229 protein-coding genes, 1 tRNA gene, 3 rRNA genes, 1 other RNA gene, 4 riboswitches and 2 other annotated features (2 of these 240 cut by a window edge) are annotated in these 230,686 nt (G+C 41.7%); of the genes, 174 read left to right on the forward strand and 60 right to left on the reverse strand.

The window, feature by feature from the left end; all coding sequences use genetic code 11:
* Window positions 1-1,961 carry the 5' portion of a DEAD/DEAH box helicase gene (locus HLI_RS16425; RefSeq protein WP_128525996.1) on the reverse strand. It extends 1,243 nt beyond the left edge of the window, so only the first 1,961 of its 3,204 coding nucleotides appear in the window; it begins with the start codon at window positions 1,959-1,961; its stop codon lies beyond the left edge, outside the window.
* Window positions 1,962-2,025: 64 nt separating this feature from the next.
* Here HLI_RS16425 and HLI_RS22175 point away from each other — a divergent pair, with 64 nt between their 5' ends.
* The 36 genes from HLI_RS22175 to HLI_RS16600 all read left to right on the forward strand — a co-directional run bounded on the left by HLI_RS22175 (window position 2,026) and on the right by HLI_RS16600 (window position 39,010).
* On the forward strand, window positions 2,026-2,148 hold the full coding sequence (locus HLI_RS22175) for a hypothetical protein (protein ID WP_277750295.1): 123 nt from the start codon (window positions 2,026-2,028) through the stop codon (window positions 2,146-2,148).
* 166 nt (window positions 2,149-2,314) lie between these two features.
* Window positions 2,315-3,904, forward strand: a complete 1,590-nt coding sequence (locus HLI_RS16430; protein WP_128525997.1) for a peptide chain release factor 3 — start codon at window positions 2,315-2,317, stop codon at window positions 3,902-3,904.
* Between the two features lie 220 nt (window positions 3,905-4,124).
* On the forward strand, window positions 4,125-6,104 hold the full coding sequence (gene uvrB, locus HLI_RS16435) for an excinuclease ABC subunit UvrB (protein WP_128525998.1): 1,980 nt from the start codon (window positions 4,125-4,127) through the stop codon (window positions 6,102-6,104).
* Window positions 6,105-6,111: 7 nt separating this feature from the next.
* Window positions 6,112-8,988 (forward strand): excinuclease ABC subunit UvrA, encoded by a 2,877-nt coding sequence (gene uvrA / locus HLI_RS16440; RefSeq protein WP_128525999.1) that lies wholly within the window; start codon window positions 6,112-6,114, stop codon window positions 8,986-8,988.
* A gap of 67 nt (window positions 8,989-9,055) precedes the next feature.
* Complete coding sequence (locus HLI_RS16445) at window positions 9,056-9,427, forward strand: YojF family protein (protein WP_128526000.1); 372 nt, start codon at window positions 9,056-9,058, stop codon at window positions 9,425-9,427.
* Entirely contained in the window at window positions 9,420-10,079 is a 660-nt protein-coding gene (gene bshB2, locus HLI_RS16450; RefSeq protein ID WP_128526001.1) for a bacillithiol biosynthesis deacetylase BshB2, read from the forward strand. The genes HLI_RS16445 and bshB2 overlap by 8 nt, the downstream gene beginning before the upstream one ends.
* 110 nt (window positions 10,080-10,189) lie before the next feature.
* Window positions 10,190-11,224 (forward strand): DUF4097 family beta strand repeat-containing protein, encoded by a 1,035-nt coding sequence (locus HLI_RS16455; RefSeq protein WP_128526002.1) that lies wholly within the window; start codon window positions 10,190-10,192, stop codon window positions 11,222-11,224.
* A 30-nt stretch (window positions 11,225-11,254) separates the two neighbouring features.
* On the forward strand, window positions 11,255-11,608 hold the full coding sequence (locus HLI_RS16460) for a phage holin family protein (RefSeq protein ID WP_128526003.1): 354 nt from the start codon (window positions 11,255-11,257) through the stop codon (window positions 11,606-11,608).
* 237 nt (window positions 11,609-11,845) lie between these two features.
* Entirely contained in the window at window positions 11,846-12,778 is a 933-nt protein-coding gene (gene hprK, locus HLI_RS16465; RefSeq protein WP_128526004.1) for an HPr(Ser) kinase/phosphatase, read from the forward strand.
* A gap of 14 nt (window positions 12,779-12,792) precedes the next feature.
* Window positions 12,793-13,626, forward strand: coding sequence for a prolipoprotein diacylglyceryl transferase (gene lgt / locus HLI_RS16470; protein ID WP_128526005.1), 834 nt, complete (start codon window positions 12,793-12,795; stop codon window positions 13,624-13,626).
* Between the two features lie 13 nt (window positions 13,627-13,639).
* A complete protein-coding gene (locus HLI_RS16475; RefSeq protein WP_128526006.1) occupies window positions 13,640-14,596 on the forward strand; it encodes a nucleoside recognition domain-containing protein in 957 nt (318 codons plus the stop codon).
* Window positions 14,571-15,209 (forward strand): pyrophosphatase PpaX, encoded by a 639-nt coding sequence (ppaX, locus tag HLI_RS16480; protein WP_128526007.1) that lies wholly within the window; start codon window positions 14,571-14,573, stop codon window positions 15,207-15,209. Before HLI_RS16475 ends, ppaX begins: the two co-directional genes overlap by 26 nt.
* A gap of 4 nt (window positions 15,210-15,213) precedes the next feature.
* Entirely contained in the window at window positions 15,214-15,744 is a 531-nt protein-coding gene (locus tag HLI_RS16485) for an acyltransferase (protein ID WP_128526008.1), read from the forward strand.
* Window positions 15,741-16,301, forward strand: coding sequence for a glycerol-3-phosphate responsive antiterminator (locus HLI_RS16490; RefSeq protein WP_128526009.1), 561 nt, complete (start codon window positions 15,741-15,743; stop codon window positions 16,299-16,301). The genes HLI_RS16485 and HLI_RS16490 overlap by 4 nt, the downstream gene beginning before the upstream one ends.
* Window positions 16,302-16,407: 106 nt before the next feature.
* Window positions 16,408-17,223 carry an MIP/aquaporin family protein gene (locus HLI_RS16495; RefSeq protein ID WP_128526010.1) on the forward strand — a complete coding sequence of 272 codons (816 nt, stop codon included), beginning with the start codon at window positions 16,408-16,410 and terminating at the stop codon, window positions 17,221-17,223.
* Complete coding sequence (gene glpK, locus HLI_RS16500; RefSeq protein ID WP_206659621.1) at window positions 17,223-18,722, forward strand: glycerol kinase GlpK; 1,500 nt, start codon at window positions 17,223-17,225, stop codon at window positions 18,720-18,722. Before HLI_RS16495 ends, glpK begins: the two co-directional genes overlap by 1 nt.
* 228 nt (window positions 18,723-18,950) lie before the next feature.
* Window positions 18,951-20,624, forward strand: coding sequence for a glycerol-3-phosphate dehydrogenase/oxidase (locus HLI_RS16505; RefSeq protein WP_128526012.1), 1,674 nt, complete (start codon window positions 18,951-18,953; stop codon window positions 20,622-20,624).
* 168 nt (window positions 20,625-20,792) lie between these two features.
* On the forward strand, window positions 20,793-21,614 hold the full coding sequence (locus HLI_RS16510; RefSeq protein WP_128526013.1) for a hypothetical protein: 822 nt from the start codon (window positions 20,793-20,795) through the stop codon (window positions 21,612-21,614).
* Window positions 21,615-21,786: 172 nt separating this feature from the next.
* Entirely contained in the window at window positions 21,787-22,179 is a 393-nt protein-coding gene (locus HLI_RS16515) for a MerR family transcriptional regulator (RefSeq protein ID WP_241655874.1), read from the forward strand.
* Window positions 22,176-23,693 carry a class I adenylate-forming enzyme family protein gene (locus tag HLI_RS16520; protein WP_128526015.1) on the forward strand — a complete coding sequence of 506 codons (1,518 nt, stop codon included), beginning with the start codon at window positions 22,176-22,178 and terminating at the stop codon, window positions 23,691-23,693. The genes HLI_RS16515 and HLI_RS16520 overlap by 4 nt, the downstream gene beginning before the upstream one ends.
* Before the next feature lie 10 nt (window positions 23,694-23,703).
* A complete protein-coding gene (locus tag HLI_RS16525; RefSeq protein WP_128526016.1) occupies window positions 23,704-25,365 on the forward strand; it encodes an acyl-CoA dehydrogenase family protein in 1,662 nt (553 codons plus the stop codon).
* Between the two features lie 482 nt (window positions 25,366-25,847).
* Window positions 25,848-27,032 carry an ATP phosphoribosyltransferase regulatory subunit gene (locus HLI_RS16530; protein ID WP_128526017.1) on the forward strand — a complete coding sequence of 395 codons (1,185 nt, stop codon included), beginning with the start codon at window positions 25,848-25,850 and terminating at the stop codon, window positions 27,030-27,032.
* Window positions 27,025-27,663: an ATP phosphoribosyltransferase gene (hisG, locus tag HLI_RS16535; protein WP_128526018.1), complete on the forward strand. Its 639-nt coding sequence runs from the start codon at window positions 27,025-27,027 to the stop codon at window positions 27,661-27,663. Before HLI_RS16530 ends, hisG begins: the two co-directional genes overlap by 8 nt.
* On the forward strand, window positions 27,660-28,934 hold the full coding sequence (gene hisD, locus HLI_RS16540) for a histidinol dehydrogenase (protein WP_128526019.1): 1,275 nt from the start codon (window positions 27,660-27,662) through the stop codon (window positions 28,932-28,934). The genes hisG and hisD overlap by 4 nt, the downstream gene beginning before the upstream one ends.
* The gene (gene hisB, locus HLI_RS16545; RefSeq protein WP_128526020.1) at window positions 28,931-29,524 is read left to right on the forward strand and encodes an imidazoleglycerol-phosphate dehydratase HisB; all 594 of its coding nucleotides are present in this window, start codon (window positions 28,931-28,933) and stop codon (window positions 29,522-29,524) included. The genes hisD and hisB overlap by 4 nt, the downstream gene beginning before the upstream one ends.
* Window positions 29,524-30,153, forward strand: a complete 630-nt coding sequence (hisH, locus tag HLI_RS16550; protein ID WP_128526021.1) for an imidazole glycerol phosphate synthase subunit HisH — start codon at window positions 29,524-29,526, stop codon at window positions 30,151-30,153. Before hisB ends, hisH begins: the two co-directional genes overlap by 1 nt.
* Window positions 30,154-30,166: 13 nt before the next feature.
* On the forward strand, window positions 30,167-30,898 hold the full coding sequence (gene hisA / locus HLI_RS16555; protein ID WP_128526022.1) for a 1-(5-phosphoribosyl)-5-[(5-phosphoribosylamino)methylideneamino]imidazole-4-carboxamide isomerase: 732 nt from the start codon (window positions 30,167-30,169) through the stop codon (window positions 30,896-30,898).
* Entirely contained in the window at window positions 30,898-31,656 is a 759-nt protein-coding gene (gene hisF, locus HLI_RS16560) for an imidazole glycerol phosphate synthase subunit HisF (protein ID WP_128526023.1), read from the forward strand. Before hisA ends, hisF begins: the two co-directional genes overlap by 1 nt.
* A complete protein-coding gene (gene hisIE / locus HLI_RS16565) occupies window positions 31,653-32,276 on the forward strand; it encodes a bifunctional phosphoribosyl-AMP cyclohydrolase/phosphoribosyl-ATP diphosphatase HisIE (protein WP_128526024.1) in 624 nt (207 codons plus the stop codon). The genes hisF and hisIE overlap by 4 nt, the downstream gene beginning before the upstream one ends.
* A gap of 88 nt (window positions 32,277-32,364) precedes the next feature.
* On the forward strand, window positions 32,365-33,381 hold the full coding sequence (locus tag HLI_RS16570) for a tetratricopeptide repeat protein (protein WP_128526025.1): 1,017 nt from the start codon (window positions 32,365-32,367) through the stop codon (window positions 33,379-33,381).
* A 489-nt stretch (window positions 33,382-33,870) separates the two neighbouring features.
* A complete protein-coding gene (gene trxB, locus HLI_RS16575) occupies window positions 33,871-34,821 on the forward strand; it encodes a thioredoxin-disulfide reductase (RefSeq protein ID WP_128526026.1) in 951 nt (316 codons plus the stop codon).
* Window positions 34,822-35,305: 484 nt separating this feature from the next.
* Window positions 35,306-35,773 carry an 8-oxo-dGTP diphosphatase gene (locus HLI_RS16580; protein ID WP_128526027.1) on the forward strand — a complete coding sequence of 156 codons (468 nt, stop codon included), beginning with the start codon at window positions 35,306-35,308 and terminating at the stop codon, window positions 35,771-35,773.
* A 16-nt stretch (window positions 35,774-35,789) separates the two neighbouring features.
* A complete protein-coding gene (rapZ, locus tag HLI_RS16585; protein ID WP_128526028.1) occupies window positions 35,790-36,674 on the forward strand; it encodes an RNase adapter RapZ in 885 nt (294 codons plus the stop codon).
* Window positions 36,675-36,677: 3 nt separating this feature from the next.
* Window positions 36,678-37,631 carry a gluconeogenesis factor YvcK family protein gene (locus HLI_RS16590; RefSeq protein WP_128526029.1) on the forward strand — a complete coding sequence of 318 codons (954 nt, stop codon included), beginning with the start codon at window positions 36,678-36,680 and terminating at the stop codon, window positions 37,629-37,631.
* 34 nt (window positions 37,632-37,665) lie between these two features.
* The gene (gene whiA / locus HLI_RS16595; protein WP_128526030.1) at window positions 37,666-38,622 is read left to right on the forward strand and encodes a DNA-binding protein WhiA; all 957 of its coding nucleotides are present in this window, start codon (window positions 37,666-37,668) and stop codon (window positions 38,620-38,622) included.
* A gap of 133 nt (window positions 38,623-38,755) precedes the next feature.
* Window positions 38,756-39,010: an HPr family phosphocarrier protein gene (locus HLI_RS16600; protein WP_128526031.1), complete on the forward strand. Its 255-nt coding sequence runs from the start codon at window positions 38,756-38,758 to the stop codon at window positions 39,008-39,010.
* A 123-nt stretch (window positions 39,011-39,133) separates the two neighbouring features.
* Here HLI_RS16600 and clpP read toward each other — a convergent pair whose 3' ends face one another.
* The gene (gene clpP / locus HLI_RS16605; protein ID WP_128526032.1) at window positions 39,134-39,724 is read right to left on the reverse strand and encodes an ATP-dependent Clp endopeptidase proteolytic subunit ClpP; all 591 of its coding nucleotides are present in this window, start codon (window positions 39,722-39,724) and stop codon (window positions 39,134-39,136) included.
* Window positions 39,725-40,107: 383 nt separating this feature from the next.
* Here clpP and HLI_RS16610 point away from each other — a divergent pair.
* From HLI_RS16610 to HLI_RS16660, 11 genes are all read left to right on the forward strand, one after another.
* Window positions 40,108-40,183: transfer RNA gene (locus tag HLI_RS16610), tRNA-Arg, on the forward strand.
* Between the two features lie 264 nt (window positions 40,184-40,447).
* Window positions 40,448-40,672 carry a hypothetical protein gene (locus tag HLI_RS16615; RefSeq protein ID WP_128526033.1) on the forward strand — a complete coding sequence of 75 codons (225 nt, stop codon included), beginning with the start codon at window positions 40,448-40,450 and terminating at the stop codon, window positions 40,670-40,672.
* A gap of 382 nt (window positions 40,673-41,054) precedes the next feature.
* Window positions 41,055-41,276 carry a glutaredoxin family protein gene (locus tag HLI_RS16620; protein ID WP_241655875.1) on the forward strand — a complete coding sequence of 74 codons (222 nt, stop codon included), beginning with the start codon at window positions 41,055-41,057 and terminating at the stop codon, window positions 41,274-41,276.
* Window positions 41,277-41,426: 150 nt separating this feature from the next.
* Window positions 41,427-42,455: a sugar-binding transcriptional regulator gene (locus HLI_RS16625; RefSeq protein ID WP_128526035.1), complete on the forward strand. Its 1,029-nt coding sequence runs from the start codon at window positions 41,427-41,429 to the stop codon at window positions 42,453-42,455.
* A gap of 36 nt (window positions 42,456-42,491) precedes the next feature.
* The gene (gap, locus tag HLI_RS16630) at window positions 42,492-43,499 is read left to right on the forward strand and encodes a type I glyceraldehyde-3-phosphate dehydrogenase (protein ID WP_128526036.1); all 1,008 of its coding nucleotides are present in this window, start codon (window positions 42,492-42,494) and stop codon (window positions 43,497-43,499) included.
* Between the two features lie 180 nt (window positions 43,500-43,679).
* A complete protein-coding gene (locus HLI_RS16635; protein WP_128526037.1) occupies window positions 43,680-44,861 on the forward strand; it encodes a phosphoglycerate kinase in 1,182 nt (393 codons plus the stop codon).
* A 21-nt stretch (window positions 44,862-44,882) separates the two neighbouring features.
* Window positions 44,883-45,644, forward strand: a complete 762-nt coding sequence (gene tpiA / locus HLI_RS16640) for a triose-phosphate isomerase (RefSeq protein WP_128526038.1) — start codon at window positions 44,883-44,885, stop codon at window positions 45,642-45,644.
* The gene (gpmI, locus tag HLI_RS16645; protein ID WP_128526039.1) at window positions 45,637-47,175 is read left to right on the forward strand and encodes a 2,3-bisphosphoglycerate-independent phosphoglycerate mutase; all 1,539 of its coding nucleotides are present in this window, start codon (window positions 45,637-45,639) and stop codon (window positions 47,173-47,175) included. Before tpiA ends, gpmI begins: the two co-directional genes overlap by 8 nt.
* Window positions 47,176-47,188: 13 nt before the next feature.
* Window positions 47,189-48,475: a phosphopyruvate hydratase gene (gene eno / locus HLI_RS16650; RefSeq protein ID WP_128526040.1), complete on the forward strand. Its 1,287-nt coding sequence runs from the start codon at window positions 47,189-47,191 to the stop codon at window positions 48,473-48,475.
* 89 nt (window positions 48,476-48,564) lie between these two features.
* Window positions 48,565-49,149 (forward strand): YdcF family protein, encoded by a 585-nt coding sequence (locus HLI_RS16655; protein ID WP_128526041.1) that lies wholly within the window; start codon window positions 48,565-48,567, stop codon window positions 49,147-49,149.
* 9 nt (window positions 49,150-49,158) lie between these two features.
* Window positions 49,159-49,764 (forward strand): nitroreductase family protein, encoded by a 606-nt coding sequence (locus HLI_RS16660; RefSeq protein ID WP_128526042.1) that lies wholly within the window; start codon window positions 49,159-49,161, stop codon window positions 49,762-49,764.
* Here the strand turns inward: HLI_RS16660 and ytzI are convergent.
* From ytzI to HLI_RS16690, 6 genes are all read right to left on the reverse strand, one after another.
* A complete protein-coding gene (gene ytzI / locus HLI_RS16665) occupies window positions 49,761-49,922 on the reverse strand; it encodes a YtzI protein (RefSeq protein WP_128526043.1) in 162 nt (53 codons plus the stop codon). The genes HLI_RS16660 and ytzI overlap by 4 nt on opposite strands.
* Window positions 49,923-50,007: 85 nt before the next feature.
* The gene (ptsP, locus tag HLI_RS16670; RefSeq protein WP_128526044.1) at window positions 50,008-51,726 is read right to left on the reverse strand and encodes a phosphoenolpyruvate--protein phosphotransferase; all 1,719 of its coding nucleotides are present in this window, start codon (window positions 51,724-51,726) and stop codon (window positions 50,008-50,010) included.
* Window positions 51,727-51,730: 4 nt separating this feature from the next.
* Window positions 51,731-51,997, reverse strand: a complete 267-nt coding sequence (locus HLI_RS16675; protein ID WP_128526045.1) for a phosphocarrier protein HPr — start codon at window positions 51,995-51,997, stop codon at window positions 51,731-51,733.
* 54 nt (window positions 51,998-52,051) lie between these two features.
* Window positions 52,052-53,947, reverse strand: coding sequence for a PTS fructose transporter subunit IIABC (locus tag HLI_RS16680; RefSeq protein WP_128526046.1), 1,896 nt, complete (start codon window positions 53,945-53,947; stop codon window positions 52,052-52,054).
* Window positions 53,948-53,963: 16 nt separating this feature from the next.
* Window positions 53,964-54,878, reverse strand: coding sequence for a 1-phosphofructokinase (gene pfkB / locus HLI_RS16685; protein ID WP_128526047.1), 915 nt, complete (start codon window positions 54,876-54,878; stop codon window positions 53,964-53,966).
* The gene (locus HLI_RS16690; RefSeq protein ID WP_128526048.1) at window positions 54,875-55,624 is read right to left on the reverse strand and encodes a DeoR/GlpR family DNA-binding transcription regulator; all 750 of its coding nucleotides are present in this window, start codon (window positions 55,622-55,624) and stop codon (window positions 54,875-54,877) included. The genes pfkB and HLI_RS16690 overlap by 4 nt, the downstream gene beginning before the upstream one ends.
* A gap of 240 nt (window positions 55,625-55,864) precedes the next feature.
* On the opposite strand from HLI_RS16690, the gene secG reads away from it, so the two are divergent.
* The 3 genes from secG to rnr all read left to right on the forward strand — a co-directional run bounded on the left by secG (window position 55,865) and on the right by rnr (window position 59,351).
* On the forward strand, window positions 55,865-56,098 hold the full coding sequence (secG, locus tag HLI_RS16695; RefSeq protein WP_128526049.1) for a preprotein translocase subunit SecG: 234 nt from the start codon (window positions 55,865-55,867) through the stop codon (window positions 56,096-56,098).
* A 183-nt stretch (window positions 56,099-56,281) separates the two neighbouring features.
* The gene (locus HLI_RS16700) at window positions 56,282-57,025 is read left to right on the forward strand and encodes an alpha/beta hydrolase (RefSeq protein ID WP_128526050.1); all 744 of its coding nucleotides are present in this window, start codon (window positions 56,282-56,284) and stop codon (window positions 57,023-57,025) included.
* Window positions 57,026-57,065: 40 nt separating this feature from the next.
* Window positions 57,066-59,351: a ribonuclease R gene (rnr, locus tag HLI_RS16705; RefSeq protein ID WP_128526051.1), complete on the forward strand. Its 2,286-nt coding sequence runs from the start codon at window positions 57,066-57,068 to the stop codon at window positions 59,349-59,351.
* 312 nt (window positions 59,352-59,663) lie between these two features.
* Here rnr and HLI_RS16710 read toward each other — a convergent pair whose 3' ends face one another.
* Window positions 59,664-60,539 (reverse strand): GNAT family N-acetyltransferase, encoded by an 876-nt coding sequence (locus HLI_RS16710; RefSeq protein WP_128526052.1) that lies wholly within the window; start codon window positions 60,537-60,539, stop codon window positions 59,664-59,666.
* Between the two features lie 158 nt (window positions 60,540-60,697).
* On the opposite strand from HLI_RS16710, the gene smpB reads away from it, so the two are divergent.
* The 3 genes from smpB to HLI_RS16725 all read left to right on the forward strand — a co-directional run bounded on the left by smpB (window position 60,698) and on the right by HLI_RS16725 (window position 62,472).
* A complete protein-coding gene (smpB, locus tag HLI_RS16715) occupies window positions 60,698-61,162 on the forward strand; it encodes an SsrA-binding protein SmpB (RefSeq protein WP_128526053.1) in 465 nt (154 codons plus the stop codon).
* Window positions 61,163-61,258: 96 nt separating this feature from the next.
* Window positions 61,259-61,619: a transfer-messenger RNA gene (gene ssrA / locus HLI_RS16720) on the forward strand.
* Window positions 61,620-61,863: 244 nt separating this feature from the next.
* A complete protein-coding gene (locus HLI_RS16725; protein ID WP_128526054.1) occupies window positions 61,864-62,472 on the forward strand; it encodes a YpjP family protein in 609 nt (202 codons plus the stop codon).
* A gap of 253 nt (window positions 62,473-62,725) precedes the next feature.
* On the opposite strand, the gene murB is transcribed toward HLI_RS16725, so the two are convergent.
* Window positions 62,726-63,646 (reverse strand): UDP-N-acetylmuramate dehydrogenase, encoded by a 921-nt coding sequence (gene murB / locus HLI_RS16730; RefSeq protein WP_128526055.1) that lies wholly within the window; start codon window positions 63,644-63,646, stop codon window positions 62,726-62,728.
* Window positions 63,647-63,911: 265 nt separating this feature from the next.
* Between murB and HLI_RS16735 the strand changes: the two genes are divergently transcribed.
* The 3 genes from HLI_RS16735 (at window position 63,912) to HLI_RS16745 (ending at window position 66,709) form a co-directional block, all read left to right on the forward strand.
* Window positions 63,912-64,070, forward strand: coding sequence for a DUF1540 domain-containing protein (locus tag HLI_RS16735; protein ID WP_128526056.1), 159 nt, complete (start codon window positions 63,912-63,914; stop codon window positions 64,068-64,070).
* A gap of 212 nt (window positions 64,071-64,282) precedes the next feature.
* A complete protein-coding gene (gene ilvD / locus HLI_RS16740; RefSeq protein ID WP_128526057.1) occupies window positions 64,283-65,980 on the forward strand; it encodes a dihydroxy-acid dehydratase in 1,698 nt (565 codons plus the stop codon).
* A gap of 153 nt (window positions 65,981-66,133) precedes the next feature.
* Window positions 66,134-66,709 carry a histidine phosphatase family protein gene (locus tag HLI_RS16745; protein WP_128526058.1) on the forward strand — a complete coding sequence of 192 codons (576 nt, stop codon included), beginning with the start codon at window positions 66,134-66,136 and terminating at the stop codon, window positions 66,707-66,709.
* A 34-nt stretch (window positions 66,710-66,743) separates the two neighbouring features.
* On the opposite strand, the gene HLI_RS16750 is transcribed toward HLI_RS16745, so the two are convergent.
* On the reverse strand, window positions 66,744-67,157 hold the full coding sequence (locus tag HLI_RS16750) for a VOC family protein (protein WP_128526059.1): 414 nt from the start codon (window positions 67,155-67,157) through the stop codon (window positions 66,744-66,746).
* Window positions 67,158-67,592: 435 nt separating this feature from the next.
* Here HLI_RS16750 and aceB point away from each other — a divergent pair, with 435 nt between their 5' ends.
* The 3 genes from aceB to hpaB all read left to right on the forward strand — a co-directional run bounded on the left by aceB (window position 67,593) and on the right by hpaB (window position 72,113).
* Window positions 67,593-69,185, forward strand: a complete 1,593-nt coding sequence (aceB, locus tag HLI_RS16755) for a malate synthase A (protein ID WP_128526060.1) — start codon at window positions 67,593-67,595, stop codon at window positions 69,183-69,185.
* A gap of 15 nt (window positions 69,186-69,200) precedes the next feature.
* The gene (aceA, locus tag HLI_RS16760; protein WP_128526061.1) at window positions 69,201-70,490 is read left to right on the forward strand and encodes an isocitrate lyase; all 1,290 of its coding nucleotides are present in this window, start codon (window positions 69,201-69,203) and stop codon (window positions 70,488-70,490) included.
* 183 nt (window positions 70,491-70,673) lie between these two features.
* Window positions 70,674-72,113 (forward strand): 4-hydroxyphenylacetate 3-monooxygenase, oxygenase component, encoded by a 1,440-nt coding sequence (gene hpaB, locus HLI_RS16765; RefSeq protein WP_128526062.1) that lies wholly within the window; start codon window positions 70,674-70,676, stop codon window positions 72,111-72,113.
* Between the two features lie 46 nt (window positions 72,114-72,159).
* Here hpaB and HLI_RS21775 read toward each other — a convergent pair whose 3' ends face one another.
* Window positions 72,160-72,297: a hypothetical protein gene (locus HLI_RS21775; RefSeq protein ID WP_164908594.1), complete on the reverse strand. Its 138-nt coding sequence runs from the start codon at window positions 72,295-72,297 to the stop codon at window positions 72,160-72,162.
* A gap of 141 nt (window positions 72,298-72,438) precedes the next feature.
* Between HLI_RS21775 and HLI_RS16770 the strand changes: the two genes are divergently transcribed.
* Window positions 72,439-72,648: a YozQ family protein gene (locus HLI_RS16770; RefSeq protein ID WP_128526063.1), complete on the forward strand. Its 210-nt coding sequence runs from the start codon at window positions 72,439-72,441 to the stop codon at window positions 72,646-72,648.
* Window positions 72,648-72,911, forward strand: coding sequence for an alpha/beta-type small acid-soluble spore protein (locus HLI_RS16775; protein ID WP_128526064.1), 264 nt, complete (start codon window positions 72,648-72,650; stop codon window positions 72,909-72,911). The genes HLI_RS16770 and HLI_RS16775 overlap by 1 nt, the downstream gene beginning before the upstream one ends.
* An 81-nt stretch (window positions 72,912-72,992) precedes the next feature.
* On the opposite strand, the gene HLI_RS16780 is transcribed toward HLI_RS16775, so the two are convergent.
* Together HLI_RS16780 and HLI_RS16785 are read right to left on the reverse strand one after the other, a co-directional pair.
* Window positions 72,993-73,448, reverse strand: a complete 456-nt coding sequence (locus HLI_RS16780; protein WP_128526065.1) for a flavodoxin — start codon at window positions 73,446-73,448, stop codon at window positions 72,993-72,995.
* A 4-nt stretch (window positions 73,449-73,452) separates the two neighbouring features.
* On the reverse strand, window positions 73,453-73,839 hold the full coding sequence (locus HLI_RS16785) for a hypothetical protein (RefSeq protein WP_128526066.1): 387 nt from the start codon (window positions 73,837-73,839) through the stop codon (window positions 73,453-73,455).
* A gap of 146 nt (window positions 73,840-73,985) precedes the next feature.
* Between HLI_RS16785 and HLI_RS16790 the strand changes: the two genes are divergently transcribed.
* The gene (locus tag HLI_RS16790) at window positions 73,986-74,582 is read left to right on the forward strand and encodes a serine/threonine protein kinase (RefSeq protein ID WP_128526067.1); all 597 of its coding nucleotides are present in this window, start codon (window positions 73,986-73,988) and stop codon (window positions 74,580-74,582) included.
* A 265-nt stretch (window positions 74,583-74,847) separates the two neighbouring features.
* Window positions 74,848-75,087, forward strand: a complete 240-nt coding sequence (locus HLI_RS16795; RefSeq protein ID WP_128526068.1) for a hypothetical protein — start codon at window positions 74,848-74,850, stop codon at window positions 75,085-75,087.
* A gap of 139 nt (window positions 75,088-75,226) precedes the next feature.
* On the opposite strand, the gene HLI_RS16800 is transcribed toward HLI_RS16795, so the two are convergent.
* A complete protein-coding gene (locus HLI_RS16800) occupies window positions 75,227-75,985 on the reverse strand; it encodes a TrmB family transcriptional regulator (protein ID WP_128526069.1) in 759 nt (252 codons plus the stop codon).
* 133 nt (window positions 75,986-76,118) lie between these two features.
* Here HLI_RS16800 and HLI_RS16805 point away from each other — a divergent pair, with 133 nt between their 5' ends.
* From HLI_RS16805 to HLI_RS16860, 12 genes are all read left to right on the forward strand, one after another.
* A complete protein-coding gene (locus HLI_RS16805) occupies window positions 76,119-77,291 on the forward strand; it encodes an MFS transporter (protein WP_128526070.1) in 1,173 nt (390 codons plus the stop codon).
* 188 nt (window positions 77,292-77,479) lie between these two features.
* Window positions 77,480-77,662 carry a YfhD family protein gene (locus HLI_RS16810; RefSeq protein ID WP_128526071.1) on the forward strand — a complete coding sequence of 61 codons (183 nt, stop codon included), beginning with the start codon at window positions 77,480-77,482 and terminating at the stop codon, window positions 77,660-77,662.
* Window positions 77,663-77,857: 195 nt separating this feature from the next.
* A complete protein-coding gene (locus HLI_RS16815; RefSeq protein ID WP_128526072.1) occupies window positions 77,858-78,766 on the forward strand; it encodes a glycine betaine ABC transporter substrate-binding protein in 909 nt (302 codons plus the stop codon).
* Window positions 78,767-78,961: 195 nt separating this feature from the next.
* A complete protein-coding gene (locus HLI_RS16820; RefSeq protein WP_128526073.1) occupies window positions 78,962-79,909 on the forward strand; it encodes an AAA family ATPase in 948 nt (315 codons plus the stop codon).
* Complete coding sequence (locus HLI_RS16825; RefSeq protein ID WP_128526074.1) at window positions 79,906-81,117, forward strand: DUF58 domain-containing protein; 1,212 nt, start codon at window positions 79,906-79,908, stop codon at window positions 81,115-81,117. The genes HLI_RS16820 and HLI_RS16825 overlap by 4 nt, the downstream gene beginning before the upstream one ends.
* On the forward strand, window positions 81,114-82,328 hold the full coding sequence (locus HLI_RS16830; protein WP_128526075.1) for a hypothetical protein: 1,215 nt from the start codon (window positions 81,114-81,116) through the stop codon (window positions 82,326-82,328). Before HLI_RS16825 ends, HLI_RS16830 begins: the two co-directional genes overlap by 4 nt.
* Window positions 82,329-82,429: 101 nt before the next feature.
* The gene (locus tag HLI_RS16835; protein ID WP_128526076.1) at window positions 82,430-83,236 is read left to right on the forward strand and encodes a VLRF1 family aeRF1-type release factor; all 807 of its coding nucleotides are present in this window, start codon (window positions 82,430-82,432) and stop codon (window positions 83,234-83,236) included.
* A 137-nt stretch (window positions 83,237-83,373) separates the two neighbouring features.
* Window positions 83,374-83,679, forward strand: a complete 306-nt coding sequence (locus HLI_RS16840; RefSeq protein ID WP_128526077.1) for an antibiotic biosynthesis monooxygenase family protein — start codon at window positions 83,374-83,376, stop codon at window positions 83,677-83,679.
* Entirely contained in the window at window positions 83,676-84,044 is a 369-nt protein-coding gene (locus HLI_RS16845; protein ID WP_128526078.1) for a hypothetical protein, read from the forward strand. The genes HLI_RS16840 and HLI_RS16845 overlap by 4 nt, the downstream gene beginning before the upstream one ends.
* A 5-nt stretch (window positions 84,045-84,049) precedes the next feature.
* On the forward strand, window positions 84,050-84,709 hold the full coding sequence (locus tag HLI_RS16850; protein ID WP_128526079.1) for a cobalamin B12-binding domain-containing protein: 660 nt from the start codon (window positions 84,050-84,052) through the stop codon (window positions 84,707-84,709).
* Complete coding sequence (locus tag HLI_RS16855) at window positions 84,696-85,460, forward strand: STAS domain-containing protein (RefSeq protein ID WP_128526080.1); 765 nt, start codon at window positions 84,696-84,698, stop codon at window positions 85,458-85,460. The genes HLI_RS16850 and HLI_RS16855 overlap by 14 nt, the downstream gene beginning before the upstream one ends.
* Window positions 85,461-85,739: 279 nt before the next feature.
* On the forward strand, window positions 85,740-85,946 hold the full coding sequence (locus tag HLI_RS16860) for a cation transporter (protein ID WP_128526081.1): 207 nt from the start codon (window positions 85,740-85,742) through the stop codon (window positions 85,944-85,946).
* A 32-nt stretch (window positions 85,947-85,978) separates the two neighbouring features.
* On the opposite strand, the gene HLI_RS16865 is transcribed toward HLI_RS16860, so the two are convergent.
* Together HLI_RS16865 and HLI_RS16870 are read right to left on the reverse strand one after the other, a co-directional pair.
* Window positions 85,979-86,308 carry a spore coat protein gene (locus HLI_RS16865; protein ID WP_128526082.1) on the reverse strand — a complete coding sequence of 110 codons (330 nt, stop codon included), beginning with the start codon at window positions 86,306-86,308 and terminating at the stop codon, window positions 85,979-85,981.
* 11 nt (window positions 86,309-86,319) lie between these two features.
* Window positions 86,320-86,580: a hypothetical protein gene (locus HLI_RS16870; RefSeq protein WP_128526083.1), complete on the reverse strand. Its 261-nt coding sequence runs from the start codon at window positions 86,578-86,580 to the stop codon at window positions 86,320-86,322.
* Between the two features lie 217 nt (window positions 86,581-86,797).
* On the opposite strand from HLI_RS16870, the gene HLI_RS16875 reads away from it, so the two are divergent.
* From HLI_RS16875 to HLI_RS16910, 8 genes are all read left to right on the forward strand, one after another.
* Window positions 86,798-87,715 (forward strand): proline dehydrogenase family protein, encoded by a 918-nt coding sequence (locus HLI_RS16875; protein WP_128526084.1) that lies wholly within the window; start codon window positions 86,798-86,800, stop codon window positions 87,713-87,715.
* Window positions 87,716-87,977: 262 nt separating this feature from the next.
* Window positions 87,978-90,377, forward strand: a complete 2,400-nt coding sequence (locus HLI_RS16880; RefSeq protein ID WP_128526085.1) for a 3-hydroxyacyl-CoA dehydrogenase/enoyl-CoA hydratase family protein — start codon at window positions 87,978-87,980, stop codon at window positions 90,375-90,377.
* Between the two features lie 23 nt (window positions 90,378-90,400).
* Window positions 90,401-91,576: an acetyl-CoA C-acetyltransferase gene (locus tag HLI_RS16885; protein WP_128526086.1), complete on the forward strand. Its 1,176-nt coding sequence runs from the start codon at window positions 90,401-90,403 to the stop codon at window positions 91,574-91,576.
* 17 nt (window positions 91,577-91,593) lie between these two features.
* Entirely contained in the window at window positions 91,594-93,375 is a 1,782-nt protein-coding gene (locus HLI_RS16890; RefSeq protein ID WP_128526087.1) for an acyl-CoA dehydrogenase family protein, read from the forward strand.
* 228 nt (window positions 93,376-93,603) lie between these two features.
* Complete coding sequence (locus tag HLI_RS16895) at window positions 93,604-93,963, forward strand: arsenate reductase family protein (RefSeq protein ID WP_128526088.1); 360 nt, start codon at window positions 93,604-93,606, stop codon at window positions 93,961-93,963.
* Between the two features lie 83 nt (window positions 93,964-94,046).
* Complete coding sequence (gcvH, locus tag HLI_RS16900) at window positions 94,047-94,430, forward strand: glycine cleavage system protein GcvH (RefSeq protein ID WP_128526089.1); 384 nt, start codon at window positions 94,047-94,049, stop codon at window positions 94,428-94,430.
* Window positions 94,431-94,565: 135 nt separating this feature from the next.
* A complete protein-coding gene (locus HLI_RS16905) occupies window positions 94,566-94,913 on the forward strand; it encodes a toprim domain-containing protein (RefSeq protein WP_128526090.1) in 348 nt (115 codons plus the stop codon).
* 10 nt (window positions 94,914-94,923) lie between these two features.
* A complete protein-coding gene (locus tag HLI_RS16910) occupies window positions 94,924-95,235 on the forward strand; it encodes a thioredoxin family protein (RefSeq protein ID WP_241655877.1) in 312 nt (103 codons plus the stop codon).
* Window positions 95,236-95,553: 318 nt separating this feature from the next.
* Here HLI_RS16910 and HLI_RS16915 read toward each other — a convergent pair whose 3' ends face one another.
* Window positions 95,554-95,973, reverse strand: a complete 420-nt coding sequence (locus HLI_RS16915; protein WP_128526091.1) for a TlpA family protein disulfide reductase — start codon at window positions 95,971-95,973, stop codon at window positions 95,554-95,556.
* 89 nt (window positions 95,974-96,062) lie between these two features.
* A riboswitch (SAM riboswitch) is annotated at window positions 96,063-96,168 on the forward strand.
* Between the two features lie 230 nt (window positions 96,169-96,398).
* Window positions 96,399-96,510: riboswitch (SAM riboswitch) on the forward strand.
* 79 nt (window positions 96,511-96,589) lie between these two features.
* Here HLI_RS16915 and HLI_RS16920 point away from each other — a divergent pair.
* The 17 genes from HLI_RS16920 to HLI_RS16995 all read left to right on the forward strand — a co-directional run bounded on the left by HLI_RS16920 (window position 96,590) and on the right by HLI_RS16995 (window position 113,952).
* Window positions 96,590-97,615: a methionine ABC transporter ATP-binding protein gene (locus tag HLI_RS16920; RefSeq protein WP_128526092.1), complete on the forward strand. Its 1,026-nt coding sequence runs from the start codon at window positions 96,590-96,592 to the stop codon at window positions 97,613-97,615.
* Window positions 97,608-98,276 (forward strand): methionine ABC transporter permease, encoded by a 669-nt coding sequence (locus HLI_RS16925; protein WP_128526093.1) that lies wholly within the window; start codon window positions 97,608-97,610, stop codon window positions 98,274-98,276. Before HLI_RS16920 ends, HLI_RS16925 begins: the two co-directional genes overlap by 8 nt.
* Before the next feature lie 30 nt (window positions 98,277-98,306).
* Window positions 98,307-99,164 carry a MetQ/NlpA family ABC transporter substrate-binding protein gene (locus HLI_RS16930; protein WP_128526094.1) on the forward strand — a complete coding sequence of 286 codons (858 nt, stop codon included), beginning with the start codon at window positions 98,307-98,309 and terminating at the stop codon, window positions 99,162-99,164.
* Between the two features lie 66 nt (window positions 99,165-99,230).
* A complete protein-coding gene (locus HLI_RS16935; protein ID WP_128526095.1) occupies window positions 99,231-99,596 on the forward strand; it encodes a carboxymuconolactone decarboxylase family protein in 366 nt (121 codons plus the stop codon).
* Window positions 99,597-99,792: 196 nt separating this feature from the next.
* Complete coding sequence (locus tag HLI_RS21780) at window positions 99,793-99,963, forward strand: YuzK family famiily protein (protein ID WP_164908431.1); 171 nt, start codon at window positions 99,793-99,795, stop codon at window positions 99,961-99,963.
* A gap of 235 nt (window positions 99,964-100,198) precedes the next feature.
* Complete coding sequence (gene sufC / locus HLI_RS16940) at window positions 100,199-100,984, forward strand: Fe-S cluster assembly ATPase SufC (RefSeq protein ID WP_128526096.1); 786 nt, start codon at window positions 100,199-100,201, stop codon at window positions 100,982-100,984.
* Between the two features lie 19 nt (window positions 100,985-101,003).
* Window positions 101,004-102,311 carry a Fe-S cluster assembly protein SufD gene (gene sufD / locus HLI_RS16945; protein ID WP_128526097.1) on the forward strand — a complete coding sequence of 436 codons (1,308 nt, stop codon included), beginning with the start codon at window positions 101,004-101,006 and terminating at the stop codon, window positions 102,309-102,311.
* On the forward strand, window positions 102,311-103,531 hold the full coding sequence (locus HLI_RS16950) for a cysteine desulfurase (protein WP_128526098.1): 1,221 nt from the start codon (window positions 102,311-102,313) through the stop codon (window positions 103,529-103,531). Before sufD ends, HLI_RS16950 begins: the two co-directional genes overlap by 1 nt.
* Entirely contained in the window at window positions 103,521-103,967 is a 447-nt protein-coding gene (gene sufU, locus HLI_RS16955) for a Fe-S cluster assembly sulfur transfer protein SufU (protein ID WP_128526099.1), read from the forward strand. The genes HLI_RS16950 and sufU overlap by 11 nt, the downstream gene beginning before the upstream one ends.
* Before the next feature lie 33 nt (window positions 103,968-104,000).
* On the forward strand, window positions 104,001-105,398 hold the full coding sequence (sufB, locus tag HLI_RS16960; RefSeq protein ID WP_128526100.1) for a Fe-S cluster assembly protein SufB: 1,398 nt from the start codon (window positions 104,001-104,003) through the stop codon (window positions 105,396-105,398).
* Window positions 105,399-105,803: 405 nt separating this feature from the next.
* Window positions 105,804-106,616: a sulfite exporter TauE/SafE family protein gene (locus tag HLI_RS16965; protein WP_128526101.1), complete on the forward strand. Its 813-nt coding sequence runs from the start codon at window positions 105,804-105,806 to the stop codon at window positions 106,614-106,616.
* 11 nt (window positions 106,617-106,627) lie between these two features.
* Complete coding sequence (locus HLI_RS16970) at window positions 106,628-108,013, forward strand: bifunctional metallophosphatase/5'-nucleotidase (RefSeq protein WP_347232249.1); 1,386 nt, start codon at window positions 106,628-106,630, stop codon at window positions 108,011-108,013.
* Between the two features lie 82 nt (window positions 108,014-108,095).
* The gene (locus tag HLI_RS16975; RefSeq protein WP_128526103.1) at window positions 108,096-109,169 is read left to right on the forward strand and encodes an HD-GYP domain-containing protein; all 1,074 of its coding nucleotides are present in this window, start codon (window positions 108,096-108,098) and stop codon (window positions 109,167-109,169) included.
* Window positions 109,170-109,219: 50 nt separating this feature from the next.
* Entirely contained in the window at window positions 109,220-109,990 is a 771-nt protein-coding gene (gene yunB, locus HLI_RS16980; RefSeq protein ID WP_128526104.1) for a sporulation protein YunB, read from the forward strand.
* A 54-nt stretch (window positions 109,991-110,044) separates the two neighbouring features.
* Window positions 110,045-110,228: riboswitch (Lysine riboswitch) on the forward strand.
* 136 nt (window positions 110,229-110,364) lie between these two features.
* On the forward strand, window positions 110,365-111,927 hold the full coding sequence (locus HLI_RS16985) for a Na+/H+ antiporter NhaC family protein (protein WP_128526105.1): 1,563 nt from the start codon (window positions 110,365-110,367) through the stop codon (window positions 111,925-111,927).
* A gap of 398 nt (window positions 111,928-112,325) precedes the next feature.
* Window positions 112,326-113,852 carry a sodium-dependent transporter gene (locus HLI_RS16990; protein ID WP_128526106.1) on the forward strand — a complete coding sequence of 509 codons (1,527 nt, stop codon included), beginning with the start codon at window positions 112,326-112,328 and terminating at the stop codon, window positions 113,850-113,852.
* Window position 113,853: 1 nt separating this feature from the next.
* The gene (locus tag HLI_RS16995) at window positions 113,854-113,952 is read left to right on the forward strand and encodes a methionine/alanine import family NSS transporter small subunit (RefSeq protein ID WP_128526107.1); all 99 of its coding nucleotides are present in this window, start codon (window positions 113,854-113,856) and stop codon (window positions 113,950-113,952) included.
* A 43-nt stretch (window positions 113,953-113,995) separates the two neighbouring features.
* On the opposite strand, the gene HLI_RS17000 is transcribed toward HLI_RS16995, so the two are convergent.
* Both HLI_RS17000 and HLI_RS17005 read right to left on the reverse strand, forming a co-directional pair.
* Window positions 113,996-114,931: a M23 family metallopeptidase gene (locus HLI_RS17000; RefSeq protein WP_128526108.1), complete on the reverse strand. Its 936-nt coding sequence runs from the start codon at window positions 114,929-114,931 to the stop codon at window positions 113,996-113,998.
* 80 nt (window positions 114,932-115,011) lie between these two features.
* A complete protein-coding gene (locus HLI_RS17005) occupies window positions 115,012-115,641 on the reverse strand; it encodes a YhcN/YlaJ family sporulation lipoprotein (protein ID WP_241655878.1) in 630 nt (209 codons plus the stop codon).
* Between the two features lie 139 nt (window positions 115,642-115,780).
* Here HLI_RS17005 and HLI_RS17010 point away from each other — a divergent pair, with 139 nt between their 5' ends.
* Window positions 115,781-116,056, forward strand: a complete 276-nt coding sequence (locus HLI_RS17010) for a YutD family protein (protein ID WP_128526109.1) — start codon at window positions 115,781-115,783, stop codon at window positions 116,054-116,056.
* A 36-nt stretch (window positions 116,057-116,092) separates the two neighbouring features.
* On the opposite strand, the gene HLI_RS17015 is transcribed toward HLI_RS17010, so the two are convergent.
* From HLI_RS17015 to glpX, 3 genes are read right to left on the reverse strand one after another with little or no spacing between them, the layout of a single operon-like run.
* Window positions 116,093-116,380: a cytosolic protein gene (locus tag HLI_RS17015; RefSeq protein ID WP_128526110.1), complete on the reverse strand. Its 288-nt coding sequence runs from the start codon at window positions 116,378-116,380 to the stop codon at window positions 116,093-116,095.
* A 52-nt stretch (window positions 116,381-116,432) separates the two neighbouring features.
* Complete coding sequence (locus HLI_RS17020) at window positions 116,433-116,699, reverse strand: DUF3055 domain-containing protein (protein ID WP_128526111.1); 267 nt, start codon at window positions 116,697-116,699, stop codon at window positions 116,433-116,435.
* Between the two features lie 14 nt (window positions 116,700-116,713).
* The gene (gene glpX / locus HLI_RS17025) at window positions 116,714-117,688 is read right to left on the reverse strand and encodes a class II fructose-bisphosphatase (protein WP_128526112.1); all 975 of its coding nucleotides are present in this window, start codon (window positions 117,686-117,688) and stop codon (window positions 116,714-116,716) included.
* A 137-nt stretch (window positions 117,689-117,825) separates the two neighbouring features.
* Here glpX and HLI_RS17030 point away from each other — a divergent pair, with 137 nt between their 5' ends.
* Window positions 117,826-118,263 carry a DUF86 domain-containing protein gene (locus HLI_RS17030; protein WP_128526113.1) on the forward strand — a complete coding sequence of 146 codons (438 nt, stop codon included), beginning with the start codon at window positions 117,826-117,828 and terminating at the stop codon, window positions 118,261-118,263.
* A gap of 37 nt (window positions 118,264-118,300) precedes the next feature.
* Window positions 118,301-119,086 (forward strand): TIGR01457 family HAD-type hydrolase, encoded by a 786-nt coding sequence (locus HLI_RS17035; RefSeq protein ID WP_128526114.1) that lies wholly within the window; start codon window positions 118,301-118,303, stop codon window positions 119,084-119,086.
* Between the two features lie 173 nt (window positions 119,087-119,259).
* Here HLI_RS17035 and HLI_RS17040 read toward each other — a convergent pair whose 3' ends face one another.
* Together HLI_RS17040 and HLI_RS17045 are read right to left on the reverse strand one after the other, a co-directional pair.
* Window positions 119,260-120,816: a hypothetical protein gene (locus tag HLI_RS17040; protein ID WP_128526115.1), complete on the reverse strand. Its 1,557-nt coding sequence runs from the start codon at window positions 120,814-120,816 to the stop codon at window positions 119,260-119,262.
* Between the two features lie 516 nt (window positions 120,817-121,332).
* Window positions 121,333-121,839 carry a phosphatidylglycerophosphatase A family protein gene (locus tag HLI_RS17045; RefSeq protein WP_128526116.1) on the reverse strand — a complete coding sequence of 169 codons (507 nt, stop codon included), beginning with the start codon at window positions 121,837-121,839 and terminating at the stop codon, window positions 121,333-121,335.
* Window positions 121,840-122,026: 187 nt separating this feature from the next.
* On the opposite strand from HLI_RS17045, the gene HLI_RS17050 reads away from it, so the two are divergent.
* A complete protein-coding gene (locus HLI_RS17050) occupies window positions 122,027-122,992 on the forward strand; it encodes a 2-hydroxyacid dehydrogenase (protein ID WP_128526117.1) in 966 nt (321 codons plus the stop codon).
* Between the two features lie 44 nt (window positions 122,993-123,036).
* Here the strand turns inward: HLI_RS17050 and HLI_RS17055 are convergent, their stop codons facing one another.
* Entirely contained in the window at window positions 123,037-123,258 is a 222-nt protein-coding gene (locus tag HLI_RS17055; protein WP_014644140.1) for a NifU family protein, read from the reverse strand.
* Window positions 123,259-123,423: 165 nt separating this feature from the next.
* Here HLI_RS17055 and HLI_RS17060 point away from each other — a divergent pair, with 165 nt between their 5' ends.
* The 3 genes from HLI_RS17060 to HLI_RS17070 all read left to right on the forward strand — a co-directional run bounded on the left by HLI_RS17060 (window position 123,424) and on the right by HLI_RS17070 (window position 124,557).
* A complete protein-coding gene (locus HLI_RS17060; RefSeq protein WP_128526118.1) occupies window positions 123,424-123,765 on the forward strand; it encodes a YuzD family protein in 342 nt (113 codons plus the stop codon).
* Between the two features lie 70 nt (window positions 123,766-123,835).
* Window positions 123,836-124,066, forward strand: a complete 231-nt coding sequence (locus HLI_RS17065; protein WP_128526119.1) for a YuzB family protein — start codon at window positions 123,836-123,838, stop codon at window positions 124,064-124,066.
* Window positions 124,067-124,197: 131 nt separating this feature from the next.
* A complete protein-coding gene (locus tag HLI_RS17070) occupies window positions 124,198-124,557 on the forward strand; it encodes a HesB/IscA family protein (RefSeq protein ID WP_128526120.1) in 360 nt (119 codons plus the stop codon).
* A 152-nt stretch (window positions 124,558-124,709) separates the two neighbouring features.
* On the opposite strand, the gene HLI_RS17075 is transcribed toward HLI_RS17070, so the two are convergent.
* Entirely contained in the window at window positions 124,710-125,696 is a 987-nt protein-coding gene (locus HLI_RS17075; protein WP_128526121.1) for an NAD(P)/FAD-dependent oxidoreductase, read from the reverse strand.
* Between the two features lie 298 nt (window positions 125,697-125,994).
* On the opposite strand from HLI_RS17075, the gene HLI_RS17080 reads away from it, so the two are divergent.
* Both HLI_RS17080 and HLI_RS17085 read left to right on the forward strand, forming a co-directional pair.
* Window positions 125,995-127,215, forward strand: coding sequence for an NAD(P)/FAD-dependent oxidoreductase (locus tag HLI_RS17080; protein WP_128526122.1), 1,221 nt, complete (start codon window positions 125,995-125,997; stop codon window positions 127,213-127,215).
* 169 nt (window positions 127,216-127,384) lie between these two features.
* Window positions 127,385-127,702, forward strand: a complete 318-nt coding sequence (locus HLI_RS17085) for a YuiB family protein (protein WP_128526123.1) — start codon at window positions 127,385-127,387, stop codon at window positions 127,700-127,702.
* A gap of 571 nt (window positions 127,703-128,273) precedes the next feature.
* Here HLI_RS17085 and HLI_RS17090 read toward each other — a convergent pair.
* Window positions 128,274-129,613 (reverse strand): IS3 family transposase gene (locus tag HLI_RS17090; protein ID WP_128526124.1). Its coding sequence is split into 2 segments (ribosomal slippage): window positions 128,274-129,163 and window positions 129,163-129,613, totalling 1,341 coding nucleotides; the frame shifts between segments, so codons are not numbered across the junction.
* A gap of 260 nt (window positions 129,614-129,873) precedes the next feature.
* On the opposite strand from HLI_RS17090, the gene HLI_RS17095 reads away from it, so the two are divergent.
* On the forward strand, window positions 129,874-130,551 hold the full coding sequence (locus tag HLI_RS17095) for a 3D domain-containing protein (protein ID WP_128526125.1): 678 nt from the start codon (window positions 129,874-129,876) through the stop codon (window positions 130,549-130,551).
* Between the two features lie 81 nt (window positions 130,552-130,632).
* On the opposite strand, the gene HLI_RS17100 is transcribed toward HLI_RS17095, so the two are convergent.
* Window positions 130,633-131,109 (reverse strand): divergent PAP2 family protein, encoded by a 477-nt coding sequence (locus HLI_RS17100; RefSeq protein ID WP_128526924.1) that lies wholly within the window; start codon window positions 131,107-131,109, stop codon window positions 130,633-130,635.
* A gap of 168 nt (window positions 131,110-131,277) precedes the next feature.
* On the opposite strand from HLI_RS17100, the gene HLI_RS17105 reads away from it, so the two are divergent.
* Both HLI_RS17105 and HLI_RS17110 read left to right on the forward strand, forming a co-directional pair.
* The gene (locus HLI_RS17105; RefSeq protein ID WP_128526126.1) at window positions 131,278-132,747 is read left to right on the forward strand and encodes a leucyl aminopeptidase; all 1,470 of its coding nucleotides are present in this window, start codon (window positions 131,278-131,280) and stop codon (window positions 132,745-132,747) included.
* Between the two features lie 175 nt (window positions 132,748-132,922).
* Window positions 132,923-133,165 carry a DUF2642 domain-containing protein gene (locus HLI_RS17110; RefSeq protein WP_164908595.1) on the forward strand — a complete coding sequence of 81 codons (243 nt, stop codon included), beginning with the start codon at window positions 132,923-132,925 and terminating at the stop codon, window positions 133,163-133,165.
* A gap of 40 nt (window positions 133,166-133,205) precedes the next feature.
* Here HLI_RS17110 and deoD read toward each other — a convergent pair whose 3' ends face one another.
* On the reverse strand, window positions 133,206-133,916 hold the full coding sequence (deoD, locus tag HLI_RS17115) for a purine-nucleoside phosphorylase (RefSeq protein ID WP_128526128.1): 711 nt from the start codon (window positions 133,914-133,916) through the stop codon (window positions 133,206-133,208).
* 325 nt (window positions 133,917-134,241) lie between these two features.
* Window positions 134,242-134,625, reverse strand: coding sequence for a kinase-associated lipoprotein KapB (locus HLI_RS17120; RefSeq protein ID WP_128526129.1), 384 nt, complete (start codon window positions 134,623-134,625; stop codon window positions 134,242-134,244).
* A 129-nt stretch (window positions 134,626-134,754) separates the two neighbouring features.
* On the opposite strand from HLI_RS17120, the gene HLI_RS17125 reads away from it, so the two are divergent.
* Entirely contained in the window at window positions 134,755-134,946 is a 192-nt protein-coding gene (locus HLI_RS17125; RefSeq protein ID WP_128526130.1) for a hypothetical protein, read from the forward strand.
* Between the two features lie 86 nt (window positions 134,947-135,032).
* On the forward strand, window positions 135,033-135,608 hold the full coding sequence (locus HLI_RS17130) for a superoxide dismutase family protein (RefSeq protein ID WP_128526131.1): 576 nt from the start codon (window positions 135,033-135,035) through the stop codon (window positions 135,606-135,608).
* A 42-nt stretch (window positions 135,609-135,650) separates the two neighbouring features.
* Here HLI_RS17130 and HLI_RS17135 read toward each other — a convergent pair whose 3' ends face one another.
* Window positions 135,651-136,823 carry a MalY/PatB family protein gene (locus tag HLI_RS17135; protein ID WP_128526132.1) on the reverse strand — a complete coding sequence of 391 codons (1,173 nt, stop codon included), beginning with the start codon at window positions 136,821-136,823 and terminating at the stop codon, window positions 135,651-135,653.
* A 288-nt stretch (window positions 136,824-137,111) separates the two neighbouring features.
* The gene (locus HLI_RS17140; protein ID WP_128526133.1) at window positions 137,112-137,465 is read right to left on the reverse strand and encodes a helix-turn-helix domain-containing protein; all 354 of its coding nucleotides are present in this window, start codon (window positions 137,463-137,465) and stop codon (window positions 137,112-137,114) included.
* A 167-nt stretch (window positions 137,466-137,632) separates the two neighbouring features.
* Between HLI_RS17140 and yugI the strand changes: the two genes are divergently transcribed.
* On the forward strand, window positions 137,633-138,016 hold the full coding sequence (gene yugI, locus HLI_RS17145) for a S1 domain-containing post-transcriptional regulator GSP13 (RefSeq protein WP_128526134.1): 384 nt from the start codon (window positions 137,633-137,635) through the stop codon (window positions 138,014-138,016).
* A gap of 163 nt (window positions 138,017-138,179) precedes the next feature.
* On the opposite strand, the gene HLI_RS17150 is transcribed toward yugI, so the two are convergent.
* Window positions 138,180-138,419 (reverse strand): DUF378 domain-containing protein, encoded by a 240-nt coding sequence (locus tag HLI_RS17150; protein WP_128526135.1) that lies wholly within the window; start codon window positions 138,417-138,419, stop codon window positions 138,180-138,182.
* A gap of 147 nt (window positions 138,420-138,566) precedes the next feature.
* On the opposite strand from HLI_RS17150, the gene HLI_RS17155 reads away from it, so the two are divergent.
* The 3 genes from HLI_RS17155 to HLI_RS17165 all read left to right on the forward strand — a co-directional run bounded on the left by HLI_RS17155 (window position 138,567) and on the right by HLI_RS17165 (window position 141,834).
* On the forward strand, window positions 138,567-139,733 hold the full coding sequence (locus tag HLI_RS17155; protein WP_128526136.1) for an iron-containing alcohol dehydrogenase: 1,167 nt from the start codon (window positions 138,567-138,569) through the stop codon (window positions 139,731-139,733).
* 232 nt (window positions 139,734-139,965) lie between these two features.
* Window positions 139,966-141,312 (forward strand): glucose-6-phosphate isomerase, encoded by a 1,347-nt coding sequence (locus tag HLI_RS17160; RefSeq protein ID WP_128526137.1) that lies wholly within the window; start codon window positions 139,966-139,968, stop codon window positions 141,310-141,312.
* Between the two features lie 105 nt (window positions 141,313-141,417).
* Window positions 141,418-141,834, forward strand: a complete 417-nt coding sequence (locus HLI_RS17165) for a YugN-like family protein (protein WP_128526138.1) — start codon at window positions 141,418-141,420, stop codon at window positions 141,832-141,834.
* Here the strand turns inward: HLI_RS17165 and HLI_RS17170 are convergent.
* Both HLI_RS17170 and HLI_RS17175 read right to left on the reverse strand, forming a co-directional pair.
* Complete coding sequence (locus HLI_RS17170; RefSeq protein WP_128526139.1) at window positions 141,820-142,815, reverse strand: potassium channel family protein; 996 nt, start codon at window positions 142,813-142,815, stop codon at window positions 141,820-141,822. The genes HLI_RS17165 and HLI_RS17170 overlap by 15 nt on opposite strands.
* 93 nt (window positions 142,816-142,908) lie before the next feature.
* Window positions 142,909-143,460, reverse strand: coding sequence for a thioredoxin family protein (locus tag HLI_RS17175; RefSeq protein WP_128526140.1), 552 nt, complete (start codon window positions 143,458-143,460; stop codon window positions 142,909-142,911).
* A 137-nt stretch (window positions 143,461-143,597) separates the two neighbouring features.
* Between HLI_RS17175 and HLI_RS17180 the strand changes: the two genes are divergently transcribed.
* Window positions 143,598-144,656, forward strand: coding sequence for a M20/M25/M40 family metallo-hydrolase (locus tag HLI_RS17180; protein ID WP_128526141.1), 1,059 nt, complete (start codon window positions 143,598-143,600; stop codon window positions 144,654-144,656).
* Between the two features lie 102 nt (window positions 144,657-144,758).
* Window positions 144,759-144,971, forward strand: coding sequence for a hypothetical protein (locus tag HLI_RS17185; protein ID WP_128526142.1), 213 nt, complete (start codon window positions 144,759-144,761; stop codon window positions 144,969-144,971).
* 58 nt (window positions 144,972-145,029) lie between these two features.
* Here the strand turns inward: HLI_RS17185 and HLI_RS17190 are convergent, their stop codons facing one another.
* From HLI_RS17190 to HLI_RS17200, 3 genes are all read right to left on the reverse strand, one after another.
* A complete protein-coding gene (locus HLI_RS17190) occupies window positions 145,030-145,407 on the reverse strand; it encodes a TraR/DksA C4-type zinc finger protein (protein ID WP_128526143.1) in 378 nt (125 codons plus the stop codon).
* Between the two features lie 35 nt (window positions 145,408-145,442).
* The gene (locus tag HLI_RS17195; RefSeq protein WP_128526144.1) at window positions 145,443-145,838 is read right to left on the reverse strand and encodes a hotdog fold thioesterase; all 396 of its coding nucleotides are present in this window, start codon (window positions 145,836-145,838) and stop codon (window positions 145,443-145,445) included.
* 130 nt (window positions 145,839-145,968) lie between these two features.
* Window positions 145,969-146,916, reverse strand: coding sequence for a 1,4-dihydroxy-2-naphthoate polyprenyltransferase (locus HLI_RS17200; RefSeq protein ID WP_128526145.1), 948 nt, complete (start codon window positions 146,914-146,916; stop codon window positions 145,969-145,971).
* 228 nt (window positions 146,917-147,144) lie between these two features.
* Here HLI_RS17200 and HLI_RS17205 point away from each other — a divergent pair, with 228 nt between their 5' ends.
* The 8 genes from HLI_RS17205 to ytkD all read left to right on the forward strand — a co-directional run bounded on the left by HLI_RS17205 (window position 147,145) and on the right by ytkD (window position 156,014).
* Window positions 147,145-148,536 carry an isochorismate synthase gene (locus HLI_RS17205; protein WP_128526146.1) on the forward strand — a complete coding sequence of 464 codons (1,392 nt, stop codon included), beginning with the start codon at window positions 147,145-147,147 and terminating at the stop codon, window positions 148,534-148,536.
* The gene (gene menD, locus HLI_RS17210; protein WP_128526147.1) at window positions 148,536-150,278 is read left to right on the forward strand and encodes a 2-succinyl-5-enolpyruvyl-6-hydroxy-3-cyclohexene-1-carboxylic-acid synthase; all 1,743 of its coding nucleotides are present in this window, start codon (window positions 148,536-148,538) and stop codon (window positions 150,276-150,278) included. The genes HLI_RS17205 and menD overlap by 1 nt, the downstream gene beginning before the upstream one ends.
* Window positions 150,271-151,068 (forward strand): 2-succinyl-6-hydroxy-2,4-cyclohexadiene-1-carboxylate synthase, encoded by a 798-nt coding sequence (menH, locus tag HLI_RS17215; protein ID WP_128526148.1) that lies wholly within the window; start codon window positions 150,271-150,273, stop codon window positions 151,066-151,068. Before menD ends, menH begins: the two co-directional genes overlap by 8 nt.
* Before the next feature lie 65 nt (window positions 151,069-151,133).
* Complete coding sequence (gene menB, locus HLI_RS17220; protein ID WP_128526149.1) at window positions 151,134-151,952, forward strand: 1,4-dihydroxy-2-naphthoyl-CoA synthase; 819 nt, start codon at window positions 151,134-151,136, stop codon at window positions 151,950-151,952.
* 82 nt (window positions 151,953-152,034) lie between these two features.
* Window positions 152,035-153,492, forward strand: a complete 1,458-nt coding sequence (locus tag HLI_RS17225) for an o-succinylbenzoate--CoA ligase (protein WP_128526150.1) — start codon at window positions 152,035-152,037, stop codon at window positions 153,490-153,492.
* Between the two features lies 1 nt (window position 153,493).
* Window positions 153,494-154,594 carry an o-succinylbenzoate synthase gene (menC, locus tag HLI_RS17230; RefSeq protein WP_128526151.1) on the forward strand — a complete coding sequence of 367 codons (1,101 nt, stop codon included), beginning with the start codon at window positions 153,494-153,496 and terminating at the stop codon, window positions 154,592-154,594.
* A 53-nt stretch (window positions 154,595-154,647) separates the two neighbouring features.
* Window positions 154,648-154,959 (forward strand): hydrolase, encoded by a 312-nt coding sequence (locus tag HLI_RS17235; protein ID WP_128526152.1) that lies wholly within the window; start codon window positions 154,648-154,650, stop codon window positions 154,957-154,959.
* A 578-nt stretch (window positions 154,960-155,537) separates the two neighbouring features.
* Window positions 155,538-156,014, forward strand: coding sequence for an RNA deprotection pyrophosphohydrolase (gene ytkD / locus HLI_RS17240; protein WP_128526925.1), 477 nt, complete (start codon window positions 155,538-155,540; stop codon window positions 156,012-156,014).
* Between the two features lie 63 nt (window positions 156,015-156,077).
* Here ytkD and pckA read toward each other — a convergent pair whose 3' ends face one another.
* A complete protein-coding gene (gene pckA / locus HLI_RS17245) occupies window positions 156,078-157,673 on the reverse strand; it encodes a phosphoenolpyruvate carboxykinase (ATP) (RefSeq protein WP_128526153.1) in 1,596 nt (531 codons plus the stop codon).
* Window positions 157,674-157,958: 285 nt separating this feature from the next.
* Window positions 157,959-158,072: riboswitch (SAM riboswitch) on the forward strand.
* 222 nt (window positions 158,073-158,294) lie between these two features.
* Here pckA and metK point away from each other — a divergent pair.
* Entirely contained in the window at window positions 158,295-159,491 is a 1,197-nt protein-coding gene (metK, locus tag HLI_RS17250) for a methionine adenosyltransferase (RefSeq protein ID WP_128526154.1), read from the forward strand.
* 41 nt (window positions 159,492-159,532) lie between these two features.
* Here metK and HLI_RS17255 read toward each other — a convergent pair whose 3' ends face one another.
* Window positions 159,533-160,045 (reverse strand): gamma carbonic anhydrase, encoded by a 513-nt coding sequence (locus HLI_RS17255; protein WP_128526155.1) that lies wholly within the window; start codon window positions 160,043-160,045, stop codon window positions 159,533-159,535.
* Between the two features lie 59 nt (window positions 160,046-160,104).
* Between HLI_RS17255 and HLI_RS17260 the strand changes: the two genes are divergently transcribed.
* Entirely contained in the window at window positions 160,105-160,881 is a 777-nt protein-coding gene (locus HLI_RS17260) for an alpha/beta hydrolase (RefSeq protein ID WP_128526156.1), read from the forward strand.
* 55 nt (window positions 160,882-160,936) lie between these two features.
* Entirely contained in the window at window positions 160,937-161,977 is a 1,041-nt protein-coding gene (locus tag HLI_RS17265; RefSeq protein ID WP_128526926.1) for a tetraprenyl-beta-curcumene synthase family protein, read from the forward strand.
* Between the two features lie 59 nt (window positions 161,978-162,036).
* Here the strand turns inward: HLI_RS17265 and HLI_RS17270 are convergent, their stop codons facing one another.
* Window positions 162,037-162,609: a tRNA 5-(aminomethyl)-2-thiouridylate-methyltransferase MnmM gene (locus HLI_RS17270; protein WP_128526157.1), complete on the reverse strand. Its 573-nt coding sequence runs from the start codon at window positions 162,607-162,609 to the stop codon at window positions 162,037-162,039.
* Between the two features lie 212 nt (window positions 162,610-162,821).
* Entirely contained in the window at window positions 162,822-162,959 is a 138-nt protein-coding gene (locus tag HLI_RS21785) for a hypothetical protein (RefSeq protein ID WP_164908596.1), read from the reverse strand.
* Window positions 162,960-163,075: 116 nt separating this feature from the next.
* Window positions 163,076-163,293: a binding site (T-box leader), on the forward strand.
* 51 nt (window positions 163,294-163,344) lie between these two features.
* Between HLI_RS21785 and leuS the strand changes: the two genes are divergently transcribed.
* From leuS to HLI_RS17305, 7 genes are all read left to right on the forward strand, one after another.
* Entirely contained in the window at window positions 163,345-165,759 is a 2,415-nt protein-coding gene (leuS, locus tag HLI_RS17275; RefSeq protein WP_128526158.1) for a leucine--tRNA ligase, read from the forward strand.
* 128 nt (window positions 165,760-165,887) lie between these two features.
* Window positions 165,888-166,199 carry a rhodanese-like domain-containing protein gene (locus tag HLI_RS17280; protein ID WP_128526159.1) on the forward strand — a complete coding sequence of 104 codons (312 nt, stop codon included), beginning with the start codon at window positions 165,888-165,890 and terminating at the stop codon, window positions 166,197-166,199.
* 19 nt (window positions 166,200-166,218) lie between these two features.
* Entirely contained in the window at window positions 166,219-166,554 is a 336-nt protein-coding gene (locus HLI_RS17285; protein WP_128526160.1) for a rhodanese-like domain-containing protein, read from the forward strand.
* A 545-nt stretch (window positions 166,555-167,099) separates the two neighbouring features.
* Window positions 167,100-168,666 (forward strand): 16S ribosomal RNA (locus tag HLI_RS17290).
* A gap of 179 nt (window positions 168,667-168,845) precedes the next feature.
* A 23S ribosomal RNA gene (locus tag HLI_RS17295) occupies window positions 168,846-171,761 on the forward strand.
* An 89-nt stretch (window positions 171,762-171,850) separates the two neighbouring features.
* Window positions 171,851-171,964: ribosomal RNA gene (gene rrf, locus HLI_RS17300) — 5S ribosomal RNA — on the forward strand.
* Together the 16S, 23S and 5S rRNA genes form the textbook arrangement of a ribosomal RNA operon.
* A 621-nt stretch (window positions 171,965-172,585) precedes the next feature.
* A complete protein-coding gene (locus tag HLI_RS17305) occupies window positions 172,586-172,843 on the forward strand; it encodes a hypothetical protein (protein ID WP_241655879.1) in 258 nt (85 codons plus the stop codon).
* A gap of 221 nt (window positions 172,844-173,064) precedes the next feature.
* Here the strand turns inward: HLI_RS17305 and HLI_RS17310 are convergent, their stop codons facing one another.
* A complete protein-coding gene (locus HLI_RS17310; protein ID WP_128526161.1) occupies window positions 173,065-174,330 on the reverse strand; it encodes a BaiN/RdsA family NAD(P)/FAD-dependent oxidoreductase in 1,266 nt (421 codons plus the stop codon).
* Between the two features lie 104 nt (window positions 174,331-174,434).
* On the opposite strand from HLI_RS17310, the gene HLI_RS17315 reads away from it, so the two are divergent.
* Window positions 174,435-176,042, forward strand: a complete 1,608-nt coding sequence (locus HLI_RS17315; RefSeq protein WP_128526162.1) for a putative polysaccharide biosynthesis protein — start codon at window positions 174,435-174,437, stop codon at window positions 176,040-176,042.
* Window positions 176,043-176,057: 15 nt separating this feature from the next.
* On the forward strand, window positions 176,058-176,780 hold the full coding sequence (locus HLI_RS17320; protein ID WP_128526163.1) for a pseudouridine synthase: 723 nt from the start codon (window positions 176,058-176,060) through the stop codon (window positions 176,778-176,780).
* Between the two features lie 69 nt (window positions 176,781-176,849).
* Here the strand turns inward: HLI_RS17320 and HLI_RS17325 are convergent, their stop codons facing one another.
* Window positions 176,850-177,068, reverse strand: a complete 219-nt coding sequence (locus HLI_RS17325) for a DeoR family transcriptional regulator (RefSeq protein WP_128526164.1) — start codon at window positions 177,066-177,068, stop codon at window positions 176,850-176,852.
* A gap of 162 nt (window positions 177,069-177,230) precedes the next feature.
* Between HLI_RS17325 and HLI_RS17330 the strand changes: the two genes are divergently transcribed.
* The 4 genes from HLI_RS17330 (at window position 177,231) to HLI_RS17345 (ending at window position 181,173) form a co-directional block, all read left to right on the forward strand.
* The gene (locus HLI_RS17330; protein WP_128526165.1) at window positions 177,231-178,256 is read left to right on the forward strand and encodes a potassium channel family protein; all 1,026 of its coding nucleotides are present in this window, start codon (window positions 177,231-177,233) and stop codon (window positions 178,254-178,256) included.
* Window positions 178,253-179,632: a dipeptidase PepV gene (gene pepV / locus HLI_RS17335; RefSeq protein WP_128526166.1), complete on the forward strand. Its 1,380-nt coding sequence runs from the start codon at window positions 178,253-178,255 to the stop codon at window positions 179,630-179,632. Before HLI_RS17330 ends, pepV begins: the two co-directional genes overlap by 4 nt.
* 72 nt (window positions 179,633-179,704) lie before the next feature.
* On the forward strand, window positions 179,705-180,265 hold the full coding sequence (gene thpR, locus HLI_RS17340; protein WP_128526167.1) for an RNA 2',3'-cyclic phosphodiesterase: 561 nt from the start codon (window positions 179,705-179,707) through the stop codon (window positions 180,263-180,265).
* A gap of 2 nt (window positions 180,266-180,267) precedes the next feature.
* The gene (locus HLI_RS17345; RefSeq protein WP_128526168.1) at window positions 180,268-181,173 is read left to right on the forward strand and encodes an NERD domain-containing protein; all 906 of its coding nucleotides are present in this window, start codon (window positions 180,268-180,270) and stop codon (window positions 181,171-181,173) included.
* On the opposite strand, the gene HLI_RS22025 is transcribed toward HLI_RS17345, so the two are convergent.
* Complete coding sequence (locus tag HLI_RS22025; RefSeq protein WP_241655880.1) at window positions 181,160-182,071, reverse strand: EAL domain-containing protein; 912 nt, start codon at window positions 182,069-182,071, stop codon at window positions 181,160-181,162. The two genes, HLI_RS17345 and HLI_RS22025, sit on opposite strands and share 14 nt — an antisense overlap.
* A 213-nt stretch (window positions 182,072-182,284) precedes the next feature.
* Between HLI_RS22025 and HLI_RS17355 the strand changes: the two genes are divergently transcribed.
* Entirely contained in the window at window positions 182,285-183,214 is a 930-nt protein-coding gene (locus HLI_RS17355) for a diacylglycerol/lipid kinase family protein (protein ID WP_128526169.1), read from the forward strand.
* A gap of 158 nt (window positions 183,215-183,372) precedes the next feature.
* Entirely contained in the window at window positions 183,373-184,182 is an 810-nt protein-coding gene (locus HLI_RS17360) for a phosphotransferase family protein (RefSeq protein ID WP_206659669.1), read from the forward strand.
* Window positions 184,183-184,313: 131 nt separating this feature from the next.
* Here HLI_RS17360 and HLI_RS21790 read toward each other — a convergent pair whose 3' ends face one another.
* Entirely contained in the window at window positions 184,314-184,487 is a 174-nt protein-coding gene (locus HLI_RS21790) for a hypothetical protein (RefSeq protein WP_164908597.1), read from the reverse strand.
* Window positions 184,488-184,748: 261 nt separating this feature from the next.
* On the opposite strand from HLI_RS21790, the gene trmB reads away from it, so the two are divergent.
* Window positions 184,749-185,393: a tRNA (guanosine(46)-N7)-methyltransferase TrmB gene (trmB, locus tag HLI_RS17365; protein WP_128526170.1), complete on the forward strand. Its 645-nt coding sequence runs from the start codon at window positions 184,749-184,751 to the stop codon at window positions 185,391-185,393.
* Window positions 185,394-185,462: 69 nt separating this feature from the next.
* The gene (locus tag HLI_RS17370) at window positions 185,463-186,320 is read left to right on the forward strand and encodes a YtnP family quorum-quenching lactonase (RefSeq protein ID WP_128526171.1); all 858 of its coding nucleotides are present in this window, start codon (window positions 185,463-185,465) and stop codon (window positions 186,318-186,320) included.
* 43 nt (window positions 186,321-186,363) lie between these two features.
* Here HLI_RS17370 and HLI_RS17375 read toward each other — a convergent pair whose 3' ends face one another.
* Window positions 186,364-186,681, reverse strand: coding sequence for a PepSY domain-containing protein (locus tag HLI_RS17375; protein WP_128526172.1), 318 nt, complete (start codon window positions 186,679-186,681; stop codon window positions 186,364-186,366).
* A 152-nt stretch (window positions 186,682-186,833) separates the two neighbouring features.
* On the opposite strand from HLI_RS17375, the gene HLI_RS17380 reads away from it, so the two are divergent.
* A complete protein-coding gene (locus HLI_RS17380; protein WP_128526173.1) occupies window positions 186,834-187,901 on the forward strand; it encodes a M42 family metallopeptidase in 1,068 nt (355 codons plus the stop codon).
* Window positions 187,902-188,120: 219 nt separating this feature from the next.
* Window positions 188,121-188,621, forward strand: a complete 501-nt coding sequence (locus HLI_RS17385) for a DUF84 family protein (protein ID WP_128526174.1) — start codon at window positions 188,121-188,123, stop codon at window positions 188,619-188,621.
* Window positions 188,622-188,671: 50 nt separating this feature from the next.
* Here the strand turns inward: HLI_RS17385 and HLI_RS17390 are convergent, their stop codons facing one another.
* Entirely contained in the window at window positions 188,672-189,112 is a 441-nt protein-coding gene (locus HLI_RS17390; RefSeq protein ID WP_128526175.1) for a YtoQ family protein, read from the reverse strand.
* Between the two features lie 608 nt (window positions 189,113-189,720).
* Complete coding sequence (locus tag HLI_RS17395) at window positions 189,721-191,880, reverse strand: methyl-accepting chemotaxis protein (protein ID WP_128526176.1); 2,160 nt, start codon at window positions 191,878-191,880, stop codon at window positions 189,721-189,723.
* Between the two features lie 197 nt (window positions 191,881-192,077).
* Here HLI_RS17395 and HLI_RS17400 point away from each other — a divergent pair, with 197 nt between their 5' ends.
* The 10 genes from HLI_RS17400 (at window position 192,078) to ytxJ (ending at window position 201,923) form a co-directional block, all read left to right on the forward strand.
* The gene (locus HLI_RS17400; RefSeq protein WP_128526177.1) at window positions 192,078-193,106 is read left to right on the forward strand and encodes a PTS sugar transporter subunit IIC; all 1,029 of its coding nucleotides are present in this window, start codon (window positions 192,078-192,080) and stop codon (window positions 193,104-193,106) included.
* Window positions 193,107-193,140: 34 nt separating this feature from the next.
* The gene (locus tag HLI_RS17405; RefSeq protein ID WP_128526178.1) at window positions 193,141-193,458 is read left to right on the forward strand and encodes a thioredoxin family protein; all 318 of its coding nucleotides are present in this window, start codon (window positions 193,141-193,143) and stop codon (window positions 193,456-193,458) included.
* A 134-nt stretch (window positions 193,459-193,592) separates the two neighbouring features.
* Window positions 193,593-194,411 carry a DUF1444 domain-containing protein gene (locus HLI_RS17410; protein ID WP_128526179.1) on the forward strand — a complete coding sequence of 273 codons (819 nt, stop codon included), beginning with the start codon at window positions 193,593-193,595 and terminating at the stop codon, window positions 194,409-194,411.
* A 3-nt stretch (window positions 194,412-194,414) separates the two neighbouring features.
* Window positions 194,415-195,020 (forward strand): YtpR family tRNA-binding protein, encoded by a 606-nt coding sequence (gene ytpR / locus HLI_RS17415; RefSeq protein ID WP_128526180.1) that lies wholly within the window; start codon window positions 194,415-194,417, stop codon window positions 195,018-195,020.
* A gap of 152 nt (window positions 195,021-195,172) precedes the next feature.
* Window positions 195,173-197,761, forward strand: coding sequence for a DNA translocase FtsK (locus HLI_RS17420; RefSeq protein ID WP_128526181.1), 2,589 nt, complete (start codon window positions 195,173-195,175; stop codon window positions 197,759-197,761).
* Between the two features lie 107 nt (window positions 197,762-197,868).
* Entirely contained in the window at window positions 197,869-198,984 is a 1,116-nt protein-coding gene (locus HLI_RS17425) for a nicotinate phosphoribosyltransferase (RefSeq protein WP_128526182.1), read from the forward strand.
* A gap of 201 nt (window positions 198,985-199,185) precedes the next feature.
* Window positions 199,186-200,481, forward strand: coding sequence for a UDP-N-acetylmuramate--L-alanine ligase (gene murC, locus HLI_RS17430; protein ID WP_128526183.1), 1,296 nt, complete (start codon window positions 199,186-199,188; stop codon window positions 200,479-200,481).
* A 190-nt stretch (window positions 200,482-200,671) separates the two neighbouring features.
* A complete protein-coding gene (locus tag HLI_RS17435) occupies window positions 200,672-201,091 on the forward strand; it encodes a DUF948 domain-containing protein (RefSeq protein ID WP_128526184.1) in 420 nt (139 codons plus the stop codon).
* Between the two features lie 13 nt (window positions 201,092-201,104).
* Window positions 201,105-201,545 carry a YtxH domain-containing protein gene (locus HLI_RS17440; protein WP_128526185.1) on the forward strand — a complete coding sequence of 147 codons (441 nt, stop codon included), beginning with the start codon at window positions 201,105-201,107 and terminating at the stop codon, window positions 201,543-201,545.
* A 60-nt stretch (window positions 201,546-201,605) separates the two neighbouring features.
* On the forward strand, window positions 201,606-201,923 hold the full coding sequence (gene ytxJ / locus HLI_RS17445; RefSeq protein WP_128526186.1) for a bacillithiol system redox-active protein YtxJ: 318 nt from the start codon (window positions 201,606-201,608) through the stop codon (window positions 201,921-201,923).
* A 194-nt stretch (window positions 201,924-202,117) separates the two neighbouring features.
* On the opposite strand, the gene HLI_RS17450 is transcribed toward ytxJ, so the two are convergent.
* Window positions 202,118-204,262 (reverse strand): cell division protein FtsA, encoded by a 2,145-nt coding sequence (locus HLI_RS17450; protein ID WP_128526187.1) that lies wholly within the window; start codon window positions 204,260-204,262, stop codon window positions 202,118-202,120.
* Between the two features lie 160 nt (window positions 204,263-204,422).
* Between HLI_RS17450 and HLI_RS17455 the strand changes: the two genes are divergently transcribed.
* The 4 genes from HLI_RS17455 (at window position 204,423) to motS (ending at window position 208,343) form a co-directional block, all read left to right on the forward strand.
* Window positions 204,423-205,481, forward strand: coding sequence for a bifunctional 3-deoxy-7-phosphoheptulonate synthase/chorismate mutase (locus HLI_RS17455; RefSeq protein WP_128526188.1), 1,059 nt, complete (start codon window positions 204,423-204,425; stop codon window positions 205,479-205,481).
* A gap of 203 nt (window positions 205,482-205,684) precedes the next feature.
* The gene (gene ccpA, locus HLI_RS17460; protein ID WP_128526189.1) at window positions 205,685-206,686 is read left to right on the forward strand and encodes a catabolite control protein A; all 1,002 of its coding nucleotides are present in this window, start codon (window positions 205,685-205,687) and stop codon (window positions 206,684-206,686) included.
* 51 nt (window positions 206,687-206,737) lie between these two features.
* A complete protein-coding gene (gene motP / locus HLI_RS17465) occupies window positions 206,738-207,562 on the forward strand; it encodes a flagellar motor protein MotP (protein WP_128526190.1) in 825 nt (274 codons plus the stop codon).
* Entirely contained in the window at window positions 207,552-208,343 is a 792-nt protein-coding gene (gene motS, locus HLI_RS17470) for a flagellar motor protein MotS (RefSeq protein ID WP_128526191.1), read from the forward strand. The genes motP and motS overlap by 11 nt, the downstream gene beginning before the upstream one ends.
* A 338-nt stretch (window positions 208,344-208,681) precedes the next feature.
* Here motS and HLI_RS17475 read toward each other — a convergent pair whose 3' ends face one another.
* The 5 genes from HLI_RS17475 to HLI_RS22035 form a co-directional block, all read right to left on the reverse strand.
* The gene (locus tag HLI_RS17475; RefSeq protein ID WP_128526192.1) at window positions 208,682-209,854 is read right to left on the reverse strand and encodes an acetoin utilization protein AcuC; all 1,173 of its coding nucleotides are present in this window, start codon (window positions 209,852-209,854) and stop codon (window positions 208,682-208,684) included.
* Window positions 209,851-210,498 carry an acetoin utilization AcuB family protein gene (locus tag HLI_RS17480; RefSeq protein WP_128526193.1) on the reverse strand — a complete coding sequence of 216 codons (648 nt, stop codon included), beginning with the start codon at window positions 210,496-210,498 and terminating at the stop codon, window positions 209,851-209,853. Before HLI_RS17480 ends, HLI_RS17475 begins: the two co-directional genes overlap by 4 nt.
* A 4-nt stretch (window positions 210,499-210,502) precedes the next feature.
* Window positions 210,503-211,150: a GNAT family N-acetyltransferase gene (locus HLI_RS17485; RefSeq protein WP_128526194.1), complete on the reverse strand. Its 648-nt coding sequence runs from the start codon at window positions 211,148-211,150 to the stop codon at window positions 210,503-210,505.
* Between the two features lie 132 nt (window positions 211,151-211,282).
* Window positions 211,283-213,313: a transglycosylase domain-containing protein gene (locus tag HLI_RS22030; RefSeq protein WP_241655881.1), complete on the reverse strand. Its 2,031-nt coding sequence runs from the start codon at window positions 213,311-213,313 to the stop codon at window positions 211,283-211,285.
* On the reverse strand, window positions 213,247-214,503 hold the full coding sequence (locus tag HLI_RS22035) for a transglycosylase domain-containing protein (protein WP_241655882.1): 1,257 nt from the start codon (window positions 214,501-214,503) through the stop codon (window positions 213,247-213,249). The genes HLI_RS22030 and HLI_RS22035 overlap by 67 nt, the downstream gene beginning before the upstream one ends.
* Before the next feature lie 122 nt (window positions 214,504-214,625).
* Window positions 214,626-214,833 (forward strand) — a binding site (T-box leader).
* 120 nt (window positions 214,834-214,953) lie between these two features.
* Here HLI_RS22035 and tyrS point away from each other — a divergent pair.
* Window positions 214,954-216,222 (forward strand): tyrosine--tRNA ligase, encoded by a 1,269-nt coding sequence (tyrS, locus tag HLI_RS17495; protein WP_128526195.1) that lies wholly within the window; start codon window positions 214,954-214,956, stop codon window positions 216,220-216,222.
* 234 nt (window positions 216,223-216,456) lie between these two features.
* On the opposite strand, the gene rpsD is transcribed toward tyrS, so the two are convergent.
* The gene (gene rpsD, locus HLI_RS17500; protein ID WP_128526196.1) at window positions 216,457-217,059 is read right to left on the reverse strand and encodes a 30S ribosomal protein S4; all 603 of its coding nucleotides are present in this window, start codon (window positions 217,057-217,059) and stop codon (window positions 216,457-216,459) included.
* 379 nt (window positions 217,060-217,438) lie between these two features.
* Between rpsD and HLI_RS17505 the strand changes: the two genes are divergently transcribed.
* Entirely contained in the window at window positions 217,439-219,334 is a 1,896-nt protein-coding gene (locus HLI_RS17505; protein ID WP_128526197.1) for a sensor domain-containing diguanylate cyclase, read from the forward strand.
* A 55-nt stretch (window positions 219,335-219,389) separates the two neighbouring features.
* On the opposite strand, the gene HLI_RS17510 is transcribed toward HLI_RS17505, so the two are convergent.
* Window positions 219,390-219,869: a GAF domain-containing protein gene (locus HLI_RS17510; RefSeq protein WP_128526198.1), complete on the reverse strand. Its 480-nt coding sequence runs from the start codon at window positions 219,867-219,869 to the stop codon at window positions 219,390-219,392.
* Window positions 219,870-219,991: 122 nt separating this feature from the next.
* Between HLI_RS17510 and refZ the strand changes: the two genes are divergently transcribed.
* Window positions 219,992-220,594: a forespore capture DNA-binding protein RefZ gene (gene refZ, locus HLI_RS17515; protein ID WP_128526199.1), complete on the forward strand. Its 603-nt coding sequence runs from the start codon at window positions 219,992-219,994 to the stop codon at window positions 220,592-220,594.
* Here the strand turns inward: refZ and hisJ are convergent.
* Window positions 220,584-221,387, reverse strand: a complete 804-nt coding sequence (hisJ, locus tag HLI_RS17520; protein WP_128526200.1) for a histidinol-phosphatase HisJ — start codon at window positions 221,385-221,387, stop codon at window positions 220,584-220,586. The genes refZ and hisJ overlap by 11 nt on opposite strands.
* A 160-nt stretch (window positions 221,388-221,547) precedes the next feature.
* Here hisJ and ezrA point away from each other — a divergent pair, with 160 nt between their 5' ends.
* The 5 genes from ezrA (at window position 221,548) to HLI_RS17545 (ending at window position 227,884) form a co-directional block, all read left to right on the forward strand.
* Window positions 221,548-223,239 (forward strand): septation ring formation regulator EzrA, encoded by a 1,692-nt coding sequence (ezrA, locus tag HLI_RS17525; RefSeq protein WP_128526201.1) that lies wholly within the window; start codon window positions 221,548-221,550, stop codon window positions 223,237-223,239.
* A gap of 11 nt (window positions 223,240-223,250) precedes the next feature.
* Entirely contained in the window at window positions 223,251-223,589 is a 339-nt protein-coding gene (locus HLI_RS17530) for a hypothetical protein (RefSeq protein ID WP_128526202.1), read from the forward strand.
* A gap of 136 nt (window positions 223,590-223,725) precedes the next feature.
* Entirely contained in the window at window positions 223,726-224,865 is a 1,140-nt protein-coding gene (locus HLI_RS17535; RefSeq protein ID WP_128526203.1) for a cysteine desulfurase family protein, read from the forward strand.
* A gap of 6 nt (window positions 224,866-224,871) precedes the next feature.
* Entirely contained in the window at window positions 224,872-226,089 is a 1,218-nt protein-coding gene (gene thiI / locus HLI_RS17540; protein WP_128526204.1) for a tRNA uracil 4-sulfurtransferase ThiI, read from the forward strand.
* Window positions 226,090-226,297: 208 nt separating this feature from the next.
* The gene (locus HLI_RS17545; protein WP_128526205.1) at window positions 226,298-227,884 is read left to right on the forward strand and encodes an amidohydrolase; all 1,587 of its coding nucleotides are present in this window, start codon (window positions 226,298-226,300) and stop codon (window positions 227,882-227,884) included.
* Window positions 227,885-228,030: 146 nt separating this feature from the next.
* Here the strand turns inward: HLI_RS17545 and HLI_RS17550 are convergent, their stop codons facing one another.
* Window positions 228,031-228,837: an NAD kinase gene (locus HLI_RS17550; protein WP_128526206.1), complete on the reverse strand. Its 807-nt coding sequence runs from the start codon at window positions 228,835-228,837 to the stop codon at window positions 228,031-228,033.
* Window positions 228,838-229,068: 231 nt separating this feature from the next.
* Here HLI_RS17550 and HLI_RS17555 point away from each other — a divergent pair, with 231 nt between their 5' ends.
* Both HLI_RS17555 and HLI_RS17560 read left to right on the forward strand, forming a co-directional pair.
* The gene (locus HLI_RS17555; protein ID WP_128526207.1) at window positions 229,069-230,061 is read left to right on the forward strand and encodes a class I SAM-dependent methyltransferase; all 993 of its coding nucleotides are present in this window, start codon (window positions 229,069-229,071) and stop codon (window positions 230,059-230,061) included.
* Window positions 230,062-230,247: 186 nt separating this feature from the next.
* Window positions 230,248-230,686, forward strand: the 5' end (the start) of a protein-coding gene (locus tag HLI_RS17560; RefSeq protein ID WP_241656017.1) for an acetate kinase. Its footprint extends 689 nt past the window's final position; only the first 439 of its 1,128 coding nucleotides appear in the window; its start codon is at window positions 230,248-230,250; the stop codon falls past the right edge of the window.

A 230,686-nucleotide genomic window follows, 5' to 3' on the forward strand; every position in this document is an offset into this window, starting at 1 on the left:
GTGATCGTCTGGACCGTTTTTCCAAGTCCCATATCATCTGCGAGGACGCCGCCTAAGCCGTAATAGCTGAGCATCTTCATCCACCGGAAACCTGTCAGCTGGTAAGGGCGCAAATCTGCTTCGAGCCCTTGGGGTGGATCGATTTCAAATGACTGTGGTGATTTCAAGCGGTCAACGAGCTCGTTGAACAATTGGTTCCTTTCCGCGTCACTTGGATGCAGCGCGTCTTCAACCTGCAAGCTTCTAGCAGTTGATAATTGGAATTGGTTGTTATCCAAGTCTGACGAGCTCAAGTCAAGTTCATCGACAAGATTTTGAAAACGTTCAAACGAATCCGATGTCAGTGAAAGAAGGGCCCCGTCAGAAAGGCGGTAATACTTTTTCCGTTCGATTACAGCCTTTAATGCCTCCGTGACATCATCAGAGCTGATTCCATCAATTTGGAAATTGATATCGAGCCAACTGCCATCACTTTCCAGTTCTACAGATGTTTGCAATTCATGATGCTCTTGATTGATCAATGATCGGACAGCAGAGGATAGATACACATCACTGTAATCTTTCAGTTTGGGCAGATATTCATAAAGGAAAACATCCAGTTGGTCTTCATCCTCTATATAGACCACTTCCCCATCAAACTTGAATTCAGCGGACTCTATGATTTGCATGATCTCTTGTTCAGTTTGACGATCACGGCGGACGATCGTCTGTTCAGTGAGAACTTTTTCATTGAATGGGTCAATGGATAAATCGCCATAATGGAATTTCACATCGATGGTCAGTGTCCATTGGGAAAAGTCCAAATACGTTTCCGCGCGTAAGGGTTCCTGGATGATTTTCTGTTGGGCAGATGAGTCCAGGTTCACGTCAGCGATTGTTTCTAATTCAGGGAGAACATAGGATACAATGCCTTCCATATCATGATGGCTCACCGTATGGTTCCCGTTTGAATTGTAGGGAAGAAGCGTGTATAGAGTGCGAATCACTTCTTCCTTCTCCTGATCGATCGGATAGAAGGTTCCTTTTTTGAAAAGGAGATGATAGTCAGAAAGATAATCATAATCTTTCAGGTGGTTCATGTGCATATGAAAATGTCCACGCTCTTCAGAAACGTAGAAAGATAAATCGGGAAATTCATCTTGATAGTCGATGAGGCCGGTTGTTTCCCCGCGTTCAACTACAACAGCCCGTTGTTCTTTTAACAAAGGAAGTAGTTGATGGATAAGTCCTGGCGAAATCTTTAATATTTTTTGCTCAGCAGTATTCCATTGCTGCTCATAAAATTGTTCCTGCTCGTAGGAAGTCTGCAGAAGATGGAAAATCTCCCTGTCTTCTTCTGAAAGAGTATGTTCAGAAGGGTCATAAGTGAATTTCTTAGTGATTCGATAGGAGTGATCCTTGTGTATATGTTCAAGGAGTTCCCGAATATTCTTGATCACATAAGGGTACCCCTCACCAAGCTTAAGTTCGATCCCTAGGCTTTTTGTGCCTAGAATGGATTGAATATGAAGAAAGTATTGGATTTGCAAGGGTTTCTTTAAATCCTGTGCTCCACGATTCTCCTGGCGTTGACGGAAAGCTTCAAACAAGCTTACTGCAAACATCCGGTCTTGATTCGGCATGTTGGTTGTTGTACGACTTCCCTCTTCTGCAAGTTTTGGAGCGAATTCTTCGAGTGCTTTTTCCCTGATGGCGATAAGGACAGCAGCAATATGCTTGCACGTGTAATAGGTTGCATAGGCCGCGCATTCACAAGTAGCTTCTACATCTTCATCTTCAAAAAAGAAAACGCGGACTTCATAGTCATGTGTCCCCGCTACGACCGCTCGCCATGATCGGATGGCGCTGTTATGAGAAAGTCCATAGACTTTACCTGACTCAAAATATTGTTTCCCTCGAGTATAAAAAGTTTGCCCTGTGATTTTCTTTATATCATTTGGTTGTAATAAGTAACTCTGCATAAAATGGCATCCTTACTATCAGTTTTTATCCCCATTATAACAGGTTTGAAAAGCAGGGGAGAATATGAAAGTTCAAAAACCTTTCTACCAACCCCATAAACTTCCACCTCAAGTCATCCAGAATCTGGATGACTTGAGGTGGAAGTTTATGGAACCTTTCGCAAGCTGGTTTGTCGGTTGTGATTGATTTTAATGGTGGGTTATGCTAACTTTCAGAGTATAACCAAAAAAATTCTGAGAAGACGCTTGTTAGTGTGAGCGCTTTTTTTATGGAGTGAATCGGCCGATGTAAAAACGTATATCCTACCTCATTCCAATATGTACAGAAATCTTAAACAATGGAGGATATCACGATGAGTCAAATACAAGAAGAAATGAAAAAGCGCCGTACGTTTGCTATTATCTCCCACCCGGACGCAGGGAAAACAACTATGACGGAAAAAATGTTGCTATTCGGTAACTTGATCCGTTCAGCCGGTACGGTCAAAGGTAAAAAATCAGGGAAATTCGCAACTTCCGACTGGATGGAAATCGAGAAACAACGTGGGATTTCCGTCACATCAAGTGTAATGAATTTTCCGTACAAAGGTTATCAAGTCAACATCCTGGATACACCGGGGCACGAAGATTTCAGTGAAGATACGTATCGTACCTTGACAGCGGTGGACAGTGTGGTCATGGTCATCGACGGAACAAAAGGAATTGAAGCCCAAACGTTGAAATTGTTCAAAGTTTGTAAAATGCGTGGTATTCCGATTTTCACTTTCATTAATAAAATGGACCGTGAAGGACGGGAGCCTCTGGATTTAATGGAAGAAATCGAACAGACTCTTGATATTGAGACATATCCTATGACGTGGCCAGCTGGCATGGGTAAACGATTCCTTGGTGTGTTTGATCGTGAAAATGAGCAATTTGTTCATTACACAGGAAACGAAGAGGAAAATTACATTTCTTATGACGACCTCGAGCAATATCCTGAACTGACAGAAAATGCAACTTTCCAGGAAGCTCAAGAGGAAATGGAAATGGTAGACGAAGCGGGTGACACCTTTGACATGGATAAAGTGTTGAAAGGGGACCAGACACCTGTATTCTTCGGTAGTGCGTTGGCGCCTTTCGGTGTGGAAACATTTTTCAATTCGTTCATCGAAATGGCACCTGAACCAGCACCAAGAAAATCAACCGAAGGATTCGTTTCACCTGAGCACGAAGAATTCTCAGGATTCATCTTTAAGATTCAAGCGAACATGAATCCACAACACCGTGACCGCATTGCTTTCGTGCGAATTTGTTCAGGTAAATTCGAACGTGGAATGAATGTCACCTTATCCCGGACAGGGAAAACATTCAAGCTTGCTCAGTCCCAGCAGTTCGTCGCTTCTTCACGAGGAACAGTCGAGGAAGGGTATGCGGGCGATATTATCGGAATCTATGATCCGAACGTCTACCGCATAGGAGACACCATTGTTACCGGTAAGTCGAAGTTCGAATATGATGAACTGCCACAGTTCCCCCCTGAACTATTCAAAAAAGTGACAGCGAAAAACGTCATGAAATCGAAACAGTTCCGAAAAGGGTTGGAACAGCTTGTCCAAGAAGGAGCCATCCAACTGTTCAAGCGTTACCGTTTTGAAGATTATATTATCGGCGCCGTCGGTGAACTTCAATATGAAGTATTCGAATACCGGATGAAGAATGAGTATAATGTGGATATTGAGTTGACTCCATTAGGTGAACGGATTCCACGCTGGTTGAAGGAAGATCAAGTGGATGAATCATTATTTGATGAACGGAATATGCTGGCAGAAGACAGAGAAGGAAATCCTGTCGTTCTTTTCAAAAATGATTTCTCACTCCGTTGGTTCCAGGATAAACACCCTAAGATTGAACTCACGGATTTATTCGAAGTAAACCAATATAATCAAACCTTTGAAAATTAATTTATAGAATGACCCTTGAAAGCACTCTGACTAACAGAGTGCTTTCTTTTGAGTTGTAAATGGTAATAAATGTTATACCTGAGGTGGGGAATTTTAGCACCTCAGGTATAACATTTATTACCAAAAGACTTCAAAACCGAATGTTTGTTCGTTTTATGTTAGAATGGTAAACTGTTGTGGTAAACTAAATAAGAACTAGTAAGGAACGGAGGTTTTCGTCGTGGAGGGGAATTTTGAATTATTTTCACATTTTTCACCTGAGGGGGATCAACCGCGAGCGATAAAGCAGCTCGTTGAAGGGATCAACCGTGGGGAAAAGCATCAGACGCTACTAGGAGCCACTGGTACAGGAAAGACATTTACGATGTCGAACGTCATTGAACAAGTGAACAAGCCGACGCTGATCATTGCTCATAATAAAACGTTGGCCGGTCAATTATATAGTGAGTTCAAGGAGTTTTTTCCGAATAACGCCGTTGAGTATTTTGTCAGCTATTATGACTACTATCAGCCGGAAGCATATGTGCCGTCCTCGGATACGTTCATAGAAAAAGATGCGAGCATCAATGATGAAATTGATAAATTGCGTCACTCTGCAACATCCTCATTATTCGAACGTAATGATGTCATCATTGTCGCCAGTGTTTCTTGTATTTACGGTCTGGGTTCTCCCGACGAATACCGCAGTCAGGTTCTATCGATAAGAACGGGAATGGAGAAAGATCGCGATGAACTTCTGAGGAATCTTGTTGATATCCAATACGCAAGGAATGATATCGACTTCCAGCGCGGAACGTTCCGTGTCCGAGGAGATTCCGTAGAAATAATCCCGGCTTCCAGAGAAGAACACGCCATGAGAGTGGAGTTTTTCGGAGATGAAATAGACAGGATCCGTGAAGTCGACGTACTCACTGGAGAAGTTGTCGGAGATCGGGAGCATGTCGCTATTTTCCCGGCTTCCCACTTCGTCACCCGTGAAGAAAAATTGAAAAAAGCGATAAAAAATATAGAAAAAGAGTTAGCTGTCCGCGTGAAGGAATTGCGTGATCAGGATAAATTGTTAGAAGCTCAACGGATTGAGCAGCGTACCAATTATGATTTAGAAATGATGAATGAGATGGGCTTCTGTTCTGGTATCGAAAACTATTCAAGGCATTTGACTTTCCGTGAAGAAGGAGCGACTCCTTACACGTTGATGGACTATTTCCCTGAAGATTCTCTCATCATGGTCGATGAGTCCCATGTCACCTTGCCTCAAGTAAGAGGGATGTATAACGGTGACCGTGCTCGTAAACAAGTGTTGGTGGATCATGGTTTCCGACTTCCTTCTGCTATGGATAACCGCCCGCTCATGTTTTCAGAATTTGAAAATCATATTAATCAAATTGCTTATGTATCAGCAACACCTGGGCCTTACGAAATTGAACATACACCGAAGATGATTGAACAAATCATCCGGCCGACAGGATTGCTTGACCCTGAAATTGAGGTCCGGCCGATTCATGGCCAAATCGATGATCTTGTAGGAGAAATCAATAAACGCAAAGACAGGAATGAACGAGTCCTTGTAACGACATTGACGAAGAAAATGTCTGAGGATTTGACCGATTATCTGAAGGAACTTGGCATCAAAGTCGCCTACTTGCATTCGGAAATCAAAACGCTTGAGCGTATTGAAATCATCCGTGACTTACGTGTCGGAAAATACGATGTCCTTGTCGGAATCAACTTGTTACGAGAAGGAATCGACATTCCGGAAGTATCGCTTGTCTCCATCCTCGATGCGGACAAAGAAGGTTTCTTAAGGTCTGATCGATCATTGATCCAGACGATTGGACGTGCTGCGCGTAACGAAAATGGGCGAGTGATTATGTATGCAGATAAAATCACCAAATCGATGCAGTTTGCGATTGATGAAACTTATCGACGTCGTGAAAAACAAATCGCTTACAACGAAGAACACGGCATTACACCGACCACGATCAAAAAAGAAGTGCGTGATGTCATCAAAGCGACAGCTGTTGCGGAAGAAGAGGGAGATTATGAGCTAGGCAAGAAGCCATCAGAGATGACGAAGAAAGAACGTCAGGAATTCATCGATAATATGGAAACGGAAATGAAACAGGCAGCGCGCGATCTTGATTTCGAACGTGCCGCTGAACTACGTGACATTTTGTTGGAACTAAAAGCGGAGGGATGATTAGAGTATGGCCAGTAAACATATCAGTATCAAAGGAGCACGGGCTCACAATCTGAAAAATATCGATATCGATATCCCGAAAAATAAACTGGTCGTCATGACTGGTTTATCCGGTTCAGGAAAATCATCGCTAGCTTTCGATACCATTTATGCAGAAGGACAGCGTCGTTATGTGGAGTCCCTGAGTGCTTATGCAAGACAGTTCTTAGGTCAAATGGATAAACCGGATGTAGACTCGATCGAGGGTCTGTCTCCGGCTATTTCCATCGACCAGAAAACGACAAGCCGTAATCCACGCTCAACAGTCGGTACAGTTACCGAAATCTTTGATTACCTGCGGCTTTTGTTTGCCAGGATCGGAAGACCGACATGTCCGAAACATGGAGTGGAGATCAGTTCTCAAACTGTCCAGCAAATGGTCGATCGTGTGATGGAATATCCAGAACGGACGAAGCTTCAAATCCTTGCTCCTGTCGTCTCCGGTCGTAAAGGAGAGCATGTGAAAGTTTTTGAACAACTTCAAAAAGAAGGGTATATCCGTCTGCGAGTTGACGGAGAAATGCGGGAGATTTCCGAGGAAATATCATTAGAAAAGAATAAAAAACACTCGATTGAAGTCGTCGTCGACCGAATTGTTGTGAAAGATGGAGTCGAAGGCCGTCTTAGTGATTCGATAGAAACGGCATTGAATCTCGGTGGCGGTCATACGATCGTTGATGTAATTGGCGAAGAAGAGTTGAAGTTCAGTGAACATCATGCATGTCCGATCTGTGGCTTTTCAGTGAGTGAACTGGAACCGAGAATGTTCTCATTCAACAGCCCTTATGGTGCATGTAATCGTTGTGACGGCCTTGGCACCCAACTTGAAGTTGACATCGATCTTGTCATCCCGGACTGGAGCAGATCTTTGAACAAGCATGCGATTGCCGCCTGGGAACCGCAAAGCTCACAGTATTACCCTCAACTACTTAAAAGTGTCGCAGATCATTATGGAATTGATATGGACAAGCCGTTCAAGGATTTGCCGGAAGAGCATAAAGAACGTGTGCTTTACGGAAGCGGCGATGAAAAGATCCACTTCCGTTATGAAAACGACTTTGGAAAAGTGAGGGAGAATGAAATATTCTTCGAAGGGGTCATTCCAAACATTTCCCGTCGTTACCGTGAGACTAGTTCTGATTACATCCGGGAACAAATGGAAAAGTATATGGCTCAAAAACCATGCCCGAAATGTAAAGGGAACCGTCTGAATGAGGAAGCTCTTTCCGTGCTGATCAACGGGAAACACATCGGTCTCACGACAGATTACTCAGTTACAGAAGCTAAGGAATTCTTCGAGTCTCTGGAACTCACTGAAAAAGAAGAAACGATCGCTCGGATGATTTTGAAGGAAATTTGTGAACGTTTAAGTTTCTTAGCTAACGTAGGTCTTGATTACCTGACCTTATCCCGCTCAGCAGGTACACTTTCAGGTGGGGAAGCACAGCGGATTCGACTGGCTACCCAAATCGGATCAGCTTTGACCGGCGTTTTGTATGTGTTGGACGAGCCGTCGATCGGTCTTCACCAACGCGACAACGATCGTTTGATCAATACCCTGAAACGGATGAGGGATCTGGATAACACGCTGATTGTTGTCGAGCACGATGAAGATACGATGTTGGCTGCCGATTATTTAATTGATATCGGACCTGGAGCAGGAGCGCACGGGGGAGAAATTGTCACACAGGGAACCCCTAAACAAGTAATGAAGAGTCGTACGTCCTTGACCGGGCAATATTTATCAGGCAAAAAATTCATTCCGCTGCCAGCTGAACGCAGGAAACCGGATGGCCGATACTTGTCCATCCGAGGAGCGGAGGAGAACAACTTGAAAAACGTTGATGCAGATATTCCTCTGGGACTGTTTACAGCGGTAACCGGTGTTTCTGGTTCTGGAAAAAGTACGCTCATCAACGAAATATTGTATAAATCTTTATCCATGAAACTTCATAATGGTAAGCGAAAACCCGGCAAACACAAAACAATCGAAGGGATCGATCAGCTTGATAAGGTCATCGACATTGACCAGTCTCCGATTGGCCGTACACCACGGTCGAACCCGGCTACGTATACAGGCGTGTTTGATGATATCCGTGATGTTTTTGCTCAAACGAACGAAGCGAAAATCCGTGGTTATAAAAAAGGGCGTTTCAGCTTCAACGTCAAAGGCGGACGTTGTGAAGCCTGCAGGGGAGACGGAATTATCAAGATAGAAATGCACTTCCTGCCAGATGTGTATGTCCCTTGTGAAGTTTGTGATGGGAAACGATACAACCGGGAAACGTTAGAAGTGAAATATAAAGGGAAAAGTATTGCAGATGTCCTTGGAATGACCATTGAAGAGGCGTTGGACTTTTTTGCAAACATTCCTAAGATCAAACGTAAATTGCAGACAGTGGCAGATGTAGGGCTGGAATATATCAAGCTCGGTCAGCCGGCGACAACGTTGTCCGGCGGTGAAGCACAGCGCGTGAAGCTGGCAAGTGAATTACACCGTCGTTCCAATGGCAAGTCCTTCTACATTTTGGATGAACCGACGACAGGTCTTCACGTTGACGATATTTTCCGTCTCTTGAATGTGTTGCAGCGTCTTGTGGAAAATGGGGACTCTGTATTGATCATCGAACACAATCTCGATGTGATCAAAGAAGCAGATCACATTATCGACCTCGGTCCTGAAGGGGGAGATAACGGTGGGCGGATCATTGCCGACGGCACACCGGAACATGTCGCCGAACAGGAAATTTCCTATACAGGCCGTTATTTGAAACCAGTATTAGAAAGGGATCGAAAACGTATGGAAGAGAAAATGAATACACGGGAAGAAGTAGCTCAAAAGTAGATGTTTTGACGCTGACCTTCAAATTGAGTATCGTTTTACACAGAAAGGTTTGATGGGGGGACTAGTAATGGAAGCGATCATACAAGAAAATGTTCAAAATAAAATCGATCGATTAGCGAACAAGAAAGTTTATGTTCATTTAGAAACGACAAACGGTGCATATGCCAGTCACTTTGATGAAAATGCTTATAATGTGGGTGCTTTTATCCGTAACGCTCAAGTGGAATTCCAACACGGGAAAATCGTCAGCACAGGAGGTTCTTATCGTGTAGGTCTGAAACTGGATCTTGGCTGGGTTTACGCTGAAGGTGTGACGGACTACGAAATCGATGATAAGGATCGTCTGTTGATGGCTGGCCACGATCGGGAAGGGCGATTGATGGTGGCATTGGAAATCAGTGAAACACCTTTTTCTCATGAGGCTGATCCAGATGAGTAAAGAAAATGTCGTAGTCATTTTTCCACACCCAGACGATGAATCATTCGGTGCTTCCGGAACGATATCTAAATTCCGTGATGAGGGTGCTTCCGTCACATATTTGTGCGGGACCCTCGGGGAAATGGGAAGAAATATGGGAAATCCGGTTTTCGCTAATCGGGAAACCCTTTCTTCTTTTCGGAAAAAAGAGCTTCAAAACGCTGTGAAGCAACTGGATATTGATGTAGAACTGTTAGGCTACCGTGATAAAACTCTGGAGTTTGAACCCCGTGAGCAAGTCGCCGCGCATTTGAAGGAGAAGATTGAAGCTTTGAATGCCACGATTGTTATTACACATTACCCTGGTTACGCGGTCCATCCGGATCATGATGCTTTAGGGGCTGCAGTGGTAGAAGCTGTTGAGAATATCGAGTCCTCAAAACGTCCCGCCGTATGGATGCATGCAATCTCCAACAATAGTGAAAAAGATCTTGGGGAACCGGACATCGTTTATGATGTAAAACCTTACTGGGAGCGGAAATTGGCAGCGATCAAAGCCCACTTATCCCAGGCAGACGGAATGATGAGCTTGATTGAAAACCACGATCAGACAGCTGCACAGTTGGAAAGATTAAAGACTGAACGTTTTTATCGATATACATTTACAACCTGATTGACTTACACCCTGGAAATGACTAGCTTGTCTTTTTCAGGGTGTTTTTTTGGTTTTTGAATCTTTAAAGTAGGGAATAACGTAAATGGATATAAAGGAGCTGATTTTTTATGAATGAAGAACGTATGAAAATCCTGCAGATGATTGAAAAAGGAACGGTTAGTGCCGAAGAAGGCGCTAAGCTGCTTTCTGCAGTTGAAGAGGGACCTGATAAGGGCAGTGCTGCTCAAGAGGAAAAGAAGAAATATGGCCTCAAACATTTCCTCGGCGATGCTGTCGAGAAGATCAAGAATTCCGATTTTGATTTATCTTTTGGTGAATACGTAGAATTCGATCATGAAACCGAACTGGAGCCAGCTGACTTTCATGATGCGGATTTTTCCATTGCTAACGGTTCATTGGAAGTTCATACATGGGAGAAGAATTATGTGAAGGCCACATCCCATGTGAAAGTATATCAAGTGGAAAATGAGGAAGAAGCCCGACAAAGGTTTCACGACGATGTCCAATTTGAAATCAATAATGATCTGCTGCGTTTAGCAAGCCCTTCTAAAAAAATCAAAACGAATGTGGAACTGTTTTTACCGAAGAAATCGTACACTTTTGTGAAGTCTAAATTGACGAACGGACCTTTGCATATGGATGGGTTGAAGAGTGAGCACTTTCAATTGAAAACATCCAATGGTCCTGTCGAGCTCAGTAATGTTTCAGGGGAAACGTGTAAACTTGAAACAGGAAATGGAGCCATTACCTTGACCAATGGTGTATTCGAACAATGCTATGCTGATACGATTAACGGAGCGATCACCCTTGGTGGAGCCTACAGCAAAAGTGATGCCTCTGCGGTCAGTGGCAGCATTACAGTCAACCATACTGGTAACAGAGCCCACACCGGTTTTTATAAAACGACTACAGGCAGTGTGAAAGTTTCTCTACCGACTGAGAAAAAAATCGATGGGGTATTGCGTACAAAAATGGGAAGTCTATATTGTAAACTCGATAATTACAAGATTCTCAATGATAAAAAAGAAGTTATGAACAAACTATTGGAATTTGAAGCATACGAACAATTTGAGGATGCATATCATATAGAAGCAGAGACGAAGACAGGATCTGTGACGGTCAATCCTCCAGTGCAACTGTGATTGTTCATGAGAAGAAGGCAGGTGTAAATCATGAAAAATTGGTTATTGCACATAGTAGTCAACGCTGTTGCGATCATTGCTGTCGGAGCATTGTTCGCCTCCGTCAGTATTGATGGAATCGGCGGGGCACTTTTAGCTGCCCTCATTCTATCTATATTGAATGCGATTGTGCGGCCGGTTCTTGTAATTTTAACTTTACCGATTACGATTTTATCGCTCGGTTTATTCTTATTCATCATTAATGCCATCACTCTTTGGCTGACAGATCTCTTCTTGGGAGGTACATTTGATATCGATGGTTTCGGAATGACGATAATATCCGCAATCATCATTTCCGTGATCAACCTGATATTGAACAGTTTAATCAAAGACATGAAAAAATGACTTTTGAATGCCGTACAGGAGCCATCCTTCTGTACGGCATTTCTTTGATTTATCGAAGTTTTTAACTGGACGGTTCAATTTCAGCAAGTCCAAACCTTGATATCGTAGCGGAACTAAGTATTTTGAAGCTGCTTGAGCTTGTTTACTCAATGATATATGATGCACCTACTATCCAAGATTATATAAAAACGTGCTACAATAGGGGACAGTGATTGATGAATGAGGAGGTTGTTAAATATGAGCAAGGTCCGTACGCAAGATTTGTTGACACAGTTCGCACTTGAGTTAGTTGCTGGAGAAGACGGTGTCCACCGTGAAATACATATGAGTGATATTTCTCGCCCAGGTGTAGAAATGACCGGGTATTTCAAGTTTTATCCGAAAGACCGTCTCCAATTGCTGGGGAAAACAGAACTCTCATACTTTAATGAATTGACGAAGGAACAGCGTAAGGAACGTGCTGAGAAACTTTGCACAGATGTTACGCCTGGAATCGTTATTACACGGGGAATGGATATTCCTGAAGAATTGTATCATGCCGCAAATGAAGCAGGGGTTCCACTTATGCTGTCACCCTATAAAACGACACGTGTGATCAGCCGTCTGACGAATTTCCTTGAAACGAAATTCGCTCCATTTACAGCTATCCATGGTGTTCTGGTCGATATCTATGGGATTGGAGTTTTAATTACGGGCCAGAGTGGTGTCGGTAAAAGTGAGACAGCATTAGAACTAGTGAAGAGAGGCCATCGTCTTGTAGCTGATGATAGTGTGGAAATACGGCAAGAAGATTATGATACATTGATCGGAAACAGTCCGCCATTGATTGAACATCTTCTGGAAATTCGCGGGCTTGGCATCATTAATGTGATGACATTGTTCGGTGCAGGAGCAGTACGTAGCTATAAACGTATTACCCTTGTCATCAATCTTGAATTATGGGATAAAAATAAACAATACGATCGTCTTGGATTAGAAGAAGAGACTATGAAAATCATGGACGTGGAAATCCCGAAAGCGATCATCCCTGTCCGCCCAGGTCGTAACCTTGCTGTCATCATTGAAGTTGCAGCGATGAACTTCCGTTTGAAACGGATGGGTGTAAATGCTGCGGAAGAGTTTTCGGAACGTTTGACTAAAGTGATCGATCAAGATCAGAACAATGTGTAAGGGAGGAATTCATTATGACTTGTACACCTGAACCGTTAAATCCGGTCTTCCTCCAACTTGGTCCACTCTCGATTTATTGGTACGGGCTTATCATCGCGACAGGGGCCTTCTTAGGTCTGTGGATTGCGACTAGAGAAACAGAGCGCTTGGGATTAAAGAAAGACTATATGGTAGACATTGTCGTCTATGCTATTCCGGCAGCCATCATCTGTGCCCGTTTGTATTATGTGATTTTTGAATGGGACCGGTACGCCGGAGGGCCATGGTGGAAAGTGTTTGCTGTGTGGGAAGGTGGCATTGCCATCCACGGAGCATTGATCGGGTCTGTTTTGACAGCTTTGATATATACAAGAGTAAAAGGATTGTCATTCTGGCAAATGGCGGATATCGCTGCTCCTAGTCTTATCTTGGGGCAAGCTATTGGCCGCTGGGGAAACTTCATGAACCAGGAAGCTCATGGGGGGCCTGTTTCAGAGTCGTTTTATAATAACTTCATGCAGTATTTACCTGAATTCATCAATCAGCAAATGTGCATAGATGGTACTGTCTACCATCCGACATTCTTATATGAATCGTTATGGAATATTGTTGGGTTCATCTTATTGCTTGTCCTTCGCCACAAGTTCAACCCTCGTCGAGGGGAAGTGTTCTTGAGCTATGTCATCTGGTATTCTGTTGGACGGTTCTTCATAGAAGGAATGCGTACAGACAGTTTGTATTTGTTCGGTGAAATCAGAACGGCCCAGTTCATTTCTATTCTTCTTGTTGCCGGTGCCGTTGTATTGATGGTGTATCGCCGCAAGAATGGGATGGCGAATAAATATTATAGCGGAAAGAAAGTAAAATAAGGGAGCATGTATCATGAAGGGCATATTACAAAGAGGAATCAAAAAAGGGGTCGATCTCACTTGGACGCTTGGGAAAGTCATTTTTCCAGTGACATTGATCGTAACCATCTTACAATTCACGCCGATTTTGCCCTGGGTGATGGAACGGCTGGAACCGATGATGGGGTGGCTCGGTCTATCTGGAGAAGCAGCTGTTCCTCTTGTTCTCGGTAATTTTTTGAACCTTTATGCAGGTATCGCGGCTATAATATCCTTTGAGTTTACTGTAAAGGAAGTTTTCATTTTAGCGATTATGATGTCTTTTTCCCACAACTTGCTGATCGAGTCGACGGTGGCCAAAAAAGTCGGGGTCAGCTGGTGGTTTGTTGCAGGGGTTCGTTTAAGCCTTGCTTTCATATCGGCGGCAGCCATCAATTTCTTTTGGAAAGGTGGAGGAGAAACCGCTAAGTATGGGTTCACTCCAGAGAAAACGGCAGCTCCTGAAGGATGGACTGAGATCATCTTCCAAGGTTTGCAGACGGCTTTCATGGGGATAATCCAGCTTGCCTTGATTGTCATCCCTTTGATGATTTTCATGCAGTATTTGCGGGAAAAAGGATGGTTGGACCGTTTTTCTGAGTGGGTTGCGCCGGCGACGAAATTTCTCGGTATGGAGCGTAACACTTCGATGACATTAGTGGCCGGACTGACCATCGGCCTTGCTTACGGGGCTGGTTTGATGATTCAAGCGGTAGAAGAAGATGGAGTTTCGAAAAAGGACATGTACTTAGCATTGCTTTTTCTCGTTTCTTGTCATGCTGTCGTTGAGGATACACTTATTTTCATCCCGCTCGGTATTCCGGTTTGGCCGCTTCTTCTCATCCGATTATTGACGGCAGTCGCATTGACAGCAGCCGTCGGTTTCATTTGGAATAGACTACAACAGAAAAGAAAGGATACATCTAATGAGCATACGTACCATTCTCTTTGATTTAGACGGGACGTTGATTGATACCAATGAATTGATCATCGCTTCCTTCACACATACGATTGAGCAATATGCCGACAGACCATATGAGCGGAAGGAAATACTCGATTTTATCGGTCCTCCTCTGAGGGATAGCTTGAGTAAAGTGAATCCGGCGAAAGTGGAAGAGATGATTGTAACTTACCGTAAACATAACATCGAGAACCATAACAGTTATGTTAAAGCATATGACGGTGTCGTTGAAACGATCAAAACTTTGAAAAAGCAAGGCTACCGACTTGGGATCGTGACAACGAAAATGCGTAACACGGTGCAGATGGGCTTGGAACTGACAGGGCTGGACGGGCTGTTTGAAACAGTGATTACACTTGATGATGTAAAGAATGCAAAGCCACATCCGGAACCTATCGTCAAGGCGTTGAGTCATCTTGATTCCCAAGCATCGGAAGCATTGATGGTCGGAGACAATACTCACGATATTGAAGCAGGTCAAAATGCAGGAACGAAAACTGCCGGTGTCGCTTGGACGATCAAAGGCAGAGAAGTGTTGGATAATCTTAAACCTGATTATATGCTGACACATATGAGTGAGCTAGTAGAAATTACAGGGGGATGACCTTATGAGAAAAACGGAGCGCTATCCGGTAAAGGGAGCTAATTCCTTATGGCACATTTATAAGACGGTGCCGTTTTTCAAAGTGGTCAAAAACTTCGTCATCATCCAACTGGCTCGCTATACACCATTCCTAGCCATGAAAAACTGGTTATACCGTACCTTTCTCCACATGAAAGTCGGGGATCAGACCGCCTTTGCACTCATGGTCATGGTCGACATCATGTTTCCGGAGAAAATCAAAGTCGGACGCAATACTGTGATCGGATATAATACAACGATTCTCGCCCATGAATATTTGATTGAGGAATTCCGCCTTGGCGATGTCATCATTGGGGATGAGGTATTGATCGGTGCCAATTCGACGATTTTACCTGGAGTGACTATCGGAGAAAAAGCTGTAGTATCGGCGGGGACACTCGTGCATAAGAATGTCCCGCCGGGGGCTTTTGTCGGTGGCAATCCAATGCAGGTGATTTATACGAAAGAACAGATGGAAGAGCGGAGAATGCATCTGGGAAAGGGTGGAAGCCTGTGACGTTGAGCCAGTCAATTTTGCCCGCCGTGAAGAAGATAAAAGAGTTTGAGGCATTGTTGGATAGTGAGACAGATTATATCATTCTTTTGGAAAGCCGGTTAGGACTCTTGAGAAAACTTGTAAAAGTTGGCCAAAAAGCCGGAAAGAAAATTTTCATTCATGTCGATTTGATCCAAGGCTTGAAGGCAGATGAATACGGGATGGAATATCTTGGGCAGGTAGTGAAACCAGATGGAGTCATTTCGACGAGAGCTCACGTGATCCACCAGGCGAAGAAATACAATCTCCTTTCAGTCCAGCGGTTGTTTTTAATAGACAGTCAAGCCATTGAACATAACGTGAAGATCATCCAAAAGACAAAGCCGGATTTCGTTGAAGTTTTACCTGGCATATTACCGGGTATGATAGAAGAGATAAAGGACCGTGTAGGAGTTCCTGTCATTGCCGGAGGATTGATCCGGACAGATGCAGAGGTTGATCAAGCCCTTGCTTCAGGAGCTGCCGCAGTCTCTACTTCACGATCTGATTTGTGGCGCTTTAACAACGAGAATACATAATCACCTTTCGTGAATGAGGCTGACGGATCCACACAATGATTAGAGACTGCTGATCAATGTGTGGTTTTTGTTCGTCAATTGTGGAATGCAGAGAGGAGATCGCATCATGACTGAATTTATGGGTGAACTGATTGGAACGATGATTCTCATCATTTTCGGGGCCGGAGTAATCGCCGGAGCCAATTTGAAAGCGACTAAAGCAGAAGGAAGCTGGGTACTCATCACTATTGCCTGGGGCCTTGCCGTTGCTATGGGGGTTTATGCTGTCGGTCAAGTGACAGGTGCTCATATTAACCCGGCAGTGACCCTCGGATTAGCGACTGTAGGTGACTTTGCCTGGGAGAAAGTGCCGATGTATATCCTTGCACAGACAATCGGAGCATTTATCGGTGCGACGATTGTATTCTTTCATTACCTTCCGCACTGGAAGGATACAGAAGACCAGATGGCAATGAAGTCAATCTTTTGTACAGACCCAGCTATACGTAGCCCGATTTCTAACTTAGTGAGTGAAATCATTGGAACATTCGTATTGGTTATGGGAATCCTTTTCATAGGGGCGAATGATTTTACAGATGGTCTCAATCCCTTGATTGTCGGCTTATTAATTGTTGCAATCGGGATGTCGCTTGGTTCTACAACGGGCTATGCGATTAACCCTGCCCGTGACCTTGGACCGAGGATAGCACACGCTGTTCTGCCGATTCCAGGTAAAGGAGGATCTGACTGGGGTTACGCGTGGATTCCTGTGGTTGGTCCAGCTATCGGTGGAGTTTATGGCGGTTTGTTTTATCAGGCGATTTTCAAGGGTAGTGCCAATGTATGGTTCTGGATTGGAACTTTAATCATTTTAGCAATTATGCTTTCCTCGATGAGAGTGGAACTTAAGAAAGTTTATCAAACTGAAGAAGGAGTGGAATAATGGGAAAATACATTTTATCTATTGACCAGGGTACGACAAGTTCAAGAGCGATTTTGTTCAACCACGATGGGGAAATCGTAGAGACAGGTCAGAAGGAATTTGAACAGTATTTTCAAAAACCAGGCTGGGTGGAACATGATGCCAACGAAATTTGGACCTCTGTGCTTGCATGTATTGCGGATGTACTTAGAAGAGCTGACATCGAAGCGGATCAAGTGGCAGGGATCGGAATTACAAACCAGCGTGAAACGACTGTCGTTTGGGATAAGAACACAGGTAAGCCTATATATAAAGCTGTTGTTTGGCAATCACGCCAAACGCAAAGCATTTGTAATGAACTGAAGGAACAGGGATATGAGGATACCTTCCGTGATAAAACAGGTTTATTGTTGGATCCATATTTCGCAGGCACAAAGGTGAAATGGATTTTGGACAATGTTGATGGGGCGCGCGAAAAAGCTGAAAAAGGCGATTTGATGTTCGGAACGATCGATACATGGCTGGTCTACAAGCTCTCAGGAAAACAAGCCCATGTGACCGATTATTCTAATGCTTCCCGCACGCTGATGTATAATATTTTCGACCTTAAATGGGACGGTGAGCTTCTTGAAATCCTTGATGTACCGAAGAGCATGCTTCCTGAAGTGAAGCAGTCCTCTGAAGTTTATGCCCATACTGTCGATTATCACTTTTTCGGTAAGAAAGTGCCGATTGCAGGAATTGCAGGGGACCAGCAAGCCGCTCTCTTCGGACAAGCTTGTTTTGAAAAGGGAATGGCCAAAAATACGTATGGAACTGGTGGTTTCATGCTTATGAACACTGGTGAAGAAGCCGTGAAATCAGAGAACGGTTTATTGACGACCCTCGCATGGGGGCTTGATGGTAAAGTCGAGTACGCCCTCGAAGGTAGTATCTTCGTATCAGGTTCTGCCATACAGTGGCTCCGTGACGGACTTAATATGATCGAGACCTCGCCTCAAAGTGAAGAGGTGGCCGGAGAAGTATCTTCGACGGAAGGTGTATACGTCGTCCCTGCGTTTGTAGGACTGGGCACTCCGTATTGGGACAGCGAAGCTCGTGGAGCTGTCTTCGGTTTGACTCGCGGTACGAAGCGGGCGCACTTCGTCCGGGCAACCCTTGAATCTCTGGCTTACCAAACAAAGGATGTTGTCGATGCGATGGTCGAGGATTCTGATATTGAACTGAAAAAACTTCGTGTTGATGGCGGAGCAGTAAAGAATAATCTGCTGATGCAGTTCCAAAGTGATCTCCTTGATGTTACAGTCGAGCGTCCAGAAGTGAATGAAACGACTGCACTTGGTGCTGCGTATCTTGCAGGATTAGCCGTCGGGTTCTGGGAAGATCGTAAGGCAATTGAAAATCAATGGAAAATGGAACGGGAATTCGATCCATCTATGAAAGAAGAGAAAAGTAAGAAGCTTTATAAAGGTTGGCAGAAAGCGGTGGAAGCTACAAGAGTATTCAAACAGGAAGATTAATGCTTTGACACACCCCCTCATTTTGATATAATTGGGGTATAAGTTAATGGCAACGGTCGGAGATATGGAGAGACCACGAACCTTTATGCTGCGGTATAAAGAGATTCGTGGTCTCTTTTTTTAGAATTGTTTCGCTTAAATAAGCAATTCTACACATAAATACCCTCCATTTAGGGAATAACCGTATCAGACCATTAAAAAGAAGACAACGGAAGAAGGAGAGATCGTATGCAATCATTTTCTAGTTACGAAAGACAAGAACAATTTGACCGTATGGCTCAAGAAGATTGGGACGTCCTAGTCATCGGTGGGGGGATTACTGGATCTGGTATCGCTCTGGACGCTGCCAGCCGCGGCATGAAAACAGCTGTCGTTGAGATGCAGGATTACGCAGCCGGGACTTCCAGCCGATCCACGAAACTTGTGCACGGTGGATTAAGATATTTGAAACAGTTCGAAGTCAAAATGGTGGCTGAAGTCGGCAAGGAACGTGAAATCGTTTATGAAAACGGCCCACATGTGACGACACCAGAGTGGATGATGCTTCCTTTCCATGAGGGAGGAAACTTCGGCCCATTTTCAACGAACATAGGGTTGCGCGTATATGATTATCTTGCTGGTGTAAAAAAATCCGAACGCCGTTCAATGATGAGTGCTGAAGAAGCACTGGAGCGCGAACCTCTCATAAAGAAAGAGGGTCTTAAAGGCGCAGGATACTATGTCGAGTATAAAACTGATGATGCACGCCTTACGCTTGAAGTCATGAAGAAGGCGGTTGATTATGGTGCCTGTTCTTCCAACTATGCTAAAGTCGTCGACTTCATCTATGATGAAAATGGATCGATCGTAGGTGCAAAAATCGAGGATACCGTTACGGGCGAGCAATACCATGTGAAGGCGAAGAAAATCATTAATGCCGGTGGTCCATGGGTCGATGAACTACGTGAAATTGATGGTTCGAAAAAAGGGAAAACATTGCAGCTTACCAAAGGTGTCCACCTTGTTTTCGACCAATCGAAGTTTCCGCTCAAACAAGCTATCTACTTCGACAGTCCGGATGGTCGGATGATTTTTGCGATTCCTAGAGATGGTAAAACGTATATTGGAACGACAGATACGACTTATGAGGAAAAAGAGGATATCGCTCATCCGACGATGAGGGAAGAAGATCGGGAGTATATTTTAAATGCGATGAAGACGATGTTCCCTACAGTAGAGGTTTCAGAAAACGACGTCGAATCCAGCTGGGCAGGTTTACGTCCATTAGTACATGAAGAAGGCAAAGATCCTTCTGAGATCTCTCGTAAAGATGAAATGTTCATTTCGGATTCTGGTTTGATTTCCATGGCTGGTGGTAAGTTGACAGGGTACCGTAAGATGGCTCAAACAGCTGCTGATCTTGTCCGTGACCAACTGATGGAGGAATATGGAATTCGTTACTCTGATTCAGAAACAAAACGCATGCCGATTTCCGGTGGTGATGTGGGAGGATCGCAAGGGTTCAAGAAATTCAAAGAAGAGCGTACCCGAATAGGTGAATCCATCGGTCTCAGTAAAGAGGAGGCTGAAAAGCTGATCCGCCTGTATGGTTCGAATGTCGATGTGGTCTTCCACAACTATCAAAAGCGCCAGCAAGAAGCAAACCAAGCGCAAATCGATCCAGCCGTTTTTGCTCAGCTCGTTTATGCGATGGAACATGAGATGACAGTCAAACCGGTTGATTTCTTCGTCCGTCGAACGGCAGCGCTTTTCTTCAATATTAATTGGGTTAGAAAGCATAAAGCTCCGGTCATCGATTATATGGCTAAGGAATTGAGTTACACGGAACAACAAAAACAAGATTATATCAATCAACTTGAACGCTTATTAGAAGAAGCTGTCAAACCAATCGAATATGTATGATAATAGTGAGAAACTCTTCCTCTTTTTGAGGGAGAGTTTTTTTCGTGAACCAAATCCCAGCCTATAGAGAGATTTGATACAAAAAAGCAAGTAATCTATTCGTTTTTTATCGCCTTATGATAAAATTAATAATGGATATGAAAGATTTACCAGTATAGGGGGATCGAAATGACCCATGTGCAAACATTAATCTATCAAGATGCAAGAAGGCAGCTGATTGCAGGCAGTGTTTTATCAGTGATCGCCCTTGTTTTTATCATCGGGGTTATTACAGTAACAATAAGCAGCCTCCTCATTTCCCTTTTTTATGCCGCTATTTTTACGACATCTGGACTAAGTCTTTTGCGTACGGGTTACCTTGACTTGAAAAAATCTCGGCAGACGGATACGGATTTTATGGAAGATGAGGTATCCCTGATCATTGAAAAGGTACCTGCGCGTATGTATGTCGGGCATAAGCCGAAGAAGTCCTATCAGGCAGGACTATTTGATATGGATGGTGAGCTTTATGGAGAAATTCAAGAAATAGCCGGTGTTAAAAATAAGCTCCTGAGAGGCATTCAGTTTGTCAATTTTTTCGAAAACGTCCGTTCTGCTGATTTTATTTTGAAAGATAGGAACAACCATGCATTATATCAAATCGAAAAAAAAGGCGGGTTTTCCTGGAGAGGTTATGTCCAAAACCAGGAAGGCTTTTATGTAGCTTATACGAAAGATACAAAAAATAAGACTACAGGCCAACGTATTACCCGCTATATTGAAGCAGACCAGTGTCGCTGGAGTTGTGAAGGTGACGGATACATTGGTCACTTCTCCATCAAAGATCAAGACGGAAGAGTATGGGCTGTGATCAAACGTGGGGCAATTCCAAGAGAAGCTGCTGAGCGCTTCGAGCAGATGCCGGGATATTTAGTGGAATGGGAAATCCGTGAACATATTCCGGCTTCACTGCTTGCCTTCATATTTTTACTGCAATCACGGGATCAGTGACCGTCCTTTCAGAGAATACCTCTCTGAAAGGCTTTTTTTATTTAATGAAATAGTCGAGATCATGGACCATTATGAATGAATGGAATTTTCCAATATTTTATAGTTGAACTTTACGTTAACGTAAATGGTATAGTTTAATTGTTAGAATATTCGTTCAATGCGAGGGAATCTGGTGACACATTCTTTTACAATCCAACAAGTGGCAGATCAATTTCAGGTGACACAGCGAACCATCCGGTATTATGAGGAGCTTGGTTTGATTCATCCTGAGCGTACCTCTGCTGGTCGACGTTCATTTTCGTCAAAAGACCTGACTCGGCTAGGTCTGGTTTTTCGCGGTAAAATATATGGGTTTCATCTGGATGAAATCAAAGAGATGATTCACCTATTCGATCAGGATCCTTCAGGAGTCAGACAGCTTGAGCGCACATTGAGCTATGGAAAAGACAAAATGAGGGAGGTAGATGTACGTATCCGGGAGTTGGAGCACTTGAAGGCTGAAATGAAACAATGGTTGATGAAATTCGAAGAAGAATTAGAAGAACGGAGAGGAGATGCGCCATGAATCTTTCTGAACTGTTAGCTTATCAATCCCGAAAGTATCCGGAAAAAGAGGGAATCGTCACCCTTGAAGAACGACTGACTTATCGAGAATGGAATGACAAGGTCAATCAGTTTGCAAGAGCGTTGAGTCGCTTAGGTGTCCAAGCTGGTGAAAAGGTGATCATCCATATGCCGAATACGAAAGAATTTGTGATCAGTTATTTCGCTGTCCATCGTTTAGGTGCGATTGCGGTTCCAGTTAATGCAAGACTAGTAGCTAATGAAGTATCTTATATTTATGACCATAGTGATGCGACGGTATTTTTGACTCATGATCTTTTGTTTGACCAAGGGAGCCAGCTGGCTGCTGAAAAATACGGAACGTTCGTTAAAACAGGAGCTCCGAAGCAGCCATGGCACTCTTTCTCAGAGATTTTGGAAAAAGAAGTAGCAACAGAGCTGGTCAATGATGCCCATGAAGACGAAGAAGCCTCAATTTTGTACACATCTGGAACGACCGGTGATCCTAAAGGGGTCGTTTTCACGCACAAAAACATTTTGACTGTTTCTTCTATGATGGCAGTAGAACTGGAAATGAAACCATCTAGCCGGATGCTTCACATCATGCCGCTGTGTCATTCCGCACCGTTGCACTTGTTTTTAGCAGGAGGAACATTTGTCGGAGCTACCCACATCCTTGCTCCTACATTCACTCCTGATTTAATGCTCGACCTTGTAGCTAAAGAAAGGGTGTCACACTTTTTCGGTGCACCTGTCGCTTACTTGATGGCAGCTAAACATCCGAAAGTGACAGAAACGGACTTAAGCTGGGTGAAATATTGGACATACGGTGGGGCTCCCCTATCGAAAACAGAAGTAGAGTTTGTAAGGGAACAATTTAATACAGATAGTCTTTGCTGTTTATATGGCCTGACGGAAGCAGGGCCAAGTGGCACCTTGCTACTTCCTGAGGAACATGATGAGAAGGCAGGAAGTGTGGGGAAACGTGCCGCCCTCCATTGTGAATTCTGCGTTATTGATGAGCAAGGCAGTGAGGTGGTGTCAGGTCGCACAGGTGAAATCGCCCTTAAAGGGGAAGGGATCATGAAAAGCTATTATAAGGATGAGAAAAGGACAGAGGACACGTTCATGGGTGACTGGCTTTTGACTGGCGATATGGGGCTGGTGGATGAGGACGGTTATCTTTGGGTGATCGACAGGAAAAAAGACATGGTCATATCGGGCGGTGTCAATGTTTACCCGCGCGAAATCGAAACAGCGCTGTTACAACACCCTCATATTGAAGACGCTGCTGTAATTGGCGTTCCTCATCCAGATTGGGGCGAAACGGTTAAAGCCTTTGTCATTCAAAATGGACAAATTTCAGATATTGAAAAAGAATGTCGCTCCTATTTAGAGACACAATTGGCAGATTATAAGATTCCCAAGCTTTACGAGGAACTGGATGAACTTCCTCGAAATGCGACAGGGAAGCTTTTGAAACATCATTTGCGGAATCAAGCCCGTCAAGTATAGGAGGAGAAGTATGAACTTTTACGTAAGAGATCAGAACCTTCAAGAGCTCCTTAAGGATAAATGGAATGCACCATTCGCTGAATGGGCAGATTCAAAACTCTCTCAATTCGGAGCGAAGTGTGCGAGTGACATTGATGAACGGGCTGCACACACAGATCGTGAAGGTCAGCCCAGATTGATCAAATATGACAAAATGGGTGATGACATTTCCGAAGTCTGGCTGAATGAGGGGTATAAGCAAACGATAAAAGAGACCTATGGCGCCGGAATTGTCGGCTATCTTCATAAAGAAATTCCAGAATTAGGCCGAAAAGGGGATTATACGTATTCTTTCGCTCAAGGTTATCTGCTGTCTCAAGCAGAGCCTGGTTTCTATTGCCCGGTGACGCTGACGATGGCGACAGCTTACTTGATCGACCATTATGCGAGTGAAGAACTAAAAGAAGCGTTCCTTCCTCACGTTCTATCAACTGGAGAGGTAGAGCTCTTTGAAGGGGCTACTTTTTTAACAGAACGACAAGGTGGTTCTGATGTAGGAGCTAATGAAGTGAAAGCTGTGTACGAAAACGGTCACCATCGCTTGTATGGAGAGAAGTATTTCGCCAGTAATGCGGGGGCTTGCGGTGTCGCTATGGTACTGGCAAGAAAAGAAGGTGCTCCTGAAGGGACCAAGGGGCTCAGTCTTTTTCTAGTGCCATGGAGGAATAAAGATGAAAGTTTGAACGGCATCCAGATCCGCCGCTTGAAAGACAAACTGGGCGTCCGGGCCGTTCCTTCAGCAGAAGTTGAGTTTCACGGTGCGAAGGCTTACCTCGTTGGAGAAGCAGATCGCGGATTTTATTACATGATGGAAGCATTGAATTTATCCAGGGTATGTAATGCAGTCGCATCGATCGGTATCATGAGGCGCTCGTTGAATGAAGCGGTCGATTATGCAGCAAAAAGGAATGCTTTTGGAAAAGCGCTGATTCAATATCCGATGGTGAAAGATACGCTGGTGAAAATGACGGTCAAACAGGAAGTGGAAACACGGGTGGTCTTCGATTTAGTCGATCATTTTGAGCAGGTGGCACGGTCCCCGGACCAAGCGACTTCATCTGAGCAAGTCTTGAACAGGCTGCGAATTGCGATCATGAAAAAAGAAACAGCCGAACAAGCGGTGAATTTCACTCATGAAGCCATTGAATTGCATGGAGGAAACGGTTATATCGAAGACTTCGTTACCCCAAGGTTACTTAGGGATGCACAAGTTCTGACTGTGTGGGAGGGAACAGCAAACATCCTCGGGTTAGAGGTGCTGCGCCTTTTGAACAAATTCCAGGCTCATGATCTTTTTACAAATAGCATGATGGAAAGACTTGATCGTGTGAATATCTTGAGTGAAGAGGTATCACTGGTTGTGAAGGCTCTCCATGAATTTACGTCTTACGCTCAAGACGTCTTGGCGATGACTCAAGATGCCCAAACTTATTATAGTAAAACCCTGGCAGAAAAGATGACAAAGATTTATGAAGCGACAGTTGCTTTAGAAATGGGAGGCAAAGGGGACAGGAATCAAAAAGTGGCAGAACTGTTTGTGAGGCAATTGTTTACAGAAGAAGCTCCTTCAGAAAAGCCGCTCGCTCTTTCTTATGCGGACGATATATTAAATGAAAGCAAGGTGACAACGTAAATATGTGAAAGAAGCTGGGACAAAAGAATTTTTTCGCTGGAAAACCTGAATGAATCCGTTCGGGTTTTCTTTATGAATCAAATAATGCATACGCCGCTCCGGCAACATACTTCGCTTTCCGCGAGCACTGCCCCAGCCTCCTCGGAAAGGAAAGACCGCTTTCTTCCGGGGGCTTCCCTCGTGCTGTTCCCGCAGAAGTCTACGGATCTTGCCTACGCTCCATTTGATCATTCTACCCTATTGGCCATCTTTTCCAGTGGCAGTTATCGTTTTGTCCCAACCTTTTTATATTATTTAATGGAAAATCAGGCTGCTTCCTTTTGCCCCGTTTCGCAAATACCAAAGATTTAGAATGCCCGCTCGCGGTTTCTGCTATGATAAAGAGGGGAATAAAAGATAGAGATTCGATGATTGACGCCACTTCTTTATTTTGTTAGCATATTAGCATACTAAAGGATTTTGTTGTGAAAGGATGGGTATCATTGGTTAAACGGTTGATGTTCGAAAAACCATTGGGAATGCGAGACACGCTTCCTTTTTTTTATAAACAAAAATCAAAAGCACGGAGAAAATTATCAAATGCCATTCTCTCTTACGGGTACTCATTTATGGATACCCCTATTATGGAGTATCACGAAACGGTAGGGAAAGTGAGTGCGACGATGGATCAGCAATTATTCAAGTTGTTGGACCAGCAAGGCCACACACTTGTTTTGAGGCCTGACATGACGGCACCGATTGCACGAGTCGCAGCTTCCCAACTGAAGAACTCTGAATTTCCATTGCGTCTTGCCTATGACGGTCCTGTATTCCGGGCTCAGCAGACGGAAGGTGGGAAACCGGCTCAGTTTGAACAAGTAGGTACCGAGTTGATCGGTGACCATTCTTCGTATGGAGATGCTGAAGTCATTGCTCTCCTGGTTGAATCATTGAAACAGACAGGATTAGACGACTTTGTCATTACTGTCGGTCATATCGGATACGTTAAAGCCTTTTTTAATGAATGGCTCGGGGATGATCAAGGTACAATCGATACATTGTTGAATCACTTATATCGCAAGAACTACGTCGGTTACCGCGAAACCGTCAAAAGCCTTGCTGTCAGTGAGGATAAACAAGAAACTTTGCTGCAATTACTCACCCTTAAAGGGGGCACAGAGGTCTTTGATTCCAGTCGATCTCTTGCTCGTAACCAATCGTGCATGCAGGCCGTGAATGAATTGAAGCAGCTTTTTCGTTTGTTGCAGCAATACGACGTGGAGAAATATGTTTATTTTGATTTGAATTTGATCAGCCACATGGATTATTATACAGGGGTTCTTTTTGAAGGGTATGCTCCTCATATCGGCGCGCTTCTTTGCAATGGAGGTCGTTACGATACATTGCTCCCATCCTTCCAGTTGAATACATCAGCGACTGGGTTTGCGATTCATTTGGAGCGTCTTGTCGAAGCGTTGCATGAACAAGAAGATGAAGAAAGACGAATCGGAATCATTGTGGATGATGATAGTTATACCAAAGGGATTGCAGAATCCAAAAGCAAACGTCAAGAAGGCTACGCTGTTCTGCTTCAGCATGTAGATCAAATTCCTGATGTCCAAGCTTTTCAGCAAGCGTTGGCGGAAACCATCGATTTCACGAAAAGTGGGGGTGCAAGCAATGAGTAAACCTTTGACGATCGCCATGCCGAAGGGACGCATTTACGAAGAGGCTGCTGAACTCATGAAGCAGGCGGGCTATGACTTAGGAGCTGATTTAGAAGAATCAAGAAAGTTGATTTTAGAGTTTCCTGAACAGAACATCCGGGTCATGATGGCAAAGCCGATGGATGTCGTCACTTATGTGGAGTATGGAGCCGCTGACCTTGGAATTGCTGGAAAAGATGTCCTGCTTGAACAGGACCGTGACGTTTATGAAGTGCTCGATTTGAAAATCAGCCCGTGTTATGTCGCAGTCGCAGGTTTACCGGGACAGCCACTCAGCCGGATTGCTCCCAAGATCGCTACCAAATATCCCAGAGTAGCTTCAGACTATTTCAGGGAACAAGGGGAGCAAATCGAAATCATCCCACTTAACGGTTCGATTGAGCTGGCGCCATTGATCGGATTGGCTGATCGTATTGTCGATATCGTTTCAACGGGACGTACACTGAAGGAAAATGGATTAGTCGAATATGAAAAAATTACAGAAATCACTTCTCGTTTAATCGTCAATCCAGTCAGTTACCGCATGAAAAGCAAAGAGATCGAACAGATGGTAACAAACTTGAGCGCTGTTATGGAGGGGAATCGCCGATGAAAATCATTTCTAAATCGGACCTTGTGTCTTTGAAGCGTAGTGTAGATCAAGGAACGGAAGCACAACGGAAATCTGTGCAGAGTATCATTGAGCAGGTCAAACTGCACGGCGATCGTGCTGTGAAAGAATATACAGAGCGTTTTGATAAAACGGCACTCGATTCCCTCCAGGTAACGAGAGAAGAATTTGAGAAAGCTTATGAAGCTATGGACGGAGAGTTTGTTGAAATTTTGCAGGAAGCTGCAGATAATATCCGTACTTTCCACGAAAAACAAATCTCGCATTCATGGTTTGATACTTCCATTGACGGTACGATTTTAGGCCAAAAAATCACACCGCTGGATGCCGTTGGAGTTTATGTGCCTGGGGGGACGGCCACTTATCCATCCTCTGTGTTTATGAATGTAATTCCTGCTCAAGTGGCTGGAGTGGAAAAAATCGTAATGGTCACGCCTCCGGGAGAAGACGGAAAAATACCAGACGGTGTCCTGCTTGCTGCCCATATTTTAGGTGTGGAAAATGTGTATAAAGTTGGAGGAGCCCAAGCAATTGCTGCACTTGCCTATGGTACGGAAACGATTTCTGCTGTCGATAAGATCACAGGACCAGGGAATGTTTTTGTCGCTCTTGCAAAACGCGAAGTTTTCGGGGATGTGGATATAGACATGATTGCTGGACCGAGTGAGATCACTGTCCTGGCAGATGACACGGCCCTAGCGCCGGAAATTGCTGCAGATCTACTGTCCCAAGCAGAGCACGATGCCCGTTCGTCCAGTGTCCTTGTTACAGCCAGCGAGGATTTGGCTGAGAAAGTACAAACAGAAGTACATCACCAGCTAGAGGACCTTCCGAGGGCAGATATTGCCAGACAAAGTGTGGAAGACTATGGGATGATTATCGTTTGTGACACATGGGACGAAGCAATTGAGACGGTCAACGACATTGCACCAGAACATTTAGAAATCATAACGTCTGACCCTTTCCAACACTTAGGGAAAATCAAGCATGCAGGGGCCATCTTCTTAGGACCCTACAGCAGTGAGCCTGTCGGCGATTATTTTGCTGGACCGAATCATGTCCTTCCGACAAACGGAACGGCGCGTTTTTCCAGCCCTTTGACTGTTGATGATTTTGTGAAAAAATCGAGTGTCATCTCTTACAGTCGTGAAGCATTGCAAACGAATGCAGATAAAATAGCACGGTTCGCCCGCCTGGAAGGCTTGGAAGCACACGCACGAGCAGTAGAATCGAGAAAGGAGCGCTGGAAATGACAGAAACAAGATCAGCGATTATTGAACGAAAGACAAGAGAAACGAACATTCATCTGGATTTTTCCATTGACGGAGAAGGGAAAGCCGAGTTGGATGTACAGGTTCCTTTCCTTGCTCATATGCTTGAGCTATTTACAAAACATGGCCTGTTCAATCTTACTGTTTCAGGTCAAGGAGATGTGGAAGTCGACGATCATCACCTGACAGAAGATATAGGAATTTGTCTTGGGCAGGCATTGCGAGAAGCAGCCGGAGATAAACATGGGATGAAGCGGTACGGCTCCATGACATTGCCTATGGACGAAACCCTTGTGACGGTTGCTGTTGACTTGAGTGACCGCCCACACCTTGAATGGAGAGCAGAATTACCGAAAGACCGCGTCGGCACTTTCGATACGGAAAATGTTCATGAATTTTTCTGGAAACTGGCTGTTGAAGCCCGTATGAACTTACATATCGTACTTCATCATGGCCAAAACACTCACCATATCATTGAGGCGATGTTCAAAGCACTGGCACGTGCTCTGGATGAAGCGACCACCATCGACCCGCGGGTAAAAGGAGTGCCGAGTACGAAAGGAAGTTTATAATGATAGGAATCATAGATTACGGAATGGGGAATTTGTTCAGTGTTTCTAAAGCATTAGAAAGGTTGGAAGTTGATTATGTACTCGGGAACCGTCCAGCCGATCTCGCAAACTGTGATGGTTACATTCTTCCCGGCGTCGGCGCTTTTCCTGATGCCATGAAAGCTCTGGAGGCCCATGGATTCATTCCTTTCATCAAAGAAAAGGTGGAAAATGGTGTACCTTTGTATGGCATCTGTTTGGGAATGCAGCTTTTATTCGATTTGAGTCATGAAGGTGGAGAAACAGAAGGGCTTGGTCTATTAAAAGGCGAAATCACACGTTTTTCCGGGATGGATGAAGAGGGGAGTTCCTATAAGGTTCCTCATATGGGATGGAACCAGCTGAACATACACCAGCCTGGACAGCCTCTACTTAAAGAAGTCAAAGAGGATCACGTCTACTTTGTCCATTCTTTTGTCGTGCAAACGAAAGACCCTTCCATATTATATGCAACGTCGGATTATCATGTAGAAGTTCCTGCGATTATCGGGAAAGGAAATTTGGTCGCCAGTCAATTTCACCCAGAAAAGAGTGGAAGAGCTGGCATGCAATTATTAGAAAATTTTTGTAAAGTATTGTGTAAAAAGTGAGGAGTATTCAGTGATGACCTTTACGATCTATCCAGCCATAGATATGCGAAATGGGAAATGTGTACGACTGGAACAAGGCGATTTCAATAAGGAAACAGTGTATGGAGACAATCCTTTTGAAGTGGCAGAAAAATTTGCGGACACGGGGGCGAAGTGGATCCATATGGTCGACCTTGATGGGGCGAAGCAAGGATCCAGACAAAATGCTGAACATGTGTTGAGAGTTGCTGAAGAGCTTGACTGCCGAGTACAAATTGGTGGAGGCATTCGTTCAGAAGCGGATGTCCTTTACTACTTAGAACGTGGAGTGGATCGTGTGATTATCGGTTCGCTTGCTGTAAGTGATACTGAAACAACGAAAGAACTGCTGGCTGAATATGGGGATCGAATCGCTATAGGGTTAGATGCACGAGACGGATATGTGTCTACTGCTGGATGGATTGAACAATCCCATATCAAAGCTGCAGAGCTTGGATCAGAATTGGCAGACGCCGGAGCGGAAACTTTCATTTATACGGATATCGCCAAAGATGGAATGCTTTCAGGACCCAATACAAAAGAAATCGTCCGCTTAGCTGAAACGACTGGCGTTGATGTCATCGCTTCCGGAGGAATTAAGGGACTGAATGATTTAGTAGAGTTGAAGCAGTTCAGCAACCGCCATGTCATTGGCTCCATAGTCGGAAAAGCACTTTATACCAATCAGTTCACATTAAAAGAAGCGCTCGATGTGGAGGTGGAGTGATGCTATCAAAAAGAATCATCCCATGCTTGGATGTAAAAGAAGGACGAGTCGTCAAAGGGATTCAATTTGTGGACATCCGTGATGCCGGAGATCCTGTCGAACTTGCTAAAGTCTATGATCAGCAGGGTGCGGATGAACTTGTTTTTCTCGATATTTCTGCGAGTCATGAAGGAAAGAAAACGATGATCGATGTCGTCCGCTCTGTAGCTTCTGAGCTGGCTATCCCTTTTACTGTGGGTGGAGGTATTCGCACACTTGAAGATATCAAAGAAACACTGCGGCATGGAGCGGACAAGGTCTCCCTCAATTCTTCAGCTGTGCAAACGCCCGCGCTCATTGCTGAAGGAGCCGATTATTTCGGCAGTCAATGTATCGTAGTGGCCATTGATGCCAGATATGATGAAGAAATACAAAACTGGCGCGTCTACACCCATGGAGGACGCACTCCAACCAAATGGTCAGTGACAGATTGGGCGAAAGAAGCGGTACGTTTAGGGGCAGGAGAAATTCTCCTCACTTCAATGAATCAAGACGGGGAGAAAACAGGCTTCGATTTACCACTGTTACAAGCCGTGCAGGAAGTCATCAATGTTCCTGTCATCGCATCTGGTGGCGCTGGCTCAAGTGAGCATTTTTACGAAGTTTTTACCGAAGTGGATGCAGATGCTGCCCTTGCAGCTTCGATTTTTCATTATAAAGAAACCTCAGTGGATAATGTGAAAGCATATCTGAAGGAAAAAGGAGTGCCTGTAAGATGAATATAGATGGAATTAAATTTGATGAGCAGGGCTTAGTGCCGGCAATTGTTCAAGATGCCCGCTCTAAATCTGTCCTGACTTTGGCATATATGAGTGAAGAATCCCTAAGAAAGACATTGCAACTGGAAGAAACGGTTTTTTACAGCCGTTCCCGTCAGGAGTTATGGCATAAAGGAGAAACATCCGGGAACACCCAGAAGGTGACGGGTATTCATTATGACTGTGACCAGGATGCGTTGCTTGTTCAAGTGGTTCCTTCAGGCCCCGCATGTCATAAAGGAGACTACAGTTGCTTTACAGAGTCGCTTACCGTTACGGAAAATAAACAAAAAGAAAATCGGTATGAGATTCTTGACCAGCTTCAGGATGTTTTGGCAGAGAGAAAATCGACTTTACCAAAGGACTCCTACACTTCTAAACTTTTCCAGGAAGGTGTGGACCGCATTGCCAAAAAAATCGGCGAAGAAGCGGGGGAAGTGATCATTGCTGCTAAAAATGATGACCCTGAAGAATTGGCCCTGGAGTCCGCTGATTTATTGTTCCATCTGCTTATGATTTTGACGGATCGTGGAGTGCCTTTCGATGACGCTCTTCGTGTTTTAGAGAAGAGACATTCTTAATGAATTACATTTTTCTCCTATTTCTCGAAGCTCATCTATGTTATACTGCATAATTAGTGAGATTTGAAACGGAAATAGGGGGGCACTCATGACAACATCACTAAATGGAACGGCAGCACAAGAGGATACGAACATCATCCCATTTTTACCTTCAGGAACTTTTTACTTTACACATGGGATTCAGGCTTTTCAAAAGCGTCGTTTCAGTGCTGCTGTCAAGTGGTTGAAGAAAGCGATCGAAGCCTCTCCCGATGAGCCATTATACCAATGCCAACTTTCTGTAGTGTACACGGAAGTTGGTTCTTATCATGCCGCAAATCAGGTACTTACCGAGGTATTAGCGAACTTTGGTAAGGAATATGTAGATTGCTATTATTTGATGGCGAACAATTATGCTCACCTGGGCTTGCTTAATGATGCAAAAAAATATGTAGAAACATATTTGGAGCAACCTGGTGATGGTGAGTTTGAAGAAGCTGCAAAACAGTTGATGGAAATGCTTGATTCTCTTGAGGAAGACGATGATGAAGATGAGTGGGCCTTTGATGATGAAGACGAACTCCTTATCTATCAAGAGACAGCATTTTACCATTTGGAACAAGAAGAATGGGATGAAGCGCTCGATGTTCTTCGTGAAATGATGGAGCTTTTTCCGGATTTTAAAATGGCCAAACATAAATATGCTTCTGCTTTATTCATGAACGGTGACAAAGAAGAAGCTATTCAATTAGAGATGGATCAACTGGAAGAAGAGCCCTGGAACATCCACAGTCATGTGAATTTAGCCACTTTTTTATTGGAAAAGAGGATGTCGGATCAAGCCCTTGTTCACATTGAACGACTCCGTAATGTATTTCCAATGCATGATCAGCAGAAACTAGCGGTAGCAGAGACTTTGGCAAGAGGTGGCTTTTATAAGGAAGCAGTGGATCGATTCCGCTCGCTTCGGAATAAACAGGTCACTTGCCGCCGAGTCTACTACAAATGGTACAGTATCGCTGTTTATCATACTGGAAACCCTTCGAAAGCTTTACAACTTTGGGAAAAAGGATGCAGGCAGTATCCGAAGATGGGCCAAGAAGGTGGACCTTGGAAAGAGGAATAAGAGCTGGAAAGCGCCATTTATCAAGCTATTCCTCACATTCAGTGAGGTCATAAGACAATCGTTTCCGTGAAGGAACAACACTTCACTACAACGCTTGTTTTATGCTTGTCGAGGCTGAACGAGGCACTTCCACTTTTCTTTTTTTTGGTGTCCAGTTCCGAGGGCCAGCCCTTCGCGACATAAGCAAACCATTTTCGTGGAGAAAAAACTCCACTACAATGGTTTGCTTATGCGTGTCAGGGCTCCCAGCCCCTCTCCACATTTCGCTTAATGTCTAGTTACAGTGCCTAGCCTCTCGAGGTCATAAGACAATCGTTTCCGTGAAGGAAGTGCACTTCACTGCAACGCTCGTCTTATGCTTGTCGAGGCTGAACAAGGCACTTCCACTTTTCTTTCAAGCACATTAATGGACGGTTTTCGTATGATTTACTATGATATGTACAGGAAAAAGCAACTGAGATTATTGGAATATCAAGGAGTTGATAACGGATGAGTGAAGAACGTATTTATGATGTGATCATTGCAGGTGCTGGTCCTGCTGGGATGACTGCTGCTGTTTACACTTCTCGTGCTAACTTGGATACACTCATGATTGAACGTGGGGTGCCTGGTGGCCAGATGGCAAACACAGAAGATGTTGAGAACTATCCTGGTTTTGAGAGTATTCTAGGACCGGACCTTTCTAATAAAATGTTCGAGCATGCGAAAAAATTCGGTGCTGAATATGCGTATGGAGATATAAAAGAGATCATTGACGGAAAAGAATATAAGACAGTCAGAGCTGGAAATAAAGAATATAAAGCTAGAGCTGTCATCATTACAACTGGTGCTCAATATAAGGAACTGGGTGTTCAAGGCGAGAAAGAACTTGGTGGCCGTGGAGTCTCTTATTGTGCCGTATGTGATGGGGCTTTCTTCCGTAATAAAGAATTAGTTGTCGTTGGTGGTGGCGACTCTGCAGTTGAAGAAGGGGTTTACCTGACACGTTTTGCCAGCAAAGTGACAATCGTCCATCGTCGTGACGAACTGCGTGCTCAGAAAATCTTGCAGGATCGTGCTTTTGATAATGAAAAAATCGATTTCATTTGGGATACTGTCGTCAAAACCATCAACGAGAAAGATGGGAAAGTTGGAAGTGTGACACTTCACAACAAAAAAACGGATGAAGAATATGATTTCGACACAAATGGAACTTTCATTTATATCGGCATGAATCCGTTGAGCGAACCCTTTGTAAGTCTTGGTATCACGAATGAGCAAGGCTATATCGAAACAGATGAAAACATGGAAACGAAAGTACCTGGCGTGTTCGCAGCTGGAGATATCCGTGAAAAAGAACTGCGCCAAATCGTCACCGCTACTGGTGATGGAAGTATCGCAGCGCAATCCTCACAGCACTATATTGAGAATCTTTTAGAGGAATTGAAAGTCGTCAATTAAAAGATACAGCTTCTTAATCCAGGTGTAATGCCTGTGAAATATTCACCTGTTAAGATGGAATTATAATTGACCCCCTTTTAATAGATATAAATCTCTATGAGGCACAGGTGCTTGTCACCTGTGCTTTTTTTTGGTCGGAATATGAAAAACAGTCGTGGTATCTTGTTGTTCTACATACCATCTCCAGCTAAAAGTCCCTCCCCCCACATGATGGCGGCATCGTTCGGCTTCACAAGGAGGCGACAAGGGGCTTGCTTTTTTGTTCGTGGGGGACTTTTAATCGTTTTGATCAGGGCGACAAAGTCTGATCAGGAAATTCCCACACTGACATCCCTATTACTTTAAGATAGACTTATTCCAATGGTAATTATGCTTTTATGATGGCCTCTATATATAGAAGTCATCATATCATTGTGGCGTTCTGTGTATTCATTGTATAATGAGGGGAGATGCCCTCTAGAAAGAAATTGAGGTGACAGAATAGATGCAACGTGTAGCAAATTGTATATTACGAGTGAATGAACACGTATTAATGTTGAAAAAACCACGACGAGGCTGGTACGTAGCTCCTGGTGGGAAAATGGAACCAGGAGAAAACATAAAAGACTCAGTCAGCCGCGAATTCAAAGAGGAAACTGGTCTTTCCATCCAGAATCCTGAATTGAAGGGTTCCTTCACATTCATCATGCGTGAGGAAGAGCAGACAGCGCAAGAATGGATGATGTTCACGTTTTACAGTACAGCCTATTCTGGGGAATTGCTGGAAGTGAGTGACGAAGGGGAATTAGAGTGGGTCCCTGTAGATGAAGTTCTCAAAAAACCGATGGCGGAGGGTGATCGGGAAATTTTCAAGCACATCCTGAGTAGTGACGAGCAAGTATATGGGACATTTGTATATACGACGGACTTCCGATTGATCGATCAAGATTTGGACCCGTCACGACCTGAGTAGTGAGGAGCGATTGAAGATGCAAGTTGATGCCAACGAAACTCAATTAGTAATTATTACTGGGATGTCAGGAGCAGGGAAAACCGTGGCTGTTCAGAGTTTTGAAGATCTCGGTTTTTTTTGTGTCGATAACCTGCCACCTGCTTTGCTTCCGAAATTCCTGGAGCTGATGAAAGATTCCACCAATAATATTCAAAATGTCGCATTAGTGATGGATTTACGAGGGAGAGAGTTTTTTGATGCCTTGTTCGACTCTTTGGATCGACTAGGAAAAGAAGATTGGATACAAGAACATATTCTCTTTTTGGATGCAGAAGATCAATCATTGGTTTCGCGCTACAAAGAAACAAGACGGTCTCACCCATTAGCTAAAGAAGGGCTTCCTCTTGATGGGATCCGCAGGGAGCGCAAAATGCTTGATGAACTAAAGGGACGCTCGCAAACGATTATTGACACGACTACACTAAAACCTAAAGAACTCCGTGAGCGTATCATCGAAAATTACCGTCAAAAAGAACAACAAGTATTTTCTGTACAAATGGTTTCTTTCGGTTTCAAGTATGGAGTGCCGATCGATGCGGATCTCATGTTCGATGTACGTTTCCTGCCTAATCCTCATTATGTGGAACATATGCGCCCGTTGACAGGATTGAATACGGAAGTTTCTTCGTACGTATTCAAATGGTCAGATACCCAAAAGTTTCTTGAAAAGCTGAAGGATCTCCTTCAATTTATGCTTCCTCAATATAAGCGAGAAGGAAAGAGCCAACTCGTCGTAGCAATCGGTTGTACGGGCGGGCAGCACCGATCTGTCGCTTTAGCAGAACACTTATCAGAATATTTTTCAACAGACTATGTCACACACGTGACTCATAGAGATATAGACAAAAGAAAGGGTTTGTAACGGATGGATAATGGGACCAAGCCAAATGTCGTTGTCGTAGGTGGCGGTACCGGTATGCCTGTACTTCTGCGTGGCCTCAAGAATTTACCGATCGATCTATCAGCAATTGTTACGGTAGCTGACGATGGTGGAAGCTCAGGCCGTTTGCGGAATGAAATGGAGATTCCTGCTCCAGGTGACATACGGAATGTCGTGGCCGCATTGTCAGATGCAGAACCGATGTTGTTGGAATTGTTTCAACATCGTTTTGCCAATGGTAATGGTTTGTCCGGACATTCGATGGGAAACTTATTGCTTGCTGCTATGGCCTCGATGACGGGGGATTTTTATAAGGGAATCAAAGAAATTTCCCGCGTTTTGAATGTGCGTGGTCATATCTATCCGATTGCTAACCATTCCATGAGTCTCCATGCAGAAATGGAAGATGGGACGATCGTGACAGGGGAATCCAGTATTCCTAAGCAGAATAAAAAAATCAAAAAAGTATTTGTAAGTCCGACACCCATCCAGCCCTTGCCGGAAGCGGTTGAAGCCATTAAAGCGGCTGACTTGATCGTGATTTCCCCCGGGAGTCTATATACAAGTATTCTCCCGAACATCATCATACCTGAAATCGGTCAAGCCCTTATGGAAACAAAAGCGAAAGTCACTTATATATGTAATGTTATGACACAGGAAGGGGAAACCTCAGGATATACGGCAGCAGACCATATTCAAGCTCTGTATGACCATATCGGCGAAGGTGTCCTCCAATCAGTGATCGTGCATAACCAACCGATTGACCAGGGAGTTAGAAAGGCATACGCAGAAGAAAACGCAGAGCCTGTCATTTATGATATTGACCGGATCAGGTCGATGGGATTAAAAGTAATAGAAGAAGATATCATAGACCGAAGTAAGTCTATGTTACGTCATGACACCGATAAACTCGCCCGCCTATTGTATTCTATGTTGTGAGTGGGTATTCGGTGGTAAAAGGGGGTGGACATCCATGTCATTTGCATCTGAAATCAAAAAAGAATTGACCAATGTCGAAGCAGATACTTGCTGTATGGAATCTGAACTAGCTGCACTCGTTAGGATGAACGGAACCTTTTCCTTATCAAATCGTGAGTACATTCTAGATGTCCAGACAGAAAATGCTGCGATTGCCAGAAGGATTTATACGTTAACAAAAAAATTGTATCCATATCCAGTAGAATTGCTGGTCAGGAAAAAAATGCGTTTAAAGAAAAACAATGTCTATATCGTAAGGATGACCGAAAAGGCGAAAGTGGTGTTGGAAGATCTGGGGATTCTTAAGGGACCACTTTCGATAAACCCCGATATTCCAGGTAAATACCTCAATGATACATGTTGTAAACGTGCTTATCTAAGAGGAGCGTTTTTAGCAGGTGGATCGGTCAACAATCCAGAAACTTCGTCTTATCATCTGGAGATTTATTCTTCTGATGAGGAACACAACGAGGCGTTGTGCGAACTTATGAACCGCTTCGGTCTGCACGCTCGGACATTAGATAGAAAGAAAGGTTATATAACCTACTTGAAAGAGGCAGACAAGATTACAGAATTAATCAGCAATATCGGTGCACACCAGGCACTGTTCAAGTTTGAGGACGTCCGCATTGTAAGGGATATGCGCAATTCTGTTAATCGTTTGGTGAATTGTGAAACTGCTAACCTAAATAAGACAATCGGCGCTGCTTTCCGGCAAGTGGAGAACATCAAATTCATAAAGCGTACTGTCGGTCTGGAGGCTTTGCCTGATAAACTTCAGGAAATAGCCGCGCTAAGGTTACAGCATCAGGAAGTTTCTTTGAAAGAACTTGGTGAGTTTGTTTCTGGAGGCACGATCAGTAAATCCGGCATCAATCATCGCTTAAGGAAGATTGATGAGTTTGCTGATAAAGTGAGAAGAGGCGAAGTGATTGAAAACACAAGAAATTAATGTTTCTTTCACTGATTCATGCTATAATTAACTACAATTATAAACGCTTTCATTGTTAGAAAGCGTTCTTTTCCTTATAAGATTGAATCCGCTTTCAAAAAACGATAGATATAGCTAGAGAGGAGAATGACTGGTGATTGAAAGTACTGTAAAAATTGAGTTGGAAACAGGGCTACAAGCAAGACCTGCTGCGCAGTTTGTGCAAGAGGCGAATAAATTCGCGGCAGACATATTTATTGAAAAAGAAGAAAAGCGAGTGAATGCTAAAAGTATTATGGGGCTGATGAGCCTGGCTGTTGGTACAGATGAGGATATCAAACTGATTGCAGACGGTTCAGATGAGGAAGAAGCCATTCGTGTTTTGTCTGCTTTCGTGCAGGAAACGTAACGTTATGTATGTGAACTAATGAACGTTCTCGATTAAGGGAACGTTCTCATAAGAGAGAAAAACCGCTGTGAATAATCACAGCGGTTTTCTGTAGTATTGCTTAAGAGAGATAGAGAAAATATCTTATTTATCAGATGTTTTCTCCATAACTTTATCGATCAAGCCATAATCTACTGCTTCGTGAGCTGACATGAAGTTGTCACGATCAGTATCGCGCTCAATGACTTCCATAGGTTGACCAGTACGCTCAGCAAGAATCTTGTTCAGTTTCTCGCGCATTTTGATAATTCTTTTAGCATGAATTTCAATATCTGAAGCCTGACCTTGAGTACCGCCAAGTGGTTGGTGAATCATTACTTCACTGTTTGGAAGAGCATAACGTTTTCCGGGTTCTCCGGCGTTAAGCAAGAATGCACCCATGGAAGCTGCCATACCTGTACAGATAGTAGATACGTTCGGTTTGATGAATTGCATTGTATCATAGATGGCCATACCAGCAGTTATGGACCCACCTGGTGAGTTGATATATAATGAGATATCTTTATCTGGGTCGTCAGCTGCCAGGAAAAGCAATTGAGCGACAACAGAGTTGGAGATGTTATCATCGATTGGGCTTCCGAGCATAATAATCCGATCTTTAAGTAAGCGGGAATAAATGTCGTAAGCGCGCTCTCCGCGATTCGTTTGTTCAATAACTGTAGGGACTAAATTCATTTTAAGTTCCTCCTTATCATCAAATTAATATGATGGAATACATTTATCATACAATTAAGGTCAATGAAGGTCAAACAAAAACATTCGACCTTTTTTCGACTTAATAGGAATTAAAAAAGAACAAATCTTGGGTATATCTCGATATGTAAAGTCAAGTGATGTTCCAGTGATTTTTCTTTTGTTAAGTTTCCTTCTAACATCATACCCTAATAATTTTCAGATAAACGTGTAACGTGTTTTATAGCTACTTAAAGTGAATAAGAATTTTCAAGACCGTTCAATATATATGCTTTCATTAATATAGAAGAACCCCCTGGAATTCATATAAAAAGGGTTGCGTTTTTCAATGAATATAATTATAATATTAAATGCATGTCACTTTTGCGCCCGTAGCTCAGTTGGATAGAGCGGTAGATTCCGGTTCTACGTCAGTCGGAGGTTCGAATCCTCTCGGGCGCGCTGAAATTGTCGAAAAAGGTCTTCTTTTATAGGAAGACCTTTTTTTATGTCGAAAATCACATTATGTTTTTTCAGTATAATATAAGTGGGAAAAGCAGTTGCATAAATGTTATCTAGAAATACATTACACAAGTATCACACAAAAATTACACTAAGATGTCTTTTTCTTTTGTTATCTCGATGTAGTTTCTAATACCCTTTTCTTATGTTATTATTATTTTATGCAATAAAAGACTTTTCGCTTTGAACAGAAAAGGGGTATTTATGACAAACCTAATCCGTTACAAACTGTTGTCAACTGAGGAAATTTCTGAAGACAGACGGATCCACGTGTTCGACATGCAGCAACAACAAAAATTGTCATTTAATTATGAGTCGTTGAAGAGAACACCTGAGAACTATGCATGCGGAGAGTTAGCGGATTTCTTACAAAAAAGAAAACTGAAAATTGATAATGGTTTTTATGATGATAAAGGACATGCCTCTTAGAGCGTGTCCTTTTTTGTTCAATCATATATAATAGGACTTGATTAGTACAGCATCAGTTACATGAGCCCCCATCGCGGACTGATTATTTATGGTGGTTCGGGGGAAGGTACCGTATAACAAAGCCCTCCCTTCGGCGAAAGAAGCTCTACTAAAGGATCACCAGAATGGTTGTCGATGACGTATCTAATTGTAATGATTATTAACTTGAATTTAACACAGTGGTGGAAAAGACCCTTTATCGAGCTTTAAACACCGGACCTTTTCTGCCCATAAACTCTCCTGAAATATCGGAATCGATCTCCCGAATACGTACGGGACGCTCAACAGGGTTTAACATAGGTTAAACAGATTAATAAGAACAGCTTAATGGAGTGTGATTGTTGTGTCAGAAGTTATCTTGTATACCAGAAATAAATGCCCTCTGTGCGAAGAGGTAAGGAACCTTATTACCTTATTCAATGTGGATGTTATCGAAATCGACATTGAAACAGATCCCGTTCTCCTGGAGAATTACATGTTTGAGGTACCTGTCTTAAAGATTGACAATTATGAATTGGATTATAGGTCTATCGACTACTTTGAGCTGGAAAAGCGTTTACAATAAAAAACGTAATGGTTTCCGCTTGCGTGTAGAGACCCCCACTGTTAATATAAAAATTGAAATGAGATATTTTTTTGCTCCGAGCGGGACATAATATGACTAGCTGGGACGTAATACATCCCGGGTGGAACCATTTCAAGAAGGAGCTTTTCCATGAGAGCGTTCATCGACTTACAAAAAAAATTATTCCCCGATGTCTTGGACGTTATTCAACGACGTTATCAGCTGCTGTATTACATTCAGATCATGCAGCCTGTAGGGCGTAGAGCTCTGGCAGAGAACGTTGAATTAGCGGAGCGCACTGTCCGTAGCGAGGTAGATTTTTTGAATAAGCAAGGGGCTGTCGAGATTACGTCCAGAGGTATGCATTTAAGCTATGAAGGGCAGAACATTCTCGAACAGCTAGCCGAGTTTATCAAGGAATCTACTGGGATTAAGGTTTTAGAACAGCAATTAAAGGATAAATTAAACTTAGACTATGTCGTTGTTGTTCCAGGTAATAGTGATGAGCTCGATTGGGTAAAACAAGAGATGGGAAAAGCTTCTGTCCAATATTTGAAAACGCATATGAGTCCGAATGAGGCGATCGCCATTACTGGTGGTACGACCATGGCTTCGGTAGCACAAATGATGACTCCGCTCAATGGAGCTGATCAATGTTTATTTGTACCTGCACGTGGAGGCTTGGGTGAGAGAGTAGAAAACCAGGCTAATACGATTTGTGCAGAAATGGCAAAGAAAGCAAAAGGTGATTATCGTCTTCTTTATGTACCTGATCCTTTAAGTGAGGAATCTTATCAAACCATCAAAGAAGAGCCTTCTATTAAGGAAGTGCTTGATATCATCCGCCATGCAGAAATCGTCATCCATGGCGTAGGGGACGCATTGACGATGGCAGAGCGCAGAAAAACCTCTTCAGAACAACTGGAATTAATCAGAAAGCATGAAGCTGTTGGCGAGGCTTTCGGTTATTATTTCAACAATAGAGGTGAAATCGTTCACAAGGTTCGCACCGTTGGTCTTCAACTGGAAGACTTGCAGCATGCAAAACATGTCATTGCTGTTGCTGGTGGTCGCTCTAAAGCACAAGCCATCGCATCTTATTTCCAACCAGGACAAAGTAATGTCCTGATCACCGATGAAGGTGCTGCACAAGAGTTAATAAGGGAGTTATCCCTTTAAATAAAATGATTTTTATCATCCAAGGAGGAATTTTGCATGACAGTAAGAATTGGTATTAATGGTTTTGGACGTATCGGACGTAACGTTTTCCGTGCTTCATTGAAAAATGACGATGTAGAGGTAGTAGCGGTTAACGACTTGACTGATGCGAACATGCTTGCACACTTGCTGCAATATGATACTGTTCACGGTACTCTTTCTGAAGAGGTTACGACTAACGGTGACAACCTGATCGTAGGTGGAAAAGAAATCAAAGTGCTTTCTGAAAAAGATCCAGCTCAACTTGGCTGGGGAGATCTTGGTGTAGATATCGTAATCGAATCTACAGGCCGCTTCACTCAACGTGAAGATGCTAAGAAACACTTGGATGCAGGTGCTAAGAAAGTTATCATCTCTGCTCCAGCTAAACAAGAAGATCTTACAATCGTAATGGGCGTTAACGAAGACCAGTACGACAAAGATTCTCACCACGTTATCTCTAACGCTTCTTGTACGACGAACTGCTTGGCGCCGTATGCGAAGATTCTTGATGAGAAATTCGGTCTTAAGCGCGGTATGATGACTACAGTTCACTCTTACACGAACGACCAGCAAATTCTTGATCTTCCACATAAGGATTACCGTCGTGCTCGTGCAGCTGCTCAAAACATCATCCCGACAACTACTGGTGCTGCACAAGCTGTTGCAAAAGTTCTTCCACAACTTGATGGTAAACTTAGCGGTATGGCTATGCGTGTTCCGACAGCAAACGTTTCTATCGTAGACTTCGTTGCTGAATTGGATAAAAATGTTACTTCTGAGGAAGTGAATGAAGCACTTAAAGCAGAAGCAGAAGGCAAACTTAAAGGAATTCTAGGTTATAGCGATGAGCCACTTGTTTCAACTGACTACAATGGCAACACGCACTCTTCTGTAATCGATGGCCTTTCTACACTTACTCTAGAAAACAACATGGTTAAAGTTGTTTCTTGGTATGACAATGAATTCGGTTACTCCAGCCGTTGTGTAGACCTAGCCGTTTACCTTAAAAACCAAGGCTTGTAATATCTGAGCCATATTTGAAAATACTATGAAAATGATGGAAAGGAGGGGGTCTCATGTCCTCCTCCTTTATCCATGTTTTTTCGGTTCCTGCTTATCGGCGTTTTCATAGTTGGTATACGTGGAAACGTACATATGGGGCAGGCGATGAACCTGACCACAAACCAAGGAGGTTGTCATTCTATGAATAAGAAAACAATCCGTGATGTTGAAGTGAATGGACAAACGGTCTTCTGCCGTGTCGACTTCAACGTACCGATGAGCGGTGGAGAAGTGACAGACGACACCAGAATCAAAGCTGCTCTCCCGACAATCAAGCACTTGACTGGGAACGGAGCCAAAGTCATTCTTGCAAGTCACCTTGGACGTCCGAAAGGGGAAGTCGTTGAAGAACTTCGTCTTGATTCAGTGGCGAACCGCCTGAGCGACCTTTTAGGTCAAACAGTAACGAAAACGGATGAAGTATACGGAGATGAAGTGAACCAGGCTATTTCTGAAATGGGAAATGGCGATGTACTTCTTATTGAAAATGTCCGCTTCAATCCAGGTGAAGAAAAGAATGATGCAGACCTTGCGAAAGCATTCGCAGATATGGCAGACCTCTATGTAAATGACGCTTTTGGTGCTGCTCACCGTGCCCACGCTTCTACAGCTGGTGTAGCTGAACATATCCCTGCTGTAGCTGGTTTCCTAATGGAAAAAGAAATCAATGTATTAGGAAAAGCACTTTCCAACCCAGAGCGCCCATTCACAGCAATTATCGGTGGTGCGAAAGTCAAAGATAAAATCGGGGTCATCGACAACCTGATTGATAAAGTCGATCACTTGATCATTGGTGGAGGACTTGCCTACACGTTTGTGAAAGCACAAGGTCACGAAATCGGTAAATCTCTATTAGAAGAAGATAAAATTGACTTGGCAAAAGAGTATATGAAGAAAGCAGAAGCCAAAGGTGTCCATTTCCATATGCCTGAGGATGTTATTGTAGCAGATGACTTTTCTGATTCTGCCAATAAACATGAGGTAGCGATTGACAGCATTCCTGCTGATTGGGAAGCATTGGACATTGGTCCGAAAACAAGAGAGAAATATGCGGATATCATCAAAGAATCCAAGTTGGTCATTTGGAATGGACCAATGGGTGTATTTGAACTTGAATCTTTTGCTAACGGAACTAAAGCGGTGGCAAACGCTCTTTCTGAAACAGATGGCTATACAGTCATCGGTGGAGGAGATTCGGCAGCGGCTGTAGAGAAGTTCGGTTACGCAAATGATATGGATCACGTATCCACAGGTGGTGGCGCATCCCTTGAATTCATGGAAGGTAAAGAACTTCCTGGTGTGGCACTACTGAACGATAAATAAATAAGGAGAGGTGAAGCAGATATGCGTAAACAAGTGATTGCAGGAAATTGGAAAATGAATAAAACCCATCGCGAAGCGGAAGATTTCATTCAAACAACTAAAAACGAGGTTCCTTCTTTTGATCAAGTGGAATCTGTCGTTTGTGCTCCATTCCCTTTTCTACAAAAACTCGTAGAAGCGACAGAAGGCACAAGTCTGAAAGTCGGTGCTCAGAACATGCACTTTGAAGAAAGCGGAGCATTCACTGGTGAAGTCAGTCCAGTTATGCTGAAAGAGCTTGGGGTCACATATGTTGTACTTGGCCACTCTGAACGCCGTGAAATTTTCAAAGAAACAGATGAGCTTGTCAACAAAAAAGTCCATGCTGCTTTCAAACATGGTTTAACTCCAATAGTTTGTGTAGGTGAGTCCCTTGAGCAACGTGAAGCAGATCAAACGATGGACGTAGTGGAAACACAAGTGAAAAAAGCATTGGACGGTCTGACGAACGAACAATGTGCAGAAACGATCATCGCATATGAACCGATATGGGCGATAGGCACAGGGCGTACAGCAACTTCCGAGCAAGCAAATGAAGTATGTACACACATCCGTAAAGTAGTCAGTGAATTTGTGAATGCAGAAGCTGCAGAAGCTGTGCGTATTCAATACGGCGGCAGTGTGAAGCCTGCGAATGTAGATGAGCTTCTATCTCAGTCCGACATCGATGGTGCTCTCGTAGGTGGAGCAAGCTTGGAAGCTGATTCTTTCCTAAAACTTGTGGAGGCAGGTAAGCATGAGTAAGCAAAACCTGGCTGCATTGATTATCCTTGATGGATATGCTCTTCGGGATGAAGAGAAAGGAAATGCCGTCAAACAAGCGAACACACCTAATTTTGATCGTTATTGGAACAAGTTCCCACACTCCGAGTTAACGGCGTGTGGGGAAGCTGTCGGACTTCCTAAAGGTCAAATGGGTAATTCAGAAGTCGGGCATTTGAACATCGGCGCAGGTCGCGTCGTTTATCAAAGTTTGACTCGTATCAACCTTTCTATCCGTGAAGGCGACTTTTTTGACAATGAGGTCCTCCTTAACGCGGTACGTGAAGCGAAAGCGAAAAGCAAGGCGCTACATGTCTTCGGTTTGCTTTCTGATGGTGGAATTCACAGTCATATCGATCATATGATTGCGACGTTGAAGCTTGCTAAAAGTGAAGGGTTGGAAAAAGTATTCATCCATGCCTTTTTAGATGGACGTGACGTTGGTCAACAATCAGCTAAAACGTATCTTAAACAGACATTAGAAGCGGTTGATGAAGTCGGTGTCGGTCAGCTCGCAACAATATCAGGTCGTTATTATGCGATGGATCGTGACAATCGTTGGGAGCGTGTCAAGAAAGCTTATGATGCGATTGCCTACGGTGAAGGCCCGACATACAAGGATCCGATCAAAGCGATTGATGATTCTTATGAAAAAGATATTTACGATGAATTCGTGGAGCCTGTCGTTTTGACTGATGAAGACGGCAAGCCAGTTGGAACGGTAGAAGATGAAGATAGTGTCATTTTCTTCAACTTCCGCCCGGATCGTGCTATCCAACTCTCAAGTGCCTTTGCTAACGATGACTTTACAGATTACGAGCGTGGAGATGAAGCACCCAAACAACTCCATTTCGTTGGTATGACACAGTACAGTGATAAAGTTGAAAGTAAGATAGCTTTTCCTCCGAATGATTTGAAAAATACGGTAGGAGAAGTGTTAGCAGATAATGATATGAAACAACTCCGCATTGCAGAAACTGAAAAGTACCCGCATGTGACATTCTTTATGAGTGGCGGCCGTGAGCAAGAATTCGAAGGGGAAGAGCGCATCCTCATCGATTCACCTAAAGTCGCGACTTATGATTTAAAACCGGAAATGAGCGCTTATGAAGTAACAGATGCTTTGCTGAGCGAACTGGATGCAGACAAGCATAACGCAATCATTCTTAACTTCGCTAATCCGGACATGGTTGGTCACTCAGGAATGCTTGAACCGACCATTAAAGCGATCGAGACGGTGGACGAATGTCTTGGTAAAGTTGTAGACAAAATACAGGAAAAGGGTGGCCATGCCATCATTACGGCTGACCATGGAAACTCTGATGAGGTGACGACCTTAGAAGGAGATGCCATGACGGCCCACACAACTAATCCTGTACCGGTAATTGTGACAAAAGAAGGTGCAGAACTCCGTAGTGGCGGTGTTTTAGGTGATTTATCACCAACCCTTCTTGAACTGTTAAATGTTGAACAACCTGAAGAAATGACAGGAAAATCATTAATTAAAAAATAAGGGAGAGATATTAATGCCTTACATTACTGACGTATATGCACGCGAAGTCCTGGACTCTCGCGGCAACCCAACAGTTGAAGTTGAAATTTATACAGAATCCGGAGCTTTCGGTACGGCACTTGTACCAAGTGGTGCTTCTACAGGTGAATATGAAGCTGTAGAACTTCGTGATGGTGACAAGGAACGTTACCTTGGAAAAGGTGTCCAAAACGCTGTGGATAACGTAAATGAAAAAATTGCTCCAAACCTTCTAGGTATGGATGTCACTCAGCAAGTAATCATTGACCAAATGATGAGAGAGCTTGATGGTACAGAAAACAAAGGAAACTTAGGTGCAAACGCAATTCTAGGTGTTTCCATGGCTGTTGCCCATGCTGCTGCTGATGTAGTAGGTCTTCCACTTTATAAATACCTTGGTGGATTCACGGCAGCTACGCTTCCAACACCGATGATGAACATCCTTAACGGTGGGGAGCATGCTGATAACAACGTAGACATTCAAGAATTCATGGTTATGCCAGTCGGTGCGCCAACATTCAAAGAAGCTCTACGTATGGGTGCGGAAATTTTCCACTCTCTTAAAAAAGTCCTTAGTAACAAAGGATATAACACTGGTGTAGGTGATGAAGGTGGCTTCGCTCCTGACTTAGGATCTAACGAAGAAGCTCTATCTACAATCATCGAAGCGATCGAAGCAGCTGGTTACAAGCCGGATGCAGAAGTGAAGCTTGCGATGGATGTTGCTGCCTCTGAAATTTATGAAGATGGTAAATACAATCTTAAAGGTGAAGGCGTCGTGCGCACCTCTGAAGAAATGGTTGACTGGTATGAGGAGCTTGTCAACAAGTACCCGATTGTCTCCATTGAAGATGGTCTTGATGAGAACGATTGGGAAGGTACAAAACTCCTTACAGAGCGTATTGGCGACCGCGTCCAGCTTGTTGGTGACGACTTGTTCGTTACAAACACAGAGAAACTTGGCCGCGCCATTGAAGAGGGTATTGGGAACTCCATCTTGATTAAAGTGAACCAAATCGGTACTCTTACTGAAACATTTGAAGCAATTGAAATGGCGAAACGTGCTGGTTACACGGCTGTGATTTCACACCGTTCTGGTGAAACAGAAGATGCAACCATTGCGGATATCGCTGTTGCAACTAATGCTGGTCAAATCAAGACTGGTGCTCCATCCCGAACAGACCGGGTAGCGAAGTATAACCAACTTCTTCGTATCGAAGACCAGTTACTGGGAACAGCTACCTATGCTGGCGGAAAAGCGTTCTATAACTTGAATAAATAAATTCGCAAATGAGCCTCTCTGATGATTCAGGGAGGCTTTTTTCTATGATATGATAATGTTAGACAAACAGGAGTAGGAGAAAATCATTCATGAAACGACTGGTTAAAATTGTTTTTCTTATTTGCCTTTTCTATGGGCTTTATACAGGTTACACTGTATGGACCTTTGGAGAAGAAGAGGAGATACCTGAGGCTGATGCAGCTATTGTCCTTGGTGCTGCTCAGTGGGATGGGAAACCTAGTCCCGTATTTGAAGGACGCTTGAAACAAGGAATAGAATTGTATGAAGAAGGTAAGGTTGAATATTTAGTGCTGACAGGTGGAACGAGTGAAAATGCTGCTTCCTCAGAAGCGGAAGTAGGAAAAGATTATGCCATCGCACATGGAGTTGCAAAAGAAGATATTTTGTATGAAGATCGATCTTTAATAACAGAGGACAACCTGAAAAATGCCAAAAAGGTGTCAGGTGAGAAGAGCATCGATACATTCCTATTGATCAGTGATCAATTTCATTTGAAGAGAGCTGTGATTATGGCAGAAAACCAAGGGATGGATGTTAAAGGGGTTCCAACCCAATATTCGGCTTATGAATCATTAGAAACTAAGTTGCCTTTCTTCTTAAGGGAATGGGCCTATCTAATGGTCCAGCAAGTCACGAAACTGCTGATTGTGTGAGGTGAGCATATGGATCTGTTAGAAGCGATTAAAAACCGGCGCTCTATTCATGAGTACAAAAATGAACAAATAGACCGAAAAGTATTGAAGCAGATCTTTTCAAAGGCTTGCTGGGCCCCTAACCATCGGATGAAAGAACCATGGAGCATCAAGCTCTATCAAGGTGATGGGAAAAAGGACTATGCCAAAAAGGTGATCGATAGTTATGATAGAGAAGGTTTTTTCAACAATTATGATCATCAAAAAAGCAATAAGATGAAAGAGGGAATCCGGCAGTTTCTTCTCAATATCCCTCATCATGCTTTAATCTATATGGAGCGTGACTCTGACCAAAGAAAGTATGAAGAGGACTATGCTGCCGTGTGCGCTTATATCCAAAATGTTCAGCTTCTTGCGTGGGAGGCAGGTGTAGGCGTTTTATGGACGACAAGTCCTTATTTGCATGACAATGATTTTGCGCGGGATATTGGTCTTGATCCGTCCGATTATAAGCTTGTTTCGGTTTTGCAAATGGGTCATCCTTTACGCATACCTAATCCAAAAAAAAGAAATCCCATTGAAAATAAGATGCAGATTATAGACAGTGGAGAAACCAAAAAAGCTGACGCAAATTAAGCGTCAGCTTTCTTTTTCTTTTCATTTAAGTGATCCTCATCTGGTAAAGGATCAACGGTGTGTTTGTAATCATAACCTTTTGAAACAGCCATTCCGAACATAGCGGCAATCCCCAAAACAATAGCAATACATACGAGCATGATAACCGTAAATGTCATGGAAACACATCTCTTTCTTTAGATCATAACAGAGGTGAAGTTCTCCTCTGCACACACCTATTTTCCCACATAATGAATAAGAATACTACTTTGTTTGTGTTTTTTCTTTCACGAAAGCGACAACTTCTTCAGCTGTGCCCATTGAAAGGATTTCGTCTTTATATGAAGATAATTCTTTCTTGGAAAGCTCTCTGATTTGTGTACGTGCAGGTAAGATGGAAGTGGCACTCATACTGAATTCGTCTAACCCAAGCCCCAATAGGATCGGAATTGCGATTTCATCACCAGCCATTTCTCCGCACATACCTGCCCATTTACCTTCAGCATGAGCAGCTTCGATGACGTTATTCACAAGGTTTAAGATCGCAGGATTGTATGGTTGATACAAGTAAGAAACCCGCTCATTCATACGATCTGCAGCCATCGTGTACTGAATCAAGTCATTTGTACCGATACTGAAGAAGTCCACTTCTTTAGCGAATTGACGAGCGATGACAGCCGTTGCTGGTATTTCAACCATCATACCGACTTCGATCCCCTCAGAAACGTCTTTCCCTTCGCTCTTCAAGTTTTCTCTTTCTTCTTCAAGAATCGCTTTTGCCTGACGGAACTCTTCAAGTGTCGCGATCATCGGAAACATGATTTTTAAATTTCCATGGACACTTGCACGCAGCAATGCCCGAAGTTGGACACGGAAGATGTCGTCGCGTTCCAGGCAAAGACGAATCGCACGATAACCGAGGAATGGGTTCATTTCTTCAGGCAGGTCGAGGTAGTCCAGTTCTTTATCTCCGCCGATATCAAGGGTACGGACGACGACAGGCTTGTCTCCCATTTGCTTAAGGACGGAAGAGTAGGCGTCAAACTGCTCTTCTTCTGTCGGAAGCTGGCTTTTCCCCATGTAGAGGAATTCTGTGCGATAAAGACCTACACCTTCACCACCGTTGTTGAGCACACCTTGAACATCTTCAGGAGTACCAATATTAGCTACAAGCTCAACATGCTCCCCTTCAGATGTGACAGTTGTTTCATCCTTCAGCTTTGCCCATTCTTGCTTTTGTTTCTCAAAATCATCTTGTTTTTGCTTGTACTCTTCGATTTGAGCATCAGTTGGATCAATGATCACATCACCATTAATGCCATCTACGATGACCACTGTATCTTTTGGAGCCTGAGAAGTAATATTTTTAGTCCCTACTACAGCTGGTATCTCAAGCGAGCGGGCCATAATTGCAGAATGAGAGGTACGACCACCGATATCAGTTGTGAACCCTTTGACAAACTGTTTATTCAACTGAGCTGTATCGGAAGGTGTTAAATCATCAGCAACGATGACGACTTCCTCATTAATCAATGCGGGATCAGGAAAAGTCACTCCCAGTAAGTGAGCCATTACACGTTTGGTCACATCATGGATGTCTGCAGCGCGTTCACGCATGTATTCGTTATCCATGTTTTTGAACATGTCAATGAACATATTGGCCGTTTCCGAAAGAGCAGCCTCTGCATTTACATTTTCGCTTTTGATTTTATCCTCGATCGGTTTGATTAGTTCAGGGTCGCTGAGGACCAATAGATGAGCGGAGAAGATCTCTGCATGCTCATCGCCTAGTGATTTTTTTGTATGTTCTTTAATCTTTTCAAGCTCTGACTTAGAAATATCCAAAGCTTCGTGGAGGCGTTTAACCTCTTGTTCCGGTTGTTCGATATCTGATTTACTGAAAGAGAGGTCTGGAGCTTCCAGACGATAGACTTTCGCAATAGCGATACCGCTGGAAGCTGCAATACCTTGAAGCTGTGTCATGCCTTTATTCCCCCAAACCTTCATTCTTCATTGTTGTTTCCAAATGATCGATTGCTTCTTGTTCGTCACTACCTTCTGCAGTGATTTTCACTTCAGAGTTTGCTGGAATGCCTAGGCTCATGATTCCCATGATGGATTTCAAGTTCACAGACTTTTCTTTGTAGTGCAAGTTAATATCAGACTCGTATTTACCAGCGTTCTGAACGAGAACTGTGGCAGGACGAGCGTGTACACCGTCTGAGGATGTAATTGTAAATGTTTTTTCAACCATTATGATTCCTCCTAAAAATTCGTATTGTATATGAGTTACCCTAACTTTACTATTTTAAGCCTTTCGGAGGTCTTTTTTCAAGAATCCTACAATAATTGCAGAAAGAATCGAACCGGCAATTATTGCCACAAGGTAAAGTGCGATTTGCATTAGACCACCTTCAACAAGCGGGGCGACGATGATACCGCCATGTGGGGCGCGTAAACCTATTCCGAACAACATCGTCAACATTCCGGTCAATGCGCTTCCTGCGACCATGGATGGGATTACTCGTGCAGGGTCTGCAGCGGCAAATGGAATCGCACCTTCGGTTATGAAGAATGCACCAAGTGGATAGGCTGCCTTTCCTGTTTCGCGTTCTTGATCAGTGAATTTGTTTTTGAAGAATGTCGTTGCAAGTCCCATAGCAAGTGGTGGGACCATACCGCCTGCCATTGCAGCAGCTATGAACGTATAGTTTCCGGCATCTAAAGCTGCGATACCGAATGTGTAGGCTGCTTTATTTACAGGCCCTCCCATATCTACCGCCATCATTCCACCTACAATTAATCCGAGCAGGGCCAAATTTGAACCGCTCATACGATCAAGGAGATCGAACAGCCATGTGTAGACGCTTGTCAAAGCAGGGTTTATGAGTAACATAATCATACCTGTTCCGAAAATCGCAAGGACAGGATAAAGTAACACGGTTTTCAAACCATCCATTACAGCTGGAAGGCCTTCCAGTAACTTTTTCACCAATAATGTCAAATAACCAGCTAGGAAACCTGCAATCAAACCGCCTAAGAAACCAGAGCCATTCCCGGCACCTTCAACGGTTTGGGTAACGGCGATCAAACCACCGACCATACCTGGTGCAAAACCGGGCCGGTCTGCAATACTAGATGCAATGAAACCAGCCAGTACAGGAACAAGCAGGAAGAAAGCATTGCCGCCGCCAATGATATTGAGCATTTCGGCGAAGCGGTTGTACTCTTCATTTGACGGATCTGCAGAATTGATTCCCCAGAAGAAGGAAATGGCAATTAAAATTCCGCCACCGACGACAAATGGGAGCATGTTTGATACACCATTCATCAAGTGTTTATAAAAACCGGTACGTTGACCTTTTTCCTCAGATGAATCCTGGTTGCTTCCTCCACCTTGATAAATCGGAGCGTCTTTGTTTACTGCTTTATTGATTAATTCTTCAGGTTCGTGAATGGCTTTTGCTACTGGAACTTCAATGACAGGTTTTCCATTGAATCCTTCCATATCGACTTTCGTATCAGCGGCAACGATAATGGCATCAGCTTCAGCAATGTCATCTTGGGTAAGACGGTTTTTTACTCCGCTAGAGCCATTCGTTTGAACTTTGATATTAACGCCCATTTCTTTTGCTGTCGCTTTTAATTTATCTGCTGCCATATACGTGTGGGCGATTCCTGTCGGGCAGGCGGTGACTGCAAGTATTTTCCCTGCAGTTTGTTCGGAAGAGTCTTCTTCGTTATCTTCCTCTGCTTCTTTGGCATTGATGGCTTCAATCACGTCTGCTTCAGTTTTAGCAGCTTCCAACTGAGCGCGGAAATTGTTATCCATCAAAAAGGAAGATAATCGGGATAACGTCTCCAAGTGAGTATTGTTAGCTCCCTCTGACGCTGCGATCATGAAGAACAGTTTTGTCGGCTGCCCATCTAATGATTCATAATCCAATCCATCTGTCGAACGTCCAAAAACGATGGCAGGATCTTTAACCGCTGATGTCTTCGCATGGGGGATGGCAATCTCGTCACCAATTCCTGTAGTGCTCTGTTGCTCGCGGTCTTCAATGGCCTTTTTAAAAGCATCGCGGTCATTAAGTTTACCGGCTGCATCTAATTTTCCGACCAATTCATCAATTGCTTCAGGTTTTGAAGCGGCTGTCATATTTAACAAAATCGTATCTTTTGTCAATAAATCAGTGATTTTCATATTGGTTCACTCCCATTTATTTTATTTCAGATATGCTGATTTGCTCGAGCAGTGCCTGTACATCTTCCTGTTGGCATAGATCATCTTGGAAAGCTGTAGCACTCCCTGAGGCTACTCCATAACGGAATGCACCCTCCGTAGTCTCTTCTTTCGCCATTGCTGATAGAAAACCAGCTACAACCGAATCGCCGGCGCCGACAGAATTCCTCACTTTACCTTGTGGAACGTTGGCAAATAATTTCTGATCCTTGTTTATATATACAGCGCCTTCGCCTCCCATTGAGACTATGACATGTTCAACGTTTTTATCGATGAGTTTTTGACCGTATTCCGCTGCTTTTTCTTTAGAGTCGACTGTAACTCCGAATAATTCCCCAAGCTCGTGATGATTGGGTTTCAGTAAGTAAAGGGGATGACCGATCAGTTGTTCCAGAGCTTTCCCAGAAGTGTCCGCGACTACTTTTATTTTATTTTTGGCACAAATTTCAGTCATAGTCACATAAAAATCATTTGGTAGAGAGGAAGGGACGCTCCCAGCTAACACGAGTGTATCTTTCTCTGTAAACGTTCTGATCTTCATGAGAAGTTCTTCCTGAAGTTTTGCAGAAATTTCAGGCCCAGGCCCATTGATCTCTGTCTCCTCATCACTCTTTAACTTGACGTTCACCCTTGTATTCTGTGAAGTGTCTATAAACCCATGAGACACAGATTCTTTCTCCAAGGATTCTTTAATGAATGCTCCTGTGAAACCACCGATATAACCTAGCGCTTCCGTTGTTACCTCTAAACGGGCCATCACGCGAGAGACATTGATTCCTTTGCCGCCAGGGTAGTAAAACGTTTGATTAGATCTATTCAGACCACCTGCTTCAAATTCTTCCACGTTCATGATGTAGTCGATGGAAGGATTCAAGGTGCATGTGTAAATCATGTTGTCACAACCTTTATATTCGTTTTATGAGTATAATCCTCTAGTAAGTTTCCCTTATAATCCGTAACTATTTCAGCTTCTGGTAAATCCAAAAATTTTGTGAAGGAGACTTCATTGAATTTGGAATGATCGATGAGGATATATCGTTTTCGGGATAAGTGGACTGTAGTTTGTTTGATGGCTGCTTCCTCTGGGTCAGGTGTAGTGAAACCATCCGCCAATGTAACCCCGTTTGCTCCCATGAAGCATTGGTCGAATCGGTATTGCTGTAGGCTTTGTAAAGCACCTGCGCCAACAACGGCTCCAGTACGATGTTTTACTTGGCCACCGATCACATACGTTTTTATATTATGTTCACTAAGTGCATCCAAATGGCTCAAACCATTTGTAACTACGACAATATCTTTTTGTTTCAAATAAGGAATCATTTCAAATGTTGTGGAACCAGCATCAATGAAAATACAATCACCATCTTGGACAAGCGATGCAGCGAATTTCGCTATGAGTTGCTTTTCGCGATGGAATTTAGTGATTTTTTCTCCCATCGTCGGTTCAGCACTTGCTGACCTTCTTAATGAGGCTCCACCATGTACACGAAGTAACAACCCTTGTTTCTCCAGTTGATCCAAATCGCGACGGATCGTTGATTCTGATGCACCAGTAACTTCTACCAAACGCTTGATTTTTGCTGTATGATCGTTTTTGACTGTTTCTAATATCAGTTGATGGCGGTCAGGTGTCAGCAATACTAAACATCTCCTTGCTTGTTTCACTATCTCTATAGTAAAGGAAAGCCCTTACAAAAATCAACCATAAACAATCAAAAGTAATCAAAAACTTTCATGGACTATCATAGAAGGATCTCACCTCTGCCGATCGGTCGTTTGTGAGAGGGCGGAAGCTACAGAAATAAGCTTGCTGACCCATTGGTTTTATGCTACATTTAAACTAGTTATTTGTACGTCTTTAGGAGGTGTTGGCACATCATGGAAACACTTGCAATTACTTTATTGACCATCGATACAATTGCTATGATTGTACTTGTTTTATTACAATCTGGTAAAAGTGCCGGTCTTTCAGGAGCGATTTCTGGTGGAGCGGAGCAATTGTTCGGAAAACAAAAAGCACGTGGGATTGACGCTGTTTTGCATAAAGCAACGATTGTAACAGGCGTCTTGTTCTTCGTTTTAGCCTTTTTGACGGCTTATATTTTAGGTTGATAACTGCTTTATGAAACGACCGCGCTCGAAAAGAGCGCGGTTTTTCTATTTCAATAAAGGGAATTATAAGGGAGTCGGACACAAAATGTGTAAACGAATCTTTAATTTGGTAAAATAGAAAACATTGTGGATAAGAATGAAAATATAGAGATAAGGAAATAGATGAAGTAAGGAGAGAATGAGATGAAGATTAAACAACCTCAGCCTTTTACGTTTGAGGAAGGCGAACGTGCGGTATTATTATTACATGGATTCACAGGACATTCCGCTGATGTCCGTATGCTCGGACGTTTCTTACAGAAGCATGGGTACACCTCGCATGCTCCCATTTATGCAGGTCATGGGAAAGAACTTGAAGCTTTGATTGAAGCGAGACCTGAAGATTGGTGGGCAGATGTTAAACAAGCCTTGAATCATCTGCGTGAATTAGGCTATGAGAAAATCGCTATAGCTGGCTTATCACTCGGAGGAGTGCTTGGTTTGAAATTGGCTTACTCTGAACCAGTTAAAGGGCTGGTGACGATGTGCGCCCCGGTGTTCTTTGATAATGAAGAACAGCTGACCAAAGGTTTTGAATTTAAAGCTCGCCAGTATAAGCAATTAGAAGGCAAACCCAAAGAAAACATTGATCAAGAAGTGAAAGAGCTGCTCGGCGAATCAGAAGAAATGTTCAAACAGCTGGGTGGATTGATTAATGAAGTCCATGATGATATAGATCAAATCTATACACCGACATTCGTCGTTCAAGCAGAACAAGATGAAATGATAAACACTGAAAGTGCAAACTATATTTATGAGCAAGTAGAAACAAATCAAAAAGATATTAAATGGTACAAAAACTCTGGACACGTGATCACAATGGATAAGGAAAAAGAACAATTGCATGAAGACATACTTGAATTCCTTGAATCCCTCGACTGGTCATGATTTCAGAGTCTTGTCCTTCATTTAAAAGGAGGTAAGACAATTGAGTACAGAATTAAAGCAGCAAACACTGAAGTTTTTTAAGGAAAATGCATCAAAACCACTATCCGTACAAGAACTTGAAGAAGCATTGGAATTTAATGATACTGATGACTTCAAGAATCTTATGAAGGCACTTAATGAGTTGGAAGAGGAAGGGGAACTTGTAAGAACACGCAAGAACCGCTTCGGTCTTCCTGAAAAAATGAATTTGATCCGTGGACGTATCCAAATGCATGCGAAAGGGTTCGCCTTTCTTATTCCTGATGAAGAAGATAAAGATGATGTTTACATTCATCATTCCGATTTGAATTCATCTATGAATAATGACAAGGTTCTTGTCCGTATTGAAAAACGAAAAGAGGATGGCACGCGCCCGGAAGGTACAGTTATCCGAATTCTTGAAAGGGCGACTACCAGAGTCGTGGGTACTTATGAATCAAGTCGTAATTTCGGCTTTGTCATTGCAGATGATAAAAGGATTCCAAAGGACATATTCATTCCTAAAGGGCAGACCAATGGAGCAGCTGACGGTCATAAAGTGATTGTCAATATTACAAAATTCCCTGAAGACCGTATGAGTGCAGAAGGGGAAATTGTAGAAATTCTCGGACATAAGAACGACCCGGGTATAGATATCATCTCTATCATCTATAAGCATGGAATCCAAGTTGATTTTCCGGAAGAAGTTTTGGAGCAGGCTGGGGATACGCCTGATGAAATTAGTGAAGATGAAATTAAGAACCGCCGCGATCTGCGTGACGAAACTATCGTCACTATCGATGGTGCGGATGCCAAAGACTTAGATGATGCCGTCATGGTCAAAAAGCTTGATAATGGAAATTATAAGCTTGGTGTCCATATTGCGGATGTTACTTATTATGTCGATGAAGGGTCGTCGATAGATAAAGAAGCACGTGAACGCGCCACTAGTGTTTACTTGGTCGACAGAGTGATCCCGATGATTCCACACCGTTTATCTAACGGTATTTGTTCTTTGAATCCACAGGTGGATCGGCTTACCCTTTCTTGTGAAATGGAAATTGACAGTAGTGGTGAGGTCGTAGGACATGAGATCTTCCAAAGTGTTATCAAGACGAATGAACGGATGACATATAAAGATGTGAACAGTATTTTAGAAGATGAGGACCCGGATTTAATTAAGAAATACGAAGATCTTGTCCCGATGTTCCGTGAGATGGAGGGTCTTGCCAGTACATTGCGCGGAAAGCGAATGGGACGCGGCGCTATCGATTTTGACTTCAAAGAAGCGGGTGTCATTGTGGATGAAGAAGGCAAGGCCGTAGATGTTAAACTTCGTGAACGTTCAGTGGCAGAGCGCCTTATCGAAGAATTCATGCTGGCTGCAAACGAAACGGTCGCTGAACATTTCCATTGGATGGATGTGCCGTTTATCCACCGTATTCACCAGGACCCTGATGAAGAAAAATTACAAAACTTCTTTGAATTCGTAGCGAATATGGGCTATGCGGTCAAAGGAACTGCCGATAATATCCACCCGCAAGCATTACAAAAAGTATTGGAAGAAGTAAAAGGTTCCCAAGAGGAAATGATCATCTCTAAACTGATGCTTCGGTCTATGCAACAAGCGAAATACGATCCTCAGGGGCTTGGTCACTTCGGTTTAGCGACCGATTTTTATACTCACTTTACGTCCCCGATCAGACGTTACCCGGATCTTACCGTCCATCGCTTAATCCGTACGTATCTGGTTGAAGAAAAACTTGATTATAAAACACGGAAGCATTGGAAGGATCAAATGCCTGAAATCGCTCGGCACTCTTCAGAGATGGAAAGAGCTGCAGTTGATGCAGAGCGGGAAACCGATGACTTGAAGAAAGCGGAATTCATGCAAGACAAAATCGGGGAAGAATTCGAAGGAGTAATCAGTTCAGTTACAAGTTTCGGAATGTTTGTTGAACTCCCGAACACTGTTGAGGGATTGGTGCATGTAAGCACCCTTACCGATGATTATTATTCTTTCCGGGAAAAAGAGTTCGCAATGATCGGTGAACGTACCGGCAACATTTTCCGAATTGGTGATGAAGTCACCATTCGTGTGACCAATGTCAATTTGGATGAACGCGTGGTCGATTTCGAAATTGATGGGATGAAGCCTAGAAAAGAAAGAAAACGTCCCGAGCGTCCAAAACAAATTAAATCGAAAGCCCCGGAACGGAAGAAAGATAAGAAGAAAAAGCAAAAAGGCAATAAACCTTTTTACAGAAATAAAGGTGTTGCCAAAAAGGGTAGTAAAAAGAAGAAATAGTGATGAAAAACGCGCGAGCATCCTCGCGCGTTTCCCATTGGCCCAAACCAGTCAGGGTTATACATTGATGAGAATCCCTGGACTTTGAATAAGAGACAACACTTGTGGTATAAGACTGAATTTATTTTGTATTTAAGTTACTTGTTATATAGCTCATACAGATTAGTGGTCACAAATCGCTTCTCATTTTGATGGGCGTATTAGACAGACACGATAGTTTCCCTTTCCTAACCATTCATTTATGTCAGAGTAATGAAACGATTGGCCCCTCTCCTTCCAGCTATCTGGCTAAGCAACTTCATAGGGGAACATTTATTGGCTGTTGGTATCTTTCCACATGCCATAAAGGATCCATGGTTCCTGGACATTATAAGGAGTAAGGTCTTGAATGTTTCTGAATCCTTCATCAGAGAAGTCGATCCAGCATCCAATGTTATCATGGTTGTTTTTCCAATGGTCTATAAGAGTCTCGAAAAACCCTGCCTGCTTATAGTGGTCGTTCCAAAAATATTTCACATGAGAGTAATGATATTTTTTTGTGTCATTTTTAATTATGACAAATCGAGTTCCTGTGGGGTTTTGATAAAAAGTAGCATCGTTCAGATACTCATCTGTTAAAAGAGCTTCCTCATACGGGAGAGGGTAGTAACATTCATATGGGAACACTTTTAGAGCGTTGTCCTCCAATTCCGATAATAGGTCTCTTTTCTTGTCCACATCTTGGACAATGTCCCATACAGGCCCTGAGGTGTGGCCTGTCAACAAATCTGGGCGAACCAACGTCAAATAGTGAAGGACAGGACCTTGTTGAATTCCCAGTTTATCAAGAACACGTCTTGCTGGAAGATTTCCTAAATGTGTATTTGCCCCAATCCAACTTACTCGATCATCACTTTTTAATTGGTCCACTACAGATCTTAATAATTCTGTAGCGTTTCCTTTCAATTGAAAACGAAGGTCACTTCTCAACCTTCCCAGCATGGCCAATTTTTTTTGGCCGAATAAACTGTAGCCACCGACGGCTAACATTTGTTCATCTTGAAAAAGCCCGAAAAGTTCATGGCTGTCTGATTCTATTAGCCGATCAAAAATACGGACTACATAATCATCACCTATCCCTGTATCCATTGCTTCAAGCGCAGGCAGGTCATCCATTGTCAAAGGTTTTACATTCAATATTCGTTCCATAAAATATGGCTCCTTTACTTATCATCTGCAAGATAATATTCTCACAACGCAATGGATAAAGTCTATTCAGACAAATTAGAGTGGCAGACCCTTTTTGAATTGGAAACAATGGGGACTTTTGATAAAATAAAGGGTACGCACCAGAGGAGGAAACCGTCATGCCAAGAGGAAATGGAAAAGCGATAGCTCAAAATAAAAAAGCAAGACATGATTTTACCATTGAAGAAACATTCGAAGCAGGTATTGTTCTGCAAGGAACAGAAATCAAATCGATCCGGAACGGTCGTATTAATCTGAAGGACAGCTTTGCGCGAATCAATAAAGGAGAAGTGTATTTGCATAACATGCACATTTCACCTTATGAACAAGGGAATATCTTTAACCATGAACCGACACGAGCAAGGAAACTGCTGCTGCATCGCAAACAAATCAATCAATTGATCGGTCAGACACAGCAAAAGGGTTACTCCCTCGTTCCCTTGAAAGTATATATAAAAAATGGGGTCGCCAAGGTTTTAATTGGACTTGGTAAAGGGAAGAAGAAATATGATAAACGTGAGGATCTTAAGCAAAAGCAGCAAAAACGTGAAATTGATCGTGCCATCAAAGACAGTTTAAGGTAGTAAGGTCTTGAAAAAAGATATATTTGTGCTATAATAATAGTTGTCGTTAAAAACGATATGGATAAACAGTTTGACTGTTATCCCTTTAATCCTAACGGGGACGTTACGGATTCGACGGGGATAGGTCGAGCTCGGGTCGCGAGTCGAGCGACGTCTCGTAAAACGTCATTTGCCTATAATAACTGGCGAATCTAACGAAAACCTAGCTGTAGCTGCGTAAGTAGACTATAGCTGATCCTTCCTGGTATCGCCCATGTGCTAGATGAAGGGTCTCAAACTAAAGTGGGCTACGCGTTTTTCCACCGCCTGAGGAAAAACGAAGAGACTAATCAGGCTAGCGCTTCGGAAGCCTGTCGATAGGTCGAAGAGGTAGCGAAATATAATATATCGACTACGCTCGTAGAAGCCCGAGTGCCGATATCTCCGGACGTGGGTTCGACTCCCACCGTCTCCACCAATACATACATTGGTGGTTTTTTTATGTGTTTTTTTAGGACTTTACCAATAAAAAGGACCTCAGGTCATCCAGAAAATGGATGACCTGAGGTCCTTTTTATTTCCTTTTTTCTTGTAATGGTTGGGGGACGCACAATTGTGTATTATTGCTGGGCAATACCTGGAAACGGTTTCTTTTTCCTTATAGACAAACATAGAGAACATGATACAATCATAAATGAATACATATAAGGGAGATACTCTATATGAATCCGTTGTTAAGGAAGATATGTGTTGTACTTATATCAGCCATCACCTTAGGCATGTATGTACCACCAACATTATTAGATGCAGATGCAGCAGAAAAGAAAGAACTGACAGATAACAATCATGTGAATGAATCATCAAAAGATCAGTTTACTGAAGAGAATATCGATATTGTTTCACCGTCCCTAGAAGAAGTTTTTTCTTCCGAAGCGTTCATTGAAAATATAACAGAACAGGCGAAAAGCCAAACGGTTACTAAAATGGGGCCGCGTATCATTGAAAAAGTCGATGAGGATATGACTGCCGAAATTTTACCTAAAATCGAGGAAGTCGTTACAGAAATCCTGTCTTCAGCTGGTGAAGAAGAGGTTCCGTACTATGAAATCACGGAAGAAGCTACACCTGGATATGGTGAGAAAATCTTCAATTTGTACAACCATCATACCAATGAAGAAATAGCAAGGTTTCATGTAAGACGTGATAAGCGGCCAGGAGAAGGTTATTGGTTCAATTTTCATTACCATTTAAAGACAGATGGATTTGTTAAGCACCATAATATTGGTGACATCTATTGGGAAAAGAATACTCCACCGAAATGGATGTCGTAAAAAAATCATGAAGGACGGTTCCGCTGACGGAACCGTCCTTTTTAAAAAGGAGAACATCAACGGGCTCTTCTTTCATCCGTTTGATGTTCTGCTTGTGACCCGTGTGTCTGGGGAATAGAACAGGATAAGGTTGGTCCCTGTAGCTCTATAATCTAAATGAAAGGATCGAAATCGGCCTTCCAATATCCTGCACGTTTGTTTAATATATCTTTTTAAAGAGCCTGCGCTGTGAAGAAAGCGCAGGCTCTTAGTTTTATTCCTTATCTTCTCCAATGATACGGACCTCGCGTTCTAAAACGACCCCGAATTTCTCTTTAACGGTCTTCTGAACATGTTCGATCAAAGAAATGTAATCTGTCGTTGAAGCATTATCTTTATTTACAATGAAGCCGGCATGTTTCTTGGAAACTTCTGCTCCACCGATATTGGTTCCTTGGAGTTCACTATCTTGAATGAGTTTGCCAGCAAAGTACCCCGGCGGTCTTTTGAAGACACTCCCGCAAGATGGATATTCCAGAGGCTGCTTTGACTCACGCTTGAAGGTTAAATCATCCATGACGGCTTTGATTTCATCATAGGAGGTCGGTTTGAGGTTGAAAGTCGCTTCCAGAACGATATCCCCATTATCAGGAATATTGCTGGTTCGGTAGTCCAGTTCAAAATCTGAAGCGAGACGTTTCACTAAATTCCCTTGCTTATCTACAACATAAGCATAATCGAGTACATCCTTGATTTCCCCACCATAAGCTCCTGCATTCATGTACAAAGCACCACCGACGGTACCTGGTATACCGCAAGCAAATTCCAATCCAGATAAATGTTTTTTTAAAGCATAGCGAGAAGTATCAATGATTCGAGCGCCACTTTGAGCCACTATTGTATTTCCATCTGAAGAAATATCATCTAAGTGTTTCAAGTTAATGACGATTCCACGAATTCCGCCATCCTTGATAATTAAATTCGATCCATTTCCCAGTAAAGTAAAAGGAATGTCATCTTCATTTGAAAGTTTGACCACATTTTGTATCTCTTTATATGAAGTAGGGGTGATGAAGAAATCTGCCTTCCCACCGAGCTTCGTATACAAATGATCCTTTAACACTTCGTCGACTTTCACATTTTCCTTTTTGACAAGGTCTAATAATTTATTATAAATCTTTTGTTTCTTATCCATAAACACCAGTCCTATTTTAAGTTGTTTTCCTCTGAACCTTATTTGCCACGTTTAAGTAATTATAGACCATACTTTATCTAAAAACATTTTATGATGGCTTAGACAAAAAGTTCACCGAGGATTCAGTAATCACGCTATACATTTTATCATAAATTCTCCTAGTCAATGCGTAGGAATTTGGTGTGGCTGTGGGAAGGGGAAAAATACTAAGAATATTCCCTTTCTCTGCGACAGAAACTATAGCCATATAGGGAGGTGTTTGAGAATGGCACTTGATGTCCGATGTGAAGTACGTAACTGTGTATATAATCATGAAGGCCGCTCTTGTGGTGCTGATGAAATCTTTGTAGTCAGTCATAAAGGGAAACAAGCGAGTCATAGTGAAGAAACAGATTGTAAAACATTCAAACCGACAGATATGTAGTTTGGTTCCCTATATAAAAAGGCTTTGCTCATTGAGTAAGCCTTTTTTTCTTTTTTTTCAGTAAATGAAAGCGCTTAAAATGTATGGAAAGTTCGTTATTTTCAGAAAAGTCATTGCCAAGCCCTCTCCTTGTTAGTATCATCATGGTAAGTTGTTTTCATGAATGAAAAATCAATAAAGACCAAGCATTAAATGATTAAGGGGTGTAAGGGATGAAGGAAACAAAGAAGGATTTGAGAATAAAAAGTAAAGTCATCAGTGAAGGCGTTAATCGAGTCCCGAACCGCTCGATGTTGAGAGCTGTCGGATTTACAGACGAAGACTTCAAAAAACCGATGATTGGGATAGCCAGCACTTGGAGTGAGGTAACCCCTTGTAACGTACATATCGATCGGTTAGCTCGTGAAGCGAAGAGCGGTGCAAGTGAAAATGGTGGTGCACCGATGATATTCAATACGATTACAGTAGCAGACGGAATCGCTATGGGACATGAGGGGATGTTTTACTCCTTGCCAAGTCGTGAAGTGATCGCTGATTCTATTGAGACTGTAACGAACGCTGAGCGTCTGGATGGAGTGGTAGCCATTGGAGGATGTGACAAGACAACTCCAGGGTGTCTGATTTCTATCGGTCGAATGAATATCCCATCTGTTTATGTATATGGTGGTACGATTCAACCTGGTAAACTGAACGGTGAAGATATCGACATCGTTTCTTCATTCGAAGCTGTCGGTCAATACCATGAAGGGCAAATTAATGATGAAGAACTTCATAAAGTTGAATGTCACGCCTGTCCGGGAGCTGGAGCTTGTGGTGGTATGTACACAGCTAACACGATGGCTTCTGCAGTAGAGGCTCTTGGAATGAGTATTCCCGGATCTTCTTCGACCCCTGCTGTAAATGATTATAAAGAGTCTGAATGTAAACAAGCAGGAGAACTTGTGATCGAGCTCCTGGAAAAAGAAATTTACCCTCGAGATATCATGACGAAAGAAGCGTTTGAAAATGCAATTACTGTTGTAATGGCCTTAGGAGGATCTACAAACGCATTCCTCCACTTATTAGCTATTGCTCACTCTGCAGGAGTGGATTTGGATTTGGATGATTTTGAACGAGTCAGGCAAGAAGTGCCGCATATTGCAGACATGAAGCCAAGTGGTAAGTATGTCATGCAGGATCTTTACGAGAGCGGAGGCGTGCCAGCAGTTATGAAACTGCTTCATGAACAAGGCTTGCTGCATGGGGACTGTTTGACAGTAACAGGTAAAACCATTGCAGAAAACTTGGCTGAAGTCCCTTCCTTGAAAGAGGGACAAAAAGTGATTGTTCCTTTTGATGAACCAATCAAACCGAAAGGGCCTTTAGTGGTTTTGAAAGGGAACCTTGCTCCAGAAGGTGCGGTTGCAAAAATGTCTGGTCAGAAAATCAGTCGTTTTGCAGGTCCTGCCAGAGTGTATGATAGCGAGGACGAAGCAACAGAAGCTATTGTAAGTAACGAAATCAAAGAAGGAGATGTTCTTGTCATTCGTAATGTCGGTCCTAAAGGGGGACCAGGAATGCCGGAAATGTTATCCATAACAGCAATGATTGTCGGTAAAGGACTGGGTGGAAAAGTAGCCCTCTTGACGGATGGGCGTTTTTCCGGAGGATCTCACGGATTTGTAATCGGCCACGTATCACCAGAAGCTTTTGTCGGCGGACCGATTGGATTGTTGCAGGAAGGTGATACGATCACAATCGACAGCGACTCGCAACAAATTAATTTTGAAGTATCTGAAGAAGAATATGAACGCCGGAGGAAAGAGTGGAAGCGGCCAGAACAGAAACATAAGAGAGGTGTGTTGGCGAAGTACGCGCGACTTGTCTCGTCATCCGCAAAAGGGGCAGTCACGGATTTGGACTCAGATTAATAATCAGGAGATCGCTGGCATCAGCGGTCTCTTTTTTATTGGTGTGAGAAGTCTTCTTAATGTTCAACAGAGAATATAAACAGGGCCAGGGCTAAAGGTGATGGTGCAGCAAATCGGATATTATAATAGAATGATGAAAGAGGGGGGATGAACATGACTAAAATAGGTTGGATCAGGCATGGGAGTACGTCATGGAACAAAGAAAAAAGAGCACAGGGAAAATCGGACATTCCTTTGGACGATGAGGGAAAAGCAGATGCCAGGAAACTAGCAGAGCGACTACAAAGTGATTCTTGGGATATTTTGTACAGCAGCCCGTTAAAAAGAGCCAAAGAAACAGCTGAATACATAGCGGAACAACTGGGTTTGGAGATACATGTTGACCCACGATTACTTGAGGTCGATGGCGGTCAAATAGAAGGGACTACAGAGAGAGAAAGAATTGAAAGATGGGGAGAAGGCTGGAGAACACTGGATCTTGGGATAGAAGATCCATCCAGTATACTGGAGCGAAGCAGAAACTTCATTGAGGAGATCATTCAAAAGCATGAGAAAATGAATATCATCGTAGTCAGTCACGGGGCTTTTATAAGCCATACATTAAGAGAACTGGATGCGGAAAGTATCAATGAAGAACATATGAAGAACACATCACTGTCTGAAGTGGTCCTTCATGAGGGAAAATGGAAATGTGAATTATATAATTGTGTTGTGCATTTAGAGGAATAAATGTGGAGCGGCTCAGATGGAGCCGCTCTTTTTATTATTGCTCCTTAGTATAATTCAGATCCCATATAACCCCAAAATTGTCTTTCACTTTAGCGAATGTTGCTCCCCAAAATGTATCTTGCAGTTCCATAAGGACAGTCCCATCTTTTTTTAGACGATCATAATAAGTTTGGATTTCCTCCGTGTTTTCTAACTCTAAGACTAATGAAATGTTGCTTCCTTGTTGCACAGGTTGCTCCAGGAAAGAATCGGAAACCATGATTAACAATTCTTCTTTTTTGAATCGACCGTGCATGATACGGTCGTCCATTTCGGGTGGTGTTTCGAAATCAGCTTCTCCAAAGGTCTGTACACCTGTGATTTCGCCACCGAAAACATCTTTGTAATATTCAAGAGCTTCTCTTGCATCACCATTAAAAGTAAAATAAGGCGTAGCTTGATATTTCACAGAAACACTCCTTCAATATTTATAGTCAATATCATTATACAATTACTTAACTGACACCACAAGAACGTTTGTTCGATTTTAACAATAAATAAAAGCGGTCGTCTCTGAGATAACTGCTTTCATTTCCTTTCCAAGCCTAATTATAAAAAAATTCAAAAAAGTGGTTGCATTTCCAAATGAATCACAGTAAACTGTACCATAACAGATAAACAATTAATAATCTGTTATATCAAAGGAGGAATGAAAATGAAAAAACACTCTAAAAATGTCAGTATTCCCTGCCCGCAATGTGGCTGTGAAGTAGAGGGTCACGCTTATACCTACATGATGGAATGTGATCACTGTCTCTCTAAGAAAGATGAATAATTTTGTATTATCTGTTATATATCAGAATTAAAATATAGGTATTACTATATAACAAAAAGGGGGCTGATCATGGAAACTAAACTTTCGGGGTTACAAATCCATGGAGAAATTCATAAGGGTTTTGATCAGATACTCACAGATGAAGCACTGGTATTTTTAATCAGGCTTCATGAAAAATTCAATGATGAGCGTAAACAGCTTCTGGAACACAGAAAAGATATACAGGAAAAAATCAATCAGGGGATGCGACCGGATTTTTTAATAAAAACTAAAGAAATCAGAGATGCGGAGTGGACCATTGCTCCGATTCCCGACGATTTGCAAGATCGGCGCGTTGAAATAACTGGCCCGGTAGACAGGAAAATGGTGATCAATGGATTGAATTCAGGAGCTAAAGTGTTTATGGCAGATTTTGAGGATGCCAATTCACCGACCTGGTCAAATACGATCAATGGTCAAATCAATTTAGGAGATGCGATCAGAAAGACCATCCAATTTGAAAATGAGTACGGGAAAATCTATCGGTTGAATGAACAACCTGCAGTCCTGAAAGTTCGCCCACGCGGTTGGCATTTAGATGAAAAGCATATTACTTATGAAGGTGAAGCAATGTCAGGCAGCCTGGTGGATTTTGGGCTTTATTTTTTCCACAATGCGAACCAACTGATTGTGAATGGCTCTGGTCCATACTTTTATTTGCCGAAACTGGAGAACCATCAAGAAGCGAAACTTTGGAATGAAGTTTTCGTTTTTGCCCAGCAATATTTGAATATCTCACAAGGAACAATCAAAGCAACAGTGTTATTAGAAACGATTTTAGCAGTGTTCGAGATGGAAGAAATTTTATATGAGCTGAAAGTCCACTCCGCCGGTTTGAATTGCGGCCGCTGGGATTATATTTTCAGCTATTTGAAAAAGTTTCGCCATGATGAAGACATCCTTCTGCCTGATCGAGAACACGTTACGATGACTGTGCCATTCATGAGGGCTTACTCTTTACTGACCATCCAAACATGTCATAAACGTGGTGCGCATGCCATTGGCGGTATGGCAGCTCAGATTCCGGTAAAAAAAGATTCAGATAAAAATGCCGCAGCTTTTGAAAAAGTACGGGTAGATAAGGAGAGGGAAGTGAAAGATGGCCACGATGGGACGTGGGTCGCCCACCCGGCCATGGTAGCAACTGCTATGGATATATTTAACAAATACATGCCGGAAGCCAATCAGATACACCAAAAGCGTAAGATGGACTATATTAGCGCGGAACAATTGATGGAAGCCCCAAACGGGTCAATCACCGAACAGGGCTTAAGGACGAATATAAATGTAGGGATCCAGTATATTGCATCATGGCTGGATGGTCGGGGGGCTGTACCTATTCACCATTTAATGGAAGATGCAGCAACGGCAGAAATATCAAGGGCGCAAGTATGGCAATGGACCCGTCATCCACATGGTGCACTGAGTGACGGGCGGATGATCACTTTTGAGTTATATAATGCTCTTATGGAAGAAGAAATGGTAGCGATTCAGTTGGAAGTGGGAGCGGATGATTTTGAAAATGGTTCCTACCAAAAGGCTGCACAACTTTTCGACGATTTGGTCAGGAATGAAGAATTTGAAGAGTTTTTAACGTTGAAAGCTTATCGTTATTTATCTTAAAGGGGGAATTAATTAATGAGAAATGAGCGAATAGAGAAGTTGTATAATGAATGGCAGGATGAAAGTCGTTGGTATGGAGTGAAACGCCCTTATAAGCCTGAGGATGTCATCCGATTGAGAGGATCTATTGATATTCAATATACTTTAGCTGAAAAAGGCTCAGAAAAACTGTGGAAGCTGATGAATGAAGAAGGTTATGTTCATGCGCTTGGGGCCCTCACAGGAAATCAGGCGATGCAGCAGGTAAAGGCTGGATTAAAAGCCATCTACTTAAGTGGATGGCAAGTAGCGGCAGATGCTAATCTGTCCGGACATATGTACCCGGATCAAAGCTTATATCCGGCGAATAGCGTTCCTCAAGTAGTGAAACGCATCAATCAAGCTTTACAGCGTGCCGATCAAGTCCACTACATGGAGGGGGACCAGAAAATGGATTGGTTTGCACCGATTGTAGCAGATGCAGAAGCAGGGTTCGGTGGTCAGTTAAATGTGTTTGAGCTCATGAAAGGGATGATAGAGGCAGGGGCGTCAGCTGTACACTTTGAAGATCAACTTTCCTCTGAGAAAAAATGTGGTCATCTCGGAGGGAAGGTTCTCTTACCAACACAAACAGCTGTCCGCAACTTGATTTCTGCCCGATTTGCAGCCGATGTCATGGGGGTGCCTTCTATAATCATCGCTCGGACAGATGCCAATGCAGCGAATCTGATCACAAGTGATGTGGACCCGGTTGATGAGCAATTCCTTACAGGGGAGCGGACGGCTGAAGGATTTTACAAAACGAAGCCAGGACTCGATCAGGCAATTGCACGCGGATTGGCTTATGCGCCTTATGCCGATCTTGTGTGGTGTGAAACTTCGGAACCGAATTTAGAGGAAGCGCGTAGGTTTGCAGAGGCGATCCATGAAAAATTCCCAGGGAAATTACTTGCTTACAATTGCTCGCCATCTTTTAATTGGAAGAAGAAACTGGACGATCAAAGCATTGCCGACTTCCAGCATGAATTAGGGGAGATGGGATACAAATTCCAATTTGTTACTTTGGCAGGATTCCATGCATTGAACCATGGAATGTTCGAACTTGCTCGGCAGTATAAAGACCGAGGTATGGAAGCTTATTCTGAATTACAGCAAGCAGAATTCGCGAGTGAAATACATGGCTACTCAGCAACAAGGCATCAAAGGGAAGTGGGCACTGGTTACTTTGACGAAGTTTCCCAAGTCATATCTGGTGGGACTTCTTCTACCACTGCTTTGAAAGGTTCCACTGAATACGAGCAATTCAATTCAGAAGCAATTAAATAATCCTAATCCATGTAAGCCCGCCTTTTCGGCGGGCCTTTTTCAGCTTGTCAAAGCTGTAGGAGACGCTTAATCCTTCGTTCTTCCTTATTTCTGCTATCAATAGTTCAGGCACACTTTATAAGCAATTTAATATGGTATGATATCACCTATTTTATGTGTTTGTAAAAACTCGGGAGTGATATCATGCCGGTGATTACAGGAGAGGATTACAAAAAGCGGATTGATGCAATGGAGTCAGAGGTTTGGTTTGATGGAGCAAAGGTGACAGGGAAAATATCTGATCATCCGGCTTTCAAGGGTGTAGTGGGGACTCAATCCCAGCTTTATGATATGCAGAATGAAAGCAAAATAAAAAATGAAATGACTTTTGCCTCAGAAACAACGGGGAATGATATCGGGGTATCTTACTTAATACCGAGAACAAGAGCGGATTTGGAGAAAAGGAGGATCATGATCCAGCACTGGGCGCGTATTTCTGGTGGCCTTATGGGAAGAAGCCCGGATTATATGAACACCGTTCTTGCCTCATTTGCTTCTTCGGTCGATGTTCTAGATGGAGAAGATAATTGTTATCCGGATCGGTTACTTCATTTTTATGAATACGCACGGGAAAAAGATTTATCCTTTACTCATACATTTGTGAATCCGCAAAGCAATCGGTCAAAGCTTGCGTTTTTAGAAGAAGATGTCACGAACGCCAGAATTATCGACCGAAATGAAGAAGGATTAATAATAAAAGGTGCAAAGCTATTGGCCACCCAGGGCGGAATAACCGATGAGATTCTCGTTTTCTCTGCGCCAGGTGCTCAAGAAAGTTGTCATGCATATGGTTTTTCCCTTCCAACAGATACAGATGGTTTGAAATTCGTTTGTCGTGAATCATTTGCTACTAAAGACTCGAGTTTTGATTATCCATTATCATCCCGTTTTGCGGAAATGGATACGATCGTCATTTTTGACGGGGTGCTTGTACCATGGAATCGTGTTTTTTTCCATGACAATATCCGTGCTGCTACTCAAATGTACTTGAAAGGAAAGTTTGTACCGTTTACTTTGCATCAAATCGTGTCAAGGCAAATTGTGAAAACGGAATTCTTACTTGGAATTGCCCAAAGTATTGTGGATACAATCAATATTAGCGACTATCAACATGTGCAAAGTAAAGTGGTTGAAATCGTCAAAGGATTAGAGACATTAAGAGCGTTGTTATTGATGTCAGAACATGATGCGAAAATAGATGGTTACGGTGTTATGGTCCCTTCCAAACAACCCTTATATGTAGCTGTCAATCAATTTCAGGAACTTTATCCAAGATTTACAGAGATCATTCAGCTGTTAGGGGCAAGTGGACTGATGACGATTCCAAAAGAGACTGATTTCGATACAGAAATTGGAGAGCAACTTGACCATTTCTTGCAAGGAGTTGAAGTGAAAGGAAAAGATCGTGTTGCCCTTTTCCGGCTTGCATGGGATTTGACAATGAGTGGGTTTGGTTCTAGACAGACCCTCTATGAACGATTCTTTTTCGGGGATCCGGTGAGGCTTTCTCAAACGATCTACCAAAATTTTGATGAAACCAAGTCTAAGAAGATGATTGAAGACTTCTTGTCGTTGAAGGAATAATTATGTGGTATTCATAAAAAAAGCTGACTAAATTATAGTCAGCTTTTTAACGTTTGGCATTGCTTTTTTTTGCTTTTTGTTCCAGTTGCGATCGTGGTTGTTGATCCGCGATATCCTCAGACAACCCCTGGGGATTGACAGTCGGAGCGACTTTTCTTTTTTCTGAGTTGCTTTTCTTACTCATTATGAACACCTCCTATAGATAGTGTGCAGGAAATCGTATATATTTATCCTTTCTTCTCAAAGCAGCAAATTAGGAAAAGGTTTCAAAGAATTTTTAATCTGAAGATGCAGAAACTAAGAAAAAGTTTGAGGAGGAATACATGTGAAGAAGAAAAAAGACCAAGGTGTCCGCAATTATCAGCCATCGGATTATGAGAAGGAAGACTTTGTTTCCAAGGGGTTAGCCACGACCCACGAGCAAGTTTCTGACACACTCACAGAAGGAACATTTGATGGGAAAATAGATGAAGTGGACAAAAACGGAAACCTTGTCACCCACAAAGGGAAAGAAATTAAAAGGAAGAGAAAGTAATGGGAAGGCGAAATAACCTGCTGATCCCTGAAGCGAGAGAAGGAATGGACAAACTTAAAGTGGAACTGATGGCGACTACAAATCAAGAGGACACTAAGTATGAAGTGGCCAGGGAACAGGGCATCCCTTTGAAACGTGGAAATAATGGTGACTTAACCACACGGGAAGCCGGTCAAATTGGCGGACAAATCGGAGGCCGTATGGTCAAGGAACTGATTAGAAGAGCACAGCAGCAAATAGAGGATAACCAAAAGAGGCGCTGAACACGCCTCTTTTTTTAATAGTTATCTATGGTAATACAAAAAAGTCCGCTTAGGCATTACAAAATGAACTTTGTGATCTTGTTATATTTTCACTTCAGATAAGTAATTAGAAATGCCCTCAGCGAACTGTTTGCATCTCAGTAAATCACTTTCTTCATCAGGGTTCATTTCAATCTCCAACTCTTCTTGGATAAGGTTTGCTCCAGAAATTTGCAATTGGTGTTGGATCAAGTGGACCGCTTCACAAAATTTAGGGTATGTGGGATCCCCAGAACCAAATACAGCAGCAGGAACTCCTGATAAATCGACCTCCGAAAGTTCATCATAGAAATCCTCGACTTCATATGGAAGGTCGCCGTCATTCCATGTGTAAGACCCAATAAGAATACAGTCGAATTCCTTTAAATTAGAAACCTCAATATCTTCGATTTCCTCCATTACGACCTCATGGGCGTCCTGGAGATGTGTATGAAGTAAGTCTGCGATATCCTCAGTATTTCCTGACATACTGGCAAAACCAATAAGAATGTCAGCCATAGGATCACCTTTTTTCCACAATCGTGTATTCAGGGTGCAAAGCTGTGAATTGATCGAGCTTTGTTTTATGTGAAATGAAATGTTGCTTGTTTTTATCATCTAAAGACTGATCCAGTTTATATTGGTGAAAATTGATAGCTAAGGTAAGGTCCATTTTTGTATATAGCACACCTTTTTCATATAAATCGTCAATGAAATGGGCGGACATGTAAAAAGGAGAATCATCATTTCTATAAACCCCGATATACCACCCTAAGTTTTCCACATAAAAAGGATCTCCCATTACGTGTAACAAATCTCCATATAGAAAGCGGATGGTTTGATAACAAGAACATTCCCTGTTTCCTTTTTCATACTGAAATGGGGTGAGAACGAATAAAATACTTTCCATGAACTAATCTCCTTTCGATATGTTATCATCATATTAATTGATAATGATTATCAGTGTCAAATAGTTTGAGCAAAAAATTACTTCTTTATTTGAGAAATCTAGTATAATTATAGAAATAAAATGCTTTTTCACAGAGGAGAATCCTTATGTTCGAGGTGAAAGGCTTGATTGAAGAAGTCCAATTTGACAAGGATTGTATAATCTATATCCCTGATGGATTACAATTCATCGGCCAGGGGAGAAGCGCAGCTGTATTCCGTATTCTTGAAACACAAAAAGCTGTAAAGATTTTTTATCCAGAATACAAGGGCCTGGCAGAAATAGAAGCGCACGTTTACCAGAAATTAAATAATCATGATTACTTTCCAGCTTATTATGAAGTTGGTGACGGATTTCTGTTGATGGAATATGTAGAAGGAATTACATTTTACGATTGTCTCGTTAGTGGAATACCTATTACCGAAAAGATGGTCGTGAAGGTGGATGAGGCACTGGAATTTGCTTGCAGCCTTGGATTGAATCCGTCAGATATCCATTTGAAAAACATTTTATTGACTTCTTCTGGTCAAGTGAAGGTCATTGATGTTGTCCGCTTTACCCAGGAATTTGATTGTCCTCATTGGCGTGACTTGAAAAAAGCATATGAAACGTTTTATCTAAGGCGGTATGTACCAAAAAAATTCCCTAAGTTCTTTATCGAATTTATTATCCGGCTTTATCGGAGACGACTCTTACCTATTTGAAATTTATTTAATTGATTGAAATTCACAAAAAGGTTTTGCGGCATGTTCACTTAGAGAGAAGTTTTATCTTTCTCTATTCTGGGAACTGCATTTAATATAGAGGGTTAGGTTACATGAAAACTTGATTTCAAGGCGTTTGTAGAATTCAGGGTTAACTGGGGGAGTGGTACTTTCCCGACCTTCAACCTTTCCTTTAGTAACGGAAAACTTCAATTTAAAAAATCATCATAAACTTTTAACCGAAAAAAGAAAGGTGGAGTTGAAAATGACACAACACCGTTTGAGTGAAGTAGAGATAGGAAAGAATTATAAAGCAAAGGAATTGGATAGTTTTGTGTCTACAACTGATGTAGTCGTCCTATCCAATAACGAAGAGCAATTGTTTACGGATCCTGATCGGGAATATAAGGTGGTAACTGCATTTGCTGGATTCTTTGAGCATTCTTCGGAAGTTGGGGAAAAGTATTACCGTGAAAAGAAAGCATATGTTGTTGAAAAAATATAAATTATAAAATGAGCGGGCCATTCAATTTAAATGGCCCGCTTTTTGTATGACTGGGAAATCCAGTGACTGGCCCTTTTTTGTCGTAAGAAACTTGGGACACTGGCGTCATTATTTTTGACTTGCGGGCAAAAGTGATCGACTAATACCGGAGCTTCATCAAAATCTCTCTGATTTCATCGTCCTCTATCAATACAGATTCATATTTCTTTGTGATCTCGGTAAGGGCAACATCATGATAGAAAAACTCAGTAAAGAATTTGACGAGTGGTTTGGATAGGGTATGTATGCCCTGAAAGTACCCTTTTTCCACCCCTGCAAAAAGAATTTCCTGCTCATCTACAATCACTATTTTATGCCGCTCCAAGGCTTCATGCTGCTCATCAGGTAATAGTAAATGAGAAGGAATATTTCCAGTGTCAAGGTCCCCTACTGATAAAAGCTCGATATTTACACCTTCCTTATGTTTTTTTTGTAAATGAGGAAGGAGCGGGGTCAGCTCATCACTCCAACCGGTAATTAATATTTGTTTGTCAGCTTTTTGAATGCACTCCTTGATCAACACGGATATAGAAGTATCATTTTGTAAGGTCCATACTCGGTCATCCGAATCGGGGAGGCTGAATTCTTTAATCTTCAATTCTTCGACATTGGATTGGAATTCCGAAGTCAGTTTTTCAATTGTTGTTTCCAATGGTAAGGCAGTGTAAAGTTTCTTCCGGTCATTGAACGAGGTGAGTATCATACCTTTTTCTACAAGACGCTGCAAAACTTCATAAACTTTGGATTTGGGTACTTGCGAATATTTGACGATTGTGGTGGCGTCCATTGGCGAGTTGCTTGCTGTAAGTACTTCAAAGACCTGGCTTTCATATTGAGTGAATCCGAATTTTTGTAACATGGAGAACCTCTCTTCAGACTATTCTACTTTCAAATATACAATGATTGATCAAAACCGTAAACTTTTCCTCTTGTTTTCTTCGTGAGTAGTGGTTACCATTATAGTGGTAACCTAAAAGAGAGGATAATAAACAATGAATAAAAAAGTCTATCTGTTAGCGCTTGTTGCTTTTGTAGTTGGGACTGTGGAATTGATTATTGGTGGGATTTTGGACTTAGTAGCAGAAGATCTTGGTGTGTCCCTTGGAGAAGCAGGGTTGCTCATCACTATTTTTTCCTTGGTTTTTGCAATCGCGTCACCGATTTTATTGACGGCTACAGCTAAATTCGATCGGAAAAAGCTAATGGTAGTAACACTAACCGTATTCTTCTTAGGAAACCTCATGGCTTTTTGGAGTCCAAATTACTCCACCATCATGGCAGCTAGAATCATTACAGCAGCCAGTGGATCCTTACTTGTAGTCCTTGCTGTTACAATAGCCTCTGCAATCGTAGCACCCGAATATCGAGGTAGGGCGATTGGTACTATTTTTATGGGGATCAGTGGATCTCTCGTACTTGGGGTGCCGATCGGTTTAACCATTGGTAATGCCTTCGGATGGAGGGCACCGTTCTTATTCATCAGTATACTGACTTTGCTTTCTATTTCAGCAGTCGCTTTGACATTAGGACATATTGCACCAAAGCCTGTAGTATCTGTAAAAGAACAACTTCGTACACTGAAGGATAAAAAGATTTTCACAGCACAGTTCACTTCATTTCTGTTCTTAACAGGACATCTCGCTTTATATGCCTATCTAACCCCTTTCCTAAAGACTGAAATGGGCTTGGACGGGACATGGGTAAGCATCGTCTACTTCATCTTCGGAGTAGCCGCTGTGCTCGGTGGTGGAGTAGGAGGATTTCTATCTGACAAATTCGGATCGGAAAAGAGTATCATCGGGATTATCGTTATGTTTGCGATTGCTATTTTCTCGATTCCTTATGTAACCTTCTCTTTACCTTTATTTTTGATTGCGATGATCATTTGGAGTGCGTTAAGTTGGGCGATCACTCCGGCGCAACAAAACTATTTAATCAACTCAGCTCCTGAAACATCTGACATTCAACAAAGTCTGAACAATTCAGCATTGCATTTCGGAATTGCCTTTGGTTCATCCATTGGCGGGATAGTCATTGAACAAGCTTCTGTGGTTCATAATGCTACAGTGGGCGGTGTGTTTATATTGTTCTCCCTTGCTACAGCTTGTTTCTCAATTACACGAGGCAAAGAATCATACGACCAAAAGACTGTGCATCAGTCATAATCCTACGAAAATCCTTACCTTAATCAAGGTAGGGATTTTTTATACGCCCCTTAAAAAGCCATTTCTGTAATTATTTCTCCATGAAATAATACGGGGAAAGTTTAGTTAAGTTGCCTACAGCTGGAGAGAATAATTGAAACGAAAGCGTTGCATACTATCTTTGTTCAACCACGAAGGAGGGGAATTTCATGGGTAGAGATGAACACAATAATGGTAAAGGCAAAAAGAAATATAAACTGCCACAAACACCGAAAAATGAAAAAAATAAAAATATCGATGTAGAGTTCTCTGAAGAGTTAGCAGATCGTGATGATAAAATCGCGAAAGAGAGAAGCAAAGCGGCCGACCGCCGCGCTCACAAAAGAAAGTAAATGTAAATGAGAGAAATATCCACCTCAAGTCATCCAATATTTGGGTGACTTGAGGTGGAATTATATGTAAAATGTCAGCAGTGAATTTTTTGTACAGTTTAAATTGTTTTAACTTTAGTCATTTTATGCTATAATTTTCAACTGTGTTCAAATATATCTAATATCTAACTCACATACTTAGAGGAGGCAGAAGAAATGACAAAATTACGTAAATGGCTCCCAGCTGTTTTCTTGGGGATCTTGTTGACCCTGGCAGCTTGTGGCGGCTCAGAAGATGAAGCAACTGAAGGAAATGAAAATGAAGGTTCGGATGCGGAAACTTCAGAGGACAAAGGTACAATTACGATTGGTATGAATAACTGGGCAGAAAACGTTGCCGTATCAAACATGTGGAAACTTGTTCTAGAGGAAAAGGGTTACACGGTTGAACTGAACCAAGTAGAAAAGGGCTTTTTGTATGAAGCACTTTCCAGTGGTGATTTAGATATTGGTATGGAAATCTGGTTACCGAATACAGATAAATCGTTCTATGAGAAGTATAAAGAGGACATTGACTGGCGTGAAACATGGTATGAAGGAACGAAATTAGGTCTAGCAGTTCCAAGTTATATGGAAGACATCAATACGATCGAAGACTTAAAAGGGTCTGATGCTTTTGAGGACAAACAAATTGTAGGTATTGATGCCGGCGCTAGTATCATGTCTTTAACTGAGGATGTAATCAGTGAGTATGAGCTCGATTATTCTCTGGCAGCTTCATCAGAGCCGACAATGATCACTGAATTGAAAAGTTCTTTGGAAAGTGAAGAACCGATTGTAGCTACGCTTTGGAAGCCACACTGGGTTTTTGCTGAAATGGATCTTAAATTCTTAGAGGATACAAAGAATGTGTATGGTGATTCAGAAAACATTTCATATGCTGCTCGTAAAGGATTAGAGGAAGACCAGCCAGAAGTAGTGAAATGGTTTGATAATTTCATGTTGACTGATGACCAGCTTGCAAGCTTAATGGCATCTATTAACAAAGCTGAAACTGAAGAAGAAGGCGCACAAAAATGGATCGATGAAAACCAAGATATAATCGATGAGTGGACAAAAGAATAAATCTTTCGGACAACCTGCTTAATCCGAGCAGGTTGTTTTTTTTATCAGGAAAAATTATAAAATCAGCCTATTGATATTTTGTCATACAAGGGCATGGAAAATCACAAGGAAACTCGAATGGAGAATTTTCTGATATTAACTGTTATAATCGTAAATTGAGACCATTTTTTAGAAAAAAAGGGAGCGTTAATATCTATGGGAAATACCAGCATACATAATGCAAAAGAATCGATTGGGCGTGTCATATTAGGTAAAAATGATGTAGTAGAATTATTATTCATATCTATTATCGCAGATGGACACGTTTTGTTAGAAAGTGTCCCAGGATCAGGGAAAACGAAGCTTGCCAAAAGTTTTGCTAAAGTCATGAATGGTAAATTCAGTCGTATTCAATTTACCCCGGATGTATTGCCGAGTGATGTGACTGGTATCCAATTTTTCAATCCTAAAACGCAGGAATTTGAATTGAGAAAGGGTCCTGTAATGACAAACGTACTACTTGCCGATGAAATTAATCGGGCCACACCGAAAACACAGTCCAGTTTGTTGGAAATCATGGAGGAAAAACAGACAACGGTTGATGGACAAACATTAAAGATTGAAGCTCCGTTGTTTGTAATCGCTACGCAAAATCCTGTAGAAGGAAATCACGGTACTTTTCCTTTGCCAGAAGCCCAGCTCGATCGATTTTTGTTCAAAATAGATATGGGTTATCCTTCTGAAGTGGAAGAAAAGAATATTTTACGGACTTATCAACAAGATGAACCATACGGGGACTTGGAAGCCGTCATCGGTCTGGAAGAAATCTTAACCCTTCGAAATGAAGCTAAGGAAGTTGAAATGGAAGACGATACGATGAATTACTTATTGGATCTGGTACGCATGACAAGAGAGAATTTACATATTGATTTAGGTGTGAGTACAAGAGGGGCTTTAGCTTTCATGAGAGCATGTCAGGCAAAAGCTTTGTTGAATGGCAGTGAGTACGTGACACCTGAAGATGTAAAAACGTTAGCCCCCTATGTTTTTGAGCATCGTATTGTACTATCAATGGAAGGATCGATTCGAAAAACAAATGCGCAAGTCGTAAATGAAGTTATTGAAGAAGTACCGGTACCGGTGGAAACAGGCGCAGGACGTTGAAGGTATGGAAAAAATATGACGGACAAAGTGAGAGATATTATGATGGTTTACTCGCTGTAGTAGTATTGACGGGCTTAATCGGTTTTATCATCAATCAGCCTTTGTTATTCGTACCGACCGGTTTGCTCCTCTCATTACTGTTAGCAAGTAAACTTTATGATCGTTTTAGTGGTTCGAACTTACATCTGCATGATTCTAAACGTTCCATCCGGTTGTTCCCTGGTGATGCCACCCACCTAAGTATTCGTATGAATAACCTATCCAGAATTCCGGTTTTGAATGGGATGCTTACTTTTCAAATTGATAAATCAGTTCGCAGTTCAGGAGGTATGGAGAGGGGGGGTAATGATGAGTTATCTTACCGGCTGCCATTATCTCTGATCAGCCACGGTGAGTCAGAGGTCGATCTGCCTATCCAAGCCGAAAGTCGCGGGGTTGCAAAAATAAAGGGGGTTATGTTCAGCTATCCACATTTATTGAGGTTTTCTCCTATCAAGATGGAGTATAATCCCACTTATAATACCGAGTTCATTGTGTACCCGAAGCCAAAAAAGATTCATGGAATAGATGAGGTTTTTCATATGTCCATGGGGGAGCATCCTGCCTCTCTTTCTCCATTTGAAGATATTTTGACACCGATCGGAACTCGTGATTATGTGCCTTCTGACCCCTTTCATCGTATCCATTGGAAGGCCAGCGCTAAAACCAACACTCTCAAGACGAAAGTATATGAACGCCAAATTGATATCAGTTGGACGATATTAGTCAATGTTACCGAACATACGAGGTTGGGGAACGAACATCTTTCTCCCGAGATGGAGGACTTGTTGTCTTATGCCTGCGATTTATGCTATTACGCGACTGAGCATGGATATCCTTATGAAATGGTGGTAAATATGCGTCGTCCTCATCAAAAACCTTATTTTTACCAGTCAGAGGGAGAAGGTAATCAACACTTGCGTGATTCTTTGGAATTGTTAGCACGAGTTGAAAAGAAACAAATTCCTTTACCTATGAATGAAATGATGTATCGCTTAAGTCATCAATTTTATAAACAGAAGACCGTCATCATTTTAGGGGAGGTCCCCGACCAATCTCTTCCGTACGTAAAACAATGGGAAGCTAAAGGAATCAGAGTAATCAGGTTGTATGTAGAGGATACGTTCGCTACGCTCGCCCCGATCAGATTGAAGGAGGGTCAGCTATGATTGAAGGGAAGAAAAATCTGACACTCGCATATCAGTATCTGGGAGAGTCGCTGCTCCTTTACTTTATAATATATCCCGTCGCCGCATGGTCAACGGCATCCATGCCTTTCTGGTCTTACCTTATTTCAGCTCTGGTTTCATTGTTGGTCTTCCAGATTGGGACCCATTATTTTGAGGGGTTCCTGCCCTATTTTTTATCCCCTGTGCTTGTGCTTTTGCTGGCTTATATGACTGGAGTGCATTTTTATTTATCTTTGATCATCGTATTCGTATTCATATGGCGTTTTTATATTCATGAACAGGAGCCGGATTTGGAGAATGAACGTTTTTTGCTTTTTTCCACGACTGTCTGCGCTTTTCTCATGCTGATCCTGTTCAATGATAACGATCTATTAGCTGCTTTACTCTTACAATATTTGGTGGTTATAGCAGGATATACTGCTTCTCATTATTTCCAGTCAGAAAAATTGAAAAGGAAAAGCAGTCTGAAAAACTTATTCATGTTAAGTGCCTTATTGGCTGTGGGTCTGGCATTAGTGATTGGGCTTTTACCGCAAATACGGTATGTTTTAGGAACCATTTGGAGTGCGGGATCTTATTTGTTTTTAATGCTGGTGAACCGGTTCTTTACTGTCCTTGCCTGGGCTGGTTTAGAAGTCTCTGAAATTGAGCCGTTGGAAAGAGAGACATCATTAGAAGTGAACTCTTCTGAAAAATTGTTTAATAAAGAAGAAAATATGCAGTTACTTGATTCAGACTCTACAGAACAGGTTGCTCAAGCTACTGAATCAGTAGTAGTATTCCTTCTTATTTCAGGGATTATCTTAACCTTGTTTCTATTGAACTACATAAGGAAACGAAAAGGTGTAGAAAATGAACCTGACCTGGAAGGTGTTTCCTATAGGTATTCTTCTCACTCAATTGATGGGAGCAGTAAAATTCCTTCATTTCGCTTTAGAAGGTCCGAAACCAAAGGTCAAATCAGAGAACATTTCCTTGATTTTGAAAAGTTCGCAGCTAAATATGGGGTAGGAAGAGCCCCAAATGAACCTATTGAGGATTGGTTTAACCGCGTGGATCTTGATGTAAATTCCACAAATTTATATCAACAGGTGCGATACGGTGCTAAAGACTTGAATGAAGAAGAGAAACAGTGTTTTTTCAAAAGAATAAATGAGCTTAAGCGACAGATTAAAGAAAGAAATAAATAATTTAGTTAAGAAAAATGTCTTAGAACGAGTTTAAGCGCTCCTTATTCAGGAAACATATGTTGTAGAAGACATTCTTACCATTTGAAAGGAGTCGCTGTTTTATGGACTTGAACAAAGAAATAAAGAAATTGGAACAAATACACTTAGAAAAACCACAAAAAGTATTCACAATGTATTTAAATACCGATCCTTCTGACCCTGAGCAACAAGGGGGAGAATGGAAAATTCATCTGAAAAATGGTCTTAATAACTTTGAATCCTATCTTCAGGAAGATGGAGATTCAGATGAAATAAGAAATTATTGGGCTGTAAAAGAAAAAGTACAACAGTATGTTGAAGAAAATGAACAACATTTTGCGAAAAGTATCGTGCTCTTCGCTACAGGTGATGAAACCGTATGGTTCGCTGAGCGTTTCCAAATGCCGGTGAAAACGGAATTTTTCTGGGAAGAGACACCGGTGCTTGATCAGTTAAAACAAATGCAGAACGATTTTCCGAAAACGGGTGTCATTCTAACCCAAAAGAATCACATTAAACTGATTGATGCAGAACTTGGTACTTTGAAAGATACGCAACTCTTTGAATTAGATTTGAATACAGAGGATTGGCGTCAACACCAAGGCCCGCACCGTGCTCAACCATCCATGGGATCTGGTGGTGCAAAATCTTCCAAACAGGATGAATTCAAGGAAAGATTTGAAGCTAACCGTTATCGTTGGTACAAGAGCGTTGCGCCTAAACTTGATAAACTTGCGAAGGAATATGGATGGGAACGCTTCTACCTTGTCGGTGATAAGGAAGAACTCAAGGATTTACAAGACAACATGAACAAAGAAGCAAACGATATGATTAATAAGAATCTGTTAGATCATGAAGAAATGCACGTGCTGGATGAAGTCGTCCAATAAATAAAACTAAGAGGTACTGGTAATATTACCAGTACCTCTTTTTAGTGTTAAGGCATGGAGAATGTTAACATATACATAGAGAAAATTAGTATGATAAAATAATATTCAATGAAATTACGTAGATTGGAGACATTCATATGTTCGTTGTAGACTCAACGGTCATCGTCCCTGAGCATAAAGCCGAAGACTTGATTAATATATACAAAAAGCGTTCTCGGTGCGTAGATGAAGCAGAAGGCTTTCATTCTTTTCAATTACTTCAAAATGATCGAAAACCAGGAGAGTTGACCGTCCATCTGGAATGGGAGTCAAAAGAAGCCTACTTGAATTGGGCACGTAGCGAGCAGTTCAAGAAGATACATGAACTTGAAAAACGTTACCCTGACCAAGAATTGCAAGGCATCGTACCTAAGGTTTCTAAATATGAGGTGGTCGCTACGTGAATAAATCAGAACAGAGTCGTCTAGTTCAACAAGTAGTAGACGAGATTTACAGCGCCTATCCATTTTTATGGGAAAAGTTCGGTCAAAATGGGAGAGAGCGAACAGAGGAAGATAATTTTCACCATTTAGACCATTTGTATGCTGCATATGAAATGGATAGTGCAGCGTTTTTTATTGATTATACGAATTGGCTGAATACTGTTTTGACGTCAAGAGGTGTATCCACCCAAATAATCATCGATAATTATAAAAGGTTAGTTCGTTTATTGGATGAATCACATATAGAAAATGAAAATGAAAAAAGAGTATATATCGCTTATTTGGAACAAGCATTGGAACATTTACATACTCTTGTAAAGAGGTGAGCCATTTGAATACACAGCAGGAAAAACTTGCCCGATATTTCTTGAGTGGAGATGATGAAGGCGCATTAGAATATACGAAGGCTCTTTTAGAAGATCATCCCAGGGCTTTCCTTTTTGGTGACATATTGACCCCTGCGATGTATTATATCGGAGAACTTTGGGAGCGTAATGAAATTTCTGTCGCTGATGAACATCTGGCCACAGCGATTTGCGATTTTGTGTTATCAAGACTTGAGGGAGAAAACGTGACACAAGATAGGAAGACACAAAAAAATAATAAAGCCATTTTGTTCGGTGTTGAAGAAGAGCAACACTATATAGGATTGAAAATGGTGGCAGAGACCTTCAAAGGTAGGGGTTGGCGTGTGAGATATCTAGGCCCTAACCTGCCTTTGGATCATTCTTTGGTTCAAATAAATAAATTCCGCCCTGATGTTATCGGTATCTCAGCCGCCCTCTCTTATCGTTTGCCTATGATAAAAGTATTAATAGAACGCTTTTCCCGATTGGAGTGGAAGCCTCTCATCATGATCGGTGGGCGCATGGCGACTAAATACGAATTGGAGAACTTCGAATCAGAACAAGTAATGGTCATGAGGGATTTGAGCTGTCTGAATAAATGGTTTGATGAAGGAAGGAATGAAGTATTCAATGAAACGAGTTGATCGATCCTTTCCTCTTCCATTCTTTATTATCAATAAAAAGTTCATCATACAATCATACTCTCAAGAAGCGGAAACGATGTTCGGAGAGAGGGAAAACTTACTCGATGTCTTTGATGAAGATAGTATGGATAAAATCAGGAAATGGGTCACACCTGATATCAAAAAGTTATCATTAGAAAGCCATTTGAAACCTCTGGGAGAAGCGATCAGTCCCATCACTTGTGATGTGCACGTAAATTGGAAAAATGATTTATATGCTGAAGTATTGGTTATAACGAAAGACGATCAATTGACAAAAGTCACGAAAACTATGGATCAATTGCGATCGCGGTTGAATGACACCAACTTTGAACTATTTGAAGAGAAAGAAAAGTTGGAAGAGGCTATTCAACAGAGCAACCGGTTATCAGCACCTTTCATCCAGTTGACGAGCGATACAGCACTTGTACCATTATTTGGTGATATTACAGAAGATAAGATGTTTACAGTAGAAGATCATTTACTCCATTCTTCACAAATTGGAGAAACCGAACGTATCCTTTTTGATTTTACAGGTGTCGGGGAATTAATACATGAAGGAACCTATGTGTTGAAAAATATCATGACTTCACTCTATTATATGGGGGCTGAGGTTGTCATAACCGGAGTGCGGCCGGACCACGTGAAAAATTTCCAAGCAATGCAATTCCCCTCAAAAATCAATTTTATGAACTCTTTGCAGCAAGCAGTTCGGAAATACTGTGGAAAGTGAAAAGTAGTTTTGTTTAGGAGAGTACTGCCACTAAGGTGGACCTTTAAACGGAACTGCTCTTTTTATTTTCATTACTTGGAAAGAGTTATGGAATAATTCGCTACATAATCTCTACTTACCTTTTGGCCCTCTCTTTCTCACGAGGGCTCCCTAATATTCTAATTTATCCACCGGTTTACGTTATAATCCAAGTGAATTGTGGAATATACAAAATATAGCATGAGAACAACTGGCACATATTAAATGTGAAGAAGAATAAATAGAAAGGTTGTGAATGACATGGAATTGACTTTAGAAGTGAACGGTATGACTTGTGAACAATGTGAAAAAGCAGTAAAAGGATCATTAGAAAAGCTGGAAGGTGTTCATGGAGTAGAAGTTTATCTCGATAGTGGAAAAGTGAATGTTACGTATGATGAAGCATATGTAACAAAATCATTGATGAAAGAAGCGATTGAAGCTCAAGGATATGAACCAGTAGGATAAAGTAAGCCCGGCGTTTAGCCGGGCTTTTATTTTTATTGAACCGTATAAGGCAGCTGCGTCTTATAACCATTAAATTGCTGATAGGCCTGTTGGATTTTTTGGGGTTGTTCTTGCTCAATACTATACCAGCCATTTTTAAACATCAGGTTATATAAATTTCTTTGGCAGTCTTGTGTTTCCTTGAAGATAGTAGCTAGATCCTGGTAGAACGTCTGATTACTGGCTTCATTCAATGCTATATTATAAGAAGCTGTCATATATTTTTCAGTGGTCAATTGATCATTGATGAAATCTCTCTCGTTCATTTGCGGTGTTTTAGGAACACTGGTTTCAGGGTTTTGAATTTTTTGTGATTGATTCATTACCATTCTCCTTAATTCATCGTTTTGGATTGGGTATCAAGATGCTTGAGGATTTTATCATAATGACGTTGGTGCATTTGACCAGCTTCTTCTAAAGCAGCTTGAATTTCAGGTGTCTGACAGTTTTGAGCAAAGAAATGTGCTTTTTTACATGCGTTCAAATTCCATGACAACATATCTGTTATATAAAGTTGATCTTTTGTACTTACAATGTCAGGAACTTGAGGCATCGGTTGTGACTCTTGCATAGATGATTGATTGTGCTGTTCCATAAAGAATCCCTCCTTCTATAGTCATGATTAGTATGACCTTAAGGCAGATTTCTATAAAAGAAAAACAGAAATTGAAAAAATATCGTGGAGCTACATGTCGAAGAAGGGATAATATTTCCCCATTAATCATCAGAAATGATAAAATAGTATTATGTTAACGGTTACAAAAGAGATATTAGAAGATATAGGATTGTACCAGAGGTAGGGGGGGAGAGGCATGGAACGTTTACTCAGGAATTTTTTCCTATTCTTATCAAAAAATCGTTTTTTTACTAAGTTAGCTAAAAAATATGGATTGCGTTTCGGTGCAGGGAAATTTGTAGCAGGTGAAACCGTTCCCGATGCTGTGAAAACCATCCAGCAGCTTAATGATAAGGGTATGGCTGTCACCATTGATCATCTGGGTGAATTTATTGATAGCAAAGAAGAGGCTAGAGAAGCAGCGGATGGCTGTATCGACGCCATCAAAGCTATTGGTGAACATAAGCTGGATTCTCAGCTTTCCCTGAAGCTGACTTCTATGGGCTTGGACATATCAGACGAGGTCGTATTGGAAAATATGCGGCGAATTCTGGGAGTTGCTGAACAAGAAGGTGTATTCGTCACCATCGATATGGAGGATTTTGATCGTTGTGAAAAGACCTTGGAAATCTTCAAAAAGCTAAGGTCAGAATTCGACCACATAGGTACTGTTTTACAATCTTACCTTTACCGTACAGTTGAGGATATAAAGGAATTGGATCAATACAATCCAAACCTTCGATTAGTAAAAGGTGCTTACAAAGAATCACCGAAAGTCGCTTTTCCTGATAAAAAAGACGTAGACGAAAACCTTAAGAAAATCATCCGACTTCACATGTTGAATGGCAACTATACGGCAGTGGCAAGTCATGATGACTCAATGATTGAATACACAAAACAATTGGTTGAAGAGAATAATATATCCAAGGACTTGTTTGAGTTCCAAATGTTGTATGGGATTCGTGTGGAGCGTCAAGAAGAGTTAGTGAACGAAGGATATAAGATGCGCGTTTATGTTCCTTATGGGAATGACTGGTATGGTTACTTTATGCGCCGTTTAGCAGAGCGACCAGCTAATGTAGCTTTTGTTCTAAAGGGTGTATTTGGAAAGTGAAGGAACAGACGCCTCTTTTACCGGGGCGCCTTGTTCATAAAGGGAGTGCACGATTCGATTTCAATAAGCATAGAATGAATCGACAATCAAATGTGATAGCTCCCTCCCTGAACATCGTGTAAGAATTTACATGATTATGGAGAAAAGGATTGCGAAATATCAGAAAATATTTTATATTATACATAGATACGAATTAGCCGTAACTTATTTTTTTGGCTTTAAAATGAATGAGTATTCATTCAAAGAAATAGGGGGAAATGTAATGCAACAGAAAATTAAACGAGCAGCGGTTCTTGGCTCAGGTGTTATGGGAGCAGGCATAGCTGCCCACTTAGCTAATGTGGGAATCCCGGTTTTGATGCTGGATATCGCTCCGAGCGAATTAACAGATGAAGAAAAAAAGAGAGGTTTGAAGCTTGAAGATCGTGCTGTTCGCAATCGGATCGTCACCGAAAATAAAAAAGCATTATTAAAACAAAAACCTTCACCACTAAGCAGTAAAAAGAATTTGGATTTAATTGAGGTCGGCAACTTCAGTGATGATATGGAACACTTGTCGGAAGTCGACTGGGTGATAGAGGTTGTCGTAGAGAATTTGGATATTAAAAAGAAAGTCTTGGCAGATGTTGACCGTCATAGAAAAACAGGATCGATTGTCAGTTCCAACACTTCTGGTATATCAATCGAAGCCATGTCTGAGGATTGCAGTGAAGACTTGCGCAGCCACTTCCTCGGCACGCACTTCTTTAACCCGCCGCGCTATTTAAAGCTTTTAGAAGTCATTCCCACCAAACAGACGTCATCTGAAGTCTTGGAATTTATGAAAAGGTTTGGAGAAGATGTCTTAGGAAAAGGTGTAGTCGAAGCAAAAGATACACCAAACTTCATTGCTAATAGAATCGGTACTTATGGTTTATTAGTAACTGTCCAGCAAATGCTTGAAAAAGGTTATTCAGTCGGAGAGGTTGATTCTGTTACCGGTCCGATGATCGGTCGACCTAAGAGTGCCACATTCCGAACATTGGATGTAGTCGGACTGGATACATTCATCCATGTTGCGAACAACGTCTATGACCAGGTGGAGGGTGAAGAGAAAAAGTCATTTGAAGTTCCTTCATTCATGAAATCTATGCTCGAAAAAGGTTGGTTAGGATCGAAAAGCGGTCAAGGATTCTTCCTTAAAAAGAAAGGTGAACAAAGCAGCGAAATCCTGCAATTGAACCCTGAAACTCTTGAATACGAAGCAAGAGGGAAACTGAAAACAAAAGCTACTGAAATGGCTAAACAGGAAAAAGGAGCGAAACGCAAACTGAAAGCACTCATTTCAGCTGAAGGGGATCGTGCGGGTGATCTTGTATGGTCTGTCATCAAGCCAGTATTGATTTACTCTGCTGAACTGTATGGTCAGATTGCTGATGATGTTCCTTCTATTGATGAAGCTATGCGCTGGGGATTCGGATGGGAATTAGGCCCATTTGAAATATGGGACAGCATTGGAGTTCGAACTTCTGTAGAACGAATGAAGAAAGAAGGAGAAACCGTTCCCGATTGGATTGAAAACATGCTTAAAAAGGGTGACGAGTCCTTTTATAAGAAAGAAAATGGAAACGTTTACTATTACCATGCTGGTGAATATAGACAACAATCATTTAACGAAAAAAATATCAATTTGAAGCGGTTGAAGGAAACGAGAGAGGTCATCAAAAAGAATGCAGGTGCTAGTTTAATCGACATCGGCGATGGAGTGGCTTGTTTAGAATTTCACTCCCAAAGTAATGCGATCGGCCTGGATATCATTCAAATGATCAATTTCTCGATTGACCACGTTGAAGCAAATTATGAAGGTCTTGTCATTGGAAATCAGGCGAAAAACTTCTGTGTCGGTGCTAATCTTGGAATGATTTTAATGGAAGCTCAAGATTACAACTTCTTTGAAATTGAAATGGTCGTTAAAAATTTCCAAGATAGTATGATGAAGCTTAAGTATTCTGATAAACCTGTAGTTGTTGCACCATTCGGAATGACGCTTGGCGGGGGAGCAGAAGTTTGTTTGCCGGCTGACTCAATTCAAGCATCTCCGGAAACCTATATGGGGCTTGTAGAACCAGGTGTAGGGCTGATCCCTGGCGGTGGAGGGAACAAAGAACTCTATATCAAACACTTGAGAAATATACCTCAAGGTGTCGATTTCGACTTACAAAAAATAGCCAATAGTGTATTTGAGAAAATAGCCATGGCGAAAGTTTCGACTTCAGGGGAAGAAGCGAAAGAGAATGGATTCCTTGATCAAATGGATGCAATCAGTGCTAACGGGGACCACCTCCTTCATGACGCTAAACAAAAAGTGCTTGGCCTGGCACGGTCCGGTTACACTCCACCAAAACGGGTGAAGATCCCAGTCGTCGGAGAGCAGGGGTATGCCACTATGATGCTTGGGGCAAAATCACTTGCTCTCAGTGGATATGCGAGTGAGCATGACTTGAAGATTGCAGAAAAGCTGGCATTTGTTTTAGCAGGAGGACGATTGGCACAAGGTTCTTTTGTGGATGAGCAATATTTGCTGGATCTGGAACGCGAAGCATTCTTGAGTCTCATAGGTGAGCCAAAGTCACAAGCGCGTATGCAACATATGCTCATGAAAGGAAAACCGCTACGCAACTAAATTTTTGAAGAGGGGGAAGCAACGTGAAAGAAGCAGTCATTGTATCAGGTGCACGGACCCCTGTGGGTAGAGCGAAGAAAGGTTCGCTTGCCCACACGCGTCCAGATGATTTAGCTGCACTTACTATAAAAGAAACATTAAAACGTGCCAATCAATATGAAGGAAACATAGATGATGTGATTATTGGTTGCGCCATGCCAGAAGCCGAACAAGGAATGAACATGGCCAGAAATATCGCCGGTCTTGCAGGGCTTCATCACAAAGTGCCTGCGATTACCATAAACAGGTACTGTTCCTCAGGGTTACAAAGTATCGCATATGCTGCTGAGAAAATCATGTTAGGTCATAGTGATACAGCTATCGCGGGCGGGGCCGAGTCCATGAGTCTAATTCCGATGGGTGGCCATGTGATCAAACCCAATGTGCAGTTAGTAGAACAGGCTCCAGAGTATTACATGTCAATGGGACACACAGCAGAGGAAGTAGCCAAACGTTTCGACATATCAAGAGAAGATCAAGATGCTTTTGCTGTCCAAAGTCATGAAAGAGCAGCCAAAGCGATTAAGGAAGGGAAATTCAAAGATGAAATCGTCCCTGTAGAGGTCATGAATCGACATCTAGATGCTGACTTCAAAGTGAATGAAAAAACTTCCACATTTTCTATGGATGAAGGTGTACGACCTGGTACCACGAGAGATGTGCTAGGTAAATTAAAGCCTGCTTTCTCAACGACAGGAACGGTCACAGCGGGTAATTCCTCTCAAATGAGTGATGGGGCGGCTTCCGTTTTAGTCATGGAGCGTGAAAAAGCGGAAGAAGAAGGACTGACGCCACTTGTGAAATTCCGGTCTTTTGCAGTGGCAGGAGTTGAACCCGAGATCATGGGAGTCGGTCCGATTGAAGCAGTTCCGAAATCTCTCCGACTAGCTGGTTTGTCTTTATCAGACATTGGATTATTTGAATTGAACGAAGCTTTCGCATCCCAATCCTTACGGGTGATCAGAGAGCTTGGTTTAGATCCTGAAAAAGTCAATGTAAATGGTGGAGCTATTGCTCTGGGTCATCCTCTTGGATGCACAGGGACTAAATTGACATTAAGCCTGATTCATGAAATGAAGAGAAGGAATGAGCAATTTGGTGTTGTGACAATGTGTATTGGTGGCGGTATGGGAGCTGCTGGAGTATTTGAACTAATATGAATGGGGAGGAAAACATTATGAGTGATACAAAAGAAATGATCAAAGGTGGAGGGTTCATCGTTGAGGATTTAGCTGCAGAAGATGTCATAACACCGGAAGATTTCACAGACGAACATTTGATGATTGCTAAAACAGCGGAAGACTTTGTTTTAGGAGAAGTTGTACCAAAGATTGATAATTTAGAAAACCATGAATTTGAACATTCCGTTGCACTATTGAAAAAGGCTGGTGATCTTGGACTGCTTGGAGCGGATGTACCTGAAGAATATGGTGGTCTGCAATTAGATAAAATCAGTTCATCTTTGATTACAGAAAAGTTTTCTCGTGCAGGGGGATTCTCGGTCACTCATGGCGCTCATGTAGGTATCGGGTCTTTGCCAATTGTATTCTTCGGTAATGATGCTCAAAAGAATAAATACCTCCCTGTATTGGCCACTGGAGAAAAAATAGCGGCCTATGCTCTAACCGAGCCGGGATCTGGATCAGATGCACTAGGGGCCAAGACGACTGCTAAACTTAATGATGCTGGTACTCATTATATTCTCAACGGAGAAAAGCAATGGATTACGAATTCCGCCTTTGCTGATGTGTTCGTCGTTTACGCTAAAATAGATGGGGATAAATTCACAGCCTTCATTATTGAACGCGATTACCCTGGAGTTTCTACAGGTCCAGAAGAGAAGAAGATGGGAATCAAGAGCTCATCTACTCGAACATTGATCTTAGAAGATGCTGAAGTACCTGTAGAGAATGTGTTGGGAGAAATCGGTCGCGGCCATGTGATTGCGTTCAATATCCTGAACGTAGGACGATACAAACTTGCAATAGGAGGAGTCGGCGGATCCAAACGTGCTTTAGAACTTTCAGTGAAATATGCGAAAGCACGCAAGCAATTCAAAACCCCAATCGCTAGTTTCCCACTTATTCAGGAGAAGATCGGGTCTGTAGCCGCCAACACCTATGCAAATGAAAGTTCTGTGTATCGGACAGTCGGGTTATTTGAGCAGAGCATGGGTAAACTCTCAGATGAAGAGCTCAAGGATGGCGCTGCTGTAGCGAAAGTTATCGCTGAATATGCTATTGAGTGTTCTCTGAATAAAGTGTTCGGTACTGAGTTACTTGATTTTGCAGTGGATGAAGCGGTGCAAATTCATGGAGGCTATGGATTTATGGCTGAGTATGAAGTAGAGAGAATGTATCGGGATTCACGGATCAACAGAATCTTCGAAGGAACGAATGAAATCAACCGTATGATTGTACCAGGTACATTATTGAAGAAAGCTATGAAAGGAGAACTGCCTCTCCTTCAGAAAGCACAAGCACTACAGGAAGAAATCATGACCATGATGCCTGAAGAACCAGGAATTGAAGCATTAGAACAAGAAAAATACTTGTTGAAGAACGCGAAGAAGATCGGATTGCTTGCCGCAGGTCTGGCTGCACAGAAATATGGTGAAAAACTTGAGAATGAACAAGAGTTGCTCGTTAATATCGCTGATATCGTAGGGGAAATTTACAATATGGAATCAGCGATTCTCCGTACCGAAAAAGCCATCAACAAAAATGGAGAAGAAAAAAATAATCAAAAACTTCTCTATACACAGGTATATGTGCAAGAAGCGTTCAATCGCATAGAAGGTCATGCGAAAGAGACACTAATCGCTGCTGAATCTGGTGATTCTCTTCGGATGATGCTGGGTGCATTACGCAAGTTGACACGGCATACACCGATCAACGTGATTACTAAAAAACGTGCGATTGCTAAAACATTGATCAATGCAGAAAAGTATACGGTTTAAGCCCTGAGCATTCAGAGCCCCCTTCTTCACTTTGTTAATGAAGTTAGGGGGTTTTGTCTGGGATTTTAAGCTTATTGATTTCCTTTGTTTCATGCATCCCGTCCACATTTACCTGTCCCTTTAAGGAAATTACACATTTGTTCCTATATTAGATTCATACATTTTCATGAAATTCCCGGCTTCAGTATGATAAAATATAAAACAACAAGTTGGAAGGAGGATGGTTGAATGTCTGTAACTTTCTATTGGTATCCGAGTTGTGGTACTTGTAAAAAGGCGAAGAAGTGGTTTGATGAAGTAGAGATTGACTACGAATCAGTACATATCGTTAATGATCCACCTTCTGAAGAACAGTTGAAAGATTACGTGAATATGAGTGGCAAACCAGTGAAGAAATTCTTTAATACGAGTGGCAAGAAGTATAGAGAACTGAATATGAAGGAAAAGATAAAACAAGCGAGTGAAGAAGATATGATCAAATGGCTCGCTTCTGATGGAATGCTGATCAAACGTCCAATTGTAACAGATGGTGAATATGTGACTGTTGGATTCAACCAGGAAGAATTCGAAAAAAATTGGGCGAAGTGAGCAGAACGTTGGAAATAAAAGCTTTTTGCTTTTATGTTTATAATTGCTGTTAAACTATAATTATTATTGTGGAGGTTTTCTTAATGAGCTTACCAAAAGACTTGCTTTACTCTGAAGAACATGAATGGGTGAAAGAAGAAGGAGAAAAAGTCCGTATTGGAATTACTGACTTCGCTCAGTCTGAACTCGGAGACATCGTATTTGTAGAGCTGCCGGAAGTCGGCGAAGAATTAGAAGCAGACGAACCATTCGGAAGTGTAGAATCAGTGAAAACTGTGTCTGAATTGTATGCACCTCTCAGCGGGAAAGTTGTAGAAATCAATGAAGAATTAGAAGATAGTCCGGAGTTTGTCAACGAGTCTCCGTATGATAAAGCTTGGATGGTGGTTGTTGAACCAAGCAATTCATCTGAGAAAGAGGAATTGATGTCTCCAGAAGAGTATAAAGAAATGATAAATGAAGATTAATTCTTATTAAATTTACAAGCAATTGTACAGACAGGGCTACATATGCTTCCTTGTCTGACATGATCGCGTTTGATCTTATCATGTTCAGACCATGCCCCTTTGGCATGGTCTGTTTCTATATAGAAGGTGATGAAGATGGATGGAGAACGTATTGTCATTGTAGAGGGTATCACAGACAAGAAGAAGCTGAAAAAGGTGCTGGATGAAGAAGTTGAAATCATTTGTACACATGGGACCTTAGGAATAGAGCGCATGGAAGAAATGATTCTCGATTTTAATTTGGATGAGCGCTCTGTCTATATTTTAGTTGATGAAGACGATTCAGGCTATAAGTTGCGTAAGCAATTAACTGAAGAGCTCCCCCACGCAGAACATATTTATATTGACAAAGCTTTTCGTGAAGTGGCGGCGACCCCTGAGCCCGAGATAGCTAGAGCTTTGCTGAGCAGACATTTCAATGTGAAACCGATTTATCTAATTTAGGAGGACTCCTGTGCAAGAACTTGTACCTAATGAAACCGTAGAAATGATTCGTGCTGATAGAATAACACTCACTTTTGTACAAAGCCCTTTTTGCGGTACCTGTCACTTGGCGAAAAAAATGCTTTCCACATTGGAAGCTTTGTATGAAAAAGATATTTTCCAAGAAATGAACGCTTCTCTTCACTCATCACTGATGGAGCACTTTAAGATTAAAAGTGTGCCCTGCCTTTTGGTGACCAGAGAAGGAAAAGTGATTGAAAAAATTTATGCATTTCATTCTGTTCCATTTATGAGGGACAAAATATCTAACTATGTAGAATAAGTTAATAATTACCCGGGAAATGACGAAGGGCTCCTCCTCTTGTGAAATTACGAATTGGGAGGAGTTTTATGTTGGTGACTTTTAGAGAAGAAGACATTGTAAGTCGAAGTGCTGGTTTGAAATTTTGATTCAAGTCAAAGTACTCGAGTTATTTCCAGTGGTGTTATGTATGATTTTCCTGCACTGCCCCCATAAAGGGAAGTCCTGACAAGGGAGTAAAAGAAAAGGAGTCGGATGACAATGCATTGAACTCTCCCTTGCCACGACCTTATATGAAAAGTAATCCATAGTAATGCGTTAGGGGGGGGCTGATGTTATCTAAATTAGGGCACCGAGAGATTCTACAACATCCAAAAAGGATGCTTGATCGCCAATGCGGTCATGAATGTTTCCTTGTTGGTCGATGATGATGGTCGTCGGAACGCCCTGGCAAGCATACAAGTCATATGTTATACGTCCCTCATCAACGAGAGTCGGTTGATTTAAAAACTTTTCAGCGAATTCAACGCCTTCTTTTACATCCCGTTCCCTTCCTGAAACATTTATAGTTACCATCTTCACTTTTTCGTGATCCACAGTACTGTAAAGCTGTTCTTTCTTGGGAAGGTCTTTTCCACAATCAGGACACCAAGAGGTCCAAAAGGTCAGGACGATAACTTTCTCTATGTCATCCTCCAGGTTATAAGTTGATTCTCCAGTAATATAAGGGAGTTCAAAATGAGGGGCTTGTTCTTTCATAATCATTCTCCTTGTATAAGATGAAATTAACGTTTGACGTTATTCTCAACCCCATGCTAACATATATTATAATTTCATAACGACATCTTCACTTATCCAGAGTGGCGGAGGGACTGGCCCGACGATGCCCAGCAACCGGCAAAATAATGCACGGTGCTAATTCCAGCAAAGTCATCAGACTTTGACAGATGAGAAGAGACAGACAGGGAATCTCTTCTATTTTGAAGGGGTTTTTTTAGTTTCAGTTGATAGAGGATATCATTGCGGTCGTTTGTTAAAGGATACTTTGACACTCATTCATCCAAATAATTTTGAAATTTGTCGAAATACCACGGGTTATAGTTGACACAAAATTCCCACAGTGCTAGAATCCATCTTGTGATGCTAAAGTGAGTTAAAGTAATAATAAGTTAATATGCTAAAATCTCTTATCTAGAGTGGCGGAGGGACTGGCCCTGTGATGCCCGGCAACCGGCAAGTGAAAACTTGGTAAGGTGCCAATTCCTGCAAAGTTGAAATTCCTTTGGCAGATGAGAGAACAGATATTAAGACGACACAAAAACGCCTTTCTGTTCTCATAACAGTAAGGCGTTTTTTTGAAATGGAGGGAGACACCATGATTTCAATCGAAGGCTTATCGAAAATCTTCCATACGAAAGACCAAGAAGTTAGAGCGGTGGATGATTTAAGTCTAAATATAGACAAAGGAGAAATTTATGGAGTAATAGGTTACAGTGGTGCTGGTAAAAGTACCTTCATTCGACTTTTGAACCGTTTGGAGGACCCCACTGAAGGAAGTATTACTATGGATGATCAAAATTTGACAGCTTTAAGTAAAGGAAAGCTTAGAGTCGCCAGGCAAGAAATAGGGATGATTTTTCAGCATTTCAACCTTTTATGGTCACGAACGGTCTATGATAATATATCCTTCCCTTTAGAAATTGCAGGGGTATCCAAAGGAGACCGCCAAAAAAGGGTTAATGAATTGATTGAACTTGTAGGGCTGAGTGGGCGCGGCAATTCATACCCTTCCCAATTGAGTGGAGGACAAAAGCAAAGGGTTGGAATCGCCAGAGCTTTGGCTAATAATCCAAAAGTGCTGCTTTGTGACGAAGCTACTTCTGCCTTGGATCCCGAGACTACAGATTCAATTTTAGACTTACTTGTCGATATCAATGAAAAATTAAGCTTGACGATTGTTCTCATTACTCATGAAATGCATGTCATCCGCAAAATCTGTCACCAAGTAGCTGTCATGGAACAGGGGAAAATCGTTGAGCAAGGTGATGTACTAGATGTATTTTTACATCCAGAAAAAAAAGTCACTAAAAGATTCGTGGACCAAGTAATGGGGGATCCGGAAAAAGAAACTTCTATGCAGTTGATCAAAGATAATTATCGAACTGGTGAAATCATTAAGCTTCACTTTGTTGGTGAGAGTACTAACCAAGCTTTAATCAGTGATATATCAAGAAAATTCGAGTTAGATATAAATATCCTTCATGGGAAAATCACTCAAACCCAAAAAGGGGCGTACGGAACAATGTTCGTCCAGTTTGACGGGGAACAGAGTGAAATTGAGAGAGCAATAGAGTATATTGAATCGACCTCTGTAGAAGTGGAGGTGAATCCTCATGTTTAATCAGTTATTTCCGAACGTAAGAATGGAAGACATGATAACAGCTACAAATGAAACCATTTATATGACACTGATTTCTGTTGCTGGAACGTTCGTTATTGGATTATTACTAGGCTTATTACTTTATTTATCTGGTCCAGGGGGGCTCTGGCAGAATAAAATGCTGAACTGGGTCACAGCATCGCTTGTTAACATATTTCGTGCCATTCCATTTATTATTCTAATTTTGCTATTGTTCCCGTTTACGGATTTCTTAATGGGTACGATTCGAGGACCTAAAGCCGCTTTGCCAGCTTTAATCATAGGAGGAGCGCCATTTTATGCACGTCTGGTAGAAATTGCATTGAAAGAAGTGGATAAAGGTGTTGTAGAAGCAGCCAAATCAATGGGGGCTAAATACTCAACTATCGTTTTCAAAGTACTGCTGCCGGAATCAATGCCAGCACTAATCTCCGGGATTACTGTCACGGCCATTGCATTGATTGGTTATACCGCTGTAGCAGGCGCGATTGGAGCTGGTGGTTTAGGTGACTTTGCTTATTTCTATGGATTCCAGCGTAGTAACTGGGATGTAGTGTTTATGTGTACTGTCATCATCATTATTATTGTTTTTATTTTCCAATTCATCGGGGACTTAGCAACCCGTAAATTGGATAAAAGATAAAAAATATATATTAAAGGGAGAGTTTATAAAATGAAAAAAATTTGGACAGGCGCACTTGCCTTATTATTTGTACTTGTACTTACTGCTTGTGGTTCTTCTGGAGATGATACTTCAGGTTCTGAAGAAGAAGGAAGTGAAGGAAGCTCTGAAATTAAAGTCGGGGCAACGAGTGTTCCTCATGCGGAGGTTTTGGAAGAGGCGAAACCACTTCTTGAAGAAAAAGGCATTACATTAACGATTGAGGAATATCAAGACTACATTTTACCTAATAAAGATTTGGCTGAAGGACGTATTGATGCTAACTATTTCCAAACCATTCCTTATTTAGAATTACAAGAAGAAGAGAATGATGGATTTGATTTCGTGAACCTTGGTGGGATTCATATTGAACCAATCGGAGTTTATTCTCAAAAATATGATAACCTGGAGGATGTTGAAGAAGGTACAACACTTGTTATGAGCCGTTCTGTTTCTACTCACGGCCGCGTTCTTTCCTTATTAGAAAAAGAAGGACTGATCAAATTGGATGAGAATGTTGAAAAAGTGGATGCTACGGTAGATGATATCGTTGAAAATCCTAAAAATATCGAATTTGATACGGGCGTTGATGCTGCAGGACTTCCAGAAGTTTATAAGCGTGAAGAAAATGTACTAGTTGCCATTAATACGAACTATGCTATAGAAGCAAACCTGTCACCAAAAGAAGATGCGATTATTCTAGAGGGTACGAATTCGCCTTATGTTAATGTGGTAGCAGCTCAAAGCAAAGATGAAGATAATGAAGCACTCAATCAATTGGTACAAGTCCTTCGCTCTGAAGAAATCCAAACATTCATTAAAGAAGAGTATAATGGAGCCGTTGTACCTGTTTCTGGTGATGCAGAATAACGGATAAAATGAGTGACTGCTGTTGATACTAACGGCAGTCACTTTATTTTTTTAGGAGGTAAAAAGATGCAAGAGAAAAATATGACATGGACTCAGACATACTTACATGATTATAAAGAAGGTATAGGGGTATTCTCAGACCATATGCCGGAAGTGGCTCATAAATTCAGCCAATTCACGGAAGAGTGCTTTAAAGAAGGGGAGGTCTCCCAAAAGCATAAGCAGTTGATGGCGCTTGGAATCAGTATCGTTGCTCAAGATGAATATTGTATGATTTATCATACCAAAGGTTGTGTAGATCAAGGGGCATCAGAAAAAGAAATACTTGAAGCTTGTGGCGTAGCTGCTGCTTTTGGTGGAGGAGCAGCTCTCAGTCAAGCCGTTACCCTCGTCCAGGATGCATATATGGATTTAACAACCAGTATCAATTGATTGAATAATTTGAATATTAAAGAAAAAAAGACGTATTCTTTAAACAGAAAAGAATTAAACGCTTACATCGCACCAAACGACAGTTGAGGATCTTATTTGGACTTTCACGGTGTTTTGTCTAACGTATAACGCTGTGATATTCTAAATTATGTAAATAATCTGAAAGGATTGATTCGTTATTAGTGACGATCTGCAATTGAATTACACTGCTGATATGGAGAAAGCCATGCACCAAGCGCATAACATGAGTTATGCGGAGTACAGCAGAAAGTTGGATACGCGATTAGAAGTAGAAGAAAAGCGCCAACGTGAATTCGAAGAGAGTCAGAAAATGATTGCCCAGGTCGACCGTCAATTGCATAGATAATTTATTTTGATTGAATCAGGTGTCTTTAGCCACCTGATTTTTTCATGTTATAATAAGGATGTAAAATGAAAATATTGTTGATTTGTGAAACTGGTTTCTTCTATTCATATTAGTAGGAAAAAGTTGATAACAAATACTAAATGATATAAGATTGTAATGAGAATAAATTGAGAATGGTTCTTTGATCCCTATCAACCAGGACATTCGATAATAATAGATACTGGAGGTATACATTATGTCAGGATCAACTTTAGAAATTAAAGATCTTCATGTAGAAATTGAAGGTCAAGAAATCCTTAAAGGTGTTAATTTAACAATCAACGGTGGTGAATTCCACGCTGTTATGGGACCCAACGGAACAGGGAAATCCACCTTGGCTTCTGCAATTATGGGACACCCTAAATATGAAGTGACACAAGGGGAAGTATTGCTTGATGGCGAGAACGTTCTTGAGATGGAAGTAGACGAACGTGCGCAGGCTGGTCTATTTCTTGCAATGCAGTATCCAAGTGAAATCAGTGGAGTGACAAATTCTGACTTCTTACGTTCATCTATCAACGCTCATCGGGAAGAAGGCGATGAGATTTCATTGATGAAGTTCATTAAAGAAATGGACGCAAAAATGGATACACTTGATATGGATAAAAACATGGCCCAGCGTTACTTGAACGAAGGTTTCTCCGGCGGTGAGAAAAAACGAAATGAAATTCTTCAATTAATGATGATTCAACCGGCGATCGCAATTCTTGATGAGATCGATTCTGGTCTTGACATCGACGCTTTGAAAGTTGTAGCACAAGGTATCAACGAAATGCGCAACGATAATTTTGGCTGCTTGATCATTACCCACTATCAGCGTTTGCTGAACTATATCACTCCAGATAAAGTTCACGTTATGATGCAAGGTCGCGTAGTGAAATCCGGTGGTCCAGAACTTTCTCGCCGCCTGGAAGAAGAAGGGTACGAGTGGATCAAACAAGAACTTGGCATCGAAGACGAAACAATCGGCCAAAAAGCGTAATCAAGATAGGAGGGTAATCATGACAGTAGAAGTTTCACTACCATACGATAAAGAGTATGTCACACAATTCTCCCAGGGCTTACAAGAGCCGGAATGGATGAAAAACCTTCGTCTTAGCGCCTTGGAGAAATCTGAATCTCTTCCATTACCAAAACCAGATAAAACGAATATCTCGAAATGGAACTTCACTGAATTCGATCATCACGTTTCCAGTGATCCGATAGATTCTCTGGATGATCTTCCTGTAGAGATTAAAAACTTCTTAGATGAAGAAAAAGAACAACAAAACCTTGTTATTCAACGGAATCATACAGTCGCATATGGAACAATTGATCAAAAACTCAAGGATCAAGGTGTTATTTTCACTGACATCTCTACTGCACTCCAAGAGCACAGTGACTTGGTTGAAAAATATTATATGAATGATGCTGTGCATGTAGATGAGCACCGTTTAACAGCTCTTCATGCTGCACTGATGAATGGCGGTATTTTCTTGTATGTTCCTAAGGGAGTACAAATTGAAGACCCGATTCAAGCGATTTTTTGGCAGGAAGATCCTAAAGCTTCTCTGATCAACCACATTCTGGTTGTAGCTGAAGAAAATAGCTCCGTAACGTATGTAGAAAATTATATCTCTCATAATAAAGAAGAAAAAACATCAGCAAATATCGTTACAGAAGTCATTGCAAAAAATGGCGCAAAGGTATCGTTTGGCGCTGTTGACAATTTTGAAGCAGGCACGACGGTCTACACAAATCGGCGTGGTGTTGCCTATCGGGATGCAGTCATAGAATGGGCACTTGGACAAATGAACGAAGGAGATACCGTTTCTGAGAATATCACCCACCTTATCGGGGATAATTCACATTCAAATGCTAAGACAGTAGCGATTGGTCGTGGAAGTCAAAAGCAGAACTTCACTGCAAACATCACTCACTTCGGTAAAGGGTCTGACGGTTATATTCTTCAGCACGGTGTTATGAAGGATAAATCATCTGCCATTTTCAACGGAATTGGTAAAATAGAGCATGGTGCCAGCAAGTCGAATGCCGAGCAGGAATCCCGTGTCCTTATGCTCAGCAAAGATGCACGCGGAGATGCCAACCCTATCCTGCTTATCGATGAAGATGACGTAACTGCTGGTCACGCGGCTTCTGTAGGACGTGTCGATCCTGTCCAATTATACTATTTGATGAGCCGCGGTATTTCCAAGTTTGAAGCTGAGCGTTTAATCATTCATGGTTTCTTAGCCCCTGTTGTAAATCAATTACCAGTTGATGCTGTTAAACGCCAGTTGACACAAGTGATTGAAAGGAAAGTATATTAATGGATGTAAAAGCAGTACGCGACGAGTTTCCAATCCTGCACCAGGAAGTTAATGGACATCCGCTCGTGTATTTGGATTCATCAGCAACTTCTCAAAAGCCTGTTCGGGTGATTGAGAAGTTGGGTGAATACTACAGGGGGTACAATTCCAACGTGCACAGAGGTGTTCATACACTGGGGACCATAGCTACAGATGAATACGAAGGTGCACGGGAAAAGGTAAGACGTTTCATCAATGCTTCAAGTACGCAAGAAGTCATTTTCACCCGTGGTACAACTACTGCCATCAATACAGTGGCGGCTAGTTATGGCCGGGATCACTTGAAGGAGGGTGATGAAGTTGTCATCACCCCGATGGAACACCACAGTAACATCATTCCTTGGCAGCAAATCGTCAAAGAAACAGGAGCTACCTTGAAATATATTCCACTGCAGCCAGATGGCACAATCCTGCTTGAAGATGCAAAAGAAACGATCACTCCAAACACAAAAATTGTAGCCATCTCTCACGTTTCCAACGTTTTAGGAACGATAAACCCAGTTAAAGACATTGCAAGAATGGCACATGAACAAAATGCAGTCATACTTGCTGACGGTGCTCAAGGTGCTCCGCACATGGAAATTGATGTTCAACACTTAGATGTTGATTTTTATGCATTTTCCGGTCATAAAATGTGTGGCCCTACTGGTATCGGGGTCCTATACGGGAAAAAAGCTCTATTGAATAATATGGAACCCGTAGAATTCGGTGGCGAGATGATTGATTTTGTGAATTGGTATGATTCTACGTGGAAAGAACTGCCGTGGAAATTTGAAGGTGGGACTCCGATAATCGCAGGTGCTGTCGGTTTAGGGGCAGCGATAGACTTTTTAACTGATATAGGAATGGACAACATTAAAGATCATGAAGAAAAACTAGTAGCTTATGCGCAACAGCAAATGAGCAAAATCGATGGAATGACTATTTATGGTCCAGAACATCGAGCTGGTCTAGTTACCTTTAATCTTGCAGATGTCCATCCACATGATTTAGCTACGGTTTTAGATGCAGAGGGAATTGCTGTGCGGGCAGGTCACCACTGCGCTCAACCATTGATGCGTTGGTTGGAAGTATCTGCAACTGCAAGAGCAAGCTTCTATTTGTATAATACAGAAGACGAAATCGACCGACTCGTTGAAGGATTACAAACAACAAAGGAGTATTTTGGCGATGTCTTTTAATAACTTAGATACACTATATCGTCAAGTCATTATGGATCATTATAAAAACCCGCGGAACCGTGGTTCAATTGAAGGAGATCCCATGACTGTAGATATGAACAACCCTACATGTGGCGATCGTATACAACTTCAATTGTTAATAGATGATGGCATCGTAAAAGAAGCCAAGTTTGATGGTGAAGGCTGTTCCATCAGCCTTTCATCAGCTTCCATGATGACACAGGCCATCAAAGGAAAGCCAATTGATGAAGCTTTGAAAATGTCCGATCTTTTTTCAGATATCATGCAAGGGAAAGATGTTGACGAAGATAACCTTGATCTTGGGGATATCGAAGCCTTACAAGGGGTTTCAAAATTTCCTGCCCGGATCAAATGTGCAACCCTCGCTTGGAAAGCGATGGAAAAAGGTGTCGATGAAGAGACGAAAGAGGATTAAGCTTTTGTCAATACCAAAAGGAGGTATATTATCATGGCCAAAAAAGCGCCAGAAGTAGGAGAATACCAATACGGATTCCACGAAAAAGATGTCTCTATTTTCCGTACGCAAAAGGGTTTGACGAAAGAAGTCGTTGAACAAATCTCCAACTATAAAGAAGAACCGAAATGGATGCTTGACTTCCGTTTGAAGTCTCTTGAGCAATTCTATAAAATGCCTATGCCACAATGGGGCGGCGACTTGTCTGAACTGAACTTCGATGATATCACTTACTATGTGAAACCATCTGAACGTTCAGAACGTTCCTGGGATGAAGTTCCGGAAGAAATCAAAAATACTTTCGACCGTCTTGGAATTCCAGAGGCTGAACAGAAATATCTATCAGGTGTTTCTGCGCAGTATGAATCTGAGGTTGTTTACCATAACATGGAGAAAGACCTTGAAGATTTAGGCGTTATTTTTAAAGATACAGATTCTGCTCTGAAAGAGAATGAAGATATCTTTAAACAGTATTTCGGTAAAGTAATCCCTCCATCTGATAACAAATTCTCAGCATTAAACTCTGCTGTATGGTCTGGTGGATCATTCATCTATGTGCCGAAAGATACGAAAGTGGAAACACCCCTTCAAGCTTATTTCCGTATTAACTCTGAAAATATGGGGCAGTTTGAGCGTACGTTGATCATCGCTGATGAAGGATCATCTGTGCACTATGTAGAGGGTTGTACAGCTCCGACGTATTCTTCCAGTTCACTGCACAGCGCTGTAGTAGAAATCTTTGTGAAGGATAACGCTTATTGCCGTTATACCACGATTCAGAACTGGGCGAACAATGTTTATAACCTTGTTACAAAACGTGCCGTGGCAGAATCTAATGCAACCATGGAATGGGTCGATGGAAACTTAGGTTCTAAATTGACAATGAAATATCCAGCTGTGTTGTTAAAAGGAGAAGGTGCGCGTGGGATGACCTTATCTATTGCGCTTGCTGGTAAAGGTCAACACCAGGATGCTGGCGCTAAGATGCACCACTTGGCTCCGAACACTTCTTCAACCATCGTATCAAAATCAATTTCTAAACATGGTGGTAAGGTAACGTATCGTGGTATCGTCCAATTTGGGCGTAAAGCCGAAGGCGCCCGCTCAAATGTCGAGTGTGACACGTTGATCATGGACAACGAATCCACTTCTGATACAATCCCATATAACGAAATCATGAATGAGAACATCTCTCTTGAACACGAAGCGAAGGTTTCTAAAGTTTCTGAAGAGCAATTGTTCTATCTGATGAGTCGTGGGATTTCTGAAGAAGAAGCGACTGAAATGATCGTGATGGGATTCATTGAACCATTTACGAAAGAACTACCAATGGAATATGCCGTAGAAATGAACCGCCTCATCAAATTCGAGATGGAAGGTTCTATCGGTTAAGTCTAATTATATAACCGTACAGATACTATTATCTGTACGGTTTATTTTTGTTCTCATTTTATGGGGAAACGATTTCTTATGTGGGACAGGGTGTAAACTCAAGTGATCCGAAAAAGGGATCACACTTTTTGGACGGGCATGGTGGTTGGATTGACTTGATATAAGAATGTTTACAGAGACACAAAATGTGCTTGCTGAAATGAAATGGTTTCTCCTGGAATTTTCCTACCTTAATGAGGAACAGCTGTATGGGTGATTTTTGATAACTACGTGTTTACCGAATATACTTTCCGTGTTATTTTTATTATCCTTTCATGTTAAGGAAATCCTACGGAGGGCAAGATGTTTTAGGAATACAAAACGTGATATTATAATATTATCTAATAAGAGTTGAGGAAGGTACGTATGTTCTTTGTTATGTTTGTTATTGGATTAATAACAGCTTTGGTAGGAAGCATTGCCGGCCTCGGCGGCGGTGTTATTTTAGTTCCTGTTCTCCTTTTCTTAGGTGATCATTTTCAATCGTTTGAATGGGTGAATCCTCAAGCGATTGTAGGGATTTCATTAGTAGTAATGATTTTTACAGGAATGTCATCAGCTATTTCTTATATGAAACATCAGCGTGTAGATAAGAAGATAGGTCTGATTTTTTTATATGGGAGTATACCAGGAGGTATTTTCGGATCTTGGTTGAATCAATTTTTTAAAGCGGATGTCTTTTCTTTGTTTTTCGGAATCATTATGATATTGGTATCGTTGCTGTTTTTTATTCCCAGAAGGCAAAAAGGAAACTCTTTATTCAAGAATGGAATCGAAAGGGAGAAAATGGTTGACGGTAAGACTTTCACATATCGAATGCCGTTCCTTATCGGACTGGTTCTTTCATTTGTCGTAGGGATGTTGTCAGGGTTACTTGGAATTGGTGGAGGGTCACTCATGGTACCTGCCATGATATTACTATTAAATATTCCTCCGCATATTGCAACAGCAACTTCTATGTTTATTATATTTTTCACTAGTATATCCAGTTCAGCTACACATATCGCTCTAGGACATGTGGAATGGGCTTATACCCTGTGGTTTATACCTGGGGCTTATTTAGGTGGTACTCTTGGGGCAGCAGCTAATCGCCGTTTAAATGGACAGGCTGTTGAATGGTTCTTAAGAGTATTGCTCATAGTAATTGGTATTCGCTTAATTTGGCAAGGCATATGGTGAGGAGACTGATGATGAAGGAAAAATTATATTTTTATTATACAAGTGACTTACATAGTCATTTTGAGAATTGGCCCCAAATCGTCGGCTACTTTAATGAACAGAAGAAGAAACATGACTATAAAGGTGAAGAATACTGGTTATTCGATAATGGAGACCATGTCGATCGTTTCCATCCTATTGCTGAAGGGTTGATGGGAAAAGGGAATGTGAAGCTCCTTAACCACGCAGGCTACGATGTTGCAACTATTGGTAATAACGAAGGTATCACACTCGCGAGTGAAGACCTCCATTCTTTATATGACCATGCTGATTTCAAGGTTGTTTGTGCTAATTTAACTTGCAATATCACGGCACCTCCAAAATGGTTGGAACGCTATCATATCGTCGAGTCAAAAAAAGGTACGAAAATAGCAGTTATCGGACTGACAGCCCCCTTCCGAGCTTTTTATCAGGAAATAGGATGGGATGTCTCTTCACCTTTTGATGTACTGGATCTTCTCTTGCCAGAAGTCGAGAACGAGGCTGACATGATCATCCTATTATCACATCTAGGGATTAATGATGATGAAGAAATTGCGAGGCGTTATCCGTCCATTGAAATAATTATAGGCGGGCATACCCATCATATATTTAAAAATGGAGAAAACGTGGATGGAGCACTGTTGACGGCAGCAGGAAAACACGGAACTCACCTAGGTGAGATCATGGTGGAGTGGAATCAGGAAGCCAAAAAAGTGACTAAAAAAGAAGCTTACGCTATCCCTACAGAACAATTTAAAAAAGATGAAGAAGCTAATATTCAATTAAAAGAGATCAGGTCGCAGGCGGTCAGGAGTTTAGAAGTCCCGATAGCGAATTTGGCGGAGCCGATGCATATTGCATGGTTCCAAGATACACCACTTATGTCACGATTGACCGAAAAGTTGAAGAAGTGGACCTCATCGGATATCGCGATGTTGAATGCAGGGATACTGCTTGATCATTTACCAGCTGGTGAGATAACCTATGAGGACGTCCACCGTATATGTCCACACCCAATGAACCCGTGCAAGGTTGAATTGCGCGGCGATGAGATAATGGAAGTCATTCGGGCTGCTCATACAAAAGAACTTACTGAAATACGTTTAAAAGGCTTTGGATTCAGAGGAGAAGTAATCGGAAAAATGGTTTTTGCTGGAGTAGATATCGAGGTGAAAAGGAGGAGTGATGGGGAAGAACATGTGGTAAACGTTTCTCACAATGGTTTTCCGATCGACCATAACAAGGTGTATAGCTTTGCCACTGCGGATACATTCACCTTTGGAAGGTTTTTTCCTGAAATCGCATATGCCTCAAATAAAAAATATTTCATGCCAGAGTTATTAAGAGACTTATTGTCTGATGCTTTAAGAACATAGAAGTGTGGTTCAATCATAAAGCTACCAGCTGGTAGCTTTATTGCGTGTGTGTCAATATACCTTGTTTAGTTAGGAGCTTAACATGAGAGTGATTGCTACCAAATCCCTTGAGCCCGGTACAATTTTAGGGAAAACTATTTTTAATGAAAATGGTCAAGTTTTACTTAGTCGGGGAGTTGCTTTTACTTCCCGGGTGATCGAACGACTGGATAAATATGATATTACATATGTTTATATCGAAGATGGTCATACAGAGGATATTGAAACGCAGTATCCAATTTCAGAAAAGGTGAGAATGAAAGCAATTAAATCCATTAAGGATTCTTTTTCATCTGTAAACGAACAATCGAATCACTTTGTTTTTGAAAAGTCCGGGCGGGAAATGCGTGGAATCGTACGGTCCTTGATGGATGAATTACGCGATCATAATGAAGTCATTTCTCTTCTATCTGATGTATTCACTTATGATGATTACATATTTACACATTCATTAAATGTGACCATGTACGCTCTTGCTTTAGGAAAAGAGTTGCAATTACCAGTTCATAAGATGGAAGAGCTAGGATTAGGGGCTATATTGCATGATATAGGAAAAATCACTGTCCCCAAAGAGGTCCTTTTGAAGCCTGAGAAATTGAATGAAGAAGAATTTGAGATAATCAAAAACCACTCTGAAGCAGGGTTTGAAATACTGAGAAATGCACCGAATATCCCTTTGGTGGCGGCCCACTGTGCCTATCAACATCATGAAAGGTTGAATGGATCGGGTTACCCAAGAGGAATTGAAGAGAATGAAATCCATTTATTCGGAAAGATTCTTGCGGTTGCAGATGTGTTTGATGCAGTAACAAGCAATCGTGTTTATCGAGACGCCATGTTACCACATGAAGGATTGGAAGTGCTTTATTCAGGTGTCGGTACTTTATTCGATAGAAAAATGGTAGAAGCATTTCGAAGGTGTATTGCTGTTTACCCGAATGGATTGACAGTCGGTTTAGATGATGGGCGCAAAGGAGTTGTTGTAAGGCAGCACCCACATTTATGTGATCGGCCCACAATCAGAGTCTGGGAGAACGCTGAGCCTGCTTATGATATGGATTTGTCTAAAGAATTAAATATTGTCATTACGAATTGTGATACAACTTCTTTAAGTTGATGCTTAATCCCCTTCTTTCCATCATATAGATAGGTGAGGAGGGTTGTTTTATGCCAAAAAAGAATGTGACATCAGGGTCCTCGATCGGAAGGCGGATCGTTATCAGTATTATATTTTTTGCCCTTTTCACCGCCTTAAGTCTCTGGTTCATCAACAGAGGAGTGACGCCTGCACTCGTGGAGATTGCTGAAACAAAAGCACAGCAACTTGCGAGGGATGCGATTAATGAAGCAGTAAGCAAAACCATTGCGGAAGATTTACAGTTCAATGATCTTGTGAAAATGGAAAAAGATGAAGAGGGCAATATTGTATATATGGGGTGGAATTCAGTCGTTGTAAACAGAGCATTGAGAGATACAACGATTCGTGTCCAAAATTTCCTTAAACGTATGGAGCTTGGGGAGCTTCCTATGGAAGACACTACTCTTGAGCCGAACATAGATCCTGATATGACTCAGGAAGAGTTGGGAGAACAACCAGCCACTCTTATTGAACTGCCAATCGGCGTTGCGACGAACAATAGCTTACTTGCTAACTTGGGGCCTACAGTTCCAGTCCAATTAAGAGTCATTGGGGATGTTCAATCAGAAGTGGATATTAAAATGACAGAGTACGGGATCAATGCAGCTTTATTTGAATTAACAATTCATTTTGAGGTGAATGTACGTATCGTCATTCCCTTTTCTACAGAAACAACAGTAGTGACAAACAATATTCCTATTGATCAAGCCACCGTTCTCGGTAAAGTGCCTAATTTCTATGGCGGGATGTCCGGAGAGGGTACTCCATCATTTTCCTATCCAATGGAGCCCTTGCAATAATATAAATCACTTGGTAAAATGGCTAAGAATTGAATATGCGTGACCTTATCAGATCGGTGAGGTAGAGGTGCAGACATCATCAGTAATCAATGGGAGTTTGACAAGCGGAGATCATTGAGGAAAGGGATTGTTTGCCGAAGTGTAGAGCAGTGAGTCAAGCTGTTAGACGCTGGTGTACATCTGAACAGGAGATACACTGTCATGCATGCTTTTGGGTGCATGGGGCGCTACTGATCGAAATGGAGGATAATCAAATTGCCGCAAAAAGGCAGTGGTAGGTTATTTTCTATCATTGTCTTTTTTTATTCCTCAATTTTAATCCACAGTAGCCTTCCAACTCCCGTTACATCATAAGATATACGGAGGGGAACAACATGGAAGGAACCATCTTTTCTTTAATTCCAGCAATATTGATGCTTGTCCTTGTTTTAGTCACAAGGAAGGTGATCCTATCCCTGGGGATAGGAATAATCGTAGGAGCATTCATGCTCACACAAATGGATATTGGATCAGGTATTGGTCTGATCTGGTCTATTTTTGCCAGCATTTTTGTAAGTGATGGCGCGTTGAATATGGGAAGTATCTACCTTTTGGCTTTTTTATTCTTATTAGGTATAATGACTGCTTTTATGACTGCTTCAGGAGGCAGTCTGGCTTTTGGTAAATGGGCAGTAGAACGCATCCGTACACGACGAGGGGCCCAACTCGTACCGTCTTTATTGGGGATAGTCATCTTCATCGACGACTATTTCAATGCTTTAGCTGTCGGTCAGGTTGCGAAACCAGTAACCGATCGCTATAAAGTATCCAGAGCCAAACTTGCTTATTATATTGATTCAACCTCAGCTCCTATTACAGTCATTTCACCCATATCAAGCTGGGGAGCATATATCATCGGGACCATAGGCAGTATATTGGCAGCCAACGAAATTACGAACTACCAAGCCTTCGAAGCATTTGTCCTAATGATACCAGCTAACTTATATGTCTTTGCGGCTTTATTACTTGTATTCATGACGATTTATTTCAGGCTGGATATCGGTCCGATGAGAACTCATGAGAAACGTGCTCTTGAAACAGGGGAATTGAATGACCCTGAAAAAGGAGATGTGCCAGGTGATTTGAATGATGAATTCAAAGAGCATGAAAATGGAAAAATCACACATTTGATTTGGCCAATCGTATCTTTGATTGTCGGAACTGTAGCTACAATGGTTATAACAGGAATCCGCAATTCGGAAGGTACCGCGGATATTCTCTCTATTTTCGCCAATACCAATGTAAACATTTCCTTGTTTACTGGTGGTTTAATAGCAGTCTTCATCGCTTTGGTCCTTTATATAGGGCAACCTCAGCCGAAGTCAAATGTCATCCGTGTCTTGGCTGAGGGTCTTAAAGCGATGCTGCCTGCCATTTATATTTTGATTTTCGCGTGGATGATTGGTGACATCATCAGCCAATTGCAAACAGGTGAGTATTTGGCTCAACAATTCAGTCAAGCAGATATTAATATAGCTTACCTGCCATTTATCATATTCCTGTTATCTGGATTTATGGCTCTGTCGACAGGGACATCTTGGGGTACATTCGGAATCATGCTGCCAATTGCGGGAGAAATCGCAGCAGTTACTGATCCGACGCTCATTCTGCCTGCACTGTCCGCCGTCCTCGCGGGTTCGGTATTTGGTGATCATTGTTCACCTATATCAGATACGACGATTCTATCCTCTACTGGAGCGGGAGCGAATCATATCGACCACGTTCTTACACAGCTTCCGTATGCGATAATTTGTGCGGTTGCAGCTTCAGTGGGATATATTATTTTAGGCCTTTCAGGACAGGTATGGATACCGTTATTGATTACATTGGTGATTGTAGCGGTTGTTGCATTGATCATTCACAAAATAAATCCAGCCACTACTTCAACAAGTAAATAGACAAAAAAGATAGAGGATGAAAAATCCTCTATCTTTTTTAAATCGAGCGGATAATAAAAAATTCAGCCGGTGCTTCATAAGCTGCTTTTCACCTCAAAGACCTGTCTCTTCAGGCCCTTCCTTAAAACATCACTCCACTTTTAACTACAAGAGGTATACTCTCTGTATCCTTATTATGAATAAAGTTCCCTTCCTGAACAGCATTTTTATTAAGATGAATTTCTGAAAAATACTTTTTACATTTTCTGAAAATTTTAAATTTATTTTGACAAGCTCATTTTTGATGGTTATAATTTAAGCAGAAATAATCAGAAAAAAATAAAAATTTCGAAACATCCTCAGGTCTTTTGAATCATATGTTTTTTTGAGGGTTTCGATAACTCAGGGAGGTCTTTCACATGGAAAATCGTGCACAATGGGGAACACGAGCTGGTTTTATACTAGCAGCCGTTGGTTCGGCAATCGGTTTAGGAAATATCTGGCGTTTTCCGGCAGTAGCTTATGAAAACGGTGGAGGGGCATTTTTCATACCTTATTTATTTGCTCTTTTGACAGCGGGTATTCCGTTGTTAGTCATGGAATTTACAATCGGTCACAAGTACCGTGGTTCTGCACCGCTTTCTTTCTTTAGAATGAATAAGAAAGCAGAATGGCTGGGATGGTGGGCTGTATTAGTATCTTTCGTCATCTCGACTTACTATGCCGTCATAATCGGCTGGGCTATTTCGTATAGTATCTTCGCTTTCAATCTTTCTTGGGGAGACGATACAGAAGGCTTTTTGTTCAATGAATATTTGCAATTATCTGTAGATCCTGGTCAAACAGGAAGCCTTGTACCTGGTGTTCTGATTCCACTTCTTATTGTTTGGGTCATTACGTTGGGGGTTCTCTTCAAAGGAGTTAAAAAGGGAATTGAAGCAGCTAACAAAATTTTCATTCCGACGCTTGTCGTTCTATTTTTGATCATCGTGATCAGAGCGATCACTCTACCTGGTGCAGCAGAAGGTTTGCAAACGTTCTTCGCACCAAACTTTGATGCGATTACAAACAGCTCGGTGTGGGTAGCCGCTTATGGTCAAATTTTCTTCAGTTTATCGATTGCTTTTGCTATTATGATCACTTATTCCAGTTACCTTCCGAAAAAATCGGATATTACAAATAACGCTTTCATTGCTGGATTCAGTAACTCTGGTTTTGAATTATTAGCTGGTATCGGAGTTTTTGGAGCCCTAGGTTTCATGGCATCTCAAAATAACGTTCCTGTAGATGAGGTTGTAAGTGGAGGTGTGGGGTTAGCCTTTGTGGTCTTCCCACAAATCATTAACGAGTTTCCTGCCTTAAATGGTCTTTTCGGATTCTTGTTCTTCTTATCTCTAGTATTGGCAGGTTTGTCTTCTTTAATTTCGATATCGGAAACTTATGTAGCCGCTTTAAGCGAGAAGTTGGGATTATCAAGAAAAGCAGCAGTAGGATTTGGTGGCGGTCTAGCAGCTATTATCTCGCTATTATTTGCAACACAAGGTGGTTTGTTCTTCCTTGATGCGGCAGACTATTTCATCAATCAATTCGGTGTAGCTTTCGTCGGATTAGTTGAAGTTGTTGTCATTGCCTGGTTCTTACGTAGTCTTGGTGATTTCCAAAACCATGCGAATGGCATTTCCGATATCCGTCTGGGTGGATGGTGGAAGATTTGTCTTGGAGTCATCACACCACTTGTACTAGGATTTATGATGTTCGATCTTTTCAAAACGAACCTTCTTAGACAATTTGATACCGAGACCGGTAACTATGAAGGCTACACAGATGGCTTCATTTTATTCGGTGGTTGGTTTGTTGCTGCATTCGCAATCGTTATCGGTTTCCTAATGACTCTTAAACGTTGGGATTCCAAAGCTCTTGGGGATGAAAATAAGGAGGTAGGCTAATATGACAGCTGGTGCTATTACAATGATGGTTATTGGTATGGTCGTAATTTGGGGAGGACTTGCTGCAAGTATTATGAATGCAGTGAAAAAATCCAAATAAAAAATAAGGGCGCCACACTTGAAAAAGTGCGGCGCTTATTTTTTTATTTGGCCATCCGTTCCCATTTTCTCAGAAAAGGATAGGGATCGAAGGACCATTCATTTTTTCCATTGTCTTGATACATTCCGTAATGCAAATGAGGAGGGAATTTACCGGATGTCCCTGGTGGTCCATAACCAGATGCTCCTACAGCTCCAATTACATCTCCAGGCTGCACGATGTCCCCAACTTTCACATCTTCAGCAAAGTTTTGAAGGTGGGCATAATAATGGTATATATTGTAAATATCCCGTATTCCGATGCGCCACCCTCCGAACTTGTTCCATCCTTTCATTTCGATGACTCCGTAAGTCGTGGACTTGACCGGTACGCCATAATTCGCAAAGATATCTGTTCCTTCGTGAACTCTTCTGCCACCGAAGCCACGCGCATCTCCCCACGTACTTCTGAAGCTGTAATTCGCTTGTTTAGGTAATGGGAAGTCACGATTAGTCAACTGGACAGTTTGGAATTTTTTAAAGACTTCTGCTGTATTCATTATGGTCTGTACAGTCAGGTCTCGTTTATAATAATTCCATAGTGCAATTTTGATATCTTCTTCTGTGGTTCCGTATGACTTGATGTAGTTCCCAAGGGACCATAAGAGATCTTCATCATTTTCAATTTGTACATTTCCATCACCATTCCCATCAGAACCCCAACCTGTAGGGAATAGGTGGGCAGGCATTTCCCCAGCAGTCCCAGTCCAAAACATAGGGTCGACTTGTATGGCTGTTATCCTGCCATCTTCCGGGTCATCATGTACTTGTCGTTCATATTGATCGATAGCTGCCAAGTACTCCCAGGGGATATCAGTAATTACGGAAGTTTTTTTATAAAGAGCCATTCGATCTTTACTTTCTTCATCTGCATGAATAGTTTCAGCGTGAAAGAAGCAGCTCATTAAAAGGCATAAAATCATTAGACCGAAATATTTCATATAGTTCACCTACATTTTTTTGATACCTTTAGCATTAAACAGGAAGCTGATTCTTATGTTTGGAAAAATTGGGTTGCCGTTTAATTTTCCATCCCTGTCTTATCTTTCGTATCCATATTCGGCCCGACGTTCGGCTGATTAGAGTTTTCTTCCTGGACTTTTCCTTGTGGTGAGTTCTTCATTTTTTTAATAATACTGTCAATCGTGTCATTATATCCTTGGTCATAAACTGTCGAATTGCTCAAGCTTTGGATATCACCAAAAGAAGCGGGGTTGTCAGAGACATATACATGATAAAAGCTTGGCACTAGGGAATATGCGGTTTTCTGTACCATATCTGCAGCTGATTCTCGATCAGTGTCGTCTGCTTTTTTATAGGCTACCAGAACTTCATTGTCTGTTACTACAGTAGCTACGTCTTCGAATTTGTCATAACGAAGGATCATTCTTGAAATCATATCTGCCATTTGTTCGCGATTGACTTTAATTTCTCTATTTTTTTCTGTGTCTTGGTTGAGCTGTTGTTTATTGAATCTTACATATCCGACTTGGCCATCCTTCGGTTTGTCGTTGTACCCATCCATTGCGTTTCCATTCAAAGTATCATCATCCATCATATTCTTCGCTTCTTCCTCTTTCATTTCTTGACATCCTGCTGCAATCAAGGCGAATAGAGTAAAAAAGATCGTGATTTTCATTAATTTATTCAATGTAGTTCCTCCTTGAAAATAATATCGTGATAGTTCTTAGATTGGTCATTTTCAAAAGAAACATACCTTTTTCCCGAACTTGCGATTCCGTCATTAATATCAAATGTGATACACTATTGTTAGGATAGAGGTGAGAGAAGTGGTCGAACTATTCGGTAAAACATATGAGGTTTTAGAAGATCATCAAGAAGCTTTTCAACAAGAGGAAGTGGAAGGACGCTTCAGTGATATTTTGAATAAATATGATTTCATTGTAGGAGATTGGGGGTATGGCCAGCTCCGTCTTAAAGGTTTTTATGATGATCAAAATTCTAAAGCTACATTTGATACGAAGATCAGTACGTTGGAAGATTATTTATATGAATACTGTAATTTTGGATGTTCATATTTTGTATTAAAACGGATAAGAAATTAAAAGCCGACGCGCTTCGTAAAAGCACGTCGGTTTTTTTCAATGTTTTTCTTCTGAAGGCTTAAGGTCCTCATCTGTTTCATCATGAAGTGGATGGGCTCCATCTTCTTGACGGGGCAGATCCTGGTGCAGTGCTTTATTTTCATAGTTGAAAGCACTATAGTATCTTTGCTTCTCTGTCCATGGAGCACTTTTTTCGTTGTTTACGGGTTCGTACTTGTTTCGAGGTGCACCATAAGGGCCCTCGGGTAGTTGCTCAGGAGTTAAAAAGTTTCGTTGGGCTTCAACATTGGCGAAATCCGAATATTGATCTTTACCTTTTCCCATAAAAAAACCTCCTTCAAGCTTTAGTTTAGCCAGGGGAAGTTTCTTTATTCTCTCATAACAAGTAGGGAAGGTAATTGCGAAGTTCCTCTGCCTCCATCGCACTTAACTGGAACATATGCTCGAGGTGCCCGTCTTGGTTAATGTTTTCCAAATCCAATAAAGCTTGACGGTTTTTCGGCAAGTTGATGACCATTGTCTGGTTATTGAAATACTCGGCTCTCATTAAAGCGAGCTCAAACCGATGGGTTCCAGTGGTAAAGGATACGAAGCGAGTGCTTGTATCTTGAGTGATATCCTCAAGAAGAGGTCGTTCAGCCATAAACTCATCATCTCCTATTCTTCGTTGGTCTTTAAGTGGGGCTTGAGGTTCAAATGATGATGGGCCTTTACATATCGGACTGTCATAGTTTTTGCCCGCATTACTATGGAGTCTGTTTCTGCAAGGTCCCCGCCCAGGAATTTCACACCATTCAATAATTCACCCTCTGTTACTCCTGTACAAGCGAAGATGGCATCATCGCTTTTTACAAGGTCATTAAGAGTGAGGAGTTCAGATGGGTTTTCGATACCCATATCATGACAGCGGGTAATCTCTGCCTCATTTTGTGGAGCCAGGCGAGCTTGCATATCGCCTCCTAGACTCTTCACAGCTGCAGCGGTTATGACTCCTTCAGGTGCTCCACCGGTGCCGATGAAAAGGTCTACGCCTGTTTGTGGAAGGCAGGTAGCAATTGCAGCAGCGATGTCTCCATCACCGAACAATTTGATACGGGCGCCTTTTTCAATGACACGATCGATGATTTCCTGGTGGCGATCGCGTTCCTGAATGATGACAGTTAAATCTCTTACGCGCTTGTTGTTGGCGCGAGCGACAATATCAATCGTCCGTTCAATGGGATCGTCGATACTAATAAGGCCTTTGGCATTTTTTCCTACTGCAACCTTGTCCATATACATGTCAGGAGCATGTAAAAGGGCACCACGTTCCGCAGCAGCAATTACAGCTACCCCATTATTATGTCCTTTTGATACAATGCTAGTCCCTTCTAATGGATCGACAGCTATATCAACAGCCGGGCCGGCTTTATTTCCCAGTTTCTCACCTATATAAAGCATCGGTGCTTCATCCATCTCACCTTCACCAATTACAACGACGCCATCCATAGAAACGGAATCGAACATCGTTCGCATTGCCGTAGTGGCGGCATCATCTGCGCTTATTTTGTCTCCACGCCCCATCCATTGTGCGGAAGCAAGGGCAGCAGCTTCTGTTACTCGTACAAGTTCTAAGGCTAATTCTCTCTCCATATCATTTCTCCTCCGATTCTTCTAGATCTGCTTAGGCTAACATGAATCTTAAATAGACATACTTTTTTAATTAAAACCATGAATTATGTTATCATATTTATGGAATCTGTGTGAAAAAGTTTTTTGGAGGTATAAGCATGTACTTTGTGAACAGGGCAAAAATCGAAGAAATTTTAAATTATATGGAAAAAATCCAATCAGAATACAAGCAACATTCTTTTAGTGATTTTGCCGAGCTTCTGCTGCTCGAACGTTTGACACATTTGAGTGTTGAGGCAATCATTGATGTGGGTAACATGATGATTGATGGATTTATTATGAGAGACCCTGGCAGCTATGAAGATATCATTGATATTCTTACTGATGAGAAAGTATTGCCAGTAGATGAACAAGAGGGATACAAACGGTTCATCCAATTGAGGAAAGTGGTTGTCCAACATTATACGAATATTCCTCATACTGATGTGGAAAAAGTATGGAATGATCAATGGACTTCTATTGAAAATTTTCCTGTACGTGTGAGGGAATATTTAGATAACGAATTGGGCCCAGTTTCAGCATTTTCGAAAAACTGATGTGTCAAGAAGCTTGATGAAAAGGTTGTGGAATTGATTGAAGGACTATAAGGCTTACCTGATTGATTTAGATGGAACGATGTATAAAGGAGATAAAAAGATTGATGGATCTTCCGAGTTTGTCCGGTATTTAAAAAGCAAGAAGCTTCCTTACATATTTTTGACTAATAATTCCTCAAAGACAACTGGCCAGATCGCTGAGAAGCTGATTAAGTTAGGTGTTGAAGCAACCGAGGAACAAGTCTATACGAGCAGTATCGCCACGGCTGAGTATATCAAGAGTGAGAATTCATCGGCGCGCGTATTCGTCATTGGTGAACATGGGCTTTATGATGCGCTTGAAAATGAAGGGTTGTTGCTCGTGGAAAAAGATGCGGATTACGTCGTTATCGGCATCGACCGGGAAATTAATTATGAGAAACTTACACAAGCTTGTTTAGAAGTAAGACAAGGAGCGGTTTTGCTGAGCACAAACGGTGATATTGCGATCCCTACCGAGCGGGGGATGGTACCAGGTAATGGAGCACTGACCGCCGTGATATCAGTCAGCACAAGAACAGAGCCTATTTTTGTTGGGAAGCCTGAATCTTTGATCATGGACCGTGCTTTGAAAAGGTTAGGATACGGGAGAGAAGAAGTGCTGATGGTGGGTGACAATTACAACACAGATATCAAGGCTGGGATCCGAGCTGGAATTGATACCTTGATGGTTGAGACAGGTCTCAGCTCATTCAATGATCTTACAGATGATGATGTGCACCCGACTTACAAATGCTTTGATTTATTCGATTGGATGAAAAAAAGTGATGGGACAACATACTAACTGTCACTGGAAAAGACAAACAATAGTGTAGAATGGATCAGATGTTGCCGGAGCGGCATATGCATTAATTGATTCATCTAGAAAACCCGAACGGATTCGTTCGGGTTTTCTAGAGAAAAAATTCGTTTGTCATCGCCTCTTCAGCTATTAGTAACACTTAAATGCATGGTGTCTTACATAATATAAGGACCAAAGAAAATTGTAACTAAAAGCACGTGGATGCCGATGAAATAGGTCAACTGAATGGATATGGACCAATCTCTGATGCGTGCTCCTGACTTTAAAATAGCAAAAGCTAATAAAGCAAACCCGATGATGAATAGGAAAGGACTACCTGGAAAGCTAAGGTATTGTGGTGCTGCAGCTAGTAAGCGATCTGAAAAGATAGGGTCACGAACGATTAGAGCTGCAAGCATGTAAATAGTGATTCCTGTATAAAGTACCCAAGAATGGTCTTCCTCCATTGCTCGATTACTGGAGAACATCAGCACGACCAGGAATAGGAAAGGCCAAATGAACCAAAACATTGCAATGATCAGTGCCAAGAAGCTGAAGGATAGCATGCCCATTGTTTTTCCGAGCGCGTGTATAAGGCTGCTTTGTTTCACTTGGTCTGCTTTTTCTATAATGCTTGGATCCATTGAGGATATAAGAATTTTATTGGCGTCTCCACCGTTATCCACCCAAGCTATCGTCTCTCCATCGATCCATGTAGGATGGTGTGAAATATCTGGTGTATTACTCATTCTTGTTATTTGCTGTGTGCCTTCTTTATCAATCAAAGATTTATAAATATTAAATTGATCGGGTTCGTTGAACCTGGTCTCGGTTGATCCGATTGCTTTAAAAAGCAGGGTAGTTGAATTTTCATCCGATTTCATGATTAAATCTGAGACTTCTCTCAGCTCTGCATTCCCTACTGGGTCTTGAAAGCTCATCTTCTTTAAATCAGGATCTTCACCAAAAGGGGTTTCTGCGTAGTAATAATAATTAGACGCTTTTCCGGACATGCTTTGCTTTTGTACAGTTGTTAAGAGTAAATGATAGGAGTCATTTTGAAAGGTAAACTGAATATCACGTACTTCTTCAGTGCCTAGAATTGAAAATTCCGATTCCCCTAATTTGTTAACTTCCCCTTCTGTGAATTCATAATATTTCATTTGGTTACCGTTTTCATCCGCCTTGTGTGTTAATAGGTAAGTTCCGTCCCCGGATTGCTGGACCTGGAGTGAGGTGTTATCATCCAGACCCAAAAGGGGAGTGCTTTCAAATTGATCGGTATCCAGAATATAAAGTTCTTGATCTTTTGTATATAAGATTTGGTTTTTTAGTGGGAAAAATTGATCGATTTCAGTAATTTTCTCACCTGATTTTTCATCATAGATATTGTGATAATCAGCAAAAATTAACCGGTTTTTGTCAAAGTAGAATTCAGTGAATTTATCCACAGGTATGTTATATACTTCTTTGTTTAAAAGATTATACCGATCATCATATATGTTCCTTTGAACCCCGTCTTCTGTTATGTATGTAATGCTTCTTTTTTCGTCCAGCAGGTGGGTAGTTGGAGTTCTTAACACCGATGTCAATCCTACCTCCAACTCACGACTCCACTCTTCATTGGCAGGTTCCGTCACTTCATTATAATTCTCCATGAATAAAAGAGTGATTCCGAAAAGCACAATGATGGATGGGAGAAGCCAAATCAATTTCCCCTTAAGTTTTTTCATTTTCACACTTTCCCCTTTCATATCTCTGTAATAGTCTTTTTATGGAATACGGTATAAGTGATGGGGAGGTTTCAGAAAATTTTAAAAACCGCGGGCTACTGAAACACTTTTCAATCCAGAGGAGTTGTTAAAGTTTGGTACTGCTCCTCACGAATCGCTTGCCGGTGGATGCTTGCCGCTGTCCTTAGCTAACTTGGTCAAGAGATTCACTTTACAAGGTGAATCTTCGGGTTGTGCTATTGCCGCAGGTGTCACCACTGAACGTCCATCGTGGAATCTACAGAGGCTTTTCTAAAAAGAATGATTTCTTTGGTTTATAAAAGAAAGTCGCTCTGCTTGTACAAGATGGCGGTGGCGACATTCTCCGTCTATATCAACGAATACTAGCTCATGGAGAATTAAGAAATAAAGAAGCCGAGTTGAACGATAAAATCGTCCAACTCGGCTTCTTTATTTCATGCATAATTCAAGAAGTTATGGTTTTTCAGTAACCCCGGAAAATGCCGGTTTTTTGTATTAATCTTCTTCGTCTCCTGCAATACTGTGGGCTAAGCGGCTTGAAGCGGCAGCAGCTATTGCTCCTACAATATCATCTAAAAATGTGTGACACTCCCCAGATGATTTATCATTTAATTTCTGCAGGATCCCAGGCTTTTGTTTATCGATATAACCATAGTTCGTAAAACCGATGGAGCCATAGACATTTACGATTGAAAATGCAATGATTTCATCGATACCATAAAGGCTTTCATCCACCTCAATTGTGGATTGGAGCGGTTCTTCCAGTAATTTTTTCTCGGCTAACTGGTCCAGCTGGATACCGGTGATAATTGCGTTTTGGACTTCACGTTTTGTCAACACTTTGTTGACATTATAGCGACAATCGTCCATTGATAATTCTTCATGGTATTTAGATTGTAAGTAGTAAACGAGATCTGCCATGTCATCGATGGTTACGCCCCGTGCTAACAGCCATTCCCTTGCTGTTTTTTCAAGGCCGGACACTTTTTTATCGTTTGCCATAGTGAATTCCCTCCTGTTCCTCATAACTTGCACAACATTCATACCCGAGTTTATTATTGCACAAACAAAGGGGGTTATGTTCATTATATCAAATTTTCTGACATATGGTGCAAGAGGACTTTGTGAATAAAGATTTATGTGTCAGAGAATATGATACACTATTTAAAAAGACGCGGAGGTGCCATTGATGGAAAAACCTAAAATTTATATCACTCGTACATTACCAGATGAAGTAATTGAACCCTATCGTAACCATTTGGATATAGAAATGTGGGCAAAAGAAGAGGAACCCGTTGATCGCCAAGTCCTATTGGAGAAAGCGGAAAATGCTGATGGCCTTGTGACAATGTTGTCAGACGATGTAAATCAAACTTTATTTGAACATGCTGAAAATCTAAAGATTGTAGCGAATATGGCGGTGGGTTACGACAATGTGGAGGTAGACGCTGCTTCAGATAATCAGGTGAAAATTACTAACACACCGGACGTCTTAACAGATACCACCGCAGACCTGACCTTCAGTCTACTGATGGCGACAGCTCGTCGTTTACTTGAGGCAAATGATTATATTAAAACAGGCGCTTGGGAACACTGGTCCCCTTTGTTGCTTGCTGGAAGTGACATTCACCATAAAACAATCGGGATTGTGGGTATGGGACGGATAGGAGAAGCGGTAGCTAAAAGAGCGCTAGGATTCGATATGAATGTCATTTACCATAATCGTTCGCGTAAGCCTGAAGCTGAAGAAAAGGTGGGGGCAGTGTTTGTGGAGTTTGAGGATTTGTTAGAAAAAGCAGATTATGTCGTCTGTCTCACACCTTTGACAGAAGAGACCCGTCATATGTTCAACTATGAAGCCTTTCGAAAAATGAAAAGCACGGCAATTTTCATTAATTCTTCCAGGGGGGCTACAGTAGATGAAACAGCTTTAAAGAAAGCATTGGAAAATAATGAAATCACTGCTGCCGGCTTAGATGTTTTTGAAGAAGAGCCTATCAGTTCTAATCATCCATTGCTGCAACTCCCACAAGTGACCTGTTTGCCTCATATAGGTTCAGCAAGTGTAGAAACTCGTTATAAAATGATGCGGCTATGTCTGGATAATTTAGTCGAATTCTTTAAGGACAAGCCAGTGATAACTCCTGTAAACTAAAAATTCCGCACACATAAATGTGTGCGGAATTTTTTCGAACTGTATTAGAATACTTGCTCCACTTCATAAATTCCTGGTACTTCCTGAGCGAGCGCACGTTCAATACCTGCTTTCAAAGTGATCGTTGAACTCGGGCAGTTGCCGCAAGCTCCCATGAGACGCAAGCGGACGATTCCGTCTTCGACATCGACGAGTTCAACGTCTCCCCCGTCACGAAGTAAAAATGGGCGAAGTTTATTCAGTACTTCTTGAACTTGTTCATTCATGTTCAATCTTCCCCTTTCTTAAGTATCATTATAAAACGAAATCAATAAAAAATCTATGGTTGTCTGCTCCAAAATCTTTAGAATTGAGAACTATTATCATTTTATCTTTTTTCAGTTCTTTTGTAAAATGAAAGGAAATCAACTACTTAGGGGGGAAGCCTCAAAATGAAAGAGGAGAGAGAGACTGTTCATGTTGTTGTGTATGGAGCGGAAATTAAATGCGCAAGTTGTGTGAACGCCCCAGGTTCTAAGGAAACCTATGAATGGCTGCAAGCAGCTATTACCAGGAAGTACGGAGAAGAGCGGCTTCATTTTCAATATTATGATATTCATACAAAGGGTCAAGTAGGGGCAGAGGGCGAAATTATCCATCAGCTTCTGGATGAAGAGCTGTTCTATCCCCTCGTATTAGTAGAGGGGGAAATAGTTGGAGAAGGTAATCCACGATTGAAAAGTGTTTACAAAGCTCTGGAAGGTTACGGCATTCAACAAGTAAGCAATCCATAGCCCTGAGTAGGGGAGGTGTGATAAAATTGAATGAAGGTAGGGTTTCATCCATTAGAATGAGGTGAAGCGGATGAATCCATTGATTGAATTCTGTATAAATAACTTGGTCAGCGGATCACAAGCTGCGAAGGCGGAGCTGGAGAAAGATCCTGATCTTGATGTTGTCGAATATGGTTGTTTACGTAACTGTGGTCTTTGTTCCCAAACCCTGTATGCTCTAGTCGAAGGAGACCGGGTAATGGCTGATACACCAGAAGAACTGGTAGATAAAATATATGAACAACTGGATGAAACCCTATAAGTAAATGCATTCATCGTTGAAATCCATTTTTCAGGATACCTTGGCCATTAAAGAAATAGGGTCCTGGTGTTTGATTAAACGTTTGTCACTTTAGTATACTATTTATTAAGAAGAGAAAGGAGAGGCTTTGGATGATTCTGAACATTACGGAAGCCGCTAGTCACCAAATTAAAGAGATGCTGAAAGAGGAAGATGGGGATGTTCGTCTTCGTTTTGGAGTCAAAGGTGGAGGCTGTAGTGGATTGTCTTATAGCATGGGCTTCGAAGAAGAAATCAATGAAGAACTTGATCTGACTGAAGAGTCAAGTGGTATCCCGGTCGTTGTCAATAGACAAGATGCAGCAATCATTGAAGGTACAACAATTGACTTCAAACAGAATATGATGGGCGGAGGCTTCACGATTGATAATCCGAATGCCATTGTTTCCTGTGGTTGTGGATCCTCCTTCAAGACAGCTACGAACGCTGGTACACCTGACCCGAACTGTTAATAATATAGACTATCCTTCCTGTCATGCAGGAAGGTTTTTTATTTGCTGAAATTTTAAACGACCGCATAAGAATCTCATGTATCCTGTGCTTCATAAAAAAAAGAAGGAGGTCATTTTCAGACTCCTTCCTTTACAAATAACTTTGGATGGTTTTAGGAAAACATGCTTGTTGAATGTTTAGGCTGTACTCGGGCATCTGGATCGATATAGGCTTTCGCATTATTGACAGCTGTAGGACCTTCGCCGAACCCGGAAGCAATCAATTTGACTTTACCTGGATATGTGCAAATATCTCCGGCAGCATAGATTCCTTTAATGTTCGTTTCCATTTTTGAATTAACGACGATACTATTTTTCTCTATTTCAAGTTCCCAATCTTTAATTGGACCTAAAGAGGAAATGAAACCATAGTTGACGATGACATCATCAACATCGATAGTTTCTAACCTGTCACCTTTCACCTCTTGCAGTTCCACTTGCTCGATTCTTTCCTCTCCGATCATTTTTTCTGGTGTGAACGGAGTCATTATTCTTACATTTGATTCATTCAGTTGAGCAACACTGTGCTCGTGAGCTCTGAATTTATCTCTTCTATGGACGAGAGAAACCTGTTTTGCAATCGGTTCAAGCATTAAAGCCCAGTCAACAGCGGAGTCCCCCCCGCCGGCAATCATGACTTTTTTATCGCGGAACTTATCCATATTGTTCACATGGTAATGTAAGTTTGTACCTTCAAAGCGCTCACTATCAGCTATCTTCAGCTTTCTCGGTTGAAAGGCTCCGTTTCCTGCTGTAATTACGATTGTCTTTGTATAGTGTACTTCTTTATCTGTTGTCATTTTGATTGTATCGTCTTCCAGTCGTTCCAAAGATACGACTTCTTGTTCTAAGGCAATGGTTGGATCGAAGGCCATTGCCTGTTCTTCAAGACTGTCGACAAGCTCCTGAGCACGGACTTTAGGGAAACCGGCTACATCAAAGATATATTTTTCCGGATATAGAGCCGTCAGTTGCCCCCCGAGATGCGGGAGACTTTCGATGATTTTGACACTCGCTTGGCGCATACCACCATAAAAAGCAGTGAATAAGCCGACAGGGCCGCCACCGATGACAGTTATATCATATATTTTATCACTCATAATTACCCTCCTGATGAAAAATGTCACTAAAGCACATTCTATCATAAAAGAAATTGTAGTGGGAACACTGAACCTATGTAAGCAGTTACAAGAACGGTAATTGTTCTATAATTTTGATAAATTGATTTTGGGTTGAAAATGAATGGGAAAAGGTCTAAGATGAAATAAGAAAACATATTACGAATTTGTGACACCTTTCAATCAAAGTCGACAGGCTTTTTTTAATGTTTTTTTGTGTGAAACGAGTCACAAAGAAATTAACGGATTGCAAAAAATTACGAGATGGAAGTGATCATTCATGAAGAATCCTAACATTGTCATTCTTGGTGCCGGCTATGGTGGCATCATGACAGCCGTGAAGTTGCAAAAAAGCTTAGGGGTCAATGAGGCGAACATTACATTAGTGAACAAACATAGTTATCACTATCAAACAACATGGTTACATGAAAATGCAGCAGGTACTCTACACCATGATCGTACCCGTATTCAAATCAAAGACGTTGTGAATACCAGCAAAGTCAATTTTGTCCAAGATACAGTAACAGATATTAAGCAAGAAGATAAGAAAGTAATGCTGGAAAATGGCGAGCTTTCTTATGATTATTTGGTTATCGGTCTGGGCTTTGAGGCAGCTACGTTCGGAATTTCTGGTTTGAAAGAAAATGCTTATACAATTAACAGCATTAACAGTGCTCGGTTGATTCGTCAGCATATCGAGTACAACTTCGCTAAATACAACAATGAATCAGACAAAAAACAAGAACGCTTGAACATTGTTGTAGGTGGAGCCGGATTTACTGGTATCGAATTCGTTGGAGAATTGGCGAACCGTATACCAGAGCTTTGCAAAGAATATGATGTGCCACGTGACCGCGTTCGTATCATCAACGTAGAAGCTGCGCCTACAGCACTTCCTGGTTTCGATCCAGAACTGGTAGAGTATGCAATGAACTCTCTTGAAGCGCGTGGAGTTGAATTCAAAATTGGTGCGATGATCAAAGAAGTCACTGAAAATAAACTCGTTTTCGAAAAAGACGAGCAGCGTGAAGAAATCGAAACGAATACAGTTGTATGGGCAGCTGGTGTACGTGGGAACTCCTTAGTAGAAGAAGCTGGGTTTGAAGCGAATCGTGGCCGTATTCCAGTAAGAGACGACCTCCGTCCTGAAGGCCATGACGATGTGTTCATCGTGGGTGACTGTGCATTGATCATGAACGAAGAAACAGAACGCCCTTACCCGCCTACAGCTCAGATTGCTATTCAACAAGCAGAGCATACAGCTGCAAACCTTGTCCGTCTTGTTAAAGGTGATAATCACTTGGAAGCATTCAAGCCAGACTTGAAAGGAACAGTTGCTTCTCTTGGACATGACGATGCCATCGGTGTAGTGTTTGACGATAAGAAATTGTTCGGATGGTCAGCCACAGCGATGAAGAAAGTCATCGATAACCGTTATTTATTGAAACTGGGTGGAATTGGTTTACTTCTGAAAAAAGGAAAGCTTAATTTCTTCCATTAATCATGAGTTAGCGGAGGCAGTCCCAACTGCCTTCGCTTTTTTGTTGCTTTACATCATTTGTCGTTTGCCTAAGCTTGTCAGAGGAATGGGCTCTTGCGCTTTTGTTCCAACCATTATAGAATGAGGTTTGGGTAAGTGAACTGTTGAACAGTTTTAGGGGGAAGCAACATTGAATATCGTGCAATTCGTTGTATCTATGTTATTGTTTTTTGTTCTATTTTTCGGAATTTCGTTTCTATTAAATATGCTTTTAAGATCTTCGTGGATTATGTCATTCGTATATCCGGTTATTGTACTGTTCATCGTAGATAGCTTTTCATGGACGAAGTATTTCACTGAACCGTCGAGCTCTTTTTCAACGGTCTTTGAACAATTGATGAACTTGCAGGTTGTGGACATCATTATTCTTGCAAGCGGTTTTGCTGGAACAATTGTGGCGGGAATTATCATTCGTTTACTTAGGAAAAATGGATATCAAATGTTTTAACAAAAAGCTGCTGAAGGCGAAATACGCCTTCAGCAGCTTTTTTTGTACATGTTGCTATTAAAGGATGATTTCGAGATGTTTGTGTGGAATAAAGGGTCGCTTGGGAAGGATTCCTCCAGGTACATTGCCCAGACACTCGCGACATAAGCAGAACATCAAAGGAATGAAAAAGCACATTCCGTTAATGTTCTGCTTATGCTAGTCGTGTCTCCCAGGGCAATTCCACCTTTGAACACTTTCCTGTGGGGGGAACTGGCGAGCTTCCTCGGGCTTAAAAGCCCTGTGGGATCTCGCCTACTCCCTGTTCCCACGAGAGTCTCACCCTTCCCAAGCGACCATTGCCATAAGAAATTCTCGAAACCGACTTTTTGTAGAAGGGGTTTCTTAGTTGAAAAAGGCTATGAAATATTATTTGCACAGAGTTCTCAACACTTAGAAAGATGCCTAAATGCGATTTCGAGAAAATTATAAGGTAAGGGCGGAGGGGAACAAGGAGACTCCTGCGGGACAAGAGTGCAGGATGAGACCCCACAGAGCGTTTGTGCTGACCCCATAAAATTGGACACATAGTTTATGATGCTTTTTCATACATTTGCCTTTCTAAGACAGGACTGTTTCCCTTTAACCTGGATTTGACTCTAAGATGGTTGTAGTAATGCATATATGTCTCAAAACGATCTTTGAAATGTTGAATACTATCAAATTCTTCATAGTATAAGAATTCCGATTTAAAGATGCCGAAAAAATTCTCCATCACCGAATTATCATGACAGTTCCCTTTCCTAGACATACTTTGAGTGATGTTGTGATCTTGGAGTTTCTTTCGGAACTGAGCCATTTGGTAATGCCAACCTTGATCCGAATGGATGAGAAGATCTTCGTGTTCCTCCTTCTTTTCCAGTGCTTGGTCAAGCATCTCCTCTACAAGAGAAAAAGTCGGTCTTTCGCCTAAGGTGTAGGAAATGATCTCTCCATTGAATAGGTCAAGGACAGGAGACAAGTAAAATTTCTGGGAGAACACGCGGAATTCCGTAATGTCTGTGACCCATTTCTGATTGGGGCGATCACTCTTGAAATGGCGGTCTAGTACGTTATCGGCGGTTTTCCCAACCTTCCCTTTATAAGAGACGTATTTCTTTTGGTTCACCTGACATGCAATGCCCAGCGCTACCATGATTCGGTAGACTTTCTTGTGGTTAACCTTATAATTTTTTCTCACGAGGATGTCCGTAATTCTACGGTATCCTACACGGCCATTATGAGTGTTATAGATGAAGAGAACCCTTCTTTTCCACTTGCGGTCAGGGTCGGGCTGGCTTAGCTTTTTACTGGCATAATAAAAGGTACTGTGTGCTAGGCCGGCGACCTTAATCAGCACTTGGAGGCGGAATGCGTGCCTTAGTTCTTGGATTACTTGCGCTTTTTCTTTTGTGCCGATTTTTCCTTCTCGTGAACTAAGGCATTCAACTTTTTTAAATAAGCGTTCTCCGCACGTAATTGTTCGTTCTCTCTCTTAACTGACTCAATAGACTCATCGGTGTTGTTTTTCTTTTCCGACACGGCTTTCGACCCCTTTTCATACATCCGAAGGGCATCGTATCCACCTTTTTTCCACTTTTCCTTCCACCTTCGAGCCATAGAAGAGTCAGGAATATGGTAAATCGCCGATGCCTCCCGAATGGAACAACCCGTTCGTTCGATAAATTGAATTAATTCCAGTTTAAAGGCAGGCGAATAGTTTGTATAGGGAAAAACAAAGGCTTGATCACCATGATGTCGAACCAACTTCACCCAATAGCGAATAGATGAATCATCAACACCTGTTTCTGACGCTAAATCCCTATAACTGATGAATCCTTGTAAGTAGCGTTTAGCAATTTGTAATTTCAGTTCTGAACCAAATTTCGTCACTTTAGACACCTCTTTGAAAGTGTCCAACAATAAGGGGGCGCTTCAGTTTGCTCGAGGAGGCTCATCGCGCTCCCGCGGAAAGCGAGTTGTTCCACGTAGCCCAATAATCTCAATAAAAGTCTCGAAATCGAGTCTTCAAGAAAACTGCACGTATGTTGAATAATTATCAAATAATGGTCAACACACTTCGTAGCAGCGCTATTATATAATAGTGAATAAAAAAGACGAGCTTGGACATGATTACACCTAGAGGTGATTTCATGAAAAAGTACAGCAAGCATGTCTTTTTTACCTTGTTATTCTTGTTGGCCTTTTACAGTACGTTTTCAAATGTGACGAATCTATCGGTAACAGACTTTGATGAATGGTTGGCAGCAAAATTCAATAGTGCTTCCCTTGATGGAAGTGCTTTGGAGGATAAGAACCAGGAGTTGGATGAAAAAAGTTTAAATGTGAAAAAAGCAAAACAAAGGTATGTTTCCAGCTCGGTGATAGAAGCTGTTCAAACATTAGAAGATAGCATTGACCTCACCCAGTACTCAAGCCATGAGGTGACAGCTACAGGTTATACAGCTGGAATTGAGTCGACAGGGAAAACACCGGAGCATCCGAATTATGGGATCACATTTTCTGGTGTGAATGTAAAAAGAGATTTATATTCTACGATCGCTGCGGATTTGGATCTTTTCCCTATTGGGACTGTGCTGTTCATCCCTGGTTATGGTTATGGAGTAGTAGCAGATATTGGAGGGGCGATTAAAGGGAACAAACTTGATTTATACTTTCCTACAGTGGAGGAAGTGTATGACCAATGGGGGAAAAAGACTATTGATGTGTACGTGATTGAAAAAGGCAGTGGAGAATTGACAGAGGAAGACCTGGAAAAACTGAATCAAAATGAAGCACTGCAAGTGTTCCGATCGCAAATGAAACAATAAAAAACTCTCTTTCATCAGAAAAGAGAGTTTTTTTACGATCTGGTTTATTGAACTCATCCTTAGAATTTAAGAAAATTGTCTTCAATAAATGAGGGAATGGAGTAAAAATGTCAGCAGGATGCCTGTAAGTCCCCCGAAAAACACTTCGATGGGTTGATGACCGAGGAGTTCTTTCAGCTCTTCTTTCTTTTGATACCCTTCTTTACTCTGCCAACTTCTGGCTTCACTTACAAACCGGTTGAAATCATTAAGAAGTATATTCAGCATAATGGCTTGTTCACCAGTTTGTCGTCTTACACCTGTACTATCGAACATTACGATGATTGTAAATACACATGCAACGGCGAAAATAGATGATCCGAAACCTTGTTCAATACCGACCCCTGTAGCTAAAGCGGTTACTGCAGCAGAGTGGCTGCTGGGCATCCCACCAGTACTGAAAGCAAGGCTAGCGTTGAACTGCTTTGAAGCAATGAATTGAATAGGTATCTTAACGATTTGAGCGAAGAAAATAGCCGCTATTGACGCCCATAAGGGGAAGTTTTGAAACAAATCCAGCAATATTCTGACATCCTTTCTGATCATTCGAGGATATATATATAATGATTTATGTATAGATAGCATTTTTTCACGAGTAATGCTATTATATCATAATTGATTTGTGAACGTCTTTTCAGGGATGCAAAGTGTTTCTTTTTTTGTATACTAGAGGAGGAGGTGTTAAATATGTTTATGATTAGTAATAATTGGAAAACAGAAGGAACGATTTTGATCGGTTTGTTTAGTAATTATGACAAGGACCAAATAACAAGAATCAAAGAGCAGTTTAATATTGATTTGGAATATTACATACGAGAAAGTGATGTATCTCCCAGTTATAAACATGTAGAAAAGATAACGATCCCTTACGAAAAAGGAATGAAACGTTTGTATGTACTTGGGTTAGGAACAAGTGCAGATATGAAAAGAGACCACTTCAGAAAAGCCGTCGGGCATGCTTTTCAAGTGATGCAAAAGGATGGGACAAAAACTCCTTCCCTTTGGTTGGAAAGCTTTATATCTAGAGAAGGGGAAGTGGACGACAGGGCAGCTATGATTGCAGAATCAATGATTATCTCTACCTACCAGCTACCTTCATTCAAAACGGATGAAGAAGAAGCAGTGACAATAGAGAAATTAACCGTTCTAACAGATTATGATGAAGCAGCGATTCTAAATGCTTTAGAAAAGGGGCATGCTTTCGCAGATGGTGTAAATACAGCGCGCTACCTTGTTCATTTGCCAGCGAATATTCTGACTTCTACAGAAATGGCGGAGTTTGCTACCACAATGGCGGAGGATTATGATTTTTCATTAGATATCCTTGAAAAAGAAGATATGGAAGAATTGGGCATGGGAGCGTTGTTGGCTGTCAACCAGGGGTCCGTGGAGCCACCGAAGATGATTGTGCTCAAGTACCAGGGTTTGGATGAATGGAAAGATGTCACCGCATTTGTAGGGAAAGGAATCACTTATGATACAGGTGGCTATTCCATAAAAACTAAAGCAGGAATGCCCGGAATGAAAGGGGACATGGGCGGAGCTGCCGCTGTCCTCGGGGCAATGGAAACAATCGGTCAGATGAAGCCGGCCAGGAATGTCATCGCTGTTATTCCTTCTACTGACAATATGATTTCAGGGGCAGCTTTTAAACCGGATGATGTCATAACTTCTATGAGCGGGAAAACCATTGAGGTATTGAACACGGATGCGGAGGGCCGCCTTGCCTTAGCTGATGGTGTGACATATGCTCAAAGTGAAGGGGCTGACCGGGTTATTGATGTGGCCACCCTTACAGGTGGAGTGGTAACTGCGCTAGGTTCATGGATGACTGGCGCAATGACTAATAATCGAGACTTCTATCAGGAAGTTGAACATACGGGTGAAACGTTTGGAGAACCGATATGGTTGTTGCCATATAATGAAGATTACCAAGCGCAAGTGAGAAAAAGTTCAATAGCGGACTTGAATAATTCCCCGACCAGGAAAGCACATGCCATTATGGGAGGGGCATTTGTAGGAGCTTTTGTGGAAAAGGTACCATGGGTCCACCTGGACATTGCCGGCACTTCCATCGCCGAGGCATCCTATGAATTAGGGCCTAAAGGTCCTACGGGGGTCATGGCCAAAACATTGGCAGGATATATTATCCAATAATCTTATAAGTCCTTCTAAGCGGTGCTGCTTAGGAGGCTTTTTTATTCGGGAATTTTCGGGATCGCAGGACATTCAATGAGCTTGCATATTTATTCTTTACCACTCACCTTAGACTGGAACCATTGCTCCTCATGTTGTATAGAATACAATAAGATCATTTAAGGGAGGCTGTACTTTGTCTCTTTTATCACGGTTGAAGCAAAGGATTCGGCTGTTTTCAGTCTTTAATTCTGTTAAGAGATTCCCCTTTTCAGAGGTGTTAACTGAAAGTATCGGTACCATTCTTATCATCCAGACCATCGATCATACTTTATATGGGAAAGTGGATATGGTGGGCAAGGATTATATATTAATGAACATAGGTGATCGGGTATTCTCTATTGATATAAAAGATATTACTAATGTTCTTACAAAATAAAAGCACCCAATTTAATTGGGTGCTTTCTTTATTATCGTCATTAGTCTTGAATGGCTGCTTCAAGAGCTACTTCAATCATTTCATTGAAAGTTGTCTGACGTTCTTCAGAAGTCGTTTCTTCTCCAGTCAGGATGTGGTCGCTGACGGTTAATACAGACAAAGCTTGGCGGTTGAACTTAGCAGCTAAAGTATAAAGTGCTGTAGTTTCCATTTCGACAGCTAAGACATTATATTTTGCTAAGAGGTTGAAAAGGTCCTTTGCTTGGTCACGATAGAAGCTATCACTCGTAAATACGTTACCGACACGGAGTTTCAAGCCTTTTTCAACACCTGCATCATATGCATTCTTCAACAAATGGAAATCTGCTGTAGGAGCGAAGTCGATGCCGTTGAATACCATGCGGTTCATTTGGGAGTCTGTAGTAGATGTAGATGCAAGGATTACATCGCGAACTTTCACATCACTTTGAAGAGCCCCGCAGGAGCCGACACGGATCAATTTCTGCACACCATAGCTTTCCATCAATTCATTGACGTAAATGGAGATGGATGGGACGCCCATCCCCGTCCCTTGAACGGAGATACGCTCTCCTTTATAAGTACCTGTGTAGCCATACATACCACGAACTTCATTGTAGCATGTAGCATCTTCCAGAAAATTTTCAGCAATATATTTTGCTCTTAGCGGGTCCCCGGGAAGAAGAATCTTATCTGCGATATCTCCGGGTTTTGCCCCGATATGTGTTGTCATAGGTATAACCTCCTCCAAAACTTTCGACTATTTAAAATTACCATACCCCATGTCAGAAAACAAATGGTGTTGTGTTGATTGTAAGGGCTGAAAGAATAAGGTTACAGAAATGATTTGGGGATCGTACTATGCGGTATGCATCGATAGAGAGTGTGAGCAAAATGACCGGTTAGGCAGGGATATACGCACAAGGTGGGGGCATGTGTGGTTCAGGAAAAGCCATCCATTAACTAGAGGATTGCTGACTCATATGAAATGTATGAGAATCGAAGATGTTTATCTGCAAGAAGAAGAGAAGTTGTGGCAGATGACTGCCACAACTTTCTTATTCAAAATATTGTCTTTCCAGGTTATCCAATTGAATTTTCGCATTTTGATTGAATTCAGTTTCTCTCCGTGTCAATTTACTCCTCAAGGTTTGGACCGCTAGTTTCAATGACTCCTGGTAGGCGGGAATTTCATTTTCCTCATATGCATGAACCGCTTCTTTTTGGACGTTCGCTTTTTCATTATAGCTTAAAGCTTTCCGTTGATGAAAGAAGACATCTTCTGTCTTTCCAGGGTTGTGTAAGTCTCCTTGCATAGGGTGCTTTTCTACTGCCAGAACCTTTATGAGGTAAAAACGATTCCTGTCTTCTATGACTTCGCCTATGTAAATACCTGTTTTGTAGTGGGCTTTGACGATTGTTCCATTTTCAAATGTTGTCAAAACTTCCCCTCCTTTTATTTTACTTTCTCATTTCTATTGTAACAAAATACGAAAATGTGAAGAATACGTGAAGTTCTTCAATCTGCACCTTACTATCTGATATACTTGCTGAGAAGGATGTGGTTCATTATGATGGAATTCTTATACTTTCCACAAGATAAATCGGAGTACATTCCCGCCGTTCTCATGTTGATTGTCTTTATAGTTGCTGCAGCGGCAACGATGATTTTGATTATAAAAGCTTCTCAAAAAGAAGAAAAAAAAATTGACGAAAAGTTCGGGTCGGAAGAACAACCTACTCAAAATCAAAAGCCACGTTAGGCACTATGTCTAGCGTGGCTTTGTTATATTTTCTCGCTATCAGGAGATACTAACCATAGAAAAGCGCTAGGGAACGGAGGTACACAATGAAAAAATGGTCAGTGTCTTTGAGTATCCTTCTATTACTGATAGTCGGGTGTTCAGGGGGAGAGCGTTCCCCTTTAGAAACTTCAGTTTACAATTCGGAAAATGATAAAATCGGGACAGCGGTCTTCACCGAACAGCCAGAGGGAGTTCAAGTCAAGTTGAAAATTGAGGGTCTTGAACCAGGTATGCATGGAGTACATATCCATGAGTTTCCAAAATGTGAAGCTCCTGATTTCAAAAGCGCAGGGAATCATTTCAATCCTTTGGCTAAGGAGCATGGCCTCATGAACAGCAAGGGGGCTCATGCGGGAGATATGCCGAATGTGGAAGCAGACGCTAGCGGTATGATTGATACGGAGCTGATGCTTCCCGAAGCGAAATTGAAAGAAGATCAAATGTCGTTATTGCGAAAAGAGGGGACCTCCATAGTGATTCATAGCGGTCCTGATGATGGAATGTCGCAGCCTTCCGGTGACTCTGGTGACCGAGTAGCTTGCGGAAAAATAACGTTAAATGCTGATAAAGATGAAGCTAGTGATCCAACGGAACCAGACAAGAAGCAAGAAAACAATTAAAAAAGTCTCCTCAGGGAGACTTTTTTATGTCCATACATGACTTTACTGAGCATTCACAGCGTCTATGATTCTAGAAATCCCTTCTTCTAATATAGACTTTGGAGCTGCAATATTTAAACGCATGAAGCCTTTTCCTTCATCCCCGAAAGATACTCCGTCATTCAAACCAACTTTCGCTTTTTTCTGCATGAATGACTTCAATTCTTTTTGATTCATTTGCAGTCCTCGGCAGTCTATCCAAAGCAAATAGGTTCCTTCAGCAGGGAAGACCTTGAGTAAAGAAGTTTCAGAGTGGATGCGTTCCATCACATAATCCCGGTGACTTTCTAAGACTTCATTTAATTCTTCCAACCACTCTTCTCCATGTTCATAAGCAGCCTCCATCGCAGTGATTCCAAGCGTGTTAAGCATCATCATCCCTTGATTATGAAATTGTTTATCTAATTTCTTTTTAATGCTTGCATCAGCAGTGACCACATAGGAGGTTTGTAATCCAGCCAAGTTAAATGTTTTTGTTGGAGACAAGCATGTGATGGTCAATTGATTTATCGGTTCAGAAAGCGACGCGATTGGCGTATGCTTATGGCCGCTGAAAATTAAATCCGCGTGGATTTCATCTGCTACGATTTTCACACTGTGTTTTTCACATATATCACTCAATCTTTTTAATTCTTCTTTCGTCCATACACGCCCCACTGGGTTGTGGGGGTTGCAAAGAATAAAGAGAGTAACACCATTTTCTTTTATTTTCCTCTCGAAGTCATCGAAATCAATCTCGTATCGATTATCTTTTAACACCAAAGGGTTTTTGACGACGTGACGTCCGTGGTCTTTGATGACACTGTAAAATGGAGGATAGACAGGCGTTTGGATAATAACGTGATCACCAATATCTGTCAAGGATTGAATGATCATGTGAAGAGAAGGGATGACCCCAGGGCTGTATGTAATCCATTCCGGGTCGATCTCCCAGCCGTGTCTTTTTGATAACCATTCAGTGATTTGGTTTTTTACGAGTCGATCAGGAAGAGTATAGCCGAAAATCCCGTGTTCAACTCGTTCCATTAATGCATTGGTTACAGCTTCTGGTGTTTTAAAGTCCATATCTGCTACCCACATCGGTAGAACATCCTTATCTTGATAAAGCTCTTCTGCCATATCCCACTTCACAGACCTTGTGCCTTTTCTAGAAATGAATTGATTGAAATGTTCCAACAGAGTTCCCTCCACTATATTTCAGTTTATCTTATTATCATAACCGAATCAGGGAGTCTAATGAAAACATACTGCTTTATATTTAATGAGGACTTCTTAAATACCTTTATTAAAAAAATGTTTTTCAGTCGGGTTTTTGTTTAATGGAAAAATGGTGGAAGACACAAGGGGGGGGAAAAAAGCAAAAAAAAAGCAAAGCGAACGTTCGCTCTGCTTACACAGGGGGAATACGAGAAAGTCTTACGTTACTTAATATAACCACATTTCATAGATTATAAACCTATTTATTTACTTTTTTTGCTGATTTAAATCATAAAGAAGATTCATAGCACGCAGTACATCCTGTTCAGAGAAGTCGCGGGCCTTTTTTAAGATGAGCTTGGAACTTTTTGTACCGATTTCACTAATGAGATTTTCGAGCTCTTTATCAATTTTAGTGTCATCTTCATGAAATTCCATAAGTTCAGAGGCGGGGATGTCAAGGACGGTGGATATTTTGAGGATCGTATCAAGTTCCGGAATGCGTTCATTAGATTCATAACTTTCTAATGTTTGTATTCCCATCCTCGCTTTTATGGCGAGTTCTTCCATTGTCACCTTCTTCAGTTCACGGTACTTACGAATGTTATTACCAACTGACATAAATATACCTCCTCACTCTTTTCTATATTATACCATGATAGAGAAGGTGAAATTATGAACATTTAGAGGTGAAATTGAAACGGCGCTTTGCTAAATGTATAGTTTTATGGTAAAATCATTTATTGCGTGAAAAGAAGCGAATAATAATTAATCAGGAGTTGTATAGCATGTCAGATAAGTTCCAAGAAGGACAGGTATTAGAAGGTAAAGTTACAGGAATTCAACCATACGGTGCTTTCGTTGCATTGGATGAAAAAGTACAAGGTCTTGTTCACATTTCAGAAGTTACACACGGTTATGTTAAAGACATTAATGAGCACCTTTCTGAAGGTGACGATGTACAGGTTAAAATCTTGAACATTGATGAAAAGAGCAACAAATACTCACTTTCCATCCGTGCAACTCAAGAAGCACCAAAAGCTGCACGCCGCCCACGCAAGCAAGCGGCACCGAAACAACATGAAGAGTCTACAGCAGGATTTAATTCCTTGAAAGACAAATTGGAAGACTGGATCAAACAGTCTGACGATCGTGAAAAGTTCCGTAAATAATGAATGAAAAAGAGCCGGGTCAGTTGACCCGGCTCTTTTTGCATCGACTAAGTACTACTGGGTTTATATTCAACTCATTGTACTAGTCGAGGGTAACTTTTCACAGGGGAAACTATTTTTTCCTCTTGGGTCTTAATATGCGAGACCAGTCTGTTTCTTTGTTTTATTCATTTGTTTCTGGTGCAGTTGTATCGCTGTATTCAGCTGCTGGTGAAAAGTAAAGGGAAATGGCAATAAGTCCACTGATGCCTACAAGTGTGTAAATGACACGAGCGAAAGCCCCACTCTGCTCACCGCCACCGAATAATCCCGCCACTAAATCGTATTGGAATAAACCGATCAGTCCCCAGTTGATGGCTCCTATGATAACTAAAATTAAGGCTACGCGTTGAATCCAACTCATATGGATAACCTCCTTATCAATTTAATTTGGAATTCCCACATAGCATAAGCGTTATGGTGAAAATTATGCACGTTGCATTTCCTTTGAGATATTAATTGAATTCGGGGATAATATGAAAAGTAGTTCAGATCAGAAAGGGGAATTCTTATGGATGCTTTTACGTTTCATAATCCGACAAAATTGATTTTTGGTAAAGATCAAATCACCCAATTGCCAACCCAGCTTCCTGGAGGTACAAAGAAAGTCTTGCTTGTATATGGTGGAGGCAGTATCAAAAGGAACGGGGTTTATGACGAGGTAATGAAACAGTTGAGCCAAGCTGATGTAGAAGTTTTCGAACTTTCAGGTGTAGAACCGAACCCGAAGCTGACGACTGTTGAAAGAGGAGTAGAAATTTGTAAAAAAGAAAAAATTGACTTTCTACTTGCTGTTGGTGGAGGAAGTGTCATTGACTGTACGAAGACGATTGCAGCAGGGGCTGAATTTGATGGAGCTCCCTGGGACCTTGTTACACGAAAATCGAAGCCAAAAGCCGCTCTTCCTTTCGGTACTGTGCTGACATTAGCAGCGACTGGTTCTGAAATGAATGCAGGTGCAGTCATCACCAATTGGGAAACGAATGAAAAATATGGATGGGGAGCGGCACCTTTAACTAATCCTGCTTTTTCAATATTGGATCCTGCTTATACAGTAAGTGTCCCGAGAGATCAAACCATATATGGTGTTGTTGATATGATGACACACATGTTAGAACAGTACTTCCATACCCCGACCCAATCACCTGTACAGGACGAAATGATTGAAGGGGTATTGAGGACAGTCATCGAAACTGCGCCTGAACTGCTTAAGGATTTAGAATCAGTGGAACATCGGGAAACGGTCTTATATGCAGGGACCATCGCACTTAACGGAATGTTGCAAATGGGGTATCGCGGTGACTGGGCAAGTCATAATATTGAACATGCGGTCTCAGCTGTTCATGATATACCACACGCAGGCGGACTAGCGATTCTATTCCCTAATTGGATGAAGCACAATTTAGATGTGGATGAGCAAAGGTTCGTTCAATTAGCTGTTAAAGTATTCGGGGTTACAAAAGAAGGAAAAAGTGACCGGGAAGTGGCAGAAGAAGGAATTGAAGAATTACGCAAATTCTGGTCTTCCATAGGGGCTCCAGAAACACTCAGATATTATGACATCGATGATGATAAATTTGATGTGATCATTGATCGTGCCATGAAGCGCGGACCATTTGGTAACTTCAGCCAGCTTCATAAAGAAGATGTAGAGAAAATTCTGGAAATGTCTAAATGACAAAAGAGGTACGGTTTTCCGTACCTCTTTTGTCATTAATCGCCTGCCAGACCACTCCAAAGCTGGGTGACCAGGGGCAAATGCTTTTGTTCGTTTTTTCAATTTTATCAAAATTATAATATTAAATTGAACATGTATCCGTTTACAATGAAAGGTTCGCTTGATTTGAATAAAAGGTTTCGATAAAGTGAAATTGTTCCAGGTAATAAAATTGAGATTTGGAGGTTAATAAATGACACATATTCGGTTTGATTATGAAAAGGCTTTGCCATTCTTTGGTGAACATGAACTTGAATATATGCAAGGAGCTGTTACTCAGGCTCATAAAGTATTACACGAAAAAACGGGCGCAGGCAATGACTTTTTGGGGTGGTTAGACCTCCCGGAAGATTATGATAAAGACGAATTCGCACGGATTAAGAAGTCTGCTGAGAAAATCAAATCAGATTCAGACGTTCTACTGGTTATTGGTATCGGTGGATCTTACTTAGGAGCACGGGCTGCATTGGAAATGCTGAATCATAGCTTCTACAATGAATTAGCATCCGAAGACCGCGATACACCTCAGGTCTTCTTTGTAGGGAACAGCCTCAGTGCACCATACATGAATGAATTGTTTGATGTACTTAAGGGTAAAGATGTATCCATCAATGTCATCTCCAAAAGTGGGACGACTACTGAACCGGCTATCGCCTTTCGTATATTCCGCAAGTTTTTGGAAGAAAAGTATGGACAGGAAGAAGCACAGAAGCGTATTTACGCGACAACAGATAAAAACAAAGGTGCTCTTAAAACTCTAGCTGGTGAACAAGGATATGAGACGTTTGTAGTACCAGATGATGTAGGCGGACGTTATTCCGTTCTTACAGCTGTTGGCTTACTTCCAATCGCAGCAAGTGGAATAGATATAGAAGAAATGATGAAAGGTGCCCAGGCGGCAAGACAAGAGCTGAGTACTGATCAATTGTCAGAAAATCCGGCTTACCAATATGCTGCTGTGAGAAACGTCCTTTACAATAAAGGGAAAACCATCGAAATGTTGGTCAACTATGAGCCTTCTCTTCAATATTTCTCGGAGTGGTGGAAGCAGCTTTTCGGGGAGAGTGAAGGAAAAGATCAAAAAGGAATTTTCCCAGCATCAGCGAACTTCTCCACAGATTTGCATTCCTTAGGTCAATACGTACAGGATGGCCGCAAAGATTTGTTTGAAACGGTTCTCCATGTAGAATCACCAGCTTCAGACATTACCATTGAAGAAGATGACCAGAACCTGGATGGCCTTAATTACCTCGCTGGAGGGACTGTGGATGAAGTAAATGAAAAAGCTTATTTAGGAACGATGCTTGCACACACAGATGGAGACGTGCCGAACTTGATCCTCCATATGCCGAAAAGAGATGCATACACATTTGGTTATCTTGCATATTTCTTTGAAAAAGCATGTGCTATCAGTGGTTACCTGTTAGGGGTGAATCCATTCGACCAGCCAGGAGTCGAGGCATACAAGAAGAATATGTTTGCATTACTTGGCAAGCCTGGATTCGAAGAAGAAAAAGAAAAATTGGAAAAGCGCCTGTAAATATAAACTATATTTTACTACCTTTTACCACCTCAGGTCATCCAGAAAATGGATGACCTGAGGTGGTTTTATTTGGGCATAGTAAGCTATAAAGGAGTGATGATTTTGATACCACTATCTTCCCCGCTTACGGGCAGTGTGTTTACTTTCGATGATGTTGAAAAAGAGTTGAAGGCTCTAGGGTTCACCCTTGCAGATAACTGGGATTATGAACATGGGTATTTTGATAACAAAATTGATGATCATGTCGGTTACCAGTTTATTCGTCTGCCATTTGTAGTTACATCCGGTTCACTGGACGCTCCGAGTGATCATGCACTAATACAGATGGAAGAACCTTTCTTGTTATCTCATAAATATAATCCAGGTTTAGATGACAACGTTAAAGAAGGGAATGTCCGGGCGATTTTCGATCAATTCCAAGAACCTGTCGATAAAGATGCTTCGTTTCCCGAAGAGCACATCAGTGCAGGAGAGGATTTGTTACACCAGGTGGAACAGGCTTTATTAACGAAGAGGTGAGAAGACAATCAATATATCTCCTTTTTCTAACGTGATCCCAGTGTGGATATTGAATGAGACCTCCCCATTTTTCCGGATTCCGATAATTTGAAAACAGTTTTCTAAGAAATGTTCATATGCTTTGATTATTGGCTGTCCGACAAGCTCATCGGTGATTCTTTCTTCGTGGAACTGACGCTCTGTCAATAGGCTGAGCAACAACTCGAACGGCTTAACTGGGTCATTCCTATACAGTTCCTGATAAAAAAGACTGCTCATAAAATCGTTTGAACGGATGACAGTGTTCGCACCAGCACGTTCCGCATTGATACGTTGGCGTTCTGTCAAGATCTCCGCTATGATGAATAAACCCGGGTGGTGCCCTTTCAAGGCCACAATTTGATGGATGACGGATTGATCTGACTGTTGTTCTTCCATAGATGGGTCAGCGGTGATGATTGCGATACGGGCTTCTTTTAGATTGGCTTGTTCCAACGTTTCCTCGTGCGTTGCGCTACCTTTGACGAAATGGACAGAGGATAGACGCTGATAAAAACGGTTCATTGTGCGATCGATTAAGACGATTCTTTCATGTAAATTTTGTTCTTCAAGCATATCAATCAAATGCCTGGTCCGTTCATTCCAACCGACAACAACTAAGTGTTCATTTCCTTTGAAATCAATTTTACCTTCGGAGAGGTTTGTTTCATGTTTGATGGTTGAAGCGGATAAAGTCGCCATATAAAAGGTGACTAATCCTCCTCCAGAAAGAATCAGTAAAATAGCTATCACTTTTCCCGACAAACTTAATGGGACGTAATCGCCGTAACCGACTGTAGCACCTGTCACAAAGGCCCACCAGATCCCGTCGAACACCGTAGGGAAATTATCTGGCTCTATAATATGAATCGTTGCCCCAAAAAGGAACATCATGAGGAATACCGTACTTAATAAACGTAGGAACAAAGGAATTTGGAAATACTGGCGAATCCAATGCTGCATCATTTTCGCCCCTTTTTATCATCAGTATGGGAGATTATCCATAAATTCAAACATAAAAAAACTTGTCCTGAATGCTAGGACAAGTATTGATCACTATTTAAGTGTATTCTTCAAATCTTCATAAACATAATCCCAAAAATCATGGTGATCCCGGTAGGCCTTAGTAATGAAGGTTAGCATTTCTTTTTGCTTTTCCTGATGGTCATCAGCCTTGCGCTCAGGAAGGTTAGCCATAGAATCGTTGATGAATTCCTGTACTTCAGGTGCTCTCGGCCCCCATGTTCCCACTTCTTTTCCTTCAGAATCAATGAAAATGATTTTGGGTATAGAACGGGATTGTCCATTCGTCAAATATTGATCCATCAGCTCCAGGTTTTCATCCCTTGATAGAAAGTGGGTAGGGATGTGGCTAGCTTCAGCCAGCCTTAGATAAATAGGGATATTGAGCATTGCATCTCCACACCAATCTTCAGTCAATACAATAGCACGAAGTCTTTTTGTTTGAAGTTGTTCGAATAATGGCTGGTCCTGGGTGGGGATTGAAAAATTTTCATATATATAAATGAAATTTTTTTGATGTTTTTCCATTTGGTCGACATATTCTTGTGCAGTCATCCCTTTGTGAAACCATTCTTCTAGACTCATACAAAACCTCCTCTGAAACTAGCATACATGTAAGACTACATACATGTGGGTGTTCCCTCCTTTGTGATGGAATATGCATGAAATTGAAATTTAATAAGATATTTTTGATATGATTGGTATTGAAGGAGGCGTACATGATGAAAAAAGAAAGACTGGACCTTTTATTAGAATTACTCAAAACACCATCTCCCTCTAGTATGGAGATGCAGATTCAAAGAAGATGGATGGAAGAAATGCGTGGGATAGCAGATGAAATAAGAACAGACCATGCCGGAAATGCGATTGCCATTCTGAATCCCGAAGCTGACTTCAAGGTCATGCTTGCTGGTCACTGTGATGAAATTGCCCTTGTGATCAATCGAATCGATGAGCAAGGCTATCTTCATTTTGATAAGATGGGCGGAATTAATCCGAAAGCTGCGGTCGGAATGAAAGTGACCGTGCTCGGTCATGGAAAAGAAGTCATCGGGGTTATTGGCGTCAATGCTCAGCATCACGGTGGTTTGAAAGGTGACTTCGGTGTGGATGATTTATTCATCGATTGTGGTGCGAAATCCAAAGATGAAATAGAAAAATCAGTCCAAATTGGAGACCTTGCCGTGTATAAACGAGATCCTGAAGTCTTGATGGACCGATACATAGCTGGCCGCGGTCTTGATAATCGAACGGGGCAATTTATTGTTGGTGAAGTTTTAAGGAAGTTATCAGAGAAAAATCTTCATGTAGGTGTTTATGCGGTAAGTACTGTCAATGAAGAGACGAACATGGGCGGAGCTTATTTTGCTGCAGCTGGAGTTGAGCCTTCAATGGCTATTGCTTGCGATGTAACGTTTGCCACGGATTATCCTGGTGTGAATAAAAACAAATATGGTGATATCCGGTTGGAAGGAGGGCCTGTTCTTGCTAAAGGGGCACCAATCAATCGGAAAATCAACCAGTGGTTAGAGCAAACGGCCAAAAAAATGGAGATGGATATACAATATGAATTGACCCCTCGTTTAACAGGTACTGATGCGGATAAGATGCGTTTAACGGGGAAAGGGGTGCCTGTAAGCCTGGTTTCTTTACCACTTAGGTACATGCATTCTCCCGTGGAAACAGCCAGCATTCAGGATATTGACGAAGAAGTGGATTTGTTAGTAGAAATGATTGCAAACATGACGGGGAATGAAAATTTAAATCCATTAGAAGATTAAAGATAGAGCGCCTGGGGATGTCCCAGGCGTTTTTCGTTTATTAAAGGGCATATTTGGCAAGAATAGCAGATATAATCTTCAGTAATCGAAGGAGTGGTCTGTGTGGATCGAGAAATTCTTCATCAACAAATAATGACTTTGAAAGGTAAGATTTGTGCTGGTCAGCTGCAAGTGCAAGGGTATGATGATTACATTCTTTTACAGCTTGATAAAGTGAAAGATAGCGATGATGGTCTTGTTGATGTATCTACCGTTTCTTCCACTTTACGATTGTTCATTGATGCGACTGAAAAGTTCGGAAGCCCTTCAGCTTAACGATTCTGATTTCATACACCAAACAAAAAAGGCGCTGATCAGCGCCTTTTTTGTTTGGTTATTGTTCTTTCATTTTTTCTACTTCGTCGACTTTATACCGAGCGGTCGGCATTGCTTCCAGACGTTCTTCGGGGATTGGATCTCCGGACTTTTCACTGTAACCATAGCGGTCTTCTTCCATTCTTTTCAGAGCATCGTTCACTTCCATCAATTTTTCACGAGCCTGTTCATAAAGGGTTTGCTCTTTCGCTCGCTCAAATTGATCTGTGCCCTGGTCGCCTGGATGATCGGCCACACTTGAGATTTCCCCTGTCCGATCATTGGGGTAGTCTGCTTTGGCTTGGTCCTGGTGATATTCTTTCATTTCAGATTCAGCCTCTTCTTTCATTTTCAATAGGCGATTTTTGAAATCTTTTTTTTGCTGTTCTGTCAACATGGATGATCGTACTCCTTTCTATTGTTGAGGTGATCTCATTTTTTCAGAGGGACGATCCCGATAGTACAACGGGAGAGACAAATGATCTCTTCTGACTCGTTCTTAATGGTAATTTCCCAGACCATCGTATTTTTCCCGATATGAGCTGGAAGGGCTGTACCTAGGACATGCCCATTACGAGCGCTTTTTATATGGTTAGCATTGATTTCTACACCGAATACTTGTTGCACCTGAGGGTCGATGTTCAAATAAGCACCGATACTTGCGGCACTTTCTGCTAATGCGACATTCGCTCCACCATGTAAGAAACCCATCGGCTGGTGTGTTCTGGCGTCAACAGGCATTCTTATTTTTACGGATTTTTCAGTAGCTTCTACAATCTCCATCCCCAATGTTTCCATCAAGGTATTTTTCATCATTGATTGTTCCATCTTCATCCCAACCTTTTTTTAATATTCCCATTCTGAAAATGGTCAAACCTAAATAGAAAGAAGGATGGTATGTAAGCCATCCTTCATTGTTGTGAATACCAGAATCTTTATTAGCTTCATGCGCTCCACTTTAACCAAAAGGGAGATAAAGGTGAATGAGCAATGAAAGACCTAAAAGTAAACCATATATCGTATTCGTTTGTGCTGTAGCCTTCATAGCAGGCATCATTTCAAGAGGTGCTTGTTTTCCTATAAATCCCTGAATGGCTTTTCTAGCTTTTATTACACTAAAGAAAGTGATTACTGACCAGAGTGGGAGGGTCCCTGTGAAAATAAGTGCTCCGGTAATGATATAAGCAAAAATAAATAAAACAGCTAAAAAAACGATAGAACCTTTGTGGCCGAATAAAATGGCCAGGGTCTTCCTTCCGTTCTCTTCATCACCCACCCGGTCGCGTATATTATTCGCGAGCAATATAGTTCCTACAAAGATTGCGACCGGGATGGAAACAATCAAAACTTCACCGGTGATTATCAGTCGTTGGATGTAGTAACTGATTCCTATGATTATCGTTCCCATAAAGAACCCTGCTGTAACTTCACCAAAAGGAGTATAGGCAATGGGATAGGGGCCGCCTGTGTAAAGATAACCGAACAACATGGATATTAAGCCGATCACAGCGATCCACCAGCTGGAGGAAGCGCAAATATAAATTCCTAATAAACCTGCGATTACGAAAAAAGAGAGGGCGAGGAATAATACAGTTTTAGGACGAATTCCATCCCGGACAATTGTTCCACCAATCCCGACTGAATTTTCATTATCGAGTCCACGAACGTAATCGTAGTATTCATTGAACATATTCGTGGCAGCTTGAATGAGGATGGAGGCGAGCAACATAGCGGCAAATAACCAGAAATCGATCGATTGTTCCATAGCCGCTAACATTGTCCCGACAAATACAGGAACGAATGCAGCTGTTAATGTATGAGGGCGAAGCAATCTCCACCATACTTGGAATCCTTCACGTTCATTCAAGGAAGCTTTTACATTTTGGTTGTTTTGAACTAAGCTCATTGATGTTCTCTCCCTTGTTTCCAATCTTATTTTATGATAACAATTTAAGTTTAGGGAAACAGGCGCGGAGTGTCAATCAATGTAAGAAAATGCAAGAACGAGGTAAGATTTCTTGAGTCAAGAGAAAAAAGAGAATAAAATAGATAGTGATGCATACAACTATTTCTTTCGAAGTTGCTGTATGATGAGATTATTATGAACGTCCCTTAAAGAATGGGAGGAATTTATATGCTTCATACGAAGGCCCCTCATATAGAAGAATTGATCGGGGAAGCCCTTCAGAAAGCACATCATATTGGGGAACCTCTTTTTATAAGTATCGTTGAACGTATAGATGCCCAGGACCCTTTTCAGTTTTTTGAAGCGGGATCAGCTGTAGATACACATCGCTCATTTTGGCAGAGTGCTGATAATGACTTTACAATGGTCGGCGTCGGTAAAGGCAGTCAATTATACGCGAAAAGTGAACAGCGTTTCCAGGAAGTGCAGTCGTTATGGAATGAGCTTCAGGAAAATGCAATCATCCATGATGATTATAATAAAAAAGGGACTGGTATGGTAGCTTTAGGTGGGTTCAGTTTTGATCCTCTTGAAGCAGAAACAACGCCATGGGAGTCATTTCCTGACAGTCAGTTGACCATCCCTGCTTATTTACTGACTAATGTGGACGAGGAATCGTATTTAACAATCAATGCAGTAATTTTTCCAGAAGATCACCCACAGCAAATCGCCAACCAGATTTTGAGTCAAAGGGAGCTTCTTTTCGAAGCGGAAATGAAAGCTGTCCAACTTCCTGAAATCAAAAAAACAGTAGAAATTTCACCGGAAGACTGGAAGGTTTCTGTGAGAAAGGCTACGGAAGATATTAAGGCTGGTATGATTGAAAAGGTCGTGTTGGCACGCGAATTGAGATTATCTTTCCATGAAGATACCCATATCACTTCAATTCTGAGAACTTTAGCTGAAACACAATCGAACAGCTATGTTTTCGCTTTTGAAAGTAATGGAGATCACTTCATAGGCGCGACACCAGAACGGTTAGCGAAAGTGGATGAAAGGAAGTTGGTTTCAACTTGCCTCGCCGGGACAACTCCCAGAGGGAAATCTGAAGAAGAAGACATGCTATTAGGGCAGGAGTTATTGGCAGATCCTAAAAACCGGCAGGAGCATCAGTTCGTGGTGGAAATGATTCGGGAAGCTGTAGAAGCTTGCAGTAGTCAGATAGAAATACCAGAAGCACCTATTCTTTATCCTTTAAAGAATCTGCAGCATTTATATACGCCAGTGAAAGCTATTCTGGATCAAGGTTATACATTGTTGGATGTGATCGAGAAGCTTCACCCTACACCAGCTCTTGGTGGTATGCCACAGAAGAAATCCGTATCTTACATCAGAGAACATGAAACATTGAACAGAGGCTGGTATGCAGGTCCTGTCGGTTGGTTCGACATCCGTAATAACGGAGAATTCGCTGTAGCCATCAGGTCGGCACTCATTCAACAAGATGAAGCCTCCTTATTCGCTGGGTGTGGTGTTGTTGAAGATTCAGATCCAGAGGCTGAGTATGAAGAAACAGCCGTTAAGCTGCAACCGATGCGGTCTGTTTTAGGAGGTTTCTGATGAATCATATAGAGTCATTATCTATGTTTGTCACTCACTTTGTTGACCAACTTGCTTTCTCCGGTGTAGAGCATGTGGTCATTTCACCAGGTTCAAGATCTACACCCCTTGCTATGACATTTGCTGAGCATTCAGAAATTAATCATTGGGTCCATCTCGATGAAAGGTCGGCTGCCTTTTTCGCCTTAGGGCTGGCTAAACAAGAGCAGCGTCCCGTAGCTTTGATCTGCACTTCAGGTACAGCTGCAGCCAATTACTACCCAGCAATTGTCGAAGCTTATTATAGTCGCGTCCCACTGATCATTTTGACGGCTGACCGCCCTCATGAGTTAAGGGAAGTGGGAGCACCACAAGCCATAAACCAAATCAACATGTTTGGTAACTACGCTAAATGGTATCAGGATCTTGCCATACCTGAACTGGAGAATCATATGTATGCAAGAAGACAGGCAGCTCGAGCTGTTGAAGAAGCGGTGGAAGGTCATGAGGGGCCCGTCCATTTGAATTTTCCATTACGGGAACCCCTCATCCCTGACTTTACTTTGGAGGGCTGTTGGCGTGGAGAGGTGAAGCCGATCCGGCGCGCGGAAGCAGGAAGCTCTGTTTTATCTGCTGAGAAGCTTAAAAGTTTCTTCACTCATTTTGGTCGTAAGGAAAAGGGATTGATTGTAGTCGGGCCACAGGTAAACACAGACCTGGCTGCTTCTGTTACACGTCTAGCCTCGAGGATGGGTCTCCCTATACTGGCTGATCCTTTATCTCAACTGCGGGCAGGGGAGCACGATAAAAGGAATATCATTGAAAACTACGACGGTTTACTGAAATCTGAGCTCCTTCAAGAAAGTCTTGCCCCTGACTATATCTTACGTTTTGGCGCAATGCCTGTTTCCAAAGCCTATTTGAAATGGGTGCAGAGATTTGAAAGTCAGGTCGATCATTATATTGTCGATGATCATGCAAGTTATCGGGAGCCTGCCGGTATTAACCCGAATCATATTTGGGCAGACCCCGTAAGTTTTTGCAACCAGCTCGCTGACCATATGCCGGAAGATAATGTAGAGACCTCCTGGTTGAATCAATGGCAGAGCATGAATAATAAAGCTAAAACACAGATGTTACTTGAACCTGGAGAGTCCCTCAATGAGGGACATGCTGTTGTGTATTTATCGCAAAGCCTGCCTGATGAGTCTAACTTCTTTATCGGGAACAGTATGCCTATCAGGGACGTGGATAGCTTTTTCATGTCGACGCCAAAGCGTATAAAGTTAATGGCGAATCGTGGTGCGAATGGTATTGATGGAGTAGTGAGCACCGCTTTAGGAACAGCTGCAACAGGGCGGAAAACAACACTGCTGCTTGGCGACTTGTCCTTTTTTCATGATATGAACGGGTTGTGGATGGCTAAAAATAAGAGAATACCTTTGACAATTGTCGTCATCAACAATGATGGAGGAGGAATATTTTCTTATCTTCCTCAGTCCAATCATGAGAAACACTTTGAAGAACTTTTCGGTACTCCACTCGGAATCGAGCTAGGGCCGGCTGTAGAAATGTATGGTGGTATTCATGAACAGGTGGATAATTGGGATGATTATCGCACTGCCCTTGCAGAAAGTTATCAAAATGAATCTTTATATGTCATTGAAGTGAAGACAAACCGGGAGGACCATGTGGCTTTTCATAAAGCTAAGTGGCAAAGTGTTGAAGAAGCTGTCCTGAGCTGGAGTGAAAAGGATGATTAAGCGTGTGCAACAGCGGAATTACTGGGTAGAAGACACCGGTGAGGGTCCTGCCTTGCTTATGCTCCATGGATTTACTGGAAGTGCAGCTACATTCAATCTCTTCTTGGAAAACATGAATCATGATTATCGAGTCCTCAAAGTGGAGCTACCCGGTCATTCAAGGACAGGGTCGGTTGGAGTGGTGACGATGGAACAGTTTTGTTGTGATCTAGCAGCCATTCTGGACCAAATGAATTTGGATAAAGTAACATTGATGGGGTATTCTCTGGGTGGGCGTACAGCTTTATCTTTTGCCATTCTTTATCCTCATCTTGTTGAGCGACTTATCTTAGAAAGTGCTTCACCAGGTTTAGCCACAATAGAAGAGAGACAGGTGCGACAGGCAAATGATCAAAAGTTGGTGGAGCAGCTTCAAAAAGACGGAATTGAAAAATTCGTTTCCTTCTGGGAGAACATCCCGTTATTTGAATCTCAAGTCCTTCTCCCTGAACAGGAGAAAGAAACGCTGAAGCGAGAACGGTTAAATCAAGACCCTGTAGGTTTATCTGAATCTTTAAGAGGCATGGGGACGGGGGTTCAAACCTCCTGGTGGAATCATCTTTCTTCCCTGGAAATTGAAGTGATGCTTATCACAGGAGCGAAAGATAGTAAGTTTCAATCCATCAATCGAAGGATGGAAGTGTTGCTTTCTTATGGGTCCTGGATAGAAGTGGAAGGGGCCGGTCATACCGTCCATCTTGAGAAACCACAGATTTTTGCTAAAATTGTAGATAGCTTCATGATAAAATAAAATGTGTATGAAGACGTTTTGGTCATGAAGAATCTAGATATAGAAGTAAACAAGGAGGAAATAATATGTCTTTTGATTGGGTTCAAGATCGCGAATATGAAGATATTGTCTATCAAAGATTTGAAGGGATTGCTAAAATCACGATTAACCGCCCTGAGGTAAGAAATGCTTTCCGTCCACAAACCGTCCATGAGTTGATTGATGCATTTGCATATGCTCGTGATGATTCTAGAATCGGTGTTGTTGTATTAGCTGGAGCTGGCGATGATGCTTTCTGTTCAGGTGGGGACCAGAGTGTACGAGGTCATGGTGGTTATGTAGGTGATGATCATATTCCGCGTTTGAATGTTCTGGATCTACAACGATTGATCCGGGTTATTCCAAAACCCGTAGTAGCGATGGTTTCTGGTTATGCTATAGGAGGCGGCCACGTATTACATATTGTATGTGATTTGACCATTGCAGCTGATAATGCCATCTTCGGTCAAACAGGTCCGAAAGTAGGAAGCTTTGATGCCGGGTATGGTGCTGGTTTGCTGGCGCGTATCGTCGGACATAAGAAAGCACGTGAAATTTGGTATTTGTGCCGCCAGTACAGTGCGAAAGAAGCAGAAGACATGGGGCTGGTCAACTCAGTCGTACCTCTTGAAGAACTGGAAGCAGAAACAGTTCAATGGTGCAGAGAGATGCTTGAAAAATCTCCTACTGCCCTCCGCTTCTTGAAAGCCTCCTTCAATGCTGACACGGATGGTCTTGCAGGCCTTCAGCAAATGGGTGGAGACGCTACACTGCTTTATTACACGACAGAAGAAGCAAAAGAAGGCCGTGACGCCTTCAAGGAAAAGAGGAAGCCTGATTTCGATCAGTTCCCGCGTTTTCCATGATTTGATGAATGAAAGGTTGTAAAAGGGGCATCCCATAGTGGGGGTGCCCTTTTTTTCCAGATCTTAAAAAGGAATGAGTAAAATGAGCGAACGTATTCCACATTGGTTAGAAAAACAATCAGAGGTGAATCCTCATCACATTGCTTTGGAGTCTCCTGATGGGGGAAAGAAAACCTTTGGAGAGCTAAGGCAAGAAAGCAGGCAAATGGCACAGGCTTTAATGAAATCAGGTGTGCAAAAAGGGGATCATATCGCTTTTCTCTCGGATAATGATTTGAATTATCCTGTTTTCATACATGCCATAAGCTACATTGGTGCTGTTGTCGTGTTACTGAACACGAGATTGACTAGTGCAGAAATATCCTATCAATTAAAAGATGCTCATGTTAAGCGTTTATTCATAAGTAATAGTTATGAGGTGAAAGCGGAAAAAGCTTCTAAGAATTTGAATACTGCCGTGCAGAAAGTGAGTGAGCTGCCACAGGAACTTGCAGATGAATATGACTTAAAACGCGAGTTGGCTCTGGATGAAGTTTATACGATGATGTACACATCAGGCACTACGGGAAAGCCGAAAGCTGTCATGCATACATATGGAAACCATTGGTTCAGTGCTATCGCTTCATCATTAAATCTGGGATTACGGCATGATGACAAATGGCTGATGTGTTTACCATTGTTTCATGTCGGAGGTTTTTCTGTCTTGATGAAAAGTGTCATATACGGAATGACTATCCATTTAATGGAAAAGTTTGAACCTTCTTTGGTAAATAAAGCTTTAATCACTGAGGGGGTATCACACGTTTCCGTAGTCACGGTAATGCTTCAAAAGCTTTTGGAAGACTTAGACGGCAAGCGATACCCGGATCATTTAAAATGTATGCTTTTAGGAGGGGGACCTGTCCCTGTCCATTTACTCGAGCAGACAGCGGACCGAAATGTTCCCGTCTTCCAGACATATGGCATGACAGAAACATCCTCCCAAATTGCTACCCTAAGCCCTGAGTCAGCTTTTACTAAAATAGGTTCAGCAGGTAAGGCGTTAAGCATAGCTGAGCTCTGGATCGATAACGATGATGAAAAGCAACCAGGAGAGATTATCGTTCGTGGACCGATGGTTTCAAAAGGATATTATAATCATCCGCATCAGAGGGACGCCTATCTAAGAACAGGAGACATTGGTTATAAAGATGAAGATGGATTTCTGTATGTGGTCGATCGAGTGAAGGATGTGATTATTTCTGGTGGGGAAAATGTGTATCCAGCAGAAATCGAAAGTGTGTTATCTGATATTCCAGGTATACGTGAAGCAGGGGTTACAGGCCGCAAAGATGAACGTTGGGGAGAGGTCCCTGTCGCTTTCCTTGTTTCAGAGTCACCTGGGACATTGGAAGCAGAAGAGGTTTTGGATTTCTGTAAAGAAAGGTTAGGAAAATATAAACTGCCAGCTCAATTGCACTGGGTAGAGGAACTTCCTAGAAATGCTTCGAACAAGGTGCTGCGCAGACAATTATTTTCTTTATTGGATCAGGAGGACTGAGATGAAAATTGACCGGATTACTTTACGTAAGATTGTACTTCCATTGAAATCTCCATTCGTCACTCATCATGGCCGCCTTGAAGAAAGACCGCTGATCATCGTCGAAGCGAGAGATGGTGACGGTCGTGTAGGGTATGGGGAGGTCACAGCTTTCCCTACGCCATTCTACACTTCTGAAACAATACATACAGCATGGTATGTATTGCAGGAACTGTTGATTCCATCGGTCTTATCTAAAAATGTCCACCATCCGAAAGATATAGGATCTATTATGGAGGGCTTTCAAGGTCATCCAATGGCCAAGGCTGGGCTGGAAGGTTCATTATGGGACTTATACAGTAAGCAGGAAGAGGTAAGCTTGAGTCAGCTCATAGGTGGAACTCGAAAGTTTGTGACAGCGGGGGCAGTGATAAGTTTAAGGGATGATATGGAATCATATATACATGATTTAAAAAAAGATGGATATCACCGTTATAAGCTGAAGGTTAAAAAAGGATACGAACATGAAACGATTGAAACTGTTCAAGAAATAGACCCCGATCTTCCAATCATGATTGACGCAAATGGACAGTATGATGAAAAAGATATCGATCATTTGAAGTCATTGGATCAATATGGTCTTATGATGCTCGAGCAACCTTTTGCTCCTGGGGACTTTTATCTTCACCGTGAATTACAAAAAAAACTTCAAACACCTTTATGTTTAGATGAATCAGTAAGTGGGTTCCATGATGCGGTCCAAGGTGTTCAGCTGGAAAGCTGCCAAATCATTAATGTGAAAATCAGCAGGGTGGGCGGCTTGATGGCTGCAATCCAAATACATGATTATTGTAAAAGAAAGGGCTTCCCTGTCTGGTGCGGGGGGATGGTTGAGTCCGGAATTTCCAAAGCACATAATCTGGCGCTTGCTTCTCTCCCTAATTTCACCATACCTGGTGATCTGTCTGGTTCTTTGCGCTACTTCGAAAAAGACATCATCAACTCTGGTATTCAAATAAATAAAGGGCAAATAGAAGTTCCTCAAGGTCCTGGCATCGGTGTAGATGTTGATGAGGAATATCTTCACCATGTGACCTGTGAAGCATACACTTTCTCTGTTTAGAATGTAATAAGCTTTCCAACTATGGCTCACAATAGGACCAAGGAGGGCGATTCATGGACAGGGATAAGTATTACATCAATATCGGCACAAGAGAAATTTCATTGAACCACGATGGAAACAATGACGATTTTCTCATTTATGCTACAAAAGAAGAAGTAATCACTTTAAGAGAGATTTTTGATGAAATCTACAATTCCGATGTACGTTCATTTTACCGAGCTCATGTACCGTTCAAGCCTTATCACCAGGATGAAGATAATGACGAGTCAGACATGGAAATGAAACATGCCTTTCAGAAAATTTATGACCTCGGTGATGAGACAACCAAGAACCATATTGTCGAAATGGGTGTATTGGAAGATTAAGGAGAAGGCCGCTTCTTATAAGGAAGCGGCCTTCAATACTTTCAGTTAATAAAAACGTGCAAAATATCCATTTCCTATACTTCTACTTTAACTATCCACTGGAATTTCGATGCCCACGGTCTCATAAAAAATGGCTGTATTCACAGTGTATGACATTGTTCTCTTTCATTTTTCTCCAATCGATTGTTGAGCATGACCACCTTCTTCTTTGAAGCTCCTGGAGTTGCGGGGATATGATCGGGAGCGGTAAAAGCATACATTTACTCTAAACATTCTTATGTCCCTTTACCACCCATCTTCTGTTGGCAGAGAAAGAAAAAGACCATCATGATATACGAATAAATGGGAAAAAGGTTTATTCATCTCAAGATGGTGCTATCCCACAGTGGAATTTAAGTCCAGTTGGGTTTCTTTTGTTATATTTCCAAAATATGAGGGTATATCAACCAAAAGACACTACCATTTGATGATTGCAAGTTTATCTGCAGAGTGGTTTGTATTTGGGGTGGCTTATGGTACGATTTAAACAGGCAAGCAAACAGAACGCTTATAAAGAATTAAAGGCAGTTGAAGCAGACATGAAAACATTTTACGATTTTTATCACAATCCTGTTCGATTATCTTTTGATGATCACCCTTTTTCTAAGACACCTAAACATGTGTGGGTCATTTGCCGTTTTAAAGACCAGTGGCTGCTTACGAAGCACAAAGACCGAGGTCTCGAATTCCCCGGCGGGAAAGTAGAGGAAGGGGAAACGGCAGAGCAAGCAGCGATAAGAGAAGTTGAAGAGGAGACAGGCGCTCAAATCGATGAATTATCTTATATCGGTCAATACCATGTAGATGGAAAAGGTGGGACCGTCATAAAGAATGTTTATTTTGCGGTCATTTCCGGTCTGACGGATCAGGAGCATTATTTTGAAACGTTTGGTCCTGTATTATTCAGGCATTTACCTCGTAACTTAAAAAGAAATGATCGGTTCAGCTTCATGATGAAGGATGAAGTTCTACCAGAATGTATGAAGAAAATTGATTACATTTGCAAAGAGAGCTGAAAAAGGGATCCACCGCTTCGTATCGGTGGATCCCTTTTTATTCTAGGAAAAGATGAGAAAATATTATCGGGACCTGTTATAGGTCGGGCCTGCTTGCTTTATAGCATGGCTCGCATGAGTGAACTTTTGAAAGTTTTCGTGGAATTGTTCCGCTAGTTCTTTGGCACTCTTGTCATATTCCTCTGCTTTTGCCCAGGTTTTTCTTGGGAAAAGGACTTCATCAGGTACTCCAGGGCAATGCGTGGGAATGTTCAACCCGAAATAAGGATCTTGATAAGTCTCTGCTGAACTTAGCTCTCCTTCTAATGCGGCTTGAATCATAGACCTCGTATAACTTAACTTGATTCGTTCTCCTTCACCGTAGGAACCGCCAGACCACCCAGTGTTGACTAAATAAACATCTGTGTTGAATTGGTCGATTTTTTCACCCAGCATTTCAGCATAAGTAGCTGGAGCTAAAGGAAGAAAAGGTGATCCGAAACAAGCAGAGAATGTTGCTTGCGGCTCGGTAATCCCTCTCTCCGTTCCTGCAAGCTTACTTGTATAACCACTTAGAAAATGGTACATCGCCTGTTCTTTAGTCAGTTTGCTGATAGGAGGTAAAACCCCGGTAGCATCTGCTGTCAAAAAGATGATGGCATTTGGATGACCGGCGATACTCGGTTGTACTGTATTTTCAATATGCTCGAGAGGATAAGCTGCACGAGTGTTTTCAGTTAGACTCGTATCACTATAATCAGGTCTATGGGTTTCTTCGTTTAAGACCACATTTTCTAACACAGCTCCAAAATGAATGGCATCAAAAATCTGCGGTTCTTTTTCTTGGGAGAGGTTGATACATTTCGCGTAGCATCCTCCTTCAATGTTGAATACTCCGTAACTGGACCAAGCATGCTCATCATCACCGATTAATCGGCGCTGTGGATCAGCAGACAAAGTGGTTTTCCCTGTCCCGGAGAGTCCGAAAAATAAAGCGACATCTCCTTCTTTTCCGACATTTGCCGAACAGTGCATAGGCAGGACGTTCTTTTCGGGAAGCACGTAATTCATCACAGAAAAGATGGATTTTTTAATTTCTCCTGCATATTCTGTGCCACCTATAAGTACAACACGGTGTTTGAAGGAGATCATGATGAATGCTTCAGAGTTCGTACCATCTACACTGGGGTCCGCTTTGAAGGTTGGTGCTGAAATGACTGTGAATTCAGCCTCGTGATCTTCAACTTCTGAAGTCTCAGGACGTATGAACATTTGTCGGGCGAACAAATTGTGCCAAGCAAATTCGGTAAGTACTTGAAGGGGGAGACGGTGTTTCTCATCAGCTCCTGCATAACCTTTGAAAACGAATAATTCATTTCTTCCCTTCAAATAATCCAGAACTTTATGGTACAGATTTACGAATGTGGAGTCATCAATAGGTTTATTGACAGTTCCCCAGTCGACTTTATTTGCAGTGGTCTCATCTTTTACGATGAATTTATCTTTTGGTGATCTACCGGTGTAAGTACCTGTTGTTGCTTGAACGGCCCCTTTTTCCGTTAAAGTTCCTTCATTACGATATAAGATCCTTTCCACTAAATGTGGAACAGATGATTGGTGTTGGACATGCTCTTGCGCTAATAAGAGGTTTAATTCTGACATTTGATTGATGGTACTCATATGCGTCGACCCGCCTTTATATTAAAATTTAAATGTAAGCTAATCTTGAATTAGTATAACACATTAATCACAATAGTCCATACTATTATTGAAAATGCTTTCATGATATTATTTTCTATATATATGTGGGAAATACCTTGTTATCATCTTATGTAATATACTAATGAACGTTTACGATTGAAGAAAGGATCGACCACTTCCACATGGTCCTTTTCCCTTAGAAAAGCTTAGTATTCTAATTGACATTAAACATGGATTTCGATACGATAACTGAGAACGGAAACTCTCTTATCCAGAGTTGGTGGAGGGACAGGCCCTTAGAAACCCAGCAACCGTCTTTTCAAATGACATGGTGCTAACCTGAAGCAAGGAATGAGAACACTCCTTGGACGATAAGAGCGAAAGGAAGCAGCCCCTTTCCTCGATATAGGAAGGGTTTTTTCTTTTTTATGAGAAATATCCGTAGCAGGTGGAAAACCTGGTGATATTCCTATGTAAAAGCTCAATTGGTTGTGAAATGATTCAACAAGAAAATATATGAAACAGCTTATTAGTTTCTGCACATACTGGTAAAGAGTTCCGTCTAATACTTTGTACTTACAGAAGGAGGAGTTTTTCAGAATGCCTGCCAACCGCCGGTTATTCACATCAGAATCTGTTACAGAAGGACACCCTGACAAAATTTGCGATCAGATTTCTGATGCCATTTTAGACGAAATTTTAAAAAATGACCCGAACGCGAGGGTTGCATGTGAGACAACAGTTACAACGGGACTGGTGCTTGTCTCCGGAGAGATCAGTACTAATACTTATGTAGATATACCTTCGATTGTCCGCCAGACAATCAAAGAAATAGGATATACACGAGCGAAGTATGGATTTGATGCCGATACCTGCGCTGTATTGACAGCCATCGATGAGCAATCTCCTGACATTGCTGGAGGCGTTGATGTTGCTTTAGAATCTCGTGAAGGTAAGATGAGTGATGATGAAATTGAAGCCATTGGTGCTGGAGATCAAGGTCTGATGTTCGGATTCGCTAACAACGAAACAGACGAACTTATGCCGCTTCCGATCGCTTTGGCTCATAAACTTTCTAAACGCCTGGCTGATGTCCGTAATGATGGTACTCTGGATTATTTGCGTCCAGATGGAAAGACTCAGGTGACCATAGAATATGATGATAAGGATCAACCGGTCAGGGTTGATACAATTGTCATTTCTACTCAGCATGCAGAGGAGATCACACTTGAGCAAATCAAGAAAGATTTAAAAACCCACGTCATAGACCCTGTCGTACCTAATGGTTTGATTGATGATGAGACAAAGTATTTCATTAATCCTACTGGCCGCTTCGTTATCGGTGGACCTCAAGGAGATGCAGGGTTGACGGGGAGAAAAATCATTGTCGACACCTATGGAGGTTACGCTCGTCATGGAGGCGGAGCTTTCAGTGGTAAAGATGCCACCAAAGTTGACCGTTCTGCTGCGTATGCTGCCCGTTATGTAGCAAAAAATATAGTCGCTGCGGAGCTTGCTGATTCTGTAGAAGTCCAATTAGCATATGCGATTGGAGTGGCTCAACCCGTATCGATCTCCATCAATACGAATGGTTCAGGGAGAGTATCGGAGGAGAAGCTTGTCGAAGCTGTTCGCGAATTGTTCGACCTTCGTCCGGCCGGGATCATTAAAATGCTCGACCTTCGTCGGCCGATTTACCGCCAAACAGCTGCATATGGTCACTTTGGCCGGACAGATGTAGAATTCCCTTGGGAAAAAACAGATAAAGCAGCTCAATTGAAGGATCGGTTCAAATAATAAAAGACTGCCTCCACAATAATAAAGTGGAGGCAGTTTTTTTATTTCTGCTGTATTTTATAATATTGTCCTTTTTCAACATAGCTTGCGCGAATGCGATTCAACTCTTTAATGTCATCATTATTCAATTCTCTGATCACTTTAGCCGGCCGGCCGAAAGCTAATGTATTTGGAGGGATCACTTTACCGGGAGGTACTAGACTCCCTGCACCGATGAATGCCTGTTCCCCTATTTCCGCACCATCCAGAATAAGCGAACCCATCCCGATTAAAGCATTTTCCCTTATATGAGCAGAGTGGAGTGTAACTTGATGGCCGACCGTCACGCCATCTTCAATGATCAAGGGTTGATCAGGGCTTTGATGCAGAAGGCTGAGATCCTGGATGTTTGTGTTTTTACCGATATGTACTGGTGCCACATCTCCTCGTATTACTGTTTTAAACCATATGCTTGCCATTTCACCTATGGTGACGTCACCCGTAATAACCGCATCATCCGCTACGAAAGCGCTCGGGTGGATGTCCGGATGCTTTCCTTTATATTCGCAATACATACTGAACCCCCTTATAATATAGTTGATAATAGTATATCAGAAGAAAAGGGGGGAACGCTGTGAAGAAATTGGAATCTGTTGACGATAACGCTACCATCGTTCTCGTACACGGGGCCTTTGAACATGGTGGCAGATACAAGGAATTAGTGGAACGTTTACGTCAGGATCACTTTTCAGTCATATATGGAGACCTTCCCGGGCAAGGTGTTTCAGAAGGGAAGAAAGGACATATCCATTCTTTTAAGGATTACACCAATACAATCAAATCCTGGGTGGAGCAGGCAAATCCTGAAAAAAAGGTATTCATCATTGGCCATAGCATGGGAGGGTTGGCTGTGATTCGGTTCATGGAAGAAAAACAAACAAAAGTAGATGGAGTGATTCTGTCCTCACCAGCGGTTAGTATCTTGAATAAAGCAAGCAAACCTTTAGAGGCAGTCTCTTATCTCCTGAACCATATCACCCCTTCACTTAGAATCAAAGCATCTCAGCAGCCAGAAATCATAACAAGGAATCCTAAGAAGATTACGGAATTCAATGAGGATCCATTGATTATTGATAAAGTCTCTGTTCGGTGGTATCGTGAATTTCAAAAGGCGACACGTCAAGCATTTTTGAATATTGACAAATTCCCTGATGTCCCTCTGCTGGTCATGCAGGCAGAAGCGGATTACATGGTTGACGCTCGAAAAACTACAGAGTGGTTTGATAAAGTCGCTTCGAAAGAAAAGAGCTATAAACAGTGGCCGGGGCTTTATCACGAAATTTTTAATGAACCGGAATTTGAAGACGTTTATCGATATACACGGTCTTTTATCGATAATCATTTAATTTAATCTGCAAGGAGGCACCATCTTGTTAGGTTCTGTTCCAAAAAATGCCGTCCACCTCATGTATCAAGTTTATAAAAATATTTTTCCTGCCGTTCATCAAGAACTTGAGCGATGGATTGAACTTGCAAAAGCTATACCAGATGAAGAGTTGAGAACTCAAGCACTTGCCAGCATTGAAGAAAAAACGTTCCATTGCGAAGGGGGAGCAATCTATTCCGTATTAGCAGGGAATGAAGCAAGAGAGGCGATTCGCTTCATAGTTGCTTACCAAACCATTAGTGATTATTTGGATAATCTCTGTGATCGTAGCACTTCAATGGATCCTGAGGATTTCAGAATGTTGCATCAATCTATGGCAGACGCTCTTACTCCAACTAATGAAACGAAAGATTACTACCGATATCGTGAGGAGAAGAATGATGGCGGATATTTACATCAACTAGTAAAGACTTGTCAAGATGTACTGGGGAAAGCTGAAGGGTATGAGATGGTGGGTGACTATACTTTGAAGCTAGGGTCCTTATACAGTGATCTGCAGGTACATAAGCATGTTATTGAAGAAGAGAGAATACCACGGCTTCAGCAATGGTTTGAAATGCATCGAAAAGAATGGCCGGAATTGAAATGGTATGAGTTTTCTGCCTGCACAGGGTCAACATTAGGCATCTTCTGTCTTGTTTCTTATACTTTGGGCGGAAGGATCGATCATTCATTAGCTGCTCAAGTGGAACGCAGCTATTTTCCATTCATGCAAGGGCTGCATATTTTATTGGATTACTATATTGATCAAGACGAAGATGAGTTGGAAGGTGATTTGAACTTCTGTGCTTATTATGAACATGAAGATCAAATGAAAAAACGTTTCAAGTATTTTGTTGAAAGGACACACCAAGAGATTAAGAAACTCCCTGATCCAGCTTTTCATCAAATGATTCACGAAGGCCTGGTCGGTATGTATTTGGCTGATCGTAAAGTCGGTAAACTCCAAAATGCTAAAAGTTTTGTAAAAGATATGTTGAAGTCGAGCGGGAAAAAAGCAACATTTTTTTATTACAATACAAAGATATATCATAGATTAAAGCCTGGACGAGAATTATAAACGCCCAGGTCTTTTTTTTAAATCATTAGAACAATCGCCTGAAGTGTTCCAGTTTTTAATTAGTGTTTTTCAATTGCGAGAATAAAAGGAGGGGTGCGTTTCTGGTTGATGAACCCATAGTTCAGGACATGATATTCTTTTTGGTTGAGCGAAGTCACATATTCTAAAAGAGCATCTTTTTCTTCACTCCCACCAGGATGCCCATGATAAACTACAAGCACAACCAATCCTCCCTTTTTCAAGGAAGACAAGACATTCGTTACAGATGCAATCGTCTCATCAGGCGTGGTAACAACGCTTTTGTCACTGCCTGGAAGGTATCCTAAATTGAAAATGGCTGCCTGAACATTGCCCTTATGTTTTTCTGGTATGTAATCTTCTACCTTACCGTGTGAGTCATGAATAACCGTCGTTTGGTCGAGTACTTTTTCCGCTGATAAACGATCTCTGGTTTTTCGGACTGCTTCACTCTGGATATCAAAGGCATATACGTGCCCTCCCCCTCCGACAAGTTCAGCTAAAAGGAGGGTATCATGACCATTTCCGCAAGTTCCGTCAATGACGATATCCCCATTTTTTACAGCTTGCTTCATTAAGATGTGCGAGTAATCTACAATCCGGTGCAGAATCATTAATCTAACCTCCGTATCTTACATATAATCACTATTCCTTATTGTAGCACGGGAAACAGGGGTATGAAATGAATTATGCCACGGGCTCATAAATCTTGGACATTGTCGATTACCTTATGGACGTCTTTTCCTGTGTGAAGCTATTTTTCTTCTCAATTAAACATTTTTAAATTTCCTGGCAGAAGAAAAAACCTGCACCGTAAAGGTGCAGGTCAATATTTAGAGTTTGATTTGTTTTTGGAATTCTTTTTGTGTTTCTGTACAGAGTCATAAGCTTTCTTCGCATACTGTTTTGTTTGTTCAGGATTTCTTTTAGCGTAGTTTACAGCTTTGCTTATTAGTTTTTTCATAAGAAACCTCCTTCATCTTTCACTATGATTTTATCACGGACTTTTTCTAATGTAAGGTAATAAGGCTTCGTCTGCTTGACAAAGCCTTCTGCTTTCATTAAGATACGATTATAAATGTAAAGACTTAGATGAGGAGTAGTAGTGATTGATTCAAGCTTTAGAGAGACAGTGGCTGGTGAAAGCTGTCCTTGAATGTCATGAACTCGCCTTGGATGTTGCAGAAGTGAACATAAGTAGTTTCTGCCGGTGTGATCGCCGTTATAGATGTCGAGTTGAACGCTTTTATAGTGTTAATTTGGGTGGTACCGCGGGAATCAAGCCTCTCGTCCCATTTAGGGATGAGGGGCTTTTTATATTTTATTCAGATAATGAGGAGGAAAAGAATATGGCTTTTGATCATAAAACCATTGAGAAAAAATGGCAAAAGCATTGGCTGAAGGAAAAAACATTCCAAACAGACAGCTATTCGGACAAAAAGAAATTTTACGCACTGGATATGTTCCCTTACCCATCAGGGGCTGGCCTGCACGTTGGTCACCCTGAAGGTTATACAGCTACAGATATTTTGTCCCGTATGAAGCGGATGCAAGGCTACGAAGTTCTTCACCCGATAGGCTGGGATGCATTCGGTTTGCCAGCAGAACAATATGCATTAGATACAGGAAATGACCCTGAAGAATTCACCAAAAAAAATATCGATACATTCCGCCGTCAAATTCAGGAATTAGGCTTTTCCTATGATTGGGATCGAGAAGTGAACACGACGGATCCTGATTATTATAAATGGACGCAATGGATTTTCTTGAAGCTTTATGAAAAAGGTCTTGCGTACATTGATGAAGTAGCTGTCAATTGGTGCCCCGCATTGGGTACTGTGCTTGCCAATGAAGAAGTCATCGATGGCAAAAGTGAAAGAGGTGATCATCCGGTTGAACGCCGTCCAATGAAACAATGGATGCTTAAAATTACAGCCTACGCAGATCGTCTTCTTGATGATTTAGAGGATCTGGATTGGCCGGAGAGTATCAAGGATATGCAGCGGAATTGGATCGGTAAATCAGAAGGTGCTGAAGTAACATTCCAAATCGATGAGCATAATCAGTCTTTTAATGTTTTTACAACAAGACCGGACACGCTCTTTGGAGCGACTTATGCTGTATTAGCTCCAGAGCACCCACTTGTAGATGAGATTGTTGCCGAAGAGCAAAAATCTGAAGTAGAGGGTTACATTGAAAAAGCCCAGAACAAGAGTGACTTAGAACGTACCGATTTAGCTAAAGATAAGTCAGGTGTATTCACAGGAGCATATGCGGTCAATCCGATCAATGGAGAAAAGTTGCCGATTTGGGTAGCTGATTATGTATTGATGACTTATGGAAGTGGAGCCATCATGGCAGTACCCGCTCACGATGATAGGGATTATGAATTCGCTCAAAAGTTCAACCTTCCTATCATTCCAGTAGTCGAAGGAGGAAATGTTGAGGAAGAGGCATACACAGGTGACGGCCCTCATATCAACTCTGATTTCTTGAACGGTTTGGCAAAAGAAGAAGCGATCACCAAATCAATAGAATGGCTGGAAGACAATGGTGATGGGCGGAAACAAACCACTTACCGTCTCCGTGATTGGTTGTTCAGCCGGCAACGATATTGGGGTGAACCTATACCAGTCATCCATTGGGAAGATGGTTCCATCACACCAGTGGAAGAAAAAGATCTCCCTATACAACTTCCTAAAACAACGGAAATCAAGCCATCAGGTACAGGTGAATCCCCACTTGCCAATATAGAAGAATGGGTAAATGTCGTAGATCCAGAAACAGGTATGAAAGGACGAAGGGAAACGAATACCATGCCTCAATGGGCAGGGAGTTGCTGGTATTACCTTCGTTATATAGATGCAAATAACGATGAAATGTTCGCAGATTATGAAGCATTGAAAAAGTGGCTTCCAGTTGATGTATATATCGGCGGGGCGGAGCACGCGGTCCTTCACTTGCTATACGCCCGCTTCTGGCATAAAGTCCTTTATGATGCGGGAGTGGTACCGACCAAAGAGCCTTTCCAGAAGCTATTTAATCAAGGGATGATCTTGGGAGAAAACAATGAGAAAATGAGTAAATCAAAAGGGAACGTAGTGAATCCGGATGATATCGTTTATTCCCATGGAGCCGACACCTTGAGACTTTATGAGATGTTCATGGGACCATTGGATGCATCTGTAGCCTGGTCTACGAATGGTCTGGATGGGGCACGCCGCTTCCTTGATCGCGTTTGGAGACTGTTTGTTACGGAAGGTGAGTTATCAGGAGCTATACAAGAAAATAGTGATGACAGTACACTTGAAAAGGTGTATCACGAAACCGTTAAAAAGGTATCAGAGAATTTCGAGGAACTTCGTTTCAATACAGGAATTTCTCAGATGATGGTATTCATTAATGAAGGCTACAAAACGGATGTATTGCCTAAAGAATATGTGGAAGGGTTTGTAAAGCTGTTGTCTCCGGTTGCTCCACACATATCAGAAGAACTTTGGGAAACACTCGGTCACGAAGAAACCATCAGCTATGAACCATGGCCTTCTTTTGACGAGTCTAAACTAGTTGAAGATGAAGTTGAAATCGTCATTCAAGTCATGGGGAAAGTGAGAGCGAAGATGATGGTCAACAAAGAAGCCTCTAAAGAAGACCTTGAGAAACAAGCATTAGAAAATACAAATGTTCAAGAATGGTTAGAAGGTAAAACAGTAAGAAAAGTGATTGCCGTTCCTGGAAAGCTAGTGAATATCGTAGCAAACTGATATAGTAACCACCTCGATAAAGCGCTCGAGGTGGTTCTTTACAAGCTGAACACTCCAAAACAGATACCTTGACTTTGAGTTGTTATAAATTAAAATATATTTGAAACTAATCTTTAGGAGGGTCTTATGTGAGCCATATAGAAGAAATCACTCCGCAAGAAGTAGAGAAGAGAATCGGACGAAAAGAAGATTTTACAGTTATAGATGTAAGGGAAGATGATGAAGTAGCACAAGGGATGGTACCTACGGCTAAACATATCCGCCTGAGTGATGTCCCGCAATCGGTTGATCAACTGCCTAAGGATAAGGAATATGTCATGATTTGCCGGTCTGGTAGGAGAAGCATGAATGCAGCAGAATTCATGAATGAAAATGGTTTTTCTAATGTTAAGAATATGGAAGGCGGAATGTTGGGCTGGAACGGAGAACTCGTCTTCTAGAGTGAAAGGATAAAAGGTCATGGAAATTTTATACGGGTGTGCCGTCATTTTAATCATGATGGCTGCCTATCAAATCAACCAGAGATTTTTCTTGAAGCCATATCAACGGCAGAGGTCTACAGAAGATGAATTCTGTGTCATCGATATAAGAGATTATATCAGTGCACATCGTTCCCCATATCCAGGTGCAGAGAATATTCCTCTGAGCTATTTAAGAAGAACTCTGAACGATCGTTTTGATTGTCCCAAGAAAATTTTGGTAGTGTCCGATGATAAACGCGGAGCGAAAATGGCTGCAAAATTAATTAGAAAAAAACAACACAAACCTGTCTATTATATTCAATCCAATGGATGATCTCCTTCTTTCAAAGAAGGGGATCTTTTATTTGTAATCAATTAATGATCATTCTGAAATGATGAGTGGATTTGTATGTATATCTATAAGAAGATGAAACTTACATTTTGCCTCGGTACAACTATTCGCACCTGGGTAAAGGGAAGCTTCCGTTTTCACATCCTCTTAACTGAAATTCTACCCTGCTTTCCTCAATGGTTAATTAAAGGAGTTTTTGATTTATTAATATCTTAAGAGGCAAAGTGGAGTTCTTTTATAAAAAATCTAACAAACTATTGACGTGATCAATAGAGACATGTAATATAGTCAACGTTGCCTATTTGAAAACAAATCAAATCAAGGACGAAATATTTGTTTCAACAAAATCTATCAAAACTATTGACGATATATAATTTATTGTGCTAGAATTTGATTACTGTCGCATAAGGCAGTCATTGATCTTTGAAAACTGAACGAACCAACCAGTACGTCAAGATATTTCTTCTTATAAAGAAGAGATTTGAAACAAGCACATTCGGTGTGCAAATGAGCAAGTCAAACTAACTTTTATGGAGAGTTTGATCCTGGCTCAGGACGAACGCTGGCGGCGTGCCTAATACATGCAAGTCGAGCGCGGGAAGCGAGCGGATCCCCTTCGGGGGTGAAGCTCGTGGAACGAGCGGCGGACGGGTGAGTAACACGTGGGCAACCTACCTGTAAGATCGGAATAACCCCGGGAAACCGGGGCTAATGCCGGGTAATACTTTTCTTCGCATGAAGGAAAGTTGAAAGATGGCCTCTGGCTATCACTTACAGATGGGCCCGCGGCGCATTAGCTAGTTGGTGAGGTAACGGCTCACCAAGGCAACGATGCGTAGCCGACCTGAGAGGGTGATCGGCCACACTGGGACTGAGACACGGCCCAGACTCCTACGGGAGGCAGCAGTAGGGAATCTTCCGCAATGGACGAAAGTCTGACGGAGCAACGCCGCGTGAACGATGAAGGTCTTCGGATCGTAAAGTTCTGTTGTTAGGGAAGAACAAGTGCCGTGCGAATAGAGCGGCACCTTGACGGTACCTAACGAGGAAGCCCCGGCTAACTACGTGCCAGCAGCCGCGGTAATACGTAGGGGGCAAGCGTTGTCCGGAATTATTGGGCGTAAAGCGCGCGCAGGCGGTTCCTTAAGTCTGATGTGAAAGCCCACGGCTCAACCGTGGAGGGTCATTGGAAACTGGGGAACTTGAGGACAGAAGAGGAGAGTGGAATTCCACGTGTAGCGGTGAAATGCGTAGATATGTGGAGGAACACCAGTGGCGAAGGCGACTCTCTGGTCTGTTTCTGACGCTGAGGTGCGAAAGCGTGGGTAGCAAACAGGATTAGATACCCTGGTAGTCCACGCCGTAAACGATGAGTGCTAGGTGTTAGGGGGCTTCCACCCCTTAGTGCTGAAGTTAACGCATTAAGCACTCCGCCTGGGGAGTACGGCCGCAAGGCTGAAACTCAAAGGAATTGACGGGGGCCCGCACAAGCGGTGGAGCATGTGGTTTAATTCGAAGCAACGCGAAGAACCTTACCAGGTCTTGACATCCTTGGACCACCCTAGAGATAGGGTTTTCCCTTCGGGGACCAAGTGACAGGTGGTGCATGGTTGTCGTCAGCTCGTGTCGTGAGATGTTGGGTTAAGTCCCGCAACGAGCGCAACCCCTAATCTTAGTTGCCAGCATTCAGTTGGGCACTCTAAGGTGACTGCCGGTGACAAACCGGAGGAAGGCGGGGATGACGTCAAATCATCATGCCCCTTATGACCTGGGCTACACACGTGCTACAATGGATGGTACAAAGGGCAGCGAAGCCGCGAGGTGTAGCAAATCCCATAAAACCATTCTCAGTTCGGATTGTAGGCTGCAACTCGCCTACATGAAGCCGGAATCGCTAGTAATCGCGGATCAGCATGCCGCGGTGAATACGTTCCCGGGCCTTGTACACACCGCCCGTCACACCACGAGAGTTGGCAACACCCGAAGTCGGTGAGGTAACCTTTTTGGAGCCAGCCGCCGAAGGTGGGGCCAATGATTGGGGTGAAGTCGTAACAAGGTAGCCGTATCGGAAGGTGCGGCTGGATCACCTCCTTTCTAAGGATTTAGAACGGAAGCGTACTTGGTTGGTTGTTCAGTTTTGAGAGATCAAACGATCTTTCAATCTGTGAACCTTGAAAACTGGATAAGGAATCAATAGTAGTCATCTAACGATGACGCTAGTGATGACAAGACATCAAACATCGAAATTGTAATCAACGTCTTTTCACGAAGATAGTTAAGTGAATAAGGGCGCACGGTGGATGCCTTGGTACTAGGAGTCGATGAAGGACGGGACTAACACCGATATGCTCCGGCGAGCCGTAAGTAGGCTTTGACCCGGAGATTTCCGAATGGGGAAACCCACTGTTCGTAATGGAACAGTATCCTATACTGAATACATAGGTATAGGAAGGCACACCCGGGGAACTGAAACATCTAAGTACCCGGAGGAAGAGAAAGCAAATGCGATTTCCCGAGTAGCGGCGAGCGAAACGGAATCAGCCCAAACCAGAAAGCTTGCTTTCTGGGGTTGTAGGACACTCCATCGGAGTTACCAAGGAGGAAGATAGACGAATCGGCCTGGAAAGGCCAGCCAGAGCAGGTAACAGCCCTGTAGTCGAAATCTTTCTCCCTCCGGAGTGGATCCTGAGTACGGCGGAACACGAGAAATTCCGTCGGAATCCGGGAGGACCATCTCCCAAGGCTAAATACTTCCTAGTAACCGATAGTGAACCAGTACCGTGAGGGAAAGGTGAAAAGCACCCCGGAAGGGGAGTGAAAGAGAACCTGAAACCGTGTGCCTACAAGTAGTCGGAGTCCGTTAATGGGTGACGGCGTGCCTTTTGTAGAATGAACCGGCGAGTTACGACCGTATGCGAGGTTAAGCAGCAGAAGCGGAGCCGCAGCGAAAGCGAGTCTGAATAGGGCGAGTGAGTATGCGGTCGTAGACCCGAAACCGTGTGATCTACCCATGTCCAGGGTGAAGGTCAGGTAACACTGACTGGAGGCCCGAACCCACGTAAGTTGAAAATTACGGGGATGAGGTGTGGGTAGGGGTGAAATGCCAATCGAACACGGAGATAGCTGGTTCTCTCCGAAATAGCTTTAGGGCTAGCCTCAGAATAGAAAGTCTTGGAGGTAGAGCACTGATTGGACGAGGGGCCCCTATCGGGTTACCGAATTCAGTCAAACTCCGAATGCCAACGACTTTGTTCTGGGAGTCAGACCGTGGGTGATAAGGTTCATGGTCGAGAGGGAAACAGCCCAGACCGCCAGCTAAGGTCCCAAAGTGTGTGTTAAGTGGAAAAGGATGTGGAGTTGCTTAGACAACCAGGATGTTGGCTTAGAAGCAGCCATCATTGAAAGAGTGCGTAATAGCTCACTGGTCGAGTGACTCTGCGCCGAAAATGTACCGGGGCTAAACACACCACCGAAGCTGCGGATTGATCTTACGATCAGTGGTAGGAGAGCGTTCTAAGGGCCGTGAAGTCAGACCGTAAGGACTGGTGGAGCGCTTAGAAGTGAGAATGCCGGTATGAGTAGCGAAAAAAGAGTGAGAATCTCTTTCACCGAATGCCTAAGGTTTCCTGAGGAAGGCTCGTCCTCTCAGGGTTAGTCGGGACCTAAGCCGAGGCCGAAAGGCGTAGGCGATGGACAACAGGTTGATATTCCTGTACCACCTCCTTTCCGTTTGAACGACGGGGGGACGCAGGAGGATAAGGAGAGCGCGCCATTGGATGAGCGCGTCCAAGCAGTGAGACGGTCGGATAGGCAAATCCGTCCGGCAACGTCAAGCTGTGATGGGGAGGGAAATTTAGTACCGAAGCTCCTGAGTTCACACTGCCAAGAAAATCCTCTAGTGAGGAAAGAGGTGCCCGTACCGCAAACCGACACAGGTAGGCGAGGAGAGGATCCTAAGGTGAGCGGGAGAACTCTCGTTAAGGAACTCGGCAAAATGACCCCGTAACTTCGGGAGAAGGGGTGCTCCTCTGCCGAGGAGCCGCAGTGAAAAGGCCCAAGCGACTGTTTACCAAAAACACAGGTCTCTGCGAAGCCGTAAGGCGAAGTATAGGGGCTGACACCTGCCCGGTGCTGGAAGGTTAAGGGGATGCGTTAGCGTATGCGAAGCGTTGAACCGAAGCCCCAGTAAACGGCGGCCGTAACTATAACGGTCCTAAGGTAGCGAAATTCCTTGTCGGGTAAGTTCCGACCCGCACGAAAGGTGCAACGACTTGGGCACTGTCTCAACGAGAGACCCGGTGAAATTATACTATGTGTGAAGATGCACATTACCCGCGACAGGACGGAAAGACCCCGTGGAGCTTTACTGTAGCCTGATATTGAATGTTGGTACAGCTTGTACAGGATAGGTAGGAGCCTTGGAAGCCGGAGCGCTAGCTTCGGTGGAGGCGCTGGTGGGATACTACCCTGGCTGTACGGACATTCTAACCCAGGACCGTGATCCGGTCCGGAGACAGTGTCAGGTGGGCAGTTTGACTGGGGCGGTCGCCTCCCAAAGAGTAACGGAGGCGCCCAAAGGTTCCCTCAGAATGGTTGGAAATCATTCGCAGAGTGTAAAGGCACAAGGGAGCTTGACTGCGAGACCTACAAGTCGAGCAGGGACGAAAGTCGGGCTTAGTGATCCGGCGGTACCGCATGGAAGGGCCGTCGCTCAACGGATAAAAGCTACCCCGGGGATAACAGGCTTATCTCCCCCAAGAGTCCACATCGACGGGGAGGTTTGGCACCTCGATGTCGGCTCATCGCATCCTGGGGCTGTAGTCGGTCCCAAGGGTTGGGCTGTTCGCCCATTAAAGCGGTACGCGAGCTGGGTTCAGAACGTCGTGAGACAGTTCGGTCCCTATCCGTCGTGGGCGTTGGAAATTTGAAAGGAGCTGTCCTTAGTACGAGAGGACCGGGATGGACACACCGCTGGTGTACCAGTTGTTCCGCCAGGAGCATCGCTGGGTAGCTACGTGTGGTCGGGATAAGTGCTGAAAGCATCTAAGCATGAAGCCCACCTTGAGATGAGATTTCCCTTTGCTTTAAGCAAATAAGATCCCTCAGAGACGATGAGGTTGATAGGTCCGAGGTGGAAGCGTGGTGACACGTGGAGCTGACGGATACTAATGGATCGATGACTTATCTATAGAGATTTCGTTCGTGAAAAGTCGATGGACCGTTCGACGATGATGTTTCCTTATCCAGTTTTGAGGGTTCACCTCAAACTTTATATTGATGTGGTGGTGAAGGCGAAGAGGTCACACCTGTTCCCATGCCGAACACAGCAGTTAAGCTCTTCAGCGCCGATGGTAGTCGGGTCGATCCCCGTGAGAGTAGGACGCCGCCACGTCAGTAATAAACCCTTCAGAAACATTCTGAAGGGTTTATTTTTCATTGCTTCCTATGAAGAAATAGACGCTTACGAAAAAGTTGTTTGCTTGCTCTTCGGTATCCAGGAGTTTTGATAGAAAAGGCATATTGATGTTACATATCGCATTTTTTCCAATGGAAGGTACAAAAAGTTTTTGTTAGCTGCTGTTTAATAATATTTCAAAATATAAACATGGTTATTAAGCGATTTGTTAAGGTTAAATCGTTAGCATCACAAAACCTATTTGTAAGGTATTAATCTAACTTTGAAAGGGTGTTGATGATGGCACAGCTAGAGAGAAAAAGGAATACCTATTTAAATTGGAAGTATGCTATGATGCTATTTTTGATTCCTATTGCTTTCTATTTAGTATCTTTAAGAGAAAGCATTACCCCGCTACAACACATACTTTATGTAGGTATTATCATCTGGTTAGCATTAGTTGGGATAATGGGGGTGACAAACCACTTCCAAAGGCTTAAGGTGTATGGCTATCTATATTTGATTAGTAGTCTGTTATTTGCTTATATGGGATTAGTTTTCATATGGTAATATGCTTGAGCAAAACGTGATCCTTCGATATACTATTGGTGAGAATGTATGTTCGGAGGTTTTTTTATTCAACTAATGAGATGGAGTTACTCACGTAAGAAGATGGTCCGGGGCTACTTTGATAAATTCCCTTTTTCCACTGTTTATTTTAGGCGTATTCGCAGTTATTATATCGTGTACATGGTCGACTGGAGCGAATCCGATCCTGTCATTTCCAAAGGGGATCGTGAAGAGATGCAGCAATTAATCAACTGTGAATTAGGACGGGGAAAAGAATATCAGCAAAGAAAATCGAGAAAGGGCTGAGCCTCTTCTCGATTTTTTCGTCTAATAAATTATAAAATTTAAGCTTGGGAAGATATCCCTGCATATATCAAGTTTGGCTACAGTACCTATCACTCCAGTTCATTTGTTACGAAAAAGGGCTTGCTTAAGCTCGGCAGGGGTAATCAAGTCTATTCTATGAAAAATAACCAAAGGACCACGACACACCTTTCGTTGACCTTCATAATAAGGGTTTTGATATTTCATCCCAGGGATTCCCAGGCCGCATGCATGCCGGCAACTCTTCCTGTTACCATGGCAGAAGTAATGTTATAACCTCCCGTATAACCATGAATATCTAAGATTTCTCCGCAAAAATATAAACCATGCATCAACTTTGATTGCATTGTATTTGGCACAATTTCTTTGATCGATACACCGCCTCCTGTGACAAATGCCTTTTCAATTGGTTGTGAATCATGTACCTTCACTTGAAATTTTTTTATTAAGTGCGTGAACTTACGTAATTGTTGATTTGAGATATTAGCGGCTTTTTCTTCGTTACTTATACCAGCTTGTTCTAAAATATAATCGAGAAATCTTTCCGGAACGATTCCTTTGGTTACATTGCGAAATGCTTTTTTTGGTTGATCCTTTGTATCCTGTTGAAATCTTTGGAACAGGGATCCCTCTTTCTCGTCCGGTAATGCGTCAATTTCAATTGTGACTGGGCAGTGACCCTTCATGAATTCTTTGACGGCATACTGGGAACACCGAAGGATAGCGGGTCCGGATAAGCCGAAGTGAGTAAACAACATGTCCATTCTATGAGTGACAATCCGCTTTTCCTTTTGGTTAAGTACAGAGACATCGACATCCCGTAAAGACAAGCCTTGCAGTGTCTTTTCTTTAATTACAGCTTCTTTCGACAAGAGGGGTACTTCCGTCGGAAACAGTTTTGTAATCGTGTGGCCGGCTTTCTTCGCCCAAGCATAACCATCCCCTGTGGATCCGGTATGGGGGACTGCTTTTCCTCCTACAGCTAATACTATGGACTGAGTATAAAGTTTCTCTTGGGATCTTAGGATGATTTGGTGCTGGTCTTTGCCTTCCCCATAGTGAATAGCTTCGACCGGAGTCTCTTTACGAACCTCTATATTCAATTCATCCATTCGTTTCAAAAGTGCTTGCACAACATCTTTTGCTTTGTTGCTTACAGGGAACATACGGCCATGGTCTTCCTCTTTCAAGGCAACACCCAGATTTTCAAAGAAATCGATAATATCATAATTATTAAATACGGAGAAAGGACTGAATAAAAACTTTCCGTTTCCCGGAATGTGTTTGATTACCTCTTCTTCCGGTAGGCGGTTGGTAACATTACACCGTCCTCCTCCTGAAATGGTTAACTTCGTACCTAATTTTTTTCCTTTGTCGATTAATAGTGTGCGGGCACCTTGTTCTGCAGCAGCTATTGCCGCCATCAGTCCTGACGGGCCGCCACCGATGACAGTTACTTGATAAGTCATGATTGTCTTCCTTTCTACAGGTCATTCGTTCCTTGTTCATCCTTTATCTATGATAAAATAGATGAGGTCGATTCTACAATAAAATTGAAGGTGAAAAGCTAATTATGTCGAAGATTCTTAAAGGTACCATTTTATTGACAGCAGGAACATTCTTATCAAAATTTTTAGGAATGATTTATACGGTTCCGTTTGAAAATATGGTAGGTACGGAAGGAACAGATTTGTTTTCCATTGCTTATGTCCCTTATAGTATACTTCTTAGTCTATCAAGTATGGGAGTGCCTGTTGCAGTTTCTAAATTTGTATCGAAATATAATTCGCTAGGGGATTATGAAACAGGACGCAGGATGCTGAAGGCCGGGATGACTTTGATGTCTATCACTGGTGTGCTGGCCTTCTTAATGTTGTTCTTCTCAGCGGAACAGGTCGCTTTATTGACGGTCGGCGATGAATCTGAGCGGTTGAGTCAAGCCACGATGGTCATACAGATGGTCAGTTTCGCCTTACTTGTCATACCTCCTATGAGTATAACAAGAGGTTTCTTCCAGGGTAATGAATCAATGGCACCCACAGCTGTCTCCCAAGTTGTCGAGCAAATCGTGAGAATTGTATTTCTGCTCGTGTCAGTATTCGTTATTGTACAAGTATTACAAGGACCCATTCCAAAAGCAATCGGTTTTGCGACCTTCGCTGCTTTTATTGGCGGAATTGCTTCATGTATTGTTCTATATGTTTACTGGAAAAAACGCAAACCATTTTTGGATCAACAATTACATGCCCAGGAATACACTTATGGTTTATCCAATAAAGACATGTTTAAAGAGCTATTTACGTATGCCGGTCCATTTATTCTGGTGGGGATTGCAACACCCCTTTACCAACTTGTCGATCAGTTCACATTAGAAAAAGCCATCAAGGCGTCAGGACTTGATTATAACAATGCTTTTTCAATCATTAATTTCTTGAGCCACAAGCTTATTATGATACCTGTCACTTTGGGGCTAGGGTTATCCTTAGCATTGCTCCCAGCTATCACGCAGTCCTTTACAAAAAATGAAATGAACCGCCTGAATCATCAAATTAACCAGGCCTTACAAATCGTGGCCTTGTTGATTATCCCAGCTGTTGTGGGGCTTTCTGTCGTAGCGATAGAGGCGTATGCGACCTTTTATGGAGTAGATGAGGTCACTTACCGGGGAAATCTCCTGCGCTGGTACGCGCCAGTCGGCTTATTCCTTGCATTATATACTGTAACATCTTCGATTTTGCAAGGAATCAACAAGCAAAATTTTGCAGTGGTAAGCCTAGGTACTGGAATCATCTTAAAGATAACCCTGAACTGGTGGTTGATTCAAATGTTTGGGGCAAAAGGGGCCATCATCGCTACTGGGATTGGTGTAGCTGCAGCTGTAATCTTGAACTTCTGGAGAATCTTCACATCCATTGAGTTCGACTACAAACCATTGTTCAAACGAACTTTGCTCGTTCTAATTTTGACTACAATAATGGCAATCACTGTCATCCTTGTAAAATGGATATTCGGCTTATTCCTTGAGCCAGCAGCCAACAGGATAGATGCTTTGGTCGTACTAGTGTTCAGTATAGGTATAGGTGGGCTTGTTTATATGTGGCTCACTTATCAGACCACCTTATTGGAACACATTTTAGGCGGCCGAGTAAGAGTACTTGATAAATTTCTGAAACGTAGATAAGGAGGCATCCCTCAATTGAGAATAGATAAGATGTTAGCCAATATGGGTTATGGCACAAGAAAAGAAGTGAAGGGCCTGTTAAAGGGTGGGAATGTCCGTGTGAACGGACAGCCCGAAAAAAGTGCCAAAGCTCATGTGAACCCCGAAAATGATCAAGTGACTGTGATGGGAGAAGAAGTGGAATATAGAGAGTATATCTATTTGATGCTGAATAAACCAGGCGACTTAATATCAGCGACAGAAGATGCTCATGAAACAACCGTCATCGATATTCTCCAGCCTGAAGACCAAGTATTTGACCCTTTCCCCGTCGGGCGTCTTGACAAGGATACGGAAGGTTTACTTTTAATTACGAATGATGGACAACTGAACCATCGCCTTACTTCTCCAAAAAAAGATGTCGGTAAGACTTACTTTGCTTTAATCGAGGGAAAAGTTACAGCGGAAGATGTTGAAAAATTCGCTGCAGGTGTCACTTTAGATGATGGGTATCAAACGAAACCAGGCCACCTTGAAATTCTATTGTCTGATGAGGTGTCTGAAATTGAATTAACGATTACTGAAGGGAAATTCCACCAAGTGAAGCGGATGTTCGAAGCCGTAGATAAAACAGTCACTTATTTGAAAAGGACGAAAGTCGGCAAACTAGAACTTGATGAAGAGCTGGATCTCGGGGAGTATCGGGAGCTTACAGAGGAAGAGATAGGGTACTTGAAAGGTATAACAAATTTGGAGTGATAAATAAGTGGATGAAAAGAACACCCGGAAAAGGTTTTCCGGGTGTCATCTATATATCTTTTCCATGTATTATGAGATCTTGACTTTCTTTTCAGTGATCGTCCACTTTCCACGATTCGGACTTGCCACTAGCCCGTTGTACTCCAGAATACTCAGGTCTCTTTGCATAGTTCGATCGGTAATGCCGAACTCATCTGCTAACTCGTTGGTCGAAACTGTCCCTCGATCTCTGATATAGAGGTATACAGCCTTGATTCTGTTGAGCATACGTGATGATGGATGATTCAAAAAACCACTCCTTAATCGTCATTGTATGGAACGTGTTTTACGCAATAAACTCTGAAGTTGCTTTTATTCTACAACAATGTTGAAGGACGTGCTACTATAAACCACGAAATTTACAGATAATTCACCTAATTTACAATATATTAAAGATCGGAGGCCTCCCCTTTGTTAATATTAAGAAGGTTTTTCTTGAAAATGGTGAAAGTTAACAACTATGTTTTATTTGTTACAAGTGCCCTTCTTATCTTGTTATCCACTATTTTAATCGTCATTGTGGAAAACGATACATTCCCGACATTATTCGATGGATTTTGGTGGGTGATGACTACGGTCACGACTGTAGGGTATGGAGATTATTATCCCGTATCTGTGGCGGGTCGTTCCATAGCTATAATATTGTATGTATTAGGCATTGGACTTATTGGTGTCGTAATCGGAAAAATCATTGATGGATTAGCTATGTTCAGAAAAAAACGACTGGAAGGTGATATTGTGTATAAAGATAGCGGGCATTTCGTCATCATAGGCTGGTCGCAAAAAGCTTTTTACGCTGTAAAGGAAATGATGGAGACGAATAAAGATTGTGAAATCGTCATTATCGATCAATTGAAAGAAGCACCAATTTTGACTGAAAATATTCATTACATAAAAGGAGATGGTTCTGATTTACAAACTTTAGAGAAAGCGAATGTAACTCAAGCACGAGCTGTCCTTATCTTCGCTGATGATCGAATGGACAATGACCAGATGGCCGATGGCAAAACTTTACTGATTGCTTCATCAATTGAATCCATAGCCCCGGGTATTCATACCATAGTCGAAGTGATGGAAGAAAAACACATCAAAAATTTCAAGCATGCTAAGATCGATGAATTCATTGTATCCAATGAAACAATTTCTTCATTAGCTGTACGTTCAGCTTTCCGTAAAGGCGTATCGGGTATTTACAGTCAATTACTTAAACGTTCAGTTGGAGAGGACCTCTTTTACATTCCCTTAAGGTCCCACTGGATACAATATCGCGACGCCTTTCAAGAATTATTGAATGAAGGGGCAACATTGATTGCTGACCGTAATGATTTAGCGATCAACCGTAAGCTGGATGAAAAGATTCCTGTTGATGCAGAGCTCTATGTAGTTTGTAATCATTCTACATATGAAGAAATCTTAAATAAAGGAGAGCATCAATGAATTTCAATACGTTAAGCAACGATTACAAAGAAGAATATATAAAAAAAGCTTTTGAATTATTGAAAATTCCTAGTGTTTTTGAAGAGAGTGATCGATATCCTTATGGAAAAGCCATAGACGATGTTTTGGATAAGGCGTTATCTATCGCTGAAGATGACGGGTTTGTTACGAAAAATGTCGATGGACATGGAGGACATATTGAATTTGGTGAAGGAGAAGACCTTATTGGAATCTTAGGTCATTTGGATGTCGTACCTGCAGGGGAAGGATGGTCTTCAAATCCGTTTGAGCCTGTCGTCAAAGATAATAAGTTATATGCAAGAGGAGCACAGGATGATAAAGGACCGGTAATGGCTGCTTATATAGCTATGAAATTATTGAAAGACCAGGGATTTCACCCGAAAAAGAGGGTCCGGTTGATATTGGGGACTGATGAGGAAAGGGATTGGAAAGGTATCGAGTACTATTTCAAAGAGGAAGAGATGCCTGCAGTGGGCTTTACTCCGGATGCTTCATTCCCAGTTATTCACGCAGAGAAGGGGTTACTAGATTGCTTTATTACTTTTGAGATGGAGGATAGGAAAGATGGAACGATAGAAATCCTTCAACTGGCAGGGGGAGACCGTCTCAATATGGTGCCTGAGGAGGCAACAGCGGTCCTGAAGACGGCAGATAATAATTTGAAGAAAAAATTAAAAGAGTATAAGGAGAAAGAAAATATAGAGGCATTGCTGGAAGTGAAAGATGGAAGGGGTATAGTTAAAGTTAAAGGAAAGGCCGTTCATGCGAGTAAACCAGAAGAAGGGCAAAATGCTATCACTGGATTATTAGGCTTTCTCCTTGAATTGCCGTTGTCCAGTACCCAGAAAGGTGTCATTCGCAAAATTCATAAGGCATTTCTTATGACCGATGGAGAAGGCTTGGATATTAAACGATCAGATAAGGTTTCCGGACCTTTGACTTCAAATTTAGGATCCATAGAATTCCATGAGGGCACCTGCAAAGTCGGCTTTAATTTAAGATATCCTGTTACGGTTGAATATGAAACAGTACTTGAATGCTTGGAAAGAGTGGTCTCCAAAATGAATGGCACCTTAAAAGTCTATGATCACCTCCCATCTATTCACCTTGATAAAGGCCATCCTTTTGTGGAAACATTGTTAGATGTATATAACAGTGTGACAGGCGAGAGGTTATCTGCCCATACAATCGGTGGGGCGACATACGCACGTGCTCTTGATGCAGGGGTAGCCTATGGTGCGTTATTTGCTGACAGCCCCGATACAGCTCACCAGAAGGATGAACATGTCTTCCTGGATGATATGGTACGAGCCATTGAGATATACGCGACCTGCATCTATGAATTGACAAAATAGAGTACCTAATTAGACTTGTACAAGTGAAGCAGTTGGGTGATGGTCTGAATCTCGTATAAAGGAGTATTGTACATGAGTAATCATTACTTTATTGGAACGAAAGTGACTCCTAGTATTCAAGAAGTGCTTATTCTTTGGCAGTCCAATTTAAAAGAGCATATGAGTTATAAAGTCTGGCCGCACCCTGAAGACTTTCATATTACGTTAAAGTTTTTAGGTGGATGCTCCGATGAAGTAATAAGAGAGTATATAAGACTGCTTCGATGTGAGGAATGGCCACTTGATTTTTCATTGAAGGTGGGTCCAGCTGGTTCCTTCGGTGATGAAAACACGCCGAGAGTATTTCATGCCAATATCGAAAAAGTCCTGCCGTTATTTGATATTAAAGAAAAAGTAGAAAAAATCGGATGCTCTTTAGGATTCCAAGAAGAAAAGAGGGCCTATCACCCACATGTAACTTTGGCTAAACAGCAACCTGAAGGGAAGTCACCGTTAGTATGCTCAGAGGAAAGCACTCCGTTTCTAAATCAGCATGATATGAATGTTGGAAGTTTTTCTATATTTAAAATTCACCCCAAAAAAACTCCCAGGTACGAAAAAATAGCTGATATAAAATTGAGGGAAAAGGAGTAAGTATGGCACAACTGATAAAATTACAAGATTATGTCTCCAGATATGAAAGGAACATTTTTCAATATCCCCCTAAATACATGCGTTTGAAGAGTGAAAATTGGGAGAAAATGCGAGGCCGGTTTGAACGTGGTCTTTTGCATGTGGAATCTACTGAAGAGGAAAAAACAGAAAAGCCTACGAAGTGGAATAAGCTATTACAAAGATTGAAAGTAGAGGAAGCAGAAGAATCCAATGAAAAAGCTTCTCCTTATATTCCTCAAACACTGAAGGAATTAAAACAATTTTTCTTAGATGGACTGATCCCATTCCAATTGAAATGGGCCTCTACAACGCTGCAGGATAAATCTTTTCTGGCCCCTGCATATTATGAAGAATCAGTTTTGAAATATTTTCTGCAGCGATTTCCAGATACCTACTTGCTTATGTACAAGCCTATCGTAGAAATGAAAAAAGCCCATATGGAGCTTGAACATATAATGATTGGTCCTTTTGGTATTGAAATTATCACTTATTTAACTGATCCTCATGGCGAGCTTGTACACCCAAGTTCAGAGAAGAGCTGGTACATAGAAGAAAACGGAGTTCCTCACAGACGGATGAACCCTTTGATCCCTTTAAGAAGATCAGAAACATTCGTGAAAAGTGTTCTAAGAAAGTATGATCTGGATTTTCCATTCCGTAAAGTAGTATTGGCTCCTGACCTTACTTTCATGGAGGGCCAGGAACCTTATCAAACCGTCTACATTGGTAAAGAAAAATATAATGATTGGTTTAAAGAGAAAAGACAAATGAAATCTCCTCTTAAACATGATCAATTGAAAGTGGCTGAAGCTTTACTAAAGCATAGTAGAACCACCTCTGTCAGAAGGCCGGAGTGGGACTATGAGGAGAGTCTCATGGAAGAATGAGTTCTTTTTCAGGGACGGCTTCTGGGCAGCCGATAAAGTAGCCTTGACCATAATTAACTCCTAATGCATGCAACCAGTTCCACTCATCCCTGGTTTCAATACCTTCTGCTAGAACTTTTATCCCTATGTGTTTAGCACGATCCATTACTTTATACAAAAAAGCCTGTTTTTCAGGACTGGTATGACAATTCTGTATATAGGAGCGGTCGATTTTCAAAAAATCAGGTTGAAGCAAATTTAACATCTCAAGAGTACTGTATCCTGCCCCGACATCATCAAGGGCTACTTTCATTCCTGAGGACTTGTATGTATCTAAAATAGATTTCATGTGATCGACATCTTTGATTTTTTCTGTTTCGACGACTTCGAAAACAAGGTCAGATGGATCGATATTGAACTCTTCAACGATTTGAAATGTGTGCTGCAGACAGAACTCTGGTACATAAATAGTGGAAGGTAAAAAGTTTATGAAAATCTTCTGCCCTGGGATTTGATTTTCAGTCCTAAGTAAAGACTCATAACCGAATATACGGTTTTCTTTCATATCCACGATCGGTTGTAAGTGAGCATTAAAATCCCCGTCATGGATGATTGCAGCTAATTCAGGCTTGCTAATTCTCTCGTATAGATGTTGAATGGAAATCGGAAGTGATTGTGAGGTTTTTGTATTCAGGATGTGCGCCCAGTAATCAGGTGTACTTGTTTTAAATAGTACCTCGATTGAAGCTTTTAATTCTGCTTGGGAATGGTAGTGAAATACATAAGCCTCTTCACTTTCATGAGCGAGTGGGAGTGGAAATTGTTTCACCACTTCTATTATGTGTTCAGGGTTGAACACGATTGCGCCACTCTCAGGAATGAATATGGATGTCCCACAATACTGACAGTCTTTAGCCAAGGTGAATTCCTCCTTCTTTTTTAACCATCTAGTAAATTATCAAATTCCAGTCTGTATTATCTTGCGCTCCAAAGTTGTGGCAAGAACAACTTCAAAGGTTTACTTTAATCATGTCGAGGTTGGTCTAGCCAAATGTGCCTTTGTCCCTATTAGTATAATAAAATAATAACATGTTTGTATAATGATTTGATTTGAATGTAGGAGAAATGTCTTATGTATATCGTAATCGTAAATCCCGAAGCCGGGCATGGAAGATCGATAAGACTGTTCAGGAAAATTCAAAAAGATCCTCTTTATAAAAAAGCCAATTGCCGTACATTTTTCACAGAAGGACCGGGACATGCAGAGAAAATTGCAGAACAAGTGGCCGAAATACATCACGAAAACCTTTCTTCGGTTATAGTTATTGGAGGGGATGGAACGCTGCATGAAGTGATCAATGGAATGAAACAATATCCAGATGTCCCTGTTACTTTTTTACCCGCGGGGTCTGGAAATGATTTTGGACGTGGAATTGGTTTGAAAACCAGAGGCGTAAAACTCTTCAGGAAAATTATTAGTCATCCATTGAATTATCGTGTATATTTAGGTTCCTATGTATTACACCAAAGATACAAATACGGAAAACGAACATTTCTTAATAGTATTGGCTTCGGGCTTGATGGGCATATAGTAACTTTAGTGAATGAATCAAATCACCGTCATTGGATTCGCAAGTTTCACCTTTCAAATTTCACTTACCCAATCGCTCTGCTCCGAGCAATAAAAAACATGAAGCCTATCCACTTTGAGCTCGAAATTGACGGACATACCCATCCAGTAACTGAAGGGATGATGGTGACCATCTCCAATCACCCGTATTATGGTGGAGGGATGAGAATAGCTCCAAAAGCAAGCCTGCAAAGTTCAAATCTACAAGTAATGATCGTTAGGCAGATATCAAAGAAAAAATTGTTGGCTTTATTTTTAAGTGTATTTATAGGGAAACATACCCAGATCAGGGAAGTGGAAGAAATCAAAGCTCATTCTGTAATATTTCGCTCGAAAGAGATGGTCCCTTTTCAAGTAGATGGGCAAGGAGGGCGTTGCTGCGAGTGTCATGTGAAGAAAGCCTCTACAAAAGCAACAATCTTCAAGGATTGATAGATAACTCTTGAAAGTTGAGAGACTAATGAGTTAATCTAATTTAAGGTGACCTGTTTGGATCGTTTTATATTATTTTGGATCAGTACTAAAGTACGCTATACTTATATAGCAAACAACGACGTGATTCAATAACAAGAGGATTTGAGGAATTGAAGGTGAATTGGTTGGAACATATACTTGGTAGTAATTGGACGATAACACCAGCAGGCGGTTCAACAGGAGAAGCCTATTATGCGCAGACAGAAGGAAAACGTTTATTTCTTAAACGCAATTCTTCTCCTTTTCTTGCTGTCTTATCTGCTGAAGGGATTGTACCCAAGCTTGTTTGGACCAAACGGCTGGAAAATGGTGATGTGATTACAGCACAAGAATGGTTAGAAGGACGCGAACTGAAAACCGAGGAAATGAAACACCCGCGCGTAGCTGCATTGTTAAGTAAAATCCATCATTCTTCTGAACTTTTAGATATGTTGATGCGCCTCGGTAAGCATCCATTGACACCTGATGAGATATTGAGAGATTTAAAAGAAAATCAAAAAGTCCTTGATCGACTTGATCCTAGAATTGAAATTCATCAAGCCATTAAGTATCTGGAAAAAAATGTCCATGATGTTCACCACGATGTTCATGTCGTTTGCCATTGTGATACAAATCATAACAACTGGCTGTTGTCCGCTGATGATCGACTTTATTTAATCGATTGGGATAATGCAATGGTAGCTGATCCTGCGCTTGACCTTGGAATGCTGCTTTATACATACATCCCAGCGGACTATTGGAAGAATTGGTTGCAAGAATACGGTGTTGTACCTGATTCTCCTATGCATGAGCGTATGAAGTGGTATTCCGTTTCCCAGGCACTTTCCTTTATTCAATGGCATCAGATGAGAGGCGAATATGACGAAGCGACCATCCGGACAGAAAAATTGAAAACGATTATGAAAAGACATGATATCATAAAATAATTACTGCCCTTATAAAAAAGGAGCAAGTGGAATTTCAAGCCAAAATTCCACTTGCTCCTTTTATCAATTTCAGACAATCTTCTACTAAGTTGTGGACGACTGAAAATATTGCAGTGCAAAAAAACCGCTGCTTAGGCAACGGTTTTTTCGATCGTTGGTGTATATTTAAGTTTTTTCTCTTTAACTTCTGGACTCATTTTTTCGTTTAGTTTTTCAAATGGATATATGAATAAAGCGTATCCTGCAAATAGTACAGAAAATCCGGCTAAAATTGTCATTTCAATTGATTTAGTCAAAAGTTTCATATGTTAATTAATCACTCCTGTTATTTATTTTGTAACACGATATTAATCATAAACGAGGAAGCGCTTACAACCCAACCCTGCTATTGGAGGATAAAACGACTTTTTCAATGAAGTCCTCGATTGTAGGAGAGTTATCCCCTCCATCATCCAATATAAGCCTTTTTATACGCACATACATCATCATTCAAGCGATTCTAAAAAAATTTTAATTTTATCCCGCTTCATGGTACGATTTTAACGATAAGAAGGAGGATTCCATAAATGCGTTTAAGACATAAACCTTGGGCAGATGATTTTTTAAGAGAGAATGATCAAGTTGTCGTTCAGAAACCCTTTGAAATGAATGGGAAGTGGGAGGAGCTGTTCCCAATGCCAGAACAGCCTCTTCATTTGGAGATAGGATCCGGTAAGGGGCAGTTTATTGCCGGGATGGGCCGTCAGCATCCAGAATATAACTTTATCGGTGTTGAGTTTGTAAAAAGTGTGATTGTTGGAGCTGTAAAAAAAGTGCTTCAGGCTGACACGGAAAATGTCAGGATGGTCAACGAAAATGCAAGAGATTTGAGAGATCTCTTTGACGAAAATGAAGTTGACCACATCTACTTGAATTTTTCTGATCCATGGCCGAAAAATAAGCACGAAAAGCGGAGGTTGACTTATCATACGTTTCTTGAACAGTATGAGGGCGTCTTAAAACCTGGAGGGCAGGTTACTTTAAAAACGGATAATAAAGGATTGTTCGAGTATTCTCTTGTCAGCTTTTCTGAATACGGAATGGTGATTGAAGATGTTTCCGTCGATCTCCATGCAGATCAGGATCCATTGAATGTTCCTACTGAATATGAAGAGAAATTTTCTGCTAAAGGTCAGCCGATCTATAAATGTAAGGCTCGATTCAATACGTGATACCGCTTACAATAGCTCTAGTTGTTATGCTAAACTAGAGCTATCTTTGATAATAGAGGGGATGATTGTTTGAAAAAAATGAAAATCGGGCGAGCTTCATTGACCTGGCTTGAGGGGGGAGTTACCCATATGGATGGAGGAGCGATGTTCGGAGTAGTTCCTAAGCCTTTATGGAGTAAGAAGTACCCTGTGAATGAGCGTAATCAAATTGAGTTGAGAACGGATCCGATACTATTGGAAATTGATGGGAAGCGGTTGCTTGTCGATACAGGGATAGGTAACCAAAAGATGAATGAGAAGCTGAAGCGGAACTTCGGTGTATACGAAGAGTCAAAGGTAGAGGAGTGTTTAACAGAGTTAGGCTTGACTTGTGAGGACATCGATTTTGTTCTTATGACTCACCTCCATTTTGATCATGCTTGCGGATTGACGAAGTGGGATGGCGATCAGTTAGTTGCTGCTTTTCCTAATGCGGTGGTTTACACGAATGCCACTGAGTGGAATGAAATGAAAAATCCCAATATGCGTTCAAAAAATACTTATTGGGAAGCAAACTGGAAGCCGGTGGAAGAGCTCGTACATACATTTGAAGATTCAATAGAGATCTTACCTGGTCTCCGCATGATTCATACAAGTGGTCATAGTGATGGACATTCTATTATTGTTTTTGAGGATGAAGAGAATGTTTTCATCCATATGGCAGACCTTATGCCGACCCACGCGCACCAAAATGTCCTGTGGGCCCTTGCATATGATGATTTTCCAGTGACTTCTGTTCATGAAAAACAAAAGTGGATGAACTATGGCTATAATAGAAATGCCTGGTACGTTTTTTATCATGATGCTATTTACCGTGCAATGCGTTTTGACCAACAAGGAGAAATTGTAGAGAAGATAGAACAAGATAAACATATCTATGAAGAATGATGAAAGCCCCCCAGCTTTTTTACTGGGGGGCTTTCATATCTTATTATGCCGTTGTTTCAGCTACATCAACAATTGTACCTGTATCGGTATCAATGTAAAATTCAAATTGAGACGTTTCCCCGTCCTGATTCTTAGAAATACCTCCACGGTAAACATCATAATTAATGCCATTCTTGTTCAATTCTTCTGGCTTCATATAGATCCAAGATCCGCTGATCGGTCCTTGCTTTTTAAAAGCTTCTTTTGCAATCTTCAAAGCTTTTTCAGGGGTAACTCCCTGACCATTATTTAACTGTTCTTTGACAACATAGCCTGCTAATGCTCCTACACCAGCAGCTAGTGCGACTTTTTTCCAGTTCATAAAACAATCACCTCACAACTAATTTCTATCTTACATTATACTAAATATTCCCGTTAAAAGGAAATCAAAACTATATTAGGGTGGCAGATTTGTAGAAACCTTTTAAAAATTCCGTTAAAATGATAAAAGATGGACAAAAAGGAGATGTACATATGAATAAAGAAACGCAAAGTCTTTTCAAAACCTTGACGGAACTCCCCGGTGCTCCTGGTAATGAGCATATGGTTCGTCAATTCATGAAAGATGAACTGGAGAAGTATTCTGATGAGATTGTTCAAGACCGTTTAGGCGGTGTCTTCGGAATGAAAAATGGTAAGGGGCCAACAGTCATGGCGGCAGGTCATATGGATGAAGTCGGCTTTATGGTCACTCAAATAACCGAAAATGGAATGATCCGCTTTCAAACGTTGGGGGGCTGGTGGAGCCAGGTGATGCTTGCTCAGCGTGTACAAGTGATGACAGACAAAGGACCTATCGTGGGTGTCATCGGTTCGATACCACCTCATAATTTGACGCCAGAGCAAAGAAAGAAACCGATGGAAATCAAAAATATGCTGATAGATATCGGGGCTGATGACAAAGAAGACGCCAAAGCGATTGGTGTTAAGCCAGGACAGGCTATTGTCCCGATTTGCCCTTTCACACCTATGGCTAATGAAAAGAAAATCTTAGCTAAAGCTTGGGACAACAGGTATGGTTGTGGTCTTGCCATCGAACTATTGAAAGAGCTTGAAGGGATAGACACACCGAATAAACTGTATTCAGGAGCTACTGTACAAGAAGAGGTAGGACTGCGTGGTGCGCAAGTAGCTGCAAACATGATCAACCCCGATATCTTTTATGCTCTCGATGCTTCACCAGCTAATGACATGAGTGGTGACAAAAAAGAATTCGGACAATTAGGGAAGGGAGCACTTTTACGTATTCTTGATCGCTCTATGGTCACCCATCGCGGGATTAGAGAGTTCATCTTAGATACAGCGGAAACACATGACATTCCATACCAGTATTTTGTATCACAGGGCGGTACAGATGCAGGAAGAGTCCATATGGCGAATGATGGTGTGCCATCAGCTGTCGTAGGGATCAGTTCACGATATATTCATACATCTTCTTCTATCATTCATGTTGATGATTACGCAGCAGCGAAAGAGCTGCTCATTCATCTTGTGAAAACAACTGATCAGAATACGATCGATCAAATTAATAAGAATGTTTAATTCAACCAAAGTCACGTATGCTGATGTCAGCAGGCGTGACTTTGTGCTAGAATAGGAAATCATATAACCAAAAGAAGGCAAACCATTTTTTCTAAAAAGAGAACCTCTTATCAGTTTACCTTTTACAAGTCATCCATTCTCATTTGGGATACAGTCGATGAAGCTTTCTTGGATTCAATAATCTAACTAGATATCAGAAAGAGAAAGGTGCATGGTATATTGAAAATATATGTGGGTTCAAAAAACCCTACAAAAATCGCCTCTGTCAAACACGTATTCCCTGAAATGGAAGTTGTAGGAATTGAAGTTGAATCAAAAGTGGCTGCACAACCTTTCTCAGACGATGAAACACTAGAAGGGGCGATCAATCGCGCTCGTGAGTGTGCTTCGAATAATAAAACTCATTTAGGAATAGGGCTTGAAGGTGGAGTCATGGAAATTGAAGATGACCTTTATTTGTGTAATTGGGGAGCTTTAGTGGATTCGAAGGAAAATGTTTATACTGCCAGCGGGGCAAGAATCCTACTCCCGGATGACATTAAAGCTGACTTAGAAAAAGGGAAAGAACTAGGCGAGGTTATGGACATTTTCGCTGAAAAAGTTGAAGTAAGAAAAAATGAAGGAGCCATCGGTATTTTTACGAACGGTTTCATAGATCGTGAAGAAATGTTCACACATGTAGTGAAGCTGTTAAAAGGGCAATGGTTGTATGACCAATAAAAAAAGGATGCTCTAGTCAATTGGCTAGCAGCATCCTTTTGCTTTTACATTTATGTGTAAAGGTACTCTAACACCTCTACAGCCTGATCGATAGATTCGACTGTGACATCCGCTTGGTTTGATAACTCTTTAAGCGGGTGTACTAAGGTTTTTGGTCTTACCAAAATCAGTGGCTTGTGAAGTTGCACGGCCGCACTGGCATCCATTGCTGTATTCCATTGTTTATAGGATTCCCCAAAAAGAGCGATGACTGCATCTGATTTATGCAGAAGGACTTGTGTTCTGAAGTTGTTGATGCTTGAGGCGGCATCATCACGATACACTTTATCAGGCTGCTGGCCGAGGATGTTTTCTCCAATATCGTCTGATAGCTCGTGGTTTACTTGTGGACCTACAAAGTGGATCGGCAGGTCTTTTTTTGCTGCTTTTTCCTTCAGTTGGTTCCGCCAATCATCGTGAATCTGCCCCGCTAAGTATACAGTTAATTCCATTAAAACGCCTCCCGAATTATCCTTTTGATTTTAGTATGAAAGAGAAAATGTCTTCTGTCCAGACATCCACTCTTCAGTTGCAAGGGAATTGACAGGTTCCTATGATTAAATGATTTTTTTTAGAACGTATAAAAAATCCCCTCTTCTCTATGAGGAGGCTACTGAAGAACTGCAACTTTCTGAGTTATGCATCAAAGAAAAAAAGCCGAGTAGGACGGTTTTATCGTTCAACTCGGCTTCTTTGTTATGACGAGACATTCGAGCATTTACTCATCTATGAGCTTTAGTATTCGTTTGATATTGACGGTGAAGATCGCCGCCGGCCCTTGTACACTCAGAGTGATGTTCTTTTATAAATCAAAGAACATCACTCTTTTTAGATGGGCATCGTTACTTCCACGATGAGCGTTCGGTGGTGACGCCTGCGGCAACAGCGCGAGCCGAAGATCCACTTGGTAAAGTGATCTTCTTGACCAAGTTTAGCTGAGGCCGTGCCCGCGGCAAGCATCCACCGACAAGCGATTCGTGAGAAGCAACAACAAACATTAACCGCTCCTCTAGATTGATGAGGGTTTTTCAGCAGCCTCTCTATGAGGAGGGGGGAGGTATCAGGAAGATAACTTGTCTTCTTTAGTTGTTTCTTCGATTTTCAATTGCTCATCAGCAGAATCAAACTCACCTTGATCCTCTTCTTGTAAATGGTTATCTTCAACAATTAGTGAATGCAGTAGGGTTTCTTCATTGTCATACTCTTCTTCATCCTCATCCAAACTCCCTATATCTTCTGCTTGTTCTTTAATCGTAAATTGACTGATTTCAGCCGAAAGCTCTTGGGACAACCCTTGGAGGCCAGTAGCAGACTCGTGAACTTGTTCGATGGATAGTAACTGATTTTCACTTGATGCGGCGACTTCTTCTGCAGTAGCTACAGCTTCTTCTGATATGACACTGATACTATGGAGCCTTTCTTTTACCTCGTCATTCACTTTATCAACGCCATGTACAGCATCTTTCACTTGTATGATTTGCTCATTCATAAAGTGAACATGGTTGGCAATTCGGTTGAAAGCTTCTTTTGTGTGAGTGACGGCTTCATCCTGGGAAGTTTGGTAATGGTTGAATTTTTCTGCTTCTGTTGAAAGTGCAGACATTTGCTGAGCCATGTTTGCTACCATTTTTTGAATGCTTCGCGCTTCATTTTTTGAACGTTCAGCTAATTTTCTCACTTCATCTGCAACAACTGCAAATCCTTTGCCTGCTTCCCCTGCACGGGCAGATTCAATGGCCGCATTCAATGCAAGGAGATCTGTATTATCTGCTATATCCTCAATGGTGGCCACTACTTTATTTACTTCTTTGGACTGCTTGGAAGCAGTTTGTACTTCGTTCGCCATATGAGAGGCAAGTTCTATAAAAGCATTAGAGGTATGCTCTAGATCTGCCACAGTCCTTAAGCCTTCTTTGCCTTCTGATCTGGCTTCCCCTAACTTCACTTCAATCTCTTCAGTAGATCGTTTTGTGTGAGTGATGGCTTCGGATACCTCGTAGATGAATTGATTGGTCTCGTCAATTTTTTGCGCTTGTTCTTGGGAACCGGTGGCTACTTGGTTGATGGCATCGTTGACTTCTTGTGCTTGATTAGAGGTCTGATCAGAAATGTTTGCGAGTTGTTCTGATGATGTATTCAGAACCCCGGTCGCTTGCAGGACTTTCCGAACAGATTGCTCCATACGGTCAGCCATATGGTTGAATTGTCCTCCGAGTTCTGCCATTTCATCATTTGAATTTAAATTGACGCGGTGAGATAGATTTCCATCTCCGATAATCGTAGCACTTGTTTTAAGGCTGTCGATGGATTTTGAAATGGACCGAATGAGAAAGAAACCGGTAAGCAGCGTAATAAGAAGGACGACACCACCCAGTATGGCAAGCAAAATGGTGATCCATTGCTGTTGACTCTGCTGTTCTTCTAATATTGTTCCATTGATTTCTTCAGCAGCAACCATAACCTGGTTAACCTGATTTGATACTTCTGAAGCAATGGATTCAAAGGAAGATTTTATTGTCAATGCCTGGTTGAATGTACTGTCCATTGAATTGATGGTTTGTTCGTATTTTAATAAGGTCCTATTTAGAGTGGATGTCTGCTCACTAGTCAAATCGAGAGAGCCAGTCGTATTTCTGAAATCTTTGGCACTTGCTTTAAAAGTGGAGAGGTTTTCTGCATTTGAATCGTTTATGTATTCTTGTTCAGCTACTTTCAATTGCAGCAAAGCACTTTGCAAAGGAGGGCTTTCGACTTCAGCGATTACATTATTAAATTCTTCATATGAAGAATTAATGAATTTGTACATTCCTTCTTCATCGGAAAAGCCGACAAGTTTGTACATATTTACTAACGGTCCTAGTTCTTCTATGTAAAGTTGAGCTTGTTCATTGATTTTATTGAATTGGTCTCCAATTTCAGGGTAGCTGCTGTACTTTTGGGTGTAATCTGCTGAAGCCTTTTCAACCCGGTCAATAGCAGTTTGGATGGACTCTGCTTTCTCCTTGTCAGGATTATTGAAAAACCCTTGTTGCTCAAGGATAGTGGCGGTCATCAAGTATTTAATTTCTTCACTGTCTGCTAAAGATTGTTGGATGTGGTAGCTTTTGTCTGCCATAATTGCCTGTTTTTGAAAGAAGTAAGTAGAAAAACCAATAATAACAAGTAAACCTAATAATGATACGATTAAAATAAAACGAACCCGACCTCTGATCGATTTCATTCGACCCCTCCTCTGAAAAATTCACAAATTTCTTTATATACTGATTTATTATAGAACTTTTTGTCTAGTAAAACAATAGGAGATGCCGAAAGTGTTGTGGGCTTTTAGACTCATGATATGCCACTTTTGAATAATGTATTTACACATGTATGATTTGAGTGTAAGATGGAGTGCGGTAAGGTATGGGAGGGAAATTAATGAGGGAATTTTTAAAAAGAAAAGGTGTACATATATCGTTTCATGCCTATTTAATCACTGCTTTAAGCTACATGGCACTAGGGTTATTCTCTTCTCTTATCATCGGTTTAATAATCAAGACGATTGGAGAACAGACTAGTTTATGGTTGGTTTCAGAATCATTCATTGAAATGGGTACTTTAGCCATGGATACGAAAATTTGGGGAGGAGCTATTGGCGCCGCTATCGCGTATGGTCTGAAAGCACCCCCTCTTGTCATATTCGCAGCCTTATTCAGTGGAGCTTCAGGAGCTGAATTGGGCGGTCCAGCCGGTAGTTATATTGCGGCTTTGCTAGCAACGGAATTCGGAAAAATAGTGAGCAAGGAAACTAAAATAGATATTATTTTGACGCCATTTGCTACGATTATTGTAGGTTATACCGTCGGAGTATTGCTCGGGGCACCGATTGGTCAATTAATGACAGGTATCGGTGAAGTCATCAATTGGTCTACTCAACAGCAGCCATTTTTGATGGGGGTATTGGTGGCTGTGTTGATGGGGCTGGCTTTGACAGCCCCGATATCAAGTTTAGCGATTGCCTTGATGCTTTCCTTGGATGGAATAGCGGCTGGAGCGGCTACAGTAGGGTGTGCTGCCCAAATGGTCGGTTTTGCAACAATCAGCTATCGAGATAACGGATTCGGGGGGGCATTAGCACAAGGTATAGGAACTTCTATGCTTCAGGTGGCCAATGTGGTCAAAAAACCACTCATTATATTACCGCCTACTATAGCAGGAGCGATTCTGGCTCCTGTGGCTACAGTCTGGCTATCCCTCCAGAATAATGCAGCAGGAGCGGGAATGGGGACAAGTGGATTTGTTGGCCAAATTATGACTTTTGAATCTATGGGTTTTTCATGGGGAATCGTCATTACTATTCTGTTTCTCCATTTCATCGGACCCGCTGTCATCAGTTATATATTTGCTTATTGGTTCAGACGCAAAGGATGGATCCAACCTGGAGACATGAGGATTGAATATGATTGAACCTGTGCTAAAATAATTTCTGGAGGTGCAGCACATGATTACTTTAGAATCAGATCATCAATTGAAAAATCTTATTGAAAATGAATCCGTTATACTTTTATTCTCAGCTGATTGGTGTCCGGATTGCAGGGTGATTGAACCTTTCATTCCTGAATTAGAAGAGGATTATTCTGATTGGACATTCGTCTATGTCGATCGGGACCAATTCATACACGTATGTGCGGAAAATGATGTCTTCGGAATTCCTAGTTTTCTTGCTTTTAATGATGGAGAAGAAGTAGGACGATTTGTTAGTAAAGAAAGAAAAACAAAAGAAGAAATAGAAACGTTTCTTACAAAAGTGAGCAAATAAACACAAGCTGTGCGAAAAGCACAGCTTGTTTACTTTTTCTGCTATAGAATAGTGTGTATAATAGAATACGGTATAGTTAGAAGAAACGAGGAAAAGGACAAACTTCTTTCTTCCATCATAAAGGGGGAAAAAGAATGAAAATGACCAGTATTAAAATGAAGAAGAAGTTGGAAGATCGTCTGAAAAATGATCAATGGAAGACGACTTTCAATAGGGATAAAGATACTTTTAGAATTGAATGGATCGATTCAGGTGAAGGAATTACCATTACATTGCCTAACGTCATCTCAAAGTTCCAGGCTCGTGGAGAACCAGCTCTTGATGAGCTGGAGGATCATGTCCAGGAGGCACTGAGAGTGATGAATGAGACCCATCACTTAACGGGAAAAGAGCAGCATATCTTTCCTGTAATTCGCTCGGCATCTTTCCCTACAGAAACAGAACAAGGCAAAAAACTTATATATATAGACCACACCGCGGAAACAAGGGTGTATTACGCATTGGATCTCGGTAAATCTTATCAATTGATTGACGAAGAAATGCTTGAACGAGAAGGTTGGACACTTGGAAGAATTACTGAAGTGGCAGGGTTCAATGTACGTTCTCTTCCAGTGGAAATGAAAAAGGACAGCGTATATGGGAATGATTTTTATTTTCACTCCATGGGTGATGGTTATGACGCCAGCCGAATTCTGAATGAAGTTGTACTGGAAGAATTGAAAGCTGAATGTAAAGGCGAACTTGCCATCAGCATCCCTCATCAGGATGTCATCATTTTTGCGGACGTTCAAAATCCTGAGGGTTATGATATATTAGCTCAGATGGCAATGAAATTTTTCGCAGAAGGTACGGTTCCTGTTACCTCCTTATCTTTTCTTTATGAAGACAAGCAATTGGAACCGATATTCATCCTTGCCCAAAAGAAACCGAAAAAGGATCGAAAGGAAGAGTAGAAAATGGATGTGTATTATAACCGCAATGGAGTCGGTGACGTGTTGATTATCCCGATAAAACAGGGAGAGCAAGACACTTTTAAGAAAGAGGAGTATGGTGATGTTGTTAAAATCACTGATCGTAGAGATGGGTCATTGTTAGGATACAATATCTTTAATGCCTCAAAATATTTCGACTTGAAAGAACAAGGGAAAATGCGTATGACTGAAGAAATGCTGGCCCCTATCAAGAATTTGTTTACGAAAAACCAATTGGATGATGTCCTGGATTTCGACTTGGCGCCTAAATTTGTGGTTGGTTATGTGAAAGAGAAAGGCGCCCATGAAAATGCGGATAAACTGAGTGTGTGTCATGTCGATGTTGGGGAGGAATCCCTGCAGATTGTATGTGGTGCGCCGAATATTGAGCAAGGCCAAAAAGTAGTCGTAGCAAAAGTCGGGGCTGTTATGCCTGGTGGGATGGAAATCAAAGATGCTAAATTAAGAGGTGTTCCTTCCACAGGAATGATATGTTCAGCCAAAGAGTTGAATTTACCTGATGCTCCTCAGGAAAAGGGGATTTTAGTATTGGAAGATCATTATGAAGTGGGACAACCATTTGAATTCTAAATCCCTTGATGTTAAGCAAAGCAGTCTGACTGCTTTGCTTTTTTTGATTCAAAAGTCATTTTTAAAGGGATTGTAAACCAAACTCCTGTTGAAACCTGTTAAAATAGTGTTAACCAAGAGTATGATTCAAATTGGAAAAGAGAGTGAACGATATGTGGAAAGACTTAAAAAATAAAATGAAACAATGGTTTGAACCAGATGAAAATTCAGCAGAGCAACCGCTACAAAAAAAAGAAGAACGACATGAAGTCAATGCCAAAACTAAGATGACTTACAGATACCCGAAACAAGGAGAGTTCCGTTTTCCGGTTATACCGGACCAACCGAACAGGAATAGTGAGGATGGTAATGAAGATACCTCCCAGCATGAAAGTAGACCTCCAAGAAGGAAAAAGGCTGCCGAAGAACTGCCTAAAGTGGAAAGACAACAAAGGAGAAGGCCATCCCGGAAACAAGGGGATAGCCAGGCTCAACAGTTACCGGAAACGTCTTCTGTTCCTTTTACACCGACTGATGTCCCTTCACCGATTTATGGTTACCAGGCGAGGCAAATGACGAAGGGATTGGAAAAACTGGAATATGCTGTTGAAGAAGAGAGCAAGCCTGGTTTCTTTACAGATTCTAATGATGAAAAACAATGGCAAGATTTGAGAAAACGTTTAAGGGCTCGTGTTCAAGAGGGAGAAACTGCTTCGCAGAATAAAACGACAGCAGAGACACCGAGTGTCCATGAAATAGCAGAAGATGAAATGGGAAACCAAGAGGTTCACAAGGAAGAAGCAGCAAGCATCGAGGTAGATACTCAAGCTATGGATAGTCAGAAGACTATAAATGAGACCGTTTATGAACACCAAAAGGAAGAAACGGAAGAACTTCACACGTCCCCCCCTGTTATTGAAACTGAAGACTCAGTTGTAGAAGAAGCAGATCAAGAAGAGATAAAGGGGAGCAACGAGGCAAACGAAGAAACTGAACCATTTGATGAAGAAGTTACAGAAGAAAACGTTGAGATTGAAGAAACACCTATTCCTGAAGAAAAGGAAACTGGCAGGGAAGAGCTGCATCAGGAGGAAGAAGTGGAGAAGCCTAAAAGAGATGAAGAACCCGTCCAAGAAGATTCCACCCCGGTCCCTTCTAAAAGTGTTGAAGAACCAAACAAGCCAAAAGAAAAGAGAAGTGTTCCTTTCAATGTGCTTATGACCCCAAGGGATAAACGTACCAGGGACAATCAAAAAGACAGTATTCATAGGCCTCCAGAAAAAGAACAAAACCAAAATAAGGAACCAATGAGCCCAACAAAAGAAGAGACATCAGTTCCTGAGAAGCGGGTGGAATATCAAACCCCCCTTCATTTACTGGAAGATCCGTTACGTCCGAATTCTGATGATGATACATGGATAACACAACAAATGGAATTATTGGAAACGACTCTACGCCATTTCCACGTGCGTGCCAAAGTTGTCAATGCAATGAAGGGACCGACTGTCACTAGGTTTGAAGTTCAGCCGGAACCTGGTGTGAAAGTAAGTAAAATCACCAACCTGTCTGATGATATCAAATTAAGCATGGCAGCGAAGGATATCCGCATTGAAGCACCGATCCCTGGTAAACAGGCAGTAGGTATAGAGGTACCTAATCAACAATCGCAAATGGTCGGTCTCCAAGAGATTTTTGAAGCGGATGCGTTTCACTCGGATAAGTCTCCATTGTCTGTCGGTTTAGGGCTGGATATAGGCGGAGATGCGATTGTCACCAACTTGAAGAAGATGCCTCACGGTTTGATTGCAGGGGCTACAGGGTCTGGAAAAAGTGTGTGTATCAATACTATTTTGATCAGTTTATTATATAAAGCCCATCACGAGGATGTGAAGTTTCTGCTTATAGATCCTAAAATGGTTGAACTTGCACCTTATAATGACTTACCACACTTGGTTTCGCCGGTCATTACAGACGTCAAAGCAGCTACAACTGCATTGAAGTGGGCTGTCAAAGAGATGGAGGAACGTTACGAAAAGTTCGTTGAAGAAGGCGTACGTGATGTTGAGAAGTATAATGATAAAATGGTGAAACAGAACCGGACAACTGAAAAGATGCCATACTTAGTAATTGTCATTGATGAACTGGCCGATTTAATGATGGTTTCACCACAAGATGTAGAAGATGCGATTTGCCGAATTGCTCAGAAAGCGAGAGCTTGTGGCATTCATCTTCTTTTAGCTACACAGAGGCCTTCGGTGGATGTCATAACAGGCTTGATCAAAGCGAATATCCCGACACGGATAGCTTTCAGTGTTTCTTCACAAGTAGACTCAAGAACAATCATTGATTCAGGCGGAGCGGAGAAACTCTTAGGTAAAGGAGATATGTTGTTTGTAGAAAATGGATCAGGTCAACCACTAAGAATACAAGGTGCTTTTGTATCTGATGATGAAATCGAGCGTGTGACTAATTATGTAAAGAAAATAGCTCCTCCTCAATATTTGTTCCATCAGGAAGAACTGATGAAGCAAATATCTACAGAGGAAGACACTGATGTATTATTTGATGAGGCCGTAGCGTTTGTAGTGGATCAAAATGGGGCAAGTGCTTCTCTTATCCAACGCCGTTTCAAAGTAGGTTATAATCGGGCTGCACGTTTGATTGATCAAATGGAAGACTTCGGAATCATCTCAGAGCAGAAAGGAAGCAAGCCGAGGGATGTTTTATTGACCAAGCAGCAAATCCAGGAATTAATGGAGTAAAGAAGGTCGGATTGGGCGAAAGGCTTGTGCATTAGTCCTCAATTTTATATGATGGACTATGAATGATTTTCGAATTACAACGACCTCAATGTTTAAGGAGTAAAGACATGAAGGAAATAGCACGCAAATTAAATGGCGAAATCAGCCGATTGACTAATAAAACATTTAAATTTGATGAGCGGGTAGCCGAAGGTTGGTTTTCCGCTGTCTATTTTTTGAAAACACGTGATATTGTTGAGAATCATCTTCCTGATAATATAGTGACAATGCAGTTTTTCCAAAAAGATCATGCCGTATTGTGCGGAACTGATGAAGTGATTGCATTGATCCACACGTTTTCAGAAAATCCGGAAGAATTGGAGATTTACTCCCTTAAAGATGGGGACAGAATCAATCCGTATGAAACTGTACTCACGATTACCGGACCTTATCAATATTTTGGGTTTTTAGAAGGCATCATAGATGGAATTCTGGCCAGAAGAACGTCGGTGGCTACGAATGTTTATAATGTTGTAAAGGCTGCCCGTTCTTCAGGCAAACAAAAGCCCATCATCTTTATGGGAGACAGGGACGACCACTTCACTCAACAATCTGGAGATGGTTATTCAGCCTTCATCGGTGGGTCCACTGCCCAAGCCACTCATGCAATGAATGAATGGTGGGGGAAAGAAGGAATGGGAACGATGCCTCATGCCTTGATCCAGATGTTCAAAGGGGATGTGGTTGCTGCAACCAAAGCTTACCATGCGCAATTCCCTGACGATCAACTGATGGCCCTCGTGGACTACAATAATGATGTCATAACCGATTCGCTTGAAGTCGCCCGTGAATTCGGGGATGAGCTGAAAGGCGTCCGCTTAGACACCTCACGTAACCTGGTTGATAAGTATTTCTTGAGAAATCAACACCTGATGGGGACATTTGACCCAAGGGGTGTCAATCCGGAGCTCATTTTTGCATTAAGACGTGCTTTAGATAAAGAAGGTTTTCGGCATGTCAAAATCGTCGTCAGCGGTGGTTTTACAAAAGAACGTATACGTGCTTTTGAAGAGAAAAAAGTGCCTGTCGATATGTACGGAGTCGGTGGGAGCTTATTGAAAATCAGCATTGGTTTTACTGGAGATAACGTGTTGATCAATGGAGAACCAGAAGCTAAAGAAGGAAGACGTTATAAACACAACCCTCGTTTAGAATATGTGGAATATACAGAATCAGAAGAGTAATGATGTGATCAAAAGGCACGAGCGTCTTCTCGTTTGTGCTTTTTGAATCGTATGATATTCTTTTTCTCGGCCGTATTCCATGATAAGATAAGGCAATGCAAAAGCCACGATGTTTAACAACTTGAAGTTTAAATCGCATATTGAGAAATGTTACATATACTATACTTAAAGTGACCCACTTTATTTTGGAGGTTCTTGTTTATGACAACTTACCATTTTATTGGTATCAAAGGAACAGGAATGAGTTCGCTTGCCCAGATTCTCCATGATTCTGGTGAGAAGGTTCAAGGATCAGATGTAGAAAAGCGTTTTTTTACCCAGGAAGTTTTAGAAGCTAAAAATATAGAGATTATGCCTTTTTCTAAAGAAAACATTACAGAAGGATTGACGATTATCGCTGGTAATGCTTTTAGTGATGATCATGAAGAAATTAAAGAAGCAAAAGAGCAGGGTCTTCCATTTTACCGATATCATGAATTCTTAGGTGAATGGCTAAATAAATATACAAGCATTGCAGTAACAGGTGCTCATGGCAAGACCTCAACGACTGGTTTGTTAGCTCATGTCCTTTCTGAAAATTACCCGACCTCTTTTTTAATCGGTGATGGTACAGGGAAAGGGCATGAAGATGGTCAATACTTCGCTTTTGAAGCGTGTGAATATCGTCGTCATTTCCTTTCCTATGAACCCGACTATGCCATCATGACTAATATAGACTTTGACCACCCGGATTATTTCACAAGTATTGAGGATGTATTTCAAGCCTTTCAAGAGATGGCAAAACGAGTCAAGAAGGGCATCATCGCATGTGGTGATGATGAGCATTTGCAGCACATCCAGGCAAATGTCCCCGTCTTATATTATGGATTAGCTGATACCAATGATTTTCAAGCACAAAATGTTCGGGAAAGCTCAGAGGGAACTACATTCGATGTTTTTGTCCGTAATAATTACTATGAATCTTTCACGATTCCTCAATATGGTAACCACACAGTACTGAATGCATTAAGTGTAATTGCTCTTTGTCACTACGAAAATATGAAGCCTGAAGAAATCCAACAACTTTCGACATTTAAAGGTGTAAAACGTAGGTTTACAGAGACAACATGGCAAGATCAAATTTTAGTAGACGATTATGCACATCACCCGATTGAAATTACGGCTACGATTGATTCTGCTCGAAAAAAATACCCGGAACGCCCGGTGGTTGCAATCTTCCAACCCCATACATTTACGAGGACAAAAACATTTTTGCATGAATTTGCGGATAGTTTAAAGGAAGCGGATTATGTGTACCTTTGTGACATATTCGGTTCAGCCAGAGAGAACGAAGGAAAACTTACCATTGATCATCTCCAGGAGTTGATACCGGAATCCAGACTCTTACAATTAGAAGACACAGAACAACTAGCCTCTTATAAAGATGGTGTCTTATTATTTATGGGGGCTGGGGATATCCAGAAATTCCAGGAAGCTTATGAAAAAAAGAATGAATAAAGGGAAGTGCGGCTTGAAGGTGGTAAGCCGCACTTTTTCTCGGAAATTATAGAAAAACATAAATATAAAAAGGGATTTTTCGGCATAATAGCGAATATGTCCATTTAAAGTAACCTTCACGTTTAGAAATGTCCCTTTTAGGGTATAAACTAAAATGTGTTGATTACATAAGAAGGAGTGTGCAGGGGGAATGATTATAATACTTTACATTGCTGCATTAATCGCAGCAGTGGCTTTTGCTGTTCTTGTCATTTTCTTGGCGAGGACACTGACGGCCGTGCGCCGAACTATGAACAACGTTGCTGACACTCTTGAAGGTGTGGAGAAACAAATGGAAGGCATCACCCTAGAGACGACAGCTCTCTTGAATAAGACTAATAAATTGGCTGAAGATGTTGGCGACAAATCCCAAAAGCTAAATACTTTAGTCGATGGTGTCAAAGGTATTGGGGATTCTGTTCAAGAGTTCAATCAATCGATCCGCTCCGTATCAAGAGGTCTTACACAATCCGCTAACGAAAATACGGATACGGCAGCTCAAGCCATGAAGTGGGGGCAAGTAGCCATCAATTTATGGAAAAAGGCAAAGAAAGAAGATATTAAATCCTAAGGAGGAATTGATTATGAGTCAACAAAACAATTCACAGAACAATGGACAAAACAACGGAAATGGAAGAGATTTTGTACTGGGTTCTTTAATCGGCGGCTTGGTCGGTGCAGCAGTAGCCTTATTGTATGCTCCGAAATCCGGTCGTGAATTGCGTGAAAACATCAACCATAGTTCGACTGAATGGAAAGAAAGAGCAGGCGAATGGAAAGATGTCGCTTATGAAAAAAGCGGGGAGTGGAAGAATCGCGCTGTAGAGTCTTCTTCTCAACTATCTAAAAACGTTTCTGAAAAATCTCAAGAGTTCAGTGGAAGAGTCAAAGATAAAGTGAAGAACTTCCGTACGAATGAAGAGGATGAAGCTGAACAAGCAGCTCAGGAAGTTGCTGAAGCGATCGAGGAAGCGGCACAAGAGCTTGAAAAACAGCAGGATTCAACGACATCATCTAATCTATAATAAAAGAAATGATGGAGGCATTTCCTGCCTCCATCATTTTTCTTCTTTGGAGGGTCTGTTTTGAAAATTGAAGTCATCAGCTCAATTGAAGAATTTGAAAGTATTTTAGAAACTAATTCTGAGTTTTTTTTATTGAAGCATAGTTTAACATGCCCCATCAGTGGTGCTGCGAACATGCAGTACGAGCATTTCAGTGAAGATGCAACGGTACCGTGCTACACCCTTTACGTACAGGAGAGTCGGCCTTTAGCCAATCATATCGCTGAGGTTTTCAGTATCCGCCATGAGTCCCCGCAAGTGTTGCATTTTAGTAATGGAAAGATCGTTTGGCATGAGAGCCATGGCGCGATTACAACCCAACGCTTAAAAGAGGCATGAAACATAATACTGAGAGCATAGAAAGACACACGATATAAGCGTGTGTCTTTTTGTTTAGGAATACTTTGCTGTATAAAGCCTGTTCCCCAGTACACTCATAAAATTTTTGCAAAATGGAAGTTCGGTTTCACGTGACGTGGGTCCTTAAGTTTGTCGAGGCTGAACAAGGTGATTTCGATATAAAGTATACGCTTCTAGACTACTTTTTTTGCAATACGTAGATGGTCTCCAGAGAAGATTGCCGTATGGAAGGAGACTTCATCATCATTACGATAAAGCTGAAAAGGTTGCGGTACCTTCTCCAAATCAACATCAACATATTTAAATATATCCTGAAAGATAAAGCCTTGTTTTCCGATCTTTTGTGTCATCAAAAAGTCGTCAGGGAATATATAAGCATCCTCACTAAGAGTTGTATCATTCTTCAAAATCTCATACCTGATGTTTTTTAGTGTAATTAATTCGTCTTCAAAAAAAACATCTATTTCCTCCCGGCAGTTTATATCATTATACTTCAATATATCCAGGAGGGATAAAGGATACTGAACCGGTCTTTCGATTCGATCCCCGTCTGAGACCCTATCTTCATCGAGAGCTGGCACACCATTTAGGACTAAGGTTTCTTCCTTAGAAGGAAAAGGGTAACTTTGGTTATCGATATAAACACTCGGACGCTCGAAGGTTTCCTCCCATACACCTAACCTGAAAAAAACTTCTTTACAATCCCGCACTTTACGTAATGGAAAATAATGAATAATGTCATGATCTTCGATTTTCTGGTCGGAATTTGCGATTTGCTCATTAATAAACACACACGGGTCGGTTAACAGGTAAAGGCATCCCTCATAATGGAATTGCAAAGGTGTCAATTGATTGATTAAATCTTTCACGGTGACGATAGGTCCTTTTCCATCTGCTCCTTTTTCCACATGAATGACATCCCCATGGTGGATAGGGGTATCCAAGGAAGCTTGTGCACCATTTAATTTGATAATGGGAGGGTTACCATATGTACCTTTTAATGTTTGTGAGACACCGTTGACCTCTATAATGGAGGCATGACCTGGTTTACCGTACAACTTTTTTATATCTATTCCAGCTGTCAATAAACTGTCTCCTAGGGTAAGTGTATTTATATCGAATAGACGTATCGTGCGATCATTTACTTTCAGGCTTATGTATTGAATCGGATTTTGCTTGGCGGCAATGGCAATCCCTAATGGTGTGACAAAAGATGGGCCTTTAGGCAATTGGTCTTTTTGAGTTAAGTTTTGTATGGCTTCCGTTCCTCGTATAGCGACACGGCTTTCTGAGAGCCCAAGTTTCTTTGCGATGAAGGTGGTAATTTCCGGTGTTTGACTCCCCCCGCCGACAAGCATCACTGCCTTCGGTGGTTTTCCGTTCAATAGAATGATTTCATGGGTAATCTTTTCTGCCAGATGGTCAATTGAAGAGTGGATTTGGTTTATGACTTCTTCGTATTCGAGTTTGTGTTCAAAACCGAGAATATCTGTAATTGATACTTCATTCCTTTCAGATAACTCACGTTTTGCCTTTTCGGCTAATGGAAAGTCAAGCAAATATTCATCACTGATAGCTTCAGTGATCTCGTCTCCGGCAGAGGGGACCATCCCGTAGGCAGATATTGTTCCGTCTGCAGTAATCGCTATATCACTTGTGCCAGCACCTATATCTACAAGCGCAACATTAAGCCTTCTCATGGACGTAGGAATTAATACTTGAATTGCGGCGATAGGCTCAAGTGTCAGAGCTTCCATTTCCAAGTCTGCTCGTTGCAAAGCAGAAAGGAGTGATTCGACGACAACCTTAGGAAGAAATGTCGCAATGATTTCAACTGTTGTTTCCTCTCCCTGCTGATCAATCAGTGATCCGATGGGGTGACCATCCAAATAGTAATGTAATACTGAATAACCTACACAGTAATAATGGGAGTGGTCCTCTTCATTCGTTTCTTTGGCTAACTCTACCTGTGCTTGTTGGACAGCCGATAATTCGATATGAGAAACCATTTCATCATCTATTAGGGGCTGATCTTTGATGGATGTGGAAATACTTGAGCGTTTGGTCTTCAGAGCCCTTCCTGCTGCTGCCACGCATACACTCTTTAATGGCCCATATTTCTTTTCCAACTCTACTTTTACTTTATTAATAATATCTGCTACCAAGCGTATATCGTGAATTTGCCCATCAAGCATCGATCGTTCCTGATGCTCTATTGTCAAATGATCCAGTAGATGGAAATCATCATCTTCTTGTTCTAATATGAGTCCAACGATTGAGCGTGTGCCGATATCAAGGGCGAAAATTTTCTCATTCATTCGCTTATGTACCTCCGATAAATCAAACTTTTTCTACAAATATTTATGAAATCTCTCACTAGGGGTGACAACATTAAAAAAATTAGCTATAATTGTCCCTAATTATCTAAAATGTATCACAATTTATCTTAACATTAAATCTTTGTAGGGGGACGAACAAATGAGTAATCAAAAACTTGACCACTTGCGCAGCCAATTAGATGATGTAAATTTACAGCTTCTGAATTTAATCAATAAACGCGGTGATTTGGTAAAGGAAATTGGTCAAATCAAAGAACATCAGGGGATGAATCGCTTTGACCCAGTAAGGGAAAGAGCGATGCTTGATCAACTATCGAAGCATAATGATGGACCATTCGAAGACTCGACTGTTGTTCACTTATTCAAAGAAATCTTCAAGGCGGCATTAGAGCTTCAAGAAGATGACCACCGAAAAGCCTTGCTTGTATCAAGGAAGAAGAAGCCGGAAGATACGGTAGTAGATATCAAAGGAGAACGAGTAGGTGACGGCAATACTCATTTCATTATGGGACCGTGTTCAGTTGAAAGCTATGAGCAAGTGTCTACAGTAGCTAAAGCTGTCAAAGGGCAGGGACTGAAGCTATTACGTGGAGGAGCTTTCAAACCACGGACTTCTCCTTATGATTTCCAGGGTTTGGGGATAGAAGGTTTGAAAATGCTGAAACAAGCAGCGGATGAGCAAGATCTCGCTGTGGTAAGTGAAATTGTAAATCCTGCAGATTTGGAAGAAGCTCTGGAATATCTCGATGTCATCCAAATCGGAGCCCGGAATATGCAGAACTTTGAGCTGCTTAAGGCAGCAGGTTCAGTAAACAAACCCGTGTTATTGAAGCGTGGAATGTCTGCGACCATTTCAGAATTCATCAACGCGGCAGAGTACATCATTTCACGAGGGAATGAAAACATTATCCTTTGCGAACGTGGAATCCGAACGTATGAAAAAGCGACTAGAAACACGTTGGACATCTCTTCTGTACCGATTTTAAAACAAGAAACACACTTGCCTGTAATGGTTGATGTGACCCACTCTACAGGCAGAAGAGACTTATTGCTGCCTGCTGCCAAAGCAGCTATCGCTATCGGAGCCGATGGTGTTATGGCTGAGGTTCACCCTGATCCAGCTGTCGCTTTATCTGATTCGGCACAGCAAATGGATATACCGACGTTCCAGTCCTTCATGGAAGAGTTAACAAAATAAATTATTTGTGATAAGTTAGGCTGGAATTCCAGCCTAACTTATTTTTTAGTACAATTTTTTGCAGTAGAAATGCAATTCGTTATAATGATAAGGGTACAATAATAGGTAGAAAGTGGACGAATATTGCGCAGGCAGAAGATCTGTCGTATGATTATTTTATTGAATAAATATGTACGATGGGATTTGACGAAGGAGGATGCAAGATGAATGTAACGATATATGATGTAGCGAGAGAGGCAAGCGTTTCTATGGCAACGGTTTCCCGTGTAGTAAATGGGAATCCTAACGTAAAACCCGCAACAAGAAAAAAGGTCCATGATGCGATTGAGCGGTTAGGTTACCGCCCGAATGCGGTGGCGCGTGGATTGGCGAGTAAAAAGACGACAACGGTGGGAGTGATTATCCCAGATATCTCCAGCATTTTCTTTGCTGAACTTGCTCGAGGAATTGAAGATATAGCAACGATGTATAACTACAACATTATCCTGAGCAACTCAGATCAAAATAAAGATAAAGAACTTCACTTGATTAATGCGATGCTTGGCAAACAAGTAGATGGTCTTATCTTTATGGGCGGTAATATAACAGACGACCACATCCGTGAGTTCAAGACTTCTTCTGTGCCGATCGCTCTAGCTGCAACGGTCGATGAAACCCAAGAAACACCTTCTGTAAACATCGATTATAAAGAAGCTTCCTATGAAGCTACCCAATTATTAATTGATCATGGTAACAAACGTATAGCATTTGTGGCAGGACCTGAAGATACAATCATCAATACAGACAAAATAGCAGGATTTAAAAGTGCTATGAAAAATAATGGCCATGAATCACCAGAAGATTGGATTGTACAGGGTGATTACTCTTATGATTCTGGTTTAGAAGCTTTAGATCAAATCCTGGAAATGAAAGAAAAGCCCACCGCGATTTACGTATCTTCTGATGAGATGGCTCTTGGTGTTATCCATGGTGCTCAAGATAAAGGAATCCGTGTACCTGAAGATATCGAAGTTTTCGGCTTCGATAATACACGACTGGCGACAATGGTACGCCCCACTTTATCCACGGTTGTTCAACCGATGTATGATATCGGTGCTGTAGCTATGAGATTATTGACGAAGTTCATGAACAAAGAAGAGGTAGAAGAACAGAACGTAATTTTGCCGCACCGAATTATCGAAAGGAACTCAACTCAGCAGAAATAGTACCGATATAGTAAGTATAAGGTACTTGTTCGAAACTGAGGAGAGAGTAGAATGACAAAAAAAGATATTTTGACTCCAGTAGGAATTACCGTCGGATTTGCCATGGTCATGTTTGGTATCATGGCAAATGCGGGTTTCGGAGGCATTACGTCGTTTATTCAAGCGTCATCGATCATCATCGTGCTCGGTGGATTGGTCGCAGCGATTCTTGTTAACTTTAATGTAAGCGAAGTGAAGTTGACTTTCCGTGTTACTAAAGAGGCTTTCAAGGAAAGCGAGATGAATTTAAGGGAATTGATCACTTTGTTCGTCACTCTATCGGAAAGGGCGAGAAGGGAAGGATTACTGGCTCTTGAAGCAGAGTTGGAAGACGTAGAAGACCCTTTCATAAAAAAAGGTATTTTGCTTGCTGTCGATGGCATTGAACCAGAGGTCATCAACGACATCATGAAAGCTGAAATCGTCGCAGTTGAGGAACGCCATCAAAGAGGCCGGGCGATTATTGAAAAGGCTGGAGAGTATGCACCTGCTTGGGGAATGATCGGGACCCTGATTGGTTTAGTTCTGATGTTGCAAAGCTTGTCCAACCCTGAAGCTTTAGGTCCCCAAATGGCTGTAGCTTTGCTAACGACATTTTATGGAACACTGTTAGCCAATCTTGTGTTTACACCTCTAGCTGGGAAATTAGAAAATAAAACCTACCGGGAGATTTTTATTAAACAAGTGATTATCGAAGGTGTTATTGGTGTACAGTCTGGTCAGAATCCTAAAATCCTTGAAGAAAAATTAAGTGCATTTTTATCCGAAGAGGATAAGAAAGTAGTAGAGGAAGAGCAGCAGGAGGATTCCTTGGGAGAGACCGCCAATGAAGCTTAGAGGAAAGAGGAAAGCCGATAAAGGTGCTCCTAAATGGATGACTACATACGCAGATATGATCACTTTAGTCCTCGTTTTTTTCATTCTTTTATTTTCCATGTCGCAAATCAATCTTGTTAAATTCGAAGCTATTGCGGAATCCTTCCGTAACAGAATGATTTTTGATTTTAATCCTTCTGCAGTAGAAAGTGATTATCCGACAGAGCAGACGAAAATACAGGAAAACGGTGAAAAAAATAATGAGTTTGAAACACCAGCCAAAGACCCGGACAATATGGCTGAAAAAGAAAACCGTGAAGAAGAAGTTGAAAATCTAGAAGAATTGAAACAAGAGGTCGATCAATATTTGAAAGAAAATGATCTCAGTGATATTATTTCAGCTACTCAATCTGAGCGTGGAATTATTCTTGTCCTTGAAGAACAGTTATTGTTCGAAACAAGTGAAGCCGAGATTTTGGATGGAGCAAAACCATTTTTATCTAAAGTAGGTAATCTGCTGATGAACATTCCGAACTTTGTAAAAGTTGAAGGTCATACAGATAATAGGCAGATTTCAACTTTCCGATATCCCTCAAACTGGGAGCTATCCGGAGCCAGGGCCAGTAGTGTCATCAGGTATTTAACAGAGAATACAGAGAATCTCGCTCCAAAAAGATTTACCGCTGTTGCATATGGAGAAACCAGACCTGTAGCACCGAACAATTCTGAAGAGAACTGGAGCAAAAATCGAAGAGTTGAAATAGTGATCTTAGATCCAGAATATGAAAACTCGACACCATAAAAGAGACTGGGATATTAGAATTTCCCCACTAGAAAACCCGAACAATTTTTGTTCGGGTTTTCTTTAATGCATACGCTGCTCCGGCAACTTACTTCGCTTTCTGCGGGCCACGGCCTGAGCCTCGTGCTGTTCTCGCAGGAGGCTACGTATGTTGCCTACGCCTCATTTGATCCATTCCACCCTAATGTTCGGCTTTTCCAATGGCAATTATCTTTTGTCCCACCCTCTTTATTTTTCCCACAGGGTTCTAGCTTACCAGTGTGGGATGTGCGTTTTTACAATAGGATTGTTGCGATTTTAGTCGCTTGTCAGTGGGGCCAAGCGCTATGATTTTTATTTTACATAGAATTGTATTTTTTCTGGTTGTGGATTAACTGCAAAGCTTTTTCTAATAGCTTCTCATTCTTTTCTGTAATCTCTTTTCGCCTTGGGATTGGGTGACAAGCATCTGGAGGGTCCTCCCATGATGTAACCAAAGACACAGGTGCTTTTTTCTGCCATTTGTTAACCCATACTTCTGGTAAATCCCCTTCAAAAGGAGTCTGATCCACCATCACTTTCCAAATTTGTGACCAGGCACGTGGGACGACACGCCAGATATCGTATCCTCCACCACCAAGAGCTATCCACTTTCCATCACAGTATTGGTGGGAGAGCTCATGAGCAATTCGCGGAATTTGCTCATAAATCTTCATAGTGGAACAAAGGTGTGTGAGTGGATCCAAAAAGTGAGCATCTGCTCCGTTTTGGGTAATGATCACGTCCGGTTTGAAGAACTCTACAATTTCCCTGAAAGCGGATTCATAGACATGTAAAAAAGATTCATCTTCTGTAAATGCATCTATAGGTAAATTAAAAGAATAACCATACCCTTCTTTCAGCCCTCTTTCGTTCACATTTCCTGTACCAGGGAATAGATAACGGCCTGTTTCGTGAATGGAGAAAGTGCAAACATTCGGGTCATCATAAAAAGCCCATTGCACGCCATCACCATGGTGAGCGTCAGTATCCACATACAGCACTTTATAGTCATATTTTTCTCTAATGTACTTGATGCCTACCGCTCCATCATTATAGATACAGAAACCAGAAGCTTTCCGCTCGAATCCATGATGCAGCCCTCCGCCAAGATTTAATGCATGCTGCACCTTTCCCTCTAGTACAGCATCAATCGCAGAGAGTGTGCTTCCTACGAGCAGCTGTGATGCTTCATGCATGCCTTTGAACATTGGTGTATCTTCAGTTCCGATTCCGTATTCCATTCCTTCTTCTTCTGATAACATCCCCATGCCCGCTTTTTTCACTGCCTGAATATACGGTTTGCTGTGTGCTAGCGCCAATTCATCTTCTGTGGCCAATCTTGGTTTGATCATATGTTGCTGCTCTAAAAAACCAGAAGCGTCCAGCAGTTCTTTTGTCATGACGACCCGCATCTGATTGAAAGGGTGATCATCACGAAAGCGGTAGTTTGTAAAATCATTGGAATAAACAAAACCTGAATGACAACTCATGATAGCATCCCTGGCATTTTTGGCCACAATACTTCATAGCCCTCTGATTTTAAATCCTCAATCGTCGGGAGCGGGTTCATTGTCTGAATACGGACAACAATGATTTTATACTTAGGATCAGGTTTATAAGGATAAATAAGAACAGAACTTATATTCACTTTACGTTTACCGAAGACTTGGGTAACTTGTGGCAGTATCCCGGGCCTGTTGATGACCTTCACTTCGATTTGAGAACTTTGAACGTGGGTTCCTGTTAACTGGATCAGGGTGTAAAGCATATCTTTTTCAGTAATTATTCCCACAAGTTCTTCATTCCTCGTGACTGGGACACAGGCAATCTCCTGTTCATAGAAAATTGAGGCCACTTCTTCTACGAAATCTAAGGGATGTACAGTAGTAACAGGAGATGTCATGATTGATTTGATTGGGTTTTTCAACTCTTCAGGATCTGTATCTTCTTCAAAAATTGAAGGGCTTGCATCTCTTACATCCCTGTCTGAGACAATTCCAATGACATGTTTTTTTTCATCAATGATGGGGATGTGGCGGATGTGATGTTCATTTAGAAGCTTTAGTGCCGTCCCTATTGTTTCCTCCGCGGGAAGGGTAATGACTTTATCTTTCATGATTTCTTCAACTAACATTCAGTTACCTCCTTGTCTCACGATATTGATGCCTTGTTAGAAAGCGTAATCTATCAAATTCCTCAATAGAAGATCCTGTAACATGCTTTCCGATTTTAACCATCAAGCAATTTGCGGGGTGGGATATAATTTCTGGATCATCTGTAGGGGAAGGGGTCAAGCCACCAGCAGCCATCATTTTTTCCATCACTCTCCGATAATCCCATATGTTCAGTCCGGTACCTTTTAAATCCCAGTGCCAATAATATTCAGTAGATATAATAATGTAATTCTCCATGTATTCGTCTCTCATTGTCACTTCTAAAAGCCGCGAACCGATACGATATCCGCGAAAATCAGGGATTACTTCGATCGCCCCAAGTTCAATAAGGTCCTCCATGTTGCCTTCAGACCACCGCTCTAGAGGATCTGGATGGAGGTAGGTGACATATCCGATGATATCTTCATTGTTTCTTGCAATAATTATTCTTCCTTCTTCAAAATCAGCGATCCCCTTGATTGCCTCGAATTGTTTTTCAGCAGGACGGAAAGCAGTCAGCTTTTCATTGAATGTATATTGGGAAAGCTCTTCAGCAGATAATGGACCTTCGACTATCACTGGTCCATGCTCCGTGTCAAATGCTTCAAAATGATAGATTTTTTCATGATTCATTCAGTCACCACCTGAAAGAGATTATTAGTAATAAAGGTTCAATTTTCTCCATTATACATTAAATTATATGATTTTAAATTCGCTGATAAAAATAAAACTCCGATCGTTGAACGATCGGAGTTTTTAAATTTGTTATTCTTCATCTGTATTTGAATCACTTTCCGTATTTTCTCCTGAGCTATTAGCTTCGCTATCGGAGTTACCTCCAGAACCGTTACCGCCGCCGGATCCGCTTCCAGAATCATCACCGGAGCCATCATCGCCCCCGGACCCGCCTCCAGAGCCATCACCGGAACTGTCACCGTCGCCGGCCCCGCCTCCAGAGCCATCACCGGAACCGCCATCGCCGCCGGACCCGTCTCCAGAGCCATCACCGGAACCGCCATCGCCGCCGGATTCGTCTCCAGAGCCACCGGAATTATCGCTCCCAGAATCATCATTTGAGCTGTCATTATCCGATTCATTTCCTGAACCACTACTCCCATTTGAAGCTGAATCATTCCCTGAGCCATTGTCAGACCCAGAATTTCCGTCAGAACCGTTATTATCTTCTGAAGGCTCTGGTTCAGGCTCAGGAGCATCCGGGTCTCCTACTGTAGCTGGATCTGATAAGGCTGAAGATTGTCCAAAGTAATCGACTGCTCTGACTGCATATACACCTTCACCACCGGAATAGCTGATGGCATTGTCTACAGTACTTCCAATTAAAGAATAGGAGCCACCAGGTGTTGAAGCGCGATATACGCGGTAACCTACCACATCGCTGCTTGCAGACGAGGACCAGCTAATGGAAGAACCACTAGTTGAAACAGATCCAGGAGCTGCAGGAGCTTGCCCATCGTTATCTATCGATGTAGCTGTCGAACCGATAGATCCTGTTGAAGGAAGGGCAACATTTGACCATGCTCCGGAATTCGGCAAGAGCTCTCTTAGCACTTCAGGGCTTGTGTAGCCATTCTCTTCAAGGAATTCAGGGCTTAACGTTACACCGCCACCATCGAGGATGAACTCATTCGGAGTGTTAGAGCCAGCCACAACAAGCTGATCTTTCACTCTCACGAAATCGCCGCTAATTAAGCTGTCATCGACTTTGCTTGGCGCATAGTCAGCATCATAAATATCGCTTTTTGCAAGCCCAACAGAGGAGCAAAGATCTGACGCAAGCAGACCAGAGGTTGCACAATAAGATCTTGTCACCAAGCCTCCAGGGCTCTCGAAGTTATCACTTGGGACCATTAATTCTGGTCTGATCTCAGACACTGCATTGACCACATCTGCCCATAAACCTTGTGTTCTCGCATTGTAATTCAAGTGCTGCATATTACCTTCTGCAAATCCTGTCCACATACCCACTGTGACATTCGGGTTGGTAGCTACGAACCAGGAGTCTCTTGTATATTGTGAGGTCCCTGTCTTACCTGCCCAATCGACGCCGCGATTTGCGAGTAAACCTGGGACCCTTGAGCCTGTTCCATATTCCAGAACATCCCTCATGACGTCAATAGTCAAATAGGCTGCCTGTGGGCTGTAAACTTCAGTTTCTTTCACTTCATGTTCATAGATGGTTTCGCCATCGTTTGTTTCAATTTTTTCAATCATATAGGCATCGACGAATTTCCCCATGTTGCCGAAAGTGGCATACGCATTCAGGTTTTCCTCGACCGTTATACCTCTCGTAAGGCCACCAATGGCCATGGATTCGTTTGTATAATCGTCACCAACTAAACTACTTCCCATATCCATTTTCACTAAATAGTTCTCCACTGGTTTTTCATTTCTAATTTCATTGTATTGTTTAACGGCGGGAATGTTGTAAGAATTCGCTAACGCATACCGTGCGGAAACAAAGCCGCGATGGTTTCTCGAGAAGTTACGGACTTGAGTACCTGCATTATAATAATATGGGACGTCTGCTATAACCGATCCTGGTTGAGCAGCCCCCATATCAAAGCTTGGACCATAAACGAGTAACGGCTTCATCGTACTCCCGTTTGAACGGCGCGCCTGTGTTGCGTGGTTCATAGATTCTTCTTCAAAATCATAGCCGCCGATAAAGCCATGGATTTTACCTGTTGAATTTTCAATGACCATGCTACCTAATTGAAGGGGAGTATCCACTTGTATTTCTTCACCCTCTGCATTGAAGGCTGTTTTCTGCCCCAAGGCCAGTTGTTTTCAGTATAGGAATCTCTGACCTTATTCATAACTTCATAGACTTCTTTATCCAGCGTAGTGTGGATTTTGTATCCTCCGGAAGACAGTTCCCGTTCCACGAGGGTAGCATATTCTTCCTGTAAGGCTTCATCTTTGTCCAGATCTTCTTGTGTATGTCCGTTTTCTTTCAATAAGTAGGCTTTAATGTGTTCTTTAGCTCTACTCTGTACTTCCTGGTTGATAGCAGGATATTCCCCGATAGCTGTTGCTTTAGGATCAGCTAAGGTTTCCTCGTTGATCTTGAATTTCATAGCCTCATCATATTCAGCCTGAGTAATATATTCGGCTTCCAACATGCGGTCTAGTACTTCATGCATTCGATCGATACCATCTTCAAGATTCTCTTTCTCTTTAATTGATCCATTGTTGTTGAAAGGTGTATATCCGAATGGTGATTGCGGCAGGCCCGCGATATATGCTGATTGGGCAAGGTTCAATTCACTCGCATTCACCCCGAAGATTCCTTGGGCTGCAGTCTGGATACCAGCTACGTTTTGTCCGTTGGCATTTCTGCCGAAGGGAACAATGTTCAAATATGCCTCAAGTATTTCTTCTTTTTCTAAGAATTTTTCTACTCTTAAAGCAAGGAGCATTTCTTTTGCTTTACGTTCAAAAGAAACTTCATTAGTTAGAATTTGATTTTTAACTAATTGTTGAGTTAAGGTACTCCCGCCAGTTTTGACAGCTGAGTTTGTCACTTCTTGCACGACAGCTCTCATAACCGCTTTAGGAACAACACCTTTGTGCTCTCCAAAATTCTCGTCTTCTGTCGCTATTACAGCATTCTGCAAATGTTCACTGACTTGTTCTAGTTGAACTTCTTCACGATATAGGTCTGAACTGACATCACCAATTTCTGTTTCGTCCGTAAAATACATTGTGGATGTTTCAGCGTAATTGTAAATCGTCTCTTTCATTTCTTTTTCGCTTGTGACCGGCTGGTCTTTTACTAGTGAAGCGAAATAGCCGGCTCCGACTCCGCCAGCGAAGAAAAGCCCGACAACACCAATGATGATAAAAAATAAGATGACGTTCCAAATGACATCATAGGTGATGCGGGTCTTCTTCTGGATGGATTCGTCTTGCCAAAGAGACCGGAAATCCAATTTATTTCGACCTTTCTTCTTATTATTAGACATGATAATACCTCCTAAAAATCCATCAATATTATAACACAACGGGGAAAGATAGGATATATAACCATCCTCAGAATTTGTTGCTTTTTTATTTTGGATATGATAAATATAGTACATAGTTGAATATGCGTGCGTTGAAAGATTGAAGTAGAGAACATTTCCCTGCTACAGAGAGCTGACGGTCGGTGGAAGTCGGTGCAAATTTGTTTTTGAATTACGACCTGGAGCAATCTTCTGGTGTGAATCAGAAGACGGTGTGATAGCCGTTATCGATACAAGTGGCACATATATTGTGCAACAAGGGTGGTACCGCGAAAAGACCTCGTCCCTTTTTATGGGGAAGAGGTCTTTTTTTCGTCTTCTGACTGAAGGGACTATTCTCGTATTTTCATCTCCAAGGTTCCCTGCAACCATAGCTCAACATATAGGAAAACGATAAGAGGAGTGGTCAGAATGGATTTGTTAAAAGATTTGCACCAGCGAGGTCTGGTCAATCAGATTACAGATGAAGAAGGTTTAGAAAAGCATTTAGATAGCGGCCAAGTCACGCTCTACTGTGGATTCGATCCAACAGCTGACAGTTTGCATATCGGACATTTACTCCCTATTTTGATGCTGAAAAGATTCCAACAGGCAGGACACCGACCTATCGCTTTAGTTGGTGGCGGTACTGGCATGATTGGTGATCCAAGCGGGCGATCTACGGAGCGTCAATTGAACAATGCGGAAGTCGTTCACGATTACAGCGAAAGCATCAAAAACCAGCTTGCAAAAATCCTCAACTTTGAAGAGGGGGACAACGCAGCTGTAGCCAGAAACAATCATGAGTGGTTGTCACAAATGACCATCATAGATTTCCTGAGAGACACCGGCAAACATTTTGGGATCAATTACATGTTAGCTAAAGACTCTGTAGAATCGAGAATTGAACAAGGAATCAGCTTTACTGAATTCTCTTATATGATTCTTCAATCATTAGATTTTCAGCAACTTCATGAAAAAGAGAACTGTACCCTTCAAATAGGGGGGAGTGACCAATGGGGGAACATTACAGCAGGTTTGGAATTACTGAGGCGATCAGCTGCTGGGGAGCAAGAAGTAGATGCATACGGTTTGACGGTTCCATTGATTACGAAAGCAGATGGATCCAAATTCGGAAAAACAGCTGGCGGTGCGGTATGGCTGGATCCTGAAAAAACCTCTCCTTACGAGTTTTACCAGTTCTGGATCAATGCCGACGACCGCGATGTCATCCGCTTCTTGAAGTCCTTCACTTTCCTAAGTCTAGAAGAGATTGCAGAGTTAGAGAAGGAAGTGGAAGCACAGCCTGAAAAACGGGTTGCTCAGCGTAGGTTAGCAGAAGAAATGACAGAGCTTGTCCATGACAAGGAAGCGTTGAAGCAAGCAGAGCGTATTTCTGAAGCTCTATTTAGTGGAGATATAAAAGCTCTTTCTGGAGAAGAAATTGAGCAAGGGTTTAAGGATGTACCTGCTTACACCTCTGAAGTGAAAAATCCTCAACTTCTTGATTTGCTAGTTGAAGGTGGTATTTCATCCTCTAAGCGACAAGCTAGAGAAGATATCGGGAATGGTGCAGTATATATCAATGGAGAACGCAATCAGGATTTGAAGCACACGATTGGAGAACAGGATCGAATCGAAGACCGTTTCACTATAATTAGACGTGGCAAGAAAAAGTATTTCCTAATTAGATTCCAATAAAGGTTTTACTGGTGATCGGTTTGGAAGCACACTTTAGAATATGGATATTTTCATACTATATAAAGGGGCGTTGGCAAACTACTTGTTTCCCAACGCCCCTTTTCACTCTAACGAAATTACGAACTGGTCCGCTCATTGTCGAATGATATCATCCATAGAAAAAGAAAAGCCCTAGAAATGTAAGTGGACCTACATTTCAAGGGCTTTATTGTATCAATTAAATATCTTACTCTATTAACGGGAGTAGAATTCAACGATAAGGTGTTCGTTGATTTCGGAAGGAAGCTCTGAACGTTCAGGAAAACGAGTGTACGTTCCTTCACGCTTGTCTTCGTCGAAAGTGAGGTATTCAGGTACGAAGTTGTTTACTTCGATCGCCTCTTCTACGACGTTAAGTTTTTGAGATTTTTCACGAAGGCTGATCTCTTGACCAGGAGCTACGCGGTAAGATGGGATGTCAACGCGACCACCATCTACTGTTACGTGACCGTGTGTAACTAGCTGACGCGCTTGGTTGCGTGTACGAGCTATACCAAGACGGTAAACGATGTTATCCAAACGGGATTCAAGAAGGATCATGAAGTTTTCACCGTGGATCCCTTTCATGTTACCCGCTTCTTCAAACATACGACGGAATTGACGCTCAGTCAAACCGTACATGAAACGAAGCTTTTGCTTCTCTTGTAGTTGAAGACCGAATTCGGATAGTTTTTTACGTTGGTTTGGACCGTGTTGTCCAGGTGCGTAAGGGCGCTTTTCAAGCTCCTTACCAGTTCCGCTTAAAGAAATACCATAACGACGAGATTTTTTCCAGGTTGGACCTGTATAACGTGCCATAGGAATTTCCTCCTTTTTATTTTATTTTGCATAAAATAAAAACAGTGTGTTCCTTCTTTCATTGCTCATTATGTTTTCATGCACCTTCGCCCCAGCAGCAGAGAGTTACGCGATGCACCTTCGATAGTGAAGGAACAAAATGAAAACAACGACGGTTCACATAGGCTGCCATTTATTTTACACAAGGACCATTATAATTTTATATAGACCTTAAGTCAAGAGGATAAGCGATGTTTCTTCCAAGCTATCACCTTAATTCAGGGCAAAGGGATCGTTTTTTAAGCGAATTGGAAAAAATTCCATTAATATGGTCGTTCAGATGATTAAAGTCATGGTACAATATACTCAATAAGTTTGTAAGGGAAGATAGGTGAATAGAATGATTGTAAAAAACTTTATTGAACAGCGAATTCAAAAAATTCAAAGTCAATTATTCGAGTTACTCACAACCGAGACACCTTACACCTTTGAACAATTCATTGTCAATCTTTCCATAGAAATGGAAGAAGTAGCGGATGCCCATTTCAGTGCTATTTATTTTTTGGATGAATGGAAAGGCCATTTCCGGTTGTACTCGGAAACTTCTCCAGGTCACCCATTTTTACGTAATCACTTTTCTTTAGATGATCTCATACATCCAGACTCTGACTCTCTCAGCTCAAAGGAAGTGGAACATATCATACGTTCAGGGGATACAACGATGGATTTGTCGATCACATCGCTTGGGTCAGGGAAGAAGATATTTGGGTTCTTAGTCTTAGGGTTCGATCAACTTCCTTCTTTTGGAGAAGGATTGTTTAAGGTCCTTTCTGATGAATTGACGAAATGTATTAAAAAAGTCGAAGGTCTATATTCGACTCTTGAAGAAAAGAAGAAGTATGAGTTGCTTTATAAAGTTACTTCTCAATTTCATTCTTCTATTGATACAGATGGAGTTTTGAATGAAGTGATTGAGACTTTGAGGAAGGTATATCCTGATTTTCAGTATTACCTTTTGTTATCGCAAGATTATACAACTGATAAAGACTTACCGGTCCGTGAGCTTGCATACGATATGGATCCATCTTCAAAAGCGAGTATACAAGCTTACATGAAGGGTGAAATACAAATAGAAGATCGCCTTCAAGAAAAACAATCGTATTTATACGCCCCGTTGAAAGGGAAACAAGGGATATATGGGGTTTTACAAGTGGTCGCACCGAGCTATTTATATTTTCCGAGAAAAGATATAGAATTTTTTCTGCTTATTGCAAATACAGCAGGTAACGCACTTGAGAACGCTCAACTCTATCAACAATCAAGAAAACTTAATGATGATTTACAATTGATCAATTCTACTTCTCAAAAATTAAATTCAAATATTCGATTAACTGAAAAGATAAGTTTTATGGCTTTCAAAATCGAGCAATCGTTCCATGCCCATGAAGTTGGTTTCCTCACATGGAATGAGGAACAACCTGATTATTATGTACTTGAAGGAAGTTCATCTTTTTTCACTTCAAAGCAGTGCACCTCTTTGGTCAAACAACTGGAAAAAATGGTGGAAGATCAGGATGAAGCACTGTTCATCGGCGATTTTAAGAATGAAATGACGGAGGAATACAGCCCTTTCAGATCAGTGATGGCAGTGCCGATGACGGATCATGAACATATAAATGGTTTAGCCATCGTGCTTCACAAAGAACCATATTTTTTTACATTCGAATCATTCAAACTTCTGCAATCACTGGTCCATCACTCGACACTCGCTTTTGCCAATTCTATGCTGAGGGAAAAGCTCGAGAAAGCTGTGATCACTGATTATTTGACAAAATTACATTCGAGAATCCATTTGGATGAATGTGTAGAGAAGCATATCGAGGATAGTCAGGAAGGGCATTTGATTCTTTTTGATATTGATGATTTCAAACTGGTTAATGATACATATGGTCATCAAATCGGGGACGAAGTCATTTGCCAGGTGGCGGACGTCATTAAGGATAACATTGAAGGAGTCGGAATAGCAGCCCGGTGGGGAGGGGAGGAACTGGCTGTATTCTTACCGTTGATTTCAGCCGAAGAAGCACATGAACTGGCTGAAAGGATGCGAAAAAAAGTTGTTGTCAATACTCATCCTTCTGTGACAGTTTCTTGCGGCCTGGCTTCTTGGAATATCTTAAAGAGTATGCCTGACCGAAAACAGATTGTTCAACGAGCGGACCAAGCTCTTTATAAAGCTAAAAATTCTGGTAAAAATAAATTGGTCGTTGCGGAAGAGTATCGCAACTCTTTTTAAAGAACTAAAACAGCCCGATTCCAAGGTATATGAAGGAAGAGGCTGTTTTTAATTTTTACAAATGCTTTTGCAGGGTTGTGACAAAATCAAGCAGTTTTTCTTCATCGATTTCGTCAAATCTGCCTTTAGAAGGACTGTCTATATCTAAGACACCATAAATCTCTTTATCCTTTAAGATAGGTATGACTATTTCTGATTGACTTGCGGCATCACAAGCAATGTGCCCTGGAAAGGCCTGAACGTCTTCGACTCTCTGGACACTTTGCTCAGAAACGGCTGTCCCGCAAACTCCTTTGCCAGATGGAATTCTTACACATGCAGGCAAACCTTGGAACGGACCAAGCACCAGTTGATTTTCTTTCCATAAGTAAAACCCTACCCAATTCACATCTTCTAAGAATTGATTCAGTAAGGAAGAAGCATTCGACAAATTAGCAATGGCATCCGGTTCATCTTCAATGAGGGCTTTCAATTGTTTGATCAATAGACCATAATTTTCTTCTTTAGTGCCGGTATAGGCAGATGATTGAAACATATTCATACCTCCTGATTTTGCGTGATTCGACAGGTGTTCGAAATTCATGTCGGTATTTGATGGACGATTATAGGCAGGAAATCCTACAAAAACAGAGAATCTTTTCCTAAGGGGGAAAAATGATGACTCGACTGAACATGACACGTTCTAAGGTGTTAGATGTAGCCTGCCGCCTATTTTACAGCCAAGGATTCAATGGGACATCCGTGAGAGATATTGCAAAGGCTGCAAATGTCAATGTCTCCTTGATCCATTATTACTTCAAAAGTAAGCAAGGTCTTTTTGAATCGCTTGCTGTCAGTTATTTTGAACCTTATCTTGAGATGTTAGAAAGTGAGCAACTTACTGACGATGATAATCATTTGAATTCTTTAGTGAGGAAAATTTTACATTATAAACAATCCCATTATCAACTATCCTGTTTGCTTTATCGGGAATTAACTTTGAATACCGTTTTTGCTCGTGAGATGCTTGTTACTTATTTAGCGAAGGAAAATCATCTTTTCATACAACTTCTTTTTCAGAAAAACTCTCAAATCGAAGTGACTTTTAAAGAGAAGCTTTGCCTTCTACAATTAAAGGGGCTTCTTAATGCACCATTCATGATGCCTCAGGAGTTCAAGGATCCTTTTATAACAGAAGCATCCATAGACCATTTCGTCAGGGTGTATAGTGAACTTATGAACGATCATCAATCTGTACAATTGATAGCTGCTAAAATGTAAGCAGCTTTTCATCTATATCATCCAGACCTTGTGTAATAGCTGAAGATTTATGAGCATCTGAACCATAAATCAGAGGAATCCCCATTGAGGAAGCCCGTCTCGCTAAATTTAGAGGTGGATAAGTTTCTTTGCAATGGGGTTTTTTTGTACCTGCCCCATTGTAATCAAGTGAAAAGTCATTGCTTTTCACAAATTCAAGGAAATCGACCGCATATTCCTTCCACTGTTCCGGAGCAGGAAATAAATGATGAAATTTCTTAACAAGTGTCATATGACCGATACGCTTTGGTTTAAATTCACCCAGGTCGCTCAAAATTGATTTCTTAAGTGTCTGAAAATACTTTTGGTATAAATGGTCATTACTACCGATGTCCTCCATAGAAGCCCTGTACATTTCAGGACTATAATCAATACAATACCAATTGTTTTTGCCTTTCAAGAAATGTACAGACAATATACTATCATCCATATGAGGGCCATAAATATCCAAAAAGTGCTTGGTCTCTTCCTCGAACCCCTCAATATAGTCAACCTCTAACCCCTTTTGAATGATGATGTCTTTTTTATAGTTTTCTTTCATTTTCTCAATATCCGTGAAATAATCATCGATCTTTTTTGAATTCATCCCACTATCTTTTTCAGGGACAGGGTCTGAAAAAGAAGGAGGTAATGGAGCGTGTTCTGTAAATGTCAGAGAGTGATAACCGGATTGGATTGCCTTTTCAATATATGATTTTAAGGAGTCAGTTGTGCCGTGAGGGCAGTAGGGTGAATGGACATGTCCATCTCTCATATCACATTTCTCCTTTGCGTTTGAATTTTTTGTCAATATGATAATAAATTTGAAATATTTTAGCCAAAAGTATGATTTACATGGTATCATTATAAACAACTAAATCATATATCGGAACGTAATACATCCGTATGACACGTTTATTGTAAGGAGGCTATTTATGAAGTTTGTCATAGGGGCTATTTTACTACTTATTGCATTGTTCATCATAGGGCTGATTTGGCGGAAAAAAGTCTATGATGAAGTAGATCGCCTAGAAGGTTGGAAAATGGATATCATGAATCGGCGCGTCACCGAAGAGTTATCCAAGGTGAAGAATTTGAACCTTTCGGGTGAGACTCAAGAGAAATTCGAGAATTGGCGGAACCGATGGGATCGAATCCTTACAAAAGAACTGCCGGAGCTTGAAGAAGATCTCTTCGATGCAGAGGAAGCAGCTGATCGATATCGCTTGAAAAGAGTGAAAGTAGTGTTAGCTCAGACCGAAAAGAAGTTATTGAACATTGAAGAAGACATTAAGAGAATGTTGGAAGAGTTGGAAAACTTACTCGATTCCGAAAAACAGAGCCGGATTGAAATTGAAACGATGGAGCCGGAATTAAAAGATTTAACGAAAGTGTTGATTCAAAACCGGCACCAATATGGAAAAGCGATTCATGTTTTTGAACAGCGCGTTGATAACCTGAAGGATCAATTAGGTGAATATGAAAGGTTGGCAGAACAAGGGGACTATATTGAAGCTAACGCTTTAGTGAAGAATATCCGTGAAGAAATAGTAGCGTTACATGAAGGCATACAATACTTCCCGGATCGTTACAAAAAAGCAAAATCAGAGCTGCCTGAACAATTGAAAGAATTAAAATACGGTTTGGACGATATGAAAGCTGAAGGCTACCGGGTTTCCCACTTTGATTTCTTGCCGGAAATACATAAATATGAGCGTTCATTGGAAGAAATGGTTGTCCAACTTGAACAGGGAGACGAAACGGAAGTTGAAGAGACTTTAAATGAAATAGAAGTACGTATTCAAGAAATGTACCAACTGCTTGAAAGTGAAGCGATTGCTCATCATTATGTAGAAAAACAATTGGTTCCACTTAAAGCCCAATTGGACGAACTGGACTATTTGTTGACAGATACGGAGCGGGAATTGAAAGAAATACAAATCACATACCAACTGGAAGAAGAAGACTTGGAATCATATCGAGGCGTCAAGAATTGGTTCAACCAATTAAAGAATCGGATGACGAGTATCGATTTCAAACGTGAAGATGGAGAGACCTCCTATGCTGCTCTCCGGGAAGATTTAGAACAAGTCCAGGAGCAAGTGGGAGAACTTCAAGAGCAGCACGGTTATTTCAACGAGCGGGTCCAGAGTCTCCGTAAAGATGAGCGTGAAGCTAAGAAGAAACTTGCTAACATGGAAGAATTACTTTTGGATACACACCGTCGTTTGAAGCGTAGTAACATTCCGGGCATTCCCACTTCGATCTATGAAGATATGAAACTGGCAAGTGAGAAGGTTGATGAAGTTTTTCAAAACCTTGAGAAGCAGCCATTGGATATGACGGTTGTTCTGGTGAAATTAGAGGAAGCTGTAGAGATGACTGAACAATTAAGCCAGGATGCGGAAAAAGTGATGGGAAAAGCACACTTTGCAGAGCGAGTGATTCAGTATGGTAACCGCTACAGAAGCAAGTATCCTCTCCTGGCTGCAAAACTCTTAGAGGCAGAAGATCGATTCAGAACTTTCCATTACGATGAAGCTCTGACATTAGCAGCAGAGGCCATAAAAGAAGTGGATCCGGATTTATTTTCTAAGATTGATTTAGAAGAAGAAGTACTCGTGTAGGAAGTGTTACTATGAAAAAGCTTTTACTGTTTGGTTTGGGAACGGCCATGATTCTTGTGTGGACCAGCGTATTATTGCTTTTCCTGTGGTCTCCATCAAATGGAGATGACGCGGTGGGCAATCATAGCTTAGCCCTCCATTCACCTACCTCTGGCAAAACTCTTAGCGAACAAGAAACAGCGAATTTCCTGGTTGAAATACATGAACAGACCTCTGAAACCCAAACCATAATCGGGAAACAGGTTATTACAAAAAGGTGGATCGATGATGTTAATGAAGATGGAAAGCTAAGCATCGATACTCTTTTGGAAACTCTGGAACTGGATGAATCAGAATCAGATAATAGTTGAAAACAAGCACCTGCAGGTTAAGCAGGTGCTTGTTTTACTTTGTAAAGGCATTACCAGGGAAATGTCGCAGTTTATTTGATAAAAATGTTATGATAAAATAATGGACTGCAATTTGAATTCAAAGGAGTCAAAGCTCATGATTTATTTAGATAATAGTGCGACAACCCGACCACTTCCGGAAGTGTTGGACAGTTTCCAGAAAGCAGCTGACCAATATTATGCGAACCCTTCCTCTGTCCATAGCTTTGGAAGCGAAGCAGAACGTCTGTTAGAACGTTCAAGGAAACAAGCTTCCAGCTTGTTGCAGGTAGATCCTCAAGAAGTGGTATTCACCTCAGGTGGAACGGAAGGGAACAATATGGCAGTCAAGGGGATTGCTTTTCAACATCAGACGAGAGGAAAGCACTTGATTACCTCCCGAATTGAACACCCTTCTGTAATCCAGGCATTTGGTGCACTAGAGTCTTTGGGCTTTGAAGTCACTTATATAAATGTAAATAAGGATGGGAAGGTTAATCTGGAGGAGCTTAAAGGCGCTCTTAGAGAAGATACCACCCTTGTAAGTATCATGTCGGTGAATAATGAGTTAGGAACGCTCCAGCCGATTAAAGAAATAGGCCAGATATTAAAAGATTATCCAAAAATATTTTTTCATGTTGATCATGTCCAGGGCATAGGGAAAATCGATTTACCAATAAAGGATTGGGGCATAGACTTGTGTACAATTTCCGGCCATAAAATCCATGGCTTAAAGGGTACAGGAGCGTTGGTCGTTCAAAAGTACGTGTCTTTATTTCCTTTGCTTCATGGTGGCAGTCAAGAGTCAGAAGTTCGGGCTGGTACAGAAAACCTGCCAGGGACGGTCGCTTTTGTGAAAGCTCTTCGTTTACTACACGAAGACCAAATTGGTAAGAGCGATCACTTACGCACGCTCAGGCATTTGCTGTGGACAAGTTTGAAAAAACGCTCTTATTGTCAGATCAACTCTCCTAAGGATGGAGCTCCACATATCGTCAATTTTTCGATTCCAGGCTATAAGCCGGAAGTCGTGATCCACTCCTTAGGAGAAAAGGGGATTTTCATCTCTACGAAATCAGCTTGTTCCTCAAAACAGCCAGACGTAAGTACAGTATTAAAAGCTTGTAATCTGGATCATGACCTGACTACATCCGCTCTCAGGGTAAGCATGTCTTATCAAAATAATGAAAAAGAAATAGAGAAGTTTCTTGAAATTTTAGACACAACAGTAGAAAAATTACAGCAAACGATGGGGTGAGTATCAATGAATTTTGATCGTATAATGATTCGATATGGAGAAATGGCTCTAAAAGGAAAAAATAAAAAAGCATTTGAACAGAAGTTACAGAGCAATATCGCACGTATGTTAAGAAAACATCCTGAAACAACCATTCAAAAAACTCAAGGACGAATGTTCGTTCATCTGAATGGCGAAGACCCTCATGAAGTTATGCAAAAGTGTCAGAATGTGTTTGGTATCCATAGTCTCAGTTTTACTGTAAAGGTGGAAAAAGAAGAAGAACAAATGAAAGAGGCTGTTCTATTGGCTTTTAATGAGGCGAATGATGCTAAGTCGTTTAAAATATCTTCCAAACGAACGGATAAGACATTTCCTATACCATCTCAAGAAATGAATCCTATACTCGGTGGTCATATCTTAAGGAATACAGAGAATGTAAAGGTCGATGTCCACAATCCTGATGTCGAAATAAAAGTGGAAGTTCGTCATGAAGGAACTTATGTAACCGCGCAGGACTACCCGGGGGGTGGGGGTTTACCTGTTGGAACCACGGGTAAAAGTTTGCTTATGCTTTCCGGCGGTATCGACAGTCCTGTCTCTGGTTACCTGACAATGAAGCGGGGAGTTGAGATTGATGCTGTTCACTTTCATTCACCTCCATACACTAGTGAACGCGCCAAGCAGAAAGTCATAGATTTAGCCCAGGAATTGGCAAAATACGGGTCAAAAATCAACATTCATGTTATTCCATTCACAGGTATTCAACAAAAAATCCACAGGGAGATGCCTGAGGGTTATAGTATGACAATCATGAGGCGAATGATGATGAGAATCAGTGAAAAGGTCGCTTCAAAAGAGAATATTTTGTCGCTTACAACAGGAGAAAGTCTTGGCCAAGTGGCAAGTCAAACGATGGAGAGTATGAACACGATCAATGAAGTGACCAATTATCCGATCGTTCGTCCGTTAGTCTCTATGGATAAACTTGAAATCATTGACATCGCTCGTAAAATCGGAACCTATGACATTTCCATACGCCCGTTTGAAGACTGTTGTACAGTGTTTGTTCCAAAAGCACCTAAAACTAAACCGAATCGGGAAAAGGCGAATTATTATGAATCCAACGCAGATTTCACCCAAGATATCGAGGACGCCCTGGAAGAATCCTATGTTATTGAAGTGACCGCAGACCACGTTAAAACAAATCAGCAGAAAGACGATGAATTCAGTGATTTGTTATAATCTCAGATAAAAGCTCCTGCCTGGAAGAGGTAGGAGCTTTTTTAACATCCAGGACATTTATTAAATGCAATCCTGGGAAAGAAGGAGGCAGGATAAGCCACGCTATGTTCCATTGTACCTGTCATTTTGTTATTAATGGGTCAAGATAGTTCTCTTTTTATGGAATTTATGATATAGGTAGTACTAAAAGGTGAGAGGGAGTGCCGAAATGAAGCTTTGGTATGGTGGGAAAATCTATACAATGAAAAACGAAGGAGAATGGGTAGAAGCAGTAGTTACTTCAGAAGGGCAAATCGTTGCCGTTGGGGACACACCAGATCTGTTCTCGGCTTATGAAAATAAAATCACACAAGAACACGATTTAAAAGGTGCCGTTATGTATCCAGGATTTACAGATAGTCATTTGCATATCATCGGACATGGTGAAAGATTGATGCGTCTTGATTTAACCTTCATGAAATCTGCAGAAGAGGTTAAACAAGCATTGGAGCTCCATGTAGAGCAGGTGCCGCCAGGTGAATGGATTATCGGTGATGGTTGGAATGAAAACCAGTGGGAAGATAAACGCATCATACATAAGGATGAGCTGGATGAAATTTCTTCAGAGCACCCAATGATGCTGACTAGGGTATGCCGCCATGCCCTTTTAGCAAATACAAAAGCGATGGAGCTTGCTGGCATTACTGAAGAAACGAAAGACCCGCAAGGAGGAGTTATTGTAAGAGATGAAGATGGGGCAGCTTCAGGGTACTTTCATGACCAGGCTCAGGATTTGGTCAAAAAAGCGATGCCGGAAGTTACGCCGGAATATTTACGCAAAGCAACTGATTTAGCAGTGAAGGATATGCATGCCTATGGTTTAGTTGGAGGTCATAGTGAAGACCTCAACTATTATGGTGGATTTCGAAAAACTTATGATGCCTTTCAACATGTGATTGATGGGAAGGAAACGAAATTCAGAGCACATCTATTAATTCACCATGGTGTTATCGAGGATGTTGATAAAGAGCAATTAGGTTATAAGCAAGGAACAGATTTTGTGGAATTAGGAGCGTTGAAAATCTTTTCCGATGGGGCGTTGGGAGGACGGACAGCTTGGTTGAATGAGCCTTATGCTGATGCTCCAGGAAAATATGGGGTAGCGATTCATACTAAAGAGGAGCTTGCGGGGCTTGTTGATGAGGCTAGGAAACGTGCTATGCCTGTAGCGGTACATGCGATCGGGGACGGAGCTGTCGAAGCTGTGGCACAGGCGATTAAAGCTAATCCATTGCAGAATGGGGAACGTGACCGTATTATTCATGCTCAGATTTTAAGTCCATCCCTCATTGAGAAGTTACAGGAATTAGATGTAGTTCTGGATATCCAGCCTACATTTGTTGCATCAGATTTTCCCTGGGTTATAGAACGCTTAGGTAATATGCGTCTGAAAAATTCATATTCCTGGAAGACTCTGCTCGATGCAGGGGTTAAATGTGCCGGAGGATCTGATGCACCGATAGAAGAAATAAACCCTTTACTAGGTATCCGGGCGGCTGTGGACCGTCGTGCCACCTACGATCATGCTGTCTATCAAGCAGAAGAAAAGCTATCTGTTTATGAAGCCGTATCCCTTTACACAAAAGGAAGCGCACAAGCAATCCATAAAGAAGATGAACAAGGTATGATACAGGAAGGGTTTCTGGCTGATTTCACTGTGCTGGACAGAGACCTGTTTGCTCTGAAGCCTCATGAATTAGCTGACGCTAACGTCACGATGACAGTGGTAGATGGAGATATCGTCTATCAACGCTAGACAATTAGATGATCCTTTGTATTTATGATGATGATTCGATAATTAAATGCAACAGAAAACAGCCAGGTTGGTTTTTCTTTTCCAACTCTGGCTGTTTTTCTTTATCAAGCTTTTCTAATTTTTATTACCTACATATAGATCCGAGCCTAATCTAAAAAGGTGCGTTGGACCCGGTTCCAGTACGTATTGTCCTTTAATTTGACGGTTTTAATGACTTGGTTGCTCAGATTGACGGTAACATCATGAATGTTTCTGATAGAAAAGGCTTCGTTATCCATTCCAATGAGTGGGTGATCGTTACCGTCTTGGCGGACAGTGAGTTTCAATGTGCGTTCACCGCTCAGAATGAAAGATGATCCAAGGGTACGGTACCTGTTGTTATTCAAAGAGGCGAGTTCGCTGATCTGGAAACAAGGGAGCTTTGGATCTACGACGGCTCCTTTTGTTGATTTATTATATCCAGTACTCCCCGTCGGCGTAGCTATTATTAAGCCATCACCACGGAACGTTTCAAAAAGCAGGTCATCAATGTATACATCTATTACAATCGATTTGATCAATGTGGAACGAACACTGCATTCATTTAAACAGTGAAAGGTCGATTCGTTATTAATGGTCGTTTCAATCAATGGAAACCTTCTGACTTCCACTTCAGAATTTTTCATGGCGTCAATCATTTCATCATGATCATCGATATCGAAATCGCAATATAGGCCAGCTTCATTTTGACTTCTTATTCCGACGTACAGACAATCTTGACGGAAGCCTGTTTTACGAACAGCTTGCAAGAATGTGCCATCTCCACCAACTGCAATGATGATGTTTGCTTCACGGGAGTCTTCGACGACATGGAAATCGTTGTCTCTGGCTAATTGGAACAGAGATTCCAACTTATCATTCAATTCTTTATTTTGATGATAATAAAAGAATAGGTTTCTACGGTGATCGTTCATAAAACATCCTCCTCTTATGTATAGCTTGTAGTCATTTTACCATTTCATTCTTGTAACCGCACACAATATTCACAAGAATCGGTAAAGTTTATCATTGTTGAATTGAGAAGTAGATTCCGATATGGTTGAGTTAGATAAAAATGCAAAAATGTACGTTTGTGTCGGCACATCAGTGTTGGAAAGCTGTGCAGCTAATTTTATGAATTCCTCGACAGTGAAGGAGAATGATTTATGAAGCAAGAGCAAGTGGAAAAGCTATTTCAATGGGTGGATGAAACAGCCACCACCATTTCAGAAGATATGAATATCACATACCTTGAAGCGATTGCGGAAACAATGGACGTGCTTTTTAATGGTCAACCTTTTGATGATATGAGTGAAGGGTTGCAGACACACCTGACTAATGAACTCTTGAAAATGAAAAAAGAAGAATTTGAAAAAGAAGAAATCAGAAAGGCTACACAACTTACCATTCTTAAAGGAATGAAAGGCGCTACTCAGCAACAGCATTTGATTACTCCGGATTCAGTTGCTATGTTCATGGGTTACTTAGCTTCAAAATTGTTTGAAGACCAGAAGGAATTAAAGTTATTTGATCCCGCTTCCGGTAGTGGTAATTTAATCACCTCTGTCATGAACCAGCTGGAGATGGATTTAACAGCCTATGCCAGCGAGGTGGACCCCACTTTGATTCAATTGGCAGTGGCTAATGCCAACCTTCAAAAGAACGAAATTGAATTTTTCCACCAGGACAGTTTAGCTCCTTTCTTGATGGAGCCGGTAGATTTCGTATTGGCTGATCTGCCTGTGGGATACTACCCCGACGATGTCCAGGCTTCTCGATATAAGCTGAAAGCCGGAGATGGGCTTTCATATGCTCACCATTTGTTTATCGAGCAAGGATTGAATTACACAAAAGAAGGCGGATACCTGATGTTTATCGTACCGAACTTCCTGTTTGATAGTGATCAGTCCAAAGCTTTGAATTCTTTTTTGAGAGAAGAGGCTCATATTGTAGGTATGCTTCAGTTGTCTGATTCTCTATTCAAAGATGAAAAGCATGGTAAAAGTATATTAATTCTTCAGAAAAAAGGAAACGGTGCTGAAGCTCCAAAACAAGCCTTGCTGGCGAAGTTACCTTCATTCAAAAATCCAGATGCCATGTCCGATATTTTGGGGCAGATGAATCAATGGTTTGATGATTATAAAGCAAAGCAATTGTGAGAAAATACCGAATATAACAAGTAAACGTTATCATATCTTATCCACCTTGAAATCGGTGATGACGGGTGATTAAATAGTAGTGGTAGAATATTATGAACCTAAAACTTAAGGGGATGAGCAACATTGAGTAATAAAATTCTTGCTATAAACGCAGGCAGTTCATCACTGAAATTCCAATTGATTGAAATGCCTGAAGAAACAGTCATTACCAAGGGCCTTGTTGAACGAATCGGCCTTGATGACGCAGTTTTCACAATAGAAGTAAATGATGAAAAAGATAAATCCGTTACAGATATCCCAGACCATGGCGAAGCAGTAAGACTGCTTTTAGATAAACTGACAGCTAACGGGATTATTGAGTCTCTTGAAGAAATAAATGGTGTAGGACACCGTGTCGTCCATGGTGGCGAGCGTTTCAGTGATTCTGTTCTTATCACAGATGAAGTCATTGAAGAGATTGAAGAAGTTTCTGACCTGGCTCCATTGCATAACCCAGCCAACCTGACAGGCATCAATTCGTTCCGTGAAGTTCTGCCGAATGTACCTCATGTAGCTGTTTTTGATACTGCGTTCCACCAGTCTATGCCGGAACAATCCTACCTTTACAGCTTGCCTTATGAATATT

Source organism: Halobacillus litoralis (assembly GCF_004101865.1).
In the GTDB taxonomy this organism is placed as follows: Bacteria; Bacillota; Bacilli; order Bacillales; family Halobacillaceae; genus Halobacillus; species Halobacillus litoralis_A.

Excerpts from the sequence above, each read along its gene's own strand:
- HLI_RS17315 (WP_128526162.1), top strand. The coding sequence starts at position 174,435 with ATGTCGAAGATTCTTAAAGGTACCATTTTATTGACAGCAGGAACATTC.
- HLI_RS17140 (WP_128526133.1), bottom strand. The coding sequence starts at position 137,465 with ATGTCAGTTGGTAATAACATTCGTAAGTACCGTGAACTGAAGAAGGTG.
- HLI_RS17170 (WP_128526139.1), bottom strand. The coding sequence starts at position 142,815 with ATGCAGCATTGGATTCGCCAGTATTTCCAAATTCCTTTGTTCCTACGT.
- clpP (WP_128526032.1), bottom strand. The coding sequence starts at position 39,724 with ATGAATTTAGTCCCTACAGTTATTGAACAAACGAATCGCGGAGAGCGC.
- sufU (WP_128526099.1), top strand. The coding sequence starts at position 103,521 with ATGTCTTTTAATAACTTAGATACACTATATCGTCAAGTCATTATGGAT.
- HLI_RS16835 (WP_128526076.1), top strand. The coding sequence starts at position 82,430 with ATGGACTTGAACAAAGAAATAAAGAAATTGGAACAAATACACTTAGAA.
- HLI_RS17155 (WP_128526136.1), top strand. The coding sequence starts at position 138,567 with ATGGATGCTTTTACGTTTCATAATCCGACAAAATTGATTTTTGGTAAA.
- HLI_RS17225 (WP_128526150.1), top strand. The coding sequence starts at position 152,035 with ATGAGCGAACGTATTCCACATTGGTTAGAAAAACAATCAGAGGTGAAT.
- HLI_RS16795 (WP_128526068.1), top strand. The coding sequence starts at position 74,848 with ATGACACAACACCGTTTGAGTGAAGTAGAGATAGGAAAGAATTATAAA.
- HLI_RS17125 (WP_128526130.1), top strand. The coding sequence starts at position 134,755 with ATGATGGAATTCTTATACTTTCCACAAGATAAATCGGAGTACATTCCC.
- HLI_RS16975 (WP_128526103.1), top strand. The coding sequence starts at position 108,096 with ATGAGAGTGATTGCTACCAAATCCCTTGAGCCCGGTACAATTTTAGGG.
- murC (WP_128526183.1), top strand. The coding sequence starts at position 199,186 with ATGACAACTTACCATTTTATTGGTATCAAAGGAACAGGAATGAGTTCG.
- HLI_RS17420 (WP_128526181.1), top strand. The coding sequence starts at position 195,173 with ATGTGGAAAGACTTAAAAAATAAAATGAAACAATGGTTTGAACCAGAT.
- HLI_RS16495 (WP_128526010.1), top strand. The coding sequence starts at position 16,408 with ATGACTGAATTTATGGGTGAACTGATTGGAACGATGATTCTCATCATT.
- HLI_RS17040 (WP_128526115.1), bottom strand. The coding sequence starts at position 120,816 with ATGAAAAAACTTAAGGGGAAATTGATTTGGCTTCTCCCATCCATCATT.
- ytzI (WP_128526043.1), bottom strand. The coding sequence starts at position 49,922 with ATGACATTTACGGTTATCATGCTCGTATGTATTGCTATTGTTTTGGGG.
- HLI_RS16895 (WP_128526088.1), top strand. The coding sequence starts at position 93,604 with ATGTCTGTAACTTTCTATTGGTATCCGAGTTGTGGTACTTGTAAAAAG.
- hisA (WP_128526022.1), top strand. The coding sequence starts at position 30,167 with ATGACCTTTACGATCTATCCAGCCATAGATATGCGAAATGGGAAATGT.
- ezrA (WP_128526201.1), top strand. The coding sequence starts at position 221,548 with ATGAAGTTTGTCATAGGGGCTATTTTACTACTTATTGCATTGTTCATC.
- HLI_RS16520 (WP_128526015.1), top strand. The coding sequence starts at position 22,176 with ATGAATCTTTCTGAACTGTTAGCTTATCAATCCCGAAAGTATCCGGAA.
- HLI_RS17405 (WP_128526178.1), top strand. The coding sequence starts at position 193,141 with ATGATTACTTTAGAATCAGATCATCAATTGAAAAATCTTATTGAAAAT.
- HLI_RS16710 (WP_128526052.1), bottom strand. The coding sequence starts at position 60,539 with ATGGAACGAATATTGAATGTAAAACCTTTGACAATGGATGACCTGCCT.
- gpmI (WP_128526039.1), top strand. The coding sequence starts at position 45,637 with ATGAGTAAGCAAAACCTGGCTGCATTGATTATCCTTGATGGATATGCT.
- HLI_RS16505 (WP_128526012.1), top strand. The coding sequence starts at position 18,951 with ATGCAATCATTTTCTAGTTACGAAAGACAAGAACAATTTGACCGTATG.
- HLI_RS16655 (WP_128526041.1), top strand. The coding sequence starts at position 48,565 with ATGAAACGACTGGTTAAAATTGTTTTTCTTATTTGCCTTTTCTATGGG.
- hpaB (WP_128526062.1), top strand. The coding sequence starts at position 70,674 with ATGCCGGTGATTACAGGAGAGGATTACAAAAAGCGGATTGATGCAATG.
- HLI_RS16915 (WP_128526091.1), bottom strand. The coding sequence starts at position 95,973 with ATGAAAGAACAAGCCCCTCATTTTGAACTCCCTTATATTACTGGAGAA.
- menC (WP_128526151.1), top strand. The coding sequence starts at position 153,494 with ATGAAAATTGACCGGATTACTTTACGTAAGATTGTACTTCCATTGAAA.
- motS (WP_128526191.1), top strand. The coding sequence starts at position 207,552 with ATGAAGCTTAGAGGAAAGAGGAAAGCCGATAAAGGTGCTCCTAAATGG.
- hisF (WP_128526023.1), top strand. The coding sequence starts at position 30,898 with ATGCTATCAAAAAGAATCATCCCATGCTTGGATGTAAAAGAAGGACGA.
- hisG (WP_128526018.1), top strand. The coding sequence starts at position 27,025 with ATGAGTAAACCTTTGACGATCGCCATGCCGAAGGGACGCATTTACGAA.
- HLI_RS17435 (WP_128526184.1), top strand. The coding sequence starts at position 200,672 with ATGATTATAATACTTTACATTGCTGCATTAATCGCAGCAGTGGCTTTT.
- HLI_RS17270 (WP_128526157.1), bottom strand. The coding sequence starts at position 162,609 with ATGATTCTGCACCGGATTGTAGATTACTCGCACATCTTAATGAAGCAA.
- HLI_RS17305 (WP_241655879.1), top strand. The coding sequence starts at position 172,586 with ATGTTCGGAGGTTTTTTTATTCAACTAATGAGATGGAGTTACTCACGT.
- tpiA (WP_128526038.1), top strand. The coding sequence starts at position 44,883 with ATGCGTAAACAAGTGATTGCAGGAAATTGGAAAATGAATAAAACCCAT.
- HLI_RS16580 (WP_128526027.1), top strand. The coding sequence starts at position 35,306 with ATGCAACGTGTAGCAAATTGTATATTACGAGTGAATGAACACGTATTA.
- HLI_RS17105 (WP_128526126.1), top strand. The coding sequence starts at position 131,278 with ATGTTTATGATTAGTAATAATTGGAAAACAGAAGGAACGATTTTGATC.
- HLI_RS16635 (WP_128526037.1), top strand. The coding sequence starts at position 43,680 with ATGAATAAGAAAACAATCCGTGATGTTGAAGTGAATGGACAAACGGTC.
- HLI_RS16475 (WP_128526006.1), top strand. The coding sequence starts at position 13,640 with ATGAAGGGCATATTACAAAGAGGAATCAAAAAAGGGGTCGATCTCACT.
- rapZ (WP_128526028.1), top strand. The coding sequence starts at position 35,790 with ATGCAAGTTGATGCCAACGAAACTCAATTAGTAATTATTACTGGGATG.
- HLI_RS16950 (WP_128526098.1), top strand. The coding sequence starts at position 102,311 with ATGGATGTAAAAGCAGTACGCGACGAGTTTCCAATCCTGCACCAGGAA.
- eno (WP_128526040.1), top strand. The coding sequence starts at position 47,189 with ATGCCTTACATTACTGACGTATATGCACGCGAAGTCCTGGACTCTCGC.
- HLI_RS17310 (WP_128526161.1), bottom strand. The coding sequence starts at position 174,330 with ATGACTTATCAAGTAACTGTCATCGGTGGCGGCCCGTCAGGACTGATG.
- HLI_RS17080 (WP_128526122.1), top strand. The coding sequence starts at position 125,995 with ATGAAGAATCCTAACATTGTCATTCTTGGTGCCGGCTATGGTGGCATC.
- HLI_RS17055 (WP_014644140.1), bottom strand. The coding sequence starts at position 123,258 with ATGAATGAACAAGTTCAAGAAGTACTGAATAAACTTCGCCCATTTTTA.
- HLI_RS17150 (WP_128526135.1), bottom strand. The coding sequence starts at position 138,419 with ATGAGTTGGATTCAACGCGTAGCCTTAATTTTAGTTATCATAGGAGCC.
- HLI_RS16725 (WP_128526054.1), top strand. The coding sequence starts at position 61,864 with ATGAATCCGTTGTTAAGGAAGATATGTGTTGTACTTATATCAGCCATC.
- HLI_RS16780 (WP_128526065.1), bottom strand. The coding sequence starts at position 73,448 with ATGGCTGACATTCTTATTGGTTTTGCCAGTATGTCAGGAAATACTGAG.
- menB (WP_128526149.1), top strand. The coding sequence starts at position 151,134 with ATGTCTTTTGATTGGGTTCAAGATCGCGAATATGAAGATATTGTCTAT.
- HLI_RS17345 (WP_128526168.1), top strand. The coding sequence starts at position 180,268 with ATGGCACAACTGATAAAATTACAAGATTATGTCTCCAGATATGAAAGG.
- HLI_RS16735 (WP_128526056.1), top strand. The coding sequence starts at position 63,912 with ATGGCACTTGATGTCCGATGTGAAGTACGTAACTGTGTATATAATCAT.
- HLI_RS16880 (WP_128526085.1), top strand. The coding sequence starts at position 87,978 with ATGCAACAGAAAATTAAACGAGCAGCGGTTCTTGGCTCAGGTGTTATG.
- uvrA (WP_128525999.1), top strand. The coding sequence starts at position 6,112 with ATGGCCAGTAAACATATCAGTATCAAAGGAGCACGGGCTCACAATCTG.
- HLI_RS16675 (WP_128526045.1), bottom strand. The coding sequence starts at position 51,997 with ATGGTTGAAAAAACATTTACAATTACATCCTCAGACGGTGTACACGCT.
- HLI_RS16810 (WP_128526071.1), top strand. The coding sequence starts at position 77,480 with ATGGGTAGAGATGAACACAATAATGGTAAAGGCAAAAAGAAATATAAA.
- sufB (WP_128526100.1), top strand. The coding sequence starts at position 104,001 with ATGGCCAAAAAAGCGCCAGAAGTAGGAGAATACCAATACGGATTCCAC.
- lgt (WP_128526005.1), top strand. The coding sequence starts at position 12,793 with ATGACTTGTACACCTGAACCGTTAAATCCGGTCTTCCTCCAACTTGGT.
- HLI_RS17060 (WP_128526118.1), top strand. The coding sequence starts at position 123,424 with ATGAAAGAGGAGAGAGAGACTGTTCATGTTGTTGTGTATGGAGCGGAA.
- HLI_RS16680 (WP_128526046.1), bottom strand. The coding sequence starts at position 53,947 with ATGAAAATCACTGATTTATTGACAAAAGATACGATTTTGTTAAATATG.
- HLI_RS17195 (WP_128526144.1), bottom strand. The coding sequence starts at position 145,838 with ATGGAACAATCAATGATGAAAAATACCTTGATGGAAACATTGGGGATG.
- pepV (WP_128526166.1), top strand. The coding sequence starts at position 178,253 with ATGAATTTCAATACGTTAAGCAACGATTACAAAGAAGAATATATAAAA.
- gap (WP_128526036.1), top strand. The coding sequence starts at position 42,492 with ATGACAGTAAGAATTGGTATTAATGGTTTTGGACGTATCGGACGTAAC.
- HLI_RS17410 (WP_128526179.1), top strand. The coding sequence starts at position 193,593 with ATGAAAATGACCAGTATTAAAATGAAGAAGAAGTTGGAAGATCGTCTG.
- HLI_RS17070 (WP_128526120.1), top strand. The coding sequence starts at position 124,198 with ATGATTCTGAACATTACGGAAGCCGCTAGTCACCAAATTAAAGAGATG.
- HLI_RS17190 (WP_128526143.1), bottom strand. The coding sequence starts at position 145,407 with ATGTTGACAGAACAGCAAAAAAAAGATTTCAAAAATCGCCTATTGAAA.
- thiI (WP_128526204.1), top strand. The coding sequence starts at position 224,872 with ATGAATTTTGATCGTATAATGATTCGATATGGAGAAATGGCTCTAAAA.
- sufC (WP_128526096.1), top strand. The coding sequence starts at position 100,199 with ATGTCAGGATCAACTTTAGAAATTAAAGATCTTCATGTAGAAATTGAA.
- HLI_RS16870 (WP_128526083.1), bottom strand. The coding sequence starts at position 86,580 with ATGGAACAGCACAATCAATCATCTATGCAAGAGTCACAACCGATGCCT.
- HLI_RS17160 (WP_128526137.1), top strand. The coding sequence starts at position 139,966 with ATGACACATATTCGGTTTGATTATGAAAAGGCTTTGCCATTCTTTGGT.
- HLI_RS16830 (WP_128526075.1), top strand. The coding sequence starts at position 81,114 with ATGATTGAAGGGAAGAAAAATCTGACACTCGCATATCAGTATCTGGGA.
- HLI_RS17050 (WP_128526117.1), top strand. The coding sequence starts at position 122,027 with ATGGAAAAACCTAAAATTTATATCACTCGTACATTACCAGATGAAGTA.
- HLI_RS16700 (WP_128526050.1), top strand. The coding sequence starts at position 56,282 with ATGAAGATTAAACAACCTCAGCCTTTTACGTTTGAGGAAGGCGAACGT.
- hprK (WP_128526004.1), top strand. The coding sequence starts at position 11,846 with ATGAGCAAGGTCCGTACGCAAGATTTGTTGACACAGTTCGCACTTGAG.
- HLI_RS17550 (WP_128526206.1), bottom strand. The coding sequence starts at position 228,837 with ATGAACGATCACCGTAGAAACCTATTCTTTTATTATCATCAAAATAAA.
- HLI_RS17395 (WP_128526176.1), bottom strand. The coding sequence starts at position 191,880 with ATGAAATCGATCAGAGGTCGGGTTCGTTTTATTTTAATCGTATCATTA.
- HLI_RS17450 (WP_128526187.1), bottom strand. The coding sequence starts at position 204,262 with ATGAATGAGAAAATTTTCGCCCTTGATATCGGCACACGCTCAATCGTT.
- tyrS (WP_128526195.1), top strand. The coding sequence starts at position 214,954 with ATGGATTTGTTAAAAGATTTGCACCAGCGAGGTCTGGTCAATCAGATT.
- aceB (WP_128526060.1), top strand. The coding sequence starts at position 67,593 with ATGGAAACTAAACTTTCGGGGTTACAAATCCATGGAGAAATTCATAAG.
- ilvD (WP_128526057.1), top strand. The coding sequence starts at position 64,283 with ATGAAGGAAACAAAGAAGGATTTGAGAATAAAAAGTAAAGTCATCAGT.
- HLI_RS16965 (WP_128526101.1), top strand. The coding sequence starts at position 105,804 with ATGTTCTTTGTTATGTTTGTTATTGGATTAATAACAGCTTTGGTAGGA.
- HLI_RS17265 (WP_128526926.1), top strand. The coding sequence starts at position 160,937 with ATGTATCAAGTTTATAAAAATATTTTTCCTGCCGTTCATCAAGAACTT.
- HLI_RS16525 (WP_128526016.1), top strand. The coding sequence starts at position 23,704 with ATGAACTTTTACGTAAGAGATCAGAACCTTCAAGAGCTCCTTAAGGAT.
- ytkD (WP_128526925.1), top strand. The coding sequence starts at position 155,538 with ATGAAAACATTTTACGATTTTTATCACAATCCTGTTCGATTATCTTTT.
- HLI_RS16445 (WP_128526000.1), top strand. The coding sequence starts at position 9,056 with ATGGAAGCGATCATACAAGAAAATGTTCAAAATAAAATCGATCGATTA.
- motP (WP_128526190.1), top strand. The coding sequence starts at position 206,738 with ATGACAAAAAAAGATATTTTGACTCCAGTAGGAATTACCGTCGGATTT.
- yunB (WP_128526104.1), top strand. The coding sequence starts at position 109,220 with ATGCCAAAAAAGAATGTGACATCAGGGTCCTCGATCGGAAGGCGGATC.
- HLI_RS16985 (WP_128526105.1), top strand. The coding sequence starts at position 110,365 with ATGGAAGGAACCATCTTTTCTTTAATTCCAGCAATATTGATGCTTGTC.
- smpB (WP_128526053.1), top strand. The coding sequence starts at position 60,698 with ATGCCAAGAGGAAATGGAAAAGCGATAGCTCAAAATAAAAAAGCAAGA.
- trmB (WP_128526170.1), top strand. The coding sequence starts at position 184,749 with ATGCGTTTAAGACATAAACCTTGGGCAGATGATTTTTTAAGAGAGAAT.
- menD (WP_128526147.1), top strand. The coding sequence starts at position 148,536 with ATGAATCATATAGAGTCATTATCTATGTTTGTCACTCACTTTGTTGAC.
- pckA (WP_128526153.1), bottom strand. The coding sequence starts at position 157,673 with ATGAGTACCATCAATCAAATGTCAGAATTAAACCTCTTATTAGCGCAA.
- ccpA (WP_128526189.1), top strand. The coding sequence starts at position 205,685 with ATGAATGTAACGATATATGATGTAGCGAGAGAGGCAAGCGTTTCTATG.
- HLI_RS22035 (WP_241655882.1), bottom strand. The coding sequence starts at position 214,503 with ATGTCTAATAATAAGAAGAAAGGTCGAAATAAATTGGATTTCCGGTCT.
- HLI_RS16615 (WP_128526033.1), top strand. The coding sequence starts at position 40,448 with ATGACAAACCTAATCCGTTACAAACTGTTGTCAACTGAGGAAATTTCT.
- yugI (WP_128526134.1), top strand. The coding sequence starts at position 137,633 with ATGTCAGATAAGTTCCAAGAAGGACAGGTATTAGAAGGTAAAGTTACA.
- HLI_RS17545 (WP_128526205.1), top strand. The coding sequence starts at position 226,298 with ATGAAGCTTTGGTATGGTGGGAAAATCTATACAATGAAAAACGAAGGA.
- HLI_RS17440 (WP_128526185.1), top strand. The coding sequence starts at position 201,105 with ATGAGTCAACAAAACAATTCACAGAACAATGGACAAAACAACGGAAAT.
- hisIE (WP_128526024.1), top strand. The coding sequence starts at position 31,653 with ATGAATATAGATGGAATTAAATTTGATGAGCAGGGCTTAGTGCCGGCA.
- thpR (WP_128526167.1), top strand. The coding sequence starts at position 179,705 with ATGAGTAATCATTACTTTATTGGAACGAAAGTGACTCCTAGTATTCAA.
- HLI_RS16485 (WP_128526008.1), top strand. The coding sequence starts at position 15,214 with ATGAGAAAAACGGAGCGCTATCCGGTAAAGGGAGCTAATTCCTTATGG.
- hisJ (WP_128526200.1), bottom strand. The coding sequence starts at position 221,387 with ATGAGAGATGGACATGTCCATTCACCCTACTGCCCTCACGGCACAACT.
- HLI_RS17375 (WP_128526172.1), bottom strand. The coding sequence starts at position 186,681 with ATGAACTGGAAAAAAGTCGCACTAGCTGCTGGTGTAGGAGCATTAGCA.
- HLI_RS17530 (WP_128526202.1), top strand. The coding sequence starts at position 223,251 with ATGAAAAAGCTTTTACTGTTTGGTTTGGGAACGGCCATGATTCTTGTG.
- HLI_RS17510 (WP_128526198.1), bottom strand. The coding sequence starts at position 219,869 with ATGTTTCAATCATCTGCCTATACCGGCACTAAAGAAGAAAATTATGGT.
- HLI_RS17200 (WP_128526145.1), bottom strand. The coding sequence starts at position 146,916 with ATGAGCTTAGTTCAAAACAACCAAAATGTAAAAGCTTCCTTGAATGAA.
- HLI_RS16920 (WP_128526092.1), top strand. The coding sequence starts at position 96,590 with ATGATTTCAATCGAAGGCTTATCGAAAATCTTCCATACGAAAGACCAA.
- HLI_RS16875 (WP_128526084.1), top strand. The coding sequence starts at position 86,798 with ATGGAACGTTTACTCAGGAATTTTTTCCTATTCTTATCAAAAAATCGT.
- glpX (WP_128526112.1), bottom strand. The coding sequence starts at position 117,688 with ATGGAGAGAGAATTAGCCTTAGAACTTGTACGAGTAACAGAAGCTGCT.
- HLI_RS21785 (WP_164908596.1), bottom strand. The coding sequence starts at position 162,959 with ATGAAAAAACTAATAAGCAAAGCTGTAAACTACGCTAAAAGAAATCCT.
- HLI_RS16930 (WP_128526094.1), top strand. The coding sequence starts at position 98,307 with ATGAAAAAAATTTGGACAGGCGCACTTGCCTTATTATTTGTACTTGTA.
- HLI_RS17180 (WP_128526141.1), top strand. The coding sequence starts at position 143,598 with ATGAAAAAAGAAAGACTGGACCTTTTATTAGAATTACTCAAAACACCA.
- HLI_RS17390 (WP_128526175.1), bottom strand. The coding sequence starts at position 189,112 with ATGGAATTAACTGTATACTTAGCGGGGCAGATTCACGATGATTGGCGG.
- aceA (WP_128526061.1), top strand. The coding sequence starts at position 69,201 with ATGAGAAATGAGCGAATAGAGAAGTTGTATAATGAATGGCAGGATGAA.
- HLI_RS16660 (WP_128526042.1), top strand. The coding sequence starts at position 49,159 with ATGGATCTGTTAGAAGCGATTAAAAACCGGCGCTCTATTCATGAGTAC.
- HLI_RS16925 (WP_128526093.1), top strand. The coding sequence starts at position 97,608 with ATGTTTAATCAGTTATTTCCGAACGTAAGAATGGAAGACATGATAACA.
- refZ (WP_128526199.1), top strand. The coding sequence starts at position 219,992 with ATGACTCGACTGAACATGACACGTTCTAAGGTGTTAGATGTAGCCTGC.
- HLI_RS16990 (WP_128526106.1), top strand. The coding sequence starts at position 112,326 with ATGGAAAATCGTGCACAATGGGGAACACGAGCTGGTTTTATACTAGCA.
- HLI_RS16455 (WP_128526002.1), top strand. The coding sequence starts at position 10,190 with ATGAATGAAGAACGTATGAAAATCCTGCAGATGATTGAAAAAGGAACG.
- HLI_RS17130 (WP_128526131.1), top strand. The coding sequence starts at position 135,033 with ATGAAAAAATGGTCAGTGTCTTTGAGTATCCTTCTATTACTGATAGTC.
- HLI_RS17235 (WP_128526152.1), top strand. The coding sequence starts at position 154,648 with ATGGACAGGGATAAGTATTACATCAATATCGGCACAAGAGAAATTTCA.
- HLI_RS16745 (WP_128526058.1), top strand. The coding sequence starts at position 66,134 with ATGACTAAAATAGGTTGGATCAGGCATGGGAGTACGTCATGGAACAAA.
- HLI_RS16995 (WP_128526107.1), top strand. The coding sequence starts at position 113,854 with ATGACAGCTGGTGCTATTACAATGATGGTTATTGGTATGGTCGTAATT.
- HLI_RS16860 (WP_128526081.1), top strand. The coding sequence starts at position 85,740 with ATGGAATTGACTTTAGAAGTGAACGGTATGACTTGTGAACAATGTGAA.
- HLI_RS17475 (WP_128526192.1), bottom strand. The coding sequence starts at position 209,854 with ATGAGTTGTCATTCAGGTTTTGTTTATTCCAATGATTTTACAAACTAC.
- HLI_RS16840 (WP_128526077.1), top strand. The coding sequence starts at position 83,374 with ATGTTCGTTGTAGACTCAACGGTCATCGTCCCTGAGCATAAAGCCGAA.
- trxB (WP_128526026.1), top strand. The coding sequence starts at position 33,871 with ATGAGTGAAGAACGTATTTATGATGTGATCATTGCAGGTGCTGGTCCT.
- HLI_RS16905 (WP_128526090.1), top strand. The coding sequence starts at position 94,566 with ATGGATGGAGAACGTATTGTCATTGTAGAGGGTATCACAGACAAGAAG.
- HLI_RS17485 (WP_128526194.1), bottom strand. The coding sequence starts at position 211,150 with ATGAATCATGAAAAAATCTATCATTTTGAAGCATTTGACACGGAGCAT.
- HLI_RS17425 (WP_128526182.1), top strand. The coding sequence starts at position 197,869 with ATGAAGGAAATAGCACGCAAATTAAATGGCGAAATCAGCCGATTGACT.
- HLI_RS21790 (WP_164908597.1), bottom strand. The coding sequence starts at position 184,487 with ATGAAACTTTTGACTAAATCAATTGAAATGACAATTTTAGCCGGATTT.
- HLI_RS17355 (WP_128526169.1), top strand. The coding sequence starts at position 182,285 with ATGTATATCGTAATCGTAAATCCCGAAGCCGGGCATGGAAGATCGATA.
- HLI_RS17480 (WP_128526193.1), bottom strand. The coding sequence starts at position 210,498 with ATGTTAGTTGAAGAAATCATGAAAGATAAAGTCATTACCCTTCCCGCG.
- HLI_RS16430 (WP_128525997.1), top strand. The coding sequence starts at position 2,315 with ATGAGTCAAATACAAGAAGAAATGAAAAAGCGCCGTACGTTTGCTATT.
- rpsD (WP_128526196.1), bottom strand. The coding sequence starts at position 217,059 with ATGGCACGTTATACAGGTCCAACCTGGAAAAAATCTCGTCGTTATGGT.
- HLI_RS17400 (WP_128526177.1), top strand. The coding sequence starts at position 192,078 with ATGAGGGAATTTTTAAAAAGAAAAGGTGTACATATATCGTTTCATGCC.
- deoD (WP_128526128.1), bottom strand. The coding sequence starts at position 133,916 with ATGACAACACATATCGGGGCAAAACCCGGAGATATCGCAGATAAGATT.
- hisD (WP_128526019.1), top strand. The coding sequence starts at position 27,660 with ATGAAAATCATTTCTAAATCGGACCTTGTGTCTTTGAAGCGTAGTGTA.
- HLI_RS17020 (WP_128526111.1), bottom strand. The coding sequence starts at position 116,699 with ATGGCTGAACGACCTCTTCTTGAGGATATCACTCAAGATACAAGCACT.
- whiA (WP_128526030.1), top strand. The coding sequence starts at position 37,666 with ATGTCATTTGCATCTGAAATCAAAAAAGAATTGACCAATGTCGAAGCA.
- HLI_RS16865 (WP_128526082.1), bottom strand. The coding sequence starts at position 86,308 with ATGAATCAATCACAAAAAATTCAAAACCCTGAAACCAGTGTTCCTAAA.
- HLI_RS17075 (WP_128526121.1), bottom strand. The coding sequence starts at position 125,696 with ATGAGTGATAAAATATATGATATAACTGTCATCGGTGGCGGCCCTGTC.
- HLI_RS17000 (WP_128526108.1), bottom strand. The coding sequence starts at position 114,931 with ATGAAATATTTCGGTCTAATGATTTTATGCCTTTTAATGAGCTGCTTC.
- HLI_RS16510 (WP_128526013.1), top strand. The coding sequence starts at position 20,793 with ATGACCCATGTGCAAACATTAATCTATCAAGATGCAAGAAGGCAGCTG.
- HLI_RS16890 (WP_128526087.1), top strand. The coding sequence starts at position 91,594 with ATGAGTGATACAAAAGAAATGATCAAAGGTGGAGGGTTCATCGTTGAG.
- HLI_RS16820 (WP_128526073.1), top strand. The coding sequence starts at position 78,962 with ATGGGAAATACCAGCATACATAATGCAAAAGAATCGATTGGGCGTGTC.
- HLI_RS17175 (WP_128526140.1), bottom strand. The coding sequence starts at position 143,460 with ATGAGTCTAGAAGAATGGTTTCACAAAGGGATGACTGCACAAGAATAT.
- HLI_RS17380 (WP_128526173.1), top strand. The coding sequence starts at position 186,834 with ATGAATAAAGAAACGCAAAGTCTTTTCAAAACCTTGACGGAACTCCCC.
- HLI_RS17030 (WP_128526113.1), top strand. The coding sequence starts at position 117,826 with ATGTACTTTGTGAACAGGGCAAAAATCGAAGAAATTTTAAATTATATG.
- HLI_RS16460 (WP_128526003.1), top strand. The coding sequence starts at position 11,255 with ATGAAAAATTGGTTATTGCACATAGTAGTCAACGCTGTTGCGATCATT.
- HLI_RS16805 (WP_128526070.1), top strand. The coding sequence starts at position 76,119 with ATGAATAAAAAAGTCTATCTGTTAGCGCTTGTTGCTTTTGTAGTTGGG.
- HLI_RS16970 (WP_347232249.1), top strand. The coding sequence starts at position 106,628 with ATGAAGGAAAAATTATATTTTTATTATACAAGTGACTTACATAGTCAT.
- HLI_RS16935 (WP_128526095.1), top strand. The coding sequence starts at position 99,231 with ATGCAAGAGAAAAATATGACATGGACTCAGACATACTTACATGATTAT.
- secG (WP_128526049.1), top strand. The coding sequence starts at position 55,865 with ATGGAAACACTTGCAATTACTTTATTGACCATCGATACAATTGCTATG.
- HLI_RS17015 (WP_128526110.1), bottom strand. The coding sequence starts at position 116,380 with ATGGGAAAAGGTAAAGATCAATATTCGGATTTCGCCAATGTTGAAGCC.
- murB (WP_128526055.1), bottom strand. The coding sequence starts at position 63,646 with ATGGATAAGAAACAAAAGATTTATAATAAATTATTAGACCTTGTCAAA.
- ptsP (WP_128526044.1), bottom strand. The coding sequence starts at position 51,726 with ATGACACAGCTTCAAGGTATTGCAGCTTCCAGCGGTATCGCTATTGCG.
- HLI_RS16775 (WP_128526064.1), top strand. The coding sequence starts at position 72,648 with ATGGGAAGGCGAAATAACCTGCTGATCCCTGAAGCGAGAGAAGGAATG.
- pfkB (WP_128526047.1), bottom strand. The coding sequence starts at position 54,878 with ATGATTTACACATGCACCTTGAATCCTTCCATCGACTACATCATGAAC.
- HLI_RS16855 (WP_128526080.1), top strand. The coding sequence starts at position 84,696 with ATGAAACGAGTTGATCGATCCTTTCCTCTTCCATTCTTTATTATCAAT.
- HLI_RS17045 (WP_128526116.1), bottom strand. The coding sequence starts at position 121,839 with ATGGCAAACGATAAAAAAGTGTCCGGCCTTGAAAAAACAGCAAGGGAA.
- hisH (WP_128526021.1), top strand. The coding sequence starts at position 29,524 with ATGATAGGAATCATAGATTACGGAATGGGGAATTTGTTCAGTGTTTCT.
- HLI_RS17065 (WP_128526119.1), top strand. The coding sequence starts at position 123,836 with ATGAATCCATTGATTGAATTCTGTATAAATAACTTGGTCAGCGGATCA.
- HLI_RS21775 (WP_164908594.1), bottom strand. The coding sequence starts at position 72,297 with ATGAGTAAGAAAAGCAACTCAGAAAAAAGAAAAGTCGCTCCGACTGTC.
- HLI_RS17535 (WP_128526203.1), top strand. The coding sequence starts at position 223,726 with ATGATTTATTTAGATAATAGTGCGACAACCCGACCACTTCCGGAAGTG.
- HLI_RS17095 (WP_128526125.1), top strand. The coding sequence starts at position 129,874 with ATGAAAAAGTACAGCAAGCATGTCTTTTTTACCTTGTTATTCTTGTTG.
- HLI_RS16785 (WP_128526066.1), bottom strand. The coding sequence starts at position 73,839 with ATGGAAAGTATTTTATTCGTTCTCACCCCATTTCAGTATGAAAAAGGA.
- bshB2 (WP_128526001.1), top strand. The coding sequence starts at position 9,420 with ATGAGTAAAGAAAATGTCGTAGTCATTTTTCCACACCCAGACGATGAA.
- HLI_RS16800 (WP_128526069.1), bottom strand. The coding sequence starts at position 75,985 with ATGTTACAAAAATTCGGATTCACTCAATATGAAAGCCAGGTCTTTGAA.
- glpK (WP_206659621.1), top strand. The coding sequence starts at position 17,223 with ATGGGAAAATACATTTTATCTATTGACCAGGGTACGACAAGTTCAAGA.
- HLI_RS17555 (WP_128526207.1), top strand. The coding sequence starts at position 229,069 with ATGAAGCAAGAGCAAGTGGAAAAGCTATTTCAATGGGTGGATGAAACA.
- menH (WP_128526148.1), top strand. The coding sequence starts at position 150,271 with ATGATTAAGCGTGTGCAACAGCGGAATTACTGGGTAGAAGACACCGGT.
- gcvH (WP_128526089.1), top strand. The coding sequence starts at position 94,047 with ATGAGCTTACCAAAAGACTTGCTTTACTCTGAAGAACATGAATGGGTG.
- metK (WP_128526154.1), top strand. The coding sequence starts at position 158,295 with ATGCCTGCCAACCGCCGGTTATTCACATCAGAATCTGTTACAGAAGGA.
- HLI_RS16625 (WP_128526035.1), top strand. The coding sequence starts at position 41,427 with ATGAGAGCGTTCATCGACTTACAAAAAAAATTATTCCCCGATGTCTTG.
- ppaX (WP_128526007.1), top strand. The coding sequence starts at position 14,571 with ATGAGCATACGTACCATTCTCTTTGATTTAGACGGGACGTTGATTGAT.
- HLI_RS17505 (WP_128526197.1), top strand. The coding sequence starts at position 217,439 with ATGATTGTAAAAAACTTTATTGAACAGCGAATTCAAAAAATTCAAAGT.
- HLI_RS16590 (WP_128526029.1), top strand. The coding sequence starts at position 36,678 with ATGGATAATGGGACCAAGCCAAATGTCGTTGTCGTAGGTGGCGGTACC.
- HLI_RS17285 (WP_128526160.1), top strand. The coding sequence starts at position 166,219 with ATGGAAATTTTATACGGGTGTGCCGTCATTTTAATCATGATGGCTGCC.
- HLI_RS17255 (WP_128526155.1), bottom strand. The coding sequence starts at position 160,045 with ATGTATTGCGAATATAAAGGAAAGCATCCGGACATCCACCCGAGCGCT.
- HLI_RS22175 (WP_277750295.1), top strand. The coding sequence starts at position 2,026 with ATGAAAGTTCAAAAACCTTTCTACCAACCCCATAAACTTCCACCTCAA.
- HLI_RS16815 (WP_128526072.1), top strand. The coding sequence starts at position 77,858 with ATGACAAAATTACGTAAATGGCTCCCAGCTGTTTTCTTGGGGATCTTG.
- sufD (WP_128526097.1), top strand. The coding sequence starts at position 101,004 with ATGACAGTAGAAGTTTCACTACCATACGATAAAGAGTATGTCACACAA.
- HLI_RS17205 (WP_128526146.1), top strand. The coding sequence starts at position 147,145 with ATGCTTCATACGAAGGCCCCTCATATAGAAGAATTGATCGGGGAAGCC.
- HLI_RS17455 (WP_128526188.1), top strand. The coding sequence starts at position 204,423 with ATGAGTAATCAAAAACTTGACCACTTGCGCAGCCAATTAGATGATGTA.
- HLI_RS16570 (WP_128526025.1), top strand. The coding sequence starts at position 32,365 with ATGACAACATCACTAAATGGAACGGCAGCACAAGAGGATACGAACATC.
- HLI_RS16790 (WP_128526067.1), top strand. The coding sequence starts at position 73,986 with ATGTTCGAGGTGAAAGGCTTGATTGAAGAAGTCCAATTTGACAAGGAT.
- leuS (WP_128526158.1), top strand. The coding sequence starts at position 163,345 with ATGGCTTTTGATCATAAAACCATTGAGAAAAAATGGCAAAAGCATTGG.
- ytpR (WP_128526180.1), top strand. The coding sequence starts at position 194,415 with ATGGATGTGTATTATAACCGCAATGGAGTCGGTGACGTGTTGATTATC.
- hisB (WP_128526020.1), top strand. The coding sequence starts at position 28,931 with ATGACAGAAACAAGATCAGCGATTATTGAACGAAAGACAAGAGAAACG.